The organism is Pseudomonas sp. NPDC096950, from assembly GCF_044762525.1.
GTDB lineage: Bacteria > Pseudomonadota > Gammaproteobacteria > Pseudomonadales > Pseudomonadaceae > Aquipseudomonas.
This window is the reverse complement of sequence record NZ_JBIWEL010000001.1, coordinates 108,399-336,520: the sequence shown is the minus strand read 5'-3', so window position 1 is coordinate 336,520 and position 228,122 is coordinate 108,399. Positions and strand designations below refer to the sequence as shown.

The window sequence follows — 228,122 nt, the reverse complement described above, 5'->3', positions numbered from 1 at the left end:
GGCTATCCCTCTGGAGCACTACCGCAGCGTGCCGGCCCAGTGGCTGGAGGGAAAAACCGTGCTGGATGCCAACAACTACTATCCGGCACGCGACGGCCACATCGTCGCCCTGGACCGTTACGAAACCACCACCAGTCGCCTGCTGGCCGAGCACCTGCCCCACTCCAATGTGGTCAAGGTGTTCAATGCCATCCTCGCCCAGGATTTGCTGCAAGACGCCCGCCCGACAGCCGCGCCGGATCGACGCGCACTGCCCGTCGCGGCGGATGATCCGGTGGCAAAAGCGTTGGTGATCAAGTTGCTGGACGGGATTGGATTTGACGCAGTGGATGCCGGCAATCTTGATGAGAGCTGGCGGTTCGAGCGGGCGAAACCTGCCTATTGCATTGCGCTGGATAAAGCAGGGTTGAAGGCTGCGTTAGCTGCGGCGGAACGGCAGGTGGAATTGCCCGAGGGGTCGTGGCGTCATTGAGCGGATTGCACACCAGTCCGGTAGCTTGTTGGCTGTGAGGGCCTCTTCGCGGGCAAGCCCGGCTCCCACAGGGATCGGCGGTGGGCACAAAATATGTGCTCGGCGATGCTCCCACAAGGGATCTGTGGTGTGCGCAAAATGTGTATTCGGCGACGATCCAGTGTGGGAGCGGGCTTGCTCGCGAAGGCGTCGTGTCAGCCAATACATCTGTTGAATGTGAAGCCGCTTTCGCGGGCAAGCCCGCTCCCACAAGGGATCTGCGGTGGGCACAAAATATGTGCTCGGCGATGATCCAGTGTGGGAGCGAGCCTGCTCGCGAATGCGGTTTCAGGTGTTGGTCTTCAGTTTGTTCCACAGACGCGTTGTCAGCCGTGCGATGGCCGGCGGCAGGTCTTCCACGGTGAACAGTTTTTCCAGCACGGTTTTCGGCGGGTAAATCGCCGGGTCTTGTTTCACGTCCGGGCTGACCAGCTCATCTGCCGCAAGGTTGGCGTTGGCGTAATGCACGCTGCTGCTGATGTTGGCAATCACCTTGGGTTCAAGCAGATAGTTCATGTAGGTGTAGCCGTTCTTCTCGTGGGGCGCGCTCTTGGGCATGACCACCATGTCCATCCACAGGGTCGAGCCTTCGTCCGGGATCGAATACGCGATGTCGATGCCATTCTTGGCTTCCTTGGCGCTGGCGGCGGCCTGGACGATGTCGCCGTTGAAACCGATCACCGCGCAGATGTTGCCGTTCGCCAGATCGCTAACGTACTTGGAAGTGTGGAAGTACTGAATGTATGGCCGGATCTTCAACAGCGCCTGCTCGGCTTTCGCATAATCCGCCTGCTCGTGACTGTGGTGCGGCAGGCCCAGGTAGTTGAGGGTGATCGGCAGGATCTGCGTCGGGTTATCGATAATCGCCACGCCGCACTGGCTGAGTTTCTTGATGTTGTTTTCATCAAAAAACAGGCTCCAGGAATGGGTGACATCGGTGTTGCCGAAGATCGCTTTGATTTTCTCGACGTTGTAGCCGATGCCCGCGGTGCCCCACATGTAGGGATAGCCGTACTGGTTGCCGGGGTCGTTGACTTCGAGTTTTTTCATCAGCGCCGGGTCAAGGTTTTTCCAGTTGGGCAGCTGGCTTTTGTCGAGCTTCTGGATCGCCCCGGCCTTGATCAGCCGCGACATGAAATGGTTCGACGGACTGACCACGTCATACCCGGTATTGCCGGTCATCAACTTCGATTCCAGGACTTCGTTGCTGTCGTGGATGTCGTACGTCGCCTTGATCCCGGTGGCCTTGGTGAAGCTGGGTAACGTGTCGTCGGCGATGTAGCCGCTCCAGTTGGAAATATTGACCTGTTCGTCGGCGTAGGAGACTGCCGAAAACGTCGTGAGTAAGACCGCCAGGGAAACAGGATGGACGCGCATGTTCGATCACCTTTTGAAGAACTTTTTTTGTTTGTGATAGCCGGTTTTCTAGATTTCTGTTCTGGCCCTGACCGCCTCCACACGCATACGCAGCATGGCACCGATATCAAGCAAAGGTTTGGGCGGCAGCCAGCCGGGCTGGGCTCTTTGCATCACCGACGCCAACAGTGGCGAATGGGTGCCCGAGGCCAGTTCGGCAAGCAAGCGTCCCCACAGGGTGCCGCGCGCAACGCCGGAACCATTGCAGCCGGCCACGGCAAACACGCCCTCCTCGACTTTGGAGAAAAACGGTTGCCCGGAGCGCGAGGCGCTCAGATGACCGGTCCAGGTGAATCGGATGTCCTGCTCGGTCAACCACGGAAACCGGCGTTGCAAGCCCACCGCGTGATGTTTTCGGCGGAACAGCAAATCGTTGTTGGACAGATCCCGGGAGCGGTATTCGGCGGTGTTGCGGATCATCACGCGACGGTCCGGGGTCAACCGCACCGTGGCGCCGAGTGGCCGGGTGGACAGCACGCCCCAGGGCTCGACGCTGCCCATCGCTTCAAACTCATCGACGGTCAACGGCCGTGTGAGGCTGGCGCTGAGCTCCATCGGGAACGTGCCGCTGTCGGCGATTCCCGAGCGCGGGATGAAGGCGTTCAGGCACACCAGCACTTGCTTCGCCTCAATGCTGCCCTCGATGCCTTGGGCACGAATGCGTCCTTGAGCTGAACGTTCCAGCCCAGTGATATCGGTGTTTTCGTAGAGGGTGACATTCGGCGGCAACACGTCGAGCAAGCCCTTCACGTATTTGGCTGGTTGCAGCAAGCCGTTGCCGTTACCGCACCAGATCGCCGCCTGGTAATGCCCGGTACCGAGTTTTTGCTTGAGCTGTTCACCTTCCAGAAACTGCGCCGAGGCGCCCACAGCGTGCAGCGTTTGCAGCTTGGCTTCGACGTGGGTCAACTTGGCTGGATCGCTGACGGCGAAGAAATAACCGGCATCCCGGAAGTCGCAGTCGATGCCGTGACGGGCAATCCGCTGGCGGACTTCCTCGCTGGCAGCGCGGGAAATCGCGGTATCCACTTCATATCCGGCGAAGCCCGGATTTCCCGACAACTCGTCCGTGGCCGGATGTTCATGGGCCACGACAAACCCGGAATTGCGCGCCGATGCGCCTTGCGCCGCGCGCTGCCGGTCGACGATCACGATGCGACTCTGAGGGTGCATTTCGGCGAGCGAATGAGCGGCGCACAGCCCCGTAATCCCGGCGCCAATCACCAGCCAATCGGCTTTTTGCGTGCCGATCAAGCGATCACGAACCGGGGCGTTTCCCGCCTGCGCAATCCAGCCACATACGTTTTCCATGCATCACCTCATTGACTGTCGTTCGGCACACCGCACCTGTCGCCACATGCAGTAATCGCATGAGCCGTTTCAGGTAACAGCAGCCATAGCTGGAATCTATAAGGTCTGTAGTGATACAACCAACGTTATAAAATCATCGGACTATTCTGAAAACGCATGGATAAAATTCGCCACGTTCCTTCCCTCCAAGGTCTTCAAGCGCTGGTGGAGGTTGCCGATTCGGGCAGCTTCACCCAAGCGGCGCAAAAGCTCTGCCTGACCCAAAGTGCCGTCAGCCGCAAAATCCAGCAGTTGGAGAGTCACTTCGGCGTGCTGCTGTTCGTGCGCAGCAGCCGCAGCCTGCAACTGACCCTCGAGGGCGAACAGGTGCTGGCCAGTGCGCGCCAGATCCTGGAGCAACTGAAAACCCTGGAGGATCGGCTTTCCCCACAGAAGCGCCCGTTTCGCATCCGTATGCACGTGTCCCTGGCGGTCCGTTGGCTGCTGCCGAAATTGAGCGACTTCTACCTGCGTTATCCGGAGGTTTCCCTGTCGATCGAAACCGTGGCCACGGAGATCGTCGAACCGGCCAGCGACAGCGACGCCTACATCCTCTATCTGCCCGAACCGTCGAGCGATCCGGCCAGCCTGACCCTGTTCGAAGAAGCGCTGGTGCCGGTGTGTGCGCCAGGCCTCGGCCCACTGGATTCGATGGACGATCTTGTACGCTTCGCCCTGCTGCATCGCTCGGCGGACAAACAGGCGTGGATCGATTGGCTGGCGGCCAATGGCGGCAAATCGCTGAAGGATTACCGGCACATACCCTTCAACCTCGATGAGTTGGCGCTGGATGCCGCGGCACGGGGATTGGGCGTGGCGATGACGGATTTGACCCTGGCTCAGGAGTCGCTGGATCGCGGGATATTGGTGGTGCCGTTTGGCCAGCCGTTGAAGACGCGGGGGATTTATTCGCTGTGCCCACAGCCGTCGGCGGCGAGCCATCCGGCGTGCGGGGTGATCATGCAATGGTTTGCGGAGCAGGCCGGGCAGACTCCAGTCCAGTTATGAAAGAAGCGCTCTCAGCTGTTCTGGAAGAGCGACAACCTGCCTGGTTTCAGGCGAGACGCAAACATGAGTGATATTCGCGACAAACGATAATGTCTCATCACCGACAAACCCTTCGACCAAAAAGGTAAAGGAGTGATCCCCTAACCTGGCCACACTGACCTTGATATTCAACTGATCATCCCAAGACAAGGAAGTCAGCATTTCCAAAGACATGGCACGTACCGGCGGCAATATATTAAATCCCATCAACGTTCTAAGCCCGGGCGCCCCCAACCATTTATCAAGTGCTACATAAACGGCTTCAACTGCAAAGTATGAAAATCGCGGGGTATAAACGACCCCCGCCGGATCACAATCACCAAACAAAATAGTTCTGCTGACAAAAACCGCATTAGGCATTTATTTATTTCCCTGTCGTTATTAAATACCGGAATGCATCCAGGTCTTTGATACTTTATCCCATTATTGCCGCAGGAAAACGATACTCAACGTGTCGGCGCGGCAAGCCCATAACATAGCACTACCGTCGGTAAGCATCCGCAATTCTCGAAGATCGATGAACACTTCGACATGAACTAAGTGAGACGCTCGTTCCGTTCTCACAGCAAACTCCTTCGAAGATGGCGGCGCTTAGCCACCACTTATCACAATCTAATCATTAAGGCAATTAGACCAACGTCTATAAAATACTCCTGATTTGGCCCTTTTTATTGGATCCAACGTCTATATACTGCGCCGCGCCGTGACCACAGGATGATTTATGGTCTAAAAGTTGACCGCTAGGTCATGGCGCTGACACGGCACGCTCGAGTGCCGATATGGAGATGTAAACATTGCAAAGGACTTCTATGAATATCTTTTACCTTCATTCCGGTAACGTTAATTCCTCCGCGATCTCGCTAGTTGATCGCAAGGGTTACGCTGTCGTCGAAAAAGCCATTCATGAGTTTATCAATGATGTTAGTCCGGAGGACATCAGCTGCTCGGTTATTCTGATTGCTTCCGAGCAGTTACATGAAGTTGAACAAGTGTTGGAAGCTGTAAAAAAACCCGGCCTGTTGGTCAGCACCCGAGTATTACTGGTTAGCGATAACCCACAAGTGTGCGCCCTCGGAGACTCGGTCAAATACGATGTTCAAGGTGTCGTGTCGACCGCAACTCCAATCCCCGATATTGAAAAGGTCATCGAAAAAGCGATTTTCGCTTTTACGACACTCCAGTCAAAACACAACATCAAAGAATTTTATCTAGATAATAAGTTCAGCGAAGTTTTTGACTGGTTCGAACAATCACGGTGGGAATGGTCAGAAATCGGTGACTTCTCCAACATTGATAGAAGCTTGCTGACCGACGAAGACATTCAACTGCTTCACGATGGCGCCGTTGTAGAGCATACGACCTTGCCTGGGTCACACAACTTTCTTAACGAGTGGCGTGACGAGTTTGGCTTTTCCACATGGTCGTTGATGTGGGGGGCTGAAGAAGCGCGACACGCTTTGGTCCAAGCCAAATACCTGAAGCACTTGGGCATCGAGGTTCGCTCGAAGCACGCCATGTTCACGCGTAAACCGTATGAGGTGGGTGACTACCCTTCCGCCACGCTGATGATGAACGTGATTTCCGAGTACCGAGCGGCCAACTACTACAACTTGCGTGCCCATCGCACCAATGAACCCACGCTGAAGAAAATCTGGCGCTTGCTCAGCAAGGACGAATCTCGTCATGCCAAGGCGTTCTATGTCTTCTGCAAAGAGCTGTGCGAGGAAAGCGACGTCAATATGCTGGAAGCGCTAAAGATGGCGTACGTCTGGCTGATTGATGCCTCTTATGGCGTCAAGCACCCTGCTGGATTGTTTTTCCCGAATGCGGACTCACCCGACTCGGTCAAGACCATTGAACAGGATGTGGTGGGCGACGACGACAATGAGCGTGGTGATGCCAATGTGTACCGCGCCTTGCGCAACCTCACCGGCAATAAAGCAATCGTTGATACACGCTCGTTGAAGTCCGAGATCCGCGCCAGAATGTAGGTGATGCATCATGAAAGACGCTCTTGTAGAAGAGGCTGATGTCACATCGAATTGTTTTGGATGCAGCACGCAAAATGATATCGGTTTGAAGTTAGAGTTTGTCGACGGTCTGGACGAAGTATATGCACCGGTATCTCTGGGTCGTCAGTACGAATCTTATCCAGGCATTGTCCACGGTGGCATTGTTTCTACTGTCCTGGATGAGGCCATGGGAAGAGCTATTATGGCCTTCACCGGCAAAATGGCAGTGACGATGGGCCTGCGAGTACGCTTCATCAGTATTTGCGAGTCATTTGCAGCGTACCGGCTGGTTGGAAAGATCGTCTCGATGACCGGCAATATGATTAAAGCTGAAGCACGACTCTTGACGCCTGCCGGCGACCTGGTGGCCCTGGGTGAAGCGTCGTGGATTGTGATTGAGCCTGAAGCTGTTTTTAGCGGGCAGACAAAAGTCCCGCATAGAACGTTGTTGTATATCAACTATGAAGTTAGCCGCGATGGAGCTGTTTGTGAACGAAATTGAATTCGAAGTATTGGACATTGTCACCAAAGTTGTTGGGCTGGAAGCCGGCTCGGTGACGACAAGTACCAGTATCAGGGACCTTGGCGTGACATCGATGAAGATCGTCGAAATGATTTTGATGATTGAAAAAAAATACAACATCGAAATGCCCGATGACGCGACTTATACGATCGAAACCGCCGGGCAGTTGATTGCGGCTGTTCAGGTATTGGTTGAAATCAACCGGGAAGAATCGCTCGCCACTCATTGATGGGTCGTTGATCTGACGCCTTGCCGTCAGCCAAAAGACGGCAAGGCGTTTTTTAGTCCATTGCAGAATCAGGGAATGATGTGAATACGATATTGACTGCACTTGCTCGTACCGCCGAGCTGTCGCCGGGGCGAGGATTTCATGTCCTTAAGAATGGCAAGGTTTCGTCATTTTTGAGTCATGCCGAACTTTATAAAAGCGCGCAGGCGAGGGCCAGTGTTATGCGCGGGCACGTGACATTAAATGAACGAGTGGGACTGATTTTTTTCAACGAACTCAGCTTTATAGAAAGCTTCTTTGCCATCTTGTTGGCCGGCGGCGTTCCCGTCCCAATCGCACCGCCACAGCCCTTTTCACCGCTGCAGGGTTTCTACAGGCGCGTCGGTTTGATTGCCAGACAGTCCATGATCCACAGGTTCCTGGTTTCCGAATCGGTCAGTGAGGAAGTCAGAGAGTCTCTTGGCGTTCATAGTTCTTCAATCGTGCAAACGCTTGACGAGTTCAGTGCCCTGAGCGAGAGCGCTGCGGCAGTACCACTTGAGCGCCCGAACGCTATCAGCGACACCGCGTTGATCCAGTACACCTCGGGCAGTACTTCGGACCCGAAAGGCGTCGTTGTCACGCAAGAAAATCTGATTCTGAATGTCGCCGCAATGTGCGAATCGTTTGAAATGAACGCCGAGTCTGCCGGCGTGACGTGGCTGCCGTTCTTTCATGACATGGGCTTGATCGGCGGGCTGCTGTTGCCCGTGTTTGCCGGCTCTGACTCCTACATCATGCGAACCGCAGACTTTGTAAAAGCACCGCTTGGCTGGTTAAAAGCCATTTCAGACTTTTCCTTGAAGATTTCACCTGCGCCGAATTTTGCCTACAAGTATTGTCTGGAGCGATTCAAGACTGATGCCCTGTCGGGCCTGGATTTAACCACTTGGCGCTCTGCCACAAGCGGGGCTGAACCCATCAACCCTAAAGTCATGCGTGCTTTTACGCAGGCTTTTGCGCCTTACGGCTTCACCGCAAACTCGATCATGCCCCTTTACGGGATGGCCGAAGCGACTTTGGGTGCAACGTTCACCGCCGTGGGTGAAGGCATGCGCAGTGTGTTCGTCGATCGTGACGCACTGAACAACGGACTGGTTGTACTTGCAGATAGCGATGCTTCAGGGAACAAGGAGATCGTCTCCTGCGGAAAACCCATTCGTCATGTAGAGGTCAGCATTCGCGTCGACAACTCGCATTTTGTGGATACCCCGCTTCTGCTCGGAGAGATTGCGCTGAAAGGGAATTCCGTATGTTGCGCCTATGATAATGATCCGAAAAATACCGCTGCGATGCTTGAAAACGGCTGGTTTTTGACTGGGGATATAGGCTTCCTGTTCGAGCAAAATTTATATGTCGTCGGCCGAAGCAAGGAAGTCATCATCATTAATGGCGCCAATTACTTCGCCAATGACATTGAAAGTTATACCGCTGAAGTCGAGGGTGTTCGAGGCGTTGCAGCCGTTCCGCTGATCGGGTCAGACAGCGAAGAATGTGCATTACTGATCGTCCCTGCCAAAGGCCATGACCCATCCAGCCTGACTCAAATTATCCGCAGAAAAATCAGTGACGAACTGGGCATCTACATATCCAGCATCGACATCATTGCCGCTGGCCAGTTGTTCAAGACGACCAGTGGAAAGATCGATCGAGCCAAAATGAAATCCCTCTACAACGACAACTTTTCACGTTCCATCGAGGCCGTTAATCCATGAACCTGTTTTTCAGATTATTCGTCATGTCATTGGTGGGTGCTGTGATGCGATGGCGCAAACCTACTCACTTCACAAATGCGACGGCGATTGGATTCACCGCTGCACCGCTCGACATTGATTTGAACATGCACATCAATAACGGGCGCTTCCTGTCACTTGCCGACCTCGGCCGCCTGCATTTCCTGTGGTCTGTTGGCACGCTTGGAGGGATTCTGAAAAACGGCTGGATGCCCCTGGTAGGCAATGTTGATATTGAATACAGAAAATCGATAAAGCTGTTTCAGCGATTTGAAGTTAAAACCGAACTGCTTTACTGGGATGAAAAGTGGTTTTACTTCCAGCATGTCTTCATGGTCGGAGCGAAAGTGTCGGCCGTGGCTAACGTCAAGGCGCTGTTGATCGACCGCACGCGCAAAGTCGTAGACCCTGCCCGAATTTTCGCACTGATCGGTGAATGCCCTGAACCTCCAGTCGTGCCGGAATCAATTGCTGATTGGGTCGGACGCTCCCGTGCACACGCACAAGCCAAGTCGTCGCCTCAACGCCAGCCAATGGAAGACGAACGCGTCGGGTAATGCATGGACTGGCGCTGTCGACCGTCACCACCAACCTGCTCGGCCCGATCCGCAAGAGTTCGGCACTCGTCGAACACCTGAAGACCCAGCCTGATGCGGTCATCGTGAACGTCTCGTCGGAGCTCGGCTTCGTCACGATGGCGGTGACGGCGGTCTATTCGGCGACCAAGGCCGCGCTGCATTCCTACACCCTGTCACAACGGTATCTGCTGCGCGAGCATGGCATCCAACTGGTGGAAATCGCGCCGCCGTGGGTACGGCCGACGTTCGGCTGATCGCCTTTCAGTTCCCGAGGTAGGCAGAAAGAAACTCGTCCGAGGCCACGTAATCGGCAACGGTGCGCAGTGACGCTGCCGCCTCGGCCCCCAAGACTTCTTCGACGCGCCGGTTGGCCGTGCCCCAGTGCACGATTGCCTCCTGCAAGAGCGCGGTGCCTGCCGGGGTCAGAACGGCGCGCTTGGTGCGCCGGTCCTGTTCGTCTGGTTGAAGTTCGACCAGGCCATCCCGTATCAGTGGTTTAAGGGCATGGGTCAGGGCTGAAATCTGAATCGCCAGCTTGGCCGCCAGATCTTGCAAGGTCGGCGCCTTTCCTCCGTTCGCCACCGCCATCCGCGTTGTTTCCGTCAGAAGTGAAACCTGCGTCGCCTTCAACCCTACGGGCGCGAGCGCTTCGTCGTACAGATTTCCCAAGCGGCGCGCCGCGAGCCTGAGGGCTGTATTGGTGCACACCAGGGCATCGAAGGCGGTTTTCTCTTCAATGTTGTCCTGAAGTACGTCGTGTGTCGCTGTGGAGTTGCCAGGAATTTTGTTCATTGCGAGATGATGGTTGAGCACAACACTATTGACAAGCCCCTGTCATTCGATCTTACACTTGCGGCCTCAACTATTAGCTTTAGCACTAAACCTAAAGAGGCAAGACCATGACTATCTCGAAGAAAACCGCTGTTGTGACGGGCGCATCCTCAGGCCTCGGCGCCGTGTACGCTGACCGCCTGGCGGCGCGGGGTTATGACCTGGTGTTGGTGGCTCGTCGGGCCGATCGCCTGGCCTCGTTGGCCGAAAAACTGACCAGCACCTACGGCGTCAACGTCCGGAGCCTGGTCGCGGATCTCGAGAAAGAGGCGGATGTCGCCAAGGTGGAACAGGTCCTGAGCAGCGATGCCAGCGTGCAACTGCTGATCAACAACGCCGGCCTCGCCAAGTTGCGCCCGCTGGCAGACTCGTCCATCGATGACTCCATGACCCAGGTGTCGCTGAACATCATTGCGTTGACCCGCCTGACCCAAGCCGCCCTGCCCGCCTTCGTTTCGCGTAACGCGGGCACCATCATCAACGTGGCGTCGGTGCTGGCGGTGCAGTCCTGGTCGATCAGTTCCGTGTACAGCGGCAGCAAAGCCTATGTGCTGGCCTTCAGCCGGGGCATTCAGGACGAACTGGCCAAAGCCGATTCGAAAGTGAAGGTTCAGGTGGTGCTTCCGGCCTCGACCGCCACCGAAATCTGGACCGAAGGCGTCTCCGGCGTGCCGCTGTCGGCCCTCGGAAAAGACACTGTGATGAGCGCTGAAAACTGCGTCGACGCCGCACTGGCCGGCTTGGACAACGGTGAAGCGATCACCTGGCCTTCGGTGGAAGACCAGCGCCTGTGGGACGAATACGCCGCTGCCAGCTCGACACTCTTCGCCGCGACGCAAACCGGTACTCCCGCTTCGCGTTATCGCATTGCATGACAGTCCCAAGCGGCTCTGGAATTCAGGGCCGCTTTTTTTATTTCAGCCTCAGAATAGCGTCCTAAAAATCGGTAACGGTCGTCCCCGCAATCGTCTCGGCAAACCCCATTCCGAACACGCGCCCTGGCGTTTCAAAACCGGCTCGCCGTTCGCCGGTCAATACCCTGCGTGCCGCTTCCACGGCGGCCAATGGCGTGTAGCTGTAGCCGTTGACGGTCTCGATCACCGAGCGCGCAACCCGGCCGTCAGCGCCGGTGACCTCAGCCACTGCACGGGCGCGGTGGGCATCTCGCTGCTCGGCATTGGGGCCGTCGGGGAGTTGCGACAGATCGCCTTCGGGGAACGCATCGCCGCTGATGTGCACGAACATGGCGATGTCGGGAATTCCCGTGGAGTGCCAGCCAGTCACCAGGTCGCCGAACGACAACGGCGCGCACACGACCGGGCCATCGCCAAAATCGAAGTCGTGTGGCTGGGCGCCAGGGGTGGCGACGAGCTGACCGTCAACCCGCGCCAACAGCCCCGCGCCGATGATTTCACCAACGCTCATGGCCGATCCCCGCGACATGGAACCCGGCACTTGCAGCGCCACCTTCAACGACTGCGGATTTTGTACCCGACGCGCGACATGCATCGCCAGGCAATCGGTCGGCACCACGTCCCAACCGACGCCGGGCAGCAACATGACACCTGCCTCGGCTGCCTGCCCGCCCAATCGCTCCGCCAGCCGATAGACGTTGATCTCGGCGGTGATGTCCAGATAATCAACGCCCGCCTTGATGCAGGCATTGATCAACGGGCCAGCCGTTTGGGCGAAAGGCCCGGCGAAGTTGAGCAGCACGCCAATGCCGGTCAGGTCTGCCGAAGCATCCGCGTTGAATACGCGGTAAGGCACGTCCAGTTGTGTCGCGAGGGAGGCCAACCTGTCGGCATTGCGCCCGGCGATCACAACGTCCAGCCCTTGAGCCTTGGCGTGCTCGGCGGCCATGCGCCCGGTGTAGCCCGTCGCGCCGTAGATCATTAATGTTTTCATTGGGCGTGCTGCCAGTTTTTGTAGACGAATTCGAGGCTGTAACCGTCCGGGTCGAGAACATTGGCCGCGTAATAGTTCGGATCGTAGTGCAGACGTGCACCCGGGGCGCCGTTGTCGACCGCGCCGCTGTCGATGGCGGCGGCATAGGCGGCATCGACTTCAGCCTTGCTCTTCGCCACAAACCCCACATGCACCGCCCGCCCCTCGACGACGCCTTCGCGCAGCCAAAAGAAGACCCGCCCGTTGGCACCAAAGCCCTTGAGGTCCGGGTGGCCGGGCGGGCCGTCCTTGCCGTCATAATCGAGACGTCCGGTGATGCCGAGCGGCGTCAGCGCGGCGGTGTAGAAACGGATGGAACGGTCAACGTCGCTGACCGAGAGAAAAATATGATCGAGCATGGAAGGCCTCACCGATTCAGATGCTGATTGAGTGGTATCACCACAGTACCCCTCGCCTTCGCAGTGAGCGCCGTCGTTTCTGCTGCAATCCTGCCTGTTTCTGCTTTTTAGTAGCCAACCCCGCGTACGCCACCCGAAGCCCTGATGGATTCGCCAGTCACCCAATGCGCATCCCCGGAGGCCAGGAATACAGCCAATGGTGCGATGTCTTCCGGCTCGCCAAAGCGACCCAGCGGCGTGCCCGCGATAAGCTTTTCTCCAAACTCACCAGCGAAGTTGCCGTCGGTGGCCGGCGTATTGGTGTGACCGGGCAGGATCGAGTTGACCCGGATCCCGCGTGGCCCAAGCTCCCTGGCCAGGGCGAAGGTCAAGGTATCGACCGCGCCTTTGGTGGCCGAATAGACGCTGGAAGCGAGATAGGGATCGGTGCTGAGGATCGAGCTGATGTTGATGATGCTGCCCGAAGGTCCCAACAGCTTCACGGCCTCACGAACCGCCAGCAGGTAGCCGAGCACGTTGAGGTTGAATTGCTTGTGAAACGCTTCCTCGGTGAGGTCGTCGATCATCTGGAACACGGCCACACCGGCGTTGTTCACCAGGATATCCAGCGCCCCGTAGGTGCTCTTGACGGTATCGAACAGCCGGATGACGTCGGCGCCGTTGCTCATGTCTGCCTGGACGCCGACAGCCGTTCCGCCCTGCGCTTGAATCTGGGCGATCACTGCGTCGGCATCGACTTTACTCGACGCATAGTTCACGACGACCGTCGCGCCTGCCGCGGCAAGCGCCTTGGCGATCCCCGCACCGATACCTTTCGATGCGCCAGTGACAACGGCAATTTTTCCTTCGAGTTTCATGGGATGACCTGTGCAGAAGAGTGAAGTGTGGTCCTCAGTATTCGGGCATACGACGTTCAGGCCGTTGCCGGTTTTTCTCCGATGATTGCCTATTCTTCTCACACGCCTTGTGTTGTGCGCGGCACTGCGCCATGTTCAATCCCATGAACGAAGCGATGAATGAACTGCGCAGCATCGTGATGCGTGCGCAGAATAAGTGGACGGACACCGGGCTGGCGCGCGTGGCGATGGTGCGGGCCGAGGCGTGTGCGAATCAGGTGTATCAGCCGATGCTGCACCTGGTGCTGCAAGGCTCCAAGACCTTGTCCATCGGCGATCAGGTGTTGGAATACCGGCCGCTCACCTACTTCCTGGTGCCGGTGGATGTCCCAGCCACCGGCGAGATTTACCCCAGTGGTCCGGGCGAACCGTACCTGGCGCTGAGCCTGACTCTTAACCCTTGCGTCATCGCCACGCTGTTGGCTGACGAGGTCAAGTCGGGCGAGCAATCCCTTGCCCACTGCTTCAGTGCAGTGACCGCACCGCCTGAACTGATTGACGCATGGCTGCGCATGATGCGGCTGATGGATCGCCCCAACGAGGCGGCGGTGCTGGCGCCGATGATCGAGCGCGAGATTCTGTTTCGGGTCTTGCAAGGGCCGCTCGGCGGCATGCTGCGGGAGATCGCGCGCCCGGATGGCCGACTGGAACAGATCCGGCGTGCCACCCTGTGGATCCGCGAGCACTACACCGAGCCCTTTCGCGTAGAGCCACTGGCGGCAATGAGCGATATGAGCGTCGCAGCGTTCTATCGCCATTTCAAAGCCACCAGCGGCATGACGCCCATTCAGTACCAAAAGCGCCTGCGCCTGCTCAGGGCACGCTGGCTGCTGTTGTTCGACCCTCGCGACGCCGCTTCCATCGCCTTCAGCGTGGGATATGAAAGCGCGTCGCAATTCAGCCGTGAATATGCGCGGCTGTTCGGGATGCCACCGGTGCGGGATGCTGCCAGGTTCAGGGCGCCGCCGGCACGTCAGGCAGGTTTGTAAGCCATCCAGCCTTTGAATGTGAACCCGGTATAGAACACTTCAACCGCCTCGAAACCCGCCGCCCTCAATAATCTTTCGTCCTCTTCGGGCGACAGCACCGGCAGGTTGCTGCTGATCGCTGCGATGGCGCGTTCAGCGTCCGCAGCAGGTACGCCCGAGTCCACCGCATAGGCGGCATAGCGCTTCAGCCAGCGGGATTTTTCGTCGGGTGATTGCGGGAAACTGTGGTGCGCCACAATCAGCGGCGCACCGGGTAACAAGCGGCGCCAGATTTCCTTGAGCGTACGCAAGCGCTCTTCAGCCGGGATGAAATGCAAGGTCAGCAGACAAGTGGCAGCATCAAACGGCCCTTCTGGCGCGGTATCGATGAAGCCTTCATGCAGCTCGACACGTTCTGTGTGCGCGCCCAAGGTGGCCTCTGCCAGTTTCAGCATCTCGGCGGAGGGATCGACGCCGACGAAACGCCACTGCGGCTGAGCATCCGCAAACTTCTTCAACTCAAGCCCCCCGCCCGCGCCGAGCACCAGGATACGGCCTGCCGTAGGCACGCTTTCACGCAGGAGCAGCATCGCCATGCGTTGCAGGGATTCGAAACCAGGCACCAATCTCACGGGGCCTTCGGCGTAACGGGCGACAGCTTCGGGGTCGGAAAACTAGGTCATGACAGTTCCTGCGCGGCGGGGAAACCGTTAACCCTACTTGCGCATGACCATACTGGCAATCGCAGTATCGAGCGCAAAAAAAAGCCCCGCGACCTCAAGAGGTGCGGGGCAAGGAATTGGTTGGTTGCGGCCAACCAAAGGAGCAGGGTTTAAAGCGCTAAGCTGTCAGCGGCTTCGATGGGGTGATTCTCGGCGTTTGCCCGGCAAAGAAGAACTTGTGATTCTTGATGGTCACTATTGCTTGAACCAATAGTTGCGCCGCGTGCAGACTGCGTGACAGCCCGACTACAACTAAAAGGATTTCCCCGTGCGCACGTTTGACCTGATCCGCGATGCTGTCCTGCCCGAGTTCCGCGACCGGGTGGCTGAATACCTGGTCGAGTACGAAACCGTGTTGGGTGAAAACCCGCCCGATTCGGAACGAGTGCGCACCACGGCCCATCAATTGCGCGGTTATTTGCGTGGCCTGAACACCACACGGGTGCTGGGGATGGCAGATTGGGAAGAGCTGGATCGGCGCGTGGTGGGGACGTGGCTGACGCAGCCTGCTCAGCTATAAACTTTGACAATGCAGAACGAAAAAGGGGACAGATCATTCGATCTGTCCCCTTTCTATAAGGAATATGGCAGGGGCGGCTGGATTTGAACCAACGCATGGCAGGATCAAAACCTGCTGCCTTACCGCTTGGCGACGCCCCTGCAAGAGCGGGCGGAAATTTATCAACTTTCGCCGCGTATGAAAAGCCCCCTTACGCATATTTTTGTTTTAAAACAGCCACTTGTCCCTAGACGAACGGTTGATGGCTGGTTACGCAGTGAATTCCGCCACCTCCAGCAGACACGGCATCGATGTTGAGCTGCACCACTTCGCGGTCTGGATAGAGCCCGGACAACAGCTCAAAAGCCTTTGCGTCCGCCGCTTTGTCACCAAACTCGGGCGCAATGATCGCCCCGTTGATCACAAAGTAATTGATGTAGCCCGCCGCGAAATCCGGGTTGTTGCGGTTGAACTTGCTCTGGCGCGGTTTGAGCGGTGGCGACACGGTGTGCACCTGGAGTTTGCGGCCATCGGCGTCCGTGGCGTTTTGCAGAATCTGCAAATGCGCTCGGGTGACCTTGTAATCGAATGACGCAGGGTCGTTGTCGAGGTTAGCGATGACCACGCCCGGCTTGATGAAGCGCGCATAGAAATCGACGTGGGCGTCGGTGATGTCCTTGCCTTTGATTCCCGGCAGCCAGATAATTTTGCGCAAACCCAGGCGAGCCTTCAGTTCTTGCTCGACCTCGGCCTTGCTCCAGTCGCGGTTGCGATTGCTATTGATCCAGCTGCTTTCGGTCATGATCCCGGTGCCGTGACCGTCCACTTCGATCGCACCGCCCTCACCCACCAGTTCGCTGCGCAGATACTCCGCCTCGGCGTTCCGCGCGACCAAAGCCGCCAACTTCGCATCCTTACGATGCTGTTGTTTGTTGCCCCAACCGTTGAAGTTGAAGTCCACGGCGCCCAGTTCGCCTTGCCCATCGACCACAAAGTTGGCGCCGATGTCGCGCATCCAGATGTCGTCGAGTTCGGTGATGACGTAGGTGATGTTGGTGGTGCCGCAATGCTCTTCGGCCAGCTCCCGCTCGCGCTGGCGACAGAACACGGTCACCGGTTCATAACGGGCGATGGTGCGGGCGATCAAGCCGATGGCGGCTTGCACGTCGGCAGTGAAATCCTCCCAAATGGCTTCCTGGGCGCCAAACGCGATGAAGGCCCGTTGGTGTTTATCGCCCTCATCCGGCATGTGCCAGATGCCCGGGGTTGCCGCTTGCAGGAGCGACGGCGTCAGGCCCATGGACACGGCGGCGCCCAGACTGGCAACCACCGAAACCTGCTTGATGAACTCGCGACGCGTCGACATGTATTGCTCCCTGTGTGAAGTCATTTCGCAGTGGCCGTTTTGAACTTGGTCCAGGTGCGCATCCGCGCCCGCATATCGGATTGGGGAATGTCCTTGCCGGGAATCAGCCGCGCATAGGTAGCCTCGTCGAGGTAAATATCAGGATTGTTGCGCATCGCCGCATCGACGTTAGGGCGCGCCTTCACATTGGAGGTCGGGTAGCCGGTGAAATTACTGATGGCGGCCATGTTCTCCGGGCGCATGACGAAGTTGATAAACGCATAGGCGTATTCCGGATGTTTGGCATCCACCGGAATCGCCATGGTGTCCATCCACACTGTCGTGCCTTCGCGAGGAATGCGGTACTGGAACGAGGTCTTCTTGCCGGCACTGTCCGAGGTGCGTTGCGCCTGGGTCATGTCGCCGCTGTAGCCGAGGGACAGGCACAGGTTGCCGTTCACCAGGTCGGTCACCGGTTGCGACTGGAACTTGCGAATGTACGGCCGCAGTTTCATCAGCAGGTCGCTCGCCGCTGCCAGGTCTTCAGGCTTGGCACTGCGTGGATCGCGACCGAGGTAATTGAGCACCACCGCCAGCACTTCGTCCGACGAGTCGATCATCGAGATGCCGCAGTCAGCGAATTTGGCCGCCAGTTCCGGTTTGAACAACATGTCGAGGCTGTTGACCGGCGCGTCCGCCAGGCGCTGTTTGATCTGCTCGGCGTTATAGGTCAGGCCGATGGTGCCCCAGGTGTAAGGGACGGTCGCTTTGCTCGAGTACTCGTAATGGGTGCGCAGTTTCTGCAAGCCGGGTTCGACGTCATCCAGGGCAGTGAGTTTCGAGCGGTCCAGGGGCAGCAAACTGCCGGCGCGCATCAATCGCTCGGACACGGTGTCGCCGGGAAAGATCAGGTCATAACCGCTGCCGCCGGCGAGCATCTTGGCTTCCAGGGTTTCGCTGCCATCCATGACGTCGTAGATCACCTTGATCCCGGTTTCGGCGGTGAATTTGCTCAACGTGTCTTCGGCAAAATAGTCGGCCCAGTTGTACAGCCGCAGGGTTTTCTCTTCGGCGTGCAGCGACGGCGCGGCACACGCGAGTGTCAGGGCGGCGAGCAACAATCGGTTGGCAATGCGCATGATCAAACCCCTTGAGTGGCCCAGCGAGAATGGAGATGACGGCCGTCCTGGCTCAACAGCGCGCCGTACATGTCCGGACGGCGATCGCGGTAAATGCCCCAGCTCAGGCGTTCTTCGCGCATGAGCGACAAGTCCAGGCTGTGCACCAGCACACCGGTGCTGTCGCGGTCGGCCTCGGCGAGCAACTTGCCCTTGTGGTTGCAGATAAACGACGAGCCGTAAAAGCTCATCTGCAAGGTCGGATCGGTGGTCGCCGCCTCTCGGCCGACGCGATTCGATGCCACCACCGGCAAGAGATTGGCCGCCGCATGCCCGCGCATGGTCATCTGCCAATGGTCGCGGGAATCCAGCGCTGCGCAGCCCGGTTCAGAGCCGATGGCCGTGGGAAACAGCAACACTTCGGCACCCATCAACGCCAGGCAGCGGGCGGTTTCGGGGAACCACTGATCCCAGCAGATGCCCACGCCGAGGCGTCCGAACGCGGTGTCCCAGACCCGGAAACCGGTATCGCCGGGGCTGAAGTATTCCTTCTCCTGATAACCGATGGCGTTGGGGATGTGGGTCTTGCGATACACCCCCAGCAAACGCCCGTCGGCATCGGCCACGCTCAGGGAGTTGAAGTAAGCATTACCGGCCTTCTCGAACCAGCTCAGCGGCAATACAACCCCCAACTCCTTGGCCAATGCGGCAAAGCGCTTGAGCACCGGGCTGTCCCGATATTCTCCGGCCAGGGCCAGGTGTTTATGGCTCTGTTCGATGCAGAAATACGGCGTGGAAAACAGCTCCTGCAACAGGATGACCTGGGCGCCTTTCGCTGCGGCCTCACGCACAAGCTGCTCGGCTTGATCGAGGTTGTGTTGCAAATCCCAGGTGCACGGCATCTGGGTGGTAGCAATCGTCAACAGGGTCATGGCTTCAACCCTCCACCGGCCAGGCGGGCTGTTGCTGGGTGATGCAATGCACCCCGCCGCCGCCATGGGCAAGGTGATTGATGCGCACCGGCACCACTTCGCGCCCCGGGAACGCTTGGGCCAACACTTCAGCCGCCGCGTGGTCGGCGTCGATGCCGTAGGCCGGCATGATGATCGCGCCATTGGCGATGTAGAAGTTGGTGTAGGAGGCACAGAACACTTCGGCTTCGGTGTCCACGGCATCGGTGGCTTCGTACAACTCGATCAACTTGAACTTGCGGCCCTGGGCATCGGTGGCCAGTTCCAGCACGCGGCGATTTTCCCGGGCGACTTCGGCGTACACCGACTGTTTGTCGTGGGTCGCGTCCACCAGCAACACGCCGGGACGGGCGAAGGCGCAGACACCATCAACGTGGCCGTCCGTCATGTCGCCGGTCACGTAATCCGGATCGCCCGGCAGCCAGATGGTTTTCTTCACGCCCAGCAGGCGAGTGAAGATGTCTTCCATCTCGGCTTTGCTGATGTCCGGATTGCGATTGGCGTTGAGCAACACCGATTCGGTGGTGATCAGCGTGCCTTCACCATCCACATGAATCGCCCCGCCTTCGTTGCTCAATGGTGTGCCAAAGCACGGCACGCCGAGGTGATTGAGTGCACGGCGCGCCAGGCCTTCGTCCAGATCATGGGCCGACTTGCCGCCCCACGCATTGAAACGCCAACTCACCCCGGCCAGCCCTTGTTGCGGATGGCAAACGAAGCTCGGGCCGGAGTCGCGGCACCAACTGTCGTTCACCGCCAACGGGATCAATTCGATATTGGGACCGCACAGCGCTTTGGCACTGGCGATAGCCGAAGGATCGACCACCATTTTCACCGGCTCGAAACGGGCGATTGCATTGGCCACGCGAGCGAAATCCTCTTGCACCAGCGGCAACGTCACGCGCCAACCCGATTCCCACAGCGCCTGGTTGTGTGGCCAGACCATCCAGGTCGCGGCGTGCTTGACCCACTCTGCCGGCATCATCCAGCCACTGTTTTGAATTTGATTGTTCTGCATGACAAACACCTTTTAGTTAAGTCATTGTGTTCAATGAAAACTGCCTCGATGGGCTTGGCATGCATGCTACGGCTGTAAAATCGGGGGAACAAACGATGGATTTAGTGGAAAACTGATTAGAGGAACTTATCAATATGCTCAAGCACTGGCCTCCGCTCAGCACCCTTCGCGGCTTTGAAGCCGCCGCGCGACTGGGCAGTTTTCACAAGGCTGCCGCCGAGCTGCACCTGACCCAATCGGCGATCAGCCAGCAGATTCGCAGCCTTGAGGCGTACCTTGAGCAACCGCTGTTTTTCCGCAGTGGCCGCAGCGTCAGCCTGACCGATGCCGGCCAAGACCTGCTCAGCACCACCCAGGCATTGCTGCAACAATTGGCCGTCGGCATTCGCCGTCTCGGGCAGTACCAGAAACCCAATCAACTGGTGCTCAACACCACGCCGGCGTTCGCCCGACACTGGTTGCTGCCGCGCCTGGGGGATTTTCGCGGACAGCACCCGGAGGTGGATCTGTGGATCTATAGCACCGATGAAGTACCGGACATGACCACCCAGACCATCGACGTCGCGGTGCGCGATGACATCAGCTCCCAGGCCGAATGCAGCTTCAAAGTGCTGCACGCCGACCGCCTCTACCCGGCCTGTCACCCGAGCGTGTTGGCGTTGCCGCAGGAACGACGCACCACCCTGCACGGCGAACGGGAAATGGATTGGAGTCACTGGGCGGTGGAGGCCGGTATCGATGTCGGCCAGCAGGATCAGGGGCTGAATTTCTCCGATCCTGGCCTGTTGCTCGACGCGGCGTGTGCGGGACTGGGCATCGCGTTGGTCAGCGAACTGTTGAGTTGTCAGGCCCGCGCTAGTGGGTTGTTGCAGCCCTTGGTGGAGCAAACCATTCGTGGTCCGAACTGGGCGTTGCTGACCCATCGCGACAGTGAAAGCAATGCGCGGAGTTTCAGTGAGTGGTTGCTCGGTCAGTTGGAGGCGGCGTAACGGCTCAATTCATGCGGAATCCGGCAACAGTGTTTGTCCAGTGGCCCGCTGTTTGGGGGAAGGTCAAACACCTAGCATCGTCTCTACCCGGTGAGCAAACAGTTCGCCGAGGTAAAACAACTAACCCTTGGATGAGACGGTGAACATCATGAAACTTTCAAGTGCAGCAATTTTTCTGGCCCTTATCGGTATCGGCGCACCTGCCTTTGCAGACGACGCGACCAGCACCACGCCGGTCGAGAGTTATAGCTACGGCATGAAACTCGACATTCAAAAAGTCATTTCGATTTCGGATACCGCCGATCAATGTGGCCCGGTGCCGACCCAGATGACTTATGAAGACTCGAAAGGTGAACGGCACATCCTGCAGTATTCCGTGATGGGTACTGGCTGTTCGAACGGTTGAGCCCGGTGCAGACGATGGAGGGTCGACACTCCATACCTGCGGCGCCAGCGACGATTACTTGTTTGATGACCCGACGACTTTTGCATCTGCGGCCAACATGCCCGGAATGTAGTCTTTAAGAAACTCCACCCATGTCCTTATCTTCGCGTCCACGAACTTGCGTGACGGGTAGATCGCAAACAGATTTAACTCTTCCAGATGGTAGTCCGGCAGCACGCGCACCAACTTGCCGGCCCGCAAGCCATCGACCGCCGAGGCAATCGGCTGAATCCCGATTCCCATCCCGCTGAGTATGGCCACCGTCATGGCGTCCGCCGTGTTGACGTGAATGGGCGACTCGGGAATCGTCACCGTTACCCCGCCTTCCGGTCCCTCGAATGCCCAGTTTTCAACCGGCATTACCGTGTTCACAATCCGCAAGCAATCATGTGAAGACAACGCATCCGGTAACTCGGGGGTTCCGCGCTTCTTCAGGTACGCGGGCGATGCGCACAGAATGCTGTAGGTGATGCCGAGCCGCTGCGCGACGAAACCTGAATCGGGCAGATCCCGCGCCAGGACAATCGACATGTCATAGCCCTCCTCCAGCAAATCCGGCAGGCGATTGGTCAGGGTCAGATCGAACATGACTGAGGGATGGGTCTCTCGGTATTTGGCGATGGCATCGATCACGTAATGATTGCCGATGGCGGCCATCGCATGAATCTTCAGCCGCCCCACCGGCATGACCTGAGCGGTGCCCGCCTCTTCGTCGGCCTCCCGTACCTCATCCAGAATCTTCTCGCAGCGCTGCAAGTAACGTTGGCCAGCTTCGGTCAGGGCGAGGCGTCGAGTGGTGCGGTTGATCAGGCGTGTGTGCAGCCGGGCTTCCAGGCTGGACACCGCTTTGGATACGTTGGTGGTGGTGGTGTCCAGCAGGTCGGCTGCCGCGGTGAAGCTGCCGCTTTGCGCAACGGCGACAAAGACCCGCATGGTTTGGAAAACGTCCATCGTTTCGCCTCAACGGTATGGCCAAAAAGTGGGGTGATTTATTGTGGGAACGGGCTTGCTCGCGAAGACGGTGTGTCAGGCAACATCTTGTCGACTGGTACGCCGCATTCGCGAGCAAGCCCGCTCCCACAGGTTCTGCGCCTGGCTGACTATCTCTACTCAGTTTTTTTGCGCGGAATAAATCCAGGCACACCAGTCTCCACCACCGAATTGAAGCGCACCCGGGTGGTAATGTCTTCCTTGATCTCACGCATGGCCCTTTGCGGCAAGGTCTCGATATCGATGTTTTCCTGGATGTGGCTCGGCGTGGCCGATGTGGTCAGGAACGCCACGCCGCGCTGCACCGCCCAGGCCAACGCCACTTGCGCCGGGGTCTTTTGCAGGCGCTTGGCGATGCCAGTGATCACCGTGTCTTCCAGAACGTTCGGCTCCATGCCATGGCCCAGCGGCGCAAACGCCAGGACGATGATGCCGTGCTGCTGACAAAACTCCAGCAGTTCCCATTCCGGCAGGTATGGGTGGGACTCAACCTGCACCACGGCAGGCTTGATCCGGGCCACCGCCACGATCTCTTTCAACGCTTCCAACGTGATATCGGACAAACCGATGGACCTGCACCGTCCTGCATCCACCAGGCGTTCAAGCGCCCCCCACGTCTCGATCAGCGTCACGCCTGAGTCGTAGATCACATGCCCGAATGCATCCCTCGGGTCCTGGTTATCGCCAGGCTGAAAGGCGAACGGCGTATGGATCAGGTAGCAATCAATGTAGTCGACTTGCAGGCGCCGGCAACTGGCTTCAAAAGCAGGTTCGACGCGCTCGGGACGGTGGTTGGTGTTCCACAGTTTCGTGGTGATGAACAAATCCTCGCGGCGGATCGTGCCCGCCTCCAGCACGTCTTTCAAAGCGACGCCGACCTGCTCTTCATTGCGATAACGCTCGGCGCAATCGAAATGGCGAAACCCGGCGTCCAGCGCATGCTTGACCGCTTGGGTGGTGACGCTGAGATCGCGAAACAGCGTGCCAAACCCTACCGCCGGCATTTCAACCGAGCCGTTATTCAGCGGGAATCGGGTATCGCGAAGTTCATCGTGAAACGCTTCATATGACATGTCTTTACTCCACAACTTGGGGCCGCAGCCGTTATTGATACGAATGTTTGGTTGCTTCGCGAGACGCGACTTTCTGCTCGAACACACCGACGGAATTGCCGCCGAGCGCCACGTACAACCGCACGGTGTCGAGGTATTGCGCCGTCTTCACCCGGATTTGCCCGAGCAATGCCTGTTCATAGGCACGTTCCGCTTCCAGCACTTGCAGGATGCTGTTTTCGCCTTGAGCGTAGGCTTGCTGGTTCAAGCGAAAACTCGTGTCGGCGGCGCGCAGTGCGTCTTCCTGGGCGAGGTTTTGTTCGGCGTCGTGGTTGATCGCTTGCAAGGTGTCCGCGACCTGGCCGAACGACTGGATAACGGTCTGCTGGTAGCCGGCGAGAGACGCCTGGTAACCATCGACAGCAGCCTGGCGTTCAGCCTTGAGGGTGCCGCCATTGAAAATCGGCGCCGTCAGCCCCGCCGCAAAACCCCACAGCGCCGCGCCGCCATTGCCGGACGCCGCTTGCGCCAGTGGGGCCGACAGCTCGACACGGGGATAGAGATTGGCCGTCGCGACACCCACCGCCGCGCTGGCCATGTGCAGCTCGGCCTCGGCTTGCAGGATATCCGGCCGGTTGCGGGCCATTTCCGAAGGCAGACTGACCGGTACGTTGGACGGCAAGGCAAATTCGGCCAGCTCAAACTCGGGCGCGATCCAGTCCGCCGGGCCTTTGCCCGTCAGGATCGACAGCGCATGACGCGCCGAATCCCGCTGCTGCGCGAGGGGCGGCAACAGCGTGCGGTCCTGGGCTAGCCGCGTCTCGGCGAGTGACACGTCAATCTGGGTGGTGGCGCCATTGGCGTGGGCCGCTCGCACCAGTTCGAGGTTTTTGCTGTCATTGGCGAGCAACTTTTCGACGGCTTGCATCTGCGCGTTGGCGGACGCCAGCAACAGCGCCTGGCTGGCGACATCGCCGGTCAGGGTCAGGTACGCCGCTTCGTAGCGATGTTTTTGCAGCTGCGTAAACGCTTGCTGTTGTTCGACCAGACGCTTGTTGCCACCGAATGCATCCAAGTCAAAACCGACTCGCGGCCCGATTGCATAGAAGTTGGAGACGGTTGGCTCGGGCCCGTTATGGGTGCGTTGACGACCCGCCTGCGCACCAAAATCCACTTGCGGATACAGTGCCCCTTCCGCCGCCGCAACCGAGGATGCGGCTTGCCGAATGGTGGCGTCCGCCGCAACCAGTTCAAGGTTGCCATCGATGGCCCGGCGCACCAGCGCGTCGAGCTTCGGCGAACGAAAAGCGGTCCACCAATCACCGTTGATCTTCTTTCCATAGCCGATGTGTTGAGCGAGTTGCTGTTCGGCCTGTTGGTCATAGTGCTGCGACTCGCTGGCCGCTGGCGTTTGAAAGTCCGGGCCGACGGTGCAGGCGGACAGGAACACCATGAACGACATCGCACCGACCACTCTCGGGAGCTGATGTCTGTTGATGAAAAGCGCAGGGGATTTCATTGGGCACACTCCACGACAAATTAGTTGGTCGGAACGGGTTTGCGAAGGAAGACAACCAGTGGGCTCACCACCAGCATCGCCACCATCAAAATCTTGAATTGGTCGACCACCGCGATAAAAGCCGCCTGCCCGGTGATCATTTCATTGAGGCCCGCCAGCGCCTGTAAGGACGGCATTTGCGCGCGATACGGCGTTATGTTGCTGACCAGCGCCAAGTGCATCGCCTGGGTGTTGTTGAAGAAAAACAGCTGCACAATCGCCACGCCCAAGGTGCTGCCGTAGACCCGTGACAGGTTGAACAGACCGGTGCCTTCGGGGCGCAGCGCCGGGTCGAGGGTGCTGAACGCCACCTTGGTCAGCGCTGGCATCAGGATGCCGATGCCAATTCCCTGAACGGCGCCGGCAACTGCCACCGGTGTCCAGTCCATCAACGGCGAATAGCCAAGCATCATCCAGTTGGCATAAATCACCAGGGCCACCCCCGCCGCAACGAACAGTCGACGGTCGAAACGCTCCGGAACCCGGCCCATCAGCAGGAACGCGCCGACCAGGCCGATGCCACGCGGGATCGTCAGGGAACCGGTGGTGTCAGGCGGGTAGCCGAGAATCTCGTCGAGCATCGGCGAGGTCAGGGCCATGGTCGACAACAGCACGAAACCGACGGCGAAAAAGATCACGGTCGACAACACGAAGTTGCGGTCGTCGAACAAACGCTTGTTGAGGAAATGCACCTTGGCGGTGAACACATGCACAAGGAACAGGTAGAACCCCAACGCAGATCCCAGCGCCTCCACCCAGATTTCGGTCGAGGCGAACCAGTCCAGGCGTTCACCGCGATCGAGCAACATCTGCAAACTGATCAACCCCAACGTGAAGGTGCCGAAGCCGAAAAAGTCGAACGTCGGGCGCTTCTCGGCCCTCTTCTCTGTGAGCAACAGCGCCATCACCAGGAAGATAAACGCCGACAACGGCAGGCTCATGTAGAAGATCGGACGCCAGCCGAAATGCTCGCCGATCCAGCCACCGATGCTTGGGCCGCTGACGATGCCCAGCAGCACGATGGCGGTCCACGTCGCACCGAATTTCGCACGCTTGGGCAGTGGCAACGTCTCCATGGCAATCGCCATCGACAGCGGCGCCAATACGCCACTCGCCAGCCCTTGAACAATTCGCGCGCCGATGAATTCCAGCGAGGTGGTCGCCTGGGTCACCAGCAGCAGACCGAGGACGAAGCAACCCAGCGCGACCAGGTAAACCCGCTTCAAGCCATAACGCCCGGCGAGCCACTGGGCGATCGGCAAAGTGATTGCGCTCGCAGCGAGGTACGAAGTGAATATCCAGCCTGCCTGGTCGTCAGTCATCGACAAGCTGCCCTGAATCAAGCGCAGTACCGCATTGGGTAATGGCAGGTTCGCCGACTGCATGTAGGTCGCGAGCAGCGCGGCGAACCGTAATGTCCGCGTCGTTTTCATCAGAAGTTACCCGCCGTCAGCAACGATTTCAGTGGACGCCACCACGGCGAGCGAAACCCGGTATCAACCTTGACCGTGGCGCTGGTCCCGGAGAACAGCGGCAGCGCTGGATCGGCTTCATCGAGCTCAAGACGAACCGGCACCCGCTGCACGACCTTGACCCAGTTGCCGGTGGCATTTTCTGGCGGCAACAGGGCGAAGTCCGCGCCGGCACCCGGGCTCATGCTGGTGACGTGGGCTTTGAAAACGTGATCGGGATAAGTGTCGATGCTGATCGTGGCTTTCTGGCCGGGACGCATATGGGTGACGTCGGTTTCACGGAAGTTGGCTTCGATCCACACCTCACGACCGGACAGCAGCGCAAAGGCTGGCGCGCCGTTGTTGACGTAGTTGCCCACCTGCAAATCATCGACCTTGGCGACGATGCCATCGTCCGGCGCATACACCGTGGCGTACGACAGGTAGAGCTGAGCTTCGTCGAGCTGGGCCTTGGCCTCATGCACCGTCGGGTGGTTGTCGGCGTCGATGTTGGGGTCGCCGTTCAAAGCAACTACGGTGCTGGCGATCTGTTGTTCGATCGACGCGATTCGCTGGCGGGACACCTTGAGGTCGGTGTCTGCGCGCTCATAAATGGCCTTGGAAACGAACTCGGTCGCCACCAGCGCCTTCTTGCGGGCAAATTCCTTTTGGTCGAAACCGGCGGACTCTTTGGCCGATTGCAATTCAGCCTGCTGCTGGCGGTAGCTGGCCTTGAGGCCATCGATACGTAGCCGGGCGACGCTCAGTTGAGCCTGGGCGCGGTCAACCGCGATCTGCAACGGTTTCGGGTCGATGCGAAACAACACCTGGCCTTTGTGAACCGGCTGGTTGTCCTCGACTGCGATTTCCACGACTTGCCCGGAAATGCGCGCATTAATCGAGGCTTTCGCCACCCGGGCGTAGGCGTTGTCGGTGGTGACGAAAGGTTCGTCGGCCACGTAATGCGCATAGCCGACGGCGGCGAAAAGCACCGGAAAACCTATCATCAGAAACGGCCGCAGTTTCTCCCTGAGGGGCTTCTTGAGGGGCAGGTCCGGGCCTGGATGCTCGGTGGCTTGTGTTGCTGAGATGTCGAACTGTTTAGTCATGATCGAATGCACCTATAACCGGGGGAATTGGGGATAGCACCCATAAAAAACAGCCATTCCGCGTGCGGTCTGGAGGATCGCTCCACCGCACCTGTTTCGTCGCCGCAACACCCAGTTCGAGCTCCGCTACAACAAACCTGAAGCCAAGGAATTTTTGGTTCCTTAATTTTGTGCGATGATGTAAGAATATAGACGTACCCACCTTCCATCAAGAGTTTTGTACGACATGGCACAAAAAAAGATCACAGAAGGAAAAGGACGCGGTCGCCCTCGCGCCTATGACCCGCAAACAGCCTTGCAGCAAGCGCTTGGTGTGTTCTGGAACACCGGTTATTCCGGTGCGTCGCTGGACAGCATCGCCACCGCCGCCGGCATGAATCGCCCCAGCCTCTATGCGGCGTTCGGCGACAAACACGCGCTGTACATCAAGGCCCTGGAGCAATATTGGGAATTTGCGGCGGCGGCCATGCACGAGGCGCTGACGGACAGCACGCTGACCTTGAGCGAGGCGTTGATGCGTTTTTATGAAGGGCAGTTGTCGATCTACTTCTCAGGCGAGGGCCAACCCCGGGGCTGCTTTGCGATTGGCACGGCGACCACCGAAGCCGTGGAGGACCAGGAAATTCGCGACGTGCTTTCCGATCGGCTGAGCCGGCTGGATGCCGATCTCGAAATCCGCCTGCAAACCGCCGTCAGCGCCGGCGAATTGAAAGAAGGCGCAGACCCGGCCGCTCTCGCCGTCCTCGCTTCCTCCCTGCTGCACAGCATTTCCATCCGCGCACGGGCAGGCAAATCCCGGGATGAACTGACGGAACTGGCACGCAATGCGGTCAGCGTCATCTGCGGATGAGGGACTTTTAAGGTGGGACTCGAAGACATTCTGGCCGAGCAACTGGCCGTGATCTTTTGCGGCATCAATCCGGGAATGCTGGCCGCCGCGCAGGGGCATCATTTTGCCGGCCGAGGCAATCGTTTCTGGCGCACGCTGCATCTGGCGGGTTTCACGCCAAAAGAAGTGCGCCCGGAAGACGACCGGACGCTCTTGCAATACCAGTGTGGGTTAACCGCTGTGGTTGACCGGCCCACGGCACGGGCGGATCAGCTGTCGCAACATGAATTCGCAGCGGCCGCCGCAGACTTCGAACAGAAGATCACCCGTCATGCGCCACGCTTCGTGGCATTTCTCGGCAAAGCGGCGTACTGCGCGCTATCCGGGCAACGAACAATTGCCTGGGGGCTTCAGCCAAAGACGTTTGGCGGTGCGGCGGTGTGGATCCTGCCCAATCCGAGCGGGCGAAATCTGGCATTCACCCTGGATCAACTGGTCGCCGCGTACCGCCAGCTTAGGGCGGCAATGGACGAACCTTCAGTGCTGGCTCATCAACCCATGCATCACGCCAAAGCGTAAACCCGGTTCGGACGGCGTCATGTGCGAGATGCCAAACACCTTGAACGCGGCCAGCATCACCACCAGGCCACCGGGCAAAATACTCAGCCGATGGGTCTGTAACCCGGCCAGTTTGAGTTGTTTGACGTGCCCTACTTCAAGCAGCCGCAGCGACAGGCGCAACAGCCCGCCATAGGTGATGCCGCTTTGGCCGTCGTCGTTCAGGCCGTTGGCCTTGAGCACTTTGGCCAGCATCCGCGCGGTGCCGGAAGAGCCGATGGTCTGCTGCCAGCCCAGCGCGCGATAACGTCGGGCGACTTTTTCAAACTGCAGCGAAGCCACACGTTCAGCCTCAAGCAACGCCTGGGCGGTGATGCGACCGCCGTGAAAGTAGCGTGAACCGAACGTGCCGCTGCCGATGGCAATGCTCTCGGTCACCAGCGGCTGAGTGCCACGCCCCAGAATCAACTCGGTAGAGCCGCCACCAATGTCCACCACCAGGCGCTGACTCTCGACACCCGGCAACGTGTGAGCCACACCGGCGTAAACCAGATGCGCCTCTTCCTGCCCGGAGATGACATCGATGCGAAACCCCAAGTGACGCTCGGCGCTGGCCAGGAACAGTTGCGCATTCTCGGCTTCGCGCACCGCGCTGGTGGCCACGGCCCTGACGCGGCACGATTCAAAACCGCGCAATTTCTTGCCAAAGCGTGCGAGCGCCTGCCAGCCCCGGTCCAACGCCAACTCATCCAGCGCCCCGCCCTGGAATCCCTCGGCCAGACGCACCGGCTCGCGCAGGGTTTTCACTTCCTGGATGACGAACTGCTGGTTCCGTTTGACCGACTGGCCAATCATCATGCGAAACGCATTGGACCCCAGGTCAATGGCCGCAAACAGAGAGGCGTCTCCTTTCATGGTAGGGATTCCTGGCAGGTTCATTCGCCCACAGTCGGGGCCTTCAAGACGGTTTGCGAAGATCTTGCCATGGCTTAGGTGACACGAAGATGACACCGCCCTACCTCATGTCCTACAGCCTTTTCGTCACCACTTCGTCATATCTCCCGGAATACCATCGTCAGTGCCACCTTCCACGGGAGCCACCCGCCATGCTTTTAAATAACGACACCCTGATGCAGCGGATCCATCGCGAGCTGCTCGACCACAACGACGAAGAGCTGGAGCTGGAGCTGCTGGAGGACGGCCACGACCTCGATGCGATGTTCGACGGACACATGGACGACGGCAGCGAGAAGGAAGAGAGACGACGCTATTTCAGCGAGCTGTTCCGCCTGCAAGGCGAACTGGTGAAGCTGCAAAGCTGGGTGGTCAAGACCGGCGCCAAAGTGGTGATCCTGTTCGAAGGACGCGATGCCGCTGGCAAGGGTGGCGTGATCAAGCGCATTACCCAGCGCCTCAATCCTCGGGTTTGCCGGGTCGCCGCCCTGCCCGCACCGAATGACCGCGAACGCACCCAATGGTATTTCCAGCGCTACGTTTCGCACCTGCCGGCGGCAGGGGAAATCGTGCTGTTCGACCGCAGCTGGTACAACCGCGCCGGGGTCGAGCAAGTCATGGGTTTTTGCAACGCGGATCAGTACGAAGAGTTCTTCCGTACCGTGCCGGAGTTCGAACGGATGCTCGCCCGTTCCGGCATTCAACTGATCAAATACTGGTTCTCGATTTCCGACCAGGAACAGCACCTGCGCTTTCTCAGTCGCATCCATGACCCGCTCAAGCAATGGAAACTCAGCCCCATGGACCTGGAGTCCCGTCGGCGCTGGGAAGCCTATACCAAGGCCAAGGAAATCATGCTCGAGCGCACCCACATCGCCGAGGCGCCATGGTGGGTGGTGCAAGCCGACGACAAGAAGAAGGCCCGCCTCAATTGCATCAACCACCTGCTCGGGCAAATGCCCTATGAAGAGGTGGAACATCCGACAATCGAGCTGCCCCAGCGCGTGCGCCAGGAAGATTATTCCCGCAGCCCGACGCCGCCGGAACTCATCGTGCCGCAAGTCTATTAAGCGTCATCATTCTGTAACCTGACGCCGTCAATACTCAGGTCATACAACGCGTGCTTTTTTTATTGCTGCCTTAACCGGCGGCATTTTTTTGCCCGTAGGTTTTGCGCTGACAGGCGCTTCAACCCTGCCCATCAAAGCGCTTCAACGAAAACGCCGACAGATCAAGATCACTGCTGCCCCGCACGCACCACTGCGCCAGTGCTTCGCCCAACGCGGCGGAATGCTTGAACCCGTGACCGGAACAGGCGGACACCACCAGTGCATTTTTCAGATGCGGATGCTCATCGATGATGAAATCCCCATCCGGCGTAACGGTGTAGGCACACACCGAAGACTTGGCTACACGGGAAGTGACGCCGGCGATCTTGCCGCGCACCTGGGTGTCGAACATCTCATGCGCTTCGGCGTCGCTGACGGTCCGGTCCAGGGTGTCTGGCGAAGACGTCTCGCTGTATTGCTCAGTGGCGACTTTCAGGCTGCCTTCGCCGGGCAACGGCGGAAAGCCGTAGTGCATGTCTTCATCACTTGGCCCGTGGTGCAGGATGAACGTCGGCGAGACCGGGGCAAACCGCGCGTTTTCTTCCAGTTCGAACCAGAACAGCTTCTGCCGGCACACCCGCAGCAAGCGGTCGAAAGGCTGACCCAACAAGTCCCGAGACCACATCCCGGCACTGATTACCACCTTGTCGGCGAGGATCGTACGCTGGTCGGTGGTGACGGTGACGCCCTGCTCGTCCGAGGTGATGTGCGTGACGGTTTCACCCTTGAACAGAGTCGCGCCCAGCGCTTCGGCAAGTTTGAGCTGCACGCCAATGCAGCGCTCCGGACGGACAAAACCGCCCTCCGGCTCGAAGTAGCCGATGGCGCTGTCCAGCACCGGGGAAAACTGCGGGAAGCGCTGGCGGATCTGCGTCGCCGACAGCCGCTCATGTGCGATGCCGTTGGTGTGGGCGAGTTGCAGGGTGCGATGGGTGAAGTCCGTGGCGTCCTGCGCGTCATAGTCGGGGTTGGAGGTCATGACCAGCACGCCGCACTGTTCGAACAGCGACTCGCCCGACAGCGCTTCGAGTTCACGCCAGATTCTGTGTGAGTTGCGAACGATGGGCAGGTAAGCGGCACCTTCGCCGACCGAGAGCCGGGTGATGCGCGTATCCCCATGGCTTGAGCCTTGAGTGTGCGGGGGATGATAACGATCGACGCCGATCACCTTGACCCCGGATTTCGCCAGTTGATACGCCGTGGCGGCGCCCATTGCGCCCAAACCGAGAACCGCTACTTCACACCGTTCCATCGACTCGCCTTCCAAAAAAATCACCTGTTAAGCGCTCAACCCTATGACATTCACCGGTTGAAAATCCAGACGCCTGTGCGCACTGGCAGTAGACCCGCCATTACGCATACCATGCCGCCATTCCAAAAACGGCGGACACGTCCATGTTCAAAGCAAGCCTGCGTAGCCACCTGACCCTCTGGTTTGCCGGTCTGTCGCTGCTCACATTAATGAGCGTGGGCTTTTACGTCGGCCACATCGCCACCGAGCAGATGAAGCAGGCAAGCGGCAATGCGCTGTTGAGCACCGCCAAATCAGCGGCCGAGCTGTTGGGTGCGCAATTGCGTGAACGCCAGCTCGAAGTGTCACTGCTGAGCCGAGCGCCGCTGTTGAAGCGTGGCAACCTGGACGATCCGGACATCCTGACCTCGATGGAACTGCGCACTCAGTCCCGCGCCGAATACGCCTGGATGGGCGTGGCCGATGCCGACGGGCGTGTGCGGCAAGCGGTGAACGGGCTGCTGGTCAATCAATCGGTGAAGGAGCGCCCGTGGTTTCAGGCCGGACTGCGCGGTGACTACACCGGCGATCCCCACGAAGCGGTGTTGCTCGCCAAGCTGTTGCCGGGAAGTGCCAGCGGCGAACCGTTGCGGTTCATCGATTTCGCCGCGCCGATCCGCAATGCCCAAGGCCAGGTGATCGGCGTACTGGGCGCCCACGCTCACTGGAGCTGGGTGACGAAGATTGTGGATGCCGCCGTGTTGCAAAAAGGGACGGCGCCGGAAATCGAGGCGTTGATCGTCGATCACGACGGCAAAGTGCTCTACCCCGAACAGCTCGCCGGGGAGCAACTGCCCAATCTGCCGGGGACAGCGAAAAACCCCGGCGTCGCGCCGGGCTGGTCGGTGGGCCACGGTTACTTGACCAGTGCGGTCGCGGTGCCAACACCTTCGAGTGCAGGGCTGGCGTGGTACATCGCGGTGCGGCAACCGCTGGATATCGCCCTTCAGCCTGCGCGGGTGCTGTTTTACAAGCTGCTGGCGCTTGGAGTGTTGGCGGCGGTGATTTTCGGCCTGGTGGCGTATTACCTGGCGCTGCACCTCAGTCGCCCGATCGAGCAACTGGCGCGGGCAGCCAGGCAGGTACGTGAGCAGCAACCCGATGTCGCCTTCCCGGTGCATCATTCCGTGCGGGAAATCGACCAACTGGTGCAGTCCATCCAGGGCATGACCCAGTCCTTGCTCGGCAAGGAGCGCGAGTTGCAGGAGGCCAATACTTCGCTGGAAGCCACGGTCGCGCAGCGCACGGCCGCCCTCACCCGGGCCAATGCCGACCTGCTGAAACTGGCGACCCACGATGGGCTGACCGGTGTGTTCAACCGCCGGCGATTCGATGAGAAGCTGGCCGAATGCAGCCTGCTGTTCAAACGCACGGGACGTCCGTTCGCGCTGCTGTTCATCGACGTCGACCACTTCAAGCGCATCAACGATACCCATGGCCATGCCATCGGCGATGAAGTACTGGAACAACTGGCGAAGCTGATCCAGCACAACACCCGCGCCACCGACTTCGTTGCTCGCTACGGTGGTGAGGAGTTCGCCGTGCTGTTGCCGGAAATCGAAGAGCCGGAAAGCCCGGACGTCGTCGCCGAGAAGATTCGCGCGGCGATTGCCGAGGCGCGTTTTGCCACGGTCGGCCAGGTCACCGTGAGTATCGGCGTCGGCCTGGCCGAGCTGTCGGACAGCAACACCTCGACGCTGATCAGACGTGCCGATCAGCAGTTGTACCAAGCGAAAGGCGCGGGACGGAACCGGGTGTGCAGCACAGCGTAAAGGCTCAAGCCTGACTGCGTTTTCCCTGTGGGAGCGGGCTTGCTCGCGAAAGCGGTGGGTCAGTTAACGATGATGTCGACTGACACGGCCCCTTCGCGAGCAAGCCCGCTCCCACAGGGGGATCGGTTTACGGGACTGGATAGCCTTCAACCTGATCCGGCCAGGAGGTCAGCACTTCGAAGCCGTCGTCAGTGACCGCCACCATGTGCTCCCACTGCGCCGACAACGACAAATCCTTGGTCACCACCGTCCAGCCATCGGCCAGGGTTTTGACGTGGCGCTTGCCGGCGTTGAGCATCGGTTCGATGGTGAAAATCATCCCGGTCTTCAGCTTCAAGCCCTGGCCTGGAAACCCGTAATGCAGGACCTGCGGCTCATCGTGATAGACCTTGCCGATGCCATGCCCGCAGTACTCGCGCACCACACTGAAGCCGTCGCGCTCGGCGACGCTCTGGATCGCGTGGCCAATATCGCCCAGCGTTGCGCCGGGGCGGACGACGCGGATACCGGCGCACATCGCTTCATAGGTGGTCTGCACCAGGCGTCGCGCTTCCGGGCTTGGTTCGCCGACGAAGTACATGCGGCTGGTGTCGCCGAACCAACCGTCCTTGACCACGGCGATATCGATGTTGACGATGTCGCCGTCCTTCAACACCTGGGCCGACGGAATGCCGTGACAGACCACTTCGTTGACCGATATGCACACGGTTTTCGGAAAGCCGTGGTAACCGATATTGCCTGCAACGGCTTTCTGCACGTTGACGATGTAGTCGTTACAGAGCCGATCGAGCTCGTTCAACGTGACCCCGGCCTTGACGTGGGGCGTGATCATCGCCAGCACTTCTGCCGCCAGTTTGGCGGCCACGCCACTTTGGACGATTTGCGCCGGGGTATTGATCACCACGTCGGTCTTGATTGCGCGGTTCATTGCACGGCTCCTGCGCTGGCTTGCGACTCATCGGCGAGTGCGCACACCTGTTGTAAATCGAGGCCACCGGCCTGCTCGGCACGAATCAGCAAGCGGCAGATGTCGTGGTGATCCAGGTCGGGGTACAACTCGGCGAGCATGCCGATGCGCATCCAGTGCTCGGCCTGGGCGTTGATCGAGCGACTCAGCGCATTGCTGGCGACGCGCAGATTCTCGTGCATGTCTTCTGAAATTTTGACGATTCCCACAGATTCCATCCAATACGAAGTGTATATGAATCGTATACTAGTTGAATCGTCAGGGAGACCGCAAATGCCGATAGCGTTTTTCCGTCCTGCGGCGCTTTCGCTTGGGCACAATCGATCTAAAAACACTGGCCCAGGCCTGGGTCTTTTTGGCTATTCTGAAATAGTAGGTGAAGACGCAGACTGATGCGCAAGAGGATAGCGAGGAAGCGTGGGGCGCGCTCCGAAGGGTACACGGTTAGAAAGATCTCCGCGCTGAGATCCAGCCCTTATGCCGTGTGAGGCAGTGAAGCACATCGCTTTGCTGTGAGAGGCCTGATAAATCTCGTAAGCCGGAGACCAGCACCGGCCACCTACTCAAATTCCAAAGCCCGCCTTGTGCGGGCTTTTTTGTGCCTGCAACGTCCCCACGGAGGCGGCAACCCCATCAAAAACGGATCAAGAATGCCCAGCTTTTAATGCGCATAAACATGTTTAACGACAAGCGTTTAACGACACCCGGTGTTACGTCATAAGAGGCTACAACACCTTGCGTCGTTACCTACGCGTGCGCCAGAATTCGCCGGCTTGTGCGCTTTGACCCCGGTCTTTATCGTTTCCCTGCCACTGCTCATCAGTGGTCGGGTTTAGTCGCCCGGTGGTTATCGGTAAGGTGCATAAGCGCCATTCAGTCTGGTCATTCTATGCCTGAACTTGATGGTGGTTGTGCGCAGGGCGCCCTTGGGCGCGCCGGGCTTGCTGATTCCACCGGTCGACTAACCTGCGTACAGCCGCCACCCTCTTTTAGTCGAGAGCGGTAGCGGCCCCAACTCAGGAATCAGATCTATGTTCAAAGTAACGCCCAACCCCCCGCACACCGGTCCAGTACCCTACGACGCCTCTCTTGATCTTGACCCCAAGAAAATGAAAGCGGCGGCCGACCGCGCACTCGATTTCTACCTCAACCCCGGGGCGACGAAAACGCAGATACCGCCCCGCAGGTCCGGCACCTTCCTCACCATCGACGCAGCGGTGGATGACGAAACGTTGCTGGTCGAGGCCTACGAGTCGCTGTCATCGTCCCGCAAAATGGTCAACGACCTCGCCGAGATGGAAGACGGCCCGCGACGCCATACGATGCTGGTGCTGCATCGGTCACTCCTGATCGGTGAGCTGGCGCTCAATCGCGTACTGGACAACCACAAGCCTGGGTAGCAGCCAGGCACTGTAGGAGCGAAGCTTGCTCGCGAAGGCGTCGTGTCTGACACACCGCGTCATCGTTCTTCGCGGGCAAGTCGGATCGCCGCACCGCTCGCTCCTACACCACCACCCGCTCACCCGCCCCCTAGCGGCGACACCCTCAAAAACACCCGCCCATCCCACGCCTCAAACGCAAAGCCATCAGCACCACGCTGGCCGTAACCCTTCCCCCAATTCTGAAAAATCGCTTTGCATTCTTGGCCATAACCTTAACGGCAGCTGCGAATTAGACTGGCCCGCGTGCAGTCCTCGCTGCGATTAAGGAAGAAAACGTGCAAGACATTTTCAGCATCAACTGGCTGCTCTGGCTGTCCACCATGGCGCCGCTGACCCTGAGTGCAGGCCCCGGCAACCTGATGGTGGCGACCTCTGGCGCTCAGAGCGGTGTTCGCCGTTCGGTCCGGTTTATCGTCGGGCTCGACATCACCTACTTCCTGCTCGCCGTGCTGGTGGGGCTGGGGCTTTATCACACGCTGATGAACAACCCGACCCTGGTCTGGCTGCTGCAAGTGGTCGGCAGTTTCTACATCCTGTGGCTGGGGGTGCGGCTGCTGCGCCGTCCGTTGAAAGCCCCCGACGACAAGAGCCTGCACCTGCAATTTCGCGACGGCATCGTTGTGCAACTGGGCAACGTGCAAGGGATCGTGATGTTGCTGGTGATGTTCTCCACGTTTGTGCCCACCGGCGACACCAGCAGCAGCGTCGTGCTGATCCTCAGCGCCGCGCTGATCTCATTGAATTTTTTCTCTCACGTCATCTGGGTATCGATGGGCTCGACTGTCCAGAAACTGATCCGGGCACGGCCCAGGCTACTGGCCTTTCAGAACGCAGTCTTCGGACTGATGCTGATCGCCGTCGCGGTCTGGATTTTCCTGCGTACCGGCTCACTTTAAGGAGCACCAATGACTCGCACATACGGAATTGTCTTCGCCGCCCCCGGTGAACCGGAAGTCCTTGAACCGCGTGAATATGATCTGCGCGCCCCAGGCCCCGGAGAGATCACCGTCGCCATCGAAGCTGCGGGCGTGAACTTCATTGATCTGCATCGTCGCTCTGGCGTACTGGAGGACGGCTCGCTCTTCCCCCGGGGCCTTGGCATGGAAGGCGCGGGCCGGGTCGTCGAATGTGGACCGCAAGTGTATGGCTTCGAACCCGGCGACCGGGTGGCGTTCGTCGACAGTTCGACGGGAAGTTACGCCAGCCATGCGGTGCTGCCGGCAGCACGGGCGATCCGCCTGCCCGATGATGTGTCATGCGAACTCGCCGCGTCATTGATGTTCAAGGGACTGACCGCCGAATACCTGACCCATCGCTGCGTACCGCTCAAACCGGATGACTGGGTGCTCTGGCACGCGGCGGCAGGCGGGGTCGGCAGTATTGCCACGGGTTGGTTGGTCGCACGGGGCGTGCGCGTGATTGGCCTGGCTTCGACCGAAGAAAAAAGGCGCCAGGTGCTGAACGCCGGTTGCATCGCCGCTCTGGATGCCGAAGCACCGGGGGCGCACTCGTTCATTCGTGAATTGACCGAGGGCAAGGGTGTTCACATCGTGTTCGACTCCGTCGGTAACGCCACCGTGGAGCTGTCTTTGGCCAGCCTGCGCCAGCGCGGTCACCTGGTGCTGTTTGGCAACGCCTCCGGCGACGTGACCGGTTTCAATCTGTCGCGGCTCGGCCACTTGGGCTCATTGCATGTGACACGACCGTCCTTGAAACACTACATCGGCCAGGACCATGATCTGGCCGCCGCCTCCGACCGGGTCCTGCTGGCGTTGGCCGACGGCGCGATCCGGCCGCCGCAGGTGACGCGGTTGCCGCTCTGCGAGGCCGCACAGGCCCATCGCAGGGTCCAGGACCGTCAAACCCAGGGCTCACTGATCCTTGTGCCCTGATCGCCCGGCACTACGGTCGCTAAAATATTTTGGTGGTTCGGCTGTGGAACAGGCCCGTCAGATAATCCATCACCCGATCAACCCGGCCAATGCCCTGGGTTGCCTGGTTGCGCAGCAGCCAGATATCCGAATGGCGCGAGGGCCTGTCGGGTAGCACCTGTCGCAGACCCAACCGGTGCCCGACATAGGCTGGCAGCGCAGCGATGCCAAGATTCGCTTCGACAGCCTTGAGCTGGGCATTGAGGTTGGACACACGCATCCACAGCCTCTGGTCACCACTCACTTCTCTCAACCATCGGGCGAGCGGCATATAGGACATCTCTTCGGTCCAGCCGATCAGGTAGTGGTGCTTCAACTCCCCAGGCTCCGTCGGCAGGCCATAGACCGCGGCATAGCCTTCGGAACAGAACAGGCTCTGCACGAGGGTGCCGACCCGGCGCATGGTGAAGTTGCCGTTATCGGGCCGGTGCAACCGGACAATGATGTCGCTCTGGCTTTGCGTCAGTTTTGACGACACCGCCGAATTCATGAAGTCAAAACCGATCCCCGGATACTGTTCGCGGAACTCGGTCAGCCCGGGAATGATCAAGTGCGTGCCCATCAGCTCCGGGCAATCGATACGCACCTGCCCCGCCATCCGTTCACCGGGCTGCGACATCTGCCGTTCAATGAGCTTGAAGCGTTCCTCTGACTCCAGCGCCAGCGGCAACAACGCCCGCCCGGCTTCGGTCAGGAAATAGCCATTGGTCTTCTTCAGGAACAACACCGTACTGAGCGATTCCTCCAGCCCGGCAATCCTTCGCGACACGGTCGACGCCGAGACTTTCAGGGCGTTTCCCGCCTCCGTCACGTTGTTTGACTTTGCGACAAAGATAAAAACCTTCAGATCGTCCCAGTTCATGACATACCCAAAAATGGAAAACCGATCCCCACCTATTTCCGTTCGAAATAATAGGGGGTCACGTTAATTTTTTCGCATCGAGCAACAATGAGGATACGGAGATGATTCGTCACTCGATGCGCGCCCTTCCAGGGTTTATGCAACCTTTCTTGAGCTGGCTCACGGCCAAGCCTCTGCCTGAAGATATCAATCAGGTCCGCCGGTTGAAACCGGTTCACCATATTCTTGTGTCGGCGGGATTAATCGCCTTCGGCGTGATGTTGTCCGGCATCGGTTACCTGTACGGCAGCCCTGGTCCCTGGTTGTTGGGGTTTGTCGTGGCGACCGGTGGCATCAAGCAAATGCAAGTCATGATCTGCCATAACTGCGCCCATGACATGGTGTTTGAACAGCGAGAGTGGAATCTGCGACTGGGCCGGCTTATCTCCGGCGTGCTGATGCTCAAGCCGTTCGATATCTACAAGCACGAACACACGCTGCATCACAGCTCCAGAACCCTGCTGACCGACGATGACGACACCCTGTCCTACCTGCAAGGCGTGGTGGGGTTAAAACCCTCCGACAGCATCGCCATGATGTGGGCCAAACTGGTGACCACTGCGATGTCGCCGTTAGTGATGCTGCGCGCTGCCTGGGGGCGCTTGAAAGCGACCGCAACCGCGCCAAACAGAGCCGTATCCGCATTGACGCTGATCTTCTGGACGACCCTCGCGTGGCTGGCCGTAGCCCTTGGGCACTTCGATCTCTTTGTGATGGCATGGGTGATACCGGTATTCGCCGGCTATCACATCAGCACCACGTTCCGCCTGGCGGCCGAACACACCTGGCCCGGCATTGATGTGCTGGAGCGGCGTGGTATCGACTTCATTTGCGAAAGCACGACCGGCGTGTTCATCGGCGAAGAACTGCGCATACCGGACGGTGCCGGTGGTGTTCGACGCGGCGCTCATATCGGCCTGTGGCTGATCAAGATGCTGGGTTTCCACTTGTTTATCCGTCTGTTCGTGATGGTCGGCGATACGCCGTGTCACGACTACCACCACCGTCGCCCGAGATCGAAAGACTGGCCCAACTACATCACGGCACGGGAGCGGGACAGGCTCGAAGGGGCTCACCCGTTTCCCACCAACTACACCGACTACTGGGGCTACATCCACGCCGTCACAACGAACTTTCGCAAGTTCCAGCAGGCACTTCCGTATTACGCAGACCGGCTGGCTACCACAAAGGGTTTCTAACCATGGCGTTCAACAAAACTGTTCTTCTGACGACCGTTTCCTCGGACTCCCATAGCTGGAACCTGGTGTTCATGGAGTTCCTGCTCAATGACTTTGGCTACAAGGTCGACAACATGGGGCCCAACACGCCGATGGACGAAGTGATTGAGCGGCTGCATCGCCGCGGTTACGCGATGGTCGTGGTGAGCACCGTCAACGGCCACGGCTACATCGAAGGCGCTGAGCTTGCACGGCGTATCCGCAGCGAGACGAATCACGCAGAGGCGCTGTATATCGGCGGCAAGATCTGCACTGAAAATGACGCGGGGACCATTGCCCGGCACAGCGATACGCTGATGGCTGCCGGTTTTGACGGGGTGTTCGACGACAGCGTGGCGAGCAGCTTCGACGCCTTTCAGGAACTGGTCACCGCACAGCTGTACCCAACGCACAATCTGGAAAAACGGGTCGCCCGATGATCGACTTCAACCGCCACGTCCTCGAACGGTACGACTCACACGGCCCGGTCCTGCAACCGCGAATGGGCTTCAGCTGCCCGGCCCGGATGCAGGCCGGGCTGGAAGCCACGGCGGCCAGCCGCGCAAATACCGTGTGCACCATCACCCTCGATGCCTTCACGCGGGTGAAGGATCTCGACGCGGCGCAGCGGGCCATTGATAGCGGCGCCATGCTCAACGGCTATCCGATCGTCAATCATCCGGCGGCCCAGACCCGCGCCATGCTCGGGCAGATTCATGCCCGCTATCGGCTGCCGGTGCAGATTCGGCATGGCTCTCCCGACCCGCTGCATATCTTTGAGCGCATGGTCGAGATCGGCTCGGCCACCACCGAGGGCGGGCCGCTTTCCTATTGCCTGCCCTACAGCCGCACGCCGTTGCGCCAGGCATTCGGTCATTGGGAAAAAGCCTGCCGGGTGCTGGCCGGTGGTGTCGAGCACAGCCATATCGAAAGCTTCGCCGGCTGCATGATGGGGCAGATGTGCGACCCGGCCATCCTGGTTGCACTCAACATTCTTGAAGGGTTGTTTTTGCGTGCCAACGGGATCGAGACCCTGTCTTTTTCCTACGCCCAAGGTACGTCGCCCGTACAGGATCGTGCGGCGGTGACGGCCCTGCAGCAACTCGCCGCCGAGTTCTTTGCGCCGGGCAGTTATCACTTCGTGGGGTATGTGTTCATGGGTTTTTTCCCGCGTACTCTGGGCGGGTTCTGTCGGATCACCGGCGATGCGCTGGGCATGATCCGCGCTACCGGCGTGCAGCGGGTGATCATCAAGACCCCGGTGGAATCGCGCCGCATTCCCCGGGTCGAGGAAAACATGGCCGCGCTGGAATATGCCGATTATTGCCTGCGTACCGAGGGTGTCTTGCCGAACATTCCGTTCGACGCGCAAGAACATGCGCGCATCCTCAACGCCGCCAAACGGCTGATCGAGGGCACGCTGACGCGCGATACCCACCTGTCGGAAGCGATTCTGGATGCGTTCGACAGTGGTTTCCTGTCGATCCCCTACTGCCTGCACCCGGACAACAAACGGGGCGCCGGCACCGTGGTCACCGCGCAAAACTATTACCACGGGTTCGAGGGCGAACGAGTGGAAAATGCCTTCTCGTTCCTGGCGGCACTGCGGCACAACATCCGTACTTACGACGCCGTGCTCTGATTCACACCACACCCTAATGTGGGAGCGGGCTTGCTCGCGAATGCGCTGTATCAGTCAACCTTTAAGCTGAATGACACACCGCATTCGCGAGCAAGCCCGCTCCCACAGGTTTTTGAGCTGTGCTTACTGAACGGTTTTCAGCTTGATCACATCACCCGAAACTTTGGTGGTGTAACCGGTCAGGACGTAGGCCCAGAACCAGTTTTCCTGCACCTGGGTGTTGATCATCGCGTCGCCGCCCTTGGCTTTGATCGCTGCGTCTTGAGCGCGAACAAAACGGTTGTTGTGCTTGATCGGGATGCAACCAAACAGCAGCATGCCGGTGGCCGTGGCTTCACTGTGGCCCAGGACGGTGTATTGGCTGCTGTCATAGTGTTGGGTGTTCATCGGGGTACCGGTGCAACCTGCCAGAACCAGACCGAACATTGCGACGGCGACCATTTTGCTGAGGTAATTCACTGTGTAACTCCATTAGAAAACGCACGGGATCCGTCTCCCGAGCGGCGCGTACTCTAACGAAGGTGATAGCTAATAGATATCACTTTTTGGCGCCCCCTCAGACCGCTTCCTGCACCACGCCTCGCTCCTCCAGCAAACGCACAAACATGGTCAGGCTTTGCGACACCGTGCCCCGACGCCACACCAGCCAGGTACGCAAATATCGGAACGATTGCGACAGCGGCCAGACACTCACCGTGGTGCAGCCGGGCATGCTTTCGAGCATGCTGCGGGGCATCAGCGCCAGACCCGCACCAGCGCTGACGCAGGCGAGCATGCCGTGATAGGACTCCATTTCGAAAATCTTGCCGGGCACCGAAGCGTCCTTGCTGAACCAGCTTTCGAAGTGATGCCGATAGGAACAGTTGGAGCGGAAGGCGTAGATGTTCTCGCCGTTGACGTCTTGTGCGCGATGGATCGGCGCATGGTTGAGCGGCGCGATCAGCACCATTTCTTCCTCGAACGCCGGCACGCCTTCCAGCGCCGGGTGCAGGACCGGTCCGTCGACAAACGCGGCGGCCAGTCGCCCGGACAGCACACCGTCAATCATCGTCCCGGAAGGTCCGGTGGACAGGTCCAGCTCAACCTTGGCGTGCTTCTGGTTGTAGGCGGCCAGCAACTCCGGAATCCGCACCGCCGCGGTGCTTTCCAGCGAGCCCAAGGGAAACGATCCCTGGGGTTCTTCGCCCGCAACCGTCGCCCGGGCTTCCTGAACCAGATCAAGAATGCGCCGGGCGTAATCGAGAAAACTCCACCCGGCCGGCGACAGGCGCAAGCGGCTTTTCTCGCGGATAAACAGGTCCACGCCCAGGTCCTGCTCCAGCTGCTTGATCCGCGTTGTCAGGTTCGACGGCACCCGGTGAATGTGTTGAGCCGCCGCGCTGATGCTGCCGTGCTCGGCGACAGCCTTGAAAATTTCGAGCTGGACCAGATCCAAGTCATTCTCCAAACGTGAACGTTACGCTCAGTATTATTCAGTTTCCAGAAAACAACCACCCCCGTAACCTGAGCGCATCCCCACCCAGCAGGACGGTGCCATGAACCCGATTTCCAGTCTCACCCACGCCATTTCGATCAACCCCGTCAACGGCGAGCAGATCGGCCACTACGCTTTTGAATCCGCCGCGCAACTGGATACCGCCCTCGCCCGTGCCGCCAGCGGCTTCTCGGTCTGGCGCCGTACGCCCGTCGATCAGCGCTCGCAATTGCTCATCGCCTTGGCCCGGACACTGCGCGAAGACGCAGAAAAACTGGCGCGCGTGATCACCCTGGAAATGGGCAAGCCCACCAACCAGGCCCGTGGCGAAATCGAAAAGTGCGCGCAACTCTGCGAGTGGTACGCCGAACACGGTCCCGCGATGCTGACTGCCGAGCCAACCCTGGTTGAAGGCAGCAAGGCGCGCATCGAATACCGTCCGTTGGGCCCGATTCTCGCGGTGATGCCGTGGAACTTCCCGATCTGGCAGGTGCTGCGGGGTGCCGTTCCGGCGCTGATCGCCGGCAACACTTATGTGCTCAAGCACGCTCCCAACGTGATGGGCTGCGCCTACCTGCTGCGTGATGCCATCCAGCGCGCCGGATTTGCCGAAGGTGTGTTTGAAGTGATTAACGTCACGCCGGACGGCGTGTCCACGGCGATCGCTGATCCACGCATCGCCGCCGTGACCCTCACCGGCAGTGTGCGCGCCGGCATGGCCATCGGTGCCCAGGCCGGTGCAGCCTTGAAGAAATGCGTGCTGGAACTCGGCGGCTCCGATCCGTTCATTGTGCTCAACGATGCCGACCTCGATGACGCGGTCAAAGCAGCGGTGATCGGCCGTTACCAGAACACCGGGCAAGTCTGCGCGGCCGCCAAGCGCCTGATTGTCGAGCAAGGTGTGGTCGAGGAGTTCACCCGCAAGTTTGTCGAAGCGACACGCCAACTGGTGGTCGGCGATCCACTGTCCACCGACACCTACATCGGCCCCATGGCCCGTTTTGATCTTCGCGATGAACTGGATCAACAGGTGCGCGACACCCTGGAAGAAGGCGCGACCTTGCTGTTGGGCGGCCAAAAGGCTGAAGGCCCCGGCAACTACTACGAGCCGACCGTGTTCAGCAATGTCACCGACCAGATGACCTCGTTCAAACAGGAACTGTTCGGCCCGGTGGCCTCGATCATCACCGCCCGCGATGCAGACCACGCACTGGCGCTGGCCAATGACAGCGACTTCGGGCTGACGGCGACGATCTACACCCGCAATCTCGAACTGGCCAAACAGATTGCCGACGAACTGGAAACCGGTGGCGTGTTCATCAACGGCTACAGCGCCAGCGACCCACGCGTCACCTTCGGCGGCGTAAAGAAAAGCGGGTTTGGCCGTGAACTGTCGCACTTCGGCGTGCGCGAATTCTGCAACGCGCAAACCGTTTGGCTGGATCGTCGCTGATTGCATCGTTAAGCCCGGGGGCGTTCGGTTCCCGGGTTTATAGACGTCACGTCACTTCAAAATGCAGCAGTCCAGAATCGGACTTCTCATCCGTAATTGGCATTATTCAAAAACAACCTAATGTGGACGGATCGCAGTCTGGACTAACCAAGTTCTATTGCTAGTGTTACTCATGTAGTGCACTCGTTCTGCCTTCCTGTTAACTACAACCTGAACAGTCGAAACAAGAACCGGGATTTATTTACTTTCGGAGAATACCGATGAGTAAGGCCACGGAAGGTAGACGCAGAACTTTTCTACTCAAAGAAACCCACTGGAGACCTCGGTGGCGGTGTCTGTTCCTGACCAGCATTTTGTTGGCCATCAATTTTCTCGGATGGCTGTTCATGCTGCACATAGCCGGGCTCAGCGGTGAAATCCTGCTGTTTGTGTTGGTGCTGGGGGCCTTTACCACAGCGCTGTGTGGCGCCCCACTCATCATTTTCCTGAGCCTGGGTTGGTTTACTCGCTACAGCGAATTCCAGAACAGTTTGAAAGGCGGCGCCTTGGTGGCCTATTTGCAACGCTTTTGGTCGCCCAGCCTCATTCATTCACTCGAAGATGAAAAGTTGCTGAAGCCCGATGATCCGGATTGGCGAACCTGCGCTGATAAAAACCCATTGTTATGTGAGCGTTTATTTGCGCGGATTTACCATGAGCAATATGGGTTGGTGCCGTTTGTAGTGCCTTTCACTATTCTTTTGTCGATGGCTTATGCAGGGGCAGCCTTGTTGGGCTCCAACTATCTAAAGCAGGACTGTGCGCACTCGCTGCAACTGTTATGTGTCTATGACGTGGGGCGCCCACTGTTACTTAGTTCTCTGGCGGGTGCCTTCATGTTTGTCGTCAGCGACTCCGTGCTCGGTATCCGGCGCAAGTCGCTGAACATTTCCGATGTGTATTGGTACGCCCTGCGTCTGTTCCTGGCGATTCCGCTCGCCATGGTGATTGCAAGCGCCAGTCCGACAGGAGTCCATGTTGCCCTCGCCTTTGCCTTGGGCACCTTACCCGTCGATCCGCTAATGAAGGTCATCCGCAGACTCGGCTTCCCGCAACTGACCGCAGAGGACAGGGAGGGTGGCAGCTCGGACAAGTTGCTGGTCCTTGAAGGCGTGACACTGCCCGTGGTGGCGACCCTGGAATCAGAGGGCATCAACTCCACCGAACAAGTGGCCGCGGCCGATCCGGTGTTGCTTTCAATCCGCACCGGGTTCCCGTTCAGGTTCACCTTGCGCCTGGGCTCTCAAGCCATCGTACGGCGCCATCTGGGTCAAAACGCAGCCCAGCTGATCGACGTGGGGCTGGCCGACGTCGTGCCGATTTACCTGCTGGTGAGGGCGCTCGATCCGCTGACGGCGCCTTCCGCCAATGGTCCGTTTCCACTGATCGAAGCGCCCGATGTCATCGTCCAGACGGCTGCCAAACGGCTGTTTCCAAATTACGATGACACGGAGCGTCAGGCCGTGACAAAAATGAAGTTCCGTCAAATTGCCGCGGAGGAATACACGGTAATGCTGGCGCGGATTACGCCGCCCGATACGGGGTTGTAGCTCACCTGCTCGCCCGATCAGATTGACGGGTTGCCCGGCGCCGGTCGCACAAACCATTGCCCGGTAATCCGTCCGCCCCACTGCTCTTCTTCTTGCTCCTGCTCCAGGGTGAAGCCCACGTCTTCATACAGTTTGCGCGCTGCATCCAGGCCCTTGAACGTCCACAGCCGCGTCTCACGAAAACCCCACTCGTCACAGAACTTGATGGCCTCGGCCAACAGGCGTTTGCCGACGCCTTTGCCCCGGGCGCTGTCATCCAGAATGAAACAGCGCAACACCGCGCCGCCGCCCTCGGCTTCGCCGTCGATGGCGATCGAACCGACAATGCGCTGGCCGTCCAGCGCTGCCCACACCTCGTTGCGAGGGTTGTGCAGTCGCCCCATCAATTCGGCCATGTCGGTGGCGACCAGACTTTCGAACGGCTGACCGAAATTCGCGTACCGCGCGTAGTAACTGGCATGCATTTCGACAATGCGACCGATGATGCCGGGCCGGTAGCCCCGTGCAATCTTCAGCGCCGCCGTGGGCGGTTCTGTACCGAGTCGCTGGGATTGCAGGGCTGCGGCGTAATGCCCCAAGCCTTCGCTCACTGACTGTTGTTGCGCCGGGTTCAGATGCGTCATGGCAGCACCGACCCGTTGGGTGGCGAAGGCGTCCACTGCGCGCAAGGTGTGCCGACCTTGATCGGTCAGCTGCAGCTTTTTCGAGCGCGCGTCCTGCTCATTCGGCACCTCTTCGATTTCACCCGCTTCGATGAGCTTGCGCACCATGCGACTGACGCTGGATTTTTCCAGGCCCAGCAGCGTGACCAGTTCTACGGCGGTCAGCGAATCGCGATTGCCCAGTTCCACAATGGTGTGCACGGATGACGGCGGATAGTCCGTCGCCGCCAGCGTGGCCTGCATGAAGCCCAACTCACGCACCATCAGGCGCGACGCCGAGCGAACGTGGTTAATCAAGTCGGAATCGATCACGGTGCACACCTCGTGGAAAACGATGATTTAGTTGTATCGCACAACAAAATAATCGTCAATTGAGGATCGCCTCGCAATGACCGTCCGTAACCCATTCCAGGGTCGCTCTTTCGCTTAACTATCCTTAGTTTGGAGCAAGGATCTTGATAGGGAGCAGCCACTTCAACCGAGAATCGAATGATGAAAATGCTACTGACGGTCGAGTTCCCCCACGAACCCTTCAATACCCTGGTGCGGGCCGGAAAAGTCGGCGAAATCATCGGTCGGGTGCTGGAAAGCCTTAAACCCGAAACGGTTTACTTCACGGAGCAAGACGGCATGCGCGGGGGGATTTTGCTGATCGACGTGCAGGACGCCTCGGAAATCCCGCGTTTTTCCGAACCGTTTTTTCTCCACTTCAACGCCAACTGCAAATTCCGTATCGCTATGAGCCCGCAGGATCTGCAAAAGGCCGGACTGGAAGCGCTCGGCAAAACCTGGGGCTAAGGCGTGATCACGTCGCCTTTCGCCCACGACTTGCCAATGCAATGGCGAGCGCTGCGACGATCAACACAGCGGCCACCACAAACGTAATGCGCATACCAGTGGCGACGGCTTCGGGGGCCGCCGTGGTCAGGTCCGTCGCCGCCGAAGCCAGGGCAAACACCGCGCCGATCACCGAGGCGCCGGTGATCAGCCCGAGGTTGCGCGACAAGCTGAGCAGGCCGGACATCACACCGCGCTGGTCCGCCGGCACGTCCACCATCACCAGCGTGTTGTTGGCGGCCTGGAACAGTTGATAGCCGGGCGTCAGGACGACAATAGCCGCGACGTAACCCGCCACGCCGAACAGCGCCGGGAGCACGGACAGCGCAAGTGAACCCGCCGCCATCGCCATCAGCCCGATGATAACCATCGTCGGCGCACCAAAACGATCGACTACGCGTCCCGCCGGAAAGCCGCTCACTGCCGAAATGATCGGACCGATCGACATCACCACCCCGACGACGGCCAGGTTGAGCCCCAAGCCACGGGACAGGTAAAACGGCCCGACCACGAGCGTCGCCATCATCACCGTCGATACAAACAGGTTGCTGGCGAGGCTGCCGCTCAGCGCCAAATCGCGGAACATCCCCAGGCGAATCAACGGTGACGCCACCCTCGCCTCGACGAAAACAAAGACCCCGCCGCCCACGACAGCCGCCAGCAACAGCATCCCATTGAGTACGCCGAAACTGCCGTGGCCCAGGGTCATGGCGAGTGCATAAGCCGCGAGTGTCAGCGCCAGCAGTAATGTGCCCAGAGGGTCGAAACCGCTACGACCGGTTTTCGGCCCGCGACGATCAGCAGGCAGGTACAAATACGCGAGAGTGAACGTCAGGATCCCCAGCGGCACGTTGATCAGGAAAATCGCCTGCCAACCAAGCCCGGCGATCAACACGCCGCCCAGCGAAGGCCCCAGCGCCGTGCCGATGGCCGACATCGTCCCGAGCAATCCCATGGCGCTACCGGTCCTGGCCTTCGGCACCGTTTCGCCGATAAACGCCAGGGTCAGCGCCATCATGATCGCCGCGCCCAGACCTTGTACTGCGCGGGCGGCGATCAACAGCGAAAGCTTGGGCGCCAGGCCGCACAACGCGGAGGCCACTGTGAACAGAACGATGCCGATCAGCAGCAACCGGCGGCGACCCATGAGGTCACCGAGCCGTCCGACACTGACGATCAACGTGGTCATCGCCAGCAGATAGGCGAGGACGATCCATTGCACGTCCTGAAAGGACGCGCCAAACGCCTGGGCCAGCGCCGGCAACCCAACATTGGCAATGCTGGTGCCCAGGGATGACAGCAGCATCGACAACGACAGGCTGGCGAGCACCCAGTGTACTGACGGTGTCCGTCGCGCACTGGCGACGAGGGTGTGATCTGGAGAGGTCATGGGCGTGAGTTCCTTGGCTGGCAACTCCCGAAACGGAGCTTTGAAAAGCCTACGGCGTCGGCTGACAAGGCGGAAGACGCACCGTTTGCACATTACTTGTGCGTCTGACGCGCTATCCCGATGGCGCCTGTGCTAACGTCGAACCATGTCGATGCCCGATTTCAACCTGCTTATCACTCTTGATGTTCTGCTCGCGGAAGGCAGCGTCACGCGCGCGGCCCAGCGCCTGCGGCTGAGCCCGTCGGCGATGAGCCGGGCGTTGGCGCGCTTGCGGGAAACCACTGGCGATCCACTGCTGGTGCGGGCCGGTCGCGGCCTCGTGCCTACACCTCGGGCGCTCGAATTGCGCGAGCGGGTCAGTCAACTGGTCCAGGACGCCGAAGCGGTGTTGCGCCCTGTCGAGCAGCTCAATCTGAAACAGTTGGTGCGCACCTTCACCGTGCGCACCAGTGACGGTTTTGTCGAAACCTTCGGCCCGGACCTGCTGGCTCGCATCGGCGAAGAAGCGCCGGGCGTGCGGTTGTTGTTCGTGCAGAAACCGAACAAGGACAGCACGCCCCTGCGCGACGGCAGCGTGGACATGGAAACCGGCGTGGTCGGCCAGTCGATGGCGCCGGAAGTGCGCGCACAAGCGCTGTTCAGGGATCGATTTATTGGCGTCGTGCGTCAGGAACATCCGCTGAGCGAGGGCGAAATCACTGCCGCCCGTTATGCCGCCGGCCGGCACATCGGCGTGTCGCGACGGGGTCCGGAAAAAGGCCCGGTGGCCATTGATGACGCCTTGAATGCACTCGGGCTGGAACGGGAAATCGTCACCCTCGTCGGCGGCTTTTCCACCGCCCTGGCGCTCGTCCGCGCCTGCGACCTGATCGCCAGCGTTCCGGAACGGCATACCGCCAGCCTGCGCGCCGGCCTGCACAGTTTTGCCCTGCCGCTGTCGATCCCGCCGATCACCGTGTCATTGCTCTGGCATCCACGGCTGGACGCCGACCCGGCGCATCGCTGGTTGCGCGGGTGTATTCGCGATGTGTGCGCCGGGCCGCTGCTGTAGTGCGTGGTGATGCATTCAAATAACCGGCTTATTCACCGGTACCGCCCATGCACTCTGCGGTGGCGGCAAGTGACGTTCCGGCCTGCTGGACAAGCTTGCGCCACTCGTCGCTCGTGATGAGGTCGGCACGCTCCATGTCGTCAGCCCGCCTCAACAACCTGAAGTACTTGTCCTCTGGGTTTATTTGGTTTTCAGTCAAGGCGAATAGCTTGCGCCAGGCTGTCATGACGAGTCTTCGCTGCGCCTCTCTCATCGGAGCCCCTATTATTGGTCTTATTGAGGGTAGAGGTTAGACCGTCAGTAGCGTTCCATATGATGGCACGCCATGCGACCAATGGTGGCGGTACGCCATGAACATGAAGGCATTCAGAGGAAAAGGGGGATGCAACACGACTAGCTGTGAAGAGCGAGCGAAGGAGAAAAGGGATCAATGAGCCCGATGCACTTGCGCGAGCAGTTGGCCAAAGTCGCAGCTACGTCTCCCTGTATTAGCAACCAGGCTCATTGATCATTGCCCAGCTCAATGTTGGGCTTATTTCCATTTCACCAATGGAGACGATGCAGTGGTCACGCGAATCGCGGCCATGCCCTGATTTTTTATCAAGGTTACTTTTGCCTGTCTAATAACCTTTTGCCTCGGCTTTATAGGCTAATGAACTACCGGATCAGCGCGCCTGTTTATCTTCCGCCAACGCTTGGCGAACCAGCGCCCGAGCGGCCCAGGCCGTCGCGTCGAGGGATTCTTCGACGCTTGCGCGGCTGATATCCCGCACAGCGATCACCGCCTCGGTGCCCATGACGATCGACAGCGCCTGCTTCAGCCGTTTGCGCGCCCGGGGGGTGAGCACGTCCTTCAGCGAATCGACGATCGGCTCGATGTAGCTCATGCGTCGGCCCGGTCGCAAAGGTGTCTCGCGGGACTCGCTTTCGAGCCACACCGTCATGAACGAGCGCTCCATCACGTGCAGGCCGATCTCGTCGTCGATCAAGACCTTGTTCAATGCGCTCGCCGCCCGGCCAATGCCCTCGACCGCATCGTCCCCCGGCGTCCAGAAGGTCTCCAGCGGCTTGATGTCGCGATCGGCCGTGGTCTCGCTGATCAACGCTTCCAGAGTGGGGAAGTAGCGATACGCCGTGGCGCGGGACACCATTGCGCGCTCCGCCGCCTGCGCAACCGTCGGCTGGTGGCCTTCGTCGCGCAAGGCGATAGCGGCATCGATCAGCGCCTGCCGCGTGCGCAGTTTTTGGTTAGCGCGACCGGGTGAATTGCCGTCGGTGCTGGACGGGCTTGACTTCGAAATTGTCATGGAATATATGAGACTCTGTCTATTCATGAGACACAAGTCTCATAATAGGCACATCGGCCACCCACCGACAAGCGGTCGATATTTCAACATCTGAGCGCGCCTCAGGGCGCATGAGGTGAATGCCATGAATCACAACCTCCGTTCGCGAACCTGGTTTCGGCTCGCTGCCGTTTATTTTGCCCTTGGCGTGGTGATGGGTGTGGCGATGGGCGCTTCCGGCGACCACTCGCTCTACGCGGTACATGCCCATGTCAATCTGTTGGGATGGGTGTCGATGGCCCTGTTCGGCATCATCGGCACAGCGCACCCGTCCACCACCGAAGGGCGCGTGGCTGCGGCGCAGTTCTGGACCTACAACCTTGGCGTCCCGGTGATGCTCGGCGCGCTGACCCTGCGCCTCAAGGGCTTCCCGTCCGTCGAGCCCTTGATAGCCGTCGCGTCGATCCTGATTGGCGTCAGCGTGCTGCTTTTCGCCTGGCTGGTGTTCTCGCGCATTGGTGTAACGGTGGAGGGTTTGAGCAACTCGCGGCGCGAATCCCGTGTGTCATAACGCGCACAGATCCGCACTCAAGCCAGCAACTCAGTAATCCACCGCGCCTGCCGGGCGACGTCCTGCATCTTCTCCTCAGGCACGGCCTGCCGTGCCTGGGCGAAATTGGTCAGGGTCTTTTGTTTCTCACGCAGGATGCGCTGCCACTTGGCCAGGAACACCGGGCTGCGGGCCTGCATTTGCAGCGGGCCGAAGTACAGTTGCTCGGCGGTGTACGCCACCGGCCCGGCGCGCTCGGCGATGATGATTTCGTAGTCGAAGCGGTTTTCCCGCAGCAGCTCCTCGCAGAGGATGCGGTAGCCATTTTCCATCAGCCATTGGCGCAGGGGCTGCTCGCCGCCGTTGGGTTGCAGGATCAGGCGTTCCTGGCCGCTGAGGTGCGTTTTGCCGCTGTCGAGGATATCGCGGATGGTCTCGCCGCCCATGCCGCAGATGCTGATCGCCGTGATCCCGTCTTCCGGCTCGATTGCCGCCAGGCCATTGGCCAGGCGCACGGTGATCCGTTGCTCCAGGTCGTTCTCGCGCACGGTGCGTTCGGCCGCGCGGAACGGCGTCAACGCCACCTCCCCCGCCACCGCCGCCGTGATGGCGCCACGGCGCATCAATGCCACCGGCAGGTAGCCGTGATCCGAGCCGATATCGGCCAGGCGCGCACCGGCCGGCACATGTGCCGCCACGCGTTCCAGGCGCATGGACAATGTGTGTTCGTTCAACTGCAACCCCTTTTCACCACGAACGCCCGGCATCGTTGGCCGGATCGGGGCGAGACTGTGTCGAGCAACGCCGTGCATGTCAAATTCCTGCGACCGGGGCCACTGAGCCAAGTGCGGTTTCGTATCCCAATGTATCCGACGCCCCGCCAGACATCTTCAGCCTTAAAAGCCGTGGTTTGCGACACATGGCAGATACCTCGGATCGATTAAATGGGTTCCATCGAGACAAGACGACTTGCCTCACACCAACAACCCATTAGCGCTTGAGGAAATCATCATGAACTGGAGCAAATTTTTCGCCGCCGGCTTCTTCGCTGTCCTGAACGTTGCAGCGTTCTCGGCCCATGCCGATGTCACAAACGAATCCCAGGCCCGCACTCACCTGGATATCAAGCAAGTGATCTCGATCGTCGACAACAGCGGCGGCAACTGCGGCATCGTGAATGCCCGCATGACTTACCTCGATTCCAGCGGCACGCAAAAAGTACTCGATTACAGCAAATTCGCAGAGTGCGGCAATCAGGGAAGTTGAGGGTCTACACGCATTATCCTGCTGAAGGGAGGAATCGTCTGAAACCTCAAGACCGGGCAGGTTCGTCGGTCCCCAGGCGTTCGGTAATGAAGTCGACGAACGCCTTGAGTTTCGGCAGTGTGTTCTTGGAACGTGGGTAGACCAGTTGCACCGGTTTTGGTGGGGGCGCAAAGGCGTCCATGATCCGGACCAACTCGCCGCTGGCCAGTGCGGCCGAGACCAGGAAATCCGGCTGCATCAGAATCCCCTCCCCAGCGATGGCGGCTTGCAGCAGGACTTGCCCGTCATTGCTGCGCAGTACCGCCCGCTCCGGCCACGGCACTTCGCTGTTGCCGTTTTTCAATGGCCAGGCGAAGCGGTTGTTCCAGGACGTGTGAGTCAGGATCCGGTGTTCGTGCAGGTCTTCCGGTGCCTTGGGTTCCTCTGCCTTGGCCAGGTAACAAGGGGCGGCACAGATCACCATGCGATACGGCGGCAATGGCCGGGACACCAGATTGACTTCGATCAGTTCGGAAATGCGAAAGGCCAAGTCAAACGCCGCTTCGTAGAGGTCGAGCACCTCGTTGCTCAGGATCAACTCCACCTGCACCGCCGGGTAGCGCTGCATGAATTCGGTCACCAGGGGTCCTACCAGGTTCACCCCCAACGTCATCGGCGCGGTGATGCGCAACAGTCCGCTGGGATCCAGGCTGGAGGCCTCGACCCGGCTGAACGCGTACTTGATCTGCTCCATCGCCAGTTTGGCTTCCTGATAGAACAACCGCCCCTCCCCAGTGATGGATTGGCGGCGGGTGGTGCGCTGGATCAGCTTGGTGTTGAGGGTTTTTTCCAGGCTCTGGATATGCCGCCCGACCATCACGGCCGACATGCCGACCTGATGCGCGGCATCGGCGAAGCTGCCCGACTCCACCACGGCGATAAACACTTCCATTTGCCTGAGTTTGCTCATCTCGACGCCTTCTAAATTTCGGGCCTGACTATATCCGGCTGGACGTATGCCTGCATGATTTGTCTGACCCGGTGGCAAACATCATCCGGCAGAATGCGACCGTTTCGGCCACTGCCGCAGAGCATGCCCAGGGGCACGCCCAATTCTCTGGCGAGCTTGCGCACCGAGGGTGAGGCATACGGCAGATTCTTGCGTACAAGCCGAGCATGCACCACGGCTGATTCAGACATCACACTACTCCCGATATGGGCGGGCAACGGCCCGCCGTCAACGATTCGAAGATGACGCGGCCCAGGCCGACGCCGGAAAAAATCAGGTCCGCGTCAGCAGGTCCACGAGGCCGGGCTCTCACTGTCCAGGCCATAGCGTTTGATCGCCTCGGCGCACAGTTGTCGATCCACCGTGCCCTCATCGGCAAGGGTCGCCAGGGCTGCCAACACGATGTGATGGCGATCGACTTCGAAAAAGTCGCGCAGCGCCGCACGGGTATCGCTGCGCCCAAACCCGTCAGTGCCGAGCACGGTATAGCGTGACTGGAGGTACGAGCCGATCAGCTGCGGCAACGCGCGCACGTAGTCAGACACGGCCACCACCGGCGCGCCGCTCGGCAGACATTCGCCCAGATAACTGGTGCGCAGGTCGGCCTGTGGGTGCAAGCGGTTCCAGCGCTCGACCTCCCGTGCATCCCGAGCCAGTTCGCTGAAACTGGTGACGCTCCACACCTCGCTCGCAATTTGCCAATCGTTGGCCAGCAACTCGGCGGCGGCCAGGACTTCGCGCAGGATCGTGCCCGAGCCCAGCAGGCGCACCTGACCTTTCGGAGTTTCCAGGTACTGCTCAATGAAGCAGTACATGCCGCGAATGATCGCCTGTTCCACGCCCTCGGGCAGGGTCGGATTCGCGTAGTTTTCGTTCATCAGTGTCACGTAATAAAACTCGTCGACGTCCTGTTCGAGCATCTGGCGCATGCCGTGGTCGAGGATCACCGCGAACTCGCCGGCGAACGCCGGATCGTAGGCGCGACAGTTAGGGACCGTGGCGGCGATCAGGTGACTGGTGCCGTCCTGATGCTGCAAGCCTTCACCGCCGAGGGTGGTTCGCCCGGCCGTGGCGCCGAGTAAAAAACCTCGGGAGCGTTGGTCAGCGGCGGCCCAGATCAAGTCGCCGACCCGCTGGAACCCAAACATTGAGTAGTAGATGTAGAACGGCAACATGCGCAGGCCGTGGGCTGAATAGCTGGTAGCGGCGGCCACCCAGGAACTGATGGCGCTGGCTTCGCTGATGCCTTCTTCGAGAATCTGCCCGTCGGTGGCTTCGCGGTAGCTGAGAATCGAGCCGATGTCTTCGGGCTCGTAACGCTGGCCGACGCTGGAATAAATGCCGATCTGCTTGAACAGGTTGGCCATGCCAAAGGTGCGCGCTTCGTCGGCGACAATCGGCACAATGCGTGGGCCCAGTTGCTTGTCCTTCAGCAAGTTGCTGAGCATTCGGACGAAAGCCATGGTGGTGGACATTTCCTTGCCTTCAGCCTGGGTGGCGAAGTTGGCATAGCTGGCGATCGGCGGCACCGGTACTGCGGCGGCCGTGCGGTTGCGCGCCGGCATGTAACCTCCGAGCGACTGGCGCCGCTGATGCAGGTAGCGCATTTCGAGGCTGTCGTCAGCGGGTTTGCAAAAGCTCAGCGACTCTACCTGTTCGTCCGACAACGGCAACTGAAAGCGATTGCGGAAAGCGATCAACGCGTCGCGGTCGAGCTTCTTCTGCTGATGGGTGGTCATCTTGCCCTGCCCGGCTTCGCCCATGCCGAAACCCTTTTTGGTCTGGGCCAGGATCACCGTCGGCTGCCCCGCTTTCTGACTGGCGGCAAGGTAGGCCGCGTAGATCTTGATGATGTCGTGGCCGCCGCGTTTGAGGCGGTCGATCTGCTCATCGCTCAAACCGTGGGCCAGCCGCGCCAGCGATGCGCTCTGGCCGAAGAAATGCTCGCGGTTATAGGCACCGTCCTTGGCAGCGAACGTCTGGAATTGACCGTCGACGGTCTGCGACAAAGTGCGCACCAGCGCCCCCTCTTCATCCTTGGCCAGCAGCGCGTCCCAGTCCGAACCCCAGACCAGTTTGATCACGTTCCATCCGGCACCGCTGAACAACGCTTCCAGTTCGTCGATGATCCGTCCATTGCCCCGCACCGGACCGTCCAGCCGCTGCAAGTTACAGTTGACCACCCACGTCAGGTTATCCAGGCCTTCGCGGGCGGCCAGGGTCAGGGCGGACATGCTTTCCGGCTCGTCCATCTCGCCATCGCCGAACACGCCCCAGACGTGCCGGTCGGTGGTGTCTTGCAGGCCACGGTGCTGCAAATAGCGCATGAAGCGTGCCTGGAAAATCGAGCTGATCGGACCGATCCCCATCGAGCCGGTGGGGAACTGCCAGAAGTCCGGCATCAACCAGGGGTGCGGATAACTCGACAGCCCTTGGGCCCCGGATTTTCGTGCGGTGATTTCCTGGCGATAGTGCTCCAGATCGGTTTCGCTCAAGCGCCCTTCGAGGAAAGCGCGAGCGTAGATGCCGGGTGCCGAATGTGGTTGGTAGAACACCAGGTCACCGTCGAAGACTTCATTACGCGCCCGGAAAAAATGATTGAAGCCCACCTCGAACAGATCCGCCGCACTGGTGTAGCTGGCGATGTGGCCGCCGAGTTCGCCATAGGCCCGGTTGGCCCGGACCACCATGACCAATGCATTCCAGCGCATGATCGACGCCAGGCGTTCTTCCGTGGCGAGATCACCGGGGAACGGTGGCTGCTGCGTGACAGGGATGCTGTTGACATAGGCAGTACCCCGGCGCGGCTGCCAACCCACGGCCGGATCACGGGCCGCCTCAGCCAGTTGATCGAGCAACCGGCGCGCATGCTCGGGGCCGCGGGTGGCCACCAGCGACTCCAGGGCTTCACGCCATTCGCGTAGCTCGTCGAGATCATTCTGGGTCAGGGCGGCTGGGGTTGTATCGGGATGACTGGAATCGAAACGGCTCATTGGCACCTCCTCGCTTTTTAAATAGTCTATGCCGAGCCCCGCAGCTTTTCTGACCGTTATGCCGATCAACTTCGATCATTCGCGGCATAAAACACTTCTTATACTCAAAGCAGAAGCACAATGAACTTCGACAGTATTGACCTGAAGATCCTTAGAGAGCTGCAAAACGACAGCAGCCTGTCCAATGTGGAACTGGCCAAGCGGGTTCATCTTTCGCCCTCTCCGTGCCTGGCCCGGGTCAAGGCGCTGGAGGCCTCCGGTTGCATCCGCGAGTACGTGGCGCTGCTGGCGCCCGAGGCGCTGGGCCTGCGTTTGAATGTGTTCATTTCCATCAGCCTCAAGCAGCAGGGCCGGGAGTCTTTGCAGAATTTCGAACGCAATATCTGTGAATGCGACGAGGTCATGGAGTGCTACCTGATGACCGGTGATGCGGACTATTTGATTCGCGTGGTGATGGCCGACATGCAGGCGCTGGAGCACTTCATCATCGAGCGATTGTCACCGATGCCGGAGGTCGAGAAGATTCGCTCCAGTCTTTCGTTGAAACAGGTCCGCTATAAAACCGCACTGCCCTTGAGAAAAGAAAACGCATAAGCGCGGTACTGGGTTCATTACGAACTTGAAGTTCCACAAGTCCGAACCGCCGATGCGTTTATTGCCGAGGGCTTTGCCCCTAGAGTCACTTTAAATAACAGTGACCAGCGAGGTCGTATTGATGCAATCCGTAGTGGAAAAGGCAATCGAGGGTTTTGCGCGTGCCGACCTGTTGCAGGGCCCGACGCCCATCCAGCGCGCCGAACGCCTTGAGCGAGTGCTCGGTATCGAAGGTGTCGGGATTTACTTCAAGCGTGACGATCACATGTTGATTGGCGGTGGCGGCAACAAACTGCGCAAGCTGGAATTCCATCTCGGCGCCGCGCTCAAGGACGGCGTGGACACCGTCATCACCATCGGTGGATTGCAATCCAACCATGCCCGGCTGACCGCTGCGGTGTGCGCACGCCTGGGCCTGGCCTGCGAACTGATCCTGACCCGCTCGGTGCCCAAACCTGAAGTCGATTACGAACTCAACGGCAACGTGCTGCTGGATCAGTTGTTCGGCGCGGAGATCCATGTGCTCGCGGGCGGCAGCGACGCGTTGGGCATGGCGCAGATTCGCGCGGCGCAATTGCGGGACTCGGGACGCAAGGTGCTGGTCATCCCCACCGGTGGATCGACCCCGCTGGGCGCACTGGGTTATACCCGTTGCGCAGCGGAGATCGCTCAGCAGGAAGCGCAGTTGGGCGTAACGTTCAAGAAGGTCATCGTGCCCAACGGCAGCGCTGGCACCCACGCCGGCCTGGCCGCCGGTTTCCACCTGCTGGGGCGTGGCGCGGCGACGGTCATGTCGTACTCGGTGCTGGCGGACCGTGACACCTCCGTCACCCGAGCCTTGCAACTGACCCAGGACGCACTGGCACTGCTCGGCGGCGACGCAGTCGAGGCCAGCGAGATCGTGGTGGATGGCAGTCAGCTCGGCGACGGTTACGGCTTGCCGACCCCGGCCATGCAGGAAGCCGTGCGCCTGATGGCTCGCACCGAAGGTTTGTTGATTGATCCGGTGTATTCCGGCAAGGCCTTCGCGGGCCTGTTAGCCGACCTGCGCCAGGGTCGCTACCGTGCCGGCGAGAATGTGCTGTTCGTGATGACCGGCGGCACGCCGGGGTTGTACGCCTATCGCGAGACGTTTCAGGGCGAGTGATCGTAAATGGCCCGAGGCAGTCAGCACAAAGGTTGACTGCCACGGCTTATAAGTTATCGAACGGGCTTCAAGGCATCGCCTCGAAAATCGGTGCCATGCGTCCCCGTGAACGCAGGATATGTTCCTTCATCGCCTCGGCCGCTGCCTCGGCGTCTCCGGCCAGCAGTGCCTCGACAATCACCGCGTGTTCCAGCCGCGCCTCGTCGGTAACGTGAGAATGGAACCGCAGGCGGAACAGGTGCATGTGCGCGTGCAGCCGCGACAGGGTTTCTGCGACCAGTTCGTTGTCACCACGCTCAATGATCCATGAATGGAAATCGGCATCGTGCACCGCGAATTTGCCGTAGGCGATGGTCGCATCCGGGCTGCTGAGGGCTTCCATGCGCTGCGCCAGCTCCACCAGTTTTTCCCGCTGCGCCGCATTCATGTTCTTCGCCGCCCGCGCCACCATGTAGGGCTCGAGCATCAGGCGCATGTCGTAGATTTCTTCAAAGCGTTTGCGCGTCGGCATCGGCGCGGCGCTGTAGCCCACGTTGTGGGTCTTGATCACCAGGCCTTCGGTTTCCAGGCGAATCAGTGCCGCCCGAATCGGGGTCTGCGACACGTTCAACTCCCTGACCAACGCATCCACCGACATGCGGCTACCTGGGGGAATCTTCAGCGAAATCAATTGAGACAGCAGGGTTTCGTACACCTGGTCACCCAGCGACGAGGAGCGAATAACCTCCCGCACGCCTACAGATCCAGCGTCCGTAAAAATTGAAGTGCCCACAAAAAGCCTCACAAAAAATCATTGACTCCATGGTATCGCCAGATTAGCTTAAATCAAATCGTATTTCCGATCGGATATTATCTGGAGGCAAAACCCGTGGTCACCATCGACATCGTCCCGGCCATTTCCACCTGCATCAAGGCACTGAGGCTGGCCGGCGTTCCTCTCGAAAATGCGCAGATCCAGACCGATCTGCTGGTCGAAGCCGAGCTGCGCGGCCGCGCTTCCCATGGCTTGCAACGTTTACCGCGGATCATCCAGCGGATCGCCAACGGCGTGGCCGACCCTGAAACCACCGGTGTTGCCCAGTGGAAAGGCACTGCCCTGCTGGAAGTCGACGGTTGCCATGGCCTCGGCCCGGTGGTGGCGTTCAGTGCGCTGAAGCAGATCTCGGCCCGGGCCCGGGAAACCGGCGTGGCCACCGCCACGGTCAGCAACTGCAATCACATCGGCATGCTCGCGCTGTACGCGCAACGAATTGCCGAACAAGGACAAATCCTCATTGCCATGACCACCAGCGAAGCGCTGGTGCATCCATGGGGCGGGCGCAAGGCGTTGATCGGGACCAACCCGATCGCCATTGGCGTGCCTGCCCTGCCGACCCCGTTTGTCCTCGACATGGCCACCAGCCTGGTGTCGATGGGGCAAATTCATGACTACGCCAATCGCGACCAGCCCCTTCAACCTGGTTGGGCACTGGATATTCATGGCGAACCGACCCTCGACGCCAAAGCCGCTCGCGACGGTGCCATCGCGCCCTTCGGCGACGCCAAGGGTTACGCCCTGGGCCTGGCAATCGAGGTCTTGGTCGCGGGCCTCACCGGTTCGGCCTTGGGCACTGATGTCAAAGGCACCCTGGACAACCATCAGCCCTGTAACAAAGGCGACGTGTTCATCGTGTTGCAACCGGCCCATAACGCGGCCCAGGCCATCAGCGCTTACCTCGACGCCATTCGCCAGTGCGAGCCAACCCGTGCCGATCGGCCGGTGCTGGTGCCCGGCGATCGTGCCGAAGTCGTGCGGCGCAACAGTCTGGCCAACGGCGTCCGCCTGCCGGTCGACATCTGGAAGCAGATCCAGGCTTACGCAGGCGAGAAATAGCCCCCTCCCCCGCAACGTAAAAACGCATCTTTATTGAAGGAAACCCATGAACAGTTCATTCGGCTTGACCCGCGCACCTCGCGCCATTTTGTTTGGAGACGGCCAACGCAAGGCCTTGGGCAGCGTGACCGCGCAGATCGGCAAACGCGCGCTGATTTGTACCGACGAACGCTTGTCCATCTCACCCTTGCTGGAAGAAATGCTGCAAGACCTGGCCAGGCATGGTGTCGCCTATCGCGTGTTCGATGGCACCCAACCGGAGCTGCCGTCCGATGGCATTGAAATCTGCGTGCAGGAAAATCGCGCGTTCAACCCGGACGTCATCATTGGCCTGGGCGGTGGCAGTTGCCTGGACATGGCCAAGCTGGTCGCCCTGTCGCTGGCGCACGAAGGACCGTTGGCGCGCTACTACGGCGAGCTGAAAGTGCCTGGGCCGGTGCTGCCGGTGATCGCCATTCCGACCACCGCCGGGACCGGTTCGGAAGTGACTCCGGTGGCGGTGCTGGCCGACAAGCAGCGCGACTTGAAGGTCGGCATTTCGTCGCCGTACCTGATTCCGCATACCGCCATTTGCGACCCTGAACTGACCGTGACCTGCCCTCCCGGCCTGACCGCGTTGTCCGGTGCCGATGCGCTGACCCATGCCATCGAGGCCTTCACGGCGGTGGTCAACCCGATCGACGCACAACTCTCGCAAACCCGTGTGTTCGTGGGCAAGAACCTGCTCAGTGACCAACACGCGCTGACGGCGATCAAGGCGATTTTCGAGTTTCTGCCCCGGGCCGTGGACAACGGCACCGACCGCGAAGCACGCCGCATGCTGATGTTCGGCTCCCTGCAAGCAGGCCTGGCGTTTGGTGTCGCCGGCACGGCCGCTGCCCACGCCATTCAATACCCGGTCGGCGCCCTGACGCACACCGCTCATGGCCTGGGGGTCGCGGCCCTGCTGCCCTACGTGATGCGCTTCAATGCCGACACCCATCCCGAAGCCTACGTGGCGATCGCCCGAGCCATCGGCATCACGACCCCTTCCGCTGACCAGGCGGTGGACCAACTGATCCAGCAGACCCAGCGCTTACTCGGCACCATCGGCATCCCGCGCACCCTGGCGGACCTCGGCGTGCAGGAAAGCCAACTGGACTGGATTGCCGAACAGTCGCTGCTCTCCGCACGGCTGATCAACAACAACCCACGCCGCTTGCAACTCAGCGATGTGAAAACCCTCACCGCTCGCGCGTTTCATGGCCAGCTCTGAACTCTCCAACCCAGCAGGTAAAACAATAAAATGACTCAAGCCCTCCTTATCAATGACTTGCCCACCGATCTGTTTATCGGCGGCCAGTGGAAAGCTTCTGCGTCCCGACAACGCATCGACGTGATTGACCCGTCCACCGAAGCCGTCATCGCCCAAGTGGCTGATGCCACCCTCGAAGATGCCCGCGCCGCGGTAGACGCCGCCGCTGCCGCCGCCCCTGGCTGGGCGGCCACCGCACCGCGCCAGCGCAGCGAAATCCTGCGCCGCTGCTTTGAGCTGATCACCCGCGACAGCGACCAGATTGCCCGGCTGATTTCCCAGGAAAACGGTAAAGCGCTGAGCGATGCAAAAGGCGAAGTCGCCTATGCCGCCGAGTTCTTTCGCTGGTTTGCCGAAGAAGCCGTGCGCATCAATGGCGACGTGAGTAGAGCCCCGAGTGGTCAAGCAAATATCCTGGTGCAATACGCGCCGATCGGCATCGCATTGCTGGTGACGCCGTGGAATTTCCCGGCAGCCATGGCCACCCGTAAAATCGCTCCGGCCCTCGCCGCCGGTTGCACCTGCATTCTCAAACCGGCCACCGAGACACCGCTGACCGCGTACCTGATCGGCAAGCTGCTGGCCGAAGCCGGCGTACCGGACGGTGTCGTCAACATCCTGACCACCCGTTCCGCCGGCAAGCTGTGCAATGAGATTCTCGATGACCCGCGCGTGCGCAAACTGTCGTTCACCGGGTCCACGGAAGTCGGGCGGATTCTGCTGCGCAAAGCCGCAGATTCGGTGATCAATTGCTCCATGGAGTTAGGCGGCAATGCGCCGTTCCTGGTGTTCGACGATGCCGACATCGACGTCGCCATCGAAGGCGCCATGCTGGCGAAAATGCGCAACGGCGGCGAAGCCTGTACGGCGGCCAACCGCTTCTATGTGCAGCGCGGGATTGCCGAAGCCTTCAGCGCGCGATTGGCCGAACGCATGGGCCAGTTGCGGGTCGGTGACGGAGTTGACCCACACACCCAATGCGGACCGATGGTCAACGCCGCGGCGGTCGAGAAGATTGCTTCGCTGGTAGACGACGCCTGCACCAAAGGTGCGCGGATCATTGCCGGCGGCAACCAGCCCGATCGCCAGGGTTACTTCTACAACCCGACGGTGCTGGCGGACGTCCCACCCGACGCCGATCTGCTGAGCGAAGAAATTTTTGGCCCCGTGGCACCGATCGTGGTGTTCGACACCGATGACCAGGCTGTGGCGCTGGCGAATGCCACCGAGTACGGCTTGATGGCGTATGTCTTTACCCGTGACCTGGCCAGGGGCCTTCGCATTTCCGATCGGCTGGAGAGCGGCATGATCGGTTTGAACCGCGGGATCGTCTCCGACCCGGCGGCACCGTTCGGCGGCGTGAAACAGAGTGGCCTGGGTCGCGAAGGCGCACACCACGGCATGCTCGAATTCCTCGAAGCCAAATACATCTCCGTTAATTGGTAATCGAAGTAAGCGGCAGTGGTCGTTTAATACGGTGTGATTGCCACGCGCGATAGCCGTGGTTCTATAAAACGAACTTCAGTTCTTTTAAGTGCCTGTTATTAAACAGCCACTGTCGATTTCTATTGATTGCAATTGCGTTAACCATCGTAAAAAAAACAAATCGACATGGTGAACAACGCTATGAAAACAGCAGCAGAAAATACCGCACTGACCCGTGGCCTCGGCCAACGGCAAATGAACCTGATGGCGCTGGGTGCGGCCATCGGCGTGGGTTTGTTCTATGGGTCGGCCAGTGCGATCAAAACCGCCGGGCCGGCCATTCTTCTCACTTATGCCGTGTGCGGCGTGTTTGTGTTTTTCGTTATGCGCGCATTGGGCGAAATGGCCGTGCACAACCCGGTGGCCGGTTCTTTTTCCCGTTATGCATTTGATTATCTCGGGCACCGCGCAGGCTTTATGACCGGTTGGACATATTGGTTCTTCTGGATCGCCTGCATCATGGCCGAAGTGACCGCCGCGGCGATTTACATGACGTACTGGTTCCCCGATGTGCCCGCCTGGATCTGGGCATTGAGTGCCCTGCTGGTCATGGGTGCGTTGAACCTGATTGCCGTGTCGGCCTTCGGTGAAATGGAATTCTGGTTCGCCGCCATCAAGATCATCACCATTGTGCTGCTGATTGTCGTCGGCACCGGGATCATCGTCTTCGGCATTGGCAATGACGGCATCGCAGTGGGCATCAGCAACCTCTGGACCCACGGTGGTTTCATGCCCCATGGCACTTGGGGTGTGCTCTCGGCGCTGCCCATGGTGACCTTCTCCTACGTCGGCATCGAGATGATCGGCCTGACCGCCGGCGAAGCCAGGAATCCGGAAAAATCCATTAAGCGCGTGGTGAACTCGGTGTTCTGGCGGATCGCGATTTTCTACGTCGGCGCGCTGTTCGTGGTGATGTCGCTGTACCCCTGGGACCTGATCGGCACACAGGGCAGTCCTTTCGTGATGACCTTTGAAAAACTGGGTGTCCGCCAGGCCGCCGGGATCATGAATTTCGTCGTGCTCACCGCCGCCTTGTCGTCGTGCAACAGTGGCATCTTCAGCACCGGCCGCATGGTGTTCAATCTCGCCGAACAGGGTCAGGCACCCTCGCGTTTCAAGCTGACCTCGGCCCGTGGCATTCCAACCTACGCGGTGGGCCTGGGCGTGGCGGTGGCGTTGATCGGCGTGCTGCTCAACTACATCGCGCCACCGGACCTGTTTATCTGGTTGACCTCGATCGCCACGTTCGCGGGCCTGTTCACCTGGACCATCATCCTGCTTTCGCACATCAACTTCCGCAAACGTGTCGCGTTGACCGCCGAGCAACGAATGATGCCGTGGGCGCCGCTGAGTTCCTACGCGACCCTGGCGTTTCTGGCGCTGATCGCCGTGATGCTGCTGTTTACCGAGAGCACTCGAGTGGCGATGATCGTCGGCCCGATCTGGCTGGCCGGCCTGTGGGTGTCCTACACCGTTCTCTACAAACGCAATGCTGTCATTGCGTGAATCCGACTACGACCAGCAGGTGAATCATGAGTCTGGAACACATCACGCACCAGGTACCGCTAACGCTCGATCGCCACATGAAAGGCATACCGGAAGAACTGGTGGGCTTGCCCCGGGCCGCCATCGCCGATCTTCAACTTTCGCTGCTCAATGAAGATTTGCCCTTGCCGGTGGCGATCCTCAAATCGTCGGCGCTGGCACGCAACAGCCAATGGATGAGCCACTACCTCAACGCGGCCGGCGTGAGCCTGGCGCCCCACGGTAAAACCACCCTGAGCCCGGAGCTGTTTGCGCTGCAACAACAGGACGGTTGCTGGGGGCTGACCCTGGCCACGTTCCATCAGGTGCGCGCGGCCCGACAGCACGGTGTGCAGCGAATTATCCTGGCCAACCAGGCCGTGGGTCGGCAGGAAATCCGCTATTACCTGAACCAGTTGCGGGACGACCCGAACTTCGACATCTACGTCTATGTCGATTCAGTCGAAGGCGTCCAGCGCTTGCTGGACATCGCGCGCACGGCCGCTATCGGTCGGCCCCTGGAAGTGCTGGTGGAACTCGGTTACGCCGGGGGACGTACCGGTTGCCGAACTGCCGACGAAGTGTTGGCAGTGGCCGAAGCGGTGACCGCCAGCGCGGGGCTGATCAAGTTGCGGGGGGTGTCGGGGTTTGAGGGGCTGTACCAGAGCCGCGTCCAGGAAGATCGCATCGCGTTGGTGCGCACCTTTTTGCAACGCATCGCCACAGCGGCTCGCGTGTTGGATGAGCGTCGACTGTTCGGTGAGGGTGAGATCCTCCTGACGGCCGGTGGCTCGTCTTACTATGACCTGGTGATTGAGGTGTTCAACGCGGTGACGCTGTCCCAACCGACCCGCATCGTCACCCGTAGCGGTTGCTATCTGACCCATGACAACGGGATGTACCAGACGCTGCATCAGGAATGGCTGAAAAGGAATCGCCAAAGCCATCGGATGCCCGGTCCACTGGAACCGGCACTGGAGGTCTGGGGCCAGGTCCTGTCGTTACCCGAGCCGGAGCTGATGATCGTCTCGGTGGGCAAGCGTGACTTCGGCACCGACGCCGGCCTGCCGCTGCCGTTGCGCTGGATTCGCCCAGGCTCAGGCGTGCTGACGCTGCCGCAAGGTTGCGCCATCCACGCCACCAGCGATCAGCATGCGCATGTCAAAGTCCCGGCGGATCACGGCATCCAGGTGGGTGATTGCATTGGTTTCGGCGTATCTCACCCGTGCACCACTTTCGATAAATGGCAGGCGATTTACCTGGTCACGGATGACTATGTGGTAGAGGACGTGGTGCAGACGATGTTCTGACCTGTGGCCGGCTCTGCCTCGGCAGAGCCGGTTTTCGATACGGTGGGCTAACTGAACTGGCTCGCCAGCATTTCCCGTACCGCACTCACCAGCTCGGGTTCGCCGGGGCGAGGCGGTAACAGACTGAATTCGACTTCCGGCAGCACCGGCAAATGCCGGGCCGACCGGCAAATCTCCGCCCCCGGCGGTACAGCGGAGGCATTCAGGCACGCGACGCCCAAACCGGCCACCAGCGCTGATTGCAGCCCTGCGACGCCCGACGCGGAATGCGCGACCACATACGGCACGTCATGTGCTTCCAGCGTCTCCCGGGCCAGGCGCTGCAAACTGCATCCTTGCGGCAATACCAACAATGGCAACGGGGTATTTTCTTCTCGCTCGGGTTCGAAGCCGGCGACCGATACCCAATGCAGAGCCTCCCGTCGAACCGCGATGCCCTCGGGAAGGCTACGACCGTCGAGGATGCGCATGGACAGGCCGATATCAAATTCATCCGCCTCCGCCCCGCTCTCGATTTGCATGCTCTTGCGCACGGACACATGCAGACGCAGGCGTGGATAACGGGTTCGCAGTTTTTTCAGCAGATCGGCGATAGAGCTGGGCAGGAAGTAGTCGGTGATGGCCAGCCGCAATTCGCCGGCAAAGGTCACGCCTCGCACGTCTTCCAGGGCGCGATCACTGAAGGCGAGCATTTCTCGTGCATGCACCAGCAAGCGCTCGCCCGCCGGCGTGGGCCTGACGCCTTTCTTGCCGCGCTCCAGCAACGTCACGCCGGTGAAGGCTTCCAGTTTGCGCAGTTGTTCGCTCAGCGCTGATTGTGAGCGAAACAGTTTGGGAGCAGCGTCTGAGAGGCTGCCGGATTCCATCGCCACGGCGAAGGAATGCAAGAGATCCAGATCGAAGGGGCGCATGTCTTATCCTGCCGTTTTACCGATGGATACGATCATATCTTCCGGCTTTTCAGCATTCAACTCGCGACTTAACCTGAGCCCGACATTACTTCCTGCGAGGATTCAATCATGCCTGGTATCACACTCAAGATTGCTGGCGATCCGAATGCCGAACTGGTCCAGCGTATCGTCCCCCAACTCACCGCGTTGACCTGCGAAGTGCTGGAGAAACGCCCCGAACTGACCATGGTGATGGTGCAATTCGTTCCCCATGCTTTGTGGTTCATTGACAGTCGTTCGCTGGCAGAGCTCGGGCGCAACTCGTTCCGCCTGGAGGTCACCATCACGGATGAAACCAACACCAAAGCGCAGAAAACGCGGTATCAAAAGGAAGCATTCGCACTGTTGGCCGAGGAAATTGGCAACCTGCACCCGCACTCGAACATCCATGTCATCGATTGCAAGGCGAGTTCCTATGGATACGGCGGCGTGAGCCAGGAATACAAGCTTTACCATCCCTGATCCCGCATAGCCTGCGAACGACACCGGACAAAATGTGGGAGCGGGCTTGCTCGCGAAAGCGGTGGGTCAGACGATGTTGATTTTGACTGGGCCGCCGTCTTCGCGAGCAAGCCCGCTCCCACAGGGGATCTGTGTCGACCGCAAATTCTGCAAACAATACCGAACTACTGTGGGAGCGAGCCTGCTCGCGAAAGCAGTGGGTCAGGCGACATTGTTTTTGGCTGGGCCGCCGTCTTCGCGAGCAGGCTCGCTCCCACAGGGGATCTGTGTCGACCGCAAATTCTGCAAACGATACCGAACTACTGTGGGAGCGGGCTTGCTCGCGAAGGCGGCGGTACATTCAGTCTCTATGTCACTGACGAATGGCCGCCTCGATCGCCGCAATATCAATCTTGCCCATTGTCATCATGGCATCGAACGCGCGTTTGGCTTTCGCTTGATCGGGGTCGGTGACCGCAGCGGTCAGGACGCGCGGGCTGATCTGCCACGACAGTCCCCACTTGTCCTGGCACCAGCCGCAGACGTTTTCTTTGCCGCCGTTTCCGACAATCGCGTTCCACAAGCGGTCTGTTTCAGCCTGGTCGTCGGTCGCGACCTGGAACGAAAACGCCTCGTTATGCTTGATCCCTGGCCCACCGTTGAGCCCAAGGCATGGGATGCCCATCACAGTGAATTCGACCGTCAACACATCGCCCTGCTTGCCCGCCGGATAGTCGCCGGGCGCGCGATGGACTGCGCCCACCGTGCTGTCCGGAAAGGTCTTGGCATAGAACGTCGCCGCCTCCAGCGCGGTGCCGTCGTACCAGAGACAAATCAGGTTTTTGCTGATCATTTTGGTTCTCCAGAATTTGGGTTGACCCGTTCATTCTAGTGCGCCATCTGAAGCCTTCGCGAGCAAGCCCGCTCCCACAAGGGCCAGCGTCGGGCCGCAAGTCTCCCAAACAACATCGCCCCCCTGTGGGAGCGTGGCTTGCCCGCGAAGAACGATAACGCGGTGTGTCAGGCGTGACGCCTTCGCGAGCAAGCTTCGCTCCTACAGGGGATCGGGCTGTTACTTCTCCCACTCAGCCTTGGGAATCAACAACCCGTGGTTACCGTTATAAGCCGCCCGCTCAGGCTGCTTCCAACCCTCCAGCAGCGTTTCATCGAGCCGATAAATCTCCACGCCCAATGGCCGGCAGACCTTCAACGGATCTTCCGCATCAGGCCCCCACATCGGCAATGACAGATCACCGCCCGGACACGTGGACAGCGCACACAGCAGATCGATTTCCGCAAAAAATTCCAGGTAATCGCCCTGCTTCGCCGGGCACGCCTTCATGAAGTACATGTCGTCGTGATTGAGGCCGGTGCACTGGAAAATGTTCAGCACATCGTGCACGTCGAACTCGGTCAGGCCGTGAGGCAACACAGCGCGGGTCAGGTTGGAGTGGCAATGGTGATGGAAGTCCTCGCCGGTGAGCATCTTGTTCACGTAAGGGTCGCAACGGGTGCCGAGCAGGTCGTGCAAACGGCCGCCATGTTCGTCGATGCCGTAGTCGGCCAGGCTGTCATCGGTGATGGTGACCATCGGCCGCAGGAACGGCAGGTTCGACCACAATCGGTCGTAAGTGGTGACGTGCGCGCCCTGCAACTGACGAGTGCGGGACGCCCACATGCGTTCCCGGGGATCGTTGGCGCTCCAGACGTTGAAGTCGCCGACCTGCGGCCCCACCGGCGTGGTCACGCGAAACACATGCCCCGCCGGCACCTTCCAGGCGCGACCGGTGCGAATCGGCACCTCGAATTGCTCGACCAAGGTACGGCCACCCTTGCTTTCGCGCACACGGTCATAAAACGCTTTGTCGACCTGCAGTGCGGCGCCTTTGCTGACTTGGTAGGCCGCTGGATAATCCTTGTACATGATGGATCCTCTCTTCAGTGTTTGGGTTGGCTGCTCAGGATGTGCAGCAGCTCCGTTTCGGAGTCGTTGAGGTAGCTGCTCATGGCTTCCTCGGCGTCTTTCTTGCGGCCATCGCCCAGCAGGTCGTGAATGTGTCGATCACGTTCGAGCCAGGGTTTCTGGAAGGTTTCCTCACTGGGGGCGTTGGAAAACACCAGGCGCATCTGCGCCGCCACATGGGTGAAGAATTCGTCGAACAGCGGGCTGCGCATCAGGCCGACGATGTGTTGGTGAAAGCGCAGACTGTGGGTGCCGAAGGCTTGCCAGTTCTCGCGATCCTGAGCCAGTTGCGCCGCCTCGATGGCATCGAGCATCAGATCGGACTGGTACTCGCGCAGCGGCTTGCTCGCCGCGATCGCTTGCAGTTCGAGGGTGCGGCGAACCTTGAAGATGTCGCGCACATCGTCGATGCCCATTCGGCGCACCATCACGCCTTTGTTGCGCACATAACTGGTCAGTCCTTCGCGACCCAACTGGTGCAGCGCCTCGCGCACCGTGTTGCGCGAGGCGTTGTAGGCGTTGACCAGTTCGCTTTCCACCAGCGCCATGCCCGGCAACAGGCGCCCGCCAATGATGTCTTCGCGCAACTCGATAGCGACCTGGTCCGGCAGCGACAGGCTTTTTTCCTTGGGTTGACTCACCGTTGCACTCCTCCGCTCACGCCAGTTGTACGTCTTTGAGGAACTTGGTCATGCGCTCGCTGCGCTGTTCCAGCATCTCCCGCGGCGCGGCGTTCTGAATAATCTCGCCACCTTCCATGAACACCACCCGGTCGGAGAGCCTGAAGGCGAAGTTCATTTCATGGGTCACGATCACCATGGTCATGCCTTCGCGCGCCAGTTCCTCGATCACCGCCAACACATCGCCAACCAGTTCCGGATCGAGGGCCGAGGTCGGCTCGTCGAACAGCATCACCGACGGCCGCATGGCCAGCGCCCGGGCAATCGCCACCCGCTGTTGCTGACCGCCGGACAGTTGATGCGGGTATTTGCCGGCGTGTTCCAACATGCCCACTTTGCGCAACAGCGCCAGGCTCAACAAGCGCAGCTCATCGCCGCCGCCATGGGCGTGATAGACCGGTGCGAGCATGACGTTCTCCAGGGCCGTCTTGTGCGGAAACAGGTTGAAGCCCTGGAACACCATGCCGACCTGCACGATGCCTTGCATGTGCACCTTGTGACCCAGGGCGCCCTGGGGTTCTTTGGTGCCCCGCAGAAAGGGTTGGCCTTGCAGGGTGATTTCGCCGTGGTCGAGGCTTTCCAGGCCGTTCATGGTGCGGATCAGCGTAGTCTTGCCCGAGCCGGACGGACCAATGATCGACACCACTTCGCCCCACCGCACATTCAGCTCGACGCCCTTGAGCACTTCCAGCTCGCCATAGGACTTGCGCACGCCCCGGGCCTGCAACGCAAACTCGCCGGGCTCGGCCTGGCCGGCTGCACGCCGGGTCGCCACCTGCCCGAGTTCGACGGCGGCGATGCGCTTGGGTTTGCGTCGGGTCACGTCCAGATGGTTTTCCAGCAACCGCAGCAGGCGGCTGAACACCGTGACGATAAACACGTAATAGAAGGCCACTGCGAACATGGTTTCCATGACCAGAAAGTTCTGGGTGTAGAGCTGTTGGCCGACCAGCAGAATTTCCGACAGCGAAATCACCGAAACCAGCGAGGTCAACTTGACGATGGTGATGTATTCGTTGGCCAGGGTCGGCAACGCGACGCGAAGCGCTTGAGGCACCACGATCAGCCGCTGCACGCCGCGATAGCCGACACCCAATGCCTTGCCCGCCTCCAGTTGACCCTTGGCCACCGCCAGCAGACCGCCGCGATGGATCTCGGCGATATACGCCGCTTCACTGAGCACCAACGCGATCAGGCCGGCCGAGTACGGGTTGGACAGCAACGCGCTGGTCGACGGATACGCCTGGGGCAAGTTGTAGACGAAGATCAACAGCACCAGCAGCGGCAGACTGCGGAAAAACCAGATATAGAGGCCCGCCGCATCCCGCAGCAAACGTCGCTGCGACTGTCGGGCCAAGGCCAGGAAAAAACCCAGGACGATCCCCAGCAGCCAGGTTTCCAGGCTCAGTTCGACCACGGTCGCCACGGCGCGCCAGAAGTCGCCGTTCCACAACAGGCCCAAGGTGTAATGCCAATCGAATTGCATGTACGTACTCCGCGTTGCTGTGAGGTTCCACAGCCTGGAAAGAATCGATGAATCGGTTACCGGATAGCTCAGGGTGCGGGGGTGCCCAGCGCCGCGTTGACTTCCTCGGCATTCGGTTCGTCCAGGTTGTAGCGGGCGAGCAGTTCACCGTAGCTGCCGTTCTGTTTGATCTCGCCGAGGGCCGTGGTCAGTTCGCTTAACAGCGCCTGATTGCCTTTGCGCACCGCCAGGCCGATGACCACCGGGTAGATCAGTTCGTTGGAGCTGATCACGGTTTTGCCCTGCAGTTTTTGCACGGTGATCTTGGCGACGGCGGGATCTTCCATCTGCACGTCAACGGCTTTGGCCAACAGGGCCTGGGCCGCTTCCGGCGAGGTCGGGAACTCGCGGGATTCGATCGCCGGTTTGCCCGAGGCCAGGCAGTAGTCGGCGGACACTTTGTTGAGTTTCGGCACCCAGGACGCGCCCTTGATCGAGCCCACGCGCTTGCCGCACAGGTCTTCCGGGCGCTGTGGGCGGAATTCACTGGCGGTGAGCACCATCAGCGAAGAACCGGTCTTCAGGTAGCTGAGGAAATCCACCTGTTTGGCGCGTTCCGGGGTGACGTACAGCGCCGAGGCCACCAGGTCGAAACGCTGGGCATTGACGCCCAGGATCAGGTTGGCAAACCGCGTATCGAGGAAGCGCGGCGCCAGCCCCAGTTGTTTGCCGATCAACTGGATGAACTCGGGATCGAAGCCGCTGGGCTGCTTTTGCTCCAGATAGGTGTACGGCAGATAGGTCAGGTCGGAACCGACCGACAGCTCGCCCGGCTTGAGCGTGCCCTTGATCTCGGCGGCAGACAGCAGCGGCGCCACGCACGCCAGGGCGATGGTTAACGCCAGGTTGCGCTTGGTGTTCTTGCCAGTCAGACCTTTTTGCATGTTCTTATCCTCGGTTGGCGGGTGATGACGATTGTTCAACAATCGTGTAACCACACATATGCGTTAACCGTGCCAAATCCAGAATTGAAGGTCTGACGGAAAGTTTTTTATCGGTGAATTGTTCTTTTTCGATCGGCGGACAGGTCAATCCGGTGCACGTCGTTACCGAGGGCCACAGAGCGGGGCAAACGCAGGCGCGTTCTGACGAAAAGCTGAAATCCAGGCTGTTACCCATGGCGCGCCCCGGACCGATGGTCACCGGCCCGGGCCCGTCGTCATGAGCGATCTATACTTTGGAGTTCGATATCTGAGAGTCATGCAAAACGTCGACACCCGTGCGCTGTGCGGCGTACCCGTGCCAATCGCCAACGTAACCAGCCCGAGCCCCAGCGTCGTGTCGCCCCTGGATCAATCGACCGATAGTGCTCAATGGCTTTGTGGCTGATGGGTTATGGAGAACATCATGAAATACAAGCTCTTTTCAGGCGTTGTATTGGCGCTCGCGGCGACCGTGGCAGTGCCCGGTGCGTGGGCGGCAGAGGCACGAGCCTTGGCGTCGGATGGCGCGGATCATGTGGGTGCCGGGGCTGTAGCGGCGGATGGTGCGGATCACGTCGGTGCTGGTGCAGTCGCCTCCGATGGTGCTGATCATGTCGGCGCTGGCGCAGTCGCCTCCGATGGTGCTGATCATGTCGGCGCTGGGGCAGTCGCCTCCGATGGTGCTGATCATGTCGGCGCTGGGGCAGTCGCTTCCGATGGTGCCGATCATGTCGGCGCTGGTGCAGTCGCTTCCGATGGTGCTGATCATGTCGGCGCTGGCGCAGTCGCCTCCGATGGTGCCGATCATGTCGGCGCTGGTGTAGTCGCCTCCGATGGTGCCGATCATGTCGGCGCAGGTGCTGTCGCCTCCGATGGTGCTGATCATGTCGGCGCAGGTGCAGTCGCCTCCGATGGTGCTGATCACGTCGGCGCTGGCGCAGTCGCCTCTGATGGTGCCGATCATGTCGGTGCCGGGGCAGTCGCTTCCGATGGTGCCGATCATGTCGGCGCTGGAGCCTTGGCGTCCGATGGCGCAGATCACCTCAGTGCGGCTCGCCTCGCTTACTCTCGCAGTGGAATCGGTTCGGATCGCGTGGCATCCTCGCTGATGGACGGCAGTTACTCCGACCAGTTCAACAGCCCGATCGGCAACCAGTAAACGGGCCACTTCACCAAGGGGAATGACTATCCATGACGACGCAAACCGAAACCGCCATCCTGGCCGGGGGTTGCTTCTGGGGCATGCAGGATCTGTTGCGACGCTATCCCGGCGTGGTGTCCACGCGGGTTGGCTATTCGGGCGGCGATGTGCCGAATGCGACGTATCGCAACCACGGCAACCATGCCGAAGCGATCGAGATCGTGTTCGACCCGGAGCAGATCAGCTACCGCCAGATTCTCGAGTTTTTCTTCCAGATCCACGACCCGACGACCCAGAATCGCCAGGGCAACGACATTGGCGCCAGCTACCGCTCCGCCCTCTTCTACCTCAGCGATGAGCAGAAACGGGTCGCCGAAGACACCGTGGCCGACGTCGAGGCTTCTGGCCTCTGGCCTGGCAAAGTCGTCACCGAAATCACCCCGGCCGGTCCGTTCTGGGAAGCCGAACCGGAACACCAGGACTACCTCGAACGCCTGCCCGACGGTTACACCTGCCACTTCATCCGCCCCAACTGGAAGCTGCCGCGACGGGCGTAATCACACAACAGAGGCGGCTCGAATGAGTCGCCTCTTTTACGTGTGGCGCGCCCCCCCTGCTCCGCCGGTTGCAACCGGCCCCTATCAAGACGCCACGTGGCTTTAACGCGTGACCGGATACCTCTACACTGCCGGGGACGCCAAAAATGCCTTTGGCGCGCCGGGAAATGCACGCATGGATCTTCAACATCGCAATAACGTAAAAGTGCTGGGTGAAGGTCCGTCGACACTGGTCTTTTCCCACGGCTTCGGTTGCGACCAGACCATGTGGCGTTACCTCGTCGATCACTTCACCGGTCGCTTCAAGGTCGTGCTGTATGACCTGGTCGGTGCGGGTCAGTCGGACCTCGACGCCTATGATCGGGAAAAATACAACTCACTGGCCGGGTACGCCCTGGACCTGAGTGAAATCGTCGAGCACTTCGCTACGGGCCCGGTGATTCTGGTCGGCCACTCCGTCAGCAGCATGATCGGCGCCCTGGCGGATCGTCTGTCCCCCGGCAACATCGCCGCCCACGTGATGATCGGTCCTTCGCCCTGCTACATCGATGTCGACGACTACGTGGGCGGCTTCAAACTCGAGGACATCCATTCGCTGCTCGACACCCTCGACAGCAATTACCTCGGCTGGTCCAGCACCATGGCGCCAGTGATCATGGGCGCGCCCGGCCAACCGGCGCTGGGCGAAGAGCTGACCAACAGTTTCTGCCGCACCGAACCCGAGATCGCCAAGCAATTTGCCCGAGTGACGTTCCTGTCCGACAACCGCCAGGACGTCGCCGGGTTGGCCACGCCTACCCTGATCCTGCAATCCACTGACGACCTGATCGCCCCGGTCGCGGTCGGTGAATACCTGCACAACGTCCTGCCCAACAGCACGCTCAGCCTGGTGGCCAACGTCGGCCATTGCCCGCACATGAGCGCGCCCAGTGCCTGCTCCGAAGCCATGGACCACTTCCTGTCGCCGTTGATGGGCGCCAATGTCGACTGAGCAACCGTCGCTGCCCGACGCGCAGACGCTATTCGAACAAGCCCCCTGCGCATTGGTGGTGACGAAAGAGGACGGCACGATCCTGCGCAGCAACCAGACGTTCAGCCAGTGGGTCGGCTTCGACGCCCAAGCGTTGATCGGCCGGCGTTTCCAGGACCTGTTGACCATGGGCGGGCGGATTTTCCATCAAACCCACTGGGCGCCATTGATGCAGATGCAAGGCTCGGTGGCCGAGGTGAAACTCGACCTGGTGCATCAGGACAAACGCATCGTCACCATGCTGCTCAACGGCGTGCGTCGTGAACATGCCGGCGCTGCGTTTTATGAACTGGCGCTGTTCGGCACCACCGATCGCGACAAGTACGAGCGCGAATTGCTCAACGCCCGGAAAATCGCCGAAGACCTGCTGCGTGAAAAAACCGCGGCCGAAACCGCCCTGCAACAGGCCCAGATCGAACTGAACGACGCCTACGAAAAATCCCTGCGCCGCGCCTCGTTCGCCGAACAAATGGTCGCCATCGTCAGCCATGACCTGAAAAATCCGCTGACCGCCATCAAAATGGCCTCCGACATCCTCGCTCGCGCTGAACGCACCCCGAAAGACAGCAAAATGCTCGGTCACATCAGCCAATCGGCGGACCGTGCCGAACGCATGATCGCCGACCTGCTGGACTTTGCCCTGGCCAGGGTCGGACGCGGGATTGCGATCGCCCCTGACTGGCTGGACCTGCACCGGTTTATCAGCCAGTGCATCGACGAACTGCGCGTCGCGTTTCCGAAAGTGACGCTGCTGCATCAGTCCATCGGTTCTGGCAACGCGTACCTGGATGCGGACCGGGTGCAACAGATCATCGGCAATCTGGTCGCCAACAGCGTGGCCTATGGCGACTTGAAGCAACCCATCACCATCACGTCAGAGTGGGTCGATGATTACGCGGTTGTTTCAGTGCACAACCATGGCCCGGTGATACCGGACGCACTGATGGCGGTGCTGTTCGAACCGATGACCCGAGGCACGGAAACGGATAGCGACGTGCGCAGCGTAGGGCTGGGGCTGTTTATCGTTCGGGAAATTGCTCAGGCCCATGGCGGGGATGTTTCGGTGGCTTCAAAAGCCGGCACTGGCACGACATTCCGTGTGCGCTTTCCGGTGCTCCACACCTGATCTTGCCGCAATAGGACATCGGCTGGCACACGGTACTGTCCGGCGGCAATCACTCGCGCAGCGACGCCGCCAGACAACACAACAGACTCAGCCCTTCGCCGCCATCGCGGTGACTTCCACACGCATACCTTCCACCGCCAAAGCGGCCACGCCCACGGCGGCGCGCACCGGCCAGGGCTTGGCGAAGAAGCGTTGGTACACCTCGTTGAACGCGGCGCGGTCAGCCATGTCGGTGAGGTAGATGGTCAGGTGCAAGACCCGATCCATTGAACTGCCGGCGCCTTCCAGCGCCACTTTCAGCGCCTGCAAGGTGCATTCACTCTGCTCGACAATCCCGCCCAGTTCCAGGCTGCCATCGGCACGCGTGGGGATCTGCGTGGAAACCAGTAGGCCGCCGAAACCGGCGACGTCGGAGGAGATGGAATCCGCGTCTGGGTCGGGGATGAAGGTGATGTCTTGGTTTGCCATTGAGGATCTCTTGAAGATGTATCGGGCGATGAGTTTACAACCCCATCGCCAGACTGTTCGAGCAATGCCTTCAAAATACCGCGCGACGCCACTCGTCGGCCAGCCCCTAAATTCCCTGTTGACACGTCTCTGCATCTGGAGGAATATTATTCCATCGGATGCGATATAAACGCACACGATAACAAACCCAAACCTAATGCAATTTTTGAGGATTCATCCCATGAGCAAGATCGAAAAAGTCCTGGCCAGCGGCAAAACCCACACTACCCTGAGCAGCGCTGGCACCACTTCCCGTGGCCATAACGGCAGCGTCGATATCCAGCTCTCTTCGCCCGGCAGCACCACACCGGCCCACGTGTTCACCGCCATCCAGCCGCACCCGACCGCCGAGCAACTGTTCTCCGGCGCCTGGTCCGCTTGCTTCATCGCCGCTGTCGGCCTCGCCGCCAAGCAGTTGAATGTCGAACTGCCAGCCGATCACGCGGTCGATATCGAAGTTGATCTGGGCCAGACCGGCCAGGCTTACTTCCTCCAGGCTCGCTTGACCCTGCGCGTACCAGGTTTGTCCGAAGACACCGCCAACGCATTGGTACACGCCGCCGACAGCATCTGCCCGTACTCGAAAGCGATCAAAGGCAACATCGACGTGGCCCTGAACGTTCTCACGGCATAACGCCCTGAGCAGAATTGATTACACCTGACCTTCTAAAAGCCTCTTATATATCGCATGCGATACACTCGCACGCGAACACCACGACAAGACAATGAGAACCGATCATGAGCAAGATTGAAAAAGTACTGGCCACCGGCAAAACCCACACCACCATCAGCAGCACTGGCACCACATCCCGCGGGCATAACGGCAGCGTCGACATCCAGCTCTCGTCGCCCGGCAGTGCGAAGCCAGCCCACGTGTTTGCAGGTACCCAACCACACCCGGCCGCCGAGCAACTGTTCGCCGGTGCCTGGTCGGCCTGCTACACCGCAGCTGTTGGTTTGGTGGCCGGTGAAATGAACGTGGTGTTGCCGTCGGACTTCTCCGTGGATATCGAAGTCGATCTGGGCCAGACCGGTCCGGCCTACTTCCTCCAGGCGCGATTGACACTGCGAGTGCCAGGCCTGGCGCCTGATGTGGCCACGACCCTGGCGCACACCGCCGACCAGATCTGCCCGTACTCGAAAGCAACGCGCGGCAATATCGACGTGGCTCTGAACGTTCTCACGGCGTAACACCCCGTGTGGCCGGTTCGACGCTGCCCTGCTCGTCGAACCGACCGCCCACCATCGGAGGCCGCGCTAATTTTGAGCATTTCCGACACCATCGCACACGATGTATATTTCACGCATTCACGCCATAAAACTGGCCAAAGAGGATGCCCATGGAACCCACCGACACATTTAACCCCGCCGACCTGAAGCTCTCCGACTTCCTGTGTTTCGCGGTCTATTCCACCAACCTGGCCTTCGGCAAAGCCTACAAACCGGTGCTCGAACGCGTCGGGCTGACCTACACGCAATACATCACCATTGTTGCGCTGTGGGAGGCAGACAATCAGACCGTGGGCAGCCTCGGCGAAAAACTGTTCCTGGAATCGAACACCCTCACACCGATCCTGAAAAAACTGGAAGCCATGGGCTATGTCCAGCGCCAACGGGATCCCGAAGACGAGCGCCAAGTGCGGATCAACCTGACCCAGGCTGGTCGCGACTTGCGCAAGGACCAACCGCAACTGGGCGCCGATACCACGGGCCTGACCCAGGACGAGTTCACGCAATTGCAGAAAGCGATCGTGCGGTTGCGCAGTAACGTCATCAAGTCGACGAAAGACGGGGAATGAACGCACACCGCCCTGCCCTGACCGCTCGCGAGGTGTGTCAGTTATTGCGCGATGCTGCGCTGGGCGTTCGCCCCTTTACGACGCCTCGGTCCGCCCGGCGCGTCCGAGCATGTAAAGATCGATATCGAGGGCTGGCGCCTGACCCTCGACCTTGACGGGCAACACCTGCGTCACTGCCAAAGTTGTCAGAGCCCGGAAGGCCGCGAGGGTGTTTTCGACAGTTGGCAACGCTACGGCACCGATCCGGTGAGTTTGCTCAGTACTTGGGAATTGGCCCAGATTGAGCGTTTGCTGAGCACCGGATCCGGTCAGGTGGATGACGCGTCCGACTCCAGGTGACAGACGATCTGCTCGACGAAACGACTGACCGCCAGCGGCACCTGCCGACGACTCGGATAGACGATGTTCAAGCCATTCTTGAAACGCCCATTGTCCGGAAGTATCTGAATCAAGCGCCCGGTTTTCAGGCTTTCGCGCAAAAACGGCAGCGGCAGCAGGCAAATGCCCAACCCCGCCAAAGCAGCCTTCAATTGTGCTTGCGCGGTGTTGGCGCAGAACCGCCCCGAAACTTCGACACTGACGGTGCCCTGTGGCCCGTCGAGGTTCCACACGGTGCTTGTGGCGGGCCTTACCGGGCGAATGCATTCGTGGGTCGATAGCGCATCGATCGTCTGCGGAACGCCATGGGCTTGCAGGTAATCCGGGCTGGCCGCCAACACCTGAAACACCGTGCTGATCCTGCGCGCCACCAGGCTTGAATCCGGCAATTCACCGCCTCGGAACGCGACGTCGATACCTTTGTCGATCAAGTCGTCCCGGCCATCACTGAGAAGAAAATCCAGCTGCACGCCGGGGTACTGCCGCAAGAATTCGGCGACCCAGTCCATCGGATACACATCGAAAAAATCCGCCGGCGCGGACACCCGCACCGCACCGCTCGGCTCCTGGCTTTCCCCGGCCAGGTGACGGGCCGCGTCGATCAACTCATTGACCTGGGCGGCGCTGCGATCGTGCAAGGAACGACCGGCGTCGGTCAGCACCAATTTGCGCGTGGAGCGCTGCAACAACCGCACCCCCAAGTGCTGTTCCAATTGGCCCACGCGGCGGCTCAAGGTATTGGCCGGCATCCCCAGGCGCCGCGCCGCCCCGGCAAAACTGCCGGCCTGCACCACCTGGACAAACATCGCGACTTCATTGAGATCCAGCACGGCATTACTTCCAAAAATGGACGGGTTCAAGCCAATCATAGCCACTTATCAACGCATTACGCGCTGGATACCCTTGGCTTCTCTTTCAACGTCCGAGACATGAAGATGAATTCCCTCAGCGCTCGCCTGCACGATAACGCCCGTCGCATCAGCCACAGCACCCGCGGTCATGGCCACGGCCCTATCGTGCGGCTCATGAGCCCTTCGGATTTCGGGCAGTTGCTCAAACCGTTCGTGTTCCTGGACCTGTTCGAAACCGATCTGCGGCTATTTGGGAGCATGCCGCTGCATCCCCATTCCGGGATTGCCACCATTACCGTTATCACCGAAGGCAATCTGCGGTTCGACGATCCGGATTCCGGCACCGGGCTGATCGGCTATGGCGGCGTGGAATGGATGCGTGCCGGCGCGGGCGTGTGGCACGGCAAAGAGTTGTCGGCCGGCACGTCGTCGCGGGTCCAGGGATTTCAGCTGTGGATCGCGCTGCCCGCCGAGCTTGAGTTGGCGCCCGTGGACAGCCAATACCTGGAAGCGGATGCAATGCCCCACGCCGGACCGGCCCGGGTCATTCTCGGTGAGTATCAGGGTGCCCGCAGCCCGGTGCGCGCGCCGTCAGGGATCACCTATTTATTGGTCACCCTGGCTGCCGGTCAACGCTGGGAATACCAGCCACCCGCCGGCCACGAAGTGCTGTGGTTGAGCGTCAGTCGTGGCACGCTGCACTCGCCGGAGCCCATGCTGGAAGGTGAACTGGTGGCTTTCGAGCCTGGCAACGGGGCGTTGACGCTTGAGGCCGGGGATCAAGGCGATGCGGTTTTTTGTGCTCGGTTCGGCGGTGCTTCATCCTCATGAGCTGAAAATGGGCAGCTATTCCGTGCACACCAGTGTGCAAGCGTTGAACACCGGGGAAGCCAATATTCAGCGGTTGGGCGAAAGGCTCAGAGCGCAGCCGTCGCCAGAGTCTGGAACACGTTCGACCCCAATCTACAAATAACCACCCCCTGTAGGAGCGAGGCTTGCCCGCGAAGGCGTCGTATCAGTCGATATCAATGTTGAATGAAAGGACGCCTTCGCGGGCAAGCCTCGCTCCCACAAGGGATTGCATTCAGGCCACAACACCGAGCACGCCTTGCCCATGCATCTGTTGCAACAGCGCCAGGCCGTTGTCCATGAACTCGCTCGACCCGGCAGCCCCCGCTTCCACCGCCAGCCCTTGCAGTTGCGCACGTCCGTCGAGTTCGGGAAATTCGCCAATCCGCTGCAACAGACGCCACGCCAACGGGCTTAATTCGGAGAACTTCACGCTCCAGTCCGCCGTCCGCCGAACCAGCAGCAATGTCGGCTGATCCGGCACCGTTTCCGGCCGATAATCCGGCCCCACCAATTGCACCGGCCAGCCATACGCCAACGGCCAGGCCAATGGCGAAAGCTGCAACGGGCGCTCCAGCAGCAACCCGGCATCACTCGCTGGCAATGGCTCGTCATCCGACTGTTGCAACGCCATCTCGACCCATTCGTAATGCGCCAGTTCGACCATGAACGGCGGCCATTCCCTTTCGCTCAACCCTTGGGGCTCAGTCGCCAGAAACTCGACAAACTCCCTGGCGATCTCACCAAATTTCGGCGTATGGGCGCGGTAGTCTCGCAGGAAGATCCGCATCAGCGAGCGCCAGTGTTCATCCCCGAGAACCTTCACCAGCACCGGGAACGTGCCGCTGAGCAACAACGACAGATTGTTGAACACCAGATCGCGATAAACCTGGACCCGCGCGGCGTCCATTTCGGTTGGCGGCGCGCAATGCTCGGGGTCTCGCAGGTAACGGGTCAGGGCATCCTGTTGTTGATGCAACGAAGGCTTATCCACGCATCACCTCCGCGCCTTGCAAACGGCGAATGGTCTGCAACTCGGCGACCAGTTCTGAAAACGCCGGGAAGTTGAAGTCCCGTTCCAGCAGCGTCGGTTGCGCGCCGAACCGCGCGTAAGCCTCGGCCAGCAGCTTCCAGACCACCGGTTTCACCGAGGCGCCGTGGGTGTCGATTTTCAACGTGTCGGACTCATCGAAATGCCCCGCCACGTGCATCGCGACCACACGCCCGGCATCGATCCCGGACAGGAAAACCTGCGGATCAAAACCGTGATTGATCGAATTCACATACACGTTGTTGACGTCCAGCAACAGGTCGCAATCGGCTTCCCGCAGCACGGCATTGGTGAACGTCAGTTCGTCCATGTCTTGCCGGGGCGCGGCGTAATAAGAGACGTTTTCCACCGCCAGGCGCCGACCGAGAATGTCCTGGGACTGACGAATCCGCGCGGCCACGTGATGCACCGCTTCTTCAGTAAACGGCAACGGCAGCAGGTCATAGAGATGACCGTCATCGCTGCAGTAACTCAGGTGCTCGCTGTACAGCGGCACGTTGTAGTGATCGAGGAAAACCCGTACTTCCTGCAGAAACCCGACATCCAGCGGCGCCGCCCCGCCCAGCGACAACGACAAACCGTGGCAGGACAACGGATAGCGCTCGGCCAAGGCCCGCAACGCCGCGCCATGGGCGCCGCCAATGCCGATCCAGTTTTCCGGGGCGACTTCCAGGAAGTCGAAACTACCCACCGGAGCAGCCTGGAGGTCTTTCATCAAACCGCGACGCAGGCCCAGGCCGACGCTGGCTTTGGTGGAGGAAGTGGAGGTCTGCATGATATCGATCTCGTCCGGGTTCAAATGAGCGGGAGCACCTGGGGCGCCCCCACCAGGCGGTCTCAGGATGCTTCGGCGGCGCTGCCGCACTTGCCTTCGCCACACTTGCCTTCAGCGGTCTCTTTCGCGCTCTCTTTCGCTACATCAGCAGAAGCCTGAGCCTGGCTGTAACCCGACGCCAGGTCGGTCATGGTCAGCGCGGAGGCGGCGGTGGACAGGCCCAGGCCGCCGACCAGGGCCAGACCGATTGCCAGGGACGAAACTTTAGTGAAATTGAACATGGGTGAGACTCCTGCAATAGATAAACGATGAACCGGTCTCCAGCACTGAGGGGCTCTGTGCTGGCCGGTGAGTCCATTTAAACGAAGAGATGTATCGGCTCTGTGTGCGGTTTCGCTGGAAATGCCAGCGGATGTGTCGTCGGCGGGTCTGTACACACTTCGGTACAAACCCGCCGGTTGGCGTTACGGCAAGTCGTACTTTTCCCGCACCAGATGACCGATGCCGATGCGATCCAACACCGGCATCGGGCACAGGAAGGTCACGCGCACGGTACCCGGCAAGCGGCTGATGTCGATCGAACCGGTGATGGTCGCGCGGTTGAGCACTTCGTCATAAGGCAACCCGGTGACGGCGGCGGCCCGTTGCAAGCCGTTCTCCACCGCCAGGTTGAGGTTTTCGCCGCTGCCGATAAACGTGATCGGCCCACTCTGCTCGATTTCGTGCTGGCCCCAACGGGCGCCCAGCTCCCGGACTTTTTGCTGCTGCGCGGCAGTCATCGGCCGGGCCATGGGCGGCAGGTCATCAAGGTTCTGCAACAGGATCGGCCCCTCTAAACGCAGGTGTTTGATGACGTGCACCTGCACTTCGGTTTCACCGGAGCAATCGGAGGCATGCCCGGCGATCTCGCCGTTGCCCTGCTGGGCGTGCATGTCGCCCATATACACCCCGGCGCCCGGCACTTTCACCGGGCAAATCAGCACACAACCTTCGCGAATCGAATTGGTGTCCATGTGCCCGTCGGTCTTGGCCGCGTGCAGTTCTTCGCGGCTCATGCCGTAGCGGTGCGGCGCGTCGATCAGGTACTGGCCGAAATCGGCGCAATTATGCGAATCGGGCAGGTCCCGGGATGGCGTGGTGCCGATGTTGCCGAGAAACGGACGCATGTGTGCGGCAACGCCGGGCATGTCGGCACGGGCCAGGGACAGGATCGAATGCTGCGCAGCGAACTCCGGCAGCGCCGCCATTTCGGAGGCATTGCCGGCCAGTTGATTGGCGATGTCCTGATTCACAGTCAGGCTGACCTGATGCTGCGCGTCGAACACGATCACATAGCCGTGGCTGAAGCGAAACGCGCTGACCTCGGCGCCGCAGTTGTTGCAGCGGATCGCGTCCTCACCGATGCCTTCGACATGGCTGGCCGGGTGTTCGGTGCCGCACTTGCCGCAGAATTTAGAGACGAACGGATCGCCGTGATAGCGCCCTTCCACGAAGCTCATCACCCCGGACGAGGTGGCCAGGGAGGTGACGCGCATGCTGTTGATCTTGATCGCCACCGCATCACCGATCTCGGCGCCGGCAATCGCCACCGGTTGCGTGACTTCATGGCCGCCCTGGAAGGCCGGCGTAATCATCGGCCCCCAACAGCCCGGCGGCGTGCCGGTGACCAGGGTGCCACCGTCGGCCAGTGGCCCGAGCATCGGCTGGCTCGGGCCGATAATGCCGTTGGTGTAGTGGTCGACGCGCAGCCGATCCACGGTTGCCGGTTGCAGATCGGATTCAGGCAGGAGCGTTTTCATGGAAGGTCCCTTCACAGTCAGGTGCGAATGGCCGCCTGCTATGGGCGACCCTTGGAATGCCATGGGCGGGCCCTTTTCCAGGGCCGCCGACGGTCTTCACAGTTCATCGCAGGTTTGTATCTGGTCTGTGTTTGGCAGGGTTGGGTGTTGGTGGACTCTGTATCAGGCGGGGCACTGGATACACAGTGATACACAACTCAAACCCCTGTGGGAGCGGGCTTGCTCGCGAAAGCGGTAGGCCAGTCAACATTGATGTTGGATGTGCCGACCTCTTCGCGAGCAAGCCCGCTCCCACAGAGGGTTTTGTTTCGGCCAGGGGAATGTAGCTTTCGTCGCCCGGCGCAGCAGCGCCCATACCCCGGACTAAACTTAACGCACGCAGGACGGGGTCATCGTCCTGTTCATTCCCACGACCACCGCCCAGGGGCGCACGCCTCGACAAGCAAGGCCTCTGGACCGTGATCCTGCAATAGGAGCACACGTGATGGACGAGGCCAGACTTAACGATTTCATGGGCAAACTGGTCAACGACATGGGCGGCGCGGCGATGCTGGCCAATGTCATTCTCGGCGAAGAACTCGGCCTGTACCGGGTCATGGCCGACAGCCAGCCAATCACCCCCGAAGCACTCGCCGACAAGACCGGTTGTCACCCTCGCCTGGTGCGCGAATGGCTCAGCGCCCATGCCGCGTCCGGTTACATGGAACACCAGGACGGCCAGTTCCACCTGCCCGAAGAACAAGCCCTGGCCTTGGCGGTCGAGGATTCGCCGGTGTACATCGCCGGAGGTATCGGGGTGGTCGCGTCATTTTTCCATGACAAGGACAAACTGGTCAGCGCCTTTCGCGGCAACGGCGCCTTGCCCTGGGGCGAGCACCATCCGTGCATGTTCAGCGGCACGGAACGCTTCTTCCGCCCCGGCTACAAGGCGCACCTGATCGCCGAATGGCTGCCGGCCCTGGAGGGTGTGGTCGCCAAACTCGAGGCCGGGGCCAAGGTCGCGGACATCGGCTGTGGGCATGGCGCGTCTACCGTGATCATGGCCCAGGCGTTCCCGGATTCGCGGTTCGTCGGCTTCGACTATCACGCGCCTTCGGTCACCGTCGCCACCCAACGCGCCGAGGCCGGTGGCGTGTCTGGCCGGGCGCGATTCTTCCAGGGCACGGCGAAAAGTTATCCGGGCACCGACTATGACCTGGTTTGCTATTTCGATTGCCTGCACGACATGGGCGACCCGGTGGGCGCTGCGCGGCACGCCTACGACTCGCTGAAACCGGACGGCTCGGTGCTGTTGGTGGAGCCTTATGCCAATGATTCCCTCGACGACAACATCACTCCCGTAGGACGACTGTTCTACGCGGCCTCGACGTTTATCTGCACGCCAAACTCGCTGTCCCAGGAAGTCGGCCTCGGGCTCGGCGCCCAGGCCGGCGAGGCGCGGTTGCGCAAGGTGTTTACCGAGGCCGGGTTCAAGCATTTCCGCCGGGCGACGGAAACGCCGTTCAACCTGATTCTTGAAGCCCGTAAATAAGCACCTGAAACGAGGTGAACAGACTTTGTAGCAGCTGGCGAAGCCTGCGTCCGGCTGCGCAGCCGTCGTGAAATCAGCTGACGCGGTTTATCAGAAGGACCGCATGCTCAGGTTTTACGACTGCTGCGCAGCCGGACGCAGGCTCCGCCAGCTGCTACAGGTTGCGTTATTTGTGAGCGCCGCGTTGTGATCGGCAAATGCTACCCTTGCAAACACTCAAGGCCCCTCCGGAGTGTTGAACATGCTCGACCGCCCGATCCGCGAACAACTCGACCGACTTCAGCAGTTGATGGCCGACCAGCCGTTCGCAGTACTGACCGGCGCCGGGATCAGCACACCGTCGGGCATTCCGGACTACCGCGACAACCAGGGTGTACGCCGGGGCCGGCAGCCGATGATGTACCAGGAGTTTCTCGCCGCCCCCGAATCGCGGCGCCGTTACTGGGCGCGGGCGATGCTCGGTTGGCCGCGGGTACGCCTGGCCAGTCCGAATGCGGCCCATGAGGCGCTGGCCAGTTTGCAGAGTTCGCGGCAGATCGGCGGGCTGATCACCCAGAACGTCGACACCTTGCACGACCAGGCCGGCAGCCATGACGTGATCGAACTCCACGGCAGCCTGCACCGGGTGCTGTGCCTGGACTGCGGCCAGCGCAGCGAGCGCGATGCCATTCAACAACTGATGGAAGCGCAAAACCCCTACCTGGCCGGAGTCGATGCGGTGCAAGCGCCGGATGCCGATACCTTGCTCGATCCGGCGTTTGAGGCGCGCTTCCAAGTGCCGCACTGCCCCCATTGCGGCGAACAGCGGATGAAGCCGGACGTGGTGTTTTTTGGCGAAAACGTCGCGCAGGTAACGGCGGCCAAGGCCATGGCGGCGGTTGAGAAAGCGGCGGGGTTGCTGGTGGTGGGGTCGTCGTTGATGGCGTATTCGGCATTTCGGCTGTGCCGGGCGGTGGTGGATCAAGGGAAACCGTTGATTGCGATCAACCTGGGCAAGACCCGGGCGGATGAGATTCTGGAGATGAAGATTGAGGCGTCTTGCGAGCAATTATTGCCCCTGCTGACACAGCGCCTCTCCCACTGAAAACGCTGGCCCATTGTGGGAGCGGGCTTGCTCGCGAAGGCGGTGGGTCAGTCAATATGGATGTCGACTGACACGCCGCCTTCGCGAGCAAGCCCGCTCCCACAGGGGACTGTGTTCATTGGGTAGACAGGCGCTGACCCAGGTCGGCCTCCTTGAAAATATCAAACAACGCCTGCGCCGCCGCCGACAGTTCATGCCCCGGTTTAGTCAGTACACCAATCGCCCGCTCCACCACCGGATCGCGCAAGGTGATGCAGTGCGCCCCCAGTTCCTGCATTTGCCTGACGCACAGCGCCGGTACCGCGCTTACGCCCAACCCGCTCGCGACCATCCGCCCGACCGTCGCCAGTTGATGGCTTTCAAACTCCACCGGCAGTTTCATACCCCGGGCCTGCAAGTGTTCTTCGAGCATCACCCGCACCGTGGAGGGCCGTTGCAAGGTGATGAACGGTTCCTTCAATAACGTCTGCCAGTCGATATCGTCCAGTGCCGCCAGCGCCGAATCATGGGGCACCACCGCGACAAACCGGTCGATGTACAACGGCGTAAACTCCAGCGAGGTGCTGTGGGCCGGTTCAAACGAGACGCCGAGTTCAACCTGGCGATCGCGGACCATTTCCAGCACCTGCTCGTTGATCACGTCGTTCACCGTGACGTTGACCTTTGGGTAACGCGCGCGGAACGTCTTGAGGATCGGCGGCAACAGGTTGCCGGCAAACGACGGCATCGCCGCCACCGTCACGCGCCCGCGCTGCAAGGTGAAGCGCTGACGCAGTTCGTCTTCGGCATTGTCCCAGTCGGCGATCAGCCGACGGGCCAGCGGCACCAGGGATTCACCCTCGGGGGTCAGCGCCACGTTGCGCGTGTTGCGGCTGAACAGGCGCCCACCGAGGCCTTCTTCGAGGGCCTTGATGGTCAGGCTCAGCGCCGATTGCGACAGGTGCAAGCGCTCGCAGGCCACGGCGAAACTCAGGCTCTGGGCCACGGCCAGGAAGGCGCGGATCTGCTTGACGGTCATCTCGCTTCGCTCCAGTTGCGTAGGAGTTGCCGCAGGCTGCGATCTTTTGATCTTGATTTTCAGCGGTTTTCAGATCACTAAAGAGCAAGATCAAAAGATCGCAGCCTTCGGCAGTTCCTACAGGGTTGATTGGTGAGTTTTATCTATCAATCAACCTTAAAAATCAACTTAACAAATGAATACGCCAGCGCGACACTCACTTCCACTACGGCTAGCCAGCCGCCCACAAAGAATAAAAGAGGTGCATATGGCAGGTTTCGACAAGCGCGTGAGTTCCTACGAGGAAGCCCTTGCAGGTCTTGAAGACGGCATGACCGTGATCGCCGGCGGCTTCGGCCTGTGTGGGATCCCGGAAAACCTCATCGCCGAGATCAAGCGCAAAGGCACCCGTGACCTCACGGTGGTTTCCAACAACTGCGGCGTCGACGGTTTCGGCCTCGGCGTGCTGCTGGTAGACCGGCAGATTCGCAAAGTGGTGGCGTCCTACGTCGGCGAGAACAAACTGTTCGAAGACCAACTGCTGAAAGGCGAAATCGAAGTCGTTTTGACCCCCCAAGGCACCCTCGCCGAAAAAATGCGCGCGGGCGGCGCCGGCATCCCGGCGTTCTTCACCGCCACCGGCGTCGGCACTCCAGTCGCCGAAGGCAAGGAAGTGCGTGAGTTCCATGGTCGCAAGTACCTGATGGAAGAATCCATCACCGGCGACTTCGCCATCGTCAAAGGCTGGAAAGCCGACCATTTCGGCAACGTCATCTATCGCCACACCGCCCAGAACTTCAACCCGCTGGCCGCCACTGCCGGCAAGATCACCGTGGTCGAAGTCGAAGAAATCGTCGAACCCGGCGAGCTGGACCCGGCGCAGATCCACACCCCTGGCATCTACGTCGATCGGGTCATTTGCGGCACGTTCGAGAAGCGCATCGAACAGCGCACCGTGCGTAAGTGATCCCCTGCCCCCGGACCGAATGAAGGAATAACAACAATGGCACTTTCCCGCGAACAAATGGCTCAACGCGTCGCCCGCGAAATGCAGGACGGCTTCTACGTGAACCTGGGCATCGGCATCCCGACCCTGGTCGCCAACTACATTCCCGAAGGCATGGAAGTCATGCTGCAGTCGGAAAACGGCCTGCTCGGCATGGGTCCTTTTCCTACTGAAGAAACCATCGATGCCGACATGATCAACGCCGGCAAGCAAACCGTGACCGCGCGGATCGGCGCGTCGATCTTTTCCTCGGCCGAATCCTTCGCGATGATTCGCGGTGGCCACGTCGACCTGACCGTACTGGGCGCCTTCGAAGTCGACGTCGAAGGCAACATCGCTTCGTGGATGATCCCGGGCAAACTGGTCAAGGGCATGGGCGGCGCCATGGATCTGGTGGCTGGCGCAGACAACATCATCGTGATCATGACCCACGCGTCCAAGGACGGTGAGTCCAAGCTCCTGTCCAAATGCAGCCTGCCGCTGACCGGCGCCGGGTGCATCAAGCGTGTGTTGACCGACCTAGCCTACCTCGAAATCGAAAACGGCGCGTTCATTCTCAAGGAACGCGCGCCGGGTGTCAGTGTTGAAGAGATCGTCGCCAAGACCGCCGGTAAACTGATCGTGCCGGATCACGTTCCGGAAATGCAGTTCGCTGCCCAGTGAGGAATCATTCCATGCAAGACGTCGTTATTGTTGCCGCCACCCGTACCGCCATCGGCAGTTTCCAGGGTGCATTGGCCGGTGTATCCGCCGTTGACCTGGGCGCTGCGGTGATCCGTCAGTTGCTGGCGCAAACCGGGCTCGACCCGGCGCAAGTCGATGAAGTGATTATGGGCCAGGTGCTCACCGCCGGCGCCGGGCAAAACCCTGCGCGCCAGTCGGCGATCAAGGCTGGCCTGCCGTTCAGCGTGCCGGCCATGACCTTGAACAAGGTTTGCGGTTCGGGCCTGAAAGCCCTGCACCTGGCGACCCAGGCAATTCGCTGCGGCGATGCCGAGGTGATCATTGCCGGCGGCCAGGAAAACATGAGCCTGTCCAACTACGTGATGCCGGGCGCGCGCACCGGTCTGCGCATGGGTCACGCGCAAATCGTCGACACCATGATCAGCGATGGCCTGTGGGATGCGTTCAACGATTACCACATGGGCATCACCGCCGAGAACCTGGCGGAGAAGTACAGCCTGACCCGCGAGCAACAGGACGCGTTCGCCGCGGCCTCTCAGCAAAAAGCCTCGGCGGCCATTGAAGCCGGGCGTTTTGTCGATGAAATCACGCCGATCCTGATCCCGCAGCGCAAGGGCGATCCGCTGTCCTTCGCGACTGACGAACAGCCACGGGCCGGCACTACCGCTGAAGCCCTGGGCAAACTGAAACCGGCCTTCAAGAAGGACGGTTCGGTGACTGCCGGCAACGCCTCTTCGCTGAACGACGGTGCTGCCGCCGTGATCCTGATGAGCGCCGAAAAAGCCAAGGCCCTGGGCCTGCCGGTCCTGGCGAAAATCGCTGCCTATGCCAATGCGGGCGTTGACCCGGCGATCATGGGTATCGGCCCGGTGTCGGCGACTCGCCGCTGCCTGAGCAAGGCCGGCTGGTCCATCGACCAACTGGACCTGATCGAAGCCAACGAGGCCTTCGCCGCGCAATCCCTGGCAGTGGCCAAGGACCTGGAATGGGACCTGGACAAGGTCAACGTCAACGGCGGCGCCATCGCCCTTGGCCACCCGATCGGTGCCTCGGGTTGCCGCGTGTTGGTGACCTTGCTCCACGAAATGATCAAGCGCGACGCCAAAAAAGGCCTCGCCACCCTGTGCATCGGTGGTGGCCAAGGCGTGGCACTGGCGATCGAACGAGCTTAAAGCGTTCCCGATCGTTCCCACGCTCCGCGTGGGAATGCCTCTAGGGACGCTCCGCGTCCAGTGACGCGGAGCGTCACGGGCTGCATTCCCACGCAGAGCGCGGGAACGATCTACGAGTTCAACAGACAGCGCGGGGACCCACGAATAGCCGTTCGCTGTCTGGCAAAACACCCGGTGCGACTCACGTCACACCGGGTTCTTTTTGCCTGGCTCTCAGCCGAATTTCACCAGATTCAGAATCGGCAACGGCCCACCCGGGAACTGTGCCAAGCGCGCTCCGACGCTCAGATCTCCGAGATCAATCCCGCAGAATCCCAATTGTTCGATCAGCGCACTTACCTGCCCTTTCGCCTCAACATCGTCCCCAGAAAGAAACAGCACCCGCTTGCCCCCTTCCGCCGCCGGATCGCTCTCCAGCAACCGCGCCGCCAAGTGATTAAACGCCTTCACCAGCCGCGCCCCCGGCACCCATTCCGCGAACACTTCGCTGGACGTGCGCCCCTGCAAATCCACAGCCTTGAACGCGGGCGCCTCGATCGAGTTGTTGGCATCGATAACGATCCGCCCGCCAAAGTCCGGCAGCCCTGCCAGTGCCGTCGGCAGTTTCGACCAGTTGACCGCGACCAGCACAATCTCTTGCGCCGCCGCTTCTTCACGGGTGCCGGCACGGGCGGTGGGCCCGAGTTCCTGGACCAGCGTTGCGAGGGATTGCGGCCCACGGCTGTTGGCGATGACCAATTCAATCCCTTTTCGGGACAGGGCCCGGGCAAAGGCTGAGCCGATGGCGCCAGCGCCGATGATTCCGATGGTGCTCATGTTGATTCACTCCGATTCAGGTTGTCGTTGGGGTGAATACTGCACTTGCCATTAGCACTTGATTAGTCGGTAATGACTTGAATGATCTTCAAGCATTGCTAACAGGTGCCCGCCATGGAAACCCTCGCCAACCTCGAATCCTTTGTGCGCAGCGCCGAAACCGGCAGCTTTTCCGCCGCCGCGCGCTTGCTGGCGCTGACACCCGCCGCAGTCAGTCGCAATGTGGCGATTCTGGAGCGCAACATCGGTGTGCGGCTGTTCCAGCGCTCGACCCGCAAGCTGTCCCTGACCGAAGCCGGGGAAGGTTTTCTGGCGAGCATCGGCGGCAATCTGGAGGCGTTGCAGGCGGCGATCAGTGCCGTGAGCAGTGATCGCGGCGAGCCGGCGGGCGTACTTAAAGTCAGCCTGGCGCCGACCTTTGGCATCGGCCATGTGTTGCCGCTGCTGCCGGCGTTTCTGGCGCGTTATCCGTTGATCCGGCCGGAATGGCATTTCGAGAATCGTCAGGTGGACTTGATTGCCGAAGGCTATGACGCGGCCATCGGTGGCGGTTTTGAACTGACGTCGGGAGTCATCTCGCGACGATTGGCGGCGGCAGATATCGTCGCCGTGGCCTCACCGGCTTATCTGACCGGACGCACCCTGCCCGCCACTCCGGCGGACTTGCTCGGCCACACTGGCATCGTGATGCGCGGCATTCGCACCGGGCGGATTCGTCAGTGGGTGATGCGCGATGCTGCGGGCCAGGAAGCGAGCGCCACTCTGAACGAAAACATCGTGCTCAACGACCCGGCTGCCATGCGCGAGGCCGCGCTGCTCGGACTGGGAGTGACGCTGCTGGTGTTGCCGGATGTGGTCACGCAGATCCAGCGCGGCGAACTGGTGCGCCTGCTGCCGGACTGGCACGCGGATGCGGGGCCGATCTCGCTGTACTACCCGAGCCGCACGCTGATGCCGGCCAAGACCCGGGTGTTTATTGATTTTGTGATGGAGGCGTTTGGCGGGTGACCGCGTTATCGTTCTTCGCGAGCAAGCCCGCTCCCACAGGGGGGCCTGCAGTGAACTCAATATCTGTATACAACCCAATTCCCCTGTGGGAGCGGGCTTGCTCGCGAAGAGGCCAGCCCAGCCAACACACCTCCAGGGCTCAAACCACCAGTTGCAATATCAACCACGCATTCGCCGAACTGATCACCCCGAACAAACCCCACGCCAACACCCGCGTCGGCAGCCGGTTCACAAACGGCCCCATGAGTTTTTGATCGTTGGTCATGCTGATCAACGGGTACAGCGCAAACGGCAACTGCAAGCTCAACACCACCTGACTCATCACCAGAAACTTGCCAATCGCGTTATCGCCCATCAGCCACACGCCGATGAACGCCGGGATCAGCGCCAGTCCACGGGTAATCAAGCGCCGTTGATAGCAAGGAATCCGCAGGTTCAGGTAACCCTCCATGATCACTTGCCCGGCGATGGTCCCGGTAAAGGTCGAACTCTGCCCCGAAGCCAGCAGCGCGACGCCAAACAGCACACTGGCCAAGGCCCCACCCACCAGCGGATCGAGCAAATGATAGGCGTCCTGGATATCTACCACGTCGCTATGCCCGGTTGTGTGGAACGCAGCCGCTGCCAGAATCAGGATCGCCGCGTTGACCAGCAACGCCAGGGCCAGGGAGCCGATGGTGTCGATGCGCGCCAGTTTGACCGCGTCCTGCTTGCTGGCCAGGTCCTTGCCAATTATTCGGGTCTGCACGATCGAGGTGTGTAAGTACAGGTTATGCGGCATCACCGTGGCCCCGAGGATACCAATGGCGATGTACAGCGGCGCTGCATCGCCGATGGCGGACAGTGACGGCGTGAAGCCACGGGCGACGTCCGGCCAGTAAGGTTTGATCAGCAGTAACTCAACGAAGAAACACGCGCCGATGGTGCCGACCAGCACCAGCATGATCGCCTCAAGACGACGGAAACCACGGTTCTGCAAGGCCAGCACCAGCAACGTGTCGAACGCGGTCAGGGCAATGCCGAAGGTCAGCGAACAACCCAGCAGCAAATGGAACGCCAGGGCGCAACCGAGCACTTCGGCAAGGTCAGTGGCGATGATCGAGATTTCCGCCAGCACCCATTGTGTTCGCGCGGTACGGGTGCTGTAGCGTTCCCGGGACAGTTGCGCCAGGTCACGTCCGGTGGCGATGCCCAGCCGCGAACACAGGCACTGCACCACCATGCCCGCCAGGCTCGCCAGCAGCACCACGAACAACAGGCTGTAGCCAAACCGCGAACCGGCCTCGATGGCCGTGGCCCAGTTGCCCGGGTCCATGTAACCGATCGACACCAGCAAACCGGGGCCGGCAAAACGCAGCAGGCGCTTGAAGAACGTCGCACTCGGGTCAACGGCAACACTGCCGGCCACTTCCGGCGGGCAAAACGGCGCCGTGGCGACTTTGGGCAAAAAGCTGAATTTCACGCAAACATCCGTCGACAGGTGGAAAGGCGCAGCTTAGACGGTTCAAGCGTCCCCAGGCTACCGGCCGCCCAACAACTGCTGGCGCAACTCGGGATTACGGGTGCGTGGATCGAGCCAGATGTCGAAAAACGCCCGGGCGAATTGCGGGTCTTTCACTTCATGTTGCAGCTGCTGACCGACAAAAAAACGCGCACCCTGCCCCGGCAAATACACGCCGGTGATGCGCGTGCCAGACTGCACATCGACGAACGACTGTTGCATTTGCGTCTGCCACCCGGCCAGTTGCCCGGCGCTGACCGAGGCGCCGGACAGGCGCTTGATTTCATCGACGCTGGCCTGCACCAGATCGTCCCGGGAAATGCTGCGCTGGTAGATCAGCTCGAGGGCAAACGGCTGATCCGGCGCCAGTGGCCGCGCCGCGCTCCAGAGCCGGGCGTTGTAGACATCGAAGCCAAATACCTTGAATTCACCGGCACCAATGACCTGCGCACCGGGCACTGTCTCCTGCCAACTGGCCAGCGCCTGCGAGCCGAGCAAGACCAGCACCCAGAGACTGTGTCGAAGACGTGATCTGTTCATGGTCGCTCGATTTGCGCTGGAAACCCTCCCTAAAACTTATACGCAAAACAACGATGCGTACAATTTTTGCGGAGGTTGATTTTTTGTATACAAGTTTCAGCCATCCCTAGAGCAATCCACCGCCCGCAATGCTAACGTTGCCGCCTCACACAGATCGGAGGTGTTTGCGTGCTGATGCTCAAATTGCTGGTGATTCCCGGGTTCCTGCTGCTGATTTCCCTCGCGGGTAAACGCTGGGGGCCGAGCGTGGCCGGTTGGCTGTCGGGGTTGCCGGTGGTGGTCGGGCCGATTCCGTTTTTCCTCGCGATCGAGCAAGGCCAGGTATTCGCCGCCCAAGCCGCGACCGCCGCCCTGTCTGCGATGTTCGCGATGATTGCCTTCTGCGTGACTTACGCCCAAGTGGCGCAACGGGCCGCTTGGCCGTGGGCGCTGGCGGTTTCGCTGTTGGTGTGGGCCGCGACGGCGGTGGTGTTGTCGGTGATTCCGCCGTCGCTGACGTTCTCGGTGATCGCCGCCGCCACTGCCCTGCTGGCCGCGCCTTACTTGTTCCCGTCGGTACAGCCACTTGTGTCCGGCCCCAAGCCCAAGTCCGACAAACTGCTGCTGCGTATGGTCGCCGGTGCGCTGCTGACCTTGGCCGTCACCCTGCTGGCCAGCACCGTGGGCGGACGCTGGAGCGGCTTGCTCGCGGTGTTCCCAGTGTTGGGCAGCGTGATGGCGGTGTTCTCCCAGCAAACCCGTGGCCCGGCATTCACCGCCGCGTTGTTGCGCGCCACCGCCACCGGCATGTATTCGTTCGCGGCATTCTGCCTGGTGCTGGCGCTGACCTTGCCCAGCCTGGGAATGACTGCGTTCGCCCTCGGCGTGGCGGTGTCCGTGGGCATGCTCGGGGTGACCCGGCGCTTGCTGGCGAAACCGGCGCCTGCGACTCGTTCGATCACTTCGAACGAGTAGACCAATAACCTCGTACGTCAATCGAACAGGTTTCGCTCACCATCAGCCTCAGTTCAAACCCACTGACTGAGGCCTTCCCCATGAAATTCTTTTTCCACCCTTCACCGAACCCGATGAAAGTCGCCCTGCTGCTTGAAGAACTGCAAACGCCCTACGAGTTGAACGGCGTCGATACCTTCAAAGGCGAGCAACACTTGCCAGCATTCCTGGCGATCAACCCGAACGCCAAGGTTCCGGCCCTGGTGGACGGTGATGCCACGGTGTTCGACTCCCAGGCGATCCTGCTGTACCTGGCGCAAAAACATCAGCGTTTCCTGCCGACCACCGTTGCCGGTCAGGCTGAGTTGCTGTCCTGGCTGATGTTCATCGCCACCGGTCTGTCGCCGTTCTCCGGCCAAGCCGTGCACTTCCTGCACCATGCGCCGGAAGACCTGGCCTACGCGAAGAACCGTTACTTGAAAGAAGTCGAACGCCATTACCGCGTGCTCGACCAGCGCCTGGCCGAGCATCACTACCTGGCCGGCGACACCTACAGCATCGCCGACATGGCGCTGTGGGGCTGGGCCAACTACGCGCCGTACATCCTCGGCGAGAATGGTCTGGCGGCGTACCCGAACGTCAAGCGCCTGTTCGACGAAATCAGCGCCCGCCCGGCGGCCCAGCGTGCCCAGGGTTTGAAGGAGAAATTGGTGCTCAAGGCTGAATTCGACGAAGAAACCCGGCGCAACCTGTTTCCGCAGAATCAGGCCTGACCAGACACACCACCATCCCCTGTGGGAGCGAGCCTGCTCGCGAAGGCGGCGTAACAGTCAACATCAATATTGACTGTAATGTCCTCTTCGCGAGCAAGCCCGCTCCCACAGGTTTTGCATTTCGTCAGGCCCGCCGTCGAACCGGGCTGGATGCCATTCGACCTCCATGGGATGATCGCCCCCTAGCGCGATCATCCCCGGAGAGTTTCAATGTCATTGTTCAGTAAAAAAGCCGTTGTCCTGTTGCTGACGGCGGTTGCCAGCCTGGGGGCGTTGAATGCTTACGCCGCCAAAGCCAAGACCAGCGACGGCGCGCCGATCAAAGTCTCGATGCTCAGCGGCAAGTTCACCTTCACCTTGCCCAAGGGCTTCGTCGCCAACCCGCTGCCGCCCGGCGCAACCGGGGCGACCGGCACCATGTACGCCAACGAGACCACCAAAACCGTGGTGATCGCCGCTGAAAACAACCTGGCGCCGGGCGTCAACGTCAAAGACAATGACGGTGAATTCCTCGACAGCACCGCCGCCGACTTCGACGTGGCCGAACACAAGAATCTGCCGGACTTCACCAAGCTCAGCGAGAAAAGCCTGACCATGAAAGGCACCGGCCTGGGCTTGCGCCAGGTGGACAGCACCGCCACCCAGGGCGGCGGCAAGACCCTCAATACCACGCTGATGGCCGGCTCCGGCAACCGGATGGCGGTGATTCAGGTCATCTCGCGCCCGAGCGACAAGGCTGGCCACGACACGCTGGTCAAACAGATCACGGGCAAGTAAACGCTCAGGGATTAAGCCGCTGAAGCCAGGCGTTCAAATCCTGGATCTCGGCGGCACTGATGCTGTGACCCAGGCCTTCGTAGGTATGAAACTCAGGCTTGAGTGAGAGTTTCTGCAACAGGCTGTTGGCCGCCGTGCCATCGACTACCGGCAAGCGTTTGTCCTCGGTGCCATGCCCGATGAAAATCGCCAGCGACTGGCGTTTTTCATCCGGTTTCAGTTCGGCTTTGAGCACCGGCAGAATCCGCCCGCTCAATGCGGCAATCCCGCCCACCGCTTCGGGGTGACGCAACGCCACCTCGTAAGTCATGATCGCGCCCTGACTGAACCCCACCAGGAACACCTTGCTGGCGTCGGTGTGATATTTCTTCGCCGCTTGTGCGATGAAATCCAGCAACACCTTGCCGCTGGTCTTCAGATCATCGGTTTCACCGTTGTAGGCGCCTTCGCCTTTCTTGCGAAACCACTGGTAACTGTCCGCATCCAACGCCACCGGCGCCTGCACCGACAGGTAGTTGTATTGCGCCGGCAAATCGTCCTTGATACCGAACAGGTCCCGCTCGTTACTGCCGTAACCGTGGAGGAAAATCACCAGCGGCTGGTTGTGGGAATCGGGGTTGGCCTGCTCCAGGTATTTGAGCGGCAGATCGGTGAGTAGCGGGGTTTGAGCATGGACCGTGGCGGACGCCAGGAGCATGAACAGTGCGAAAAACTTCAGCATAAACCTTCCTTCACAGGGGGCAGGATTCGGGGGATACCCTAACACCCCGGAGATTTTTGGTGTGGCGGATGCTGCCTTCGCGAGCAGGCCCGCTCCCACAATTGTTTGAGGTGTACCCAAATCCTGTATTCACCACAAATCCACTGTGGGAGCGGGCTTGCCCGCGAAGAGGCCCTGACAGGCAACAAAGAGCTCGGATCAATCGTTGGTCAACTTCCCAACCCGAAACGGCACCCGCCCCGCGACCTTCGCCTGCCACGTCCCCGGCTGGGTATAGCGCCCACGATCAATCGCAAACAGCACGCCACTGGTCCCGGCCCGCACGGTCGTCACCCGGTCATTCAACGGATCGACCACTTCAAACAGCGCATCGCCCTGCTCCACCCATTCGCCCGCCTCGCGCAGGAAGCTGACCACGCCGTGGTGCGGGGCGAACAGGTATTCGGTGCCGGCGAACGGCATGCCTTCGCAGCACTCACTCGGCGCCGCCGGCCAGGTGCCGCTGATAAAACCCTGTTCAGCGAGAAAGCCCAGGATCGCCTCGCAATTGGCCTGGGCCTGATCGACCCGGGTGTCGCCCATGCTGCCCAGTTCAACGGTCGTGGCGAGGTTCGCCGGCGGAATCGCCGCCTCCGGGAAGGCCCGTGCCAGGCGCAACCACGGCGTCGAGCAGGACTCATCGAACGAGCTGCCGCCGGAATCTTCGCAGAGCAACGCCACGCCCGCCTTCAGGCGCGCTGCCAGGGATTGCCACTGCGGCCAGTGTTGCGGCAAGGCATACACATGAATCGCCGCGTCGAAATCGCAATGCAAATCCAGAGTGATGTCGGCTTCGCAGGCGTGGCGCAACAGCAAGCGGTGCATGGCTTCCAGTTGCGAAGCCGGGGCCGGCAGACCGTCGAGCACCTGGCCCATGGTCTGGCGAATCAGCGCGATGTTAGCTTCGGCATCGTCGCCCAACTGGCCCCCGATCAATGCGGCCACCGGCTCACTCAGTTCGACGAACGCGCGGTTGAAGTTCTTGCCGCTGCCCAGCTCGAAACGCCCCATGTGCGCGCCTTGCAGGTGCTGATCCAGACCGATCGGGTTGGCCACCGGCACCAGTTCGATAATGCCCTGCAATTGGCCCTGGGTTTCCAGTTCGGCCAAGCGCTTTTTCAGCTCCCAGGCCGTGCGCATGCCCGGCAATTCGTCGGCGTGCAGGCTGGCCTGGATGTACACCTTGCGAGGGCCCGCGCCATAACGAAACACACTGAGGGTGCGCTCGGTGCCGAGGTGACTCCAGGGCAGTGGGTGGTCGATGCGTTGCATGAGAACTCCGATAGTCGGAACAATGAGATCCCCCTGTGGGAGCGGGCTTGCTCGCGAAAGCGGTGTGTCAGGCGATATCAATGCTGACTGACACGGCCCCTTCGCGAGCAAGCCCGCTCCCACAGGGATCAGGCGTTCAAAAAGGATGACATAAAAAAAAATGGCCACCGCGTCAACGGTAGCCACTTTTTCACACGGCTGGATTACTCGGCGCCGTACACATCAAAGTTGAAGTACTTGTCCTGCACTTGCTTGTACTTGCCGTTGGCGCGGATCTCGGTGATGGCGGTGCTGAATTGGTCTGCCAGCTCCTTGTCACCCTTGCGCACGGCGATACCGGCGCCGCCGCCGAAGTACTTGGCGTCTTCGTAGGTCGGGCCGACGAAGGCGAAACCTTTACCGGCGTCGGTTTTCAGGAAACCGTCGTCCAGGTTGACCGAGTCGGCCAGCATCGCGTCGAGGCGGCCGGAGACCATGTCCAGGTTGGCTTCCTGCTGGGAACCGTAACGCACCAGGATAATCCCGGCCGGTTGCAGCACTTCAGTGGCGAAGCGGTCGTGGGTACTGGCGCGCAGTACACCGACTTTCTTGCCCTTGAGTTCGGTCAGCGGATCCTTGACGTCGGTGCCTTCCTTCATCACGAAGCGCGCCGGGGTGTGGTAGTACTTGATGGTGAAATCGACGTTTTTCTTGCGGTCGTCAGTGATGGTCATGGACGACAGGATCGCGTCGATTTTCTTCACTTTCAGGGCCGGGATCAGGCCGTCGAACTCTTGCTCGACCCACACGCACTTCACTTTCATCTGCTCGCACAGTGCGTCGCCGATGTCCACGTCGAAACCGGTGAGTTTGCCGTCAGGGGTTTTCATCGAGAATGGCGGGTAACCGGCTTCGATACCGATGCGGATCGGCTTGGCGTCTTCGGCCACGGCGGTCAGGGACAACATCGACAGTGCCAGGGCACCGAACATCACTAGCTTCTTCATTTATAACTCCTGTGTGCGGAGGCTTTTATTGGCAGCTTTCGATTGGCAGTTTCGGCGGTACTCTTTGTTGGGAGAACCCCGAAGTGGCCGGCAGTCTAGAGCGGCTACAGGAGGGCGAATTATGTTTAAGCGACAAATACTTATAAAAAAGCAACTGACCGATTGGACTGTTTATGGCCGTGCGCCATGGCGGTGCAAAGACTGTAGGACAAGACCCGATTTCAGATAAAACCTACGGGATAGAGGTGGTTATCCGACTGATGAGTCCTACGACCAATGACGTGTCGAACGTCGCTGGCGATGGCAGATATTTTGCGGCACATTGAGCGCCACCTGCCCCTCGCAAGAGAACCCCGATGACCGAACTGAACCTGATCCAGCACCACCCCGCCGAAGGTCCCGGTGCCATTGCCGAATGGGCGCGGTTGCGAGGGATCACGCTGAAGGTCTTTCGCGCCGATCTCGGGCAGTTGCCGCCGACAAGTGCGGCTCCGGTGATCCTGCTGGGCGGACCTTATGAATCCAACGCCGGGCCTGAATGGCTGGAAGATGAACGCCAGTGGCTGGTGGCCAGCCTGGAGCAAGGCGCCGCGGTGTTCGCCATTTGCCTTGGGGCGCAGCTGTTGGCCTTGAGCCTGGGTGGGAACGTGCGGCGGATGGCTCGTCCTGAAACGGGCTGGACCACCATGAGCTTCGCGGATGGCCAGGTGTTGAACGTGCTGGAATGGCACGAAGACGCGATCGAGTTGCCGCCGGGTGCGCAGTTGCTGGCCAGCAGTGAGGCGTGTGAACAGCAGATGTATCGGGTCGGGCCGACGCGGGTGGGGTTGCAGTTCCATCCGGAGTGGAATGCCGGGTCGGTGGACGTGCTCAATGCGCACTTTGGTGATGAGTCGCCTCTGCCGCGAGGGCAGGATGACAGTGCCGGGCATGCGGCGGTGTTTGAATGGTTGCGGGGGACGCTGGATCAGTGGCGGGAAGTTTCATTGAACTGACGGTGAAACGCTTTTGTGGCGAGGGGGCTTGCCCCCGTTGGGTTGCGCAGCAACCCAAAAAATCTCGGCCGTTGTCGAAAATTCCTGGGAGCGCTGCGCACTCCAACGGGGGCAAGCCCCCTCGCCACAGGAGATCACGGGTGTTTGAGGATCAGCATTCGCAACCGATAGACGCGTGTGCCCCGGAAACACTCAACTCAAACCCCTCATCCAGCCACCCTGTCACTCCGCCAATCATTTCCTTGACCGGGTAACCCAGCGCCGCCAGTTTTACCGCAGCCTTGTTCGCGCCGTTGCAGTGCGGGCCGGCGCAATAGACGACGAACACAGTAGATGTGGGATAAATCGCCAAGGTCTCGGCAGTCATCAGCCGCCCCGGAATATTGATCGCACCGGGCACATGCCCGCGCTCGAAAGCCAACGGGCCGCGGGTATCCACCAGAATAAAATCCACCTCGCCGGCCTGTTGGCTGCCATGCACGTCGGAACAATCGGTTTCAAAGGTCAGGCGATTGCTGAAATGCATCAGGGCAATGGCGGACGGGGCTGCGGGAATGGCGCGTACCAGGCTGGTCATGGGTTGTAGTCCTGAGTCTCGGTGGGTGTAGGACGACTTTATCTGCCGAGCACTTGCCGCTACAGTGGCGCACAAGACACTCACCGGGAACTTTCCGCCAAATGCAGCCCAACCCTGGATTAGTCGCAATCCTGGCCTACGACGGCCTGTGTACTTTCGAGTTCGGCATCGCCGTGGAGATCTTCGGCCTGGCTCGGCCGGAGTTCGATTTCCCGTGGTACACCCATCGGATTGCCGCCGTGGATACAGGCCCGATGCGCGCCATGGGCGGCATTCAAGTGCTGGCGGACGGCGGCATGGAACTGCTGGAAACGGCCCGGACCATCATCGTGCCGGGTTGGCGCGACCGCCAGGCGCCGGTGCCGGAAGCCCTGCTTTCTGCGTTACGGCTGGCCCACGCGAGAGGCGCGCGGCTGCTGTCGATCTGCTCCGGAGTATTTGTGCTGGCGGCCACCGGATTGCTCGACGGTCACCGCGCCACCACCCATTGGCGCTATGCCGGCGAATTGGCCGAGCGCTTCCCGAACATTCTGGTGGACCCGGACGTGCTCTACGTTGATTCCGGCCAGTTGATCACCTCCGCCGGCAGCGCAGCAGGCATCGATGCCTGCTTGCATCTGGTGGCGCGGGACTTCGGTACTCAGGTCGCCAACTCGGTGGCGCGGCGGCTGGTGATGTCGCCACAACGTACCGGTGGCCAGGCGCAGTTTATTCCTACACCCGTCAGTCCGACGCCCCGCAGCGATTTGTCCCGTGTCATGCAATGGGCCCGGGAGCGCTTGCACGAACCGCTGGAAGTGCGCGACCTGGCCAGCGAGGCGGCGATGAGCGAGCGCACCTTCCTGCGCCGCTTCACCGAAGCCAGCGGCCAGTCGCCCAAGACCTGGTTGCAGCATCAACGCCTGGCCCGGGCCCGGGAGTTGCTGGAGAGCACGGGCGACAACACCGAGCAGATTGCCGAGCGTTGTGGTTATCGGTCGGTGGAGAGTTTTCGGGTGGCGTTTCGCAGTGTGGTGGGGGTGCCGCCTTCGGTGTATCGGGAAAGGTTTGGGCGGGGCGAACAAGCTATTTTTTGAGGTGTTCCTCCGGGCGCCTTCGCGGGCAAGCCCGCTCCCACAGGTGACCGCATTCCAATGTGGGAGCGGGCTTGCTCGCGAAGAGGCCTGCCCAGACGACATCTATCTCAAGGCTTACGCAACAAATAGGTATCCATAATCCACCCATTCGCCAACCGCGCCGCCTTGCGCACCCGTTCGATCTCATCTGCCACATCCTTCAGCTTGCCGCTGATAAGGATTTCATCCGGCGTACCCAGGTAGGCCCCCCAGTAAATCTCTGTCTCCTGATCCGCCACGTAGTGGTAGGAATCTTCCGCATCGAGCATCACCACCAGGCTGTCGGCATCACTCACCTGCCCCGCCGCCAGGCGCCGGCCCGTGGTGATTTCAATCGAGCGACCAATGCGGTTCAACGGCACTTTGTGTTGCGCGGCCAAGGCCTGGACGCTGGTGATGCCGGGGATCACTTCGAATTCGAACTCACAACGACCGGAGGCCAGGATCGCTTGCAGGATGCGCACGGTGCTGTCGTACAACGCCGGGTCGCCCCACACCAGGAAACCGCCGCATTGGCCGTCGGACATTTCCTCGTTGATCAGGCGTTCGAAGGTGTTCTGCTTAGCGAGATTCAGATCATCGACACTGGCCTTGTAGTCCACATCGCCACGCTCCCGCTCCGGGCTGTGGGCTTCGACGAAGCGGTAGTCATGATCGGTGATGTAGCGTTCACAGATTTCCCGGCGCAGGTCGATCAACTTGTCTTTGCTCTGCCCCTTGTCCATGAGGAAAAACACGTCCGCCCGATTCAGCGCCTTCACCGCCTGCATCGTGATGTAGTCCGGGTTACCGGCGCCGATACCGATGACCAGCAACGTTTTCATCAAAAGCCTCCGTCAGCGTCAGTGCTCATCAAACGTAGCCGCCAGCGACCGGTGAACCGCAGTTCAATGGCCGACAGCGGTTCGACGTCGATCAGGTTGAACGCCGTGCTGTGCAGTACGTGGGTCAGCACCGCGCGAACAACATAAGGATGGGTAATCGCGACGATATCGCCCGGCGTCGTCTCCAGCGTCGTCAGCCATGCGGCTGCGCGCTCACCGAGTTGCACCACCGACTCGCCGCCGTGAGGTGCGGAATACGGGTCTTCGAGCCAGGCCTGGAGCGCCTCGGGCTCGGTTTTTTGCAGTTCACTGATGCGCTGACCTTGCCAGCGACCGAAATCGCAATCGCGCAAGGCGTCCACGATTTGCGCATCGCTGCCGAACAGTTCGGCGGTCTGGCGGGTCCGGGCTTCGGGTCCACAGAGCAGGCGCGGCGGGATCTTGGAGATTCCGCGACGGGAACATTTCGCCGACTGCCAGACCATTTCCACTGGCTCATCCGTAGGAAAACGCGCCAGTTTTTGTGCGACGGTTCGGGCGTGGCATATCAGGGTCAATCGGGTCGCCTGCACGGGCAATTCTCTTTTTATTGAGGCAAACGGCAATACGCCGCAAACAATCAATTGATTGTGCCGCAAGTTGGGCGAGTTAAGGCACAAACCTGTGGGAGCGGGCTTGCTCGCGAAGGCGGTGTGTCAGGCAACATCAATATTGACTGACACACCGCTTTCGCGAGCAAGCCCGCTCCCACAGGGTATTTCGCCGCACTAAAAAGGTGATCTCCGACACCGATATAGGCAATGTCCTACACACCCTGTCGACATCCACGTAGCCCTTATTACACGGGCATTTCGCCCCGTTCCAACGCCTCACGCTCATGTGTAAAAATTCACTAGACATGTAGCGACAGTTACATAAATACTGTTTTAGCTAATTGTGAAACAAAACCGACACACCCATCCAGCAGGAGCCCGGATGCCCCCCCTTAGAGACCTGATCACCGATCCCGGCCTGGACCTTACGCCGTCGGAACGCAAAGTCATCCGCGCCTTGCTGGACCAGTACCCGCGTAACGGACTGGGCCCGATGTCGCGTCTGGCCGAACATGCCGGTGTCAGCGATCCGACCATTGTGCGACTGGTGAAAAAACTCGGTTTCGGTGGCTACGCCGAATTCCAGGATGCGCTGCTCAGCGACATGGACCATCGCCTGCGCTCCCCCAGCACGCTATTGCAACCCCGCGCCCACCTGCAAAAAGACGATCCGTGGAGCCATTACCTGGAGCAAACCCATCGTTCCATGGTGGAAACCCAGGCCCTGACCCAACCGGAAGATGTGCGGATCCTAGTGGAATGGCTGCTCGACGTGCGCCATCAAGTGCATTGCTTCGGCGGGCGCTTCAGCAGTTTCCTCGCCAACTATCTGCTCAACCATTTGCGCCTGCTGCGCCCCGGCTGCTTCGCCCTGGAAGATAACGCCCAGTTGCCGGACCGCTTGTTCGACGTGCAGCGCCAGGACGTGGTGCTGGTGTTCGACTATCGCCGCTACCAGTCCCAGGCCTTGCGGGTGGCCAGTGCGGCAAAAAATCGCTATGCGCGGGTGGTGTTGTTCACCGACATCTACACCTCGCCATTACGGGAAATGGCCGACTTGATCATCAGTGCGCCGGTGGAATCGGTCTCGGCGTTCGACACGCTGGTCCCGGCACTGGCGCAGATCGAAGCACTGATTGCCTGTCTGACCCTGCGCAGCCCGGACCTCGCCGATCGCCTGGAAGGCATCGACAACCTGCGCTCCGACTTCGACACCCACCTGCTGGAGGAAAAATAAGGATGTTTACGCTCCCCCACCGCTCGCCACGTGACCTGCCCTTTGTCACTGGCCACACCGCACTGCTGCTGGTCGACATGCAGCGGGCCTGGCTCGAACCGCAGTTCGACCCGCACCTCAACGACCCGGATGCCGAGTATTTCCTGACCCGCACCCACATGCAGGTGGTGCCCAATCAGCGGCGGTTGCTCAGCGCATTTCGCGGCGCCCGGCAGAACGTGCTGCACACCCTGATCGAAAGCCTCACCGCCGATGGCCGCGACCGTTCACTGGACCACAAACTCTCGGACATGCACCTGCCCAAGGGCAGCCCGCAGGCGCGAATCATCGATGACCTGACGCCGACGGAAAACGAAGTCGTGCTGCCCAAGACCTCCTCGGGGGTCTTCAACTCCACCAACATCGACTACGTGCTGCGCAACCTTGAAGTCCGGCACCTGGTGATTGCCGGCATCGTCACCGACCAGTGCGTGGACATGGCCGTGCGTGACGCCGCCGACCGCGGCTACCTGGTAACCCTGGTGGAAGACGCCTGCGCGACTTACACCCCGGAACGCCATCAGGCCTGCCTCAACGCGATCAAGGGTTATTGCTGGATCACCGATACCCACACCGTGCTCGGCCGTTTGCAGGAGATGCAGCCATGAGTGCGTGCCTGTTGCCAGTGCCGATGACCACGATCGTCACCACCGACCTGATTGGCGTGACCCGTGGCCGTTCCTTTCCCACGGATGAGCTGGAACACTATCAAGCCATCGGTTGCGGCTGGGTGCCGGCCAACAGCGCGTTGACTCCGCAAGACGTCATCGCCTCCACCAGCCCCTGGGGTGCCTACGGTGATTTGCGCCTGATTCCGGACTTGAGCAGTCGGGTCACGGTCAGCAATGGCCCGGACGCCAATGCTCCGGCTCTGGATTACATCCACGGCGACCTCTGCGAAACCGATGGCCGCCCATGGGCCACCTGCCCGCGCACGCTGTTGCGCAACGAAGTGGAACGCTATCGGGCCGAGTTGGGGGTGCAGGTCAACGCCGCGTTCGAACACGAATTCAACCTGGACAGCGGCGATGCCGACCGTCGCGCTTTCTCCCTGGAAGCCCAGCGTCAGGGTGCCGAATTCGGCGGCTGGCTGCTCAGCGCCTTGCGTGCAGGTGGCGTGGAGCCCGAGATGTTCCTGCCGGAATACGGCAAGCATCAATACGAAATCACCTGCCGCCCGGCGCTGGGTGTCGCGGCGGCGGACCGCGCGGTGAACGTGCGGGAAATCACCCGGGAAATCGCCCGGCAGATGGGCCTGGACCTGAGCTTTGCGCCCAAGACTTCCGAGCACGCGATGTGCAACGGCGTGCATTTGCACATCAGCCTGCAAGACCTGGCCGGGCAACCGCTGCTGTACGACGCCGGCACCACCAATGGCCTGTCGACCCTCGGCCAGCACTGGGCCGCCGGGATCCTGCATTACTTGCCCGCCCTTTGCGCGTTTACCGCGCCGACGCCGGTGTCCTACAAGCGTTTGCTGCCCCATCACTGGAGCGCCTCCTACGCCTGCCTCGGCCAGCGCAACCGCGAAGCGGCGCTGCGGATCTGCCCGACCGTGAGCCTGGGCAGCAAATCCGTGGCGGCGCAGTACAACCTGGAATTCCGCGCCATGGACGCCACCGCCTCGCCGCACCTGGCCATGGCCGCGCTACTGATTGCCGGACGACTGGGCATCGAACAACGCCTGGCGCTGAACGCCATCACCGATGAAATCCCCGACGCCTTGAACGAAGAACAACGCCAGGCTCGCGGCATTGTTGCCCTGCCCGCTTCGCTGCCCCAGGCCCTGGACTGCCTGCGCAACAGCGAGGCGCTGATCGAAGCTTTGCCACAGGCACTGCTCGACTCTTATTTCGCCCTGAAAACCGAGGAACTGACGCTGACGGAACAGCTCTCGCCCACCGAACTCTGTGAGCACTATGCCCGTTTGTACTGAATCCGTTGAACTGGGGCTCTACATTGAGCCCCCGTACACCCTGAGCCGGGAAGCCTCCGAGCACCCGTTGATTCTGGTGTGCGAACACGCCAGCCGTTTTATTCCGCCGGCGTTGAATGACCTGGGCCTGGACGATGAAGCCGCCCGCCAACACATCGCCTGGGACATCGGCGCCCTGGCGCTGGCCCAGCGCTTGTCCGAAATCCTCGGCGTGACCCTGCTGGCGGCCAATTATTCGCGACTGCTGATCGACCTCAACCGGCCGCGCCACGCCCCGGACAGCATTCCGGGTCAGAGCGAGATCTATCAGGTGCCGGGCAACCAGCAACTGGATGAAGCCACACGGGAATATCGTCGGCAGATGCTGTTCAAACCGTTTCACACGCGCTTGCAAACCTTGATCGACGAGCGCGTGGCCCGCGGACAAGCGGTGCGTGTGGTGGGGATTCACAGTTTCACCCCGATTTATTACGGTCAACCCCGGCCGCTGGAAGCCGGCGTACTGTTCGGCGAAGCCCGGCAATACGCCCAACGCATTATTGACGGACTGAACCAACATCCGCTTAAAGTGGCCGGCAATCAGCCGTACAAAATCGACCCGCTGGGGGACATGACCGTGCCAGTACACGGCGATGCCCGTGGGCTGGAGTCGGTGTTGATCGAAGTGCGCAACGATCTGCTGCGCTCACCTGAGGCGATTGAGCGCTGGGCCGGCTACCTCGCCCCGTTGCTGTAGGAAAAAACGTAAACGCTGTGGTTGTACCGACATAAAAACTAAAAAATCGACCGATGAGATGACAAGGAGAGCGGCATTCATGGAAATAGAAGCATTCGGCTACAAGCAGGAGTTGAAACGCAGCCTGACACTGACGGACCTGGTGGTGTACGGGATGATCTTCATGATCCCCATCGCCCCGTTCGGCGTGTATGGCTACGTCAACGCCGAGGCGCCGGGGATGGTGCCGCTGGCCTACATCATCGGCATGGTGGCGATGCTGTTCACCGCCCTGAGCTACGGCAGCATGGCCCGGGCTTTTCCGATTGCCGGTTCGGTTTATTCCTACGCCCAACGGGGCCTGAATCAACACGTCGGCTTCATCGCCGGTTGGTTGATGCTGCTCGACTACTTGCTGATCCCGCCGCTGCTGTACGTCTACGCGGCCATGGCGCTGAATCACCTGTACCCGGACATCCCGAAAGTCGGCTTCATCCTGGCGTTCCTGGTCAGTGCAACCTTTGTAAACCTGCGGGGTATCACCTTCACCGCGCGGATGAACATCGTGTTCCTGCTGGCGCAACTGGTGGTGCTGGGGATTTTCCTGTTCTACGCCTGGAATGCCCTGCACAGCGGCGGCGGTCACGGCGAGCTGACCCTGGCGCCGTTGTACAACCCCGAAACATTCAACTTCGCCTTGCTGATGCAAGCGGTTTCGATTGCGGTGCTGTCGTTCCTCGGCTTTGATGCGATTTCCACACTGGCTGAAGAGATCAAGGGTGACCCGGGCCGCAGCGTCGGCAAGGCTGCGCTGATTACCCTGGTGGTGATGGGCGTGATCTTCGTGGTGCAAACCTGGATCGCCACCGACCTGGCCGCCGGCATGGGCTTCAAGTCCGCCGACACGGCGTTCTATGAAATCGCCGAAATCGCCGCCGGCAGCTGGCTGGCGACCCTCACCGGCGTGGCCACGGCGTTGGCCTGGGGCGTGGCGGTGGCCATCACCTCGCAAGCCGCGGTGTCGCGACTGCTGTTCGGCATGGCGCGGGACGGCAAACTGCCGAAAGCGCTGGCCAAGGTTCACCCGAAACACAACACGCCTTACATCAGCATTTACCTGGTGGCCATGTTGTCGCTGGTGATCTGCTACCTGTTTATCAACTCGGTAGACACCCTCACCTCCCTGGTGAACTTCGGCGCGTTGAGCGGTTTCATGCTGCTGCACCTGACCGTGATCAATTACTACTGGCGCCGGCAGAAATCCGGCCAGGTGGTCCGTCACCTGCTGTGCCCGGTGATCGGCTTCATCATCGTCGCGGCCATCATGTACAACATGGGCGTCGATGCACAGAAACTCGGCCTGATCTGGATTGCCCTGGGTCTGGTCTACCTGTTCTTCCTGAATAAGCTCGGCGCCAGCACGACGCTGCCCGACCCAAGCAACGTCTGACAAGAAAAAGGGCGGCGTCTGACAACAGATCAGGCGACCGCTGCTTCCACGCGTGGAAACCGACAGTGATAGTCAGGTTCGACGGCACACCCGCCGAACCCTTTGATACAGGAGTGCATCCATGCTGGTCTTACGCCCAGTCGAGTTAACCGACCTGCCCCAGTTGCAACAACTGGCCCGTGACAGCCTGGTGGGCATCACGTCCCTGCCGGATGACAGCGAAGCCCTGCGGGAGAAGATTCTCGATTCCTGTGCCTCGTTCGATAAAGACGTTGAAGGCAATGGCCCGGAAAACTACCTGTTCGTCCTTGAAGACCTGAGCACCGGATGTTTGACCGGGTGCTCGGAAGTCCTCGCCACGGCCGGGTTCAGCGAGCCGTTCTACAGCCTGCGTAACCGCCACTTCACCAGTGCCTCGCGGGAGCTGAACATCGAGCACGGCGTGCCGGCGCTGTCGTTGTGCCACGACCTCAGCGGTCACAGCTTGCTGCGCGGCTTCCACATTGATACCGCGCTGGTGCGCACGCCGTTTTCCGAATTGCTGTCACGGGCACGGCTGTTGTTTATTGCTGAGCACCCGGCGCGTTTTTCCGACGCAGTGATCACTGAAATCGTCGGCTACAGCGATGAGCTGGGCCAATCGCCGTTTTGGGATGCCGTGGGCAAACACTTTTTCGACCTGCCCTATGTCGAGGCCGAAAGGCTGTGTGGCCTGGAGAGCCGGACCTTCCTCGCCGAACTGATGCCGCAATATCCGATCTACGTGCCGATGCTGCCCCAGGCTGCGCAGGACTGCATCGGCCGGATCCACCCCGACGGCCAGGAAGCGTTCGACATCCTGGAACGCGAAGGCTTCGAAACCAACAGCTACATCGACCTGTTCGACGGCGGCCCGACGCTGTATGCGCGCACAGCCGGCATTCGCTCCATCGCCCGCAGCCACAGCGCCGCCACGCAAGTAGTCGAGGCTATCGACGCCCGTGGCAGCTATCTGGTGAGCAATGATTCATTGAAGGACTTCCGCGCCATCGTCGCCGAACTGGCCTTCGACGCCGGACAACCGGTGGGGTTGAGCGCCGAGATGTGCGCCGCCCTGAACGTGAGCGATGGCAGCCCGATCCGGCTGATCGCCCTGTGAGCAACACCCGGCCCCGTGCCCAACGACAGCGCCCGAGCACGCGCGCATTAGGAGTTGCATCATGATTGTCCGTCCGGTTCACGTCACCGACCTGCCCGCCCTGATGGCGCTGGTGAAAGAAGCAGGCCCTGGGTTCACCACCCTGCCGGCCAATGAAGAACGCCTGGGCCACCGTGTGCGCTGGTCGCAACGGACCTTTGCCGAACAGGTCGAGCGTGCCGACGCCGATTACCTGTTCGTGCTGGAAGATGACGATCAGCGCGTGGTCGGGGTCAGTGCCCTGACTGGCGCGGTCGGCATGCGCGAGCCCTGGTACAACTACCGGATCGGGCTGACGGTCAGTTCGTCGCCGGACCTGGGTATCCAGAAGCAGATCCCGACCTTGTTCCTGAACAACGAAATGACCGGCCAATCGGAACTCTGCTCGCTGTTCCTGCACCCCGACCAGCGCGAGGGCCACAACGGTCGATTGCTGTCCCTGGGGCGGCTGTTGTTCGTCGCCGAGTACCCGCAACTGTTCGGCGAAAAACTTATCGCCGAACTGCGTGGCAGCGCCGACGAACAAGGCAGTTCGCCGTTCTGGGAGAGCCTGGGCCGGCATTTTTTCCAGATGGATTTCAGCTACGCCGATCATTTGTCGGGGCTGGGCCATAAATCCTTCATTGCGGAACTGATGCCCCGCCAGCCGCTGTACACCTGCCTGCTCACCGAACAAGCCCAGGCCGTGATCGGCAAGGCGCACCCGAACACGCAACCGGCGCTGAAAATCCTCAACGCCGAGGGTTTTGCCCACAAGGACTACATCGACATCTTCGACGGCGGCCCGGTGATCGAAGCCCAGGTGTCGAAAATCCGCACCGTGCGCGACAGCCAGCCACTGGTGTTGGGCATCGGCACCCCGGACGACCAGGCCCCGGTGTGGCTGATCCACAACCGCCGCATGGAAAACTGCCGCATCACCACCGCCAAGGCGCGGCTGGTGGGCAACAGCCTGATCGTTGACCGACTCACCGCCAAGCGCCTGCAACTGCAACCGGGGAACTCGGTGCGGGCGGTGCCGCTGTTGAATCAGGAGCAGCAGGCTGTGGCGGCGTGACCATCCGTGCCACAGGTTATTCATCTATTTCTCGACTGACTGCATCATCCCCCAACCACAAGGTGCGGTATCGATTCACCCGTTTGTAAATTCGTCATCCTACTGACCGCGCGCGCGTGATAGCCTTTTGTTCCTTCGGCGTTGACACTTTTGCTCAAGCCCTTCCATTCCAATGCAGTGGTGGAACTCATATGTCCAGGCTTTCCCATCAAGATTTGCGCCGTAACTTCCGCCAATTGCTGGCTTCCGACACGTGCTACCACACCGCTTCCGTGTTCGACCCGATGTCGGCCCGCATCGCCGCTGACCTGGGTTTTGAAGTCGGGATTCTCGGTGGCTCGGTCGCGTCATTGCAGGTATTGGGCGCACCCGACTTCGCGTTGATCACCCTCAGCGAATTCGCCGAACAAGCCACCCGCATCGGCCGCGTCGCCCAATTGCCAGTGATTGCCGACGCCGACCACGGCTACGGCAACGCGCTGAACGTGATGCGCACCATCGTCGAACTCGAACGCGCCGGCATCGCCGCGCTGACCATCGAAGACACCCTGCTGCCGGCCCAATTCGGCCGCAAGTCCACGGATTTGATCGGCGTGGCCGAAGGCGTCGGCAAGATTCGCGCGGCGCTGGAAGCCCGGGTCGACAAGGAAATGGCAATCATCGCCCGCACCAATGCGGGGATCCTGCCGATCCAGGAAATCATCAACCGCACCCAGCAATACCAGAACGCCGGGGCCGACGGGATTTGCATGGTCGGCGTGCAGGACTTCGACCAACTGGAAAAAATCGCCGAGCACCTGAGCGTACCGTTGATGCTGGTCACCTACGGCAACCCGGCCCTGCGCGACGACAAACGCCTGGCGGAACTGGGTGTTCGCGTGACCATCGACGGGCATGGCGCGTACTTTGCGGCGATCAAGGCGACATACGACAGCCTGCGCGAACAACGTCAGATCTTCACCCAGGCCTCGGACCTGAGCGCGACCGAGCTGACGCACACCTACACCCAGCCTGAAGATTACATTCGTTGGGCGGAAGAGTTTATGCGCGTCAAGGAGTGATGGTTTCGGCCGTCACGACGCCTTCGCGAGCAAGCCCGCTCCCACAAGGGATCTCGGTTGAACACACATTCTGTGATCAACACTGATCCCCTGTGGGAGCGGGCTTGCTCGCGAAAGCGCCAGCCGCTGCACCGCTAAACCGTGGCCTTCTGATCGTTCCCACGCTCCGCGTGGGAACGATCGGTGGTGGCGTGGTTTATCGCTTGGCCAACTCCATGATCATCCGCGACAACAGATAAATCCGCGGCGTCACGCTCTCCACTTCCGCGTATTCCTCCGGCGTATGGATATTGCCGCCGACAATCCCGAACCCATCCAGCGTCGGCGTGCCCACACCCGCCGAAAGGCTCGCGTCTGCTGCCCCGCCGCTGCCTTCTTCGGTCAATTTGCGGCCAATCTCGCCGTAGATCCCTTGGGCCATGGCCATCAAGCGATTGGATTCCGGGGTCTGCGGCATCGGCGGCAAGCCGCGTTGCAGGGTAGTGGTCACTTCGGTGTCCGGGATCAACTTGTCCTTGGAGACTCGCGCCAAATCCTTCTCGATCCGGTCGAATTCTTCCGGCACCGCCGCACGCACGTCGGCCTTGGCGGTGGCCTGGTCCGGGATCACGTTGGTGCGGTCGCCGGCCTTGAGCACGGTGAAGTTGATGGTGGTTTTTTTCGCTTCGTCACCGAGTTTGCCCAGTTGCAGAATCTGGTGCGCGGCTTCCATCGCCGCGTTGCGCCCCAGTTCCGGTGCGACACCGGCGTGAGCCGCTTTGCCCTTCACCTCGACCACGGCGGTGGCGCTGCCTTTGCGCCACACCACCAGGCCATCCGCCGGACGACCCGGTTCGAGGTTGAGGGTCACGTCGTGGGCCTTGGCGGTTTTCTTGATCAGGTCGGTGGCGACGTCCGAGCCCGTTTCTTCGCTGGCATCCAGCAGGAACGTGATTTGCGCGTAGTCCTTGAAGTCGAGGTTTTTCAGGACTTTCAGCGCGTAGATCCCGGCGACGATGCCGCCCTTGTCGTCCATCACGCCCGGCCCGTAGGCGCGACCGTCCTTGATGTGAAACGGACGCTCGGCGGCCGAGCCTTCCTTGAACACGGTGTCCATGTGCGCCATCAGCAGGATTTTCGCCTTGCCGGTGCCTTTGAGCGTGGCGATCACGTGGCTGCTTTTGTCCGGGGTGTTGGGCACCAGTTCGATACTGAAACCGAGTTTTTTCAACTCGTCGACGGCGATGTCGCGGACTTGGGTCAGACCCGGCTCGTAGCCGGAACCGGAGTCGATGTTGACCAGTTTTTCCAGCAGCTTCAGGGCGTCGGCCTTGTACTGCTCGGAATCGGCGAGGACTTGCTTGTTAGGTTCGGCGAAGGCTGCGGGGGCGAAGGCGCCGAGGGCGAGGGTCAGGGCGAGACTGGTGAGTTTGAACGTCATGAATCGGTCCTTGTTTCTTGTCGGGGGTTCCTGAACCCTACCTGACTGTGGCGCAAGGCTCTATACCGGATGCGACATTGTGGGAGCGGCTTGCTCGCAAAGGGGCCCGGTCAGTCGACATCACTATCGACTGACATACCGCTTTCGCGAGCAAGCCCGCTCCCACAGGGGATTTGTGTTTCTCCAAAATTTTGTGACCGACACCGGGTAAATGTGGGAGCGGGCTTGCTCGCGAAGGAGCCCGGTCAGTCGACATCACTATTGACTGACATACCGCTTTCGCGAGCAGGCTCGCTCCCACAGGGGATCTTCGTTGAGCACCCGTTTTGTAATCGACGCCGAACAAATGTGGGAGCGAGCCTGCTCGCGAAAGCGGAGTGTCAGGCGACATCGATGGATCAGACCGAATCCAGCAACTCATGCCGAGGCTTTCCATCACCGCAGCAGATAACCCGATTCCTGCCGGTGGTCTTGGCTTCATAGAGCGCCTGGTCCGCATCGTTAAGCCACAAGGTCGCATCGGTGTGCGCCGGGTTGAACGCCGCCAGACCAATACTCAGGCTGACTTTCAGCGCCGGGTTTTGTTCGTAGCCGAGGGTGGCGAAGCGATCGCGCAAGGCGTCCATCGCGGCGGCGGCGCTGTTGAGGGGCAGGTCCGGGAGGATCACGCAGAATTCGTCGCCGCCGTAGCGTCCCGCGACATCCGCCGCGCGCAGGTTTTGTTTAAGCATTTTGCTCAGCTGACGCAGGACGATGTCCCCGGCGACGTGGCCGTAGGTGTCGTTGATGCTTTTGAAGTGGTCGATGTCGATCAGCGCAATCGCCCCGCCCTGGTTCTGGCGCTGGCAGCGCTGGAATTCGATTTCCAGTTGATCCTTCCAGGCGCCGTGGTTTAGCAGGCCAGTGAGGCTGTCGGTGCGACTCAGAGCCAGCAGTTCACGTTTTTGTCGGCCGAGAGTAATGGCCTGGCGAAAGCAGATCCAACCCAGCGCCAGCGGGTACAGGCACAACAAGGGCAAGCAGGCGTAGAGCTGCAACGGACTGGTGTGCGGGATGAACGCGGGGCTGAACACCAGAATACCGACGCCCACCCCGAGGATTTGCGCCACGGTGCCGGCCAGGAGAAAACGCAAGCCGCCAATGGCCACGTTGTTCATGGCCATCATGGAAATCGTCGTGGCGCTGGGCAATGGATTGAACTGCATGGCCGCGACCCAGAAGCCGCCGAGAAAGGCGTCTACCAGCAAATTACGGTGTTCGGCATGGTAAGGAAGTGTGGCACGGCGGGCCCATTGGTAGGCCAGGTGCGGCCAGATGAGGGCATTGAACAGCATCACCACCCAGACCCACGGTGCCGGGTCGAGCGGGTACATCGCCGCGCTCACGCACATCAAGCCCAGGGCCAGACCCAAGGTTCGCGACGTGTATAGCCTCCTGGCCAGTGAAAGTCCCTTTCCTCCCGTTTTTGCCATAGAGGCCTCTACCACTGAACGGAACCTGATCACACCGAGGGTTGCGGGTGTGAACGGAGTCTATCAGGGCAACGGCGAATAGCCATCACCGGCTGGCGGTGAATACCCGGACATATGTCTCTCTCCATAACCCTGTGGGAGCGGGCTTGCTCGCGAAGGCGTAGTGTCAGCCGACATCCATTTTGACTGACACACCGCTTTCGCGAGCAAGCCCGCTCCCACAGAAAAGCAGAAGCGTCGACCTGCAGATTGGCTATACATGAAGGGATGGTTCGATAAACAACGACAACAGGAGGCCCATGCAAACCTTTCAAGTGTTGATCATCGGCAGCGGTTTTGGCGGCCAGTGCGCGGCGATCAATTTGCTCAAGGCCGGCATCAGCGATTTTCGACTGTTGGAGCGGCGGGACTTTTTCGGCGGCACCTGGTGCCAGAACACCTACCCCGGTGCAGCCGTCGATGTGCCCTCGCCGCTGTATTCGCTGTCCTTCGCGCCCTACCAATGGACGCAGATGTTCGCCGAACAGGCCGAACTGCATCGCTATACCCAACATGTGGTGGAGCACTTTGGCTTGCGCGACAAAGTGGAACTGGAGGCCAACGTCGAGAGCGTCGAATGGGACGAGGCCAACAAACGCTGGGCCGTGTACACCGACAGCAAAGGCACGTTCTACGCACAGTTCCTGATCAACGCGACCGGGCCGCTGAGTCAACCGGTGGTCCCACACTTCGACGGCCAGGATCGCTTCCTGGGCAAAACCTTTCATACCAACAATTGGGATCATTCCTACGACTACAAAGGTAAACGGGTCGCCGTCATCGGCAGCGGCGCCAGTGCAGCCCAGGTGATCCCGGCGATTGCCCCGGACGTCGAGCACTTGCACGTGTTCCAACGCACCGCCCATTGGGTGCTGCCCCGCGCTGACCGCACCTTCGGCCGTTTCCAGCGCTGGTTGCTCGGGATCAAACCGGCCTACAAGCTGCTGCGCTGGACGATCTACTGGCTGTTCGAAACCCGGGTCATCGCGTTCAAATATTCGAAACCGGCGATTCACCTGGTCCAGCAACAGGCCCTGCGTTTCCTCAAACGTCAGGTGCCCGATCCCGAATTGCGGCGCAAATTGACCCCGGATTTCACCATCGGCTGCAAGCGCGTGGTGGTTTCCAGCACCTTGTACCCGGCGCTGGGCCGGCCGAACGTGACGCTGTACAGCCGCGAACAAGGTATCGCTTCCCTCGATGAAACCGGCATCAACACCCTCGATGGCCAGCACATCGACGTCGATCTGATCGTCTGGTCCACCGGTTACGACGCCACCGACGGGGTGATTTCCTACCCGGTCACCGGCAAACACGGCAAGCGCCTGAAAGACGTCTGGGCCCAATACCCGCGGGCTTATCTGGGCACCAGCCTGCCGGATTTTCCCAACCTGTTTATCGTCACCGGCCCCAACACCGGCATCGGTCACACCTCGGCGCTGTTCATCATCGAATCCCAGATGAATTACATCCTCGGCTGCATTCGCACACTAAAAGAACAAGGCTTGCGCAGCATTGAAGTGCGCCCCGAAGCGGAACGTACCTACACTGAAATGATCCACCGGGAAATGGAGCGCACGGTATGGAAGTCCGGTGGTTGCCACAGTTGGTATCAAAGCAAGAGCGGTCATGTGATCGCCATGTTTCCGGGGTTCAGTTTCAGTTATCACCGCTTGACCCGAACGCTCAAACCCGCCGACCACATACTGTCCTGATCATGTAATAAGGAAGACGCCTGATGCTTTTGTTGGTAGTAGCAATCGCGGTTTTCGCCGCCTGGAGCTGGCTCAGCTACCCGGCTGTCGGTCATTGGATATATGACTTGAGCATGGCCCTGGAAGCCAAGCTGTATCGGCTGCACAAGATTGTTGTGCCGATCAGCGAAATGACCGTTTCGACCTGGCAAGGTGGCCCGTACGAAGCGTCCAGCAGCATATTGATGCTGCACGGTTTCACCGCCGACAAGAACCTCTGGCTGCGCTTTGCCCGGCATTTTGTCGGCGACCACCGGGTGATCATCCCCGACCTCGCCGGCCACGGTGAAACCGGCTTCAAGGCCGGAGGTGGCTACGACATCGGCTTGCAGGCCAAGCGAATGATCCAGTTGCTGGACGTGTGCGGGGTCGAGAAAGTGCACGTGATCGGCAGTTCCATGGGCGGCTATGTTGCGGCATGGCTGGCTGCCACTTATCCAGAGCGCGTGACCTCGGTGGCGCTGCTCGACCCGGCGGGCGTCACCTCCCCGGAAATCAGCGACATGGACCGCCAGTTGGAAAAAGGGCACAACCCGTTCTTGATCCACTCAAGGGAAGAATTCGAGTACTTCTACGCCATGTCCATGGCCAACCCGCCGTGGGTGCCGGGCGTGGTAATGGCCGCCATCGCCCAGCGTTACGAACAGAGCCGTGACGCGTTTGCGGAAATCTTCAAGGACTTCCGCGCCAGCCCGCCGATGGAGCCGAAACTCTCCGCCATCAAATGCCCGGCGCTGCTGTTGTGGGGGCGCAAGGACCGCATGATCGATGTCAGCAGCGTCGCGGTGTGGAGCAAAGGCATTGATAACTTGCGGGTGGATATCTGGGAAGGGATTGGCCATTTGCCGATGGTCGAGCAACCGGCGAGGTCGGCGCAGTTGTATCGGGAGTTTCTGGGACCGCAAAAATGAACATTCTGTATGACGAACGCATCGACGGCGCTCTGCCCGACATGGACAAAGCCGCCCTGCTCAACCGGCTGAACCAGCAAATCCCCGACCTGGACTTGCTCTGGCGCGAAGAAGAACTCAAGCCCTACGAATGCGACGGCCTCTCGGCCTATCGCACCACGCCGATGCTGGTGGCCCTGCCACGGCGCCTGGAGCAGGTGCAAAAACTGCTGGAGATCTGCCACGCGCAACACGTTCCGGTGGTGGCGCGAGGGGCCGGCACCGGGTTGTCCGGCGGCGCGTTGCCCCTGGAAAAAGGCGTGTTGCTGGTGATGGCGCGTTTCAACAACATCCTGCACATCGACCCCGCCGCCCGTACCGCGCGGGTCCAGCCGGGGGTGCGCAATCTGGCGATCTCGCAAGCGGCGGCGCCCTTCGGCCTGTATTACGCGCCGGACCCGTCCTCGCAAATTGCCTGCTCTATCGGTGGCAACGTCGCGGAAAACGCCGGCGGCGTGCATTGCCTCAAGTACGGCCTGACCGTGCACAACCTGCTGAAACTGGAAGTGCTCACCGTCGAAGGCGAACGCCTGACCTTGGGCTCCGAAGCCCTGGATTCACCGGGTTTCGACCTGCTCGCACTGTTCACCGGTTCCGAAGGTTTGCTCGGGATCATCACCGAAGTCACGGTCAAGTTGCTGCCCAAACCGCAAGTCGCCAAGGTCCTGCTGGCCAGTTTCGATTCGGTGGAAAAGGCTGGCCGCGCCGTGGCCGATATCATCGCCGCCGGGATCATCCCCGGCGGCCTGGAAATGATGGACAACCTGGCGATTCGCGCCGCCGAAGACTTCATCCACGCCGGCTACCCGGTGGACGCCGAAGCGATCCTGTTGTGCGAACTGGACGGCGTCGAAGCCGATGTCCACGACGATTGCCAGCGGGTGCGCGAAGTGATGCAACAGGCCGGCGCCAGCGAAGTGCGCCAGGCCCGGGACGAGGCCGAGCGCGTGCGTTTCTGGGCCGGGCGTAAAAATGCCTTCCCGGCCATCGGGCGCCTGTCGCCGGATTACTACTGCATGGACGGCACCATTCCGCGCCGCGAATTACCCGGCGTACTGCAAGGCATCGCCCGCCTCGGCGCCCAACATGGCTTGCGAGTCGCCAACGTGTTCCACGCCGGCGACGGCAACATGCACCCGCTGATCCTGTTCGACGCCAATCAACCCGGTGAACTGGCCCGGGCCGAAGCCCTGGGCGGGCAGATTCTCGAACTGTGCGTGAAGGTCGGCGGCAGCATTACCGGCGAGCATGGTGTCGGCCGGGAAAAAATCAATCAGATGTGCGCGCAGTTCAACAGCGACGAGTTGACCCTGTTTCACGCGGTCAAAGCCGCGTTTGATCCACAAGGCCTGCTCAACCCCGGCAAAAACATCCCGACCCTGCACCGCTGCGCGGAATTCGGCGCGATGCACATCCACGCCGGGCAACTGCCGTTTCCTGAACTGGAGCGCTTCTGATGCTGGAATTCGATGCCAGCGCGACGCTGCTGGAGCAGGTCAATCAGGCTCGAGAGAACGCCACGCCGCTGCGGATTCAGGGCAGCAACAGCAAGGCGTTTCTCGGTCGCGAGGTGGCCGGGGAAGTGCTCGACACCCGCGCCCATCGCGGCATCGTCAGCTATGACCCGACGGAACTGGTGGTCAGCGTCCGCGCCGGCACGCCGCTGAGCGAACTCTTGGCTGCGCTCGACGCTCAAGGGCAGATGCTGCCCTGCGAGCCGCCGTCCTTCGGCGAAGGGGCGACCGTGGGCGGGATGATCGCGGCGGGACTGTCCGGGCCTCGGCGGCCATGGTCGGGATCGGTGCGGGATTTTGTCCTCGGTACGCGGGTGATCACCGGCCTGGGCAAACACCTGCGCTTCGGCGGCGAAGTGATGAAAAACGTTGCCGGTTATGACCTGTCGCGCTTGCTGGTGGGCAGTTACGGATGCCTCGGCGTGCTCACGGAAGTCTCACTCAAAGTGCTGCCAAAACCCCGGCAATGCCTGAGCATCAGCCTGGAAATCGACAGCGCTCGGGCGTTAAGCAAACTCGCTGAATGGGGCCAACAGCCACTGCCGATCAGCGCCGCGAGCCATGATGGCCAGCGTTTGTATCTGCGCCTGGAGGGCGGCGAAGGCTCGGTGACGGCGGCCCATCAACGGCTGGGCGGCGAACCGGTGGATTCGGGATATTGGGCATCGTTGAATGAGCAGCGACTGGGGTTTTTCGATGAAGGTTTACCGTTATGGCGACTGTCGCTGCCGAACAATCTCGGGCCTTTGGCGTTGCCCGGCGAGCAGTTGATCGACTGGGCCGGCGCGCAACGCTGGTTGAAATCCGAGGCCACTGACATTCAGTCGATGGCCCAGGAACTGAGCGGCCACGCCACCTGTTTCAGCCACGGCGCCAGCGAAACACCGTTTCAGCCGCTGGCCCCGGCGCTGCTGCGCTACCACCGGCAACTCAAGGCGCAACTGGACCCGCAAGGGCTGTTCAACCCCGGCCGGATGTACGCGGAGTTCTAGCATGCAAACCACCCTCAGCGAACAATCGCGCAAACTGCCTCGGGCCGAAGAGGCGGAAAAGATCCTGCGCACCTGCGTGCATTGCGGATTCTGCAACGCCACTTGCCCGACGTATCAACTGCTGGGGGATGAACTGGACGGCCCGCGCGGGCGGATTTACCTGATCAAGCAAGTGCTGGAAGGCGCGCCGGCGACAGCGAAAACCCAACTGCACCTGGACCGTTGCCTGTCGTGCCGCAACTGCGAAACCACCTGCCCGTCCGGGGTCGATTATCACAACCTGTTCGACATCGGCCGGGCGGTGGTCGATCAAGCAGTGCCGCGCACGGCGGGCCAACGTTTGTTGCGCGAGGGCCTGCGGGCACTCGCGCCGAACCCGAACCTGTTCAAGTCGCTGCTGCGGATCGGCGCGACGTTCCGTCCGTTGTTGCCGCGCAGTGTCGAAGCGAAGCTGCCCCATGACCTGCCCGCCACCGGCGAGCGCCCTGCCCCTCGACATGCGCGGCGGGTGTTGATGCTCGAAGGCTGCGTGCAACCCGGACTGTCGCCCAACACCAATGCGGCTACAGCACGGGTATTGGATCGATTGGGGATCAGCGTGATCCCGGCGCCGGAGGCCGGTTGTTGCGGTGCGCTGGACTATCACCTCGATGCCCAGGCCAAGGGGTTGGAGCGCGCCCGGAACAACATCGACGCCTGGTGGCCGCATCTGGAAAACGGTGCCGAAGCCATCGTTCAGACGGCCAGCGGTTGCGGTGCTTTTATCAAGGATTACGGGCATTTGCTGGAGGGCGATCCGGTGTATGCGGCCAAGGCGTTACGGGTCAGTTCTCTTGCGCTGGACCTGGTGCAAATACTGGCCGATGAACCACTGGAGCGAGTGTGCGCCGCGACGGATCGCAAGATTGCCTTCCATTGCCCCTGCACGTTGCAGCACGCGCAGAAACTCGGCGGCGCCGTGGAAGCCGTTTTGACTCGATTGGGTTTCAACCTGACGGCGGTTCCCGACAGTCATTTGTGTTGCGGCTCGGCCGGCACGTATTCGCTGACCCAACCGGAACTGGCCCGACAACTGCGGGACAACAAGCTCAATGCCCTGGAAAGCGGTGGCCCGGAACTGATCGTCACCGCCAACATCGGCTGCCAGAGTCACCTCGCCAGCGCCGGGCGAACCCAGGTGCGGCACTGGATCGAACTGGTGGACCAGTCGCTGGGAGAATGAAGTTCGTAGGAATCTTCGTTTGTCGCCGTCGCCGAAGGCTGCGATCTTTTCTCTCATCCTCTCTGTCACCGCGCCAGGAAATTTTTTCATGAGCCACCCGAGCTTCGTCAGCCCCGACCTGATCCGCCAACGCTTCTCCAAAGCGATGTCCGACATGTACCGCGAAGAAGTGCCGCTGTACGGCGCGCTGATGGAACTGGTGGAACAGACCAATCGCGACGTGTTGGCCAACGATCCACAGATCGCCCGGCAGCTCGAAAGCACCGGCGAGATCCAGCGCCTGGACCTGGAACGCCACGGCGCGATCCGCGTCGGCACCGCCACGGAACTGGCGACCCTCGCCCGGCTGTTCGCGGTGATGGGCATGCAACCGGTGGGTTATTACGACCTGACCCCGGCGGGCGTGCCGGTGCATTCCACGGCGTTTCGTGCGGTGCATGAGGCGGCGTTGCAGGTCAGCCCGTTCCGGGTGTTTACCTCGCTGCTGCGGCTGGAATTGATCGAAGACCAGGCACTGCGGGCGTTTGCCCAATCGGTACTGGATAATCGCTCGATCTTCACCTCCGAGGCGTTGGCGCTGATCGAACAAGCCGAATCCCAGGGTGGGCTGACCGAAAAGCAAGCCTGGGAATTCGTCGAGCAGGCGCTGGAAACCTTCCGCTGGCACCACAGCGCCACGGTCACCGCCGCGCAATACCAACGACTCAGCGCCCAGCACCGACTGATCGCCGACGTCGTGGCGTTCAAAGGCCCGCACATCAATCACCTGACCCCGCGCACCCTGGACATCGACATCGTCCAGGCACAAATGCCCGCCCACGGCATCACCCCCAAAGCCGTGATCGAAGGCCCGCCGCGCCGCCAGTGCCCGATCCTGCTGCGCCAGACCAGTTTCAAAGCGCTGGACGAGCCGATTGCCTTCACCGATCAAGACCAGACACGCGGCAGCCACAGCGCGCGTTTCGGCGAAATAGAACAACGGGGCGCGGCGCTTACACCTAAAGGCCGGGCACTTTACGATCGTCTGCTCAATGCCGCGCGGGATGAGCTGAAGGACTTCCCGAATGAAGCCAACGCTGCGCGCTACAACGAACTGATGGCCCAGCACTTTGGCGAATTCCCTGACACGCTTGAGGGCATGCGCCGACAGGAACTGGCGTACTTTCGCTACTTCGTGACGGAAAAAGGCCTGGCTGCTGATGGGCTCGATGGCGTGACCCTGGACGATTTGCTCAGCGGCGGGTACGTGCGGGTTGAACCGCTGGTGTATGAGGACTTTTTGCCGGTCAGCGCGGCGGGGATCTTCCAGTCGAACCTGGGGGATGCGGCGCAAACCCACTATGGCGTGCATTCGAACCAGCAGGCGTTTGAGCAGGCGCTGGGGCGCAAGACGATTGATGAGTTGGGGTTGTATGCGCAGACGCAGCAGCGGTCGATTGATGAGTGCGGCAAGGCATTGAGATTATCGAATCTGACCTGATCTTGTGGCACACACATCATTGTGGCGAGGGGGCTTGCCCCCGTTGGGGCGCGAAGCGGCCCCTGCGTCCTTTCAGACAAACCGAATTGCCTGAATTTACGACTGCTTCGCAGCCTAGCGGGGGCAAGCCCCCTCGCCACAGAAAGCAATTACGACAGTTTCGCCAACAGTGCTTGAGCCGTCACCTCCGAAGACGCCGGATTCTGCCCGCTCAGCAACAACCCATCCGTCGTCACATAGCTTGCCCAATCGTCGCCCTTCGAATAAATCCCGCCGTTGGCCTTCAACACATCCTCCACCAAAAACGGCACCACATCGGTCAATTGCACCGCCTCTTCCTCGCTGTTGCTGAACCCGGTCACACGCTTGCCTTTGACCATCGGCTGACCGTCCGCATCTTTCACATGACGCAACACACCCGGCGCATGACAAACCGTCGCCACCGGTTTACCGGCCTTGTACAGCGCCTCGATCAGCGCGATGGAATGCTTGTCTTCCGCCAGGTCCCAGAGCGGACCGTGGCCGCCGGGGTAAAACACGGCATCAAAATCTTCTGCCTTCACGCTGCTCAACAGCACTGTCGACGCCAGTGCGGATTGCGCCGCCGAGTCCTTGCGAAAGCGATCGGTGGCGGCGGTTTGCGCGTCCGGTTCGTCGCTTTTCGGGTCCAGCGGTGGCTGGCCGCCCTTGGGCGAAGCGAGGGTCAGCTGAGCGCCGGCATCCTTGAACGTGTAATACGGCGCGGCGAATTCTTCCAGCCAGAAACCGGTTTTCTTACCGGTGTTTCCCAATTGATCGTGGGACGTTAGAACCATCAGGATTTTCATGTCGTTCTCACTTGATGTCAGGAATAGTCGGACGCTCGACGGCGCTTGGGTACAGAGTCATTGACCACCCCGTTGCGCGGATCGTTTCGTCAAACCATCGGTGATGGCGCATGGCCTTGATGCGCAAGAAGTTGCGCACTCCTTCCCCTGAATCCCCGTATGGCGTTGCTGAGCGCCCGGCCCGCCAAGCCTTCCAGCCAAGTGCGCAAGAAGTTGCGCAGTGGTGCGCAACTTCTTGCGCATCTTGCCGGGTGATCTCGTTTCATATCCGCTAAAGGGATTGATCAACATCCCCCAAGCCCCCGGTTTGTATAGCCTTGCGCATTTCTGGCACGGACCTTGATAACAGTCAGGCACCCACCGGGCGATACCGCCTCCCGGGCACCCTAAATTTTCAGCAAGGAGCACATCCATGGCTACTCCAGCGTACATGTCCGTCACTGGCGAGAAACAAGGTCTGATCACTGCCGGCGCATTCACCGCCGACTCGGTTGGCAACACTTATCAAGAAGGTCACGAAGACCAAGTCATGGTTCAGGCTTTCAGCCACGACGTGATCATCCCGCGTGACCCACAGTCCGGCCAACCGACCGGTCAGCGCGTTCACAAGCCAGTTGTGATCACCAAGGTCTACGACAAGGCTTCGCCACTGCTGCAAGCGGCTCTGACCTCCGGCGAGCGCATGAGCGAAATCGTTATCCAGTGGTACCGCACTTCGGCCCAAGGGACCCAAGAGCACTACTACACCACCAAACTGGAAGACGCGATCATCGTCGCCATCAACAACAAAATGCACAACTGCCAGGATCCGTCGAACTCCCACTTCACGCACCTGGAAGAAGTGCAGTTCACCTACCGCAAAATCACCTGGACCCACGAAGTATCCGGTACTTCGGGTTCCGATGACTGGCGTCAACCAGTCGCTTAATCGCGGCTGACCGCTTCACGCATCGGCCAGCTCTGCTGGTCGATGTTGTTTACGCCTTTCCAGAATTTTGCGTCTGCTGATCCTTTGATCGGGTATTGGTTTACGCCGCAGCACTGCACGAGGAACAAGGGATGTTCGCGCCGGCCAATCAGACTCACTTTGCCCTGACTATCGAAGGTCTGGATAACGATCTCCAGGTGCTTGCCCTGCAAGGTCGGGAAGCCATCAGCCAGCCTTTTGTGTTTGAGGTGGATCTGGTCAGTGAACAGCCGTCCCTGGACCTCGAAACCCTGCTGCACAAACCGGCCTTCTTGCAGCTCTCGCCCGACGGCAGCGGCATCCACGGCCAGATCTATCGCGCCGCCCAGGGTGATTCCGGCAAACGCCTGACCCGCTACTCGGTGACCCTGCGCCCGCAACTGTCCTACCTCGCACACCGCATCAACCAGCGCATCTTCCAGAACCTCACGGTGCCGAAAATCGTCGGCATGGTCCTCGAAGAGCATGGCATCCAAGGCAACGCCTACGAATTCAAAGTCGGGGCGATTTATCCCGAGCGCATCTACTGCGTTCAATACGATGAATCGGACCTGCAGTTCATCCAGCGCCTGTGCGAGGAAGAAGGTATTCACTACCACTTCCAGCACAGCGCCACGGCCCACAAACTGGTGTTCGGCGATGACCAGACGGTGTTCCCGAAACTCGCACCCGTGGCCTACCAGCAAGACTCCGGCATGGTCGCCAACGACCCGGTGATCAAGCGCTTCGACCTGCGCCTGGAAACCCGCACCAGCCGCACCACCCGCCGCGACTACGACTTCGAAAAACCGCGCATGACGCTGGAAAGCGAAAACCGTGGCGACGCCCTGCCCGACCTCGAAGACTACGACTACCCCGGTCGTTTCATCGACCGCGAGCGCGGCAAACACCTGGCCAAACGCGCCCTCGAACGTCACCGCAGCGACTTCCAGCTCGCCGAAGGCCGCAGCGATCAACCGATACTGGTCAGCGGCCACTTCCTGGCCCTGACCCAACACCCGAAAGCCAAGTGGAACGACCTGTGGCTACTGACTGAAGTCCTCCACGAAGGCAAACAGCCGCAAGTGCTGGAAGAGTCGGTCACCAGCAACACCACAACGTTGAAGGATGATTTCCACCAGGGCTATCGCAACCGTTTTCAGGCGACGCCGTGGGACGTGCCAAACCGCCCACCGCTGAACCACCCCAAGCCACGGATCCTCGGCAGCCAGAGTGCCGTCGTCACCGGGCCCAAAGGTGAAGAGATCCACTGCGACCAGTACGGCCGCGTCAAAGTGCAATTCCACTGGGACCGCGAAGGCCAGGCCGACGACAAGACCAGCTGCTGGCTGCGCGTCTCCTCCGCCTGGGCCGGCGCCCACTACGGCGGCATCGCCATCCCGCGCATCGGCATGGAAGTGCTGGTGTCGTTCCTTGAAGGCGACCCGGATCAACCGCTGATCAGCGGCTGCCTGTATCACAAGGAAAACGTCGTCCCCTACGACCTGCCGGCGAACAAGACCCGCAGCACCTTCAAGACCCTGAGTTCCCCCGGTGGTGGCGGCTACAACGAACTGCGCATTGAAGACAAAAAGGGCCAGGAACAAATCTTCCTGCACGCCCAGCGCGACTGGGACGAAAACGTCGAGCACGACCAGAAAATCCGCGTCGGCAACGAACGCCACGACACCGTCGAGCAAAACAGCTACAGCGAATTCAAGGCCGAAGAACACCACACCGTCTACGCCGACCGCAAAGTCGAAACCCGCGCCAACGACCACCTTACCGTCGGTGTGAACCAACACATCAAAATCGGCACCGGGCAATTCATCGAAGCCGGCCAGGAAATCCACCTGAGCAGCGGCATGAAAGTCGTGCTCGAAGCCGGCAGCGAACTGACCCTCAAGGGCGGCGGCAGCTTCATCAAGATCGACGGCAGCGGCGTCACCCTGAGCGGGCCGGTGATCAACATGAACTCCGGCGGCAGTCCCGGCAACGGCACTGGCGCGGCGCCGTTGATGCCGGGCGTGCTGAAACAGGCCGACGCCGACACGGCTGGCCAGGTCTTGACCCCGGCGCAGATCAATACGCTGAAACGCAATGCGCCGTTCTGTGAAGAGTGCGAAAAATGCAAGGCAGGTGCTTGTGCGATCTGATCTTTTGACCCCGCAGGCGTGGCTTGCTGAACGTCCTTTGCAAAGCGGCGAACGTCTCTATTTGATCGTCAGCGCCGCCAGCGACGCCGAAGCGCTGAAAAGCCTTTATCAATTGGAACCCTCCACCCAGGTCACCCCGATCTGGGGCGGCACGCCCTATGCTGCCTGGCAACCGGTGATGCCCTACCTCACCGAGATCAAACCCAACTCGAACTTCCTGTCGTGGATCGCCGAAACCGATGCCCAGGATTGGGGTTGGTTGGCCGTGTCCCGCAGTGAGCCGGAGGTGGTGTTTGAACATCTGCGGAGTTTGACCCAGGTGAAGATGCCGGACGGGACCGAAGTGTTCTTCCGGTTTTGGGACGGGCGGCATATTTATCCAATTCTTGAGGGGCTGGGTGAAGCGGCTGGGGAAGTGCTGCCGGTGTTTGATCGGTATTTGATTAACGGCCAGAGCCTTGAGGTTGGGCCGAGGGTGGTGCCGCCGGCGAGGGATTGGCCTTGGTGGGAGGTGCCGAAGGGGTTGTTGGATGGGCTCGCCAAGCAGAACCCGTCAACCCTGATCGGCAACCTGATGCAATGGCTGGGAGAGGAACGCCCAGACATCTACGCCGCTTATCCCGAGAGCAACCTGAAGCTGAAAATCGCACGCTTCGTGCGTAAGGCCGATGCTCCGAAAAATCTTAATGAAGCACTGTTAAACCACCTGATTCTGGAGCAAGGCTGATGGATCGCGTTGCCACTATCGAAGCACAACTGGACTCTTTCAAAAACAGCCTGAAGCTGTACCGTGAAGAAACCAAAAGCTGGTACGCGCAGCTTGCAGACAAGGCCAGCCGAGCAGCAGACATGCCCTCCCTTCTTGGTATGGAGCGCGTGATCAAGGCTGGCGACTCCAGCAAGTCTGTCAGTATGACTGATGGTGATTTTTCATACGTCGCCAAGTGCCCACTTGTAGGCCCGCTACTGATTGAGAGCAAATTCGAATCAGTTTTCGACATCCCTATCGGCGATATCAAAGTCGACATCATTGCAGTGGATGGAGGCGCCAAGTCGACGATTACCTTGGATAAACAAGGTAAAGGCAGCTTTCAGGGCGAGCCTGGGAAATCCTATAAGATCCACGTCCACGATCAGGTAACGCCTGCGCAGATCGACACCCTTTTCAAATCCTACGACGGCTTAGCTGCCGATCTGGAAGGGTTTCTGCGCAAGGAGTGGGCGGGCTTCAAACCGCAATGGTCGAATCAAAGTGCCTCTGCCAAAGCCATGGCAATTGGGAGCGGCATTCTCGAAGGCGGATGGGAAGCCATCAAGGGCGTCTGGGATGGCATCTCAAAGGCCTTGGACATTCTTCAAAACCCTAAACAGTTCGCAGAGCATTTGGGTGCCGGTGCCGAGGAACTGATCAAGCTGGCCAAAGAAGCGCCAGACGTCATGAAACAGGCCATGTTGCTCGCAAGCGACGAGGCCGCGCTATTTTTGATGGTGCATTGCGCGTCAATCTGGGTTTCAGGACTACCGCCGACGCAGGCGGCGGGCCAAGCGGCAAAGATGACATCTGCAGCCGTTATTGGGATTCTCATCGACATCGTGATTTCGGTTGTTCTGACCGTCGCGGCCGAAGGTGCCGGGCTGTTTTACCTTGCCGCACGTTTAGCGAAGTACGGCCAGATCATCGTCAAGGCTGTTACCGGATTTGTGAAGTCGCTATTCAACATCATCAAAGACTTCATGGGTTACGTAGGTAAATACGTCGCTGTCGCTGCCCGGGGAGTGGCGACTCGGGTAGAAAAAGGTGTCGCGCAGCTACGATTTGATGGCAAACGTAATGCGACCGTTGAACACGGCAAACGTCCTGACGATGCCTCAAAGCAATCAAAGAACCCCGACGATAAAAGTGTGGCGCCCGCGCAAGACACCTGCACCAACGGCTGCCCTGTCTCGATGGTCACGGGTGAAGAATTACTGACCCTTACCGATGGTCAACTTGATGGCCTGCTGCCTTTTGAGTGGACGCGTCTGTACCGCACCAGCGCGGTCGAGATCGACAGCCGTCTTGGGTATGGCTGGAGCCATGCTCTTTCTCATCGCCTGGATCTGGACGAAGAAGGGGTGCTGTGGACGGATAACGAGAACCGAACCACTCGCTTTCCAATGCCGACACAGCAGCGCCCCGCCATCACCAATAGCTTGTCGAAAGCGGCTATCTACCTGGGATCTACCCCAGGCGAACTCATCTTGACGCAGGCCGGACAAAGTCCACGCTTCTATCATTTCCGCGCGGGCCGCCTGATCACCATCAGTGATGCATACGACAACCAGTTGCTGTTGAGCTACGACTCAGTTGACCGTGTCCAGCGTATCGACAACGGTGCCGGTCGCTCTTTGCTCATCTGTTACGAAGATCGCCATATCATCGCCCTGGATTATCAGCAGCGACGCGCCGAATACACGGATCAGGGTGAGCGACAGGAGCCTTGGGTCACCGTACAAACTCTGGTGACCTATCGGTACAACCGCCATGGCGAACTGGTCGGCGCCACCAATGCTGCCGGTGAAACTGAGCACTACCGTTACAACGACCAACACGTCATTTTGGAGCGCCAACTGGCCGGCGGCGCGAGCTTCTTTTGGGAGTGGGAAAACGAAGGTAAATCATCACGCAGCATCCATCACTGGGCCAGCGCTTCGCAGATGGACTCGCATTACGCTTGGGACGATGCCGGCAAAGTTACCGTTAAAAACGCGGACGGCAGCGAGCAGGTTTATGTTCATGACGAAAATGCTCGACTCATCAGCGAGACCGCCGCAGACGGCGCTGAAACACAAAAGGTCTATGACGACAAAGGTCGTCTGATCGAAGAGAAGGACCCACTCGGCGCAATCACCGAATACCGCTACAACGACTCGGGTTTGCTTGCCACGGTCATTCCTCCTGAAGATGCGCCGACATTTTACGAATACCGACATGGCTTCGTGAGCGAGATTCATCGTGACAAAGCCAGGTGGAAATACCAGCGAAATAGCCAAGGGGATATTACGCGGCAGACAGATCCTGACGGTAACGAAACACACTACAGCTACGATGCCCAGGGTCGCGTGCTGGAAATCGTTCATCCAGACGGCGGGCGGCATCAGCTCGTCTGGAACGGACTGGGTCAGTTACTCGAAGAGGCGCTGCCTGATGGTGGCAGGCGAAAGTACCGCTACGACGCACTGGGTCGTCAGATCACCCGCCAGGACGAACACGGCACCATCACCCATTACCAATGGGATGCGGCTGGCCGTTTGACGCAGACTTCGCAGCCTGGCGGTGCGGCCCGTACTTACACCTACAACGCTTACGGCAAGGTTACAGCCGAGCGTGATGAACTGGGCCGCATCACCCGCTACGAATACGCCGACAACCTGCAACTTGTCAGCCGCCGCATCAACCCGGACGGTAGCGAGCTGCGCTATCGCTACGACAACTCGCGCCTGCTGCTCACGGAGATCGAAAACGAGCGCGGAGAGCATTACCAACTCGACTACTACTCAAACGGTCTGATACAGCAGGAAACGGGATTCGACGGTCGCCGCACGGCCTACGAGTACGACCTCAATGGCCAGCTGCTGAAGAAAATCGAATTCGGCGACGACGGTAGCGAACTGGTCACCGAATACCAGCGTGATACCGCTGGCCGATTGCTCGTGAAAACCTTGGCTGATGGCAAAGCAATCCACTACAACTACGACGCTCTCGGGCATTTGGTCAACGTCGATGACGGTCTCTGGCCGCTGGCCTATGAATACGACTCCCAAGATCGGCTGATCACCGAACATCAAGGCTGGGGCACCCTGCGCTATGAGTACGACAGCGTCGGCCAACTCAAGCATTGCCGACTACCTGACGGTAGCACGCTCGACTATCGCCGATTGCCCGGCGGCAATCTCAGTAGCATTGATCTCAACGGTTCTCGCCTCACGTCTCACCAGTTCAAGGCTGGTCGTGAACAACAACGTCAGCAAGGACTGTTACTGAGTCAGTATCAGTACGACGATCAGGGTCGCCTGCAGGCCCACAGCGTCAGCCAACGCGATAGCATGCTGTTCCAGCGTCGATACAGTTACGACGCGACAGGTAACCTCGCAGGCATCAATGACAGCCACAAAGGCACACGCAACTTTCACTACGATCCGCTTGATCGTCTGATCAGTGTTCGAGGTTCTACACCGGAAAGCTTCGCGCACGATCCAGCCGGTAATCTGCTAGGCCAAAATGACCTGCCCTTTGCCCACTTGGTCAACGTCAAGGGCAACCGACTGCTCATGCAGGGCGACCGTCACTACGACTACGACGCCTACGGAAATCTGATTCGCGAACGCCGAGGTACCGGACAGAAACTCGTCACTGAATACCGCTATGACTGCCAGCATCGTTTGATCGAAGTCAGCCAACCGGGCGGTAGTTTCGCTGCATACAAGTACGACGCCTTCGGACGACGCATCGAGAAAACGGTCGATGGACACACCACTGAATTCCTCTGGCAAGGCGAACGTCTGATCGTAGAAAGTGGGGACAATCGGTACCGCACCTATGTCTATGAGCCGGATAGCTTCCGACCCTTGGCGATGCTCGACGGTGAAGGCCCGCTGAAAGCGACGCCGTTCTATTACCAACTCGATCACTTGGGCACTCCGCAGGAACTCACCGATTACAGCGGTGCGATCATGTGGTCGGCCAAATATCGGGCGTATGGCAACCTGGCTGCGCTGGATGTCGCGGAGATTGATAACCCGTTACGTTTTCAAGGTCAGTATTTCGACGCAGAGACAGGATTTCATTACAACCGCCATCGCTACTACAGCCCGAGTACAGGACGGTTTCTGACCCCTGACCCGGTTAAACTTGCTGGCGGCTTAAACAACTACCAGTACGCCCCCAACCCTACTGGCTGGGTAGACCCACTCGGGTTGATGTTCAGGGCGATTACGAAAGTTGCTACTGGTGCAGCCAAGAGGGCTCCACTAAAACCCTCTGCAAACTGCCCAAAGCCCGGTGGATCATCTTCGCCAAGCAGTAGCCCTACCCTGGCAGACTCCAGTGTAAAGAGCGGAGATGTCGCCCCACCGGTAGTCGTCGAATCGAAGCCTGACTTCTATGTCGGACCTTCCGGACCAGACTCGACCTTGCCCGCGACCGGTTACCGATACATGGGCTATAAGAATGCTGATGGAACCGTAAACACTCACGCACAGAACACGATCAACACTCAGGAAGCTAGACTGTCGTATTTTGGCTTTGAAAAATTTGAGACAGGAGACGCCGCAACGGAAGCTTTCCAGGTACGAGCGCCGAAGCACGTTACTGCGGCAGACCCGGCTCCAGCGTGGAGTGATGGGCGCCTGCGCTTGAAGTTTGACACGCTGCAACTCTACAAAGACGGTGTGCCAAACGCTACAGTGCCGCACGAACTCGGTGGTAAGGGGCCGAACCTGGAACCATTCACCAAAGCGTATCCGGAATATGGAACAGGTAACGCGCAACAACTCATTCCGAAACCGGGTACCACCGCTGTCATTAAAGCGGATGAAGTCACCATTTTGCCGGAGAAGTAACAGTGCTAACCGATTTGGAAGCCCGCGTATCACTCAAAGAGCTGATCGAAAAATACCTCAAGGGAAGAGATCCCGATTACGACCGTCTGATCGAAATCGTTCAGGACCCATCACGACAAGTCCCGATTAGAGGTGTGCTAGAGGACATCCGACGGTACAACAAGGTGCAGTTCACTCAACAAGAGCTTGAGCTGATCGACGACCTTTTGTACATGTATGGGTGACCCCACGGTGCTGGTCGTGCCCTGCTCTTGCGTCACGACCGCAAACACATTGTCGCCGTCGACCACCAACAATTCTTGCCTGCGGACAATCTGGAGGACGTCCGGAATACCATCCAGACGTTGGTCACCTATAGCTACGACGCGCAACATCGTCTGATTGAAGCGAAGAACGCTGCCGGTGAGGCCGAACACTACCGCTACAACGACGAGCCTATGATTCTAGAAGCAATGCACATTTATAAAAGAGTTAAAAGTGACCAACACCCATTATTCAGTCAAAGCTTATGTCACCCATGCAGACGGTAATTACATTCGCGTAAAAACACTTGATTCATCCTTGAAAAGTGCACTACTCAACCTCGGCTTTTCATCCAAGGCAGACGTCGACGAGTACAACATCCCAACCCCGAATAACGAAATTAAAGCGACTATTTTCACTCAACTACGAACACTGGATGTGTGCTTCTCGAGCGGCAGAGAGTGGTCCCCCGCCGAAGTATTCCAATACCTGAGGGACCTTGGACTGCTCAGCGCCGGCTTCAGACAGATCTCCTGGACCAGCCCGAACCACTTCGTAATGACAGACGAAAAATAACCTCCCAACCTCCCCCCAAACCCTATGACATTTGGAGAGGCGTAAGAAGTATTCAGAAAAATATAATGACCTTACTTTAGACAAATGGCCTAAATAAAAACCAGAACAATACAAACAGAAAAAACGGTAACTCAGGAGGAGCTACACAGGGCGCCCCCCAAAGCTTTAAACAAACTGGAAATATGATACGAACAAAAACCGCACATAAAAAAGCGATCTAAGATCGCCCTTTTATTTTGCTTTTTACTACTTCCAAACAAACACCAGTCCAATCAAAGCTTTTGAAGTTCTTCCTCAGCCCCTGGTGCCCCACGATCTACAGCCTTGAGCATCCAAAACTCGGCTTTAGCCTTGCTCTTGGCCAACCCTCCGCGACCCCGCGCATACATTTTTCCCAATGCCAGTTGCGCTTTTCCAACCTGCGCCTCAGCAGCCTTGAGGTAAAACGTGGCGGCTTCTCGTTCGTTACGGGCAGTTCCGCGCCCCTGTTCAAGCATCTGCGCCATGTCATATTGGGCGTATTCATTACCTTGTGCTGCCGATTTGCGATACCAGGAAAATGCTTCGGCATCGTTACGACTGACACCCCGCCCCTCTACGAGCATGTCGGCGAAATTGCGTTGCCCTGCGGAATCACCCGCTTCTGCCGCTTTACGGAACCAGTTGGCAGCAAGGACCTCATCCTTGTCGACCTCTTTACCTTCCTCATAAATATAACCCAACAGCATGTAAGCCATGACATAGCCTCCCGCTGCCGATTCGTTGTAGTACCGCAACGCTTTATCCATATCATGAAGGTTTTTAATGGACTTACCCCCACGGTGGTAAATCTGGGCAAGGCCGAACTGAGCCTTGGCGTTGCCTTGCTCGGCGGCTTTGAGGTACCAGTAAACACCTTCGTCTTCGCCTTCTACTGTCCAGTTTCCGGCGAGTTGATGGCCCAGTTCGGCTTGGGCAGCAGCATTGCCTTTCTCAGCGGCTCTACGGAACCACATGTCCGGCATACCTGGAGAAAAAGTCTCGACCACACCGCAAAGGTTCTCGTTGATTGCACGACCGAATTCCAATTCCGCCTCAACGACGCCATTCACTGCTTGCTCATGTAAGAGTTCGGCATTAGGCGCGCACACTCCCTTTTTCATCTCTGTAAAGAGTTGACTGGGTTCGAGCGCCCAGGCATTGCACGTTACAAAGAGAGCAGCAAGTGTCGCGCCTGTTACTCTAAAAAACGCTGCGTTGTAGTTCATAAAATGACTTCCCTGTTATCCGATTTCATTGCTGACTCAGCAAAAATATTGTTGTGGTTTTACTATGGCGAAGCCTCGAGAAGCGCCTCTTCTATAGAATACTTAACCACCACCCGATTCCGATAAAGCCGCTCACTCCCCACCAATTCACTCCCCTGCCCCTTAGTCCTCACATCCCGCCAAATCTCATTCTCACGAAACACCCGTCCATCCTCTCGTACAAACCGATGCCCCCGTTGATAAACGTGATACCGAAACGCCCTCACCTGGTCACACAACAACTCCCCTTCCAACTGCTGCTCACCCACCTTCAATTTCAACTGGAAACAACGACCCGTCGGGTTATGCAAAACCAGATCAACATAGTTATAAAAAATCGCCGCCCCGGAGCCGAATGGCAGCACTCTTCCCTCATCGGGAAACGGATCAAAGCTGTGATTGGAGCGCTCAACCACCACCAATGGCGAGTGAATGGCCATCCAGTGAATCAGGTTGCTCAGTTGGCAGATCCCGCCACCGATGCCTGTGCGCGCCTCACCGAAGGACAATTCCATGCCTTCGACATATCCGCGTTTGCGAGTCGGTCGGCCCACCAACCGGCAGAAGGAGAAATACTCACCTGGGCCAATGACCACGCCATCCACAGAGGCCACGGCCAATTTCAGGTTAATGACTTTGTTATGTTGCAGTGCAATATCAGAATCGCCGAGTTTTCGGATCAGTTTGGAGGTGTGTTTGAGGTAACGAAACGGCAACCGGGAATCGGTGTTCAACAACAAAGCGTAAGGTTTGCGGGAGAAGCGCCAGGCCAGTTGGCGGAACAGTCGTTTTTGCCACACGCGCAGCCAGTAGAGGGCCGGGTGGTAGAGGGAGAGTGGTTTCATTCGTATCAGAACGGCGGCGGCCGTTTTCTTCCTTGAATTGAAAAATGCCGCGCATCTTAACGTATTGCACTTAAAAGAAGGTGTTCGCCCAGTGTAATGGCCTGGCAATCCATGCACCGGTAAAGAGCCCTGACACTGGGCGAACGGGGAGCATTTTAATATAAGTCGATGAATATGTCCGTATACATGCACATGAAATTTATGCACACAACTTCACTGGATATTTATCGATATCCAACTTACATACATCAAACTCACCAACCAGAACATTAAAAGCGATTATTCTTATACAAGAATCTGTACAAGAATAATCACTCTATATAGAGCCAATACTCAACTTTCGTGTTGAGTTGTCACTTTCAAGATATCGGTGTAGGTCACGACAACACTCTGGCCGATTTTCAGATCCTTCAGTTTCGCTTGGACTTCAGGTTTCACAACGTCGACGGTTTTCGATTGGCCGGCCGGGTTTTCGAAGGTGACCTGGTTTTTCTTGGTATCGATATGGGTGATTTTCAGCTGCACTTGCACCTGGCGGAAGGCTTCGCCGCCGGGATTGGGGTTGTCTTTGGTGGCGCGGATGTCGCCGGTGCGTTCGGTAGAACCTGGCAGGCCTTTGTCGACGTCGGTGTCGAGGTAGGCGGCCACCGAGTGGGTGACTTCGACGTTAACTTGATCGCCGACTTTCAGGTTGCCGAGGTCTTTGGCCTTGTCGCTAAGTTGTACATGGACCTGACGGCCTTCGGCGCCTTCCAGGACAACCTGGTGTTTGGCGGCATCGACGGCCAGGACTTTGGTGGTAACTTGATCGGCTTCTACAGCGGCGGACAGTGGAATGTCAGCAGCGATGGCGCTGAGGCTGGCGGCGGACAGGAGTGTCGCGAGGGTGATGGCCTGGGCCAATGCGTTGAATTTCATAAACAGTACATTCCCTGTGGTTGATGGCAGCGCACGGCTCTGGATCAAGGTTCCGCTCCGTGCGTGCCGATGAGCATAGACGCTGTTCAGGGAGTGTTCGCAGTTTCTTGCGCGGTGGATTCGCCGCTGTCGGTGCCCTTGCTGTTTTCCTTGCGTTTGTTGGGATCGGTGGGGCGCAGGGCGTCGTTGTCGCGCTCGACTTCGCCCGGTGGCCGGGGTTCGTCGGGGTGTTCGGATTCGGTGATTGGTTTCATCGCAGTGTTCCTCAGGCTTCGGGGTCATCGACTTCCCGGGCGACATTGATGGCGGGCGAATCCTTGTGGGATTGCTCGGCCTTGGCTTTCAGGGTTTGCCATTGTTCAAGGTCGATGGCGCCCTGCCCCAGCAAGTCGTCGGCCACCCGCAGCAATTCGGTGTAATGGGCGTCGGGGGACTGCTGCCAATAGGCCTTGTCGTCGAACAAACGTTGCCAAGTGGCGAGATCTGGGGGTTTGAGGTCGTCGCTCATGACGGGCTCCATTAAACGGGCTTCATAACGTAGGAGGACGCCGTTCTGCCCAGAGTTCCGACTCAATAACCCGTCATTTCCAGATACCCCTGCCCCGCATGACTACCGCTTAACCGCACCGGCCCTTCCCAATAAGGAATGCGCAAATCCATCCACGCATTCGGGTTAAGCGCGTTAGTGGTGATGTCGAGGCGTTTGCCGGGGATTTTGATCGCCCAGCGCACTGGCATTGATCTTCCGGCGACTTTGGCCGTATCCCCAGGCGTGAGGCTGAAGTCGTCGCCGCGCAGCAGTTGCGTCTGGCCCTGGGCGTCGATCCAGGTGCCGGTGAGGTAAGGCGCGCCGTCCTTTTGCCGCATGCGGTAGAGCATCACCTGTTCGCCGCTGTCCAGGTGCAGGGAGAACCAGTCCCAGCCGCTCTGGTTGGCGGTCAGGGGTTGGCTGCTCCATTCGCGGTCGAGCCACGCCGGGCCGCTGACGGTGTAGGTTTTACCATCGATTTCCAGCGAACCACTGGCCTGGAAAAACGGTTGGCTGTAGTAGTACGACGCCTGGCCCTGTTCGGATTTCTGACTGAAACCTTTATCACCTTGCAGCACCAACGGACGGGACGAAACCAGCCGCAGTTGATAGCTGAACCCCTTGTCCCGGGCGCTGAGTTGCATGTCCGTCAAAGGACCGCTGAAGCGCCAATCATCGATCCACGCCTTGAACGGCGCCACGTCCACCCCGGCCTGCCCTACGCCACCCCGGGCGTAGCGTTCAGCGGCATGATGCACCGTGGCAGAGGTGACCGCCGCATGCCCGAGCCAGATCGTCTGATTGCCCCAACCGGCCACCTCGGGCGTCGCTTTCAACGCACTGCGAAACAACGTCCATTGCACGCCAAATTCATGCCCCTGCTCGTCCTTGAGATTGGCGGTGACGTACCACCATTCGATGCGAAATCCATCGTGCGGCCCATGATCCGCCGGGAAGCTGAACACGCGACCGGGCACCACCGGGGTAAACGCGGCAGCCTCCCCGCCCAGGCCCGCAAAGCCCTTCTCCACCGGCGCCGAGTTATCGCAGCCGCTCAACAACGCCAGAAGCATCAGCAGCCCGACTTTAATCCTCATGGGCAAACGTCCTCAGCAGATCCGCCGGTTGGGTGCGGTACAACGTGTACAGCGGCCACGCCGACGCCAACAGCGTGGCGAGCAGTGCCAAGCCCATCAACTGCAGCAATTGCAGCGGAAACACCCGAAGCGGCAGGCGCCAGCCGAAAGCCTGGACGTTGATCACCGTGTCCAGGCACCACGCCAGCGCGATGCCCAAAGGCAACGCCAGAATCAGCGTCAGCACGGCCAGCAACCAGGTTTGCCCAAGGTTGAGCAGCATCAATTGCCGCCGCGTCACGCCCAGCGCCCACAGCGGCGCGAGTTGGCCGAGGCGGCTCTGGCTCTGGGTCAACAGACTGATGAACAGCGCCACGCCAGCGACGCCGAGGGTCAGGCTGTTGAGGGCGGCGGTGGCGGCGAAAGTGCGTTCGAATACTTGGGTGGACCAGCCCTTGAGCCGCGCCTGATCGACGATGCGACTGTCGTCGAGGACGAAGCGATTTTGCAGTGCGGTAAGGAACGGCGGGATTGCCGCCGGATCGATGCGCAGGTTGAAACGATTCGGCGTAAGTTGCGGCCAGCCGCGCAGCAAGTGGTTGACGTTGACCAGCACGTGTCCTTTGGGATTGCCGTAGTCGGCGTAGACGCCGACGACCCGCGGTGACCACGAACCGTTGGGCGTCGGGATCGTCAGGTGATCGCCCAGTTGCACCTTCAAGCGCCGCGCCAGTTGTTCGCTGAGCATCAAGGTGTCGTCCTTGGCCAGGCGCTCCCACGGGTTGTCGCCCAGGGCTTCCAGCAGCGGCCAGTGCTGGCGATAGCTCGGGTGATCGATGACGCCGTAGACATCCGCTGGCCAGCCTTGCAACTGGATCGACACTTGCCAGTTGGGCAGCACCGCCGTGACCTGCGGCTGCTGCTTGAGCCAGGTGTGCAGCTCCCGGGCCTGGGCCGGGTTTTGCGGGTTGAGGTAGAGCTCGGCGGTCAAGCGTTGTTCGAGCCAGTCGCTGAACGTCTGGCGGAAACCGGCGGTCATACTGCCGGCCCCGATGTTCGCCGCCAGCGCCAGCAGCAACGCCATCAGCGCCAGGCTCAGGGCCGGCAGTTGCTGACGGCAGTCGGCGAGAAACCATTGACCGAGCACTGTGCGACTGCGGCGCAACACCAGATTGAGCACGGTGTTGAGCAGCACCGGCAGTGCCAGTGCCGCGCCGAGCAACAATGCGGCCATCAGCACAAAGCCGCTGGCCAGGCTGTCGCCCCAGATCAACGCCAGCAGCGCGATCAGCGCCGCCATCGCGGCCACCCAACCCTGTCGTCGCAACCACCGCGTATGGGCCTGATGCCAGGCTTGCGGATTGGCCAGTGCCAGCAACGGCAAACGCGCCGCGCGCAACAGGCTGTTGGCGCCGGCCAGTAACGCACCGAGCAGGCTCAGACCGACACCGCTGAGCCACCACAGCGGACTCAAGCTCAACTGCCCCGCCACTTCGGCGCCGTACAACCCGCGCAGGCTGGCGGCGACATCCGGCAACAGCACGCTCGCCAACAGATAACCACTGACGACGCCGGCAATACCGCCAATCAATGCCAGGCCTCCCAATTCGACCGTGAGGCAAGCAATCAACATCCGCGCACTGACCCCGCAAGCGCGCAAGGTTCGCAGCAAACCTCGGCGTTGCTCCAGCGCCAGGCCGATTGCCGCGTGCACGATAAACAGGCCGACCACGAACGACAGAAAGCCTAGGGCATCGAGGTTCAAGTGGAAACTTTCGGTCAGACGCGCGAGGTTGTTTTCTTCGCCGCGGGTCTTGAGTTGGAGTTGGCCTTTGAGGTGATCGGGCACAGTCGCGGAGAAATCCTTGGGCAGCAGCAAACGCGACAGTTGATCCGGCAAGCCGAGGATCTGCTGGGCGAAGCCGATGTCCACCAGCAACATGCCAGGGGCCATTTCGGGCTGGGCATGCAGTGGAGGCAAGGTCTGCCCGCTCTCCGAAACCGGTGTGTCACCCTCGCGCAAACCCAGGGTTTGCAAGGTCTGCGGCGCAATCCAGGTGCTGCCCGGCGGGCTGAAAAAGTCGACGATGCGCTCCATGGCCAGCGCTTGCCCCGCCACTGCCGAACCGGCGGGCAGCGACACCGGTTCGATCCCCATCAACTGCAAGCGCTGATCGTCGTGGCCCTTGAGGGTCAACCGACCTTGCAGCACCGGCGACACCGGCCAACCTGCCTGGCGCAGCTCAACAAACAATTGCTGGGAAAACACCCCGCCACCGGGCGCACTCAGGCTGGCCTGGGGTTCGCCGCCGATCAGTTGACTGGCTCGGGCATAGCTTTCCCGTGCCTGACTGTTCAGCGCCTGCACCCCGGTCAACAGACTGGTAGCCAGCCACAATCCAGTCAACACACTGAAAAACTGCACCGGGTGCTGGCGCCAATGGCTCAGCAGCGCGCGCAAGGTTTCGCGAAAGACCCGCACCTCAGCGCGCGTCCGCGCCAGCCAGGCGACCACGGTGCAACACCACTTTTTCAGCCAGACGCGCGGCGACCCTTGGGCTATGAGTGACCATCAACAAGGTTGTCGGCGTGTCATCGAGCAGTTCCAGGAGCAACTTCAAGACTTCGTCGCTGGTGGCTTCATCAAGGCTGCCGGTGGGCTCGTCCGCCAGCAGCAGCTTCGGTTGCGAAGCCAGGGCCCGGCCGAGAGCAACCCGTTGCTGTTGGCCACCAGACAGTTGCTCCGGATAGCGCCGCAGCAAATCGCCCAGGCCCAGACGCCGCACCAGATGCGCCTGCCAACGGGCATCGTGGCGCCCGGCCAGACGGGCCTGGAACGCCAGGTTGTCCTCCACCCGCAGACTGCCGATCAGGTTGAACTGCTGGAACACCAGGCCGATTTCCGTGCGCCGCCAGTTCGCCAGTTGCCCTTCGCTCATCTGGTCCAGCCGATGCTCGCCACTGCTGATGCTGCCGCGATCGACCTTGTCCAGCCCGGCGATCAGGTGCAGCAAGGTGCTTTTGCCACTGCCCGACTCGCCCATCAGCGCGAGGCTGCTGCCGGGTTTCAACGTGAGGTCGATGCCTTGCAGCACCGGCAGCGGACCTTGGGGGGTTGCATAGCTTTTGAAGACGCCCTGGACCTGAAGCATGGGAAAACCTGATTGATGAGCGTGGTGCAAGGATAGCGGACTCGCCTGAGTCCATAGACTACCTGTTAATTCTTACAGTAGCGGTCGATCAAATGCGGGTATCTAATAACGCGCTCAAGGAGCTCTGATACCGAGGACGGTTCCCCCATTGCACCATGGCGTTGCACAGGGTAGGTGCCAGGACCATGAATACCTCTGTTGGCAAGCACCTGCGCAAGCCGATAGTCATCGGGATTATCGCGGTCGGTCGTGAGCCGAATAGCCTGGCGCTGGCCGTCCACGGCTCAATCGCCTGCGTCTGCAACACCGAGGACAGCACGTTGTCGCTGATCGACACCATTGCCCTTCGCGTGAGCGCCGTCATACCGTTGCCGATCCAACCGCTGGCCATCGTCATTGATCCCACGGGAACCCGGGCCTATGTGTCCGGGCTGGGCAAACCGCTACTGGTGGTGGTTGATGTTCAGGCACACACAATCATCGGCGAAATCGCTGCCAGCGAAGGACATGCGATGGCGATCGATGCCGAGTGTGACCGGATTTACATCAACACCAACAACCAGGTGTGCGTTGTCGATACGTTGGCCGCAAAACAGCTCGACCGTTTCGACACCGGTTCATTGACCAGTGCCGCGGCCCTCGGTCATGACGGGCGCCTGTTCCTTTGCGACTACCTGCACCATGAACTCAAGGTGATGAATACGGCGACTGGCGTGATCACAACCGTCCTGTCGATGCCCGAGCCTTTTGAAGAGTTCGTCCTCGGCCCTGCGGGGGATGTTGGGTATGTTCCCTATCGGACGACCGCAGGTGTGGTCGCCAAGATCGATCTGTCGAACTACGACGTGGTGGACCTGTTGCCCGTCCCGGCGTTGCCCCACGGTTTCACCCTCAGCCCGGACGGCGGCCTGGTGTGTTGTTGCAGTGCGGCGGACCGGAGCGTGTCAATTATCGACACCGAGACGTGGCAGGTCATCAGTCGCTTCAAAGCGGGACAGTATCCGCAGAGTCCGGTGTTCGGCGCTGACGGGAGGCGTCTGTATCTGTGTGATGCTTCGGGGAATGCGGTGTGGGTGATTGCGTTGGGCTAAATGGACGGCCATGTCACCGCGTTATCGTTCTTCGCGAGCAAGCCCTCTCCCACAGGGAAATGCATTTCAACTGTGGGAGCAGGCTTGCTCGCGAAGAGGCCCTCAAGCCAATAAAAACCTCATTGCCCCGCCGCCACACTCGTCGCCGCCTGCCCCGGCGTGACGATGGTCTTCAGATCAATATGCTTCCACTCCGGCTTGGCCCCCAGCCGTGCATTGAAGCGGTAGTTGAAGGTGAATTCATCCGCCGTCGCCACACTCAGCGGCTTGCCATACACCGCCTCAACCCCCGCCAGGTCATAGCCCATCAACTGCAACAGCGTCGGGAAGATGTTGTAGTGACTGGAGCGATCCTTGTTCGCGGCCAACTGCGCCGACCAGTCCAGGGTCTTCAAGGCGCTGCCCTGAATCACCACCAGCGGCACCAGACCTTCCTCCTCCACCGGATCGCCACCGCAGTGGGTATTGAGTCCGGGATTGCCCCGTTCATGCAGGTCTTGCCCGTGGTCCGAGGTGTAGATCAGCAGCGCATTGCTCAGGTCAGCCTGGGCAAACACCCGCGCGAAAAACTCCCCGACGTTCCACAGCAGCGTGTTCTTGTAGGCGTTGCGGTACAGCACCCAATCGTCCGGTTGGCCATTGAAACCGTCACGCTTGCCAGTGTCCGCCACTTCGACAAACTGCCCGCGGGGCAAGGTTGGGCGGTAGGCCATGAAGGCGTCCGGGTATTTGTCGTGCACCGGAAAATGCGCGCCCACTTTGTTGATCACCACCAGTTCCGGTTTGTCGTCATTCAGCAGTTCGATCAGCTTTGTCGCCGCCGCCATATCGCGGTCGCGCACGCTGGTCTGGTCGAATTGCACGAACTCGTCGATGTCTTTTTTCTCGGCATTGTTCATCAGGTTTTGCAGGTTGCCGCCGGTACGTTGGGCGTCAATGTAGACGGTGCGCAGCCCGGCCTGTTTCGCATACTGCCAGATCGACGGCAGCGTGGTGTTGATGCGCATGTAGTCGGCGCGGGTGCCGCCGTAGCGCAGGGTGACGTTGGTGTCGGCGCTGCAATTGGCGATGGACGCGGCGTAGCCGTAATTGAAGATGTCCACGCCGGGGCGCGCTTCCTTGAGGTTGCTGTGCACACCGAACGGCGCGTTGATGTCCAGGTAGTTGCCGGAAATGCTCTCGTCGATGATCAGCACGATGTCGTGGCTCACCGGTTGATCGTTGCGCGCCAGTTTCACCGGCTCACGCGGGCCGACAGTGTTGTGCAGCGACTCATAGGCAAACAGGTTCAGGTAGGCCAGCGGCGTGTACATGATTGGCAGGCCCCGGGCGCCCTCGCCGGCCCGCACGAACAGCACCGCGCTGAGCAACAACACCCCCAGCACGGGCGCCGACACCAGCAATGCCCCCGGTAATGGCAACGGCCGACGCGGCTTGAGCCCGATACCGAACAGCAACAACAAGCCACTGAGAAGACCACTGATCAGCGGATCCCGGTACTGGTAAGCCGCCTCCTGGATAAAACCGCCGGAATACACCAACGACACGAAGCTGCTGTAAGTCAGGTAATCGGCGGTCACTTTTGTATAAACGTCAAAGAACACTGCCGACACAAACAGCGTTATAGCGAATAGATGTCTAATCAGCGTCTGGCGGATGTACGCGGTCATGAACAGCGCCACCGTCAGCACCACGAACATCCCGCCGAATAACAGCAGCGCAATACCAATACCCATGGCATTCAAGCGATCAAGGTAATAGTCGTAACTCTTCAGTAAATAGAGAACTAACAGCAGTTCTTTTAAATATCGAATCATAGTATTTACGCTGCTCGTCGAAGGTATCTGGCCAATAGATTGTCGGCCATTTTTTGACACTAGCACCGGGCCATCAAACCGCAAGAAATGCCCGACTTTTCTGAAAAGCGTCAAAAAAACGTTGACTCAAATCTGACACACTCAAGGCGCTACAGCCCTTGTAATTCAAGCCTCTCGACCGTTTATCGTTTTCTTCTAAATGTGAAAAACCCGTCAAAACCGCGGCGAAACCAGCAGCAGCAAGCCTTTGATGGCCAATCGCCCCCAAAATCGGGGGTGTTCTAGCATTGCAACATGTCATTTTGCTGACACGAATTGCCGAGGCTGGGCTATACCCCTTTTGACAGTCTAATTCCTGATCTTTCCACCGTCTTACGAGGCACGCCAATATGGACGTGAGCGTATTTGGTACGGGCTACGTTGGCCTGATTCAAGCAGCGGCACTGGCTGATGTCGGACATCGCGTGCTGTGTGTCGATATCGATCCGAACAAGATCAAGCAGTTGCAACAGGCAGTTCCACCAATCAGTGAACCTGGACTTTCCGGAACACTGGAAGAGAACATCAAGGCCGGCCGTTTGTTGTTCACGACCCAGGCCAGCGACGCGGTCGAACATGCCGAATTAATCTTCATTGCGGTCGGTACGCCAGCCGATGAAGACGGTTCCGCCGACCTCAGCCATGTGCTGAACGTGGCCCGGCAGATCGCCAGTTTCATGGAAGCCGATCGCACCCTGATCATCAAATCCACCGTGCCGGTCGGTACCGCGGACAAAGTTGCCGAAGCCGCCAACGAAGAACTGCAACGCCGGGGCAAAGCACTGGCCGTACGGGTGGTGTCCAACCCCGAATTTCTCAAGGAAGGCAGCGCCCTCGCCGACTGCATGCGCCCGGACCGGATCATCGTCGGCACCAACGACGAAACCGCCCGCAATCAGCTTAGCGAACTCTACGCGCCCTTTTGCCGCAACCATGAAAAGCTCATGTTCATGGACAACCGCAGCGCCGAGCTGACCAAGTACGCCGCCAACGCGATGCTCGCCACCCGCATCAGCTTCATGAACGAACTGGCCAACCTCACCGAACTGCTGGGGGCCGACATCGAAGCGGTGCGCAGAGGCATCGGCTCGGACCCGCGCATCGGTTATCACTTTATCTACCCCGGCTGCGGCTTCGGCGGTTCGTGCTTCCCCAAGGATCTGCGCGCCCTGCTGCACACCGCCGAACACAACGGCATGCCGTTGCGTTTGCTGCGCAGCGTCACTGAGGTCAACGACACGCAGCGGCACATCCTGTTCAGCAAACTCAAAGCCCAATTCCCTCAAGGCCTGGCCGGCAAGTCCATCGCGGTCTGGGGCCTGGCCTTCAAACCCAACACCGATGACATGCGTGAAGCGCCCAGCCGTTACCTGATGGATGCGCTGTGGGCCGAAGGCGCGAGTGTGCAGGCCTATGACCCGGAAGCCATGTCCGAATGCCGGCGCATCTACGGCTATCGCAATGACCTGCACCTGTGCGCCACCCGCGACGACACCTTGGAAGACGCCGACGCGTTGGTGATCTGCACCGAGTGGAAGAATTTCCGCGTGGTGGATTTCGATCTACTGGCGAGCAAGTTGCGCTCCAAGGTGATCATCGACGGACGCAACCTCTACAACCCGGAACAGGTTGCCGCCGCCGGTTTGCATTACAGCGGCATCGGCCTTCGGCACATCGTTCCGGAGGGTCTGCGCCCATGAAGATTCTGGTGACGGGAGCGGCGGGATTCATTGGTGCCCATTGTGTGTTGCGGCTGTTGCGCGACGGGCACCGGGTCTGCGGGCTGGATAACTTCAACGACTACTACGACCCGCAACTCAAGCACGATCGCGTGCGCTGGGTGCAGGAACAGGTCGGCAGTTTTCCCCTGGCAAAAATAGACCTGGCCGACGCCCCGGCCATCGAAGCCTTGTTTGCCCATGAGCAACCGGATGCGGTGATTCACCTCGCCGCCCAGGCCGGCGTGCGTTATTCGCTGGATAACCCGAAGGCGTATCTGGACAGCAACCTCAGCGGGTTCCTGAACATCCTCGAAGGTTGCCGTCACCATCCGGTCAAGCACCTGATCTACGCCTCGTCCAGCTCGGTGTATGGCGCCAACCAGCACACGCCCTACTCGACCCATGACGGCGTCAATCACCCACTGTCGTTGTACGCAGCCACCAAGAAAGCCAATGAGCTGATGGCCCACAGCTACAGCCACCTGTTCGGCATTCCCAGCACCGGGCTGCGCTTCTTCACGGTCTACGGGCCCTGGGGTCGGCCGGACATGTCGCCGATCCGTTTTGCCCAGGCCATCGTCGAGGGCAGCCCGTTGAAGTTATTCAACTACGGCCAGCACCAACGGGACTTCACCTACATCGACGACATCGTCGAAAGCATCGCCCGCCTGGTCGATCAGCCACCGGGCACCACGCCGGACTGGGATCGCGAGCAACCGGACGCGGCCAGCAGCATGGCACCGTGGCGGATCTACAACATCGGTGGCGAGCACCCGGTGGAACTCAAGGATTACCTGGCCCTGATGGAAAAACACCTGGGCCGCAAAGCCAATGTCGAGCTGCTTCCCCTGCAACCGGGCGATGTGCTCAACACCTGCGCCGATGTCCACGAACTGGAACGTGACACCGGTTTCCACCCGCGCATCGAGCTCGACGAGGGCCTTCGCCGGTTCGTCGCCTGGTTCCGCGATTACTACCCATTGCACGCCCATGCGCCGCTTGCGGCTGAGCTACAGGGCTGAGAGCTACAAGCGGAGGAGTCTATGACTGGACATGAAAAAGGTGTGCCACTCCAGAATATGCGTCGTGACAAACGCCTGGACCCCGAGCACCGAATGCGCCTCGACACCGCGATCCACATGCAGGGTCGCGGCTGGATGACCGGTCGCGACGGTGGTCGGCCCTGGACGTTGTCGCGCACCAATCGGGTCGTGGCGTGCTTCGGAGCTCTGGTCATTCTGGTACTGATTTCGCCGCTGTTGCTGGGCCTGGCCCTGGCGATCAAGTTCAGCAGCCCGGGCCCGGTCATGTTCGTGCAAAAACGCACCGGTTATCGCGGTCGCTCGTTCGGCATGTACAAGTTCCGCACCATGGTGGCCAACGCCGAGGAGCTCAAGGAGTCCCTGCGCCACCTCAACAAGCACGGTGCCGACGCCATCGATTTCAAGATCGACAAGGACCCGCGCATCACCCGCATCGGTGGGTTCCTGCGGCGCAGCAGCCTCGACGAGCTGCCCAACCTGATCAATGTGTTTACCGGCGACATGCGCCTGGTCGGCCCTCGGCCCACCTCGTTCAACGCCTACCGCTACAAGGATAACCACCTTGCCCGCCTGAGCATCTACCCCGGCATGACCGGCCTGTGGCAGATCTCCGGGCGCAGCAATATCGACTTCGACCAGCGCGTTGAGTTGGACCTCAGCTATATCGCCGAGCAGAGCCTTTTGCTTGATCTGAAGATCTTGTTGAAAACCCCCTTCAAAGTATTCAGCGGCCACGGAGCGAGTTAAATGGACGGTTCAACCAATAAAGCCCTAAGCATCGCCAACCCGAGCGAGTCCAACCTGACTTCGACCGTGCTCGATCAAGATCTGCGGATCCTATTCCTGACCGCCGCCAACCCCGGCGCAGGCACCACCACCAGCGCCCTGGTGCTGGCCAGCCAACTGGCGCAGATGAGCAGCGGCCAAGTGCTGCTGGTCGACGCCAGCCAGTCGGCGACCAACCTCACGGCCCAGCTCAACTTGCAAAAAGAGCGCGGCTTTCGCGATCTGCTGTTCAGCGCCGGCACCCCGCCGCTGCTGCAGGATTGCGTGGTCCAGGTTTCCAGCCTGCCGTTCGACGTGCTGCCCAACGGCCGGCACGTGCGTGGCAACGAACACCTGACCGCCGAACGCCTGAGCCCGCTGCTCGACCAGTTGGGCAGCCGCTACCGCTTTGTGGTGATCGACGGCGACGCGGTGTATTCCGCCGCCGACACCCTGGTCATCAGCACCCAGGTGGACGGCGTGATCATGGTCGTGCGTTCCGAGGACACCCGTTGGGAAGTGGCCCAGGCCGCGGTCCAGCGCCTGACCCAGGCCGGCGCGAAACTGGTCGGCAGCGTGTTCAACCGACGCAAGTACTACATGCCGAAATGGCTCTACAAAAACCTGTAAGCAACCAGAAAAGGATGACGCCATGAACGCCAAAATGCTTCTCCTGCTGTTGCTGCCGCTTGCAGGTTGCTCCAGCCATTCCGAAACCAGCATACCGGTGCAGATCCTCACGGCCTCGCCGGCCAATGCACAGGCCACCGACATGCCCAAGGTCGAACAGACCCTGCGGCCCCAGGATGTGCTGGACGTGATCTTCCACATCAGCACCAGCGGCTCGGACGCCTACCGCGTGCAACCCGGCGACACGATCGGCCTGAACTTCACCGCGGCCAGCCAGCTCAACGGCAATCAACTGGTGCTGCCCGACGGCAACATCGAACTGCCGGGGGCCAATACCTCGGTGAAAATCGCCGGGCTGACGTCCGAAGAAGCGAAGACCGAGATCCAGCGTGTCTATCAGCGCAAACAACTGTTCCAGCCCAACCGCAATCAACTGACGGTGCAAATCATCAGCCCGCTGAGCAATGAGTCCAACCTCAAGAGCGCGCTGAACCACCCTGCTACCGGCATGAGCCGGGAGATCACCGTGGGCACCGACGGCTATGCCAGTTTTCCGGAAATCGGCGCAGTGCCGCTGCAAGGCATGACCGTCAATCAACTGGAAACCTTCCTCAATAAACGCTACGCGGATTTGCCGGGGCGGATGACCGTCGACGTGTTGCTGAAGTCCACGGCGGGCAACGAAATCTACGTACTGGGTGAAGTCGGCCAACCGGGTTCCTACCCGATTCGCCGGCCGGTCTCGGTGCTGGAAGCGCTGACCCTCGCCCGTGGTGCCAACGTCAAGGCGCGGCTCGATTCGGTGGTGATCATGCGGCGCAACGGCAACCAGGTGAAGGCCGTGCGTTATGACGTGGAAAAAGCCTTGTCCGGTGATGCATCGCAGATCGCCTACCTGCAACCGGATGACATGCTCTACGTGCCCAAGACCAAACTGGCCAGCGCCGGTGAGCTCGCACGGCAATTGGCGGACGTGGTGTTGTTCCAGGGTGTCGGCCTGAGTTTCGGCTACCGCCTCGACAACAAAGACGACAGCAGCAACTAACTCTCAGGTGATCTGACATGAATCCAAAGGAAAACTACCTGCACGAGTTCTTCAGGATCTTCTTCGCCAACAAACAGTTGGTGAAACGAGTCTTCCTGGTCTTTGCAGTCATCGCCCTGCTCTTGCCCCTGGTGCTCAAGCAAAGCTTCGACATCACCGCGCAAGTGATCGTCCAATCGAAAAAACTCTCCCAGGGCGACGCGACTACGTCCCTGACTCAGGAAAACGCCAGTTTCATCCCGCCGTCACTGGCGGACATGGAAACCGAGAGCAATATCCTGCGTTCGCCGGCACTGATTCGCCAGACCATCAGCGAGCTGCGGGATAAAGGCGAGTACACCCCCAGCCCCGGCATGCTCAGCAAACTGGTGTCCGAGCCGCTGAAACGCTATGTCACCGCGCCGCTGCGCGAATACGTGATCAACCCGGTGAAATCCGCCCTCGGGATGGAGATTGATCCGGTGCGCGACACCGTGCTGGACGGGCTGACCGAGGAGGCTATCGACAAACTCAAGATCGAGACCCTGCCCGGCTCCAACGTGATCTCCATTGTCTACAGCTTCAACGACCCGGCGCAGGGCACCAAGTTTGTCGCCGCATTGCTGCAAAACTACCTGGTCAGCCGTCAGGAACTGCAATCCATCGAACTGCCGCAAAGCTTCTACGAAACCAAGAAGCAGCAATACGAGGTGCGTCTCGATGGCCTGGAAAGCAATCGGCTGGCGTTGCTGGAAGCCATCGGTTCTTCCGATCCCAAGGAGGAAATCACCTTCCGCCTCAACGCCATCAACACCGAAGAGCAAGCGCTCAACCTGTACCAGGATCGCCTGCTGCAAAGCCAACGCTGGCTCGACTACCTGAAGTCCAGCCTGGCCGCCGCCAATAATTCCAAACTCAACGACTACACCTTCCCCTACACCTTCACCACCACCGTGGACAACGTCGCCTTCGAAGATCGCGAGATCAAGCAGATGGGCGAGGCACTGACCACCCAAGTCAGCCGTTACATGAACGACCTGGCCGTGTTCCAGCCAGGCAGTGAGCCGATGCTGCTGACCCGCGAGCAAATCTCCCGCACCCGTCAGCAGTTCTTGAAAGTGGTGAGCAACCGGATTCAGGAACGTACCAGCGACCTGGCGATTGTCAGCTCGGTGATCGCCCAGAAAACCGCGCGCATCGCCGACTTCAAGAACCGTATCCACCAGTTGCAGGAAACCCAGAGCAAGCTGCGGCAGATGGACACCGAGATCAACGCCCTGCACGCGGCGTTCGGTACCTATGCCCAACGCTTTGCCGAAAGCAGTTCGTCCCGCTCGCTGGACAACGACCTGTCGAACGCCCGGGTGCTCAGCCCGCCGTTTGAACCGACCGCCCCGGCGTTTCCCAAGCCGTTCCTGATCATTCCGTTTGGTTTGTTCACCGGTTTGCTGCTGGCGATTGCACTGGTCTACGTGCGTGAGTTCTTCGATCATCGCTTCAAGCACCCTGCGCAAATCAGCCACGAACTGGGCCTGCCGGTGCTGCTGGTGATCAACGAACAGAACATAGTGCCGACCAATCCGCACCGGAACTGGACCGTGCCAAGCTTTGTGCATTGGGTGCGCAATTGAACGCGCCGCTCAACCCTTCCAGCGCCCTGCCGATCATTCATTTGCTCAGCAGCGGCGGCTTCTATGGGGCTGAGCGGATGCTGCTGGACCATTGCCTGGCGACGCCGGGGCAGCACCAGGTGCTGTTTCTCAATGCGCCGCCCGCCCTGATCGAACGGTTTCGCGAGGCCGGGGTGGATTGCCAGGGGTGCACGGGTCTGGGGGCGTTGTTGGGGCATTTGCGTCAGCGGCGGACGGAACAGCCGCTGATCAATGCGCATAACTTCAAAGGCCTGGTGTTTGGCTGGGTCGGCGCGACGCTGTTGCGCTTGCCGCTGGTGATTACCCAGCACGGTTTCACGCCGCGCAGCCGCAAGCAAAAGTTCTACACCTGGCTGAGCCTGCAACTGTGCCGCACCGCGTCGGTAAATCGCGTGGTCTGCGTCGCGGAAAGCATCGCCACGTTGTGCCGCAAGGCCAGTGTCCGGTCGGAAAAATTGCAGGTGATCCCCAATGGATTGCCGGCGGCCAAAGGCCTGCTGCCGCACCGCGTTGATCGCCAGCGTTGGCTGGCCGGTTACGTCGGGCGGCTGAGCAGTGAAAAAGGCCCGGACCTGTTTCTCGATGCGCTGATCCCGCTGTGCCGGCAGTTCCCGCAACTGGACGCCGTGATGCTCGGCGACGGTCCGGAACAGGACACGCTACAGGAACGAATCAACGCCGCCGGGTTGCAGGAACGCATCACCCTGCCCGGCTACCAGACCGCCATGGGCCCGTGGTGGCGCCGACTCGATGCGCTGGTGATCAGCTCGCGCACCGAAGGCACGCCGATGATTTTGCTCGAAGCGATGCAGGCCGGCGTACCGGTGGTGGCGTTCGGTGTCGGCGGGATTCCCGATGTGCTGGAAGAGCGGCACAACGGCTTGCTCGCCGCACCGACCGACAGCGTCGCCCTCGCCCAACAGATCGGCACCTTGCTGAGCGAACCGGCCCTGGCCCGCGAACTGAGTGACAACGCAAGACGCACACAACTGGATCGCTACGACCTCAAGGCCCTCGCCGAACGCTGGTCGCAGCTTTATATCCGTACTGCACGGGAGGCACGCGCGTGATCTTTCCGCTCTCGATCATCAGTCTGCTCGGCCTGGTCTGCCTCGGTTTGCTGGCCAGCCCTTATCCGTTTCTGGCACCGGGGGCGGTACTCGGCCTGGTGGGTGTCGCGGTGCTGTATCGCAAACCCACGTGGGGTCTGCTCGGCATTGTCGCGCTGTTGCCATTTGAAGGTCTCTTCAAGGACAGCGCGTTTTCCGGCTCCAAGTTTCTCGGCCTGTCACTGGTGCTGATCCTGTTGCTGCAACTGGCGATTCATCAGCTTCCGTCCGAACGGCTGCGCAGTAACATTTGGCGCTACCTGATCTGGTTCATGCTGTTGTACCTGCTGAGCCTGCTCAATACCGATGACATGGGCATGTCATTGGGGCATCTGCGGGAACTGAGCGTCGGCCTGATTCTGTTTGTGATCGCGCTGCTGATCGGCCGCGACTTGAACCTGGACCTGTTCGCCAAACTGGTGACGCTGAGTGTCGCGATGACCTGCGTATTGGCGATGTTCTCCAGCAAGTATCAGGACCAGGGCCGCGCCACCGGCCTGCTGGAAGACCCGAACGCCTTTGCCATGCTGATCGCCTTCGCCGTGCCGCTCGGTTTGCTGCTGGTGATCCGCAGTCCGAATCTGCTGCACCGATTGTTCTGGGGGGGGTGCTTCGTTTTGCTGCTGGGCGGCATGACCAAGACCGAATCCCGTTCAGGGCTGGTGGTGCTGTTTCTCAGTATGGCGATTGGTGCCTGGCACTACCGCGTGGAGCTCAAACGCATCCGTCCGCGGCATTTGGGATTTGCCATGCTCGGCATGGTGATCGTGATTCCGCTGGCCATTTACGCGATGCCGCCCGGTTACATCGCGCGCATCCAGACCTTGAGTATCTTGAGCGCCGGCGCCAAGAGCCAGGACGAATCCCTCGGTCGTCGCGCTTCGTACATCGTGGTCGGCAGCCAGATGATCCGCGAGAACCCATTGCTGGGGACCGGCCCCGGGACCTTCCCGATGCACTACGCCACCACCGGTTATGCCAAGGTATTTTCGGCCAACCGCAAGGTCGGTGACCTGTACCGCCGCGCCCACAACACCTACCTGGAAATCTTCAGCGAACTGGGAATTCCCGCCGGCCTGTTGTTCGTCGGCATGCTCGCCCTCGGCCTGTACAACCTGATTCGCGCCCGCCGCGCCTGGCTACAGCGAAACAACCGCGAGCAGGCTGATTTGCTGACGCACCTGAGCATCAGTTTTCTATCGCTGACGCTGTTTTTGATGTTCCTCAGCGCACCGAACCAGAAGTACGTGTGGATCATGCTGGCCCTCACCAGCGTGCTGCGCCTGAAAGCGGAAGAAGCCCCATTGCTGGAGGCCAGGGCATGAAACGGATCAGCATTGTTATCCCGATGTTCAATGAAGCCCGGCACATCGGCCGGACCTTGCTCGCCGCACAAAAGGCCGCCGATGCCGTGGACCTGGAGTGCGAGCTGATTGTGGTCGATAACGGCTCCAGTGATCATGGCCCGCAGATTGCCCGGCAGTTCGGGGCACAGGTATTGGTGCTGCCCGGTTTGCTGATCGGTGCGCTGCGCAATCGCGGTACAGCCATCGCCACCGGTGAATGGCTGGCCTTCATCGATGCCGACATCGAGATGCCCGAAGACTGGCTGACCCTGCTGCTCAAACACGAGGCCGAAGGCCAGGGTGAAGTGTTCGGCCTGGACCTGCACACGCCAGCCCAAGCGCCGTGGTACGCCGATGCCTGGCAACGACGCACACTGCGCCCGACCAGCCGCACCCTGAACCCGGTGCAATGGCTGCCCACCTCCAACTTGCTTATGCGCCGGTCCTGGTTCGACCAGGTCGGTGGCTTTGAAGAAACCCTGCGCACCGGCGAGGACAAGGATTTCACCATGCGTCTGCACGAAGCCGGCGCGCGCGTGCTGGCGGTCAATGAAAGCGTCGCCCTGCATTGGGGTTATGAGAGCAGTTGGCGCGAGTGGATGGGCAAGGAAATGTGGCGCCAGGGCAGTCACCTGCAATTGCTCCGCACCCACGGATACAGCCTGCGACTGCTGCGGTTTCCGTTGCTGTCACTGGTTGTCTGGTTGCTGGATTTCCTGGCGATCTCCGCGCTGCTGAATGGTTTCCCGCACCATGCGGCAGTGATGGTGATGATCACCTTGTTACCGGGGCTGGTCCTGAGTCTGCGTCAAAGCCTGAAACACCGTGATGTCCTCCTCACGATGCAACTCTGGGGCCTGCATTGGGTGCGCCTGCACCTGGCCGGCGCCGCGCTCATTCTCAGCCTGTTTAACTGGAATGCCAGGAGGCCCGCCCGTGGCTGAATTCATTTTCTGGTTGTGCCTGTTGTTGCCGGTGTACGCCTACCTGGGTTACCCGCTGCTGCTGGCGATCGCTGGACCGTTTTTTCCTCGACACACGCCCGCTCCCTTGCCTGCGCAACGGGTCAGCGTGGTGGTTGCCGCGCATAACGAGCAACGCAATATCGAGAATAAACTGCGCAACTTGCTGGCTCAGGACTATCACGCCGCCAGCTTGCAGATCATCGTCGCCAGCGACGGCTCAACCGATCAGACCGTGGCCCTGGCGCGCAGCTTCGACGACCCACGCATCGAGGTGTACGACCTGCCACGCCAAGGCAAGAACAGTGTGCTCAACGCCGCTGTCAGCCACTGCACAGGCGATATCCTGGTGTTTACCGATGCCGATGTTCACTGGATCGACGGTACCTTGCAGCGGCTGCTGGCGCCGTTTGCCGACCCTGAGGTCGGTGGTACGGTCGGCAACATGAACATCCCCGTCCCCGGCAAGGGACTGAGCGTGGGCGAAAGTCTGTATCGCCGCTATGAAGCCTGGCTGCGCCGGGTGGAAAGCCGCACCGGCTGCACGGTCTCGGCCGACGGAGCCCTGCAGGCGTTGCGCCGCGAGCTGTACCAACCGATTCCAGCCCTGGTCAACGACGATTTCTTTATCAACACCTGCGCACCGGTCGCGGGCAAGCGCGTCGTCTATGTCGACGACGCCAAGGTGCTTGATCAAGGCGTGGACGAGGCCGATCGACAGTTCAGCCGCCGTCAGCGCGTCACCGTCGGTGGCTTGATCAGCCTGGCGGCCCGGCGTGAGCTGCTCAACCCCCTGCGCCATGGCCTGTACGCGATCGCGTTGATCAGCCACAAACTGATCCGCCGGCTGGCGCCGGTACTGTTGCTGCCCTTGCTGGTGGCCAACCTCTGGCTGCTCGATGAGCATGGCTTCTACCGCCTGACCCTGGCCGCCCAGTTGCTCGGCTATGCCTTCGCCGTGGCCGGCCTGCTGGACGTGCATCACCGCTTGCCCAAGCCGTTTCGCCTCGCCGCGTTCGTGCTGGTGACCCTGGCCGGCATGAGCGTCGGCCTGTGGCAGTTCTTGCGCGGGCACAGCTACAACCAATGGAACCCCGACCAGACTCGATGAGTGCCTGACATGCCGATCAAGACCAGTATCAAACGTGCCAGCGGCTGGTTGTACCTGAACTCCCCCCTGGGCCGCCGTCAATTGCACGGCGCCGGGGTGATTCTGATGCTGCACCGGGTGCTGGCCAACGACCGCGCCGCCGACCTGCCCCACCGCAATGAACTGTGCGTCGGGCCCAAGGCATTCGAGCACTTGCTGGTCTGGCTGAAAAAACACTTCGACTGCGTGCCATTGATGGACATCCTGCACCCCGGTACCCAGCGCTCGGAACGGCCGAAAGTGGCCCTCACCTTCGATGACGGCTGGCGCGACAACGCGGTGAATGCCTTCCCGTTGCTCAAGCAATATCAGGTGCCGGCGAGCATATTTCTCTCCACCGATTTCATCGGCAGCCGTCAGCGCTTCTGGTGGGAAAGCCTGGGCGAAACCCTGTGGGGCAGCCACGGCGAACAAGCCCGGATGCACCTGATCGAATGCCTGCAACAGGTCGGCCGCCCCTTGCCGGTGCTGATAGATGACCTCGACGTGCAGCGCCGCAGCCTGACCTTGCTGCACTACCTGCAAAGCCTCAAAACCCTGACACCGGACGACTTGAGTCGGTTGACCGATGAATGCCCGGAAGAGTCGCAACCCCAGGCCCTGGACTGGCAGCAAGTGCGCTCGCTGGAAGCCTGCGGGTTGGTGCGCTTCGGTCCCCACGGCGCCAGTCACGCAATCCTCACTGGCCTGGACGATCAACGCTTGCACGAAGAATTGAGCCGCAGCCGCGATGCGCTGTTGAATGGCTGCAACCGACCGCTGCCGGTCTACTGCTACCCCAACGGCGACCACGATGCGCGCGTTCGCCAACAAGTGGCCGCCCATGAATTCCCGTTCGCCCTGGGCACCGGCACCGGGATTTATCGCGGCGATGGCGAGCCTCTGGCCTTGCCGCGCTTCGGCGTCAGCCAGCGCACCGCGCGTAATCCGGAGTTGCTGTCGTGGCGCATCTTTCGCGGGGCACGGCCATGAGTCGCAGCCGTTACCTCAAGCACCTGGCCCTGAGCATGGGCACCAAACTGGCGATGATCGGCCTGCGTTTGCTGCGCAACGTGTTGCTGGCGCGGATTCTCGGGCCGAGCGAACGCGGTTTGTTTGCGCTGCTAAGCACCCTGCCCGACCTGATCAGCGCCGCCACCAGCGGTGGCTTGAATTCGGCGGTGGGTTATCAAGCAGCCAAGCAGCGGCCGATGGGTTTACTGCTGAGCCAAGTGCTGGTGTTCGGCTGTTTGCTGGCGCTGCTGCTGACACTGGTGGTGGTGGCGTTGACCCGGGAATTCGGCAGCGAACTGGACATCACCACGCAACTGGGTTTGCTTGCCTGGTTGTTGCTGCTGGCGGTGCCGCTGACGGTGCTCAAAAGTGGTTTGTTGACCCTGCACAACGCGTCCGGCGGCATCGTCGCTTTCAATGCCTTGCGGTTAGTGGAATCCCTGGCGCCGCTGCTGTTGTTTCTGGCGCTGTTCTGGATGTGGAAAACCGCCGCCCTCGAAGCGGCGTTGATCAGTTGGCTGGCGGGGATCAGCCTGGTGGTGCTGGCGGGTTGGGTCTGGCTCAAGCGCAATCAACCGCTGACCCTGCAGTGGGACCGTGCCAGTCAAAATGAACTGCTGCGCTACAGCGCTCGCAGCCATCCCGATCTGTTGTTCCAGCAAGTCATCCTGCGTTCCGATTACCTGTTTATCGGCGCCCTGCTCGGCAGCACCGCGCTAGGTCATTACGCCATGGCCAGCGCCGCCGCCGAGTTGCTGCTGATCGTCCCGGAAGCGGTGACCACGCCGCTGATGAAACGCCTGCTGCAACAGGAAGAGGGCATCGACAAAGTCACGCCGCTGGCCCTGCGCCTGACCGCAACAGTGATGCTCGGCGCCTGCCTGACCATGGCGGTGATCGGCGAATGGCTGATCGTCACGCTGTTCGGCGCCGCCTATCAACCGGCCTATCCTGCCCTGCTCGCCTTGCTGCCGGGGCTGTTCGGCCTGTGCTACGCGAGCATCCTGCGCCTGGACCTGCTGGGCAAGAACCGTCCCGGCACTATTTCATTGTTGATGGGCATGAGTGCCTTGATGAACCTGGCGCTGAACGTGCTGCTGATCCCGACTTACGGCATCGTCGGCGCCGCAGCGGCCTCATCCATCGCCTATCTCGGGGTGACCATCGCACTGCTGGTGGTGTATTGCCGGTTGAGCGGCGTGCCGGTCTGGCAAACCCTGATCATCCTGCCCAGCGACGTCGCGCCGATGCTGCTGATGTTGCAGAGGAAGTCGGCATGAAACGCCTGGCGCTGCTGTTGGGATTGGGCCTCGTGCTCGAAGCTCAGGCGGCGTCGATGCGTTGGGGCGACATTCGCGACGGCAGTCTTTATCTGCAAGCGGATCGTCCCGACACCGTGACCGTGCGCTGGGTCCCGGCGTGGCAGGCGGATGCCAATGAAGAACACCTCTACCTCGTCGATGGCCAAGGCAAGTTGTCGGGCGAACGCCTGATTGCCCCCAGTGAATCCAGTGGCACGCAGAGCTGGCCATTAACGCCGGGCGCCGCCAGTTATCGACTGGAGATTCCGGGCTACAGCTTCCGCCGCTACAAGGTCGAGCACGACGAACGCACCGTGGCGCTGTTCGCGCCGGCCAAGGTGCATTTCAGCGCCGAAACCCACGACGGCGACGAACTGTTTTTCAAGGTGGCGCCGGGGGAACACGCGGTGCTGGCCGGCAAGTTCCACGGTGGCGTCAGCGCCTTGCAAGCCCAGCGCGTGGGCGACGGCCAACAAGTGCTGCTGGCCCTCAAACCTTATCGCGCCTATTGGCAGTTCGATCAAGTCGCGTTGCCGGTCAGCAGTAGCGAACAAACCTGGCGCTTGCGCTTGCGCGGCAGCGGCAAAGTGGCGTTCTGGCTCGATGGCACCGCCAACCTGTTCGCGCAAACGCCACAGCAACTCAAGCCACTGCGTGAAGACGACGGCCAGACTCGCCTGACCCTGCACAACGACGTGCTCGGCCCGACCCCGAACCTGGGCGTCGCCCTGCCCTATGTGCTGCCGCCACCCTCCAGTTTTGCGGTGCTCGATGCGCTGAAGCCGCGAGCGGCCAGTTACTACAGCTTCGTCGACATCACGTCGAGAAAGCCGCACTACGAAGACGCTTTCCGTCAGTTGTACCAGGACCGTTTCGGCATCACCCAGGACATCACGTTGCTGGCCGGCAGCCAACGCCAGCACGATCTGCGCGCCGACACCATGAGCAACAGCGGCCTCGAGGCCTGGCTCGCCAGCACCCGCGCCCTCGGCGGCAAAGGTACTCACTACATCGGTTTCGCGGACGAGCCGAATCTCAACTACCCCGACTACGCCAACTACCAAAGCCTCTTCAACAGCATGGCCCGGCAAGTGCGCAGCAACCCGGCCAACGCCCGCGCCGGCGTGCGCATCGCCATGCCCGCCAGTTCGCGGCTGGTCAACGGCCCGTTCGACGACAACGCGGCGAACAAGCGCGGTATTGACTGGGCACGGCGCCTGCTGGCGGAATCCGGTGAGCAGATCGACGCCCTGGCGTGGCACGAATGGATGATCCGCGACCTGCTGGCCACCCGGGTCTACCGCGACAGCGTGCGTCGTGCCGCCGACCTCGTCGGGCTGGACGCCAACGGCCGGCCGCGCAAGGCGCTGCTGCTGGACCAGACCAACATGTCCAGCGGCTCAAGCCTGAGCCCCTACGATCAGGAAACCCATTTCGCCTCGCTGTGGTGGGCCTCGGTGGCCATCAACTCGGCCCAGGACGGTTTGCTGGAGATGCTCAACTGGTTCCAGGCCGACGACGAAAAACCGGACTACCCCAAGGGTATGTTCAAGGTCCTGGACGACGATCATTTCGAGCTGAAGCCCGTGGGCATGGCCCAGCAGTTCATCCAGCAGCATTGGCTGCACAACGTGATGCGCCTGGAGAACGACGCCTTCGAAGTCGACGTGCTGGCCATGGCCACCGACCTGCAACGCAGCTTGCTGGGGGTCAACAAAGGCACGCGTTTGCAACGTATCGACCTGAGCGGGGTGAACTGTCCGTTGGCCAAAGGTTCGTTGCGCTATTTCGGCGCCGACAACCGCAGCCGCGACGCGCCCTTCCGCTGCCAGGACGGTCGCGTCAGCTTCGATTTGCCAGGGGAAACCCTGTTCGCCCTGAGCTGGATCGCCTCATGACCGTCATCGAACATGTTTGCCGCGCAGGCATGTTGCCGCGCGTTGCATCACTCCAACCACGGCCGATCCCGTCAGGAGTACATAACATGAGTATTCTGAAAAAACTCAGCGAACACATTAAGCAAAAAGGCCTGCGGGCCACCTTCAACAAGGTCTGGAAGCACTACGTGTTTGCCCACCAGGAACTGATCTGGATGGAGCGCGACCTGGTTACCCCGATACCGCCGCATAAATTGCGGCCCTACAACCCGCTGCGCCTGGAAACCATCACCGCACAGAACGCAGTGGCCTTTGGCAAACACTTCGGCGATCGCGTGGGCACCATGGCCGAACTGGCGAACGAAGGGCATACCGGGCACATGTACCTCAATGAAGACGGCGACACCGTGGCCTTCATCTGGGGCAGCAACGGCAATTACCACGACCGGCACTATTACGGCTGCTGGTTCCCGGTCAAACCCGGCGAGTTCTTCGAATTCGGCGGTGAACAGATCCGCGCCTACTGGGGCACCACGCTGTCGGTGGATTTCCAACTGAACCTGTGGAAAGCCATGGCGGATCAGGGCTGCAACAAAGTGGTGGATGTCTGTGAGTTCCACAATATCCCCGCGCTCAAGTTGCACATTCGCATGGGTTACAAGGAGCAAGGGCGGATCATGAACGTCTACGAGCTGTTTGGTCGCTGGCGCTTCTACCGCGAAACCCGCTACAGCGGCTCACGTCTGGATGCCTTGCGCAAACCGACGCCGGCCCCTGTTGCAGCAGAGGCGACCTGACCTGATGGCGACGCGATTCGAATGGCGCACTTCGCTGTGCGCACCGGACTTTCCGGCAGCGGCTTATGAAGCACTGCGCCTGCGAGTGACGGACCACACACCGTTCAACACCCTGGCCTGGCTGGGTGCCGCGGAACAAGCGCTCAAGGACGGCGAGCGCTTGCACGTGCTGCTTGGCTGGCGGGGAGACGAACTGGCGCTGTGCTTGCCATTGGTGGCGTCGCGTGAACGTTTTGGCGGGTTGCCATTCCGGGTGTTGCATCACCTGGGCTATCCGCTGACCGATCGCCTGGCGTTGCTCGCCAGCCTCGATGCCGAGAGCATCCGCAAGGCGCTGATCGTGATCCGCCGTCGCGTGCCCCACGCGTTGCTGCAACTCAACGAGCTGTCCGAACCGACGGGCGAAGAAAGTGCCCTGACGGTGTGGATGGCTCACAGTTCCACCGGTGAACGGCGCCTCAGTTGCAAGGCGCCGGTGCACCTGATCAGCGAAGCGGATCGCCAGGAAGTCTCGGGCGATCCGCGCTACAAACTGCGCCGCGCGCGCAAACGCATCGCCGCGTGTGGTGCCCAGGTGCGGCGCATTACCCCGGACGCTACGACCATGGGTCCGCTGTTGCAGGCCATCAGCGAAGTCGAAGCGGTGAGCTGGAAAGGCGATGAAGGCGTCGGCATTTTCGTCGACGAACGCCATCGACAATGGATGGACCGCGCCTTCACCGCCCTCGCCGCTCGCGGCCTGGTGCGGGTGGTGGTGCTGGAACTGGACGGCCGCTGCATCAGCTATCGCCTGGGCTTGCTGGAACAGGGCCGGCTGTACGACTACAACCTGGCGTTCCTGCCGCAATACGCCGACCTGGGCAGTGGCCGGGTGCTGCTCGAAGAGTGGATTCGCTGGGGCCTGGACGACAACTGGCGCTGGATCGATGCCTCGCGGGTCAGCCTGGAAAACTCCAGCCATCAACTCCACGAACGCATGACCGGGCAATTGGAACACTGGCGCTGGAGTTTCTATTCCTGGCGACCGAGCGGGCTGGTATTGGGGCTGGCGTTGCGCGTCTGGCATCGGCTCAAACCGGTCTTGCAAAAATGGCAGGCGAAACGGGCAGCCGCGGTGGTCACGGTTTCCACGCCGGCAGCCAAGCCTCAGGCGCCTACTGAAAAAACCACGGAGGGCGGACATGCCTCACCAAGTCATAGTCAACGCTGACGATTTTGGCCTCAGCCCGTGCGAAAACGCGGTGATCCTTGGGGCCTTCCAGGCCGGGGTCATCAGCTCCGCCACGGCCATGGCGAACATGCCGGCGTTCGAAGCGGCCTGCCTCATGGCCCAGCACCCGCTGCTCAAAGGACGGATCGGCCTGCACTTCAACCTCACCTACGGTCGGCCGTTGAGCCAGGGCATTCTCGAGCGGTCGACGTTCTGCGACAGCCAGGGTGGATTCGACCTCAACCTGCCCCGCCACACTCTTTGGCTCAATCGCCTGGATCGCGAAGCGGTAATGGATGAGTTGGAGGCCCAGTGGCAACGCTGCCTGGACAATGACGTGCGCCCCAGCCATCTCGATTCCCACCAGCACGTGCACAACATCTGGCCCATCGGCGAAATCGTCGCGCGCTTCGCCGCGCGACAAGGGGTGGCCGTGCGACTGGCGCGTAACCTGGGGCAAAACCTGAGCCTGCCCAAACGCGTGTTCAAGGGGTTGCTCAATCGGCGCCTGCACCATTTGGCCGGAGCGACGGCGGACTACGTGTGCACACCGGTTGACCTGCGCAACGCCCCCGCGCCGACCGACGGTCTGCTGGAAATCGTCGCCCATCCGAACCAGCTAGGGGCGGATTTCGGCGATGCGTACCTCAACCCCGGCGAGTCGCTGACACAGGTGCTAGAGCGGCGCCTTGCCGGTATTGAGCGGGTGTCTTATGCGGTTGTCAGCAAGGATTTCCAGGCCGGTGCTGCCGCACTCGAATGAGTTACACACATTGCAACACATTCAAAGCTGGCGCTTTGACATGAACTTGCAAGCTTGATCTATACCCATCAAAAGCGTCTCCCACAACACCCTGGCTATGGCTAAGGAGAGCGTCATGAACGTCATCGAAAAACTGCGCGAACGCATCAAGCAAAAAGGTCTGGGCAACCTCTTCCAGGCATTCTGGAAACGTTACGTGTTCTTCCACTGGGAGCTGCTATGGATGGAGCGCGATCTGGTCAGCCCGGTACCACCGCACAAATTGCGGCCCTACTCCGGCTTGCGTCAGGTGACCATTACCGAGGACAACGCCGTGGCCTTCACCAAGCACTTCGGTGACCGTGTCGGGACCATGGCCGAACTCGCCGCCGAAGGCCACACCGGGCACATGTACCTCGATGAAGAAGGGCATGCGGTCGCGTTCATCTGGGGCAGCACCCGGAATTACCACGACCGCCACTATTACGGCTGCTGGTTCCCGGTGAAGCCGGGTGAGTTCTTCGAGTTCGGCGGCGAATTGACCCGCGCCTATTTCGGCACCAGCCTGTCAGTGGACGTGCAGGTCAACCTGTGGGAAGCGATGCAAGCGCAGGGTTGCAACAAAGTGGTGGATGTCTGCGAAACCCACAACATCCCGGCCCTGAAACTGCACATTCGCACCGGTTACCACGAACAGGGCCGCGTGACCCACGTCTATGGCCTGCTGGGCGGTCGCTGGCGCTTCTACCGCGAAACCCGCTACCAAGGCTCGCGCCTCGACCCGCTGCGCAAACCGGGTCGTCCGGTGGTGGCTGGGGCGACGGCAGGAGCCTGAACCCACCCTCTGTAGGAGCAAGGCTTGCCCGCGAAGGCGGTCTCGAGATTGCCTTCGCGAGCAAGCCCGCTCCCACAGGGGATTGGGGCTGGACACTGGTTGTGTGAACGGCACAAAACCACTGTGGGAGCGGGCTTGCTCGCGAAGGCGTCAGTCATGACAACGCAAATTTCAGCTCAAACCCTCACCGCTTCACCGCCACCCACGTAAAACACAACGGCAACTGCGCCACCTGGTGTTCATACCGGTCATACAATTCTTCGCGGTTGGAATGCGGGTATTCCTTGAAGTGGCTGATGTGCAAACCGGCGTCGATGGCGCCGGTGAAGATCGCGCCGAGGGTGTGGACGAACCAGTAGGACGGGCTGGCCGGTTGTTCGACTTTGCCTTCGTAGACGATCGGCTGATGCTGCACGAACGGTTCACTGCGAAAGTACGAGCTGTCCAGGCGATACGGGTCGGCGGCTTCGGGGTCTAGCATTTCCAGGAACGGGTGAGTTTCGTAGATCACCACCGCGCCACCGGGCTTGAGGGTTTGCGCGACGTGACGGTAAAACTCGGCAATGTCCGGCATCCAGTTCAAGACACCGATGGTGATCAGCGCCACGTCGAAACGGTTGTGCAACTCCGCCGGCAACTGATGAATATCCGCTTCGACAAACTCGGCGTCATGGGGCGAGTGCGCCGTCAGTTCCCGGGCCTGTTCGAGAAAGGCTGCGGACTGATCGACCCCCACCACCCGACGCGCGCCCAGGGCAAACAGCGAAAGACTTTCACGGCCGTTGTTGCAGCCCAGTTGCACCACATCCTTACCCTCGACGCCCACCTGTTCCAGCACACCGCGCAACGTGTCATCGATGCAGCAAAAGTCAGCCTGGCTCACGGCGTTGAGCACGGCCTGCCATTCGGGATGGTCTTTGTGGTGCCTTGCAGAATCATTCCACGCCTCGCGGTTGCTGGCGACGGCGTGTTGTTTGGTCGGCATGTCCATTGCGCACTCCATATCTCGTTTTTATTGACCGGCACGAGTCTAGATCAGCGTCCAGAAAAACCACATCGAGGCTTTGTTGCGATCTTGTAATCAGACAGTCGCGAACGCGTGGCCGCACGGCAGCTATAGTTAAAGGCCTTGGGGAAATGCGGGAATAACCGGTTCGCAGGTGTCGCCATGAAACAAACCGATCTGACGCTGTGCTTCATCGCCCTTCTCACTGCCGCTGGTGCGGTGCACGCGGACGACAGTCCCATGCAGACCGAAAGCTCCAGCAGCACACTGATCTACTACGGCCCTGACCAGCCCTTCGCCCATCCGGCGCCGCCAACCTTGAGCTCCGTGCCACCACGCGCCTACATCCCGAGCGCGCCGCAGGATTTCATCCCGATCGCTACAGATCATGTGTTCTACGATTCGCGATTGCCCACCGTGGCGGATGCCAACGTGCGGGTGTTTATCCGTTCCTATGATCCGGAACGCGGGATCTACGTCAACGACGAGGTGCTCGACCCCTCGTGCCTGCTGGCCTGCCTGACCCGCCAGGAACAGGCGATGCCGTAAGCCTCAGTCGCAGGGCCAGGTATGACGCAGCGCCGCCCGGCGATCGATGGCGTTGCGCAGCCTGCGTTTCTGGGTTTCCCAGACCTCGCTGTCGACCTTGCTGGAGCGCATCATGTCCAGCACGGCCTGCTTGGCGTCCAGGTACTCGTCCCAGGCGTCCTGGCGTTTGAGCCGAAGGGTTTCGTCCGCAGACATTTCCATGTGCCGCAGGGCCACTTCACAAGGATCATCCAGCACCACCCCCACTGTCAGTTGAATGCGATGGGGTGCGCGGAATTCGGACACGGTGGTGAGGATCGCCTGGGCCCGTGTGCATCCCCATGCCAGGGCTTTCGCCAACGAGGGATGCCCCTCACGGTCATAAAATTCTTCCGCCAGCGGCGCCCCATCGCCGGCATACACGCCGATAAATAACTGGGTCACATGCTCACGATTGAACCGCGCCTGGACCTCGATCTGCGTACCGTCGGGCAGCACCTCATCGTGGCTGCGACTGTGTAATTGGCTGTTACTCCAGAGCCAGAACTGTGCGCCTCTACGCCGCATGCCCGTTACTCCATCAAAGGGAAAAATCAGTAAGGCACAGGCTTTGTGGATTTTCCACCGAGCTCGCCTACCCCTCGTCGTCCTCTGACAAATTACCGACCATCAGTCATTCGATACCGTTACCACTGACGCTTGTCCGGCCGTGCAAGGCCGAGTTTTTCGATCCGGTAACGCAGCATGTCGCGGCTCAGGCCCAGCAGGCGCGCAGACTTGGTGACGTTCCAGTCGGTCTTGTCGAGCATCTTGCGCACCATGTCGCGCTCGACTTCCGGCAGGTTCATGGATTCGACGTTGCTGCTCGGGCGGGGTTCGAAGTATTGCGTTTCGGGCATGACCAACGGTTCATCCACCAGGCTCTGGCAGACGTTCAACTGGTGCGCGGCAACCGTGTCGCTCTGGGCCAGCAACACGGTTTGCTCCAGCATGTTGCGCAACTCGCGCACGTTGCCCGGCCAGGTGTAGCTGAGCAGCAACTCTTCGGCCTGGTCGCTGAAATACAAGTGCGGTTTGCCATAGCGTTTGCCGTGGATCGCCAGGAAGTGTCGGGCCAGCAACAGCACGTCTTCACCCCGGGCGTGCAGGCGCGGGACCTTGATCGAAATGATCCGCAGGCGAAAGAACAAATCACGCCGGAACTTGCCCTGCTGGACCATCTGCTCCAGGTTGCAATTGGTGGCGCTGATCACGCGCAAATCGACTTTGCGTTCCTTCACCGAACCGACCCGGCGAATGGTCCGGTCTTCCAGCAGCTTCAGCAATTTGGCTTGCAACAGCAGGTCCATCTCGCCGACCTCATCGAGAAACAGCGTCCCGCCGTCAGCGGCTTCCACCAGCCCGACCCGTCGATCCTTGGCGTCGGTGAAGGCGCCCTTCTCGTGGCCGAACAGTTCCGATTCCACCAGGTTGGACGGGATCGACGCGCAGTTGAATTCAATGAACGGACCTTTGGCCCGTGGGCCGTCGAAGTGCAGCGCCCGGGCTACCAGTTCCTTGCCGGTGCCGGTTTCGCCTTCCACCAGGACCGGCGGCAGATCGGTGTTGGCCATCCGGCGCTCGGCGTCGAGCAATTGGCCGATCGTATTTTTCAGGTAGTGCATCGGTGCCGACTCGCCGATCAACGCCTGCACCCCGGACTTCTGCGCCTCGCGTTCCTGATAGAACGACAGCGTGCGCTCCATCCGGTCGGTGGCCAGGGCCTTGTCCAGCAGCAGCTTGAGCTCCGGCAGGGCCACCGGCTTGGTGACGTAATGAAAAGCGCCCTCTTTCATCGCGATCACTGCGTCTTCGACGTTGCCGTAGCCGGTCATCATGATCACTTTCAGATCCGGCGCGCTGATACGCAGCTTCTGGATCAGGTCGTGACCGCTCATGCCCGGCAGCGAATTGTCGGTCAGCACCACGTCCGGGACGACAGTGCCGAGTTGCTCCAGCGCATCCTCGGCCGAGTGACAGACAGTAACCTCGAAGTCTTTGCGCTCGAGGTAGGTCTGGATGTTCTCGGCGAGAAGCTCATCATCCTCGACCAGCAGTATGCTGTGCTCCATATTCCCCTCCCGTTGCCACTTTAAAGTTGAGACAAACGCGGGTTCCTTCCTGCTCCTGGCTGGTCAGCACGACCGAGCCCTGGAAGCGTTCCATTATTCGTTTGACCAACGCCAGGCCGACGCCAAGCCCGCCTTGCTTGGTAGTAAAAAACGGCTTGAAGACCATCTGTTGCTGCTGTTTGGTCATGCCCTTGCCGGTATCGCTCAGGGTCATACTCAGTCGCCCCGGTGCCGGTGACTCGATCTCGACAGTCAGCACGCCGCCCTTGGGCATGGCTTCCAGGGCATTGGCGAACAGGCTGTTGAGAATCTGCGTGAGCAGCACGGGCTGGCTGACCACCGGCGGAAAGCTTTGCGGGGTGAAACGCACCTCGACACTCGAGCGTTTGATCAGCGGTTCGAAGGCACTCAGGGCGTCGTCGACGGCCAGCACCAGGTCCACGGATTCGGAGTCGTCACTCATCGGCCGCAGCGACACCAGCAATTCGCGCACCCAGCGGGACATGCGATCGACCTGATTGATGATGTCGCCGATGTTCTTCTGGGCGCTCTGGCTCGCGACGTCCTGGGCCAGTTCGGCGCTGGAGCGGATGGTGGCCAGCGGGTTGCGCAAGCTGTGGGCGACCGCCGAGGACATTTCCCCCAGGGCGACGAAGGTTTCGTTGCTGATCAGTTGTTTCTGCTGGCTCTGCAGCAACGTCGCGGCCCGCCGCACGATCCAGAACAACGCCAGGTAAATCGCCGCGCCACCGAGCAGGGTCGCGATCCAGATCGACTTGAAGCCGCGCTGGATACGCTCCACCAGGTCCGCCGGCTCTTTGTAGATCTCGACCATGGCGATGACTTTGCTCTTGTCGGCGTTGAACATCGGGATGTAGTTCTCGATGAACAGCAATTGCGGCTCGCGTAATAGCTTCTGCTCGGGGCGTTCCTCGTCGATCTGGTGGTAACTGGAGGATACCGGCTGCTTCATTTCGAAAGACTCGTCCAGCTCCTCGTCATCCTCAATGCGTACCCCGACCAGTTCAGCGTTGGTTGACCAGACGATCGTGCGGTCCAGGGCGTAGACCGTGGCCAGCAGGATGTCCGGCAAGTGCTCCACATGATCGAGAAATTCATTGCGCGCCGCGGCGCGGGACAGCGGGTCGACGTCGGGATAGGCCAGGTCCTGGCGCGGGTCCAGCAGTTCGCCCATGGTGCGCGTCGGGGTGATCCCGGCGTGACGCAGTTCGGCATCGCCGATGGCCTGGATAAATTGCGCGGTGAGCAAGGCGTCGCGCTCGATGCTTTCGGTGACCACGAAACGTGTGGAAATGTAGCCCAGGCCCAGGGCCACGGCGGCGATGATGAAAAAACTGGCCAGGGAAAACCAGCGCAGCAGATTGAACTGACCGCCCCAGCTCTTGCGCGCTGCTGCCGGCATAGGCGGCGCAGGTATTTTTTGTTGTTCTGATGTCTGCATGGGCGTGTCCTGGGTGCTTGCTTCGAGCCTTTTTTAGCGGTGTCACGAACAGTGTAGGTCGCAATGTCCGTGACCGACGGCCAATGATGTTATTTAGCCGCTAGTTCATCTGCGACACCTCTGGCACCTGGTTCGCCACGGGTTGCTGGCGGTCGGTTTCTTCCTGCAAGAAGTCGATGATCGCCTGCGCGGAATGCTCATCCATACGCAAATTGGGCATCGGAATCCTGTCGAAACGCTGGTACAGCTCCAGTGCAACCGGGTCTTTCTCCGCCAGCATGCGGTCCGGCTCGCGAATCCAGCGGTTGAGCCAGGCCGGTTCGCGCAGGCGGGTCACGCCGATCAGGTCCGGGCCGATGCTGCGCATGCCGATGCCCTGCCCGTCCAGCGGCCCGAGGCTGTGGCACGAGGCGCACCGGGTGCGAAACAGCTCCTCACCGTTACTCGGCGGGCGAATTTCCGGTGCGTTGGCGTAGCTTTCCTCGATGCTGGGTTGTTTCCAGTTCTGCAAGGTATTGGCCAGTTGATCCGCCAAAATCCAGGGGTTCTCGAACGGTGAAGCCTTCATCCAGCGGCCACTGGCCTGGTTGCCGACGATCAGGCTCAGGTTGTGGTCCTTGCTGCGGCCGTTGTCGACGCCCTCGATAAACAACCCGAGCTTTTTGCGCAGGTCGGTGACGTCTTCAAACTCGCCGGTCAGGAACTTCCAGCCCGGCCCGACCTTGAAGCGCTGCGCATAGGCCTTCAGCACCTCAGGCGTGTCGCTGAGCGGGTCGATGCTGATGGAGTAGAAGAAAACGTCCTGACCGACCCGGTCCCCGAGCAACTTCTGCACTTGGCGCAGGCGTGCGGTTTCCAGCGGGCAGGAGTCACTGCAGGAAGTGAAGATGAAATTGATCACCACCACTTTGCCTTTGATCAGGTCATCGAAAAATCGCACCTGCCGACCGTCCTGGTCGGTCAGCAAGGTGTTGGGGAAATAGTCGCCGCCCCAGGGTGTCGCCGACTCGGTCGGCGACAGCGCCCCTTCGTGGGCCAGGAGCACCTGACTGACCAGCAGACAGGTGACCAGGACCAGAATCAGGTGCATGCCCAGGGCGCGGGAGCGCGGCGTGTGCGGTGTCATGTCGGCTCCCCGGCGGTTCATTTTTTCACCGCCACTTGTGGACCGTAGCCGTCGCCGGTACGGAAGGTTGGCAGCGCGGCGGAGTTGACGTAGCGCACCCCGTCCCAACTTGGCAGCGGCGTCGGCATCAACTGGAATTGCCCGGGTTTCTCAATGTCCCAGCGCAGCAGCATCGAGTTGTCCTCATGCTGGGTGTTGTGACAGTGCTCCATGTAGGTCCCGGCGAATTCGCGGAAGTTGATCGCCATCTCGACGTTGTCCAGGCCATCGTTTTCCGAACCGATGCGGTACACGTCCTTGCGCGCCCATTTTTCCCATTCCGGTGGCGCCTTGCCGCCGCGACTGAGGATGATCCCTTCCTCGAAGTGCACATGCACCGGGTGGCTCCAGCCTTTGCCGCCGGCCTTGATGTTCCACACTTCCAGGGTGCCGAAACCGGTGACGCCGGCATCGGTAGGCCCGGTGGCCAGTTTGGTCGCAGTGTTCAAGCGCCGTGGGTCCATGTGGAAGCCGAAACCGCCGTCAGTCTTGACCGTCCACGGGGCTTCATCGGTGCCGTCGGAACGGCCGAAGGTGAAGGTGCGGTGACGGGCGTTGGCCAGCAGCACTTTGTCGGCGGCGTTGTCGCGGTGGATCTTCAGCGGGATCATCACCATGCCTTCAGCCTTGCCGGGTTTGGCCGGTTCGTAGGCTGCGGGGTCCATGGCCAGGTCCTGGCCGGTGTAGGCCTTGACGTTGAGCTGCAAGACCTTGCCCACGCCCGGATCACCCTTGTCCCACTGCGGGCCTTTGCTCGATTGCTTGATCACCGCCAGGTATTTTTCCGACAGCACGTCCGCCAGGTCGATGGGGTCTTTCGGGCCTTTGCCGTCGTCGTGGGCCATCAGGTTGACCACGAACAGCTTGTCCCCGGGCTTGATCCCGTTCTTCGCGAAGTTGACGATGATGTCGAAGCGCTCGGCGATGCCCTGGGTCGGCAGGATCGCGAAGTGGTTCTTTTTATCGCCATCGGCGTCGAGGTCCATGGTGCCGTCGAACGGCACGCTGTGTTCCATGATGTTGCCGTCGTTGGCAATCATGTGGAACGGCACGCGGGCATAGGAAATACCGGAGTTTTTCGGCCCCTGGAATTCACCGCTGCTGCCCTTGACCTCACGCACGATGGCTAACTTGAAGTAGCGCGACACCGAGCCATTGAGGATGCGGAAGCGATAGCTGCGGGCGCGCACATCGAGGGTCGGTTTCCACTGCCAGTTGACCAGCACCTGGTCACCGAGGAAGCCGTCGGTGTTGAACGGGTTGAACCACAGCTGACCGGCCTGATCCCACGCCTTGTCGGCGAACACCAGGTTGACGTCGTAGTCGCGGTTACCCCACGGTAAGGCGCTGCCGCTGGGAAAACGCAGGTTGACGCCGTCGTTCACCGATTCGTTGCCACGGTCCAGGGCGCTGTAGTAGTTCATCATCGCCGCGTTGCCCTTGTAGACGTTCTGCGCGGTGAAATCGAGCATGTGGTCGTGGAACCAGTGGGTGCTCATGGTTTCGCGCCAGTCGCCGCGGATCTTGATGGTCCCGTTTTCGCAGGTCTTGCGGCTCGGGCTCATATCGTTGGTCCACAGGGTTTCGCCCGGCGCGCAAGGGAATGCCGCGCGTGGGTCGTGGGCGTCGGTGTTGATGCTGTCGTAACCGGCCAACTGGATCGGCCAGCGATAGTCGTAGTACTGCCCCGGAAAGAAGAACGCGTTGGCATAGCCGTCGCTTTCCGCCGGTGCGTGACCGTTGTGTTCGTGGGTGCTGATGGTGTGCAGGCCGAAACCCATGTTGGCCGACGGATCGATCGGCAAGCCGTTGTAGTGGCGCATCATCACGGGTTGGCCGTAACGCACCATCAGCAGCTTGGGCGGCAAGGTGCCGTCGAAGGTCCAGACCGAGTTGTGGTTCTGCACCGGCATGTTCGGGTGGAAGCGCGGGTCGACGCCTTTGGAGGTGCCATCGGTGGCCGGTACGCCCGCCACGTTGTGATACAGGCCGCCGGGGCCGAATTCGCCCAGGGCATAACCGTGCATCTGATGGCTGTCACGCCAACCGCTGTTGAGCCGCGCTCCGGTTTGCACGGTTTTGTAGGCCACTTGCGGGTAGAACTCGTTCCAGCGCTGATGGGACCAGCCTTTTCCTGGCGGACGTCCTTCGGCGGACGAGCCGATATGGCGGTTGAGGAACACTTCGATCTGCGACTGCCACGGGTTGCGGTCCACCACGTTCGAGTACTGGCTGGGGAACGGCGTCAGCCCCGGTTGCCGCAAAAAGGCGTCGAGTGCCGCGCTGGGTGGCGCACTGCGCGCTGCGTTGGTCGGGTCCTGCTGGGGCAACGGGCCCACGGCGGCCGGTGGAAAGCCCAACGGGGCGGCCGGTGTGGTGGGGTCGAGTTTTTCCGGGCCGAACTCTTCGAACAACACCAATTGCTGAGTGAACGGCTGGGCACCGAACAATGGGCTCGGCTTGCCATTGGTGGGGTAGTTGAAACTGGTTTGCACCGTCGGCGGCAGGACGTTTTCCTTACGCGTGTCGTCGCGGCTGCCTTTGACGCCATCGGGCAAATCGAAGGAATCTTCGTTGGCCTCGGGCATGGTCAAAATGGCATTAAGGGCGCCCGCCTTGTCAGCGGGTTCGTCGTAGTAAGCCGAAGGATCGGAAGGCTCGGGCTGACGCTCATCGTCAATCGGGCTGGCGCGCAACGAGGGCGAGGTGCCCAGGGTCATCGTCAGGAGGATACTCAGTGGGGTCAACAGGCCGAACCACTTGCAGGGGTGCCGCGCTTTTCTGTCCATCACCAGCCGCCTCGAAGTCGTGAAGGGGGTAATGGTGTTTTGCAATTACCTCGCCAGACTTTTAGCGGCCCTCTACCAAAGTATTAACACTTGATGGATCAATGGCTTATCAACATCACCCCGCCACTGTGGGCCAAATGACTGGGGCATGACACCCGCTAACGGGGAAAGTTCATCCCCGTTTTCAGGGGACTAATTTAAACGACAGACGGACACAAGTGCCTTCGCCTTCGCGGCTGACAAGAGCCACCGCACCGCCGAAACGCTCCATGATCCGCTTGACCAGCACCAGCCCGACGCCGAGCCCGCCCTGCTTGGTGGTGAAGAACGGCCTGAACGCCATGTTGCGCTGTTCTTCGTTCATGCCTTTGCCAGTGTCGCTCAGCACCACGCACACGCCACGGGCATCGGTCGGTTCCAGGGTGATGGTCAGGGTGCCGCCCTTCTCCATGGCTTCCAGGGCGTTGGCCATCAGGCTGTTGAGGATCTGCGTCAACTGCACTTGCTGGCTCAGGACCATCGGCGTTTGCTGCGGATTGAACACCACGTGGACGCCGGCCCTGGCAATTTGTTGCTCGAACGCCGTCAGGCTGTCGTGGATTGCCGCCACCAGGTTCACCGGTTCCGGGTCATCGTTGAGCGGGCGCAAGGATTGCAGCAGCTCGCGGACCCACTTCGACATACGATCGACCTGGCCGATGATGTCGTTGATGTTCTTGTGCGCCGGGCCGTTGTCGAACTCCAGGGCCAGCTCGGCGCTGGACCGGATGGTCGCCAACGGGTTGCGCAGGCTGTGGGCGACCGCCGAGGACATCTCGCCGAGAGCGACAAAGGTTTCGTTGGTGATCAGTTGTTTCTGTTGCTGCGCCAGCAGGATCGCGGCCCGGCGCACGATCCAGTACAAGCCCAGGTAAATCAGCCCGCCGCCCAGAGCCGTGGCCAGCCAGATCAGCGCGAGCCCGCGCTCGATGCGGCTGATCAGGTCCTTGGGTTCCTTGTAGATCTCGACCATCGCCGTGACGTTCTTGCCGTCGGCGTCGAACAGCGGAATGTAGTTTTCGATAAAGATGTAGTCCGGTGGCGTGATGAACTTCTGTTCCATCCGCGCCTGATCGACGTCGTGGTAACTGGCCGAGACCGGGATCTTGAACTCAAAGGCGTGATCCAGATCTTCGTCGGCGTGAATCGTGGTGCCCATGAGTGCCGGGTTGGTGGACCAGATCACCATGCGGTCGGGGGCATAGATGTTGGCCAGGATCACGTCCGGCAGATTGGCAATATGGTCGAGGAATTCGCCCCGGGCATTGGCGCGGGCCGCCGGATCGACATCGGGGAAATCCTTGTCCTGGCGTGGATCGACCAGCTCGCCCATGGTCCGCACATTGGGGATCGACACATGGCGCACCTCGGCGGAGGCGATCGCCTGAATGAATTGTGCCGTTAATAAGGCATCGCGCTGCACGCTTTCGGTAATCACAAACTGCGTGGACACCGCCCCCAGCGCCACCGCCACGGTCGCAATCACCGCCATGCTGATCAGCGAAAACCAGCGCAGCAGGTTGAACGGCTGTTTACGGGTGCTCAAGCGAATATCGCCTTCCTCAGGCCGGAGCAGTTTTTCGGACATAGTCATGGGTTGGATCCCGACGATTCACCTATAAGGTTATAGCCCACTGTTTGGTGTTTGCCCCAATGCCAGCAAGCTAAGCAAATCGTGGGGCTAACACCGTCCCCTGTGGGAGCGGGCTTGCTCGCGAAGACGGTGTGTCAGCCAACATCAACGCAGCTAATACACCGCTTTCGCGAGCAAGCCCGCTCCCACAGGGGATGTGCCGTGCCTGATTGACCGCTAACTGTGATTTCCCCATCCCCCACCTGCCCCACTCACCCCCAATCCTGGGGACACTCGCCCGCTCCAACATCCAGCCCTCGATCCCTCCAACCACTCTCCACGCCCGTACCCCGGCCCTCTCCCGCCCATTCCCGCCAATTGGTATGCAATTTGCGCTAGCCCTCTCAACTGGCCCGTCTTCAAGGGACAGGCACTCCGATAGAGGGATTAACTCATGCACCCTTTACTGTCCAAAACCGCGGCCGCGCTGGTCGTTACCGCTCTTGCCCACGGTGTTGCCCAGGCAGCGCTGTTTGCCGTCGACCCCGGCCCCTATGTGCCAGCCAACGGTTCGTTTGCCGCCTGGTATCAGGACACCCATGGTCGAACCCTCGACTTGTGCCTGTCCAAGGCACTCAGCTCCAGGGTGGCCAGTGCACCCGGTGCGCCGTCCTACATGTGCCTGTTGGGCGCGGTCCCCGGCGTTTTCGACGACACGCAGCCCATCGTTTTCCCGAGCAATTTTCCCGATGAGGCGTTCTGGTTCACCGGCGACGGCTCAATCGTCGATGCCGCACGGGGCATCGACTTGACCTACGTCAGCGCCGTGGAAGCCGCCTTCGCCGCTGAAGAACCGGTGGAGGGCGACCAGGTCAGTTTTGGCCGCATCCGCATTCGGGTGGACGTGCCCACCGCCGGTGTCTACACCATCACCCACCCCTACGGCGTCGACATATTTGACGTTCCCGCCGGTGGGCGTCGTGCCATCAACATGACCCGCGACATCGGTATCGGCACGCCGAAAACCTACGACGGCGCCCTCAAGAGTGACATCGGCCCGTTCCTGCGCAGCGTCAACGGCCCCTACACCGAGACCAACCCGGCCACCGGTCAAGCCGAGAAATTCGTTGGCGACCCGAACCTGGAAGAAGCCTTCACCGGCAGCCCTTTCAACACCAACTACATCCGCATCGAAGGGCCTAACGGGCTGGACCTGCGCACGACTGTAATGGCCATCTCCGGCAAGTTGTCGACGGTGGTTCGACCCACCCCGATCATCGCCGAGCGCAGCACTTACTCGCGCAAGGCCGGTGCCAGTGCCCCGGTGGCCCAGCAGGACGTGTTCGTCATGGCTCCGCCACCACCGGCCACCGTGACCCTGGCCAGCAACAGCCCGGTGCTGAACCTGACTGAAGCCAACACCACCGGCCATTGGTACGCCCAGTCCGCCACCAACCCGACGTTGCCGAGCACCTTGCAGGTGACCGCCGACAACCACCTGGCCATCCCGACCAGCACGCCGACCACGGTGCCTACGCAACTGACTGACCTAGTGGTGATTTCGCAGGCCCAGTACAGCCTGAGCACCGGGCAGATCTCGATCGTGGCTTCAACCAGCGATGAAACATCGCCGCCGGTCCTCACTGCCACCTCCGGCACGGGTGTCGCCATCGGCGCCCTCAGCGGCGACGGCGCGGTGAAATCCCTGTCGACCGGCATCTCGCCGATTCCACCGGCCAAGGTTCGAGTGACGTCATCCAATGGCGGCAGCGATACCGAAGAAGTGGTCATCGTGCAATGAACGCGCACCTGCCCAGATCCTCATCAGGAGGCATCATGAACAAATTGCCACGCCTGGCGCTCAACGCCCTGGGACTGACTCTATCGCTGTCCGGCAGTGCATTCGCGCAACTCGCTGCCGTCGACCCCGGCCCCTACACCTTTGCCACCGGGAAATTCCCGATGTGGTATCAGGACAACAATCTGCTGTCGCTGGAACTGTGCCAGTCGCGGGCGACCAGTTCGCGGGTAGCGAGCGCTCCTGGCGCGCCAACCTACATGTGCATCCTGAATCCGGAACCCGGGTTTTTCGATGACACCCAGCCGATGGTGTTTCCAGATAACTGGCCACCGGAAGCGTTCTGGTACCTCGCCGAAACTAACATCGCCGATGTCGGCGGCTATGGCGTGGATGCCTACGTGGCCGGGGTCGAAGCGGCCTTCACGGCGGAAGACCCTATCGACGGCGACCAGGCAAGCTTCGCGCGGATTCGTCTGCGGGTGAACGTGCCTGTCGCCGGGACCTACACCATCACCCACCCGTACGGCGTGGAAACGGTCAACGTCACCGCGCCGGGCCGTCGGGCGATCAACATCACCCGCGACATCGGCATCGGCGCACCGGGCAATTTCAGCGGCGCACTCAATGGTCAGGTCGGACCGTTCCTGCGCAGCGTCAACGGACCGTATACCGAAGTGAACCCGGACACCGGTTCCACCGAGTCTTTCGTGGGCGACCCGAACCTCTCTGAAGCGGTCACCGGCAGCCCGTTCAATAACAACTTCCTGCGTGTGCAAGGACCGGCCGGGACCATCCAGACCAACCTCTTTACCGTGTCTGGCAAGGTCCTCGACAACCGTGCGCAAACCCCGGTGGAAATTGGCCGCGCCACTTACCGCCGCACCGCTTCAGGCCCGGGCACCAGCACTACCCGGGTAGAAGTGTTTGGTAAATCGACCAACGGTTCGAGCCTGTGTTTCCGCGAAACCGTGGCCCTTGTACCCGGACCACCGCAGACGCCCTGCCTGACCAGCATGCTCGGCGACAACACGGGCCTGTTCTTCGGCCAACGCCTGACGGGTGCCACCGTGCCTGCCGTGGTGGTGCTCACCGCGAGCAACCCGGCCGGTACCACCCGGCCGACCGCCGTCTCGAGCAAGGTCACCGACCTGGTGAAAATCCAGACCGCCCGCTACAACTGGAGCAATCACAGCCTGCTGATCGAAGCGACGTCAACCGATGAAGTAGCGGTGCCAGACATGGTTGCCCAGGGCTACGGACGCCTGTCGAAAACCGGCACCCTGCAAAAACTCACCGTGGCCGACCTGACCCAGCCACCGGCCAGCGTCACGGTCAAATCCGCCGCGGGCGGCAGCGACACCGAGCTCGTGGTAGTGGTCGGCAGCGCACCGGACACTGGCGAGAACCAGGCGCCGATCGCGGTCGCCGACACCGGCGCCACCAGTTTCGGCGTGCCGATCACCCTCAACCTGGTGGCCAACGACAATGATCCGGACGGCAACGTGCCGCTGAGCATTACCGCGCTGACCCAACCGGCTGCCGGGCAAGGCACCGTGGCCTTGAGCGGCACCACTTCGGTGGTCTACACCCCGCCAGCGGTCGTCACCACGCCATTGACCACGACCTTCACCTACAAGGCGCAGGACGTCAAAGGCCTGGCCTCGACCACCGCCGCGACCGTGACCATTACCGTGGCGCCTAACCGGCCACCGGTGGCGGTCAACGACAGCATCGCGACGTTGGGCGTGGCGATTCCGATCAACGTGCTGGCCAACGACACCGATCCGGAAGGCAACGTGCCGCTCGGCGTCGCCAGCCTGACCCAACCGGCAGCCGGTCGCGGCACCGTCAGCACTGACGGCACCGTGATCACCTACACCCCACCGGCCACGGTCACCACGGCGTTCACCACGACCTTCACCTACATCGCCCGGGACAGCTTCGGCGCCCTGTCGACGCCCGCGACGGTCACCGTGCAAGTCTCGCCAAGGCCCGCCGCGGAAACCTTCACCGTGACCACCGCCACAGTCCAGGCCCGCTCCAACAATCGCTTCAACTGGGACTTCGCCGGGACTTCATCGGTGACCACCGGCAACACCATCACCATCCAGGTGACCACCCCGACCGGGCTGGTAACCCTGGGCACCACCACGGTGCCGGTGACCGGACGCTGGCGGTTGACGATCAACAACAGCACCGACGTGATCCCGTCAGCTAACCCGACGGCGACCATCCGCTCCTCCCAAGGCACCGTGCGCTCGGTGTCGGTAACCACGCTCTGAGCCTGCGCCCCGCCGACCGTTAACGTCGGCGGGGCCAGCCTCTTGATCAAGGACAACGCCATGCAAACGCCGACCGCCGCCCTGCTCTGCCTGCTTCTGCTCTGCAGCAGCGCGGGCGTGCGCGCCGACGATTTGATGGACAACGACGACCTGGCCCCCACCGCCGACCTCGGCGAGTTGCCCGCGCCGATTGGCCAGCAAGCGCTGATCAACCAGCTCGGCCAGGCCAACGTCGCGTTGCTGCAACAGAACGGACAGGGGTTGCTCGGACGCATCGTCCAGTCGGGCAGCAATCAGGAAGCCTACATCCTGCAACAGGGCAGCGACTTGATGGCACAGATCACTCAGCAAGGTTCCGGCAACGAGGCCTCAATCACGCAAAACGGCAGCCACAACCGCGCGCAGATTTCCCAGAACGGCAATAACAACGACGCCAGCATCGACCAGGCCGGCACGGGGCTCTCCAGCGCCGTGACCCAGTCCGGGAATGGTATGAGCGTTTCGGTCAAACAATATCGCTAAGCACTGCAATAACCTTGGAGGTTTCATCATGTTTAAATTGACGCCCCTCACCGCTGCCATCCTGGTCATTGTCAGTGCCCAGGCCTTGGCCGACGACAGCGTTTCCACGCAGAACCAGATCGGTACCGCCAACATCGCCGACGTGAAACAGACCGCGGCGCCGTTCAGCACCGCCACCCAACAACAACTCGGCCAGGGCAACGATGCGGCAGCCGTGCAAGACACCGCCACCAGCACCATCGATCAGACCCAGGTCGGTGATTACAACGCCGGTTACGCCGAGCAGTTGTTCGAAGACACCAGCACCATCACCCAGCAACAGGTCGGCAGCTTCAACACCAGTCACGCCAGCCAGTCGATCGGCAGCGGCGAAAACCAGGTGCTGCAGCAACAGCAAGGTAGCGGCAACTTCTCGTTTGTCTATCAGGACTCCCAGGAAGCCACCTCGGGCCAGACCTTCCAGTTTGGTGACAACAACGAAGCCAACATCGAGCAGATCCAACTGGGCGTCGCCAACAATGCGGTGATCATCCAGTACGGCAACACCAACTACGCGACTGCCGAACAGGTCAGCCACATGGGCGGCCAGATCGGCATCAACCAGGCCGGCGAAGGCAACTACGCCTACGGTGACCAGCGCAACGGCATTGGCGGCAACCTGAACATCAACCAGTTCGGCGACTTCAACGCCACCGAAGTCTGGCAGGACGGCCAGACCGCGAGCCAGGCCACCGTCAACCAATACGGACAGACCAACGAAACCGTGGTCGACCAGAGCTTCGGCGAAAACAACGTGGCTCAGGTGCTGCAAGTCGGCGACCTCAACGCGATCTATGCCGACCAGTTCGAATCCATGGGCTCAACCGTCGCGCTGTATCAGCAAGGCACCGGCAACGTGCACTTCACCTACCAGAGCGGTGACAGCCACGTGCTCAACGCTAATTCCGTGGGCAACGGCAACAAGGTCTACGCCAGCAACTGGAAAGGCCCGCAACTGGGCGGTCAATTCGGCAGCAACCAACGCGCGACCATCAACCAGAATGGCACCAACAACGTGGCCAGCTTCAAGCAGGACGGCGTCGGCCACATCATGACCACCAACCAGACCGGCACCGGCAACAAAACCACCGTCAGCCAAGCCGATTCCTACAACGAGCTGTACTTCGACCAGAACGGCAGCGACAACATCCTCATCGCCGACCAGCGCGGCACCACCAACCTGGCCCAGGGCTCCTCCAACGGGTCGGGGAACAGCACTGAGTTCGACCAGTCCGGCACCGGCAACCAGGCGTTCACCACGCAGTTGTATGGCAGCGATAACCAGATCACTGTGAAGCAGGCTGACACCATGAACGTGGCGTATGTGACCCAGGGCGGGACGGGGAACATTGCCAATGTCGACCAGAGCGGCATGACGCAAATGGCGACGGTGCAGCAGTTTGGCAGCGCTAACCAGGCGACTGTGCTGCAGCAATAATCGCGCAGCATAAAAAACCGCGGCCCTTTCAGTGGGGTCGCGGTTTTTTTTGTGCCTGTGGGAGATTGGGTGACTGTCCGGGCGCCTTCGCGAGCAGGCTCGCTCCCACAAGGGGTCTGAGTAAATTCGTTAGAGATGGGTTGTCTGACACTCAGCCTTCGCGAGCAAGCCCGCTCCCACAGGGGATTGGTGGTGATCACAGAACTTGTGCCCCATGGAGATCCAGTGTGGGAGCGGGCTTGCTCGCGAAGAACGATAACGCGGGTCCATCTGACAGCCACTCACTGTGGCGAGGGAGCTTGCTCCCGCTGGGCTGCGCAGCAGACCCAACCCGGATAAACGCCTGTCCTCTGACACACCGCCTGTAGGAGCTGCCGAAGGCTGCGATCTTTTGATCTTCAGCGGTCGCGCCCAAGAAAGATCAAAAGATCGCAGCCTTCGGCAGCTCCTACACATGCGCATGCATCCGCAAGAAACCGGCCGGCTGTCAGGCCGCTTTCGCGAGCAGGCTCGCTCCCACAGGGGTCTGGGTACATCGCCAGGGATGTGTTGCCTGACACTCAGCTTTCGCGAGCAAGCCCGCTCCCACAGGGGATTTGTGGTGGTCACAGGATTTGTGTCGCATGGAGATCAAAGGTGGGAGCGGGCTTGCTCGCGAAGAACGATAACGCGGTCCACCAGACAGCCACTCACTGTGGCGAGGGAGCTTGCTCCCGCTGGGCTGCGTAGCAGACCCGAACCCGGCAACCGTATCCCGCTGACACTTTCTGATCGTTCCCACGCTCCGCGTGGGAATGCATCCCGTGACGCTCTGCGTCACATCCGGAAGCGGAACGCGGAGCGTCCCTGGCGGCATTCCCACGCGGAGCGTGGGAACGATCAGACAAGGGTCGCGGTTATTCACTCTCCGGATCAATCTTGTTCTGACTCAAATACCGCCCCAGCGTCTCGTCCTGCACGGGTGTTGAGTTGTCCCCGGCCACTTGCCACAAGTGCCGTTCAATCCCTTGGGCCAACAAGTGTCCCACCGCCGCTTCGATCGCCGACAGCACGCACAATTGCGCCGGTTCGTTGGTGGTGTAGCCCACTTCGGCCTCAAGCAGTTTCTTGAACTCGATAAACTTGAACACCCCGGCGCTGCGGCCCACCGAGTAAATCGTTTTGCTGGTCATGACGTTCGCCAGCACTTGCCCGCTGCGCACGTCCACCGCCCGCAGGTTCACCGAGACCTGGTCTACCCGGTATTCCCGGGAGATGTCGATACCCAGGTACCGCGCGCCTTCCCCGCCGCTGCGTACGTTGGTGTCGTAGGCGATGATCCCGCCTTCAAGCATCAAATTTGCCGCTTGCAGCGGTGGAAGTTCGCCCTGGATGTTCACCGGGGTGTTCGGTTTTTTCTGCGAGGCGCGGATGATTTTGCGTTCGGTCAGCAGGTTTTGCAGGCCTTCGCGCTCCAGTACCACGAACCAACCGCTGGCCTGCAAGGCGTCCATCAACATGCTCGCGGCGCCCTGGGTCACGCTGGTGGAAAACGAGCTGGCCGGGGTCGGTTTGTATTGCCCGGTCTGGTCGCGGAAGCCGTAAACCACGGCCATCAACCGGCCTTTGGGCCGTGGCATTTTCAGCAAGTCGTAATAGGTCGACGCCCGTGGCGTGAGGGTCGGTGATTCCGTGTCCTGTTCGGCCGGCATGGTGTCGCGCAAGCTGCAACCTTGTAATGCCGCCAACATCAGCCCTAGCACAATTATATTTTTCATGTCCTTCACTCCCCGGCAGCCTGAAACCCGTCAAGGGTTGAGGCCGTTCACCTGAATTTCCGAAACTTCACCGGTCGCTCGGTCGGTCACTTCAATGCTCAGTGCGCCGGAGTCGTCGATGACGTTGACGATAAAACTGTCGGTGGACAGGCTCCCGGTGTTGCCCGTGGAGATGTTGTCCAGCAACTGCCCCAGCAACCGCGACTGCAATTGGCTGGTGAAGCGTTCGAGGGCCGATGTACCTGCCACCGCCGTGCGGTTTTTCAGGTCGGGGTCGTCGTAGTCGTTTTGCGCCTGAGCGTTGTTGAGCAGCCAGGTGCCGTTCAACGGGTTGCCGCCAAACGACGGATTGATCGGCGTGTAGACCAGCTCGGTGGCGTGGACCAGGCCGCAACTGCCCAACCCGAGGAGCCAAATGCCGGTGCGCTGTGAGAACGTTTTCTTGTTCATAATTCGTCCTTCTCCAGGTCGGTGGTGTCCTGCAATAACGTTTCCAGCTTGCGCTGGACGATCTGCACCCGGACCCAGTCGGCGGCGTCATACGCGTCGTCCTTGAGTTCCACGGTGTTCGGCGGCAGGAAGCGCCGGTAAACCAGGCGTTGTTGATATTCCACGGTCACCAGGCTGCCCCAGCGGGCCGAGGGTCGTTCGCGCACGACCAGGTTGAAATCCATCGGGCTGGTGGCGCGCAGGCGTTCACTGAACGAGTAGTAAAAGTCGTGGCCAATATGGGAGATCGTGTCGTCGACGATGAAACCCATCATTTCGTCCTCCTCGCCGGCCGGGGCCAAAGGGCTCAGCAACATCAGCAGCAGCGCCAGGCAATATCTGTTCATGGCGCCAACGCCTGTGGGGTGGTTGATTGAGGTTTCGGGCCGGACGCACCATCGAGGAAGGCTTTCTCGGCCACGAACTGCCAGTCCTTGTAGCTCGCCATGCCGACGAAATCCGACCATTGGCTGGGGAAATCCGTCTGCTTCAGCGGTGTGTCGGTGGATGGGCAGTAGAGACCGGTGATGCGCCCGTCGAACCCGCGCATCAGCTCCCATTCACCGCCGCCAATCGGGTCCGGATAGAGCTGGCGCAGATGATGTTTGGGGCTTGGAAAGCGTTCGTCCTGCAGCAGGTCTTGCAGCTCTTTCGGGTACTGCGCCAGCCCCGGCGAACTGCGGTAATAACTGCGCAGCGCCTGGGCGTATTGGGTACCGACCCACAGCAACTGGCGTTCACGATCACGCCGCGAGGCGGTGGACCACAACTCCCCGGCGCTGGCCAGACCCATGCCCATCAGCACAATCAGGAACAACACGCCCAGGTAAGTGAACCCACCCTCGCTGGCGGGACTACCACTCGGAATAAAGGCTGCCATCACGCGCCCTCCCGGTAGCACCGCTTTTGATATCGGCCACTGCGCCCGGTACGCCGTCCGGCGGCGCGACCAGGACCCAGAGGTCTTTGCGTTCGGCAATCGGGTCGGTCGGCGGGTTGCGCAAATAGCGCTGCTCAACTAACTGCTCGATGGAATCGGGATAGCGCCCGGTGTCGCCGTAATAGTGATCCAGCGCTTCGCGCATCGCCGACAGGCTCTGGCGCAGCGTGGTCTCTTTCGAGGCCTCGAGGCTGCCGAAATAGCGCGGCAAGGCAATCGTCATCAGGGTCGCGATGATGGCCATGACCACCATCAGTTCCAGCAGGGTAAAACCCTTTTCCCGGCGCATAGGTTCACCACTCGCGGTAGGCAATGCCGTTGAGGCCCCTGCCCCGGGCTTTGGAGTAGACGTCAAACACGTCTTCGCCTTCCCGTGGGTTTTGAGCCGTACTGTCGTAGGAGCGCAGGCCCCAGCCACCGTCGTCGTTACGCTTGACCGGCAGCAGCGGGTCGTGAGGCACCCGGCGCAAAAAGTAGAACTTGGCACCCTTGGCACTGCGCACATCGCGCACGCCATCCACCAGCACTTGCAGGTTGGGCGGGTAGCCGCTGCTGTTCAGCGACTTCTCGATATAACCGGCGTCAAAGGCACGTTTGTAGGCGTCGATGGCGTCGCGAATCTGGTACAGCGCCGCGCGCATGTCCTGCTCCTTGCCACGCCGCACCACGGTCTCGGTCAGGGGCGCGGCCATGCCGGCCAACAGGCCGATCAGGGCCAGCGTCACCACGACTTCAATCAAGGTAAAACCGCGCTGGGAGGCGTTCATGATCAAGGCTTCTCGACGACAACGTGGGCGGAAGACGCAACCGGTGTGGTCATGACGTCGGTACGAATCGCCGATTCCATGCCACGGTCAGGCGCCTGGATGTGCATGCTGGTTTCGGTGCCGGTCTGGAATTCCATGTCCGACGGGCTCTGGTAAGGCAGGTTGCGCACGATCCGTGGAGTGATCGACAACACCAGTTCCGATTTGCCGACGGTGTCCTTGTTGCTGCCAAACAAGCGGCCCAGCCCAGGGATGTCGCCAAGACCCGGAATCTTGTTGCCGGTGGCGCCGTGGTCGTTGCGCACCAGACCCGCCAGGATCTGGGTTTCGCCGTCGTGCAGGCGCAAGGTTGTCTGGGCGTTGCGGGTGTCGACCTGCACCGGAATCGTGCCCTGGCGGGTCGGTTCCAGCGGCGTGGCGTTACTCACTTCCAGGGCAATCTTGATCGCCACTTCGTTGTTCAAATGCACGATCGGCTGCACTTCCAGCTTCAGACCGACATCCAGGTAAGTGACGCTTTCGGTGATCACCGGGCCCTGAGTCGAAGGCACCGAGGTGGCGCTGATGATCGGCACACGCTGACCAATGTGGATACGCGCCTGTTCGCGGTTGCTCACGCGAATCACCGGGCTGGCCAGGGTGTTGATGTCGTTGTCCTGCGCATTGATCTTGGCTTGTGGCGACGGCGAAATGGAGATCCGGCTGGAATTGATGCCCTTGAGTTGATCAAGGATCGTCACCCCGGAACCGTCGCTGTTGACCACGCCGAAGGTGCTCGGCCATTGCAGGCCCAGGTCGAGAATGCGCTGGGTGGCGACTTCCATCACTTCCACTTCCAGCACCACTTCAGGATCGGACTGATCTTGCGATTGCAGGAGTTTCTCGGCCATGCGCACCGCATCTTCGGTGTCGCGCATGGTCAGGGTGTTGAGGCGTTCATCGACGAACACATCGCGGGTCTTGAGCATGGTCTTGATCATGTTCAGCGCGGTGTTGGCATCGACGCTGGTCAGGTAGAAGGTGCGCATCACCAGTTCCTGATAATCCTTGAGCTTCTGCGGCGAGTCCGGGTAGATCAGCAAGGTGTTTTCGTTCACCACTTTCTGGTGCAGTTGGTTCTGTTGCAGCAGCAGTTCCACGGCATCTTCGATGCGCACGTCACGCACGAAGATCGTGGCTTTCATGTCCGGGCGCAGGTCTTTGTCGAAGATGAAATTCAGCCCGGCGACCTGGGACAGCACTTCGAAAATGGTTTTCAGGTTGGCGTCGCGAAACTCCAGGGTCACCGGCCGATCCAGGCGTGTGCGCAGCTGTGGATACGGCACCACGTTGCGGCTCTGGACCAGGCGAATGTTGCCTTGCAGTTCCAGGGCGCCTTCATTTTTCGGGTCGAGCTCGAGCATCTGTTTGACCTGACGGTCGGCGCCGTAGATGTCGCCCCGGCGCAGGTCGCCCCGGGCCAGTTCAAGTTTGTCGTCCTGGCTGCGCAGGTAGTCGAGTTGCTTCAGGGAATCCTGGGCGCGACGGTTGCTCGGTTCGATGGTCAGCACCCGACCGTAGGCCAGGCGCGCCGAAGGAAAGTCCCGGCGCGCGCGATCGGTGTCGCCGGCGGTCAACAGCGCGGTAATCGCCTTGGCGCGACCAGTATTCAGCAGCAGGTGCAATTCCGTGTCCCGAGGGTTTTCCCGCAGGCCTTCCTGGATGCGCGCCAACCCGGCCTCGTACTGGCCTTGTTCAATCAGGTCGGACGCTTCTTTGTTGGCGACTTGCGCCGAACTGCACGCGGCCAGCGCTGTGCTCAGGCACAGGCTCATCAGCAAACGGGATCTGTTCATTGCGTGCTCCCCACAGACAAGGTCTGGGACAAATGCAGAGGCAGGTAGACCAGGCTCAATTCCACATCGGAAATGCCCTCGATCCGCCACGTGTCGTCGATCACATCCCCTTTGCGTACGACGTATATTTTTTCGCCGTTCTGCAAAAACACTTGCAGGTCGGATTGGTTATGCAGCCTGCCGACGAACTGGAAAGGCATCGCTGGTGCGCTTGGGGTTTGCACCACCGGGGTCAGGTTGACGGGTTGTTCGGTGACGCTGGCCAGCGTCGGTGCAGCCTTCCAGCTGCGGGTGGCGAACAGGTCGCCGGACGGGCTCAAGTCCTTGATCGGCGCGGCTTTGACGCTGGCCGCTACGGTCGATGCTTTGCCTTTGACGGGTTTGGCCACGGCCGCGACGCTGATCTCGCCGTCCTCCGGTTGCCGCAAGTAATCCGGCAACCAGGCCAGCGCCGCCGCTACGCCGAAGAACGCCACCCAACCCACTACGCGTTTGGTATTCATCACGACCTCGACAGGTAAAGGGTCATGCGGATCCGCCCGGTCAGGTCGGTGTCGGCGATCTTCTTGCGCTGGAACTCCACGTCCTCCACCACCACCGCCGGCAACTGGCCGAGCAAGGCGTGCAGGAAGCGCCGCAGTTGCGGATAGCTGCCGCGTACTGGCAGCAGAATCTGATAACGAGCGAGATGGGTCTTGGGGTCGATGCCCAGGGAATATTCGCCCCGGGCCAGGGTGATGTGTTCCAGCGCGGCCAAGGCGTAGATCTTGTCGATGGCCACGGTGGCTTGCGGCTGCGACGGCAATTTGCTGCGGAAGTCGTCGAGTTGCCGTTGCGGCACCACCGGTGGCGCGACGCTGCCGTCTTCCACCTTGGCCAGGTACTCGCCGGCTTCGCGGGTTTGCTGGCTGAGGGTTTGCAGCGACTGCCAGTCCGGCACCAGTCCGGCCAGGGCATACATCAGCGCCACCGCCACCAGTGCCATCCCGGCCAGGCCCGGAATACCGAGGCCTTGCAGGTATTCGTGCACGATCAGTCTAGGGATTCGCATCGCCAATCTCCCACGTCGCCGACAGGTTGAATTGCACCGGATGTTCCGGCACGTTGGCGACGATTTCATGGCTCAGCAGGGACACGTCCGACAGCTCGTCGCTGGCTTCCAGACGCTGGTGAAATTCGAGCATCGCTTCCAGGTCCCGCGCCTCGGCGCTGATTCGCACTTGGCCTTTGCGGGCATCGGGCGTCAGGGTCAGCAAGGCAATGTCATCCCGAGGCATGGCTTCGAGCATGGCGAACAAGCGTTCCCATGGCCGACGCAGCTGTTGGGAGACCTTGCGCATCTCGGCGAGGTTTTGTGCTTGTTCGCGGGTCTCGGCCGGGGTCAGGCCGACTTTGCCGCCGGTGTCGCCGGTGAGTTCGCGTTGGGCGTGTTGCAAGTGACCTTGCTGTTGCGAGGATTGCTGGTCGAGGTGCTGCTGGGCGAAGAAGCACGCCAGGGTCAGTGCCACACCGGCGGTCATCAAGCTCCAGCCCAAAGGGCCCGAGCGGCGGCGTGGCTGGAAGTCGAGGGTCAGGGCGCGCATGTCAGGCCACCGCCCGGGACATCATGTACAGGCAATCCCGTACGTTGGTCCGGTCTTCTTCAAGGGTCCGCAGGTGTACGCCGGGCACTTCGGGTTGTGAGTCGATGCGAGCCGGGGCGTGCAGGTAGACGTTGAGTGGCCGTTCACTGCTGGAGGCCTGCAACTGGTTTTCCCGGCCAATCAGTGCGGCTAGCGCCGCATCGCTGTCGCTGCTGCCTACCGAGCGCACCGAGGTCCAGCGCCCTTCCCGGGCCAGCAGCAACACACTGCGCACCGGCTCGGCGACGACGAACAGGAAGTCCCCGGCGTCGAAGCCTTTATCGAAGTGATTGAACGCCGCCATCAGGTACGGCTGCACCGAACGCAGGCGCAAACCGCGAGCGCTGACCAGGCTGCGCAGGCGTTCCAGCAAATCCTGAGGCAAGGCCGACGCGATACGGTCGAAGCCTGCCGGTTCCGCCGAGAGCACCAGGCTCCAGGGTTGGGTCGGCACGCCGTAGAGGTCTTCGAAACACAGTTGGGCAAAGCCGAGCAACTCGTCGGGGCTGCTGATCTGGTCGCTCCAGGGCACCAGGCAAAAGCGGCTGAAGTGCCCGGAGACCACCACGCTCAATTCGGCACCGGCACGGGCATGTTCGCCGAGCAGACGGTCGAGGGTTTCCAGGGCAACGGCCCAGGCGTGGAAGCCTTCGTCGATAAAACCGACGCTGCCCAGCCAACGGGTGTCGCTGCCCTGGCGCTGGCCGAGGCCGACGCCACTGGCGCCGAGCACGGCGACATAACGATCACGAGACAAAAGTGACACGATTGATCTCCTCGAGCGTAGTACGCCCCGCTTGCACCAGTTCCAGCGCCGACTCGCGCAACAGCCGCAAGCCACGTTTGCAGGCGTGGGCCTTGATTTTCGAAATGGGTTGGCGCTCGACGATCATTTGCCGCAGCTCATCGTCCAGGTGCAGCAGCTCGGCAATCGCCGTGCGCCCGCGGTAACCGGTGCCCCGGCAATGGCCGCAGCCCTTGCCATGCACGAAGTGGTAATGGCCGACCTGTTGCGGGTCGAGGCCGGACAGTTGCAGTTCTTCTTCGCTCGGCTGGTGCGGTGCGCTGCAACTGGCGCACACCAGGCGAATCAACCGTTGAGCCAACACCGCGTTGAGCGCCGAGACCAGGCTGTAGGGGTCGATTTCCATCTGGGTGAAACGGCCGATCACATCGAACACGTTGTTGGCGTGGATGGTGGTAAACACCAAGTGCCCGGTGAGCGCGGATTGCACGGCGATCTGCGCGGTGTCGGGGTCACGGATTTCACCGACCATGATCTTGTCCGGGTCGTGGCGCAGGATCGAGCGCAAACCACGGGCGAAGGTCAGGCCTTTCTTTTCATTCACAGGGATTTGCAGGACGCCCGGCAGTTGATATTCCACCGGGTCTTCGATGGTGATGATCTTGTCCACGCCGTGGTTGATCTCGGTGATCATCGCGTAGAGCGTGGTGGTCTTGCCGCTGCCCGTAGGGCCGGTCACCAGCACCATGCCATAGGGTTCGGCGGCGAGGCGGCGCAGTTGTTTGAGGGTGTCTTCTTCGAAACCCAGGGCCTGCAATTGCACACCGCTGACCTTGTCCGCCAGGTCCTGTTTGTCCAGCACCCGCAGCACGGCGTCTTCACCGAAAATGCTCGGCATGATCGACACCCGGAAGTCGATCTGCCGACCGCTGATGCCGATTTTGAAGCGCCCGTCCTGAGGCACGCGTTTCTCGCCGATGTCCAGCTCAGCCATGACCTTGACCCGGGAAATCACCTGCTCGGCGAACTCGCTGCCCTGGATCTTGCTGATGTTATTGAGCACGCCGTCGATGCGGTACTTGATCACTAGACCGCTGCCGGTAGTGCCCAAGTGGATGTCGCTGGCGTGCATTTTCAGCGCGTCGTAGAGGGTCGAGTTGACCAGTTTGACCACCACGCTGGCGTCTTCGCTGATGCTGGTCAGGGACAGGCTTTGCAGGTTGTCGATCTCGACATTCGCATCGGCTTGGGCGTTGAGCGACTCCACCGCGTGGAAGCTTTCTTCGTGCCGGGCCAGGTAGGCTTTCAGGTCGTCGGCATGCACCAGATACAGCGGCGCGCCGTGCAGGCAATCGTCGATCCAGGCCAGGCGCGCCGTGTCGAACGGGTCGGCGAACACACCGATGACTTCGTCGGCATGGCGCAGCAGGATGAATTCGCGCTTGAGGCATTGGGCCAGGGTGACCCGGTCGAATACTGGAGTGGCCTGGAACAGCGTGTCGGTGTCGAGCACCGGGTAATGCAGGGTAGCGCCGAGGCACTGGATAAACGGCATGGGGGCCAGTTCGCACAACACCCCGAGGGCGTCCAGTACCCGTTCGCCGGAACTGGCGGCCCGGATCCGCGCCTGGGCCAATTGCTCACTGGAAAAGCGTGACGGTACAGACTCCAACGGTGCCGGTTCGACGGCAAGTGATAGACGTTCCATGGCTTGCTCTCCAACGCCGGGGGCTTAAAGCCCTGTCGGCGCGGCAGGCCATTGCGGCGGGAGCCGGAACGTCGTGTCGCGCCACTACTCCCCGGTGAGCAATTGTTCGTCGTCCGGTGCCAGCGAGGCCGATGTTCGTCGGCGATCCGCCAGCACCCAACTGCCGTCGTACAACTGCAGCGGGAAACTCTCAGTCCTGCTCTGGCGTCGTTCGACAAAACCTTCAGAAGTGCTCACGCCTGCTTTGGCTTCGCGCTCCATCCCCAGAAGGTCGCAGACTGCACGGGCCAATTCCGCCAATGGAAAGGGTTTGAACAGGATATGGCTGACACCTAACTGTCGGGCCCGCTCACAGACTTCAGCGGTTGGGTGCCCGGTGATCAGCACAAAATGACACTTCCTGTTCTGGCGGACGGCATCGAGCACCTCAAAGCCTTCCATATCCGGCAAGCGGTAATCGAACACCATCACATCAGGTGCAAAACTTTCGGCTTCGCCGATGGCCATGGCACCGTCGTGAGCTATCCGGACGTCCAGCGCTTGCGCCTGAAGGTAATCCTTGAGGTTTTCGGCAAGCAGTTGTTCGTCTTCGACAACCAGTACTTTGTTTAACAAGGTCGACTCCTTGAAACCGCAGGTCCGAGTACCGGGCCTGGCGGAGTGCGCGCCTTACAAGGACTAACGCACACTTCATGCCAGGCCGAGCGCCGGTATTTTTATCTCTTCATGTCCTTGAATTTGAAGACAATGCCAAGTCGTCCAGATCCCCCTCCCCCCAAAGGCGGGGAAGCGCATGGATTGGCATTGAAGCTTTTCCCCATTATTGGGGGGGAACGTTCAATCATCGTCAATCCGCTCAATGCGATTACGGGATCGCAGTTGCGCCAAAACGTCTCGACGAGCCTGGGCCTTTTGCTGTCGGGCAAGGTATACCCGGACTGTTTCAAGCCCCTGCTCCTCTGTGACATCGGTCGCCTCCTGGTGGTTCTGTAAATAGATCAAATGCCAGCCGACCGCAGTACGCACCGGTTCACTGACCTGCCCTGGCTTCAGGGCGAACGCCGCCGCTTCAAATTCAGGCATCATGCGCCCGCGCGCGAAATAGCCCAAGTCCCCGCCTGCACTGGCCGAAGCGTCTTCGGAGGCACTGCGGGCGACGCCGGCAAAATCTGCGCCACCAGCGATTTGTACACGTAGCTCTTCTAAGCGTAGTCGCGCGGCCTCGACTGTGGCGGCATCGGCGCCCTGGGGCACTTTGATCAGGATATGCCGGGCCTGGATTTGCTCGGGGCTGCTCATCTCGACGCGGTGCTCCTCAAAGAAGGCCCTGACCTGTTTTTCGTCCGGCTCCGCAACGCGGGTGAGGTCGGCAAAGACCTCTTGGGCGGCCAGTTCCCGTCGGGTGTACTCGGTAAAACCCGCCTCATCGAAACCGGCGTCTTGCAGCTTGCGGGCGAACACCTCGGCGCCGCCGATGGCCTGACGGGTCAGCGCCACCTGGCTTTGCACCGTGGCATCGCTGATCACCACCCCGCGCTTGAGCGCTTCCTGCCACAACAGCTCTTTGTCGATCAGGGCATCCAGCGCGGCCTGACGCAGCTGCTTATAGGCCTTGGGATTGCGAATGCTGGCCACCGCCCGGCCCTGGTCTTCCAGGTATTCGGCGAAATAGCGTTCCAGGCGAAACTCGGAAATCTCCTCGCCGTTGACCCGCGCCGCTGCCGGCCCGTTATTACTGAAGGCCACGGGCACCCAGAGCATCAGCAGCAACAATAGCGTCTTCATGATCGAAGCCTCCGGTCAGGGTGTAGCGGCAATGGGTTTGTAGGGCGCGACCAGGTAAAAGCGTTGGTCGGTCAGGTCCACGGTGACGATATGCGCGCCGTTCAGGCCCAGGCGCCGGCCGGGGCCGAAGCTGATCAGCGGGGTCAGCCCGGTGTCGAAGTCGTGCAGGCTTTCGAGGGCGCCGATGAGCTTTTCGCGGCTGGCATCGCGTCCGGCCTGCTTCATGCCTTCGCTGAACAGCAGCATCGAACTGAATGCGCCCACTTGCAGCACCGCGTGTTCGCCGCCGAGGCCCTGATGTTCGCGCAACAACGTCAGGGCCTTGCGACCGGACTGGGTCCAGTCGCTGGGCACGAACGGATAGGCGAGGAACACCCGCCGGGAAAACCCGCTGGGCACTTGCAGCAACTCCCCCGCCACCTGGTTCGATGCGGCGAACAGGTACGGTACCTGCCCCGCCGTCTGCAAGCGTTCGGCCAGGCGACTGAAGCCACCGCCACTGCCCAGGTAAAACACCGAACGCGAGCCCAGCGGCAACTCGTCCTGAGCCGAGTCGTAGGCTTGCAATCGCACGTCCTGCCAGGCATGAGCCTGCAAATATTGGCCGAGGCTCTGCGCTGCCAGCCGTTGGCCGGGGTCATCCGGGTAAGCAATCAGTGTCGGCCCCGGCAGCACCCGCAGGCTGTCGGTGGCGTAGTCGGCCAAGGCGATCAGTTGCTCGCGCAAGCCGGGCAGCGGTTCGAAAATCTGCCGACTGGCCTGGGCCGTGCCGAGCAGCGACAGCGGCCCGATCAGTGGCACGCCGGCCCGTTCCAGGCGGGCGGCCAGTTCAGTGTCCAGCGCCGGGACCAGCGGCGCGATCAGGGCGAACACTTGTTCTTGATCGATCAAGCGGTCGAGTGCCTGTTCGGCACTGGCACGGTCCGGGCCGGGGTCGAGAATGGTCAAGCGCAGCTTGCGGCCGTGAATCCCGCCGGCCTCGTTGATCCGCACCACGCTGCCCTGAAGCACCGCGGCCACCGTCGCGCCCTCATCGCTCATCGGCCCGTGGCTCGGCAACAAGGTGCCCAGGTGCAGGCTATCGGGGCTCAGGCCCGGATCGCGGTCTTCGCCCAGGCGCTTGAGGTAGGCGCTGAGGTCCCGTTGATCCTTCATCGACAGCACAAACCGCGGCATGGCCGGGTCGAGCTGATTGTTGCCGGGGTCGCGCCCTTCCTGAATCGCACGTGCCAGCGTGCCCTCGGTGTAGGCCGGGTAATCGCGGCCATTGACCTGCTGCTGACCGTAGCGGCTGCTGAGTCGTGACCAGTTCAGGTCCGGCGGCCGCACCCCGCCCTCCGCCCGCCCCTGGCCGTCGGCGCCGTGGCAATTGGCGCACGGCAGGCTGCTGGCCGGCAGCAAAATGTCCGCCGCGCCGACCCGGGCCATCACCGTTTCACCGCTGCCCGATAACCCTTCGCGGTACAAACGCTTGCCCGCACTTTCGCTGGGGCTCAGCGGTAACGCACTGGAGCTCAGGCTGAAGCTGGCGAGAAGGATCATGAGGGCAATATTCATGGCCCGGACTCAGCGACCGACCACGGGCATTGTCAGCAACTGCAAGCGCTGGGCAATGGCGGCGGCCGGGGCATCGGGACGGATCTTGCTCCAGCGTTTGTTGGCCACGTCACCGACGATCAGTTGCGTGGAATGTTGCTCGGGCGTCGGCACGATCTGGCCAATGCGGCCCAGCACCAGATCCATTTGCGCCTTGTCGCCGGTAAGAAAAAGCCAGTGAGGGCCATCGACGCCCTGCTTCAAGGTGTAAGCCTTGAGCACCGCCGGGGTGTCCCGCAGCGGATCACTGGTAAGGGAAATGAAGGTGATGCCGTCAGCCTTGTCGCCCAGCACTTCGCGCACTTCCTTGAGTTTGCGGGTGATCAGCGGGCAGGCATCGGTGCAACTGGTGAAGATCACGTTGAGCAGCACCACGCGGTTTTGCAGGGCATCGCTGTAGAAGCGCAGGGTGTTGCCGTTCTGGTCCTGCAACGGCGTATCGGTGAACCATGTTTTCGCATCGCGGGTGCCGGTTGCCGGTGCGGCGGCGCTCACCGTTGGCGTCGGTTCTGTGTGCTGTTCGTGAGAAAACGCCAGGAAGCTGATCACGCAAAAGCACATGGTCAGGAAGATCAAAATAAGCGCTTTCATGGCTGGTTCTCCATGGCGATAGCAGTGTGTTTGGCGTGGGCATTGCGTTGGCCGCTGAGTTTTTCCACTTCACGGGTCAGCACCGTCGGATCGGTGAAGCCGTAGTAGCGCGTCCAGTGGCGGCTGTTGCCGTCGCCGACCATGATCAGCGGCGCATGGTTCTTGAAGTCGCCGCTGAAGGTGCCGAGGCCCTTGAGGGTTTCGGTCACCGATTGCGGGCTGCCGGTGAGCCAGCTCCAGCCCGGACCGTTCTGGAAGCTGCGGGCGTAGTCGTTCAGGCGTTTGGGGTCATCGCGCTGGGGATCGATGCTGATCGATACCAGTTGCACTTCTTTGCCGACCCGGGCACCCAGCTGTTTCTGCACCTTGCCCATGATCGACGACACCACCGGGCACACCGTGGTGCAACTGGTGTAGATGAAGCCCATGACCACGATTTTGTTGCTGATCAGGTCTTTTTCCAGGCGTACCGCTTTGCCGTTCTGGTCCACCAGCGCGACGTCGGCGAATTTCACCTGGGCGCTTTCCTGGGTCTTGGCCGGCGGCGCGTTGTGCCCGGCATGTTCATCCGCCGAATGCGCCAAGGCCTGGCCGATGCCGGTGGCCAGCAGGCAGAACGTCAACAAGCCACGGTGTGCGAATCGGTTCATGTCAGTTTCCTCTTCGGTGGTCATCGCAGGGCAGTACCCGGACGCTGGCAAAGGTCTTGTCATCGAAATTCGCGCCCAGGGACGCCGCGCGCACATGCAGGTACCAGGCGCCGCTCTGGTCGAGGGTCACCGGCGCTTCATACACGCCGTTGCCCAAATCCAGCGCGGCGACTTCCTGGGCCCGGGACGTCGGGGCGCGGAAGTAGCGCACGTGCACATCCTTGACCCCGCTGCGTTGGGTTTTCTGTTGGCCCTCAACGATGCGAAAGCGCACGACATACGGGTCGCCAAGGTCGGCCGTGGATTTGTCGAGCATGAATTCCACTTTCGGCACGCCGGGGCGTTGGGCGAGGTTTTTGTCCGGCTCCACCAGGGCACTGAAGCAATGGATGATGTTCGGTTGGTTGAGCAGGAACGCCACGTCGAAACGCCCGGCCTGGGGCAGTTTGATCCGTGCGCTGTACAGCCCCGGCTCGACTTCCCGCAGGCTGCGGTCGATGACCATCGCGGCCCGCGCCACCTGCCCGCGATTGGGGTAGCCGGACATCGGCGCGTTCATACCTTCGGCGTAGAAGTAGGTGGTGTTGTCCACCGGGTTGACCACGAACACCGCGTTGTCGTCCCGCGACACTGCCAGGCTCGACGCCAGCGGCAGATCACCGGCCAGCCGTGGCGCCTGGGGCCCGGCTTCGAAGCCCTGGCTGATCGGCGTGCGGCCTTCGCCGAGGGACGCGAGGTTGATCATCGTCACCTTGGCCGAAGCCAGTCCGCGCACGTAGGCGTAGGCTTTGGTGAACACCACTTGGTAGGGTTCGGCGGAGACGTCGATTGAATGAATACGCGCATCGGTGGCGGCGTCGATCACCTCGGCGCGGTTTTCCAGGGTGTTGAGCACCACGCCAAAACGGCCGTCGGCGCTGAAGCCCATCGGACCGAGGCCCTGGCCCAGTTTGATCACCCGCCGCACCGCGAGGCTGCCGGTATCGACCACGGTCACGCTGCCGTCCTGGCCATCGGCGACGTACACCGCTTGGGACAGCGGTGAGTACGCCACCGACAACGGGTGGGTGCCGGTCTTGAGTTGTTGGCTGATGGTCAACGTGGCGACGTCGATAATGCTCAGGGTGCCGTCGTCGCGGTTGGTGACGAAGGCATGGCGGCTGTCCTTGCTGAAGGCGATTTCGTGGTGACCTTTGCCGGTCGCGAGGTGTTTCAGGGTCTTGAGGCTGCGGCTGTCAATGACGGTGACGCCGGACTCCTCGGCGGTTTTGCCATTGTTGCCGACCCACAGCAGACGCTCGTCCGGTTGCAGCGCCACGCGCACCGGGTTGTGGCCAGCGGCAACCGAGTCGATCTGTTTGAATTGTTCGCTGTCGATCACCGCCACTTCGCCGGCGGTGGGCATCGAGATGAACACGCGTTTGTTGTCTTTGGTGGTGACCCAATCCATCGGCGCTTGCTTGAGATCGATGCGCGCCATGGTGCTGGTGATGCCGCCGACCGACACCGATGGATCGACCACCGAGACGCTGGCATCGCGGTTCATCACCAGCAGGAAGTAGCTGTTGAGGTCAAGCATGGGACGTGCGCCGATGCTGGATTTCAGGAACACCCCGACCCGGGATTTGCAGCTCTGTTCGCGGCCCTGGGCCTGGTCGGCGGCGACGGTTTCCGGGTCGAGCCAGGCACCGGGATTCACCCCGGACAGCGGCTGGCCGGAATTGCTGTCAGTGACGCGGAACTGCACATCGGCAAACCCGCCTTCACGCAGCACACCGTCCTCGGCCAGCGCCTGCACCTTGAAATCCACCGCCACCCCGTCACGGGCCAGCGTCTGGCCGCTCCAGGTGTCCGGCAGCGCCACCTCGCTGAGCATCGTGGGTGGCGCCGTGCGCCAGATGCCCAGCCAGAGCAACACAGCGGCGACAACCAGCGCACACCCGGCGATTCTTATTGTCCTGTTCATACCGCGTCTCCCGTTACCCATGACTACCTGCCACACCGGCCCCCTTGTGGGAGCGGGCTTGCTCGCGAAAGGGCCATCACATTCACCCTCAATGTCACCTGACCCACCGCCTTCGCGAGCAAGCCCGCTCCCACCTTCGATCTCCAGTGGGCGCAGCATCTGTGCCCACCTCCGCCCCCTTGTGGGAGCGGGCTTGCTCGCGAAGAGACCATCACATTCACCCTCAATGTCACCTGACCCACCGCTTTCGCGAGCAAGCCCGCTCCCACAGGGGTGATGTGCTCCATGTCCTACGGGGCTGGCGCCGGTTCCGGTTCGTTGGTCACCCGCAGCAATCCCCACAACCCGGCGGTGTTGCCGTAGGCGGCGTAGTCGCGGAACAGGTAGTCGCCCGGTATCGCGTTGCTGCCCCCGGCGCTCGGGTGCATGAAGCTGAAGTGCGCCGCCGGCAGGATGCTTTCGTGGGCGCCGATGTACATCGACATCGGGTTGTAGCCGAACCGCACCGAGCCCACCCCTGGCGTACTCATCGGATAACCACCGGTATCGCTCTTCTCTGACTGGAACGGATTGACCGACCACACATGCCCATCAAGCTGGAAGGTCGAACCGCGACTGCCCCCGGTCGGCATCAGAATGTGCGTGCGGAACGGTTGCCCCGGTTTCACATACAGCACCGGCGTTTGCGGATCGCCACCCACCAGCGCGTTGCTGTAGGCCATGTGCGCGTTCGGCACGTCGCCGTAGCCATTGCCATCGGCATGCCCGAACGGTGCGTCCGGCGCCAGGCCGAAGCGGAACCACATCGGCTCGGTCTTGTAGTTGATCGCCATGCTCGAGTTGTCCTGCGGATCAGTCGGCACGCCGTTGCCTTCCGAGGCAATGCCTTCCACCGGCCGACCGTTGGCCCAACGCATGTTCAACGCTTTCTGCCAGACCATCGCAAAGTCGCGGTAGGTGGTCTGCCCCGCCGCCGTGACCGTGGCCGAGACCTTGCGCACATCTTCAACCCAGGTCGCGCCGATCGGCAGGATGCTCATCGCGCCACCGAGGCCTTTTTGCGGCTGCTTGATCACGTCCGCCGGGGTGAAATTCAACCCGCCGAACTCCACCGCCGTGGCGTTGATGTTGTCGACGCTGCGGCCCAGTTGCGAGATCGGCTTGCCTTCGCGCTCCAGGTGCCCGGCGTAGTACTGATACGTGCGGGTCGGGTACGCGCCGCTGTTACCGACCCGTGGTGGCACGGTCTGGATCGGGTTGGCGCCGACGTTGGTGCCGTCGGATTTGGTGATGTCGTAGGCCAGCAATTGCGCATGCAGGCCAACGTGGCTCGACGGCCGCATCAGGTTGTTGCTGAAGGTGGTCGAGCCTTCGCCATGGTTGCGATCACGTTTGACGATGCCTTGCATCACCGCCGTCTGAGTCAGGTCCGGCATCACGCTGGGCAAGCGGTTTTCCAGGGTGATGTTGATGCAGTCACCGGCCGCCGCGCGCAGCACCAGCGGTTCGACAGGCACACCGGGTTTCAACTTGCCGGTGACCGGATCGAGGTCGGATTTGCGCACGTAAAGGATCGCCGTCGGGTCATGCAGCGGACCGCTTTGCCCGCCGATGGTGAAGGTCTCGCCATCCTCGGGATCGGTCACGGTCACTTGCGGAATGCTCACCGCCCGCGAGTTGTACACCAGCGTGCCCCCCGCCGGATTCAACGGCCCGCCCACGTGTTGACCAAGCCCCGCCGGGTCGCCGATGGACAGGCTCAGCGGATTGCCGAGGATGTCGTTGGCCAGCGCCGCAACCACGTCATAGTTGCGTTGCACGGTGGGCCGGGTGCCGATGCCATTCGGGTTGGCGCCGATCCGTGGGCAGGTGCCGTCGAACGCCACGGTGTTGCGCATACCCGCCGGTTTCGGGTTGTTCGGCAGCGCGAACAAATCGTTGCGCTGGGCCGTGTAGTTACGCATCACGCCCCAGATTCCGCTCCAGTAGCCTTCCAGGGACGCGTCCATCGAGTACAGATAATCCCCGGTGGTGGCCGCCGAACTGGAGAGCATCGAGACCGGCGCGATGAAGCCCATCTGTTCGGAGATCCCGATCATCTGCGACGAGCGCCAGCCAGAGTTGGAGCTGTTGCCGAAACCAGAGCCGCTTTGCAGCCACTTCACGCCGTGCAGGGTCACGTTGTGCTCTTCTTCGTGACCGCCGGCATGCACCCGCAGCCGCACGTTGTCACCGGTGTAGGTGCGCAGCATCGGAGTGAACGGGTCACCCGGTTCGGCGCCGCCCTTGTTGATGTGCGGCGGGAACAGCGTAGTGCCGCCGGTCGGGCCGGTGGCTGCAGTGACCAGGTTTGGCGCCAGGTTCATCGCCGGGATCGCGCGGTCGGTGCGGCTTTGCATGGCATACGCCAGGTCGCCGCCGAGGCCGTCGGCCTGCATGCCGCGCTTGCCGTCCGGGCCGACTTTGTTCGGGTCGTACACCCGCAGGGCCAGGGGTTCGTTGCGGTAATTGACCACGAACATGCCGGGGTCATCCACCGAGATCGCTTGCGGGCATGGCCGGCTCGGGCAGCCCGGCATCAAGCCGCCACGGGTTTCGACCACTTGTTCCAGCAGGGTCTCGGCCTGTTTGCGCAATGGTGGGTTGATCGAGTAGCGGAAGCTGTCCGCGGTGGCCGGGAACGCTTGTGGATTCGGCACGCCATCCGGTCCGGCGCCCACGTACACACCCGCTTCATAAGCGTGCTGGAAGTCGCTGTACTCGAGGAAGAACTCACGGAAGCTGTCGTTCTTGCCGTCGCCGTCCAGGTCGCCGGTGGACACCACCGCTTGCCACGACGTCGGCCCGCCATCCTGCCGCGCGCCGCTGTACAACGGCTCGCCGGTTTCGGCGTGGAACCAGGTGGAACCGGCCGGTTCTGCCAGCACCGTCGCATACAAGCCAATCTGTTGGTGAGTCGATGGGCCTAAATGGTCGTGGGTGAAAATGGTCCCGAGGCCACGGTCGACGCCTTTGGCATTCACCACCGGATCGACAAACCAGCGCTGCATCGCCGTGCGCGCCCCCAGCCAATCCGCGCGGCCATACTGACCGAAGAACGGGTGAGTCTTGGCTTTCGGGCAGGCCGGCGTGCCGTCACGCGGGTCGGTGCCTTCGCACTGGTTGAACTCGCGAATCGCGTGGATGCGTTCTTGCACGGCGCCGGGTGAGAGCACGCCGTCTTCGTAGTTCCAGCCGTTGGCCGAGCCGTCGGCGGCGGTCAGGTCCCACTTCGGCAGGTGAATGTGCTGGCCGATCACGTCGGTCGGCGTGCGCACCTGATAGTCATCCATCTCATAGGTGGCCGGTACCAGGTTGGTTTGCTGGTATTGCACGCAGTCGAAGGTGTTCATGCGCATCACCAGCGGTTCTGGCGGACGCTGCTTGGTGATCACCGGCCAGGCGTCTTCCCACAGGGCGAGGATGCGCGCTTGCGGGAAGTGGTAGCCGACCTTGTTGTACACCGCGTCGAACTGGATGTTCGCGGCTTTGTAGATGCGTGGACGGTCAGCGGTGAAGGTCGAGGAACCGACAAAGGACATCCCATCGACGCGCTCGCCGCTGTTGAACTCGCCCGTGCCGGCGCTGGCGGTCAGGCGTTTTTGCCGGTCGTCCATGCACGGTTCGTAGTACGGCGCACCGGCAATCGGCAACGCGCCGTTAGTGCGGAAAGCTTTCGCCACGATTTGATTACCGGGCAGCAGCGCGAAGCTTGGGTGATCCTTTTTCGCGTGGAAGGCCATGGCCGCCTGTTCGACTTCGGTGCCCTCTTCCGGCATGTAGATCGGTTTGGCGCGGGTCACTTCCTTGGAGAAATCCAGGGACGTGGTGACGGTGTGCGCCAGGCCACCGGAGGAGAAACCGTCCAGGGAATGCCGGCCGAGGCCTCCGTCCCAACCACCGGACTGCGCCGGGTCGAGATTGGCCCACAGGGCTTTGCCACTGGTTTTCAGGGACAAGGCCTTGGCGGCGTCGAGCATGTCCAGCGGTGGCGTTGGCGGACGTTGCCCGACCGAACTTTCCATGCCGCCGATCCAGAACGGATAGCCAGGGTTTTTCAGGCTGCCGTCGGCATTGCGGTTGGCTTCGCTGCGATCCACCAGGGCCAGGGAGCCGATGGCTTGAGTGCCACCGCCATGGTGTTCACCATCATCGTCGTCATCGTCATCGTTACCAGCCACCAGGGTTTCGCCGATTTTCGGTACCACGGCGACTTTGCCCGGCATCGGCGCCATGGCTTTGCCCGGCAACGGCACGACCGCAGGGATCGGCGTCCCGGCGACAATCTCGCCATCGGGCAAGGCCCGTGCACCCGCCGCTGGTTTACCGCTGCGCAAGGCATACGGCTCGCTGTGATAACCGTCGCTACCCTGCTGCGACACCTCAAGTTTGGTGCCTTCTTCAAACACATCGTGGACCCGCCACATGCTCCACATGCCTTGGGCAAAGTGCGGGTAGAAATGGCAGTGATAGATCGCATCGCCGGCCACGCGGTTACGGTTGCCCGAACCACCGTTGGCGATTTCGTAGGTATAGCCGGCGCCCGGACCGATGCCCTGGGCGTCCACGTAGTCGGTGTTATCATCGTTCGGGTTGAACAACCACTGATGGCCGTGCAGGTGAAAAATGTGCTGCTCGTGGCCGTTGTGGGTGTTGCGGAATTTGACGAAGTCGCCGATGTAGCTGTGGTTGACGTTGGCCGGCTCCGACGGATACAGCGCCATGGTCGCCTTGACCCCGATCTGATCCGCGCGGGGCGTTTCGCCGGGGCGAATGTTTTCCAGGCCAGCGTTGGCCGGTACGTCCACCAGCATCGCCACATCGCCGACGGTGTGGGAGCTGAGGAAGAATTCTTCGTAGGCGCAGGACAGGCAATCGTGCATCGGCCCGACGCCCAAGCGGTTGGCCACCACCTCGGCGCCCATGCCGCCGGAGCCGTAGTTGATCATGAACGAATCGCGGGTCGGTTCCAGCACGTGGGCCATCACCGGGTCAGCCCAATAGGCCGGGAACGCCTGGGTGGCGGCGGTTTCATCCTGGAACTGCGAGGCGAAGTCGCGGAACGGTTCGAGCCGATTGGGGATCGCCGGGTTGCGTTTGCCAACGGCTTCCAGCGGATAGGTCGAGGCCGGGAAGCTGCCGTCGGCGTTGCTGCCCATCACGATCGCATCGCTCTCGCTGGAAATGATTTCATTGCCGTCGACCATGCCGATAATCGGCGTGCCGGCCTTGCCTTCACGGATCCACGGTTCGCGCTGCGGGTAGCGCGCCTGGTAGTCGACAATCGGCTGACCGGTTGGCGTGCGGCCAGTGCTGGCCAGGCGCATTTCTTCTTCGGTCACGGTGTTGCGATAGGTGCGGCCGCCCTTGGGCACCACCACCACTTCGCCGAACAAACCGTTGGCGACGTTGCCCGCATCACCCTCGCCACCGAAGGTCGCACCACGGCTGCTGGCGGCGAATGCGCCTTCGCGCTCGGCGTACAAGGTGTAGGAACGGGTGGCGCCGGGGGCGATCAGGCTGTTGGCGTTGCGCCCGGTATAGGACGCGATGTCGTCGATGCTGTTGACCGCTTGCAGGCCGTTGACCTGGAAGCCGACGTGGCGGTCGGTGACTTGCTCATCGACCTTGAAGTCATCGTTGCCGAATTCGACTTCGCCCTCTTCTTCCTCACCGCCCTCGTGCGCCCCCGGATTGGCCTGGTAGGCCAGCAGGTTTTGCAGGTTGACGGTCAGGCAGTCACCGGCGGCGACGCGCAACACCAGCGGACGCGGGCGCTTGTCGGGGCGCAGGGAAACTTTGCCCGGCACCGCCGAACCACCCTGGGCCAGGGAGCGATCATGATCATCGACCACATCGCGGCGCAGGGCGAACATCATGCCGTTGGCGTTCTGTGCGCCGAGGCGGTTGAACATCAGCGGCTGATCGAACGCCACGACGTTGGCCACCAGATTGCGCTCGCAGCGCACGGCGGCTTCAGCCAGCTGCAGGCCAAACATCGGCGCTAAAAACAGCAGCAGGTTAACCAAGTGATGAGCGTGGGGTATGCCGGTCATGATCACGGGCCTCGCTGTGGGTGCTCACAGGAATAATTCTCGACAAGTCCGGTTGAGCAATCCGCATGCCATAAAAAATATGTTTGTTTATCAGCGGGTTAGAGAAACGAGTTGATAAGCCGGGGGATATTCCCCACCCATTCCCCACATTCCGGGCGCCCCCGGTTTGCCCCACATTTGGGGCAACCTGCCCCACGACCGTCGATCACAACGGCGCATCCACGGCCAGGCCCTGCAAGCGTCGGTATTGGCGCAAGACATTGGGCACATAACGCTGGGTTTCGGCGAACGGCGGGATCACCCCGCCACGGCTGAGCACGGCTTGCGGCCCGGCGTTGTAAGCCGCGACGGCGAGGCTGATGTCGTTGTCAAACAAGGTCAGCAAACGCTTGAGATAACGGGCGCCGCCCTGGATGTTGGCCTTGGGGTCGTAGACGTCGGTCACCCCCAGTTCCCGGGCGGTGTCGGGCATCAATTGCATCAACCCGCCGGCGCCTTTTGCCGACGTCGCATCGGCGTTGTAGCGGGACTCTTCCCGGATCACCGCGTGCAGCAGCGCCGCCGGCAATTGATTGGCCGTGGCCGCTGCTGAAACCAGCTCGGCGTAGGGCTGTTTGGTGATCATCTGCGGTTGCTGATCCATGCTCAGTTGCGCGGATTCGGGCTCGTGAATCACCCGTTCATAGTGCCGTCCGGGACGGTGGACATTGGACAAAACGTAGCTGCCCTTGGTGTCCATGGAAACGAAGACATCGGCCTGGGCGATGCCGGTCAGCAGCAGCGTGCCGAGCAGTCCTGCGGTGAGAGTTTTCATGTTTCATACCTCCCCTGGCCGGCCCCGAAAAACGGGGCTTATGCCCCAATGGCCGGTAGTCCATCAGCCATACGCAAGCACTGTGCCGTCGGCGAAAAGGCCCGGATCACAAGGGGTCCAGCGGTATCACCAAGGGTGAGCATGGCAATTGCATAGGCCTTGATAGCGACCCTGCTGCCGACTGGATGAGGTCATCATGAATCAGCGTCTGTGTTCCGCCCCGCGTTCCCAAAGCGGGTTCACCTTGCTCGAATTGTTGGTGGTGTTGGTGGTGCTGGGGCTGTTGGCCGGCATCGTCGCGCCGAAGTATTTCGCCCAGCTCGGGCGCTCGGAAGTGAAGGTGGCCAAGGCGCAGATCGAAGGCCTGAGCAAGGCGCTGGATCTGTACCGATTGGAGGTCGGTCACTACCCGTCCACCGAGCAGGGTTTGCAGGCGCTGGTCACCGCGCCGAGCGATGAAACCCGCTGGACCGGCCCGTATTTGCAGAAAAAACTGCCCATGGACCCATGGGGTCGCAGCTACAGCTACCGCTACCCCGGTGAAAACAGCGAGTACGACTTGCTGTCGATGGGCAAGGACGGGCAACCCGGCGGCGAAGGCGAAAACGCTGAAGTCACTAACTGGCAATGACCGGAGCGACGCCCATGCGCTTTCATCTCAAGGCTGTCGGCAAGGCCGGCGTGGTCTCGATGACCGTCGAAGCCCCCGGCCACAGCGAAGCCCGACGCATCGTCGAAGACCAGGGCTTGCGCGTGGTCAGCCTGCAAGCCGAACGACACTGGCGGGCCTTGCGCCTGCGCCAGCGCGAGACCTTCAATCTGGTGCTGTTCAGCCAGGAGCTGACCACGTTGCTGAACGCCGGCCTGCCGTTGATCGATGCGCTGGAGAGCCTCGCGGAAAAGGAAACCGCGCCCCAGGCCCGCAAAACCCTGAGCGAACTGGTGCGCCTGTTGTATGAAGGCAAATCGTTCTCCCAGGCGCTGGGCCAGTTGTCGGCGGTGTTCCCGCCGCTCTACGTGGCGCTGGTGCAGTCCAGCGAGAAGACAGGCGCGGTGGGCGAGGCTCTCGGGCGTTACGTCAGTTATCGCCAGCGTATGGACGAGGTGCGACAGAAGATCATCAGCGCCTCGATCTACCCGATGCTGTTGCTGATTGTCGGCGGCGGCGTGGTGCTGTTTCTGATGGGCTACGTGGTACCGCGCTTCAGCCTGGTGTTCGAAGGCCTCGGTTCGAACCTGCCGTGGATGTCGCAGGTCCTGATGAGCGGCGGCATGTTCCTCCACACCCACCAGATGGAATTTTTCGGCACGCTGGCAGCGATCATCGTCGCCCTCGCCTTCCTCCAGCGCCAACCGGCCTTTCGTCGGGGCGTGGACCGCTTGATCGAAAAACTCCCGGCGGTGCATCAACGGATCTTCATGTACGAACTGGCGCGCTTCTACCGTTCCCTGGGGATTCTGCTGCAGGGCGGGATACCGCTCGTCACGGCCATGGGCATGGTTCGCGGGCTGCTCACCGTGGCTTCGCGGGTGCGCCTGGACCAAGCCTGCGAACGGGTGCGCGAGGGTCAGTCGTTGTCCACCGCGCTGGAACTCAACCACCTCGTGACCCCGGTTTCCCTGCGTTTGCTGCGTGCGGGCGAGCAGTCCGGCAACCTCGGGCAAATGATGGAACGCAGCGCCGACTTCTACGACGAAGAAATCAGCCGCTGGCTCGAGTGGTTCGTGCGCCTGTTCGAACCGCTGCTGATGACCTTCATCGGCCTGCTGATCGGGGTCATCGTAATCCTGATGTACATGCCGATTTTCGAACTGGCTTCGAGTATTCACTGACCTCTGCAACAGGGTCTCGCTACCGTGCATCGGTCATCGACGTCACGAACGAATAAATCGGAACGCTGATGTGTTTACGAACTGAATCAGGCAGCACGTTGCATTGTTCATCAACGTTCCAACTTGAATAAGAAGACGGAGAACGACATGCACATCAACAAGCTTTTACTTGCAGTAGCTATTGGCGCAGTTCTGTCGGCGTCTACCGTACTGATTCCGGACAGCCTGTCCGGGGTATCGAGCGCACAGGCCAAGGATGGCGGGAGTGGCGGCGGTGGCTCCGGAGGTGGGGGCGGCGGCGGTGGTGGTGGCTCGGGCGGTGGCGGCGGTGGTTCTGGCGGCGGTGGTGGCTCGGGCGGTAGCGGCGGCGGATCTGGTGGTGGATCCGGCGGCGGTGGCAGCGGCAATGGCGGCAGTCACGGCGGCGGTGGCAGCAGCGGCAACGGTGGAAACAGCAGTGGCCACAGCGGCAGCGACCATGGCTCGGGACATACCGGGGACGCCTCAAACTCCGGACGCAACGGCACCCATGCTGAGCGCGGGGATGATCATGGCGTGCATCGCGCGGGTGAACTGGGCGATGACCATGGCGTGCATCGCTCGGGTGAGCTAGGTGACGACCATGGCGTGCATCGTGCGGGTGAACTGGGCGATGACCACGGCGTGCATCGTGCCGGTGAACTGGGCGACAACCGTGGCGTTCATGCGGTCGGCCAGGTAGCCGATGACCATGGCGTTCACGTCGGCGGCGAACCGGGCGACGACAAACGGGCTAACTGACCCCCAACAAATCCCCTGTGGGAGCGGGCTTGCTCGCGAAGGCGGTGTATCAGCCAGCAGAAATGTCGACTGACCCACCGCCTTCGCGAGCAAGCCCGCTCCCACAGGGACCGTGTGAACCGTAAATCCGCGCTATAACCCGCCCTCCCGCTGATCCAACCGCTCCCTCAAAAACTCGATAAACGCCTGCACCGGCCGCGACCCTTGGCGATGCTGCGGGTACACCGCCGACAATGTCAGCGGCTCCGGTTGAAAATCCTCCAGCACCGGCACCAGCCGTCCGTCCTTCAACGCCGCGCCGACAATGAACGTCGGCAAATACGTAATCCCCATCCCCGCAATCGCCGCATCCTTCAACAACTCCCCGTTATTCACGCGCATCCGCCCGGTGACATTGACCGTCAGCGGCTTGCCCTGCCCTTCAAACCGCCATTGCACGTGGCGCCCATGCCCATACGGCAGGCAGTCGTGGTTGAGCAAGTCTTCGGGTTTGCCCAGCGTGCCGCGCTCGGCCAGGTAGGCCGGGCTGGCGCAGTACACCCGCTGGATCGAGGCGATGCGTCGGGCGATCAGGGTCGAGTCTTCCAGCACACCGATGCGCAACGCCAGGTCGTAGCCCTCGCCGAGCAAATCCACCGGCCGATCACTCAAGTCCACTTCCACGGTGACATCGCGGTAGCGCTGCAAAAACACCGGCAGCAAGCAGCCCAAATGCGCGAGCGCAAACGACAGCGGCGCGCTCAGGCGAATGGTGCCACGGGGTTCGGTGGTCTGGCCGGCGATGCCCTGCTCCACTTGCTCGACTTCGCTGAGCAGGCGCAAGGCTGATTCGTAATAACTCTGGCCCAACGGTGTGACATCCAGGCGCCGGGTCGAGCGATTGAGCAAACGCACGCCGAGGCGTTCTTCCAGTTGCATCAACCGGCGGCTGACGAATTGCTTGGACAGGCCCAATTGGTCGGCCGCCGCAGTGAAGCTGCCGGAGTCCATGACCTGGCAAAAAATACGCATATCTTCGTACGGGTTCATTGTCACGCTCTGGTTGACAGTCAAACACTTTATAGCCGCTTTTTCCGTTTCTGGCACCCCATTAATCTGTGTCCATGGTGCTGATGAAGCCCAGACCTACTCACTGTAGGAGCTGCCGAAGCCTGCGATCTTTTGATCTTGTTTTTAAAAGATCGCAGCCTTCGGCAGCTCCTACGGGACTCACACATAATTAAAAAGGATTTACACCATGAACCTCGTCAAAAAGACCCTGACCGCTTCCCTCCTCGCCCTCGCCGTTGGCAACGCCTTCGCTGCGGGCAGCCCTGGTGTCGAACACAACACCCAGGCCTTCCTCGGAGCCCTCGCTGCTGGCGGTGGCAAACCCCTCGAACAACTGAGCCCCAAGGATGCCCGTGCGGTGCTGACCGGCGCGCAGAACTCGGTGAAAGTGGATCTGTCGGGTGTGGAAGTCAGCGAGCGCGCGATCAAGGTCGGCGAGCAAAGCATCAACCTGAAAATCGTGCGCCCGGCCAAGGTCAAGGGTGAGTTGCCGGTGTTCATGTTCTTCCACGGTGGCGGCTGGGTGCTCGGTGATTACCCGTCGCACCAACGCTTGATCCATGACCTGGTGGTGGGCTCCGGCGCGGTGGCGGTATATGTCGACTACACGCCGTCCCCGGAAGCGCAGTACCCGACCGCGATCAACCAGGCGTATGCCGCGACTCGTTGGGTCGCCGAGCATGGCAAGGAAATCGGCGTCGATGGCAAACGCCTCGCAGTGGCCGGCAACAGCGTCGGCGGCAACATGGCGGCGGTCGTGGCGTTGATGGCCAAGGAACAGAAAACCCCGGCGCTGCGCTTCCAGTTGCTGATGTGGCCGGTGACCAACGCGCAGTTCGACACCCGGTCGTACCAACAATTTGCCGAAGGGCATTTCCTGACCAAGGGCATGATGAATTGGTTCTGGGACAACTACACCACCGACGCCGGCCAGCGTGCGCAGATCCACGCCTCGCCGTTGCAGGCCAGCGCCGAACAGCTCAAAGGCTTGCCGGCAGCGCTGGTGCAAACCGCCGAGTTCGACGTGTTGCGTGATGAAGGCGAGGCTTATGCCCAGCATCTGGATGCGGCGGGTGTGCCGGTCACGGCGGTGCGTTACAACGGGATGATTCACGACTTTGGCTTGTTGAATCCGCTGAGTCAGATTCCGGAAGTGAAAGCGGCGGTGCGGCAGGCGGCGCTGGAACTGAAGACGCATTTGAACTGAGGACTTGAGGCAAACACTGCCTTTGTGGCGAGGGGGCTTGCCCCCGTTGGAGCGCGAAGCGGTCCCCCAAAAAAAGGGCGAGCGCTGCGCACTCGAACGGGGGCAAGCCCCCTCGCCACAATTATCAGCTGGCACAAAACCGTATCAACCCGTCATCGGAGTTCCGCCATGTCCTTTGTCTACGCTCATCCCCTGTCCTGGAGCGCCCTGCTGCTGGTGATCGACGCCCTGCTCTGGCACCTCGCGCCACTGCAGAGCCGCGTGATCCGCATCGGCCTGCGCCTGGCGCTGTTCCTGATTTTCAGCGCGGTGATCATCAACGCCGGTGTCAGCCCGTTGCAGGCACCGCTGTTTGCCGATGACCGCGTGGCGCAGCTCGGGGCCACGGCGTTGGGGATTATCTGGTGGCTGTACGCCGCACGGGTACTGACCGAAGTTATCGGCCTGGTGCTGATGCGCCGCATCGGTCACAGCGGGCGCTTGTTGCAGGATGTCATCGGCGCGCTGGTGTTTCTGGTGGCGATCGTCGCGGCGGCGGGTTATGTGCTGGAGTTGCCGGTCAAGGGTTTGCTGGCAACGTCCGGGGTGGTGGCGATCGTGGTCGGTTTGGCGTTGCAGAGCACCTTGAGCGATGTGTTTTCCGGGATCGTGCTCAACACCACCAAGCCGTATCAGGTGGATGACTTTGTGGTGATCGACGGTGTGGAAGGCAAGGTGCTCGACATCGATTGGCGCGCCACGCATCTGCTCACCAGCGCCGGCACCATGGCGGTGGTGCCGAACTCGGTGGCGGCCAAGGCGAAAATCGTCAACCTGAGCCGGCCAAACAACATGCACGGCGTGTCGATCAGCATTCAGGTGCCTAACCATATCCGCCCACGTCGGGTGCTGGATGCGCTGGACCGTACGCTTCAGGGCAGCAGCACGTTGCTGCTCAACCCGGCGCCAAAAGCCGTGCTGAAAGAGGCCGGCGAAACCATGTCCATCTACGTGGCCAGCGGGTTTATCGCGGAACTGAGCAAAAAAGGCGACGTGCGTAATCAGCTGTTCGACCTGGCCCATCGGCATCTGGAAGCGGCGGGGATTTCCCGGCAGCTCGATGGCGTGATCGAGCCTTCGACCCGGGCCCGGGCGTTGCTAGATGAAGTGAAAATCTTCCGCTCACTGAGCGAGGATGAACGCGATCGACTGGCGCAAGCCATGGTCCCGCAACAGTACACGGCGGGTCAGGTGGTGCTGGAATTGAATGAAGTGCCGGACAGCCTGTTCGTGATCGCCACCGGCGTGGTCAGCGCCACCGTGCCCGACGGCACCGGGCAAACCGAAGCCGGACGCATGGGGCCGAGCGAAGTCATGGGCGAACAGAGCATCCTCACCGACACACCGTCCCAGGCCTGCTTTACGGCGCTGACGTCGTGCATCATTTACCGGATCGACAAGTCCCTGACCCGCGATTGCATGGCGCAGCGTGGCGAGGTTGGGCGGGCATTGAACAAGTTGCAGGCGGTGCGGCAGCAGAACAGTCGGTTGGCGTTGATGGCCATGCCGGTGCCGGTCAAGAAAGGAGGGTTTTTGGGGTGGCTACAAAAACGCCAAACACAATGATCCATGTGGGAGCGGGCTTGCTCGCGAAGGCGGAGTGTCAGTCAGCATTAATGTTGCCTGACACCCCGCCTTCGCGAGCAAGCCCGCTCCCACAGGTTGCGCGATAACCGATAGAAATTACTTCGACGTGAGTACCGAATAACTGTTCATCAAATTGCGATAGTTCGGAATACGCGGCGACAGCAGGTTGGCCAGGCCTTCCATGTCGTTGCGCCAGTCGCCTTGCAGCTCGCAAGCCACGGAGAACCAGTTCACCAGTTGTGCACCGGCCGCCGACATGCGCGCCCAGGCGGCTTGTTGCACAGTTTCGTTGAAGGTGCCCGACGCATCGGTGACCACGAACACTTCAAACCCTTCGGCCAGGGCCGACAAAGTCGGGAAGGTCACGCACACGTCAGTCACCACACCGGCAATGATCAGCTGCTTGCGGCCGGTGGCCTTGACGGCTTTGACGAAGTCTTCGTTGTCCCAGGCGTTGATCTGGCCCGGACGCGGGATGTACGGCGCGTCCGGGAACAGTTCTTTCAGCTCAGGGACCATCGGGCCGTTGGGGCCGTTTTCGAAACTGGTGGTGAGGATGGTCGGCAGTTTGAAGAACTTGGCCAGGTCCGCGAGGGCCAGCACGTTGTTCTTGAATTCGTTGGGCGAGAAATCCTGCACCAACGAGATCAGGCCGGTCTGGTGGTCAACCAACAGTACAACGGCGTCGTCTTTGTTCAGGCGTTTGTACGGAACGTTGCTCATGTGAAACTCCTCGGTAGATGGATGGTGCTTGGAGCGCCGGCACGTTGGGCCGGCGCTTTTTTATGGGCGTCAGAAGGCAAAGCACGAGCAGCCGAAGGCGCCCCAGAAACCGGCGAAATCACTGACTGGCGCATTCGACAGGCGTGCCTTGTCATGGCTGTGGGCATGCACGCCGCACGGTCCGCTGCAATGGTGCACCTGGGCCTGCATCGGTGAAGTCGGGCGCCAGTGGCCCGGGACTTTCACCACCGGCGACCAGTCCGGCAGCACCGGCACGCTGGCCGGGCCGAGTTTTTCGAAGTCACCGGCGGCGTACACCACTTTGCCGCCGACCACGGTCAACACGGACTCGATCCACTTGATCGCTTCTTCATCAACGCTGAAAAAATCCGCGCTGAGGGCGGCGACGTCGGCCAGTTGCCCGGCCTTGATCTGGCCTTTCTTGCCCTGTTCGGACGAGAACCAGGCGCTGCCGTGGGTGAACAGTTCCAGCGCGGTCAGTCGCGACAAACCTTCAGCGTGCAATTCCAGACCGCCGACGGTGCGGCCGCTGACCATCCAATACAACGAGGTCCAAGGATTGTAGCTGGACACCCGGGTGGCGTCGGTGCCGGCGCCGACCGGTATACCTTCGGCCAACATGCGCTTGATCGGCGGCGTGGCTTCGGCAGCTTTGGCGCCGTAGCGCTCGACGAAATACTCGCCCTGGAACGCCATCCGGTCCTGGATCGCAATGCCACCGCCCAGTGCCCTCACCCGCTCGATGTTCTGCGGGGTGATGGTTTCGGCATGGTCGAAAAACCATGGCAAACCGTTAAACGGAATGTCGCGATTGACCTTCTCGAACACGTCGAGCATGCGGCTGATGGATTCGTTGTAGGTGGCGTGCAAACGGAACGGCCAGCGCTGTTCCACCAAGTGGCGTACCACCGGTTCCAGCTCGTCTTCCATGGTTTGCGGCAGGTCCGGGCGCGGTTCGAGGAAGTCCTCGAAATCCGCCGCCGAGAACACTAGCATCTCGCCGGCGCCGTTGTGTCGCAGGTAGTCGTCGCCCTGGTGCAGGGTCACGCTCGACGTCCAGTTCTTGAAGTCGGTGAGCTCTTCCTTGGGCTTTTGGGTGAACAGGTTGTAGGCGATGCGGATCGTCAGTTGCTGATCCTTGGCCAACTGCTCGATCACCTGGTAATCGTCCGGGTAATTCTGGAAACCGCCGCCGGCATCGATGGCGCTGGTCAGGCCCAGGCGATTGAGTTCGCGCATGAACTGGCGGGTCGAGTTGACCTGATATTCCAGCGGCAACTTTGGCCCTTTGGCGAGCGTCGAGTAGAGAATCATCGCGTTCGGGCGCGCGACCAGCATGCCGGTGGAGTTGCCGTTGGCATCGCGCACGATTTCGCCACCCGGCGGGTTTGGCGTGTCGCGGGTGTAGCCGGCGACGCGCAGCGCGGCGCGGTTGAGCAAGGCGCGGTCGTAGAGGTGCAGGACAAACACCGGGGTGTCCGGCGCGGCCTGGTTGAGTTCTTCCAGAGTCGGCATGCGTTTTTCGGCGAACTGGAATTCGTTCCAGCCCCCCACCACTCGCACCCATTGAGGGGTCGGTGTGCGGTCGGCCTGGTCCTTGAGCATGCGCAGGGCATCGACCAGTGACGGCACGCCTTCCCAGCGCAGCTCGAGGTTGTAGTTGAGGCCGCCACGGATCAGGTGCAAGTGCGAGTCGTTGAGGCCGGGGATGACGCAGCGGCCCTTGAGGTCGATGACCTGGGTGCCCGAACCGCGCAGGGCCATGGCTTCGCCGTCATTACCGACCGCGACAAAGCGCCCGTCCTTGATCGCGACCGCACTGGCCAGCGGGTTTTCGCGGTCAACGGTATGGAATTGGCCATTGAATAGAATCAGATCGGCGTTCATCGCGTTTCCTTCGTCGCAGTGGAATGAGAAAGCCAGGACGCGAACAATCGGGTCGCCCGGGGCATGAACAGGTACACCACCGACACCACGATGGTCACGGTGATCAGGAACGTGGCGACCACGTAGTTGGACAGGATGGGGTTGAGCTTGAGCAGCGGCCCCCAGAGCAGCGGCACCAGCAAGGTGTGCGGCAGAATCACCAGCAACGTCACCACGGCTTGCTTCCAGCGCGGTGGCGGTGGCGATGCGGCGTCGACGGTTGGCGCGAACCAGAATTCATTGACCGGGTTGACTTCGGTCTGGTCGCCGTCGGCCAGCATGGGTGTGGCTTCGTTGACCAGTTCCAGGCGTTGCGGTGAATCCAGCCAGTGCTGCATCGCCTCGGTGGAGCAAAAGCGCAGCACGCAGGTGTACATGTCGAGGCCGGCGTTTTTGCCGCGCATCACGTCCACGCCCAAGTGCCCTTCCTGCTGCCCGGCAATCGTCACGATGTTGCGCAACCAGGCTTCATACGGCGCTTCGAACCCGGCCTTGACCCGGTGCTTGATGATCAGGGTCACGATCTCGTCGAAACCCGGCCGCGTGGTTGCAGGGGTGTTGGAAGACTCAGGCATAACGCAAAACTCCGGCGAATCGATCATTGAGCGCCAGCCGTCCCGGCCCGGCGATAAGGATGCTGGTGAACACAATCAACAGCAGCCAGCCGAACTGCCCTTCGAACAGGCTCCATTGCGGATGCACGATCACCAGCGCCACCAGCAGCAGAAACAGGATAGGCAAACACGCCAGACGCACCAGCACCCCGGCGACGATCAGCAGCGGGCACAGCACTTCGGCGAAAATCGCCAGGTTCAGCGTCAGATTGGCGCCGAGGTGGAACGGGTCTTCGATGTTTTGCAGTTGCTCGGTGTAGTTCAGCAGCTTGGGCAAGCCGTGCACCCACAACAGAAACAACCCACCGCTGACCCGCAAAAACAACAGCCCCCAATCCTGAGCCCGCTCATCCCGTCCCGATGCATTCATGGCCGTCCGCCCCATTGAAAAATCGCCGGCATGGCTTCGCCGGCACTTGATGAGAGAGTGCCGGGGGGGGAATGGGAAAAATTGGATGTACGTGCTCTTTTTGCTTACACGCACATCCCAAGTAGCTGCCTAAGGCTCGGGCCGCGTTCGGACGATCTTTTGATCTTGATTTTCGACGGCGCTGACTTTGATCGTTCCCACGCTCTGCGTGGGAATGCAGCCCGGGACGCTCCGCGTCCCAACCAAAGCCGAACGCGGAGCGTCCGTTGAGGCATTCCCACGCGGGAGCATGGGAACGATCAGTCGGTGTTGGACTGGGGTTACGGGGTTGGGATGTTGAGGGGTTCGGACATGAATTGGCTGATGCGTGAGCGTAGCCATTTTTCGGCCGGGTCGTTGTCGTGCACGCCGCTCCAGGCCATCGACAGTTGTGCGGCTTCGATGGGGAACGGTGGGTCTTCGGCGCGCAGGGCACAGCCTTCGACCAGGGCGCACGCGGCGTAATCGGGAACGGTTGCGATCATTTCGGTGCCGGCCAACAAGGCGCGCAAACCGCTGAATTGCGGTACGCCCAGCACCACGCGCCGACTGCGACCGATCTTGGCCAGGTCAAGATCGATGTTGCCGCTCAGGTCACCGGAGAACGACACCATCGCATGGGGCCGTTCGCAGTATTCGTCGAGGGTCAGAGGACCGGGCCGTTTGTCTCCGCGCAGGACCTTGCAGGGAATGTCCCGCAGTTTCTTGCGCTTGGCATTGGCCGGCAAATCGGTGGTGTAGCTGACGCCCACGGAGATTTCCCCGGACGCCAGCAACGCCGGCATCAGCAGGTAATTGGCCCGGCGCACCACGACGATGATCCCCGGCGCCTCTTCCCGCAACTGACTCAGCAGCGGCGGAAACAAGCCAAACTCGGCGTCGTCCGACAGACCAATTCGAAACACATCACAGCTGCTCGCCGGCTCGAATTCCTTGGCCCGGCTGACTGCGCCAGAGATCACGTCCATCGCCGGTTGCAGTTCCTTGAGAATCGCCAGTGCCCGCGCCGTCGGCTCCATGCCGCGACCGTTGCGCAGCAGCAACGGATCGTCAAACAAATCGCGCAAACGCCCCAGCGCCGCACTCACCGCCGGTTGACCCATGAACAGTTTTTCAGCGACCCGAGTCAGGTTCTTTTCGAACATCAGGGCTTCGAAAATCACCAGCAGGTTCATGTCGACGCGGCGCAGATCGTTACGGTTCATCAGCATGGTTTCCTTGTGGTTACACCGAGGCTAAGTGGTCAATGCAAAACCCTGTGGCGAGGGGGCTTGTCGGAATGCCGCACCACCCCGTTGGGCTGCGAAGCGGCCCCAAAATCTCCAGTGCAGCTGAAATACTGCCAGTGCTGCGCACTGGAACGGGGGCAAGCCCCCTCGCCACAGGTCATCCGTTTCGCCACAGGTTTTGTGTTCGCAGTGCTCAGGACTTTACTCGATCAACGGCACTTTCGCCGCTCGTTTGTAAGGACCGTATTCCACGGGCACCCATTGGAAATGCTTGCCCTCTGCGGCGATGTGGCCGATGCCCGGGAATGGCAAGTGCGCGGCCGTGACCCAGGTCTTGCTGGTCGCGGCATCGGAGAACACCTGGTTGCGGCTCTTGATCGCCTGCTGGCTGTTGACGTCAAAACCGATCGACACCTCGGGATGCAGGAATTGCACCGCGAGGTTATGCACCAGGTCGCCCATAAACAGAATGCTCTGCCCTTGGGAGGTGAAGCGGTACGTGGTGCTGCCCGGCGTGTGCCCGGCTTCCAATGTGGCCTCGACACCCGGCACCGGCGACTGGCCGGCGTCGAAGGTTTTGAAGCGACCCGCCGCGACATACGGGGCGGTGGAGTCCTGGGCGATTTTGAAATAGGCCTTGGCGCCTTCGGGGGCCTTGGCCAGAGCTTGCGGGTCGAGCCAATAAGCGGCTTCAGCCTTGGCGGCGTAGACCGTGGCGTTGGCGAACACCGGTTTTTGTTCGGCATCGACCAGACCGCAGACGTGGTCGAGGTGCAGGTGAGTCAGCAGGATGGTGTCGACCTGATCGGGCTGATAACCGGCGGCTTTCATGTTGTCCGAGAGCATGCCGGCGGTGGCGCCGATGCACTGCCCTGCCCCGGTGTCGACCAGGATCAGTTGCTTGCCGGTGTTGACCAGAAAGGCGTTGAACGCGGTTTGCACTCCCGGCGTTTCAATCGAACGACGGGCCAGCAATGCGCGGATCTGGCTCTGGGTCAGGCCCTTGAGCAGTTTCGGCGACAGGTCGTTGTAACCGTCAAACAGCGCGGTGACTTCGTAATCACCCACCGCCAATCGGTAGTAGCCGGGCACTTGGGTGCCGACCTGAGCCGGCGCCGCCGCCAGGGAAATTCCGGAAGCCAGCGCAACCGCGAGGCCCAGTGTGCAAACCAGAGAATGCTTCATGCGTTCACCTTTGATGTCCTGAAGAAAACGGCCCGCCAACGGCCGCCATGCGTATCCCATCTTGCACCATCCCGGCCGACGCTCGATTGCAGCGATGTGCTGAGTTAGCGCGGTTTGTTCACCACGAACCGCGCGCGGAATTAACAACGTTTAACTCGCCTGCCCGCCCTCCGCGCCCAAGAATGAAGCCCTCTGCGCAGACCTGTTTTCTTCAAAAAGGGAAGGTGCTGACCCACCGTGCAGTGCGCCCGCGCATTCCCACCGACACGGATATTTGTCATGGCCCACGTTCAGCCCAACGCCGTCAGCGCGTTCGCCACGCCAGCGCATAAAGCCACCACCGGCGGCCTCGCGCCCTGGCGCGAAAACCTGGTCAAGCAACTGATTCTCGAAGGCCTGAGCGACACCCTGGAAGTCACCGAACTGGCCCGGGCTTGCGCGTTGTCGCGCAGCCATTTTTCCCGGGCGTTCAAGTGCAGCACCGGGATATCGCCCCAGGACTGGATTCGTTGCCAGCGCATCGCCAAAGCCAAGCAACTGATCCGGGACACCGACCTGACCTTGACGCAGATTAGTCTGGAATGCGGTTTTTGCGACCAGGCGCATTTCTGCCACATCTTCACCCGCAGCGAAGGGATCACCCCGTTTGCGTGGCGGTGCAGGGTTGTGCGTGCGGTGCCGTTCAGCAGCAAAAGATCGCAGCCGTCAGGGTTGTGCGCACACCCGTAACTCCAGTGAACACAATCCCTGTGGGAGCGAGCCTGCTCGCGAAAGCGGAGTGTCAGCCAACATTGATGTTGACTGGTTCACCGCCTTCGCGAGCAAGCCCGCTCCCACAGGTTTTTCGGTATTAATCAGCCCTTCAAAAATGCCAGCAGATCTTCGTTGAGCTGATCTTTATGGGTATCCGTCAAACCATGCGGCGCACCCGGATACACCTTCAGCGTCGAACTCTTGACCAAGCGGGCCGATGCAATCCCCGCCGCTTCAATCGGCACCACCTGGTCCGCATCGCCATGCACCACCAATGTCGGCACGTCGAACTTCTTCAGGTCTTCGGTGAAGTCGGTTTCCGAGAACGCCTTGATGCAGTCATAGGCGTTCTTGTGGCCGGAGCTCATGCCTTGCAGCCAGAACCAGTCGATCATGCCCTGTGATGGCTTGGCATCCGGTTTGTTGAAGCCGAAGAACGGGCCGGCGGCGAGGTCTTTGTACAGCTGCGAACGGTCCACCAGCGAGGCCGTACGAATGCCATCAAACACTTCGATTGGCAGGCCACCCGGGTTGGCTTCGGTCTTGAGCATCAGCGGTGGCACCGAGGAAATCAGCCCGGCCTTCGCAACACGATCCGTGCCATGACGACCGATGTAGCGCGCCACTTCACCGCCACCGGTGGAGAAGCCGAACAGCACGGCGTCTTTCAGGTCCAGCAACTCGATCAATTGCGCCAGGTCATCGGCGTAGGTGTCCATGTCGTTGCCCGACCACGGCTGGCTGGAGCGGCCATGACCACGGCGGTCGTGGGCGATGACCCGGTAGCCCTTGGAGGCGAGGAAGATCATCTGGGATTCCCAGCTGTCTGCGTTCAACGGCCAGCCGTGGCTGAAGACAATCGGCTGACCGGTGCCCCAGTCCTTGTAGTAAATCTCGGTGCCGTCGCGGGTGGTGAATGTGCTCATGTGGCGTGCTCCTTTTTTGAGGGGATGTTTCAAATCGGGGTGTGACGCAAGCGTTCGGCCAGCTGCGCTACCCGCTCGCCAAGAAGCGCCGCAGTGCAGCGATCTTCGGGCGGTGGCGCATCGTCGGGGCACTGTTCGACATTCGACTGGGCCATGGCGCCGAGGGAGCTGCCGAGGCGATTGAGTTGCCCTTCGAACAGTCCGGTGCCGCTGCGCGCAGGCAGCACGTCGAGGCCGACCCAGATCATCGAATGCTGGGCGGCGAACACGGCCATTTGCAGCAAGGTGTTGAGTTTGTCGCCGCACAGGCAGCCGGAATTGGTGAACCCGGCGGCGAGCTTGTCGCGCCAGGGCTGGGCGAGGTAGAACGCGGAGGTGGCCTCCATAAAACCCTTGAAGGACGCCGAGGCGCTGCCCATGTAGGTCGGGGCGCCGAAGATGATCGCGTCGGCCCGGTGCAGGTGCTCCCACTGGGTCTCGACGTCCTCCACCGCAATCAGCCGACAGGTGCTGCCCACGTGGCGTTCCACACCCATCGCCACGGCTTCGGCCATGACCCGGGTGTGCCCGTAGCCACTGTGATAGACCACCACCACATCGCTCATTCCGGCATCCTCCAGAAGTGTCCATTCCTTTTACAGCGCGAAGACAACGGTCTCCGTTGGACTTGAAGCCACAGAGTTTTGGGCGTAGACCGGACACTCGACGAGTTAAACGTTGTTAATTTTCAAAACCGCGCCCAACGCCCCGCAGGGCTTTTTGTCACACTTGGGCTCAATAAATACGGAGCAGCGACCCACACCGCGAACGCGGCAGTCGCAGCGAACACCTGGCAGTCAGTCGAGCCGTCGTTGCGCTAATGGACAATCCTGAGGAATATGCTCGGAAAACCGCGATCTAGACGGATGCAAGCAGGAGTGACCCGTTGACCCTTTCCCCCGAACAGGCCGTGCTTTTCGGCCCTTACCGGATCTATCCCGGACAACGTCTGATCCTGGAAGGCGACCAGCCCTTGCGCCTGGGCCGGCGCGCCATGGACATTCTGTTGATCCTGCTGGAGCACGCCGGGAACGTGGTCAGCAAACAGCAATTGATTGCGCAGGTGTGGCCGAAAAGCGTGGTCGAAGACATCAATTTGCGGGTGCACATGGCGGCGTTGCGCAAGGCGCTCGGCGACGGTCAGGCCGGCCAGCGCTTCATCGTCACCGTGGCGCAGCGCGGCTACAGTTTTGTTGCGCCGTTCTCCCTGGAGGCCGGCGGGCAACACCCCGACAACACGGTTCACGAACCCCGTCGGCATAACCTGCCGGTGCGCCGCACGCGCATGATCGGGCGCCAGCATTTGGTCGACAGCCTGGTGACGCACCTGGCCCGCCAGCGCTTTATCACTCTGGTCGGCCCCGGCGGCATCGGCAAAACCACCGTAGCCCTGCGGGTGGCCGAGCAATTGATCGGTGACTACCGCGACGGCATTCGCCTGCTGGACCTGGCGCCGATCAACGACCCCGGAATGATCACCGCGCATCTGGCGACGCTGCTGGACCTGGCCCTGCACGACGACGAGCCGATGAGCGGTTTGGCGGCCTTCCTGCGCGAACGGCAGATGCTGTTGGTGATCGACAATTGCGAACACTTGCTCGATGCGATTGCGCTGCTCTGCGAAAGCATCCTGCGCGGTGCGCCGCAGGTGCACATCCTGGCCACCAGCCGCGAGAGCCTGCGGGCCGAAGGCGAGTACGTGCAACGCCTGGAATCCCTGGACTGCCCGCCGCCCATTGCCGTGCTCGACCGCGCCCAGGCCCTGAGTTTTTCCGCGCTGCAATTGTTCGTCGAGCGGGCGATGGCCAGCCACGACAGTTTCGAACTCAGCGATGCCGAGCTGCCCTTGGCGGTGGATATCTGTCGGCGCCTGGACGGCATTCCGCTGGCCATCGAACTGGCGGCAGCGCAAGTCGTCGACCTCGGCATCGTTGGCCTGCACACGCAACTGCAAGGCAGTTTCCGCCTGCTGACCCAAGGCAGCCAAACCACCCTGGGCCGCCATCAAACCCTGCGCGCGACACTGGACTGGAGCTTCGAACTGCTCAGTGCCTGCGAGCAAACCTGTCTGCGCCGATTGGGCATCTTCCGCGATGGTTTCACCCTGGAATCGGCAGCGGCAATCATCGTCGGCACACACATCGAGCCCGGCGAGGTGTTTGCCTCGATCACGCAACTGGTGGCCAAGTCCTTGCTCAACGTGGAAGTCGGCGACGAGGAAGTGTTCTATCGACTGCTGGACACCACCCGCAGCTATGCCCTGGAAAAACTGCACCTGGCCGGCGAACTGTCGGACACCCGGCAACGGCATGCCGAGCGCTGCCTGGCCTTGATGCAGCAGGCCCATGACGATTGGGAACGAACCCCCACGCACCTGTGGATCGAGCGATACGCCAGGAGCCTGGAAGACATTCGCGTCGCCCTCGAGTGGGGTTTGAACGCCAACGGACCGCAGACCCTGGCGATTCGCTTGACCGCCAGCTCGGCACCGCTGTGGCAGGAGCTGTCGCTGCTCAAGGAGCACGGGATTTATGTGCGTCGGGCCCTGGCGTTGCTGGCGGCCAGCCCCGAGCCCTGCCCTCGCCTGACCATATCGCTCAAGCTTGCCTTGGGCAGTTCCTGTTACCACGCTCAGGGTGGCACCGCTGAAACCGTCGACGCGTTCGTCAGCGCCCGGACCCTGGCCGAACGCTGCGACGATGTCGCCGGTCAGTTGCGGGCCGTGTCCGGGCACATGGCGGTCAATCTCTGCAGCGGCAACTATCAAATGGCTTTGGAGCAAACCCGGCAATTCGACCGACTGGGGCTGCATGGCGACGCGGTGCTGGCCCTGAGCGCTCACCGTTTGCGCGTCCTGGCCCTGCACTTTTGCGGGGATCAGCACCAGGCGCGGGAGAATGCCGAGCAGGTCATCCAGCGCATGGCCCACAGCGGCCACCTCAACCGTTTCACCCGTGGCTTTGGCGTGCAGTACGACCAGAGCGTTGCGGCGTTGACCATTCTGGCGCGGATCCTCTGGCTGCAAGGTTACCCGGAGCAAGCCTGGCGCACCGCGCGCCAGGCCCTGGACATCGCGATGCAGATCAACCACGGCACCTCCATTTGCTACACCCTGGCGTTGTCCGGTTGCCTGATCGCCCAGTACAACGGCGACCTCGCCACCGCCCGTGAACTGGTGCGGCTGTTGCTGGAACAGGCGCAGAAGCACTCGGTGCTGCTGTTCTACAACTGGGCCCGGCAGTACGCGCGGGTGATTGATGGTGTCGAGGGGCCTGCGCAGCCGAGTGTCGGGTTGGTGAAAGAGATCATGGTGACGCTGGATGGCGGGTTTGCGGATGAAGGGTTGTTGGCGCGCGCTGAAAGTGGTGCGGCGGGATGGAGTGCGGCGGAGATTTTTCGGGTTCGGGGGGAGGCTTTGGTGGCGGAGGAGAATCTGCAGGATGTGGGTTGTCTGGACGGGCGTCTTCGCGAGCAGGCTCGCTCCCACAGGGGTGAGGCAGTGTTGCTCAAAGCGTTGGGGGTGGCGCGGGAGCAAGGGGCGTTGGCCTGGGAGTTGCGCAGTGCGACTTCGTTGGCGCGGCGTTGGCAGGGTCAGGGCCAGGCTCAAAAAGCGTATGAATTGCTGGCGCCGATTTATGGGCGATTCACTGAAGGTTTTGCCACGCCAGACTTGATCAAAGTCCGGCGTTTACTCGACGAACTCAGCGGGCAATGGCACGCCTGAGATCCAGCGCGCCCGGCTGGTGTAGTGCGCATGGCTGCGTTCGAGTGCGCACAGGTGGCCGCTGTTTTCGAGTTTCTCCAGGGCATAAGTACGCGTGGTGTTGAGGAAGCGATAACGGGGCGTGCCGTTAACCTGCTCGACCGACAGCAGCGATTTGCCCACCAGTCGTTCGACCATGGCCAATAGGTGCATGGGCGGCAGCACGGCACAACTGATCACGCCAATCGCGGCATCGAGGGTGAAGGCCATTTTGAACACTGCCAGATGCTGCAACACCATTTGCTCCAGCGGGCTCAAGCGTTCGTAGCTCCAGTCCAGCGCGGCTTTGAGGGTCTGGTGGCGCGGCACGGCGGTGCGTCGGCCCTGGGTCAGCAACTGGAAACAGTTGTCCAGTTGCGCTTGCAGGCCCACCAGCGCCAACGCGTCGATCTGCGCGGCGGCCAGTTCGATGGCCAGGGGCAGACCGTCGAGACGCCGGCAGATGTCGCGCACAGCTTTGAGGTCTTGTTCACGCAGGGTGAAACCTTGCTGGCGCGCACGGGCACGACTGACAAACAACTGCACCGCCGAATAGCCCATGGCTTCGGCCACGCTGTACAACGCCGAGGCCGGCGGCACCGCCAAGGGTGGCAGGCGCAACACGGTTTCGTCCCGGGCCAGCAACGGTTCGCGGCTGGTGACCAGGATCGACAGGCGTGGCGCGCTGGCCAGCCAGTCGTCCACCAGCGAGCGACAGCGTTCGAGCAGATGCTCGCAGTTGTCGAGCACCAGCAAGGCATGCCGTGAGATCAGGTCCGTGTCGAATGGCAGGGTGTTGGTCAGGTGATCGACCACGTGCGCCGGATCGTCGAGGCTTGCCAGGTCAATGAACCAGACGCCATCGCGGTAATGCTGCAACAGCAACTCGGCCACGCGCAACGCCACGGTGGTCTTGCCGATGCCGGCCGGGCCGGTCAGGGTCATGAATCGCCGAACCGGTAACTGGCGCACGACGCTGCCGACGATTGAGTCGCGACCGGTGACCGGCGTCAGCCGCGCCGGCAGATTGTGTTGGGGCGAGTGCACGCAATCGATGAACACCGGTGTGTCTTCCAGCGTGCGCTGCACCGGGGCGATAAAGCTGTAGCCGCGCTGGGGAAGGTTGACGATGTAGCGCTCGCCGTTCTGTCCGTCGCCCAGGGCTCGGCGCAGGGCGGCGATGTGCACCCGCAGGTTGATCTCTTCGACCACCGACGTCGGCCAGACCCGGGCGATCAATTCGTCCTTGCTGACCACCTCGCCGGCGCGCTCGACCAGCACCTGCAAAATGTCCAGCGCCCGCCCGCCCATGCGCAGCGGCCGATCCCCTTCAAGGATCAGTCGTTGGCTGGGGTGGAACGCGTAGGCGCCGAACCGCAGCACCGCATCGCTGGTTAATTCTCTGAGGCTGTTCATGCACGTTCACGTGCTGAAGACCTGGCCGGGCTCAAGGTACAGAAACATCCGTTGCGCACGTCCATCCAGGCTCCCGCACCTCCATTGCAAAACATTCCCAGCTATCTTGGCAGGCATCGATGACCGTACAACGACCGCGCGGGGAGCAACACGGACATCACGGTGCGCAATTCTGCCATAGAGGCTCTAGCTGAACTGTTCGCGGTACTGCGCGGGGGTCAAACCGAGTTTTTCACTGAACAAAAACCGCATGTGGCGCACGCTGCCAAAGCCGCTTTTATAGGCCACGGTCTTGAGCGGTGCGTCGCAGGTTTCCAGCAGATGGCGCGCGTGATCGATGCGCGCACTTTGCAGGAATTCCATGGGCGTCATGTTCACTTCCCGGGCAAACAGGCGCGCGAAGTGCCGCGAACTCATGTTCGCCAGGCTCGCCATGCGTTCGATGCTGAAGGCTTCATCGAGGTGTTCAAGCACGTAGTTCTGCACTCGCGTAATCGGCGTTTCCTGAGGCGCGACGGTGGCCATCAACGGACTGAATTGCGCCTGGCCGCCCTGGCGTTTCATCACCACCAGCAGCACTTTGGCCACGTCCTGGGCGACTTTTTTGCCATGGTCCTGGGCAACGATTGCGAGGGCCAGGTCGATGCCGGCGGTGACCCCGCCGGAGGTGATGAGGTTGCGATCCTCGACGTAGATTTGATCGGTCTCGACCTTCGCCTTGGGAAAGCCTTTGATCAGCCGTTCGGTGTAGTGCCAGTGGGTGGTCACGCGATAACCGTCGAGCAACCCGGCATGCCCGAGTACGAACGCGCCGGTGCAGATCGAGCCATACCGCCCGGCCCGGGTCACGGCGCCCCGCAGCCAGGCCAGCAAGGGTGGCGGTTTGTCGTTGTAAGCGCCGGGGCCGCCGGGGATCAGCAGCAGGTCGTAGCGCTCGCTGGCCTGATCGATATGCACGTCAGCCTGGACGCTGACGCCATTGGACGCGCGCAACGGACCGTGCTCGGTGCCGATCATCGTCAACGCATAGTGATCGGCCGGTTCCAGGTAACGGTTGGCGATGGAAAACACCTCCATCGGCCCGGCCATGTCGAGCAGGAGAAAGTTGGGGAACAGCACCATTGCCACGGTTTTCATGGGGTGGGTATCACTAAAGTCATAGAAAGGTCTGTTGGCTAGACACAAAACCCCTGTGGGAGCGGGCTTGCTCGCGAAGGCGGTGTGTCAGTCGACATCTGTTCTGGCTGACACACTGCCTTCGCGAGCAAGCCCGCTCCCACAGGGTTGTGTGGATTGCATTATGGCCAAGTATGGCGCTGGTGTCGGATGAGAATGCGTGATCCCATACACAAAACTGTCAACCTGAAAGAGACAGTATTTCAGTTTTCATCTACTTATTGCATCGAACGGTAAACATTAACCTTCTCCTCACTCGGACGAATTCACGTCCTGACAGGAGATTTCATCATGCTGACCCTTCGCAAAGCCTCGGATCGCGGCGCCGCCAATCACGGTTGGTTGAAGTCGTTCCACACCTTTTCCTTCGCTAACTATCGCAACCCGAAAGAACAGGGTTTTTCCGATCTGTTGGTGATCAACGATGACCGCGTGGCGGCCGGCAAAGGCTTTGGCCAGCACCCGCACCGGGACATGGAGATTTTCTCCTACGTGCTCGAAGGTGCCCTGGAACACAAGGACACCCTGGGCACCGGTTCGGTGATCCGCCCCGGCGATGTGCAATTGATGAGCGCCGGCAGCGGCGTGGCCCACAGCGAGTACAACCACTCGGCCACCCGTGGCGTGCACTTCCTGCAAATCTGGATCGTGCCGGACGTCAGCGGTGCCAAACCGCGTTATCAGCAGGAGCACTTCAGTACCCAGAAAAAACGCGGGCGCCTGCAGTTGATCATCTCCCCGGACGGGGCCAACGGTTCGCTGTCGGTACGTCAGGATGCGCGGGTGTATGCCGGGCTGTTTGATGGCAAGGAAAGCGCCACTTTGGAATTGGCTGCCAACCGTTATGCCTATGTGCACGTAGCTCGCGGCAGTGTCGAACTCAACGGCCTGCAATTGCAGGAAGGCGATGGCGTGCGGGTTCGCGAAGAACAGGTGCTGACGTTGAGCAATGGCGTGGATGCCGAGGTGTTGGTGTTTGATTTGCGGCCGCAGGAATTGCCGGAAATGCCATGACACCGTGAACACAAAGCCCGAAACCTGTGGGAGCGGGCTTGCTCGCGAAGGCGGTGTATCATTCAACGCTTATGTTGGCTGACACACCGCTTTCGCGAGCAAGCCCGCTCCCACATTGGAAGGTGTTATGCAACGGCATCGGCGAACACTTCGACAATCTCATCAATCACCGCCCTCACCCGCGCCGTATGCCGCAAATCCGCGTGGGTCACCAGCCACACGTCATACGGCACCGGTCGCGTGCGCTCCGGCCACAACCGGACCAATCCATCCCGCTCCCCCATGTACACCGGAATCTCGCCAACCCCGATCCCCGCCGCAATGGATCGACGCACTAGCAGACCCGAGCCCAGGCTCGACACAATCCGCCCACGGGTCACCGGTTCCGAGACCAGCGTCATCTCTTTATTACCCGCCAGATACGGCTGATACACCACCAAATCATGCCCTTCAAACGCCGAACCCTGCTCCGGCACGCCGTGGGCGTCCACATAACCCTGGGAAGCAAACAACCCCACCGGCCAGCGCGCAATGCGCCGGGCGATCAGGTCCGGGTTGTCCGGCCGCGCATTGCGCACCGCAATATCGGCTTCGCGCTTGGCCAGGCTGATCATTTGCGTGGAGGCGTCCAGTTGCACCTGAACGTCCGGGTGTTTGTCGTGCAAACGGGCAATCGCCGGGATCAGGAAATCGATGGCCAGGGAATCGGTGGTGCTGACCCGCACCGTGCCGGTCAGCCGATCGTCCAAGCCCTGGATTTGCCGTTGCAGGTCCAGCGCCGACACCTCCATTTTCTCCACGGCCTGCAACGCCGCTTCGCCCACCGCCGTCAGCGCATAACCTTCGGAAGTGCGCAGGAACAGCGTCGCGCTCAAGGACTTTTCCAGCGCCGTGACCCGCCGCCCAACCGTGGCCTGATCGACTCCCAGCACCCGCGCCGCGCCACGTAGTGTTGATTCGCGGCACACCGCCAGAAATACCCGTGCGTCATCCCAATTCATACGATTTCCCTCGCGATGCAGATTCGCATCACTGTAGCGCGAAATCGCTGCGTTACTGCATCAATAAACCTCGATAGGCTGAAGGCCAGAGATAACCTCACAGGAATGTTCTCATGCACAGCACTTCGACCACCTCGCCCAGCGCCATCTGGCTGCCGATCTTTGCCGGCCTCTGCGCCAGCCTGGTCA

Annotated in this window: 211 protein-coding genes, 1 tRNA gene and 4 pseudogenes (2 of these 216 cut by a window edge); 108 read left to right on the top strand and 108 right to left on the bottom strand. The window is 60.8% G+C overall.

All coding sequences use genetic code 11. From position 1 onward, the window contains the following. On the top strand, positions 1–472 hold the 3' portion of the coding sequence (locus ACIQY3_RS01690) for an NADPH-dependent F420 reductase (protein WP_403016623.1). 191 nt of this gene lie to the left of the window's left edge; the window shows 472 of its 663 coding nt (coding positions 192–663); its start codon lies off the left edge, out of view; the stop codon is at positions 470–472. Positions 473–799: 327 nt separating this feature from the next. Here ACIQY3_RS01690 and ACIQY3_RS01685 read toward each other — a convergent pair whose 3' ends face one another. After that, positions 800–1,888, bottom strand: a complete 1,089-nt coding sequence (locus ACIQY3_RS01685) for a polyamine ABC transporter substrate-binding protein (protein ID WP_403016620.1) — start codon at positions 1,886–1,888, stop codon at positions 800–802. A 48-nt stretch (positions 1,889–1,936) separates the two neighbouring features. Beyond that, complete coding sequence (locus ACIQY3_RS01680) at positions 1,937–3,238, bottom strand: NAD(P)/FAD-dependent oxidoreductase (RefSeq protein WP_403016617.1); 1,302 nt, start codon at positions 3,236–3,238, stop codon at positions 1,937–1,939. Between the two features lie 156 nt (positions 3,239–3,394). Here ACIQY3_RS01680 and ACIQY3_RS01675 point away from each other — a divergent pair, with 156 nt between their 5' ends. After that, complete coding sequence (locus ACIQY3_RS01675) at positions 3,395–4,285, top strand: LysR substrate-binding domain-containing protein (protein WP_403016615.1); 891 nt, start codon at positions 3,395–3,397, stop codon at positions 4,283–4,285. On the opposite strand, the gene ACIQY3_RS01670 is transcribed toward ACIQY3_RS01675, so the two are convergent. Further along, positions 4,280–4,684 (bottom strand): acyl-CoA thioesterase, encoded by a 405-nt coding sequence (locus ACIQY3_RS01670; protein ID WP_403016613.1) that lies wholly within the window; start codon positions 4,682–4,684, stop codon positions 4,280–4,282. The genes ACIQY3_RS01675 and ACIQY3_RS01670 overlap by 6 nt on opposite strands. A 449-nt stretch (positions 4,685–5,133) precedes the next feature. Between ACIQY3_RS01670 and ACIQY3_RS01665 the strand changes: the two genes are divergently transcribed. The 6 genes and pseudogenes from ACIQY3_RS01665 to ACIQY3_RS01640 form a co-directional block, all read left to right on the top strand. Continuing rightward, on the top strand, positions 5,134–6,315 hold the full coding sequence (locus ACIQY3_RS01665; protein WP_403016611.1) for a ferritin-like domain-containing protein: 1,182 nt from the start codon (positions 5,134–5,136) through the stop codon (positions 6,313–6,315). A 10-nt stretch (positions 6,316–6,325) separates the two neighbouring features. Next, a complete protein-coding gene (locus tag ACIQY3_RS01660) occupies positions 6,326–6,838 on the top strand; it encodes a PaaI family thioesterase (RefSeq protein WP_403016608.1) in 513 nt (170 codons plus the stop codon). Next, positions 6,825–7,088 carry an acyl carrier protein gene (locus ACIQY3_RS01655; RefSeq protein WP_403016606.1) on the top strand — a complete coding sequence of 88 codons (264 nt, stop codon included), beginning with the start codon at positions 6,825–6,827 and terminating at the stop codon, positions 7,086–7,088. The genes ACIQY3_RS01660 and ACIQY3_RS01655 overlap by 14 nt, the downstream gene beginning before the upstream one ends. Before the next feature lie 80 nt (positions 7,089–7,168). Continuing rightward, entirely contained in the window at positions 7,169–8,842 is a 1,674-nt protein-coding gene (locus ACIQY3_RS01650; protein WP_403016604.1) for an AMP-binding protein, read from the top strand. Next, positions 8,839–9,417, top strand: a complete 579-nt coding sequence (locus tag ACIQY3_RS01645; RefSeq protein ID WP_403016602.1) for a thioesterase family protein — start codon at positions 8,839–8,841, stop codon at positions 9,415–9,417. The genes ACIQY3_RS01650 and ACIQY3_RS01645 overlap by 4 nt, the downstream gene beginning before the upstream one ends. Before the next feature lie 11 nt (positions 9,418–9,428). Next, positions 9,429–9,674 (top strand): annotated as a pseudogene (locus ACIQY3_RS01640) (SDR family NAD(P)-dependent oxidoreductase); the annotation flags it as partial. A 25-nt stretch (positions 9,675–9,699) separates the two neighbouring features. Here ACIQY3_RS01640 and ACIQY3_RS01635 read toward each other — a convergent pair. Further along, complete coding sequence (locus ACIQY3_RS01635; protein ID WP_403016600.1) at positions 9,700–10,230, bottom strand: MarR family winged helix-turn-helix transcriptional regulator; 531 nt, start codon at positions 10,228–10,230, stop codon at positions 9,700–9,702. Positions 10,231–10,337: 107 nt separating this feature from the next. Here ACIQY3_RS01635 and ACIQY3_RS01630 point away from each other — a divergent pair, with 107 nt between their 5' ends. Continuing rightward, positions 10,338–11,144, top strand: a complete 807-nt coding sequence (locus ACIQY3_RS01630; protein WP_403016599.1) for an SDR family NAD(P)-dependent oxidoreductase — start codon at positions 10,338–10,340, stop codon at positions 11,142–11,144. A gap of 61 nt (positions 11,145–11,205) precedes the next feature. Here the strand turns inward: ACIQY3_RS01630 and ACIQY3_RS01625 are convergent, their stop codons facing one another. The 3 genes from ACIQY3_RS01625 to ACIQY3_RS01615 form a co-directional block, all read right to left on the bottom strand. After that, positions 11,206–12,177: a saccharopine dehydrogenase family protein gene (locus tag ACIQY3_RS01625; RefSeq protein ID WP_403016598.1), complete on the bottom strand. Its 972-nt coding sequence runs from the start codon at positions 12,175–12,177 to the stop codon at positions 11,206–11,208. Then, positions 12,174–12,575 carry a VOC family protein gene (locus ACIQY3_RS01620; RefSeq protein ID WP_403016596.1) on the bottom strand — a complete coding sequence of 134 codons (402 nt, stop codon included), beginning with the start codon at positions 12,573–12,575 and terminating at the stop codon, positions 12,174–12,176. The genes ACIQY3_RS01625 and ACIQY3_RS01620 overlap by 4 nt, the downstream gene beginning before the upstream one ends. A 107-nt stretch (positions 12,576–12,682) precedes the next feature. Continuing rightward, the gene (locus tag ACIQY3_RS01615; RefSeq protein WP_403016594.1) at positions 12,683–13,432 is read right to left on the bottom strand and encodes a glucose 1-dehydrogenase; all 750 of its coding nucleotides are present in this window, start codon (positions 13,430–13,432) and stop codon (positions 12,683–12,685) included. A 143-nt stretch (positions 13,433–13,575) separates the two neighbouring features. Between ACIQY3_RS01615 and ACIQY3_RS01610 the strand changes: the two genes are divergently transcribed. After that, a complete protein-coding gene (locus tag ACIQY3_RS01610; RefSeq protein ID WP_403016592.1) occupies positions 13,576–14,460 on the top strand; it encodes an AraC family transcriptional regulator N-terminal domain-containing protein in 885 nt (294 codons plus the stop codon). On the opposite strand, the gene ACIQY3_RS01605 is transcribed toward ACIQY3_RS01610, so the two are convergent. Then, positions 14,445–15,071 (bottom strand): class I SAM-dependent methyltransferase, encoded by a 627-nt coding sequence (locus tag ACIQY3_RS01605; protein WP_403016590.1) that lies wholly within the window; start codon positions 15,069–15,071, stop codon positions 14,445–14,447. The genes ACIQY3_RS01610 and ACIQY3_RS01605 overlap by 16 nt on opposite strands. Positions 15,072–15,429: 358 nt before the next feature. Between ACIQY3_RS01605 and ACIQY3_RS01600 the strand changes: the two genes are divergently transcribed. After that, a complete protein-coding gene (locus ACIQY3_RS01600) occupies positions 15,430–15,681 on the top strand; it encodes a hypothetical protein (RefSeq protein ID WP_403016588.1) in 252 nt (83 codons plus the stop codon). Positions 15,682–15,746: 65 nt separating this feature from the next. On the opposite strand, the gene ACIQY3_RS01595 is transcribed toward ACIQY3_RS01600, so the two are convergent. The 5 genes from ACIQY3_RS01595 to ACIQY3_RS01575 all read right to left on the bottom strand — a co-directional run bounded on the left by ACIQY3_RS01595 (position 15,747) and on the right by ACIQY3_RS01575 (position 20,112). Beyond that, a tRNA-Gln gene (locus ACIQY3_RS01595) sits at positions 15,747–15,821 on the bottom strand. 86 nt (positions 15,822–15,907) lie between these two features. Further along, positions 15,908–17,026, bottom strand: a complete 1,119-nt coding sequence (locus ACIQY3_RS01590; RefSeq protein WP_403016586.1) for an agmatine/peptidylarginine deiminase — start codon at positions 17,024–17,026, stop codon at positions 15,908–15,910. A gap of 20 nt (positions 17,027–17,046) precedes the next feature. Then, positions 17,047–18,144 carry an extracellular solute-binding protein gene (locus ACIQY3_RS01585; protein ID WP_403016584.1) on the bottom strand — a complete coding sequence of 366 codons (1,098 nt, stop codon included), beginning with the start codon at positions 18,142–18,144 and terminating at the stop codon, positions 17,047–17,049. 2 nt (positions 18,145–18,146) lie between these two features. Next, positions 18,147–19,055 carry an N-carbamoylputrescine amidase gene (gene aguB / locus ACIQY3_RS01580; protein WP_403016582.1) on the bottom strand — a complete coding sequence of 303 codons (909 nt, stop codon included), beginning with the start codon at positions 19,053–19,055 and terminating at the stop codon, positions 18,147–18,149. 4 nt (positions 19,056–19,059) lie between these two features. Continuing rightward, positions 19,060–20,112: an agmatine/peptidylarginine deiminase gene (locus ACIQY3_RS01575; protein ID WP_403016580.1), complete on the bottom strand. Its 1,053-nt coding sequence runs from the start codon at positions 20,110–20,112 to the stop codon at positions 19,060–19,062. A gap of 134 nt (positions 20,113–20,246) precedes the next feature. Here ACIQY3_RS01575 and ACIQY3_RS01570 point away from each other — a divergent pair, with 134 nt between their 5' ends. After that, positions 20,247–21,101 carry a LysR family transcriptional regulator gene (locus ACIQY3_RS01570; protein ID WP_403016578.1) on the top strand — a complete coding sequence of 285 codons (855 nt, stop codon included), beginning with the start codon at positions 20,247–20,249 and terminating at the stop codon, positions 21,099–21,101. A 148-nt stretch (positions 21,102–21,249) separates the two neighbouring features. Next, entirely contained in the window at positions 21,250–21,507 is a 258-nt protein-coding gene (locus ACIQY3_RS01565) for a DUF2790 domain-containing protein (RefSeq protein ID WP_403016576.1), read from the top strand. 54 nt (positions 21,508–21,561) lie between these two features. On the opposite strand, the gene ACIQY3_RS01560 is transcribed toward ACIQY3_RS01565, so the two are convergent. From ACIQY3_RS01560 to ACIQY3_RS01540, 5 genes are all read right to left on the bottom strand, one after another. After that, positions 21,562–22,497 carry a LysR family transcriptional regulator gene (locus tag ACIQY3_RS01560; RefSeq protein ID WP_403016573.1) on the bottom strand — a complete coding sequence of 312 codons (936 nt, stop codon included), beginning with the start codon at positions 22,495–22,497 and terminating at the stop codon, positions 21,562–21,564. A 155-nt stretch (positions 22,498–22,652) separates the two neighbouring features. After that, positions 22,653–23,609 carry an aldo/keto reductase gene (locus tag ACIQY3_RS01555; protein ID WP_403016571.1) on the bottom strand — a complete coding sequence of 319 codons (957 nt, stop codon included), beginning with the start codon at positions 23,607–23,609 and terminating at the stop codon, positions 22,653–22,655. Positions 23,610–23,640: 31 nt separating this feature from the next. Further along, positions 23,641–25,107 carry an efflux transporter outer membrane subunit gene (locus ACIQY3_RS01550; RefSeq protein ID WP_403016569.1) on the bottom strand — a complete coding sequence of 489 codons (1,467 nt, stop codon included), beginning with the start codon at positions 25,105–25,107 and terminating at the stop codon, positions 23,641–23,643. A 20-nt stretch (positions 25,108–25,127) separates the two neighbouring features. Continuing rightward, complete coding sequence (locus tag ACIQY3_RS01545; RefSeq protein WP_403016566.1) at positions 25,128–26,579, bottom strand: DHA2 family efflux MFS transporter permease subunit; 1,452 nt, start codon at positions 26,577–26,579, stop codon at positions 25,128–25,130. Continuing rightward, positions 26,579–27,706, bottom strand: a complete 1,128-nt coding sequence (locus ACIQY3_RS01540) for an HlyD family secretion protein (protein WP_403016564.1) — start codon at positions 27,704–27,706, stop codon at positions 26,579–26,581. The genes ACIQY3_RS01545 and ACIQY3_RS01540 overlap by 1 nt, the downstream gene beginning before the upstream one ends. A gap of 226 nt (positions 27,707–27,932) precedes the next feature. Here ACIQY3_RS01540 and ACIQY3_RS01535 point away from each other — a divergent pair, with 226 nt between their 5' ends. Together ACIQY3_RS01535 and mug are read left to right on the top strand one after the other, a co-directional pair. Continuing rightward, complete coding sequence (locus tag ACIQY3_RS01535) at positions 27,933–28,556, top strand: TetR/AcrR family transcriptional regulator (RefSeq protein WP_403016562.1); 624 nt, start codon at positions 27,933–27,935, stop codon at positions 28,554–28,556. Between the two features lie 12 nt (positions 28,557–28,568). Continuing rightward, on the top strand, positions 28,569–29,114 hold the full coding sequence (gene mug, locus ACIQY3_RS01530) for a G/U mismatch-specific DNA glycosylase (RefSeq protein ID WP_403016560.1): 546 nt from the start codon (positions 28,569–28,571) through the stop codon (positions 29,112–29,114). Here mug and ACIQY3_RS01525 read toward each other — a convergent pair. Further along, the gene (locus tag ACIQY3_RS01525) at positions 29,073–30,008 is read right to left on the bottom strand and encodes a Ppx/GppA family phosphatase (protein WP_403016558.1); all 936 of its coding nucleotides are present in this window, start codon (positions 30,006–30,008) and stop codon (positions 29,073–29,075) included. The two genes, mug and ACIQY3_RS01525, sit on opposite strands and share 42 nt — an antisense overlap. 215 nt (positions 30,009–30,223) lie before the next feature. On the opposite strand from ACIQY3_RS01525, the gene ppk2 reads away from it, so the two are divergent. Next, positions 30,224–31,117 carry a polyphosphate kinase 2 gene (ppk2, locus tag ACIQY3_RS01520; protein ID WP_403017624.1) on the top strand — a complete coding sequence of 298 codons (894 nt, stop codon included), beginning with the start codon at positions 30,224–30,226 and terminating at the stop codon, positions 31,115–31,117. A gap of 118 nt (positions 31,118–31,235) precedes the next feature. Here ppk2 and solA read toward each other — a convergent pair whose 3' ends face one another. Beyond that, entirely contained in the window at positions 31,236–32,408 is a 1,173-nt protein-coding gene (gene solA / locus ACIQY3_RS01515) for an N-methyl-L-tryptophan oxidase (RefSeq protein WP_403016556.1), read from the bottom strand. A gap of 143 nt (positions 32,409–32,551) precedes the next feature. On the opposite strand from solA, the gene ACIQY3_RS01510 reads away from it, so the two are divergent. Next, positions 32,552–34,219, top strand: a complete 1,668-nt coding sequence (locus ACIQY3_RS01510) for a diguanylate cyclase (protein ID WP_403016554.1) — start codon at positions 32,552–32,554, stop codon at positions 34,217–34,219. Between the two features lie 127 nt (positions 34,220–34,346). Here the strand turns inward: ACIQY3_RS01510 and map are convergent, their stop codons facing one another. Together map and ACIQY3_RS01500 are read right to left on the bottom strand one after the other, a co-directional pair. Continuing rightward, on the bottom strand, positions 34,347–35,147 hold the full coding sequence (gene map, locus ACIQY3_RS01505) for a type I methionyl aminopeptidase (RefSeq protein WP_403016552.1): 801 nt from the start codon (positions 35,145–35,147) through the stop codon (positions 34,347–34,349). Then, the gene (locus ACIQY3_RS01500) at positions 35,144–35,395 is read right to left on the bottom strand and encodes a ParD-like family protein (RefSeq protein ID WP_403016550.1); all 252 of its coding nucleotides are present in this window, start codon (positions 35,393–35,395) and stop codon (positions 35,144–35,146) included. The genes map and ACIQY3_RS01500 overlap by 4 nt, the downstream gene beginning before the upstream one ends. An 822-nt stretch (positions 35,396–36,217) precedes the next feature. On the opposite strand from ACIQY3_RS01500, the gene ACIQY3_RS01495 reads away from it, so the two are divergent. From ACIQY3_RS01495 to ACIQY3_RS01485, 3 genes are all read left to right on the top strand, one after another. Continuing rightward, the gene (locus tag ACIQY3_RS01495; RefSeq protein WP_403016548.1) at positions 36,218–36,586 is read left to right on the top strand and encodes a DUF6124 family protein; all 369 of its coding nucleotides are present in this window, start codon (positions 36,218–36,220) and stop codon (positions 36,584–36,586) included. Positions 36,587–36,903: 317 nt separating this feature from the next. Next, positions 36,904–37,524, top strand: a complete 621-nt coding sequence (locus tag ACIQY3_RS01490) for a LysE family translocator (RefSeq protein WP_403016546.1) — start codon at positions 36,904–36,906, stop codon at positions 37,522–37,524. 9 nt (positions 37,525–37,533) lie between these two features. Then, positions 37,534–38,520 (top strand): quinone oxidoreductase family protein, encoded by a 987-nt coding sequence (locus ACIQY3_RS01485; protein ID WP_403016544.1) that lies wholly within the window; start codon positions 37,534–37,536, stop codon positions 38,518–38,520. 19 nt (positions 38,521–38,539) lie between these two features. Here ACIQY3_RS01485 and ACIQY3_RS01480 read toward each other — a convergent pair whose 3' ends face one another. Beyond that, positions 38,540–39,421, bottom strand: a complete 882-nt coding sequence (locus ACIQY3_RS01480; protein WP_403016542.1) for a LysR family transcriptional regulator — start codon at positions 39,419–39,421, stop codon at positions 38,540–38,542. Between the two features lie 101 nt (positions 39,422–39,522). Between ACIQY3_RS01480 and ACIQY3_RS01475 the strand changes: the two genes are divergently transcribed. The 3 genes from ACIQY3_RS01475 to ACIQY3_RS01465 are packed head-to-tail and all read left to right on the top strand — an operon-like array spanning position 39,523 to position 42,319. Next, entirely contained in the window at positions 39,523–40,659 is a 1,137-nt protein-coding gene (locus ACIQY3_RS01475) for a fatty acid desaturase (protein WP_403016539.1), read from the top strand. 2 nt (positions 40,660–40,661) lie between these two features. Then, the gene (locus ACIQY3_RS01470) at positions 40,662–41,117 is read left to right on the top strand and encodes a cobalamin B12-binding domain-containing protein (RefSeq protein ID WP_403016536.1); all 456 of its coding nucleotides are present in this window, start codon (positions 40,662–40,664) and stop codon (positions 41,115–41,117) included. Further along, positions 41,114–42,319, top strand: a complete 1,206-nt coding sequence (locus tag ACIQY3_RS01465; RefSeq protein ID WP_403016534.1) for a methylaspartate mutase — start codon at positions 41,114–41,116, stop codon at positions 42,317–42,319. Before ACIQY3_RS01470 ends, ACIQY3_RS01465 begins: the two co-directional genes overlap by 4 nt. 123 nt (positions 42,320–42,442) lie before the next feature. Here the strand turns inward: ACIQY3_RS01465 and ACIQY3_RS01460 are convergent, their stop codons facing one another. Together ACIQY3_RS01460 and ACIQY3_RS01455 are read right to left on the bottom strand one after the other, a co-directional pair. Next, positions 42,443–42,778 (bottom strand): hypothetical protein, encoded by a 336-nt coding sequence (locus ACIQY3_RS01460; RefSeq protein ID WP_403016532.1) that lies wholly within the window; start codon positions 42,776–42,778, stop codon positions 42,443–42,445. 97 nt (positions 42,779–42,875) lie between these two features. Then, a complete protein-coding gene (locus tag ACIQY3_RS01455) occupies positions 42,876–43,754 on the bottom strand; it encodes a LysR family transcriptional regulator (RefSeq protein ID WP_403016530.1) in 879 nt (292 codons plus the stop codon). A 100-nt stretch (positions 43,755–43,854) separates the two neighbouring features. Here ACIQY3_RS01455 and ACIQY3_RS01450 point away from each other — a divergent pair, with 100 nt between their 5' ends. Both ACIQY3_RS01450 and ACIQY3_RS01445 read left to right on the top strand, forming a co-directional pair. After that, on the top strand, positions 43,855–45,246 hold the full coding sequence (locus ACIQY3_RS01450; protein WP_403016528.1) for an aldehyde dehydrogenase family protein: 1,392 nt from the start codon (positions 43,855–43,857) through the stop codon (positions 45,244–45,246). Positions 45,247–45,506: 260 nt separating this feature from the next. Next, the gene (locus tag ACIQY3_RS01445) at positions 45,507–46,835 is read left to right on the top strand and encodes a hypothetical protein (RefSeq protein ID WP_403016526.1); all 1,329 of its coding nucleotides are present in this window, start codon (positions 45,507–45,509) and stop codon (positions 46,833–46,835) included. A gap of 17 nt (positions 46,836–46,852) precedes the next feature. On the opposite strand, the gene ACIQY3_RS01440 is transcribed toward ACIQY3_RS01445, so the two are convergent. Further along, positions 46,853–47,761 carry a GNAT family N-acetyltransferase gene (locus tag ACIQY3_RS01440; RefSeq protein ID WP_403017622.1) on the bottom strand — a complete coding sequence of 303 codons (909 nt, stop codon included), beginning with the start codon at positions 47,759–47,761 and terminating at the stop codon, positions 46,853–46,855. Between the two features lie 228 nt (positions 47,762–47,989). Here ACIQY3_RS01440 and ACIQY3_RS01435 point away from each other — a divergent pair, with 228 nt between their 5' ends. Then, positions 47,990–48,295: a panthothenate synthetase gene (locus ACIQY3_RS01435; RefSeq protein ID WP_403017620.1), complete on the top strand. Its 306-nt coding sequence runs from the start codon at positions 47,990–47,992 to the stop codon at positions 48,293–48,295. Positions 48,296–48,302: 7 nt separating this feature from the next. Here the strand turns inward: ACIQY3_RS01435 and ACIQY3_RS01430 are convergent, their stop codons facing one another. Beyond that, positions 48,303–49,724 (bottom strand): MFS transporter, encoded by a 1,422-nt coding sequence (locus ACIQY3_RS01430; RefSeq protein WP_403016524.1) that lies wholly within the window; start codon positions 49,722–49,724, stop codon positions 48,303–48,305. Positions 49,725–49,869: 145 nt separating this feature from the next. Between ACIQY3_RS01430 and ACIQY3_RS01425 the strand changes: the two genes are divergently transcribed. Continuing rightward, positions 49,870–50,775 carry a LysR family transcriptional regulator gene (locus tag ACIQY3_RS01425; RefSeq protein ID WP_403016522.1) on the top strand — a complete coding sequence of 302 codons (906 nt, stop codon included), beginning with the start codon at positions 49,870–49,872 and terminating at the stop codon, positions 50,773–50,775. Positions 50,776–50,803: 28 nt separating this feature from the next. Here the strand turns inward: ACIQY3_RS01425 and ACIQY3_RS01420 are convergent, their stop codons facing one another. After that, positions 50,804–51,001, bottom strand: coding sequence for a hypothetical protein (locus tag ACIQY3_RS01420; RefSeq protein WP_213940447.1), 198 nt, complete (start codon positions 50,999–51,001; stop codon positions 50,804–50,806). Between the two features lie 439 nt (positions 51,002–51,440). Beyond that, positions 51,441–52,082, bottom strand: a complete 642-nt coding sequence (locus tag ACIQY3_RS01415; RefSeq protein ID WP_403016519.1) for a TetR/AcrR family transcriptional regulator — start codon at positions 52,080–52,082, stop codon at positions 51,441–51,443. A gap of 124 nt (positions 52,083–52,206) precedes the next feature. Between ACIQY3_RS01415 and ACIQY3_RS01410 the strand changes: the two genes are divergently transcribed. Then, a complete protein-coding gene (locus ACIQY3_RS01410) occupies positions 52,207–52,632 on the top strand; it encodes a hypothetical protein (protein WP_403016517.1) in 426 nt (141 codons plus the stop codon). Between the two features lie 17 nt (positions 52,633–52,649). On the opposite strand, the gene ACIQY3_RS01405 is transcribed toward ACIQY3_RS01410, so the two are convergent. Then, entirely contained in the window at positions 52,650–53,345 is a 696-nt protein-coding gene (locus ACIQY3_RS01405) for a tRNA (adenine(22)-N(1))-methyltransferase (RefSeq protein WP_403017618.1), read from the bottom strand. A 277-nt stretch (positions 53,346–53,622) separates the two neighbouring features. Between ACIQY3_RS01405 and ACIQY3_RS01400 the strand changes: the two genes are divergently transcribed. After that, positions 53,623–53,877, top strand: coding sequence for a DUF2790 domain-containing protein (locus tag ACIQY3_RS01400; protein ID WP_403016515.1), 255 nt, complete (start codon positions 53,623–53,625; stop codon positions 53,875–53,877). A gap of 46 nt (positions 53,878–53,923) precedes the next feature. Here ACIQY3_RS01400 and ACIQY3_RS01395 read toward each other — a convergent pair whose 3' ends face one another. The 3 genes from ACIQY3_RS01395 to mdeB form a co-directional block, all read right to left on the bottom strand. Continuing rightward, on the bottom strand, positions 53,924–54,826 hold the full coding sequence (locus ACIQY3_RS01395; protein ID WP_403016513.1) for a LysR substrate-binding domain-containing protein: 903 nt from the start codon (positions 54,824–54,826) through the stop codon (positions 53,924–53,926). A gap of 11 nt (positions 54,827–54,837) precedes the next feature. Beyond that, entirely contained in the window at positions 54,838–55,056 is a 219-nt protein-coding gene (locus tag ACIQY3_RS01390) for an E3 binding domain-containing protein (RefSeq protein ID WP_403016511.1), read from the bottom strand. Between the two features lie 93 nt (positions 55,057–55,149). Further along, on the bottom strand, positions 55,150–57,858 hold the full coding sequence (gene mdeB, locus ACIQY3_RS01385; RefSeq protein WP_403016509.1) for an alpha-ketoglutarate dehydrogenase: 2,709 nt from the start codon (positions 57,856–57,858) through the stop codon (positions 55,150–55,152). A gap of 120 nt (positions 57,859–57,978) precedes the next feature. On the opposite strand from mdeB, the gene ACIQY3_RS01380 reads away from it, so the two are divergent. Both ACIQY3_RS01380 and ACIQY3_RS01375 read left to right on the top strand, forming a co-directional pair. Next, positions 57,979–58,452 carry an Lrp/AsnC family transcriptional regulator gene (locus ACIQY3_RS01380; protein ID WP_403016507.1) on the top strand — a complete coding sequence of 158 codons (474 nt, stop codon included), beginning with the start codon at positions 57,979–57,981 and terminating at the stop codon, positions 58,450–58,452. A gap of 121 nt (positions 58,453–58,573) precedes the next feature. Further along, positions 58,574–59,599, top strand: coding sequence for a D-cysteine desulfhydrase family protein (locus ACIQY3_RS01375; RefSeq protein WP_403016505.1), 1,026 nt, complete (start codon positions 58,574–58,576; stop codon positions 59,597–59,599). Positions 59,600–59,666: 67 nt separating this feature from the next. Here the strand turns inward: ACIQY3_RS01375 and ACIQY3_RS01370 are convergent, their stop codons facing one another. Further along, entirely contained in the window at positions 59,667–60,332 is a 666-nt protein-coding gene (locus ACIQY3_RS01370) for a GntR family transcriptional regulator (protein WP_403016503.1), read from the bottom strand. Positions 60,333–60,467: 135 nt separating this feature from the next. On the opposite strand from ACIQY3_RS01370, the gene ACIQY3_RS01365 reads away from it, so the two are divergent. From ACIQY3_RS01365 to ACIQY3_RS01345, 5 genes are all read left to right on the top strand, one after another. Next, positions 60,468–61,472: an Ldh family oxidoreductase gene (locus ACIQY3_RS01365; protein ID WP_403016501.1), complete on the top strand. Its 1,005-nt coding sequence runs from the start codon at positions 60,468–60,470 to the stop codon at positions 61,470–61,472. Positions 61,473–61,518: 46 nt separating this feature from the next. Continuing rightward, complete coding sequence (locus tag ACIQY3_RS01360; protein ID WP_403016499.1) at positions 61,519–62,727, top strand: iron-containing alcohol dehydrogenase; 1,209 nt, start codon at positions 61,519–61,521, stop codon at positions 62,725–62,727. A 30-nt stretch (positions 62,728–62,757) separates the two neighbouring features. Then, positions 62,758–64,212 (top strand): NAD-dependent succinate-semialdehyde dehydrogenase, encoded by a 1,455-nt coding sequence (locus ACIQY3_RS01355; protein ID WP_403016496.1) that lies wholly within the window; start codon positions 62,758–62,760, stop codon positions 64,210–64,212. 180 nt (positions 64,213–64,392) lie between these two features. Beyond that, positions 64,393–65,757 carry an amino acid permease gene (locus ACIQY3_RS01350; RefSeq protein ID WP_403016493.1) on the top strand — a complete coding sequence of 455 codons (1,365 nt, stop codon included), beginning with the start codon at positions 64,393–64,395 and terminating at the stop codon, positions 65,755–65,757. Positions 65,758–65,783: 26 nt separating this feature from the next. Then, positions 65,784–67,085 carry an amino acid deaminase gene (locus tag ACIQY3_RS01345; protein ID WP_403016491.1) on the top strand — a complete coding sequence of 434 codons (1,302 nt, stop codon included), beginning with the start codon at positions 65,784–65,786 and terminating at the stop codon, positions 67,083–67,085. Between the two features lie 47 nt (positions 67,086–67,132). On the opposite strand, the gene ACIQY3_RS01340 is transcribed toward ACIQY3_RS01345, so the two are convergent. Further along, a complete protein-coding gene (locus tag ACIQY3_RS01340) occupies positions 67,133–67,996 on the bottom strand; it encodes a LysR family transcriptional regulator (RefSeq protein WP_403016488.1) in 864 nt (287 codons plus the stop codon). A gap of 108 nt (positions 67,997–68,104) precedes the next feature. On the opposite strand from ACIQY3_RS01340, the gene ACIQY3_RS01335 reads away from it, so the two are divergent. Beyond that, positions 68,105–68,497: a 4-oxalocrotonate tautomerase family protein gene (locus ACIQY3_RS01335; RefSeq protein WP_403016485.1), complete on the top strand. Its 393-nt coding sequence runs from the start codon at positions 68,105–68,107 to the stop codon at positions 68,495–68,497. A gap of 352 nt (positions 68,498–68,849) precedes the next feature. Here the strand turns inward: ACIQY3_RS01335 and ACIQY3_RS01330 are convergent, their stop codons facing one another. The 6 genes from ACIQY3_RS01330 to ACIQY3_RS01305 form a co-directional block, all read right to left on the bottom strand. Continuing rightward, positions 68,850–69,329 carry a VOC family protein gene (locus ACIQY3_RS01330; protein ID WP_403016483.1) on the bottom strand — a complete coding sequence of 160 codons (480 nt, stop codon included), beginning with the start codon at positions 69,327–69,329 and terminating at the stop codon, positions 68,850–68,852. Between the two features lie 219 nt (positions 69,330–69,548). Further along, positions 69,549–70,400, bottom strand: coding sequence for an urea carboxylase-associated family protein (locus ACIQY3_RS01325; RefSeq protein WP_403016481.1), 852 nt, complete (start codon positions 70,398–70,400; stop codon positions 69,549–69,551). A gap of 14 nt (positions 70,401–70,414) precedes the next feature. Continuing rightward, positions 70,415–71,080 (bottom strand): GntR family transcriptional regulator, encoded by a 666-nt coding sequence (locus ACIQY3_RS01320; protein ID WP_054615367.1) that lies wholly within the window; start codon positions 71,078–71,080, stop codon positions 70,415–70,417. A gap of 16 nt (positions 71,081–71,096) precedes the next feature. Beyond that, complete coding sequence (locus ACIQY3_RS01315) at positions 71,097–72,605, bottom strand: amino acid ABC transporter permease/ATP-binding protein (protein WP_403016479.1); 1,509 nt, start codon at positions 72,603–72,605, stop codon at positions 71,097–71,099. A 68-nt stretch (positions 72,606–72,673) separates the two neighbouring features. After that, positions 72,674–73,528 (bottom strand): ABC transporter substrate-binding protein, encoded by an 855-nt coding sequence (locus tag ACIQY3_RS01310; protein WP_403016477.1) that lies wholly within the window; start codon positions 73,526–73,528, stop codon positions 72,674–72,676. Between the two features lie 481 nt (positions 73,529–74,009). After that, on the bottom strand, positions 74,010–74,609 hold the full coding sequence (locus tag ACIQY3_RS01305) for a hypothetical protein (protein ID WP_403016475.1): 600 nt from the start codon (positions 74,607–74,609) through the stop codon (positions 74,010–74,012). Positions 74,610–74,758: 149 nt separating this feature from the next. On the opposite strand from ACIQY3_RS01305, the gene msrA reads away from it, so the two are divergent. From msrA to ACIQY3_RS01290, 3 genes are all read left to right on the top strand, one after another. Further along, positions 74,759–75,265, top strand: a complete 507-nt coding sequence (msrA, locus tag ACIQY3_RS01300) for a peptide-methionine (S)-S-oxide reductase MsrA (protein WP_403016473.1) — start codon at positions 74,759–74,761, stop codon at positions 75,263–75,265. A gap of 175 nt (positions 75,266–75,440) precedes the next feature. Beyond that, entirely contained in the window at positions 75,441–76,256 is an 816-nt protein-coding gene (locus tag ACIQY3_RS01295; protein WP_403016472.1) for an alpha/beta fold hydrolase, read from the top strand. Next, positions 76,246–77,421: an ATP-binding protein gene (locus ACIQY3_RS01290; RefSeq protein WP_403016470.1), complete on the top strand. Its 1,176-nt coding sequence runs from the start codon at positions 76,246–76,248 to the stop codon at positions 77,419–77,421. The genes ACIQY3_RS01295 and ACIQY3_RS01290 overlap by 11 nt, the downstream gene beginning before the upstream one ends. Positions 77,422–77,508: 87 nt before the next feature. Here ACIQY3_RS01290 and ACIQY3_RS01285 read toward each other — a convergent pair whose 3' ends face one another. Further along, positions 77,509–77,889 carry a RidA family protein gene (locus tag ACIQY3_RS01285; RefSeq protein WP_054048905.1) on the bottom strand — a complete coding sequence of 127 codons (381 nt, stop codon included), beginning with the start codon at positions 77,887–77,889 and terminating at the stop codon, positions 77,509–77,511. A 220-nt stretch (positions 77,890–78,109) separates the two neighbouring features. On the opposite strand from ACIQY3_RS01285, the gene ACIQY3_RS01280 reads away from it, so the two are divergent. The 4 genes and pseudogenes from ACIQY3_RS01280 (at position 78,110) to ACIQY3_RS01265 (ending at position 80,066) form a co-directional block, all read left to right on the top strand. Then, positions 78,110–78,562 carry an Ohr family peroxiredoxin gene (locus tag ACIQY3_RS01280; protein ID WP_403016468.1) on the top strand — a complete coding sequence of 151 codons (453 nt, stop codon included), beginning with the start codon at positions 78,110–78,112 and terminating at the stop codon, positions 78,560–78,562. A gap of 104 nt (positions 78,563–78,666) precedes the next feature. Continuing rightward, a complete protein-coding gene (locus ACIQY3_RS01275; protein ID WP_403016466.1) occupies positions 78,667–79,119 on the top strand; it encodes an Ohr family peroxiredoxin in 453 nt (150 codons plus the stop codon). A 149-nt stretch (positions 79,120–79,268) separates the two neighbouring features. Then, positions 79,269–79,727 carry a MarR family winged helix-turn-helix transcriptional regulator gene (locus ACIQY3_RS01270; RefSeq protein WP_403016464.1) on the top strand — a complete coding sequence of 153 codons (459 nt, stop codon included), beginning with the start codon at positions 79,269–79,271 and terminating at the stop codon, positions 79,725–79,727. Further along, positions 79,724–80,066, top strand: a pseudogene (locus tag ACIQY3_RS01265) (hypothetical protein). The gene ACIQY3_RS01270 and the pseudogene ACIQY3_RS01265 overlap by 4 nt, the downstream one beginning before the upstream one ends. Here the strand turns inward: ACIQY3_RS01265 and ACIQY3_RS01260 are convergent. Continuing rightward, positions 80,036–80,935, bottom strand: a complete 900-nt coding sequence (locus ACIQY3_RS01260) for a LysR family transcriptional regulator (RefSeq protein WP_403016462.1) — start codon at positions 80,933–80,935, stop codon at positions 80,036–80,038. The pseudogene ACIQY3_RS01265 and the gene ACIQY3_RS01260 overlap by 31 nt on opposite strands. A 105-nt stretch (positions 80,936–81,040) precedes the next feature. On the opposite strand from ACIQY3_RS01260, the pseudogene ACIQY3_RS01255 reads away from it, so the two are divergent. Beyond that, positions 81,041–81,929, top strand: a pseudogene (locus tag ACIQY3_RS01255) (pirin family protein). A 111-nt stretch (positions 81,930–82,040) separates the two neighbouring features. Here ACIQY3_RS01255 and ACIQY3_RS01250 read toward each other — a convergent pair. From ACIQY3_RS01250 to ACIQY3_RS01235, 4 genes are all read right to left on the bottom strand, one after another. After that, a complete protein-coding gene (locus tag ACIQY3_RS01250) occupies positions 82,041–82,799 on the bottom strand; it encodes a DUF2063 domain-containing protein (protein WP_403016460.1) in 759 nt (252 codons plus the stop codon). Continuing rightward, the gene (locus ACIQY3_RS01245; protein WP_403016458.1) at positions 82,792–83,631 is read right to left on the bottom strand and encodes a DUF692 domain-containing protein; all 840 of its coding nucleotides are present in this window, start codon (positions 83,629–83,631) and stop codon (positions 82,792–82,794) included. Before ACIQY3_RS01245 ends, ACIQY3_RS01250 begins: the two co-directional genes overlap by 8 nt. A gap of 62 nt (positions 83,632–83,693) precedes the next feature. Next, a complete protein-coding gene (locus ACIQY3_RS01240; RefSeq protein ID WP_403016456.1) occupies positions 83,694–83,912 on the bottom strand; it encodes a hypothetical protein in 219 nt (72 codons plus the stop codon). A 183-nt stretch (positions 83,913–84,095) separates the two neighbouring features. Then, positions 84,096–85,430: an acetamidase/formamidase family protein gene (locus ACIQY3_RS01235; protein ID WP_403016454.1), complete on the bottom strand. Its 1,335-nt coding sequence runs from the start codon at positions 85,428–85,430 to the stop codon at positions 84,096–84,098. Between the two features lie 484 nt (positions 85,431–85,914). On the opposite strand from ACIQY3_RS01235, the gene ACIQY3_RS01230 reads away from it, so the two are divergent. Together ACIQY3_RS01230 and ACIQY3_RS01225 are read left to right on the top strand one after the other, a co-directional pair. Next, complete coding sequence (locus ACIQY3_RS01230) at positions 85,915–86,961, top strand: class I SAM-dependent methyltransferase (protein WP_403016452.1); 1,047 nt, start codon at positions 85,915–85,917, stop codon at positions 86,959–86,961. 241 nt (positions 86,962–87,202) lie between these two features. Then, positions 87,203–88,045: an NAD-dependent protein deacetylase gene (locus ACIQY3_RS01225; protein ID WP_403016450.1), complete on the top strand. Its 843-nt coding sequence runs from the start codon at positions 87,203–87,205 to the stop codon at positions 88,043–88,045. Positions 88,046–88,160: 115 nt separating this feature from the next. Here ACIQY3_RS01225 and ACIQY3_RS01220 read toward each other — a convergent pair whose 3' ends face one another. Continuing rightward, positions 88,161–89,063, bottom strand: coding sequence for a LysR substrate-binding domain-containing protein (locus ACIQY3_RS01220; protein ID WP_403016448.1), 903 nt, complete (start codon positions 89,061–89,063; stop codon positions 88,161–88,163). Between the two features lie 247 nt (positions 89,064–89,310). Between ACIQY3_RS01220 and ACIQY3_RS01215 the strand changes: the two genes are divergently transcribed. Genes ACIQY3_RS01215 through ACIQY3_RS01205 form a run of 3 tightly spaced genes read left to right on the top strand, consistent with a single transcriptional unit; the run spans position 89,311 to position 91,904 of the window. Continuing rightward, the gene (locus ACIQY3_RS01215) at positions 89,311–90,009 is read left to right on the top strand and encodes a CoA transferase subunit A (protein ID WP_054051106.1); all 699 of its coding nucleotides are present in this window, start codon (positions 89,311–89,313) and stop codon (positions 90,007–90,009) included. 36 nt (positions 90,010–90,045) lie between these two features. After that, the gene (locus ACIQY3_RS01210) at positions 90,046–90,711 is read left to right on the top strand and encodes a CoA transferase subunit B (RefSeq protein WP_054051104.1); all 666 of its coding nucleotides are present in this window, start codon (positions 90,046–90,048) and stop codon (positions 90,709–90,711) included. 11 nt (positions 90,712–90,722) lie between these two features. Beyond that, entirely contained in the window at positions 90,723–91,904 is a 1,182-nt protein-coding gene (locus ACIQY3_RS01205; protein ID WP_403016445.1) for an acetyl-CoA C-acetyltransferase, read from the top strand. A gap of 213 nt (positions 91,905–92,117) precedes the next feature. Here ACIQY3_RS01205 and ACIQY3_RS01200 read toward each other — a convergent pair whose 3' ends face one another. Beyond that, positions 92,118–92,720 carry an NADPH-dependent F420 reductase gene (locus ACIQY3_RS01200; RefSeq protein WP_403016443.1) on the bottom strand — a complete coding sequence of 201 codons (603 nt, stop codon included), beginning with the start codon at positions 92,718–92,720 and terminating at the stop codon, positions 92,118–92,120. A gap of 114 nt (positions 92,721–92,834) precedes the next feature. Here ACIQY3_RS01200 and ACIQY3_RS01195 point away from each other — a divergent pair, with 114 nt between their 5' ends. Continuing rightward, positions 92,835–93,728 carry a LysR substrate-binding domain-containing protein gene (locus ACIQY3_RS01195; protein ID WP_403016441.1) on the top strand — a complete coding sequence of 298 codons (894 nt, stop codon included), beginning with the start codon at positions 92,835–92,837 and terminating at the stop codon, positions 93,726–93,728. A 139-nt stretch (positions 93,729–93,867) separates the two neighbouring features. Here the strand turns inward: ACIQY3_RS01195 and ACIQY3_RS01190 are convergent, their stop codons facing one another. Together ACIQY3_RS01190 and ACIQY3_RS01185 are read right to left on the bottom strand one after the other, a co-directional pair. Next, positions 93,868–95,190 (bottom strand): Nramp family divalent metal transporter, encoded by a 1,323-nt coding sequence (locus ACIQY3_RS01190; protein WP_403016439.1) that lies wholly within the window; start codon positions 95,188–95,190, stop codon positions 93,868–93,870. Between the two features lie 57 nt (positions 95,191–95,247). Further along, complete coding sequence (locus ACIQY3_RS01185) at positions 95,248–95,769, bottom strand: chalcone isomerase family protein (RefSeq protein ID WP_403016437.1); 522 nt, start codon at positions 95,767–95,769, stop codon at positions 95,248–95,250. 168 nt (positions 95,770–95,937) lie between these two features. Between ACIQY3_RS01185 and ACIQY3_RS01180 the strand changes: the two genes are divergently transcribed. From ACIQY3_RS01180 to ACIQY3_RS01170, 3 genes are all read left to right on the top strand, one after another. Beyond that, on the top strand, positions 95,938–96,723 hold the full coding sequence (locus tag ACIQY3_RS01180) for a hypothetical protein (RefSeq protein ID WP_403016435.1): 786 nt from the start codon (positions 95,938–95,940) through the stop codon (positions 96,721–96,723). Positions 96,724–96,803: 80 nt separating this feature from the next. After that, positions 96,804–97,475, top strand: coding sequence for a glutathione S-transferase family protein (locus ACIQY3_RS01175; protein ID WP_403016433.1), 672 nt, complete (start codon positions 96,804–96,806; stop codon positions 97,473–97,475). 210 nt (positions 97,476–97,685) lie between these two features. Continuing rightward, positions 97,686–98,252 carry a hypothetical protein gene (locus tag ACIQY3_RS01170; RefSeq protein WP_403016431.1) on the top strand — a complete coding sequence of 189 codons (567 nt, stop codon included), beginning with the start codon at positions 97,686–97,688 and terminating at the stop codon, positions 98,250–98,252. 4 nt (positions 98,253–98,256) lie between these two features. On the opposite strand, the gene ACIQY3_RS01165 is transcribed toward ACIQY3_RS01170, so the two are convergent. The 3 genes from ACIQY3_RS01165 to ACIQY3_RS01155 form a co-directional block, all read right to left on the bottom strand. Then, positions 98,257–98,973 (bottom strand): alpha/beta hydrolase, encoded by a 717-nt coding sequence (locus ACIQY3_RS01165; RefSeq protein WP_403016429.1) that lies wholly within the window; start codon positions 98,971–98,973, stop codon positions 98,257–98,259. Between the two features lie 198 nt (positions 98,974–99,171). Further along, positions 99,172–100,284, bottom strand: coding sequence for a M14 family metallopeptidase (locus ACIQY3_RS01160; RefSeq protein WP_403016427.1), 1,113 nt, complete (start codon positions 100,282–100,284; stop codon positions 99,172–99,174). A gap of 203 nt (positions 100,285–100,487) precedes the next feature. Next, positions 100,488–101,270 (bottom strand): ABC transporter substrate-binding protein, encoded by a 783-nt coding sequence (locus ACIQY3_RS01155; RefSeq protein ID WP_403016425.1) that lies wholly within the window; start codon positions 101,268–101,270, stop codon positions 100,488–100,490. A gap of 356 nt (positions 101,271–101,626) precedes the next feature. Here ACIQY3_RS01155 and ACIQY3_RS01150 point away from each other — a divergent pair, with 356 nt between their 5' ends. Further along, entirely contained in the window at positions 101,627–102,265 is a 639-nt protein-coding gene (locus ACIQY3_RS01150; RefSeq protein WP_403016423.1) for a type 1 glutamine amidotransferase, read from the top strand. Positions 102,266–102,416: 151 nt separating this feature from the next. Here ACIQY3_RS01150 and ACIQY3_RS01145 read toward each other — a convergent pair whose 3' ends face one another. Then, positions 102,417–102,842, bottom strand: coding sequence for a rhodanese-like domain-containing protein (locus ACIQY3_RS01145; protein ID WP_403016421.1), 426 nt, complete (start codon positions 102,840–102,842; stop codon positions 102,417–102,419). Between the two features lie 101 nt (positions 102,843–102,943). On the opposite strand from ACIQY3_RS01145, the gene ftrA reads away from it, so the two are divergent. Further along, a complete protein-coding gene (gene ftrA / locus ACIQY3_RS01140) occupies positions 102,944–103,918 on the top strand; it encodes a transcriptional regulator FtrA (RefSeq protein WP_403016419.1) in 975 nt (324 codons plus the stop codon). 107 nt (positions 103,919–104,025) lie between these two features. Here the strand turns inward: ftrA and cobF are convergent, their stop codons facing one another. Beyond that, positions 104,026–104,781 carry a precorrin-6A synthase (deacetylating) gene (cobF, locus tag ACIQY3_RS01135; protein ID WP_403016418.1) on the bottom strand — a complete coding sequence of 252 codons (756 nt, stop codon included), beginning with the start codon at positions 104,779–104,781 and terminating at the stop codon, positions 104,026–104,028. Next, positions 104,781–105,353, bottom strand: a complete 573-nt coding sequence (locus ACIQY3_RS01130; protein ID WP_403016416.1) for a histidine phosphatase family protein — start codon at positions 105,351–105,353, stop codon at positions 104,781–104,783. The genes cobF and ACIQY3_RS01130 overlap by 1 nt, the downstream gene beginning before the upstream one ends. Before the next feature lie 403 nt (positions 105,354–105,756). Here ACIQY3_RS01130 and ACIQY3_RS01125 point away from each other — a divergent pair, with 403 nt between their 5' ends. The 8 genes from ACIQY3_RS01125 (at position 105,757) to ACIQY3_RS01090 (ending at position 114,046) form a co-directional block, all read left to right on the top strand. Then, on the top strand, positions 105,757–106,611 hold the full coding sequence (locus tag ACIQY3_RS01125; protein WP_403016414.1) for a MurR/RpiR family transcriptional regulator: 855 nt from the start codon (positions 105,757–105,759) through the stop codon (positions 106,609–106,611). A 2-nt stretch (positions 106,612–106,613) separates the two neighbouring features. After that, entirely contained in the window at positions 106,614–107,258 is a 645-nt protein-coding gene (locus tag ACIQY3_RS01120; RefSeq protein ID WP_054051069.1) for a cysteine hydrolase family protein, read from the top strand. Next, the gene (locus tag ACIQY3_RS01115; RefSeq protein WP_403016412.1) at positions 107,255–108,586 is read left to right on the top strand and encodes a glutamine synthetase family protein; all 1,332 of its coding nucleotides are present in this window, start codon (positions 107,255–107,257) and stop codon (positions 108,584–108,586) included. The genes ACIQY3_RS01120 and ACIQY3_RS01115 overlap by 4 nt, the downstream gene beginning before the upstream one ends. Continuing rightward, the gene (locus ACIQY3_RS01110; RefSeq protein ID WP_403016410.1) at positions 108,570–109,322 is read left to right on the top strand and encodes an N-formylglutamate amidohydrolase; all 753 of its coding nucleotides are present in this window, start codon (positions 108,570–108,572) and stop codon (positions 109,320–109,322) included. The genes ACIQY3_RS01115 and ACIQY3_RS01110 overlap by 17 nt, the downstream gene beginning before the upstream one ends. A 79-nt stretch (positions 109,323–109,401) precedes the next feature. Then, positions 109,402–110,751 (top strand): APC family permease, encoded by a 1,350-nt coding sequence (locus ACIQY3_RS01105; RefSeq protein ID WP_403016408.1) that lies wholly within the window; start codon positions 109,402–109,404, stop codon positions 110,749–110,751. A 121-nt stretch (positions 110,752–110,872) separates the two neighbouring features. Further along, complete coding sequence (locus tag ACIQY3_RS01100; RefSeq protein WP_403016406.1) at positions 110,873–111,889, top strand: arginine N-succinyltransferase; 1,017 nt, start codon at positions 110,873–110,875, stop codon at positions 111,887–111,889. A gap of 61 nt (positions 111,890–111,950) precedes the next feature. After that, positions 111,951–112,985: an arginine N-succinyltransferase gene (gene astA, locus ACIQY3_RS01095; protein ID WP_403016404.1), complete on the top strand. Its 1,035-nt coding sequence runs from the start codon at positions 111,951–111,953 to the stop codon at positions 112,983–112,985. A gap of 191 nt (positions 112,986–113,176) precedes the next feature. Further along, positions 113,177–114,046, top strand: a complete 870-nt coding sequence (locus ACIQY3_RS01090; RefSeq protein ID WP_403016402.1) for an oxaloacetate decarboxylase — start codon at positions 113,177–113,179, stop codon at positions 114,044–114,046. Between the two features lie 196 nt (positions 114,047–114,242). Here ACIQY3_RS01090 and ACIQY3_RS01085 read toward each other — a convergent pair whose 3' ends face one another. Next, complete coding sequence (locus ACIQY3_RS01085) at positions 114,243–115,466, bottom strand: M20/M25/M40 family metallo-hydrolase (protein WP_403016400.1); 1,224 nt, start codon at positions 115,464–115,466, stop codon at positions 114,243–114,245. A gap of 398 nt (positions 115,467–115,864) precedes the next feature. Continuing rightward, a complete protein-coding gene (locus tag ACIQY3_RS01080; protein ID WP_403016398.1) occupies positions 115,865–116,938 on the bottom strand; it encodes a diguanylate cyclase in 1,074 nt (357 codons plus the stop codon). Between the two features lie 299 nt (positions 116,939–117,237). Here ACIQY3_RS01080 and ACIQY3_RS01075 point away from each other — a divergent pair, with 299 nt between their 5' ends. The 6 genes from ACIQY3_RS01075 (at position 117,238) to ACIQY3_RS01050 (ending at position 124,889) form a co-directional block, all read left to right on the top strand. Then, positions 117,238–118,692: a flavin-containing monooxygenase gene (locus tag ACIQY3_RS01075; protein ID WP_403016396.1), complete on the top strand. Its 1,455-nt coding sequence runs from the start codon at positions 117,238–117,240 to the stop codon at positions 118,690–118,692. 23 nt (positions 118,693–118,715) lie between these two features. Further along, complete coding sequence (locus ACIQY3_RS01070; protein WP_403016394.1) at positions 118,716–119,642, top strand: alpha/beta fold hydrolase; 927 nt, start codon at positions 118,716–118,718, stop codon at positions 119,640–119,642. Beyond that, a complete protein-coding gene (glcD, locus tag ACIQY3_RS01065; protein WP_403016392.1) occupies positions 119,639–121,138 on the top strand; it encodes a glycolate oxidase subunit GlcD in 1,500 nt (499 codons plus the stop codon). Before ACIQY3_RS01070 ends, glcD begins: the two co-directional genes overlap by 4 nt. Next, complete coding sequence (gene glcE, locus ACIQY3_RS01060) at positions 121,138–122,187, top strand: glycolate oxidase subunit GlcE (protein ID WP_403016390.1); 1,050 nt, start codon at positions 121,138–121,140, stop codon at positions 122,185–122,187. The genes glcD and glcE overlap by 1 nt, the downstream gene beginning before the upstream one ends. A gap of 1 nt (position 122,188) precedes the next feature. Then, on the top strand, positions 122,189–123,409 hold the full coding sequence (gene glcF / locus ACIQY3_RS01055; RefSeq protein ID WP_403016388.1) for a glycolate oxidase subunit GlcF: 1,221 nt from the start codon (positions 122,189–122,191) through the stop codon (positions 123,407–123,409). A gap of 88 nt (positions 123,410–123,497) precedes the next feature. Beyond that, positions 123,498–124,889 carry a VOC family protein gene (locus ACIQY3_RS01050; RefSeq protein WP_403016386.1) on the top strand — a complete coding sequence of 464 codons (1,392 nt, stop codon included), beginning with the start codon at positions 123,498–123,500 and terminating at the stop codon, positions 124,887–124,889. 149 nt (positions 124,890–125,038) lie between these two features. On the opposite strand, the gene ACIQY3_RS01045 is transcribed toward ACIQY3_RS01050, so the two are convergent. Beyond that, positions 125,039–125,716: a type 1 glutamine amidotransferase domain-containing protein gene (locus ACIQY3_RS01045; protein WP_403016384.1), complete on the bottom strand. Its 678-nt coding sequence runs from the start codon at positions 125,714–125,716 to the stop codon at positions 125,039–125,041. 412 nt (positions 125,717–126,128) lie between these two features. Between ACIQY3_RS01045 and ACIQY3_RS01040 the strand changes: the two genes are divergently transcribed. The 6 genes and pseudogenes from ACIQY3_RS01040 (at position 126,129) to ACIQY3_RS01015 (ending at position 135,238) form a co-directional block, all read left to right on the top strand. Further along, on the top strand, positions 126,129–126,644 hold the full coding sequence (locus ACIQY3_RS01040; protein ID WP_054051032.1) for an Hcp family type VI secretion system effector: 516 nt from the start codon (positions 126,129–126,131) through the stop codon (positions 126,642–126,644). Positions 126,645–126,775: 131 nt separating this feature from the next. Then, positions 126,776–128,818: a type VI secretion system tip protein TssI/VgrG gene (gene tssI, locus ACIQY3_RS01035; protein WP_403016381.1), complete on the top strand. Its 2,043-nt coding sequence runs from the start codon at positions 126,776–126,778 to the stop codon at positions 128,816–128,818. Then, positions 128,808–129,545, top strand: a complete 738-nt coding sequence (locus ACIQY3_RS01030; protein ID WP_403017616.1) for a DUF4123 domain-containing protein — start codon at positions 128,808–128,810, stop codon at positions 129,543–129,545. The genes tssI and ACIQY3_RS01030 overlap by 11 nt, the downstream gene beginning before the upstream one ends. Further along, on the top strand, positions 129,545–134,419 hold the full coding sequence (locus ACIQY3_RS01025; RefSeq protein WP_403016379.1) for an RHS repeat-associated core domain-containing protein: 4,875 nt from the start codon (positions 129,545–129,547) through the stop codon (positions 134,417–134,419). The genes ACIQY3_RS01030 and ACIQY3_RS01025 overlap by 1 nt, the downstream gene beginning before the upstream one ends. Positions 134,420–134,646: 227 nt before the next feature. Beyond that, a pseudogene (locus tag ACIQY3_RS01020) lies at positions 134,647–134,868 on the top strand (hypothetical protein); the annotation flags it as partial. A 28-nt stretch (positions 134,869–134,896) separates the two neighbouring features. Continuing rightward, a complete protein-coding gene (locus tag ACIQY3_RS01015; protein ID WP_403016377.1) occupies positions 134,897–135,238 on the top strand; it encodes a hypothetical protein in 342 nt (113 codons plus the stop codon). 272 nt (positions 135,239–135,510) lie between these two features. On the opposite strand, the gene ACIQY3_RS01010 is transcribed toward ACIQY3_RS01015, so the two are convergent. From ACIQY3_RS01010 to ACIQY3_RS00975, 8 genes are all read right to left on the bottom strand, one after another. Continuing rightward, positions 135,511–136,485, bottom strand: a complete 975-nt coding sequence (locus tag ACIQY3_RS01010; protein WP_403016375.1) for a tetratricopeptide repeat protein — start codon at positions 136,483–136,485, stop codon at positions 135,511–135,513. Positions 136,486–136,547: 62 nt separating this feature from the next. Then, on the bottom strand, positions 136,548–137,369 hold the full coding sequence (locus tag ACIQY3_RS01005; RefSeq protein WP_403016373.1) for a VanW family protein: 822 nt from the start codon (positions 137,367–137,369) through the stop codon (positions 136,548–136,550). Positions 137,370–137,702: 333 nt separating this feature from the next. After that, complete coding sequence (locus tag ACIQY3_RS01000) at positions 137,703–138,287, bottom strand: hypothetical protein (RefSeq protein WP_403016370.1); 585 nt, start codon at positions 138,285–138,287, stop codon at positions 137,703–137,705. 86 nt (positions 138,288–138,373) lie between these two features. Further along, entirely contained in the window at positions 138,374–138,541 is a 168-nt protein-coding gene (locus ACIQY3_RS00995; RefSeq protein WP_403016367.1) for a hypothetical protein, read from the bottom strand. A gap of 11 nt (positions 138,542–138,552) precedes the next feature. Further along, positions 138,553–138,795 carry a hypothetical protein gene (locus tag ACIQY3_RS00990; protein WP_403016364.1) on the bottom strand — a complete coding sequence of 81 codons (243 nt, stop codon included), beginning with the start codon at positions 138,793–138,795 and terminating at the stop codon, positions 138,553–138,555. Positions 138,796–138,857: 62 nt separating this feature from the next. Then, positions 138,858–139,913 (bottom strand): lipocalin-like domain-containing protein, encoded by a 1,056-nt coding sequence (locus ACIQY3_RS00985; RefSeq protein WP_403016361.1) that lies wholly within the window; start codon positions 139,911–139,913, stop codon positions 138,858–138,860. Continuing rightward, positions 139,903–142,374: an ABC transporter permease gene (locus ACIQY3_RS00980; RefSeq protein WP_403017613.1), complete on the bottom strand. Its 2,472-nt coding sequence runs from the start codon at positions 142,372–142,374 to the stop codon at positions 139,903–139,905. Before ACIQY3_RS00980 ends, ACIQY3_RS00985 begins: the two co-directional genes overlap by 11 nt. 1 nt (position 142,375) lies before the next feature. Continuing rightward, positions 142,376–143,044: an ABC transporter ATP-binding protein gene (locus ACIQY3_RS00975; RefSeq protein ID WP_403016359.1), complete on the bottom strand. Its 669-nt coding sequence runs from the start codon at positions 143,042–143,044 to the stop codon at positions 142,376–142,378. Between the two features lie 185 nt (positions 143,045–143,229). Between ACIQY3_RS00975 and ACIQY3_RS00970 the strand changes: the two genes are divergently transcribed. Continuing rightward, a complete protein-coding gene (locus ACIQY3_RS00970) occupies positions 143,230–144,135 on the top strand; it encodes a YncE family protein (RefSeq protein ID WP_403016357.1) in 906 nt (301 codons plus the stop codon). 119 nt (positions 144,136–144,254) lie between these two features. On the opposite strand, the gene ACIQY3_RS00965 is transcribed toward ACIQY3_RS00970, so the two are convergent. Further along, positions 144,255–145,952, bottom strand: coding sequence for a sulfatase-like hydrolase/transferase (locus ACIQY3_RS00965; RefSeq protein ID WP_403016355.1), 1,698 nt, complete (start codon positions 145,950–145,952; stop codon positions 144,255–144,257). 389 nt (positions 145,953–146,341) lie between these two features. On the opposite strand from ACIQY3_RS00965, the gene ACIQY3_RS00960 reads away from it, so the two are divergent. The 17 genes from ACIQY3_RS00960 to ACIQY3_RS00880 all read left to right on the top strand — a co-directional run bounded on the left by ACIQY3_RS00960 (position 146,342) and on the right by ACIQY3_RS00880 (position 165,148). Next, on the top strand, positions 146,342–147,691 hold the full coding sequence (locus tag ACIQY3_RS00960; RefSeq protein WP_403016354.1) for a UDP-glucose dehydrogenase family protein: 1,350 nt from the start codon (positions 146,342–146,344) through the stop codon (positions 147,689–147,691). Then, a complete protein-coding gene (locus ACIQY3_RS00955; RefSeq protein WP_403016352.1) occupies positions 147,688–148,734 on the top strand; it encodes an NAD-dependent epimerase in 1,047 nt (348 codons plus the stop codon). Before ACIQY3_RS00960 ends, ACIQY3_RS00955 begins: the two co-directional genes overlap by 4 nt. A 21-nt stretch (positions 148,735–148,755) precedes the next feature. Continuing rightward, positions 148,756–149,502 (top strand): sugar transferase, encoded by a 747-nt coding sequence (locus ACIQY3_RS00950; protein ID WP_403016350.1) that lies wholly within the window; start codon positions 148,756–148,758, stop codon positions 149,500–149,502. Further along, entirely contained in the window at positions 149,503–150,150 is a 648-nt protein-coding gene (locus ACIQY3_RS00945; protein WP_403016348.1) for a CpsD/CapB family tyrosine-protein kinase, read from the top strand. It abuts the gene before it with no gap. 22 nt (positions 150,151–150,172) lie between these two features. Next, positions 150,173–151,195, top strand: coding sequence for a polysaccharide biosynthesis/export family protein (locus ACIQY3_RS00940; RefSeq protein ID WP_403016346.1), 1,023 nt, complete (start codon positions 150,173–150,175; stop codon positions 151,193–151,195). 17 nt (positions 151,196–151,212) lie between these two features. Continuing rightward, positions 151,213–152,805 (top strand): GumC family protein, encoded by a 1,593-nt coding sequence (locus tag ACIQY3_RS00935; protein WP_403016344.1) that lies wholly within the window; start codon positions 151,213–151,215, stop codon positions 152,803–152,805. Next, a complete protein-coding gene (locus tag ACIQY3_RS00930) occupies positions 152,802–153,896 on the top strand; it encodes a glycosyltransferase family 4 protein (RefSeq protein ID WP_403016342.1) in 1,095 nt (364 codons plus the stop codon). The genes ACIQY3_RS00935 and ACIQY3_RS00930 overlap by 4 nt, the downstream gene beginning before the upstream one ends. Beyond that, on the top strand, positions 153,893–155,260 hold the full coding sequence (locus ACIQY3_RS00925; protein ID WP_403016340.1) for an O-antigen ligase family protein: 1,368 nt from the start codon (positions 153,893–153,895) through the stop codon (positions 155,258–155,260). Before ACIQY3_RS00930 ends, ACIQY3_RS00925 begins: the two co-directional genes overlap by 4 nt. Further along, a complete protein-coding gene (locus tag ACIQY3_RS00920; protein ID WP_403016338.1) occupies positions 155,257–156,225 on the top strand; it encodes a glycosyltransferase in 969 nt (322 codons plus the stop codon). The genes ACIQY3_RS00925 and ACIQY3_RS00920 overlap by 4 nt, the downstream gene beginning before the upstream one ends. Continuing rightward, positions 156,218–157,354 carry a glycosyltransferase family 2 protein gene (locus ACIQY3_RS00915; RefSeq protein WP_403016335.1) on the top strand — a complete coding sequence of 379 codons (1,137 nt, stop codon included), beginning with the start codon at positions 156,218–156,220 and terminating at the stop codon, positions 157,352–157,354. The genes ACIQY3_RS00920 and ACIQY3_RS00915 overlap by 8 nt, the downstream gene beginning before the upstream one ends. A 9-nt stretch (positions 157,355–157,363) precedes the next feature. Beyond that, positions 157,364–158,365, top strand: coding sequence for a polysaccharide deacetylase family protein (locus ACIQY3_RS00910; RefSeq protein WP_403016333.1), 1,002 nt, complete (start codon positions 157,364–157,366; stop codon positions 158,363–158,365). Next, positions 158,362–159,666, top strand: coding sequence for a lipopolysaccharide biosynthesis protein (locus tag ACIQY3_RS00905; protein ID WP_403016331.1), 1,305 nt, complete (start codon positions 158,362–158,364; stop codon positions 159,664–159,666). Before ACIQY3_RS00910 ends, ACIQY3_RS00905 begins: the two co-directional genes overlap by 4 nt. Continuing rightward, a complete protein-coding gene (locus ACIQY3_RS00900) occupies positions 159,663–161,585 on the top strand; it encodes a hypothetical protein (RefSeq protein ID WP_403016329.1) in 1,923 nt (640 codons plus the stop codon). Before ACIQY3_RS00905 ends, ACIQY3_RS00900 begins: the two co-directional genes overlap by 4 nt. 86 nt (positions 161,586–161,671) lie before the next feature. After that, positions 161,672–162,361: an N-acetyltransferase gene (locus tag ACIQY3_RS00895; protein WP_403016327.1), complete on the top strand. Its 690-nt coding sequence runs from the start codon at positions 161,672–161,674 to the stop codon at positions 162,359–162,361. 4 nt (positions 162,362–162,365) lie between these two features. Then, complete coding sequence (locus tag ACIQY3_RS00890) at positions 162,366–163,571, top strand: GNAT family N-acetyltransferase (protein ID WP_403016325.1); 1,206 nt, start codon at positions 162,366–162,368, stop codon at positions 163,569–163,571. Further along, entirely contained in the window at positions 163,543–164,334 is a 792-nt protein-coding gene (locus ACIQY3_RS00885) for a ChbG/HpnK family deacetylase (RefSeq protein WP_403016323.1), read from the top strand. The genes ACIQY3_RS00890 and ACIQY3_RS00885 overlap by 29 nt, the downstream gene beginning before the upstream one ends. A 115-nt stretch (positions 164,335–164,449) precedes the next feature. Further along, positions 164,450–165,148, top strand: a complete 699-nt coding sequence (locus ACIQY3_RS00880) for an N-acetyltransferase (RefSeq protein ID WP_403016321.1) — start codon at positions 164,450–164,452, stop codon at positions 165,146–165,148. A gap of 184 nt (positions 165,149–165,332) precedes the next feature. Here the strand turns inward: ACIQY3_RS00880 and ACIQY3_RS00875 are convergent, their stop codons facing one another. Continuing rightward, positions 165,333–166,139 carry a class I SAM-dependent methyltransferase gene (locus ACIQY3_RS00875; protein WP_403016319.1) on the bottom strand — a complete coding sequence of 269 codons (807 nt, stop codon included), beginning with the start codon at positions 166,137–166,139 and terminating at the stop codon, positions 165,333–165,335. Between the two features lie 177 nt (positions 166,140–166,316). Here ACIQY3_RS00875 and ACIQY3_RS00870 point away from each other — a divergent pair, with 177 nt between their 5' ends. Then, complete coding sequence (locus tag ACIQY3_RS00870) at positions 166,317–166,703, top strand: hypothetical protein (protein ID WP_403016317.1); 387 nt, start codon at positions 166,317–166,319, stop codon at positions 166,701–166,703. 3 nt (positions 166,704–166,706) lie between these two features. Here the strand turns inward: ACIQY3_RS00870 and ACIQY3_RS00865 are convergent, their stop codons facing one another. From ACIQY3_RS00865 to ACIQY3_RS00840, 6 genes are all read right to left on the bottom strand, one after another. After that, positions 166,707–167,249, bottom strand: a complete 543-nt coding sequence (locus ACIQY3_RS00865) for a hypothetical protein (protein WP_403016315.1) — start codon at positions 167,247–167,249, stop codon at positions 166,707–166,709. A gap of 119 nt (positions 167,250–167,368) precedes the next feature. Beyond that, entirely contained in the window at positions 167,369–168,793 is a 1,425-nt protein-coding gene (locus ACIQY3_RS00860; protein ID WP_403016313.1) for a sigma-54-dependent transcriptional regulator, read from the bottom strand. Then, positions 168,762–170,255: a sensor histidine kinase gene (locus ACIQY3_RS00855; RefSeq protein WP_403016311.1), complete on the bottom strand. Its 1,494-nt coding sequence runs from the start codon at positions 170,253–170,255 to the stop codon at positions 168,762–168,764. The genes ACIQY3_RS00860 and ACIQY3_RS00855 overlap by 32 nt, the downstream gene beginning before the upstream one ends. A gap of 100 nt (positions 170,256–170,355) precedes the next feature. Continuing rightward, positions 170,356–171,381, bottom strand: coding sequence for an SCO family protein (locus ACIQY3_RS00850; protein ID WP_403016309.1), 1,026 nt, complete (start codon positions 171,379–171,381; stop codon positions 170,356–170,358). 17 nt (positions 171,382–171,398) lie between these two features. Beyond that, positions 171,399–174,209, bottom strand: a complete 2,811-nt coding sequence (locus tag ACIQY3_RS00845; protein ID WP_403016307.1) for a multicopper oxidase domain-containing protein — start codon at positions 174,207–174,209, stop codon at positions 171,399–171,401. A gap of 184 nt (positions 174,210–174,393) precedes the next feature. Then, positions 174,394–175,842: a sensor histidine kinase gene (locus ACIQY3_RS00840; RefSeq protein WP_403016305.1), complete on the bottom strand. Its 1,449-nt coding sequence runs from the start codon at positions 175,840–175,842 to the stop codon at positions 174,394–174,396. A gap of 433 nt (positions 175,843–176,275) precedes the next feature. Between ACIQY3_RS00840 and ACIQY3_RS00835 the strand changes: the two genes are divergently transcribed. Genes ACIQY3_RS00835 through ACIQY3_RS00820 form a run of 4 tightly spaced genes read left to right on the top strand, consistent with a single transcriptional unit; the run spans position 176,276 to position 181,903 of the window. Beyond that, positions 176,276–177,622 carry a hypothetical protein gene (locus ACIQY3_RS00835; RefSeq protein ID WP_403016303.1) on the top strand — a complete coding sequence of 449 codons (1,347 nt, stop codon included), beginning with the start codon at positions 176,276–176,278 and terminating at the stop codon, positions 177,620–177,622. Between the two features lie 35 nt (positions 177,623–177,657). Next, a complete protein-coding gene (locus ACIQY3_RS00830; protein WP_403016301.1) occupies positions 177,658–179,904 on the top strand; it encodes an Ig-like domain-containing protein in 2,247 nt (748 codons plus the stop codon). A 60-nt stretch (positions 179,905–179,964) separates the two neighbouring features. Next, positions 179,965–180,426 (top strand): curlin, encoded by a 462-nt coding sequence (locus ACIQY3_RS00825; RefSeq protein WP_403016299.1) that lies wholly within the window; start codon positions 179,965–179,967, stop codon positions 180,424–180,426. A 28-nt stretch (positions 180,427–180,454) separates the two neighbouring features. Next, the gene (locus ACIQY3_RS00820; RefSeq protein WP_403016297.1) at positions 180,455–181,903 is read left to right on the top strand and encodes a curlin; all 1,449 of its coding nucleotides are present in this window, start codon (positions 180,455–180,457) and stop codon (positions 181,901–181,903) included. Between the two features lie 896 nt (positions 181,904–182,799). Here ACIQY3_RS00820 and ACIQY3_RS00815 read toward each other — a convergent pair. The 20 genes from ACIQY3_RS00815 to ACIQY3_RS00720 form a co-directional block, all read right to left on the bottom strand. Further along, complete coding sequence (locus ACIQY3_RS00815) at positions 182,800–183,660, bottom strand: CsgG/HfaB family protein (protein ID WP_403016295.1); 861 nt, start codon at positions 183,658–183,660, stop codon at positions 182,800–182,802. A 30-nt stretch (positions 183,661–183,690) separates the two neighbouring features. After that, a complete protein-coding gene (locus tag ACIQY3_RS00810; protein ID WP_149658700.1) occupies positions 183,691–184,110 on the bottom strand; it encodes a curli assembly protein CsgF in 420 nt (139 codons plus the stop codon). Beyond that, positions 184,107–184,496 carry a curli production assembly/transport protein CsgE gene (csgE, locus tag ACIQY3_RS00805; RefSeq protein ID WP_403016292.1) on the bottom strand — a complete coding sequence of 130 codons (390 nt, stop codon included), beginning with the start codon at positions 184,494–184,496 and terminating at the stop codon, positions 184,107–184,109. The genes ACIQY3_RS00810 and csgE overlap by 4 nt, the downstream gene beginning before the upstream one ends. Beyond that, positions 184,493–185,029 (bottom strand): type II secretion system protein, encoded by a 537-nt coding sequence (locus ACIQY3_RS00800; protein WP_403016290.1) that lies wholly within the window; start codon positions 185,027–185,029, stop codon positions 184,493–184,495. The genes csgE and ACIQY3_RS00800 overlap by 4 nt, the downstream gene beginning before the upstream one ends. Then, positions 185,004–185,378: a type II secretion system protein gene (locus ACIQY3_RS00795; protein ID WP_403016288.1), complete on the bottom strand. Its 375-nt coding sequence runs from the start codon at positions 185,376–185,378 to the stop codon at positions 185,004–185,006. The genes ACIQY3_RS00800 and ACIQY3_RS00795 overlap by 26 nt, the downstream gene beginning before the upstream one ends. A gap of 4 nt (positions 185,379–185,382) precedes the next feature. Further along, positions 185,383–185,856, bottom strand: a complete 474-nt coding sequence (locus ACIQY3_RS00790; RefSeq protein ID WP_403016286.1) for a type II secretion system protein — start codon at positions 185,854–185,856, stop codon at positions 185,383–185,385. A 2-nt stretch (positions 185,857–185,858) separates the two neighbouring features. After that, complete coding sequence (locus ACIQY3_RS00785; RefSeq protein ID WP_403016284.1) at positions 185,859–187,691, bottom strand: secretin N-terminal domain-containing protein; 1,833 nt, start codon at positions 187,689–187,691, stop codon at positions 185,859–185,861. Continuing rightward, entirely contained in the window at positions 187,688–188,194 is a 507-nt protein-coding gene (locus ACIQY3_RS00780) for a hypothetical protein (protein ID WP_403016282.1), read from the bottom strand. The genes ACIQY3_RS00785 and ACIQY3_RS00780 overlap by 4 nt, the downstream gene beginning before the upstream one ends. Then, positions 188,194–188,742: a GspMb/PilO family protein gene (locus ACIQY3_RS00775; RefSeq protein ID WP_054054507.1), complete on the bottom strand. Its 549-nt coding sequence runs from the start codon at positions 188,740–188,742 to the stop codon at positions 188,194–188,196. The genes ACIQY3_RS00780 and ACIQY3_RS00775 overlap by 1 nt, the downstream gene beginning before the upstream one ends. Then, complete coding sequence (locus ACIQY3_RS00770) at positions 188,729–189,274, bottom strand: PilN domain-containing protein (protein ID WP_054054510.1); 546 nt, start codon at positions 189,272–189,274, stop codon at positions 188,729–188,731. The genes ACIQY3_RS00775 and ACIQY3_RS00770 overlap by 14 nt, the downstream gene beginning before the upstream one ends. 1 nt (position 189,275) lies before the next feature. Then, positions 189,276–190,079: a hypothetical protein gene (locus tag ACIQY3_RS00765; RefSeq protein ID WP_403016279.1), complete on the bottom strand. Its 804-nt coding sequence runs from the start codon at positions 190,077–190,079 to the stop codon at positions 189,276–189,278. Further along, entirely contained in the window at positions 190,060–191,766 is a 1,707-nt protein-coding gene (locus tag ACIQY3_RS00760; protein WP_403016277.1) for a GspE/PulE family protein, read from the bottom strand. Before ACIQY3_RS00760 ends, ACIQY3_RS00765 begins: the two co-directional genes overlap by 20 nt. 84 nt (positions 191,767–191,850) lie before the next feature. Beyond that, positions 191,851–192,381 (bottom strand): response regulator, encoded by a 531-nt coding sequence (locus ACIQY3_RS00755; protein ID WP_403016275.1) that lies wholly within the window; start codon positions 192,379–192,381, stop codon positions 191,851–191,853. Positions 192,382–192,603: 222 nt separating this feature from the next. Continuing rightward, positions 192,604–193,551: a peptidylprolyl isomerase gene (locus ACIQY3_RS00750; protein WP_403016273.1), complete on the bottom strand. Its 948-nt coding sequence runs from the start codon at positions 193,549–193,551 to the stop codon at positions 192,604–192,606. 15 nt (positions 193,552–193,566) lie between these two features. Further along, a complete protein-coding gene (locus ACIQY3_RS00745) occupies positions 193,567–195,108 on the bottom strand; it encodes an ABC transporter substrate-binding protein (RefSeq protein WP_403016271.1) in 1,542 nt (513 codons plus the stop codon). 9 nt (positions 195,109–195,117) lie between these two features. Further along, on the bottom strand, positions 195,118–195,738 hold the full coding sequence (locus ACIQY3_RS00740; protein WP_403016269.1) for an SCO family protein: 621 nt from the start codon (positions 195,736–195,738) through the stop codon (positions 195,118–195,120). Continuing rightward, positions 195,735–196,388: an SCO family protein gene (locus ACIQY3_RS00735; protein ID WP_403016267.1), complete on the bottom strand. Its 654-nt coding sequence runs from the start codon at positions 196,386–196,388 to the stop codon at positions 195,735–195,737. The genes ACIQY3_RS00740 and ACIQY3_RS00735 overlap by 4 nt, the downstream gene beginning before the upstream one ends. Position 196,389: 1 nt before the next feature. Next, complete coding sequence (locus ACIQY3_RS00730) at positions 196,390–198,354, bottom strand: YncE family protein (protein ID WP_403016265.1); 1,965 nt, start codon at positions 198,352–198,354, stop codon at positions 196,390–196,392. A gap of 290 nt (positions 198,355–198,644) precedes the next feature. Then, the gene (mnxG, locus tag ACIQY3_RS00725) at positions 198,645–204,449 is read right to left on the bottom strand and encodes a manganese-oxidizing multicopper oxidase MnxG (RefSeq protein ID WP_403016263.1); all 5,805 of its coding nucleotides are present in this window, start codon (positions 204,447–204,449) and stop codon (positions 198,645–198,647) included. A gap of 205 nt (positions 204,450–204,654) precedes the next feature. Next, positions 204,655–205,263 carry a lytic transglycosylase domain-containing protein gene (locus tag ACIQY3_RS00720; protein WP_403016261.1) on the bottom strand — a complete coding sequence of 203 codons (609 nt, stop codon included), beginning with the start codon at positions 205,261–205,263 and terminating at the stop codon, positions 204,655–204,657. A gap of 196 nt (positions 205,264–205,459) precedes the next feature. Here ACIQY3_RS00720 and gspG point away from each other — a divergent pair, with 196 nt between their 5' ends. From gspG to ACIQY3_RS00705, 3 genes are all read left to right on the top strand, one after another. Then, a complete protein-coding gene (gspG, locus tag ACIQY3_RS00715; RefSeq protein WP_403016260.1) occupies positions 205,460–205,894 on the top strand; it encodes a type II secretion system major pseudopilin GspG in 435 nt (144 codons plus the stop codon). Positions 205,895–205,908: 14 nt separating this feature from the next. Further along, positions 205,909–207,096, top strand: a complete 1,188-nt coding sequence (locus ACIQY3_RS00710; protein ID WP_403016258.1) for a type II secretion system F family protein — start codon at positions 205,909–205,911, stop codon at positions 207,094–207,096. Positions 207,097–207,243: 147 nt separating this feature from the next. Then, complete coding sequence (locus tag ACIQY3_RS00705) at positions 207,244–207,876, top strand: hypothetical protein (protein ID WP_403016256.1); 633 nt, start codon at positions 207,244–207,246, stop codon at positions 207,874–207,876. A 132-nt stretch (positions 207,877–208,008) separates the two neighbouring features. Here the strand turns inward: ACIQY3_RS00705 and ACIQY3_RS00700 are convergent, their stop codons facing one another. Continuing rightward, positions 208,009–208,905: a LysR family transcriptional regulator gene (locus ACIQY3_RS00700; RefSeq protein WP_403016254.1), complete on the bottom strand. Its 897-nt coding sequence runs from the start codon at positions 208,903–208,905 to the stop codon at positions 208,009–208,011. 208 nt (positions 208,906–209,113) lie between these two features. On the opposite strand from ACIQY3_RS00700, the gene ACIQY3_RS00695 reads away from it, so the two are divergent. Further along, a complete protein-coding gene (locus ACIQY3_RS00695; protein WP_403016252.1) occupies positions 209,114–210,133 on the top strand; it encodes an alpha/beta hydrolase in 1,020 nt (339 codons plus the stop codon). A 168-nt stretch (positions 210,134–210,301) separates the two neighbouring features. Further along, on the top strand, positions 210,302–211,738 hold the full coding sequence (locus ACIQY3_RS00690) for a mechanosensitive ion channel domain-containing protein (RefSeq protein WP_403016250.1): 1,437 nt from the start codon (positions 210,302–210,304) through the stop codon (positions 211,736–211,738). A 117-nt stretch (positions 211,739–211,855) separates the two neighbouring features. Here ACIQY3_RS00690 and ycaC read toward each other — a convergent pair whose 3' ends face one another. The 6 genes from ycaC to ACIQY3_RS00660 all read right to left on the bottom strand — a co-directional run bounded on the left by ycaC (position 211,856) and on the right by ACIQY3_RS00660 (position 217,866). Continuing rightward, positions 211,856–212,482: an isochorismate family cysteine hydrolase YcaC gene (ycaC, locus tag ACIQY3_RS00685; protein ID WP_157714602.1), complete on the bottom strand. Its 627-nt coding sequence runs from the start codon at positions 212,480–212,482 to the stop codon at positions 211,856–211,858. A 69-nt stretch (positions 212,483–212,551) separates the two neighbouring features. Beyond that, positions 212,552–214,390 carry an amidohydrolase gene (locus ACIQY3_RS00680; RefSeq protein ID WP_403016247.1) on the bottom strand — a complete coding sequence of 613 codons (1,839 nt, stop codon included), beginning with the start codon at positions 214,388–214,390 and terminating at the stop codon, positions 212,552–212,554. Then, entirely contained in the window at positions 214,387–215,004 is a 618-nt protein-coding gene (locus tag ACIQY3_RS00675) for an antibiotic biosynthesis monooxygenase (RefSeq protein WP_403016245.1), read from the bottom strand. The genes ACIQY3_RS00680 and ACIQY3_RS00675 overlap by 4 nt, the downstream gene beginning before the upstream one ends. Beyond that, a complete protein-coding gene (locus ACIQY3_RS00670) occupies positions 214,997–215,413 on the bottom strand; it encodes a DoxX family protein (protein WP_403016243.1) in 417 nt (138 codons plus the stop codon). The genes ACIQY3_RS00675 and ACIQY3_RS00670 overlap by 8 nt, the downstream gene beginning before the upstream one ends. A 320-nt stretch (positions 215,414–215,733) precedes the next feature. Further along, the gene (locus tag ACIQY3_RS00665) at positions 215,734–216,657 is read right to left on the bottom strand and encodes a LysR family transcriptional regulator (RefSeq protein ID WP_403016241.1); all 924 of its coding nucleotides are present in this window, start codon (positions 216,655–216,657) and stop codon (positions 215,734–215,736) included. 225 nt (positions 216,658–216,882) lie between these two features. Next, positions 216,883–217,866 carry an MBL fold metallo-hydrolase gene (locus tag ACIQY3_RS00660; RefSeq protein ID WP_403016239.1) on the bottom strand — a complete coding sequence of 328 codons (984 nt, stop codon included), beginning with the start codon at positions 217,864–217,866 and terminating at the stop codon, positions 216,883–216,885. Between the two features lie 279 nt (positions 217,867–218,145). Between ACIQY3_RS00660 and ACIQY3_RS00655 the strand changes: the two genes are divergently transcribed. Continuing rightward, on the top strand, positions 218,146–218,595 hold the full coding sequence (locus tag ACIQY3_RS00655; RefSeq protein ID WP_403016237.1) for a helix-turn-helix domain-containing protein: 450 nt from the start codon (positions 218,146–218,148) through the stop codon (positions 218,593–218,595). A 125-nt stretch (positions 218,596–218,720) separates the two neighbouring features. Here ACIQY3_RS00655 and ACIQY3_RS00650 read toward each other — a convergent pair whose 3' ends face one another. Together ACIQY3_RS00650 and ACIQY3_RS00645 are read right to left on the bottom strand one after the other, a co-directional pair. Continuing rightward, a complete protein-coding gene (locus tag ACIQY3_RS00650) occupies positions 218,721–219,545 on the bottom strand; it encodes an alpha/beta fold hydrolase (protein WP_403016235.1) in 825 nt (274 codons plus the stop codon). A gap of 29 nt (positions 219,546–219,574) precedes the next feature. After that, positions 219,575–220,150, bottom strand: a complete 576-nt coding sequence (locus tag ACIQY3_RS00645; RefSeq protein WP_403016233.1) for a flavodoxin family protein — start codon at positions 220,148–220,150, stop codon at positions 219,575–219,577. Positions 220,151–220,470: 320 nt separating this feature from the next. Between ACIQY3_RS00645 and ACIQY3_RS00640 the strand changes: the two genes are divergently transcribed. After that, positions 220,471–223,308, top strand: coding sequence for an ATP-binding protein (locus ACIQY3_RS00640; protein ID WP_403016231.1), 2,838 nt, complete (start codon positions 220,471–220,473; stop codon positions 223,306–223,308). Here the strand turns inward: ACIQY3_RS00640 and ACIQY3_RS00635 are convergent. Both ACIQY3_RS00635 and ACIQY3_RS00630 read right to left on the bottom strand, forming a co-directional pair. After that, entirely contained in the window at positions 223,273–224,742 is a 1,470-nt protein-coding gene (locus ACIQY3_RS00635; RefSeq protein ID WP_403016228.1) for an ATP-binding protein, read from the bottom strand. The two genes, ACIQY3_RS00640 and ACIQY3_RS00635, sit on opposite strands and share 36 nt — an antisense overlap. Positions 224,743–224,928: 186 nt before the next feature. Next, positions 224,929–225,879, bottom strand: coding sequence for a GlxA family transcriptional regulator (locus ACIQY3_RS00630; protein ID WP_403016225.1), 951 nt, complete (start codon positions 225,877–225,879; stop codon positions 224,929–224,931). Between the two features lie 330 nt (positions 225,880–226,209). Between ACIQY3_RS00630 and ACIQY3_RS00625 the strand changes: the two genes are divergently transcribed. Continuing rightward, positions 226,210–226,932, top strand: a complete 723-nt coding sequence (locus tag ACIQY3_RS00625) for a pirin family protein (protein WP_403016222.1) — start codon at positions 226,210–226,212, stop codon at positions 226,930–226,932. Positions 226,933–227,057: 125 nt separating this feature from the next. Here the strand turns inward: ACIQY3_RS00625 and ACIQY3_RS00620 are convergent, their stop codons facing one another. Beyond that, the gene (locus tag ACIQY3_RS00620) at positions 227,058–227,933 is read right to left on the bottom strand and encodes a LysR family transcriptional regulator (protein WP_403016219.1); all 876 of its coding nucleotides are present in this window, start codon (positions 227,931–227,933) and stop codon (positions 227,058–227,060) included. Between the two features lie 113 nt (positions 227,934–228,046). Here ACIQY3_RS00620 and ACIQY3_RS00615 point away from each other — a divergent pair, with 113 nt between their 5' ends. Continuing rightward, positions 228,047–228,122: the 5' portion of a YbfB/YjiJ family MFS transporter gene (locus tag ACIQY3_RS00615; protein ID WP_403016217.1), read on the top strand. 1,169 nt of this gene lie beyond the right edge of the window; only the first 76 of its 1,245 coding nucleotides appear in the window; the start codon lies at positions 228,047–228,049; its stop codon lies off the right edge, out of view.

Excerpts from the sequence above, each read along its gene's own strand:
- ACIQY3_RS00740 (WP_403016269.1), bottom strand. The coding sequence starts at position 195,738 with ATGAAAGCGCTTATTTTGATCTTCCTGACCATGTGCTTTTGCGTGATC.
- ACIQY3_RS01025 (WP_403016379.1), top strand. The coding sequence starts at position 129,545 with ATGGATCGCGTTGCCACTATCGAAGCACAACTGGACTCTTTCAAAAAC.
- ACIQY3_RS01350 (WP_403016493.1), top strand. The coding sequence starts at position 64,393 with ATGAAAACAGCAGCAGAAAATACCGCACTGACCCGTGGCCTCGGCCAA.
- ACIQY3_RS00965 (WP_403016355.1), bottom strand. The coding sequence starts at position 145,952 with ATGATTCGATATTTAAAAGAACTGCTGTTAGTTCTCTATTTACTGAAG.
- ACIQY3_RS01335 (WP_403016485.1), top strand. The coding sequence starts at position 68,105 with ATGCCTGGTATCACACTCAAGATTGCTGGCGATCCGAATGCCGAACTG.
- ACIQY3_RS01550 (WP_403016569.1), bottom strand. The coding sequence starts at position 25,107 with ATGAAATCCCCTGCGCTTTTCATCAACAGACATCAGCTCCCGAGAGTG.
- ACIQY3_RS01100 (WP_403016406.1), top strand. The coding sequence starts at position 110,873 with ATGCTGGTCTTACGCCCAGTCGAGTTAACCGACCTGCCCCAGTTGCAA.
- ACIQY3_RS00695 (WP_403016252.1), top strand. The coding sequence starts at position 209,114 with ATGAACCTCGTCAAAAAGACCCTGACCGCTTCCCTCCTCGCCCTCGCC.
- ACIQY3_RS01160 (WP_403016427.1), bottom strand. The coding sequence starts at position 100,284 with ATGCAACGCATCGACCACCCACTGCCCTGGAGTCACCTCGGCACCGAG.
- ACIQY3_RS00815 (WP_403016295.1), bottom strand. The coding sequence starts at position 183,660 with ATGAAAAATATAATTGTGCTAGGGCTGATGTTGGCGGCATTACAAGGT.
- ACIQY3_RS01570 (WP_403016578.1), top strand. The coding sequence starts at position 20,247 with ATGCTCAAGCACTGGCCTCCGCTCAGCACCCTTCGCGGCTTTGAAGCC.
- ACIQY3_RS01235 (WP_403016454.1), bottom strand. The coding sequence starts at position 85,430 with ATGAAAACGCTCCTGCCTGAATCCGATCTGCAACCGGCAACCGTGGAT.
- ACIQY3_RS01430 (WP_403016524.1), bottom strand. The coding sequence starts at position 49,724 with ATGACCTCTCCAGATCACACCCTCGTCGCCAGTGCGCGACGGACACCG.
- ACIQY3_RS00620 (WP_403016219.1), bottom strand. The coding sequence starts at position 227,933 with ATGAATTGGGATGACGCACGGGTATTTCTGGCGGTGTGCCGCGAATCA.
- ACIQY3_RS00865 (WP_403016315.1), bottom strand. The coding sequence starts at position 167,249 with ATGCGGCGTAGAGGCGCACAGTTCTGGCTCTGGAGTAACAGCCAATTA.
- ACIQY3_RS01050 (WP_403016386.1), top strand. The coding sequence starts at position 123,498 with ATGAGCCACCCGAGCTTCGTCAGCCCCGACCTGATCCGCCAACGCTTC.
- ACIQY3_RS01070 (WP_403016394.1), top strand. The coding sequence starts at position 118,716 with ATGCTTTTGTTGGTAGTAGCAATCGCGGTTTTCGCCGCCTGGAGCTGG.
- ACIQY3_RS00835 (WP_403016303.1), top strand. The coding sequence starts at position 176,276 with ATGCACCCTTTACTGTCCAAAACCGCGGCCGCGCTGGTCGTTACCGCT.
- ACIQY3_RS01000 (WP_403016370.1), bottom strand. The coding sequence starts at position 138,287 with ATGAAATTCAACGCATTGGCCCAGGCCATCACCCTCGCGACACTCCTG.
- ACIQY3_RS00975 (WP_403016359.1), bottom strand. The coding sequence starts at position 143,044 with ATGCTTCAGGTCCAGGGCGTCTTCAAAAGCTATGCAACCCCCCAAGGT.
- ACIQY3_RS01615 (WP_403016594.1), bottom strand. The coding sequence starts at position 13,432 with ATGAAACTCGAAGGAAAAATTGCCGTTGTCACTGGCGCATCGAAAGGT.
- ACIQY3_RS00625 (WP_403016222.1), top strand. The coding sequence starts at position 226,210 with ATGCTGACCCTTCGCAAAGCCTCGGATCGCGGCGCCGCCAATCACGGT.
- ppk2 (WP_403017624.1), top strand. The coding sequence starts at position 30,224 with ATGCAGCGGATCCATCGCGAGCTGCTCGACCACAACGACGAAGAGCTG.
- ACIQY3_RS01585 (WP_403016584.1), bottom strand. The coding sequence starts at position 18,144 with ATGCGCATTGCCAACCGATTGTTGCTCGCCGCCCTGACACTCGCGTGT.
- tssI (WP_403016381.1), top strand. The coding sequence starts at position 126,776 with ATGTTCGCGCCGGCCAATCAGACTCACTTTGCCCTGACTATCGAAGGT.
- ACIQY3_RS01045 (WP_403016384.1), bottom strand. The coding sequence starts at position 125,716 with ATGAAAATCCTGATGGTTCTAACGTCCCACGATCAATTGGGAAACACC.
- ACIQY3_RS00710 (WP_403016258.1), top strand. The coding sequence starts at position 205,909 with ATGCGCTTTCATCTCAAGGCTGTCGGCAAGGCCGGCGTGGTCTCGATG.
- mnxG (WP_403016263.1), bottom strand. The coding sequence starts at position 204,449 with ATGACCGGCATACCCCACGCTCATCACTTGGTTAACCTGCTGCTGTTT.
- ACIQY3_RS00880 (WP_403016321.1), top strand. The coding sequence starts at position 164,450 with ATGAACGTCATCGAAAAACTGCGCGAACGCATCAAGCAAAAAGGTCTG.
- ACIQY3_RS01435 (WP_403017620.1), top strand. The coding sequence starts at position 47,990 with ATGAAAATGCTACTGACGGTCGAGTTCCCCCACGAACCCTTCAATACC.
- glcD (WP_403016392.1), top strand. The coding sequence starts at position 119,639 with ATGAACATTCTGTATGACGAACGCATCGACGGCGCTCTGCCCGACATG.
- aguB (WP_403016582.1), bottom strand. The coding sequence starts at position 19,055 with ATGACCCTGTTGACGATTGCTACCACCCAGATGCCGTGCACCTGGGAT.
- ACIQY3_RS01360 (WP_403016499.1), top strand. The coding sequence starts at position 61,519 with ATGAACAGTTCATTCGGCTTGACCCGCGCACCTCGCGCCATTTTGTTT.
- ACIQY3_RS01110 (WP_403016410.1), top strand. The coding sequence starts at position 108,570 with ATGCCCGTTTGTACTGAATCCGTTGAACTGGGGCTCTACATTGAGCCC.
- ACIQY3_RS01085 (WP_403016400.1), bottom strand. The coding sequence starts at position 115,466 with ATGACGTTCAAACTCACCAGTCTCGCCCTGACCCTCGCCCTCGGCGCC.
- ACIQY3_RS00675 (WP_403016245.1), bottom strand. The coding sequence starts at position 215,004 with ATGCCTGAGTCTTCCAACACCCCTGCAACCACGCGGCCGGGTTTCGAC.
- ACIQY3_RS01575 (WP_403016580.1), bottom strand. The coding sequence starts at position 20,112 with ATGCAGAACAATCAAATTCAAAACAGTGGCTGGATGATGCCGGCAGAG.
- ACIQY3_RS01475 (WP_403016539.1), top strand. The coding sequence starts at position 39,523 with ATGATTCGTCACTCGATGCGCGCCCTTCCAGGGTTTATGCAACCTTTC.
- gspG (WP_403016260.1), top strand. The coding sequence starts at position 205,460 with ATGAATCAGCGTCTGTGTTCCGCCCCGCGTTCCCAAAGCGGGTTCACC.
- ACIQY3_RS01195 (WP_403016441.1), top strand. The coding sequence starts at position 92,835 with ATGGAAACCCTCGCCAACCTCGAATCCTTTGTGCGCAGCGCCGAAACC.
- ACIQY3_RS01645 (WP_403016602.1), top strand. The coding sequence starts at position 8,839 with ATGAACCTGTTTTTCAGATTATTCGTCATGTCATTGGTGGGTGCTGTG.
- ACIQY3_RS01685 (WP_403016620.1), bottom strand. The coding sequence starts at position 1,888 with ATGCGCGTCCATCCTGTTTCCCTGGCGGTCTTACTCACGACGTTTTCG.
- ACIQY3_RS01590 (WP_403016586.1), bottom strand. The coding sequence starts at position 17,026 with ATGTCGACGCGTCGCGAGTTCATCAAGCAGGTTTCGGTGGTTGCCAGT.
- ACIQY3_RS00960 (WP_403016354.1), top strand. The coding sequence starts at position 146,342 with ATGGACGTGAGCGTATTTGGTACGGGCTACGTTGGCCTGATTCAAGCA.
- ACIQY3_RS01480 (WP_403016542.1), bottom strand. The coding sequence starts at position 39,421 with ATGAACTGGGACGATCTGAAGGTTTTTATCTTTGTCGCAAAGTCAAAC.
- ACIQY3_RS00905 (WP_403016331.1), top strand. The coding sequence starts at position 158,362 with ATGAGTCGCAGCCGTTACCTCAAGCACCTGGCCCTGAGCATGGGCACC.
- ACIQY3_RS01200 (WP_403016443.1), bottom strand. The coding sequence starts at position 92,720 with ATGAGCACCATCGGAATCATCGGCGCTGGCGCCATCGGCTCAGCCTTT.
- msrA (WP_403016473.1), top strand. The coding sequence starts at position 74,759 with ATGACGACGCAAACCGAAACCGCCATCCTGGCCGGGGGTTGCTTCTGG.
- ACIQY3_RS01215 (WP_054051106.1), top strand. The coding sequence starts at position 89,311 with ATGGCAGGTTTCGACAAGCGCGTGAGTTCCTACGAGGAAGCCCTTGCA.
- ACIQY3_RS01230 (WP_403016452.1), top strand. The coding sequence starts at position 85,915 with ATGGACGAGGCCAGACTTAACGATTTCATGGGCAAACTGGTCAACGAC.
- ACIQY3_RS01010 (WP_403016375.1), bottom strand. The coding sequence starts at position 136,485 with ATGAACTACAACGCAGCGTTTTTTAGAGTAACAGGCGCGACACTTGCT.
- ACIQY3_RS00970 (WP_403016357.1), top strand. The coding sequence starts at position 143,230 with ATGAATACCTCTGTTGGCAAGCACCTGCGCAAGCCGATAGTCATCGGG.
- ACIQY3_RS00670 (WP_403016243.1), bottom strand. The coding sequence starts at position 215,413 with ATGAATGCATCGGGACGGGATGAGCGGGCTCAGGATTGGGGGCTGTTG.
- ftrA (WP_403016419.1), top strand. The coding sequence starts at position 102,944 with ATGCAGCCCAACCCTGGATTAGTCGCAATCCTGGCCTACGACGGCCTG.
- ACIQY3_RS00720 (WP_403016261.1), bottom strand. The coding sequence starts at position 205,263 with ATGAAAACTCTCACCGCAGGACTGCTCGGCACGCTGCTGCTGACCGGC.
- ACIQY3_RS00985 (WP_403016361.1), bottom strand. The coding sequence starts at position 139,913 with ATGAGGATTAAAGTCGGGCTGCTGATGCTTCTGGCGTTGTTGAGCGGC.
- ACIQY3_RS00935 (WP_403016344.1), top strand. The coding sequence starts at position 151,213 with ATGAATCCAAAGGAAAACTACCTGCACGAGTTCTTCAGGATCTTCTTC.
- ACIQY3_RS01090 (WP_403016402.1), top strand. The coding sequence starts at position 113,177 with ATGTCCAGGCTTTCCCATCAAGATTTGCGCCGTAACTTCCGCCAATTG.
- ACIQY3_RS00745 (WP_403016271.1), bottom strand. The coding sequence starts at position 195,108 with ATGAATATTGCCCTCATGATCCTTCTCGCCAGCTTCAGCCTGAGCTCC.
- ACIQY3_RS01610 (WP_403016592.1), top strand. The coding sequence starts at position 13,576 with ATGAACGAAGCGATGAATGAACTGCGCAGCATCGTGATGCGTGCGCAG.
- ACIQY3_RS01390 (WP_403016511.1), bottom strand. The coding sequence starts at position 55,056 with ATGTCTGAATCAGCCGTGGTGCATGCTCGGCTTGTACGCAAGAATCTG.
- ACIQY3_RS00680 (WP_403016247.1), bottom strand. The coding sequence starts at position 214,390 with ATGAACGCCGATCTGATTCTATTCAATGGCCAATTCCATACCGTTGAC.
- ACIQY3_RS01625 (WP_403016598.1), bottom strand. The coding sequence starts at position 12,177 with ATGAAAACATTAATGATCTACGGCGCGACGGGCTACACCGGGCGCATG.
- ACIQY3_RS01410 (WP_403016517.1), top strand. The coding sequence starts at position 52,207 with ATGAATCACAACCTCCGTTCGCGAACCTGGTTTCGGCTCGCTGCCGTT.
- ACIQY3_RS00785 (WP_403016284.1), bottom strand. The coding sequence starts at position 187,691 with ATGAACAGATCCCGTTTGCTGATGAGCCTGTGCCTGAGCACAGCGCTG.
- ACIQY3_RS01425 (WP_403016522.1), top strand. The coding sequence starts at position 49,870 with ATGTCGATGCCCGATTTCAACCTGCTTATCACTCTTGATGTTCTGCTC.
- ACIQY3_RS01145 (WP_403016421.1), bottom strand. The coding sequence starts at position 102,842 with ATGACCAGCCTGGTACGCGCCATTCCCGCAGCCCCGTCCGCCATTGCC.
- ACIQY3_RS00790 (WP_403016286.1), bottom strand. The coding sequence starts at position 185,856 with ATGAACGCCTCCCAGCGCGGTTTTACCTTGATTGAAGTCGTGGTGACG.
- ACIQY3_RS00850 (WP_403016309.1), bottom strand. The coding sequence starts at position 171,381 with ATGACACCGCACACGCCGCGCTCCCGCGCCCTGGGCATGCACCTGATT.
- ACIQY3_RS00845 (WP_403016307.1), bottom strand. The coding sequence starts at position 174,209 with ATGGACAGAAAAGCGCGGCACCCCTGCAAGTGGTTCGGCCTGTTGACC.
- ACIQY3_RS01440 (WP_403017622.1), bottom strand. The coding sequence starts at position 47,761 with ATGGTGCGTGAGTTGGGCTTCATGCAGGCCACGCTGGCGGCGACGGAC.
- ACIQY3_RS01155 (WP_403016425.1), bottom strand. The coding sequence starts at position 101,270 with ATGAAGAAGCTAGTGATGTTCGGTGCCCTGGCACTGTCGATGTTGTCC.
- ACIQY3_RS00920 (WP_403016338.1), top strand. The coding sequence starts at position 155,257 with ATGAAACGGATCAGCATTGTTATCCCGATGTTCAATGAAGCCCGGCAC.
- ACIQY3_RS01665 (WP_403016611.1), top strand. The coding sequence starts at position 5,134 with ATGAATATCTTTTACCTTCATTCCGGTAACGTTAATTCCTCCGCGATC.
- ACIQY3_RS01485 (WP_403016544.1), top strand. The coding sequence starts at position 37,534 with ATGACTCGCACATACGGAATTGTCTTCGCCGCCCCCGGTGAACCGGAA.
- ACIQY3_RS01560 (WP_403016573.1), bottom strand. The coding sequence starts at position 22,497 with ATGGACGTTTTCCAAACCATGCGGGTCTTTGTCGCCGTTGCGCAAAGC.
- ACIQY3_RS01150 (WP_403016423.1), top strand. The coding sequence starts at position 101,627 with ATGACCGAACTGAACCTGATCCAGCACCACCCCGCCGAAGGTCCCGGT.
- ACIQY3_RS01290 (WP_403016470.1), top strand. The coding sequence starts at position 76,246 with ATGTCGACTGAGCAACCGTCGCTGCCCGACGCGCAGACGCTATTCGAA.
- ACIQY3_RS01670 (WP_403016613.1), bottom strand. The coding sequence starts at position 4,684 with ATGCCTAATGCGGTTTTTGTCAGCAGAACTATTTTGTTTGGTGATTGT.
- ACIQY3_RS01120 (WP_054051069.1), top strand. The coding sequence starts at position 106,614 with ATGTTTACGCTCCCCCACCGCTCGCCACGTGACCTGCCCTTTGTCACT.
- ACIQY3_RS01445 (WP_403016526.1), top strand. The coding sequence starts at position 45,507 with ATGAGTAAGGCCACGGAAGGTAGACGCAGAACTTTTCTACTCAAAGAA.
- ACIQY3_RS01525 (WP_403016558.1), bottom strand. The coding sequence starts at position 30,008 with ATGAAAGGAGACGCCTCTCTGTTTGCGGCCATTGACCTGGGGTCCAAT.
- ACIQY3_RS00660 (WP_403016239.1), bottom strand. The coding sequence starts at position 217,866 with ATGAAGCATTCTCTGGTTTGCACACTGGGCCTCGCGGTTGCGCTGGCT.
- ACIQY3_RS01470 (WP_403016536.1), top strand. The coding sequence starts at position 40,662 with ATGGCGTTCAACAAAACTGTTCTTCTGACGACCGTTTCCTCGGACTCC.
- ACIQY3_RS01340 (WP_403016488.1), bottom strand. The coding sequence starts at position 67,996 with ATGCGCCCCTTCGATCTGGATCTCTTGCATTCCTTCGCCGTGGCGATG.
- ACIQY3_RS01185 (WP_403016437.1), bottom strand. The coding sequence starts at position 95,769 with ATGAACAGATCACGTCTTCGACACAGTCTCTGGGTGCTGGTCTTGCTC.
- ACIQY3_RS01330 (WP_403016483.1), bottom strand. The coding sequence starts at position 69,329 with ATGATCAGCAAAAACCTGATTTGTCTCTGGTACGACGGCACCGCGCTG.
- ACIQY3_RS01450 (WP_403016528.1), top strand. The coding sequence starts at position 43,855 with ATGAACCCGATTTCCAGTCTCACCCACGCCATTTCGATCAACCCCGTC.
- ACIQY3_RS00895 (WP_403016327.1), top strand. The coding sequence starts at position 161,672 with ATGAGTATTCTGAAAAAACTCAGCGAACACATTAAGCAAAAAGGCCTG.
- ACIQY3_RS00910 (WP_403016333.1), top strand. The coding sequence starts at position 157,364 with ATGCCGATCAAGACCAGTATCAAACGTGCCAGCGGCTGGTTGTACCTG.
- ACIQY3_RS01125 (WP_403016414.1), top strand. The coding sequence starts at position 105,757 with ATGCCCCCCCTTAGAGACCTGATCACCGATCCCGGCCTGGACCTTACG.
- ACIQY3_RS00705 (WP_403016256.1), top strand. The coding sequence starts at position 207,244 with ATGCACATCAACAAGCTTTTACTTGCAGTAGCTATTGGCGCAGTTCTG.
- ACIQY3_RS00875 (WP_403016319.1), bottom strand. The coding sequence starts at position 166,139 with ATGGACATGCCGACCAAACAACACGCCGTCGCCAGCAACCGCGAGGCG.
- ACIQY3_RS01240 (WP_403016456.1), bottom strand. The coding sequence starts at position 83,912 with ATGTTCAATTTCACTAAAGTTTCGTCCCTGGCAATCGGTCTGGCCCTG.
- ACIQY3_RS00820 (WP_403016297.1), top strand. The coding sequence starts at position 180,455 with ATGTTTAAATTGACGCCCCTCACCGCTGCCATCCTGGTCATTGTCAGT.
- ACIQY3_RS01295 (WP_403016472.1), top strand. The coding sequence starts at position 75,441 with ATGGATCTTCAACATCGCAATAACGTAAAAGTGCTGGGTGAAGGTCCG.
- ACIQY3_RS00770 (WP_054054510.1), bottom strand. The coding sequence starts at position 189,274 with ATGCGCGCCCTGACCCTCGACTTCCAGCCACGCCGCCGCTCGGGCCCT.
- ACIQY3_RS01660 (WP_403016608.1), top strand. The coding sequence starts at position 6,326 with ATGAAAGACGCTCTTGTAGAAGAGGCTGATGTCACATCGAATTGTTTT.
- ACIQY3_RS01170 (WP_403016431.1), top strand. The coding sequence starts at position 97,686 with ATGTCATTGTTCAGTAAAAAAGCCGTTGTCCTGTTGCTGACGGCGGTT.
- ACIQY3_RS01345 (WP_403016491.1), top strand. The coding sequence starts at position 65,784 with ATGAGTCTGGAACACATCACGCACCAGGTACCGCTAACGCTCGATCGC.
- ACIQY3_RS00630 (WP_403016225.1), bottom strand. The coding sequence starts at position 225,879 with ATGAAAACCGTGGCAATGGTGCTGTTCCCCAACTTTCTCCTGCTCGAC.
- ACIQY3_RS00860 (WP_403016313.1), bottom strand. The coding sequence starts at position 168,793 with ATGGAGCACAGCATACTGCTGGTCGAGGATGATGAGCTTCTCGCCGAG.
- ACIQY3_RS00750 (WP_403016273.1), bottom strand. The coding sequence starts at position 193,551 with ATGAAGACGCTATTGTTGCTGCTGATGCTCTGGGTGCCCGTGGCCTTC.
- ACIQY3_RS01355 (WP_403016496.1), top strand. The coding sequence starts at position 62,758 with ATGACTCAAGCCCTCCTTATCAATGACTTGCCCACCGATCTGTTTATC.
- solA (WP_403016556.1), bottom strand. The coding sequence starts at position 32,408 with ATGGAACGGTGTGAAGTAGCGGTTCTCGGTTTGGGCGCAATGGGCGCC.
- ACIQY3_RS00645 (WP_403016233.1), bottom strand. The coding sequence starts at position 220,150 with ATGAGCGATGTGGTGGTGGTCTATCACAGTGGCTACGGGCACACCCGG.
- ACIQY3_RS01675 (WP_403016615.1), top strand. The coding sequence starts at position 3,395 with ATGGATAAAATTCGCCACGTTCCTTCCCTCCAAGGTCTTCAAGCGCTG.
- ACIQY3_RS00780 (WP_403016282.1), bottom strand. The coding sequence starts at position 188,194 with ATGAATACCAAACGCGTAGTGGGTTGGGTGGCGTTCTTCGGCGTAGCG.
- ACIQY3_RS00940 (WP_403016346.1), top strand. The coding sequence starts at position 150,173 with ATGAACGCCAAAATGCTTCTCCTGCTGTTGCTGCCGCTTGCAGGTTGC.
- ACIQY3_RS00840 (WP_403016305.1), bottom strand. The coding sequence starts at position 175,842 with ATGACTATGTCCGAAAAACTGCTCCGGCCTGAGGAAGGCGATATTCGC.
- ACIQY3_RS00855 (WP_403016311.1), bottom strand. The coding sequence starts at position 170,255 with ATGCAGACATCAGAACAACAAAAAATACCTGCGCCGCCTATGCCGGCA.
- ACIQY3_RS01080 (WP_403016398.1), bottom strand. The coding sequence starts at position 116,938 with ATGGCAAAAACGGGAGGAAAGGGACTTTCACTGGCCAGGAGGCTATAC.
- ACIQY3_RS00760 (WP_403016277.1), bottom strand. The coding sequence starts at position 191,766 with ATGGAACGTCTATCACTTGCCGTCGAACCGGCACCGTTGGAGTCTGTA.
- ACIQY3_RS01465 (WP_403016534.1), top strand. The coding sequence starts at position 41,114 with ATGATCGACTTCAACCGCCACGTCCTCGAACGGTACGACTCACACGGC.
- ACIQY3_RS01680 (WP_403016617.1), bottom strand. The coding sequence starts at position 3,238 with ATGGAAAACGTATGTGGCTGGATTGCGCAGGCGGGAAACGCCCCGGTT.
- ACIQY3_RS00795 (WP_403016288.1), bottom strand. The coding sequence starts at position 185,378 with ATGCGCCGGGAAAAGGGTTTTACCCTGCTGGAACTGATGGTGGTCATG.
- ACIQY3_RS00800 (WP_403016290.1), bottom strand. The coding sequence starts at position 185,029 with ATGGCAGCCTTTATTCCGAGTGGTAGTCCCGCCAGCGAGGGTGGGTTC.
- ACIQY3_RS01620 (WP_403016596.1), bottom strand. The coding sequence starts at position 12,575 with ATGCTCGATCATATTTTTCTCTCGGTCAGCGACGTTGACCGTTCCATC.
- ACIQY3_RS01225 (WP_403016450.1), top strand. The coding sequence starts at position 87,203 with ATGCTCGACCGCCCGATCCGCGAACAACTCGACCGACTTCAGCAGTTG.
- ACIQY3_RS01545 (WP_403016566.1), bottom strand. The coding sequence starts at position 26,579 with ATGAAAACGACGCGGACATTACGGTTCGCCGCGCTGCTCGCGACCTAC.
- ACIQY3_RS01395 (WP_403016513.1), bottom strand. The coding sequence starts at position 54,826 with ATGAGCAAACTCAGGCAAATGGAAGTGTTTATCGCCGTGGTGGAGTCG.
- ACIQY3_RS00900 (WP_403016329.1), top strand. The coding sequence starts at position 159,663 with ATGAAACGCCTGGCGCTGCTGTTGGGATTGGGCCTCGTGCTCGAAGCT.
- ACIQY3_RS00810 (WP_149658700.1), bottom strand. The coding sequence starts at position 184,110 with ATGAACAAGAAAACGTTCTCACAGCGCACCGGCATTTGGCTCCTCGGG.
- ACIQY3_RS01040 (WP_054051032.1), top strand. The coding sequence starts at position 126,129 with ATGGCTACTCCAGCGTACATGTCCGTCACTGGCGAGAAACAAGGTCTG.
- ACIQY3_RS00955 (WP_403016352.1), top strand. The coding sequence starts at position 147,688 with ATGAAGATTCTGGTGACGGGAGCGGCGGGATTCATTGGTGCCCATTGT.
- ACIQY3_RS01535 (WP_403016562.1), top strand. The coding sequence starts at position 27,933 with ATGGCACAAAAAAAGATCACAGAAGGAAAAGGACGCGGTCGCCCTCGC.
- ACIQY3_RS00700 (WP_403016254.1), bottom strand. The coding sequence starts at position 208,905 with ATGAACCCGTACGAAGATATGCGTATTTTTTGCCAGGTCATGGACTCC.
- ACIQY3_RS01555 (WP_403016571.1), bottom strand. The coding sequence starts at position 23,609 with ATGTCATATGAAGCGTTTCACGATGAACTTCGCGATACCCGATTCCCG.
- ACIQY3_RS00775 (WP_054054507.1), bottom strand. The coding sequence starts at position 188,742 with ATGCGAATCCCTAGACTGATCGTGCACGAATACCTGCAAGGCCTCGGT.
- ACIQY3_RS01175 (WP_403016433.1), top strand. The coding sequence starts at position 96,804 with ATGAAATTCTTTTTCCACCCTTCACCGAACCCGATGAAAGTCGCCCTG.
- ACIQY3_RS00830 (WP_403016301.1), top strand. The coding sequence starts at position 177,658 with ATGAACAAATTGCCACGCCTGGCGCTCAACGCCCTGGGACTGACTCTA.
- ACIQY3_RS00650 (WP_403016235.1), bottom strand. The coding sequence starts at position 219,545 with ATGAGCACATTCACCACCCGCGACGGCACCGAGATTTACTACAAGGAC.
- ACIQY3_RS01375 (WP_403016505.1), top strand. The coding sequence starts at position 58,574 with ATGCAATCCGTAGTGGAAAAGGCAATCGAGGGTTTTGCGCGTGCCGAC.
- ACIQY3_RS00945 (WP_403016348.1), top strand. The coding sequence starts at position 149,503 with ATGGACGGTTCAACCAATAAAGCCCTAAGCATCGCCAACCCGAGCGAG.
- ACIQY3_RS01540 (WP_403016564.1), bottom strand. The coding sequence starts at position 27,706 with ATGACTAAACAGTTCGACATCTCAGCAACACAAGCCACCGAGCATCCA.
- ACIQY3_RS01165 (WP_403016429.1), bottom strand. The coding sequence starts at position 98,973 with ATGCTGAAGTTTTTCGCACTGTTCATGCTCCTGGCGTCCGCCACGGTC.
- ACIQY3_RS01285 (WP_054048905.1), bottom strand. The coding sequence starts at position 77,889 with ATGGCAAACCAAGACATCACCTTCATCCCCGACCCAGACGCGGATTCC.
- ACIQY3_RS01205 (WP_403016445.1), top strand. The coding sequence starts at position 90,723 with ATGCAAGACGTCGTTATTGTTGCCGCCACCCGTACCGCCATCGGCAGT.
- ACIQY3_RS00635 (WP_403016228.1), bottom strand. The coding sequence starts at position 224,742 with ATGAACAGCCTCAGAGAATTAACCAGCGATGCGGTGCTGCGGTTCGGC.
- ACIQY3_RS00735 (WP_403016267.1), bottom strand. The coding sequence starts at position 196,388 with ATGAACCGATTCGCACACCGTGGCTTGTTGACGTTCTGCCTGCTGGCC.
- cobF (WP_403016418.1), bottom strand. The coding sequence starts at position 104,781 with ATGAAAACGTTGCTGGTCATCGGTATCGGCGCCGGTAACCCGGACTAC.
- ACIQY3_RS00990 (WP_403016364.1), bottom strand. The coding sequence starts at position 138,795 with ATGAGCGACGACCTCAAACCCCCAGATCTCGCCACTTGGCAACGTTTG.
- ACIQY3_RS01420 (WP_213940447.1), bottom strand. The coding sequence starts at position 51,001 with ATGACAGCCTGGCGCAAGCTATTCGCCTTGACTGAAAACCAAATAAAC.
- ACIQY3_RS01005 (WP_403016373.1), bottom strand. The coding sequence starts at position 137,369 with ATGAAACCACTCTCCCTCTACCACCCGGCCCTCTACTGGCTGCGCGTG.
- ACIQY3_RS01635 (WP_403016600.1), bottom strand. The coding sequence starts at position 10,230 with ATGAACAAAATTCCTGGCAACTCCACAGCGACACACGACGTACTTCAG.
- ACIQY3_RS00665 (WP_403016241.1), bottom strand. The coding sequence starts at position 216,657 with ATGAACCGTAACGATCTGCGCCGCGTCGACATGAACCTGCTGGTGATT.
- ACIQY3_RS01400 (WP_403016515.1), top strand. The coding sequence starts at position 53,623 with ATGAACTGGAGCAAATTTTTCGCCGCCGGCTTCTTCGCTGTCCTGAAC.
- ACIQY3_RS01315 (WP_403016479.1), bottom strand. The coding sequence starts at position 72,605 with ATGCAATTCGATTGGCATTACACCTTGGGCCTGTTGTGGAACGGCGAC.
- ACIQY3_RS01495 (WP_403016548.1), top strand. The coding sequence starts at position 36,218 with ATGTTCAAAGTAACGCCCAACCCCCCGCACACCGGTCCAGTACCCTAC.
- ACIQY3_RS01415 (WP_403016519.1), bottom strand. The coding sequence starts at position 52,082 with ATGACAATTTCGAAGTCAAGCCCGTCCAGCACCGACGGCAATTCACCC.
- ACIQY3_RS00730 (WP_403016265.1), bottom strand. The coding sequence starts at position 198,354 with ATGAACAGGACAATAAGAATCGCCGGGTGTGCGCTGGTTGTCGCCGCT.
- astA (WP_403016404.1), top strand. The coding sequence starts at position 111,951 with ATGATTGTCCGTCCGGTTCACGTCACCGACCTGCCCGCCCTGATGGCG.
- ACIQY3_RS01310 (WP_403016477.1), bottom strand. The coding sequence starts at position 73,528 with ATGCAAAAAGGTCTGACTGGCAAGAACACCAAGCGCAACCTGGCGTTA.
- ACIQY3_RS01275 (WP_403016466.1), top strand. The coding sequence starts at position 78,667 with ATGAGCAAGATTGAAAAAGTACTGGCCACCGGCAAAACCCACACCACC.
- map (WP_403016552.1), bottom strand. The coding sequence starts at position 35,147 with ATGAACCGCGCAATCAAGACCGACGTGGTGATCAATACCCCGGCGCAA.
- ACIQY3_RS01075 (WP_403016396.1), top strand. The coding sequence starts at position 117,238 with ATGCAAACCTTTCAAGTGTTGATCATCGGCAGCGGTTTTGGCGGCCAG.
- ACIQY3_RS00950 (WP_403016350.1), top strand. The coding sequence starts at position 148,756 with ATGACTGGACATGAAAAAGGTGTGCCACTCCAGAATATGCGTCGTGAC.
- ACIQY3_RS01325 (WP_403016481.1), bottom strand. The coding sequence starts at position 70,400 with ATGTACAAGGATTATCCAGCGGCCTACCAAGTCAGCAAAGGCGCCGCA.
- ACIQY3_RS01115 (WP_403016412.1), top strand. The coding sequence starts at position 107,255 with ATGAGTGCGTGCCTGTTGCCAGTGCCGATGACCACGATCGTCACCACC.
- ACIQY3_RS01510 (WP_403016554.1), top strand. The coding sequence starts at position 32,552 with ATGTTCAAAGCAAGCCTGCGTAGCCACCTGACCCTCTGGTTTGCCGGT.
- csgE (WP_403016292.1), bottom strand. The coding sequence starts at position 184,496 with ATGAACAGATATTGCCTGGCGCTGCTGCTGATGTTGCTGAGCCCTTTG.
- ACIQY3_RS00885 (WP_403016323.1), top strand. The coding sequence starts at position 163,543 with ATGCCTCACCAAGTCATAGTCAACGCTGACGATTTTGGCCTCAGCCCG.
- ACIQY3_RS00890 (WP_403016325.1), top strand. The coding sequence starts at position 162,366 with ATGGCGACGCGATTCGAATGGCGCACTTCGCTGTGCGCACCGGACTTT.
- ACIQY3_RS00995 (WP_403016367.1), bottom strand. The coding sequence starts at position 138,541 with ATGAAACCAATCACCGAATCCGAACACCCCGACGAACCCCGGCCACCG.
- ACIQY3_RS01220 (WP_403016448.1), bottom strand. The coding sequence starts at position 89,063 with ATGACCGTCAAGCAGATCCGCGCCTTCCTGGCCGTGGCCCAGAGCCTG.
- ACIQY3_RS01270 (WP_403016464.1), top strand. The coding sequence starts at position 79,269 with ATGGAACCCACCGACACATTTAACCCCGCCGACCTGAAGCTCTCCGAC.
- glcE (WP_403016390.1), top strand. The coding sequence starts at position 121,138 with ATGCTGGAATTCGATGCCAGCGCGACGCTGCTGGAGCAGGTCAATCAG.
- ACIQY3_RS00655 (WP_403016237.1), top strand. The coding sequence starts at position 218,146 with ATGGCCCACGTTCAGCCCAACGCCGTCAGCGCGTTCGCCACGCCAGCG.
- ACIQY3_RS00825 (WP_403016299.1), top strand. The coding sequence starts at position 179,965 with ATGCAAACGCCGACCGCCGCCCTGCTCTGCCTGCTTCTGCTCTGCAGC.
- ACIQY3_RS00870 (WP_403016317.1), top strand. The coding sequence starts at position 166,317 with ATGAAACAAACCGATCTGACGCTGTGCTTCATCGCCCTTCTCACTGCC.
- ACIQY3_RS01105 (WP_403016408.1), top strand. The coding sequence starts at position 109,402 with ATGGAAATAGAAGCATTCGGCTACAAGCAGGAGTTGAAACGCAGCCTG.
- glcF (WP_403016388.1), top strand. The coding sequence starts at position 122,189 with ATGCAAACCACCCTCAGCGAACAATCGCGCAAACTGCCTCGGGCCGAA.
- ACIQY3_RS01280 (WP_403016468.1), top strand. The coding sequence starts at position 78,110 with ATGAGCAAGATCGAAAAAGTCCTGGCCAGCGGCAAAACCCACACTACC.
- ACIQY3_RS00690 (WP_403016250.1), top strand. The coding sequence starts at position 210,302 with ATGTCCTTTGTCTACGCTCATCCCCTGTCCTGGAGCGCCCTGCTGCTG.
- ACIQY3_RS01565 (WP_403016576.1), top strand. The coding sequence starts at position 21,250 with ATGAAACTTTCAAGTGCAGCAATTTTTCTGGCCCTTATCGGTATCGGC.
- ycaC (WP_157714602.1), bottom strand. The coding sequence starts at position 212,482 with ATGAGCAACGTTCCGTACAAACGCCTGAACAAAGACGACGCCGTTGTA.
- ACIQY3_RS01245 (WP_403016458.1), bottom strand. The coding sequence starts at position 83,631 with ATGCAGACCTCCACTTCCTCCACCAAAGCCAGCGTCGGCCTGGGCCTG.
- ACIQY3_RS01630 (WP_403016599.1), top strand. The coding sequence starts at position 10,338 with ATGACTATCTCGAAGAAAACCGCTGTTGTGACGGGCGCATCCTCAGGC.
- mdeB (WP_403016509.1), bottom strand. The coding sequence starts at position 57,858 with ATGAGCCGTTTCGATTCCAGTCATCCCGATACAACCCCAGCCGCCCTG.
- ACIQY3_RS01210 (WP_054051104.1), top strand. The coding sequence starts at position 90,046 with ATGGCACTTTCCCGCGAACAAATGGCTCAACGCGTCGCCCGCGAAATG.
- ACIQY3_RS01380 (WP_403016507.1), top strand. The coding sequence starts at position 57,979 with ATGAACTTCGACAGTATTGACCTGAAGATCCTTAGAGAGCTGCAAAAC.